The sequence below is a fragment of the Chloroflexota bacterium genome (assembly GCA_014360825.1).
GTDB lineage: Bacteria > Chloroflexota > Anaerolineae > UBA2200 > JACIWT01 > JACIWT01.
This window is the reverse complement of record JACIWT010000001.1, coordinates 57,672-288,357: the sequence shown is the minus strand read 5'-3', so window position 1 is coordinate 288,357 and position 230,686 is coordinate 57,672. Positions and strand designations below refer to the sequence as shown.

Sequence of the window (230,686 nt, the reverse complement as noted above, 5' to 3'; positions counted from 1 at the left end):
ACTCCACCATCTACGGCCAACTGAAGATCGGCATCCAGAGCTATTACCGGCACTTTGGCCGTGCCCCCCGCGGTATCTGGTTGCCTGAGTGCGGCTACCGCCCCGCCTATCTGGAAAACCAGCATTATAAACCGGGCCTGGAGGAGTTTTTAGCCGATCTAAATCTGGGCTACTTTTTCACTGACACCCACGTCATTCGTGGTGGACGCATGGTAGGCAAAGTGGTGGGCGATGCTATTGGGCCTTACGGGGCCATTCCCAAGCGCGTGCTTGTGGTACGCGAAGACGAACGTCCCGAGGCCACAGACCGTACCACCATGCGGCCTTACTACGTACACTCAGCCAAGGTGGCTGTCTTCGGGCGAGATGAGCGCACCGGCTTGCAGGTCTGGTCCGCTGCTCACGGCTACCCGGGCGATTATATTTACCGTGAATTCCATCGCAAGGACGCCCACTCTGGCCTGCGATACTGGAAGATCACTGGCGATGGGGTGGACTTGGGCGCGAAAGAGTACTATGACCCCTATCAGGCTTTCCACAAAGTTCATGAGCATGCTGACCATTTCGTCAGCCTCGTCCGCGACGAAGTGAATGCTTATCATGCCGAGACGGGTGGTTTTGGCATCGTGGTCTCGGCCTATGACACCGAACTGTTCGGCCACTGGTGGTTCGAAGGGGTGGCTTGGCTGAAAGAGGTGTTGCGCCGGCTGGACAAGGATGAGGATGTCTTGCTCACCACAGCGGGGGATTATCTGGAGGAGCATGAACCGGTGGAGGTCATTACACTACCGGAAAGTTCCTGGGGCAACGGTGGAGGGCACTGGACTTGGCTAAATCCGGACACAGAATGGATGTGGCCGTTGATTCACCATGCCGAGCGCAAGATGGAAGAACTGGTGGCCCGCTACCCAGATGCATCTGAAGTCATGAAAGAGGTGTTAAACCAAGCGGCGCGGGAACTTGTCCTCCTCCAGAGCAGTGACTGGCCCTTCCTTGTGACCACCGGCCAGGCGAAGGAGTACGCTAATGGGCGCTTTCAGCAACACCTGGCGCGCTTTAACCACTTGGCTTCTGTGGCTGAACGAGGTACTATCACAGAAGAGGATCGGAAAATCCTCGACTCCGTGGCTGATCTAGATAATCCTTTCCCAGATATTGACTACCGTGTGTTTGCGAAGAGGGAATCTAGTCCGTAGGAAAACGCTCGTCTTGCTTTCCAGCGTAGCGTTGTTTTTGAGTGGATTGATTCGATTTTCTGATATCCTCACCGGGTAAGGGTGAGCGTTGACAATCTCCGTCAATAGTGTATAATGCTTGTAGCAAGGCCTTGCGATACTTCGCAATCTCGCAGAGACCGGTTCCGGAAAGGGGGTGAGAAACGGCTGAGACGAAAAGAGATTTTCACTAATCAGAATCTGAGAAAAAATACGGAGGAGAAAGAAAATGCGTAAGTGGATTAGCGTAACAGTGATTTTGCTTGTGTTGCTTGGCATGGTGCTCTCTTGTGCCCCTGCAGCAACACCTACTCCGGTACCGCCAACCAAGCCACCGGAGGTGAAAGCAACACCGACCACCCCGCCCCCAGCCAAAGTGAAGATCGTCTTCTGGGAGCAGGAAGGCGATGATGTGGACGTCTTCATTGACGAGTTGGTGGCGGACTTTATGTCGCAGAACCCCGACATCGAAGTCGAGCGCACCCACTACGGCAACGAGGAACTGCGTGATCAATTTCAGACTGCAGCCCTTGCTGGTGCTGGTCCTGAACTGGCCCGCTGCCCGAATGACTTCGCTGGTCCCTTCAGCGCTCTGGGCATCGTTGCCGATGTACGCGCCATCTTCGACCAGGCTTTCCTGGACACTTTCTTTGAAGGTGCCTTGGGACCTGCGGTGGTGGCCGGGACTTTGTGGGGTGTGCCAGACAACTATGGCAACCATCTGATGCTCCTGTACAACAAAGACATCGTCACAGAGCCACCTAAGACCACCGACGAACTCATTTCCATGGCCAAGGCCCTGACCGATGAGGCCGCCGGCGTGTATGGCTTCGCCTACAACCTGAACGAGCCGTTCTGGCTGGCTCCATGGATAGGCGGTTTTGGTGGCTGGCCATTGGATGACTTGGATAACTGCTCCCTGGGCTCCGATGCGGTGGTGAAAGCCCTTCAGTTCGTCCACGACCTCAAGTTCGTGGAGAAGGTCGTGCCACAGGAATGCGACTACAATACCATGGATACCCTCTTCAAAGAGGGCAAGGCAGCCATGATCATCAATGGCGACTGGTCGCTGGGTGGCTACACAGAAGCAGGCGTGAACTTTGGCACCGCACCTATTCCGCAGGTGAGTGCCAGTGGTCTGTGGCCATCACCCATGACCTCGGGCAAGTACTGGATGTTCAACAAGGCCATCCTGGGGGATGCTGCCAAACTGGCCGCGGCCAAGAAGTTCGTCGAGTATATGACTTCCGAGGCCGTGCAGACCCAGTGGCTCGAGCGCTTCAAGAGACTGCCCTCCAATAAGGTGGTGGCTGAGAACCCGCTGATCTCTCAGGATCCTATCCTGGCCGGCTCCATGGCCCAGTTGTCTAAGGGTAAGGGTATGCCTGCTGCACCGCAGATGCGTTGCGCTTGGGACTCAATGCGCCCGAATCTGGAGGCAGTGATGGCCGACACCATGACCCCGGCAGATGCTGCCGCCTCTATGCAGCGAGAGTGTGATGCTTGCGTGCGCGAGGCAGGGCTGGCTCCGCTCTTGAAGATCAAGGTGGGCCAGGTGACGGACATGGGTGGCATTGACGACAAATCCTTCAACGCCACGGCCTGGCAGGGCGTCCAGATGGCGATGGAGCAACTGGGTGCCGAAGGGAAGTATCTGGAATCCCAAGTTCAGGCAGACTACGCCAAGAACATCCAGCAGTTCCTCGACGAGAAACTTGACCTGATCGTCACGGTGGGTTTCCTCCTCGGGGTGGACACGGCCAAGGCAGCCATTGCCAACCCCGATCAGAAGTTCGCCATCGTGGACTACGCCTATCCTGACTGCTGGCCTGGGGCGGTGCCTGGCAAGGACTGTGGCTCTGACAAGGAACTGCCGAACGTCCTGGGTCTGACCTTCTCTACCGATGAGGCGGCCTTCCTGGCTGGGTACCTGGCGGCTGGCATGACCAAGACCGGTAAGGTGGGCACCTTCGGTGGCATCAAGATCCCGACGGTGACTATCTTCATGAAGGGCTTCGAGGCTGGGGTCAAATACTACAACCAGAAGCATGGGACCAGTGTGGAAGTGCTGGGTTGGGATACGGCCAAGGACGAGGGGCTCTTCACCGGCAACTTTGAGTCCACGGATGATGGACGGCGCTTCGCTGAGTCTTTGATGGACGAGGGTGCTGACATCATCATGCCAGTGGCAGGTCCTGTGGGCCTTGGTTCGGCGGCAGCGTGCAAGGAGCGGGGCACGATGCTCATCGGCGTGGACACCGACTGGTACATCAGTGCGCCGGAGTTCAAAGAGGTCTACCTGACCAGCGTTGTGAAGAACATGCATGTGGCCGTGTTCGAGGCCTGCAAGGCGGTTGCGCTGGGCAACTTCAAGGGTGGGGTGTATGTGGGCACCCTGAAGAACAACGGCGTGGGCATCGCACCGTTCCATGAATTCGACGCCAAGGTACCTGATTCCCTCAAGGCAGAACTAGAGGAGATCAAGGCGGCCCTCATTGATGGCACCATCACTGTGAACGGTGTGCTGGGGCTGTAGCCCTTTGTAACCGGCAAAAGAGGTTCGGGCCAAGGCTAACCCTTGGCCCGAACTTTTTAGTTCCTGCTCATGTGAGAGGTTACTTCTGCAATGGTGCTCAGCCGAATGGCCGGGGACTTCAATTCCAATCAAAGGGATGGATCATAGCAAGCACACGACCCGGTACTCCTCTCCCTCTCGTTGGAGACGCCCTACAGGCACTCGCACATCGTGCTCGAAGAATAGCACCACATCCTTCTGCAGCGCCCACTCGCGCAACCCACGTTTGGTCTCCAACGACTCAAGCGGTTCCACATCGAAAGCGGCGATCCACGCCAGCCTCTCCAGGCTCACTGCCGTTGGTGCAGCATCTCCCAGGTAGATGGCTGTCTGGCCTTTTGATTCGATGACCACGCTCTGATGTGCGCGAGTGTGCCCTCGTGTGACAATGCAGCGTACCTCCGGCGTGATGTACGTGTCGCCGTTGAGGAGACGTAACTGGCCCGTGGCTTCTAAGGGGCGGAAGTTCTCAGCGAAGTAGGTCCCTCGCGTGCGTTCGTTCGGGAAGCAGGCATCAGCCCACTCCAACCGCTGCACACAATATTGGGCTCGGGGGAAAGTGGGGATAGCCTCAACGCAGCCTCTGTCCTCACCTTGAGGAGACTCGTTAACGGGGCGAATGTTGTCGCTGCCAGCGGAGGCCCACTTGGTATTCCCACTGCAATGATCGGCATGCAAGTGGGTGTTAATCACGATGTCAATGTCGTGGGGGTGCAAGCCCAATCGTCCTAGTGCTGCCACTACATCGCCTTCGGGCCGCTCCAAAGCGTGAATGGCCCTCTGTTTCTCAGTAAGTTTGTGACCGTAGCCGGTATCCACTAAGATGCGCACTCCGTGCGATATGATGAGTAAGCAATTCATCGCCACCGGGATACGGTTAAGATCATCAGGAGGAATAATCTTCTCCCATAGTACCCTGGGCACTAAGCCGAAATGGCCGCCACCATCGCTGCGGAAAATCCCATCGCTTACAACGTGCAGTTCGACGTCACCGAGTCTCATGGAGACTGTGTTCGGTCTTGGCAACCAACTCCTCCCACGCTGCATCTACGTATTCCTGAATGTATTGGATATCCTTATCCGTGAGGTGCTGAAAGCGGCCTTGCGTGCGCAAATAGTCGCGCACTGGAATAGGCCGGTCAGGCCAGACAGTGATATTCCATCGTTCGCCCTGCTCCACTTCGTAGAGCGGAAATACCCTGCTCCGTACAGCCAACCGCGAGATGTACACCGTTTGAGCCGGCTCACTCTTCCATCCCGACGGGCATGGCGCCAGCACATGCAGAAACTTCGACCCGCGGATACCCTTGGCCTTTTCTACTTTGCGCACCAGATCCTCAGGATAGCCCACTGTCGCCGTAGCCGTATAAGGAATGCGATGCGCGGCCATGATGGCTACGATGTCTTTTTTGGGCTGGTCTTTGGGATGACGCACCGGCGTTGTGGTCGTCCAAGCCCCCCAAGGGGTTGCGGAACTGCGCTGAATGCCCGTGTTCATGTAGGCCTCGTTATCATAACAAACGTAGAGGAAATCCTCGTTCCGCTCCACCGCCCCGGACAACGACTGGAAGCCGATATCAAACGTCCCACCATCGCCAGCGAAAGTCAGCACGGTGGTATCGGGCAACCCCATCATCTCCAGCCCCGCTTTTACCCCTGCTGCCACCGCGCCGCCTGTTTCGAAGGCAGTGTGCAGTAGCGGCACATCCACTGCTGAGTATGGGTATGGACCGGCGATGATGGACCAACACGAGGCGGGGATAATGAGCACGGTGTTTTTGCCGAGTGCTTTCAGTACAAGGCGCATCGCTTGGGGTGCTGCGCAACCTGGGCAGGCCACGTGGCCAGGTAGCATTAGTTCGTCCTCTGGTATTTTGTAACTCATACTTTAACCCCCCGCCAGATAATTGGGTCTTCGGGTGGGCGGTCATGTTCCATCACGTACATAGCGATCTCATGAATATGTTCGGGTCTCACGTCGCGTCCACCCAGACCGATGATGAAGCCGAAAAGCGGTGGCTGGCCATTCGCTCCATACAGCGCTGCCTTGATCTCAGAAGCCCAAATACCACCGTGTCCGAACGAAATATCGCGGTCTATTACCGCTACCTTTTTCACCCCGCCCAACGCCTTGCGGACGTCAGCAAAAGGAAAAGGCCGGAAGTAGCGCATCTTGAGCAGTCCTACTCTCTGTCCTTTGGCTCGCATTTCGTCAATCACAATGCGAGCGGTGCTGGCGATCGTGCTGGAGGCCACCAACACGATCTCCGCATCTTCCATTTTGTATTTTTCCACCAACCCATAACTCCGCCCGAACGCCTTCCCGAAATCGGTGTCCACCTGTCGCGCCACCTCAATCGCCTGTTCGTGGGATTTCTGGATCTTATATCGCAACTCCATGTAATGTGCCGGCGTCACCAATGCGTTGAAAGCGTGGGGTTCCTTAGGGTCCAGTTTCCATTTCGCCACTCGTGGCGGCAGGAAAGCATCCACCTCCGCTTGGTCAGGGATATCTACGCGCTCAGAAGTGTGTGAAAGCACAAAGGCATCCAGCACGATCATGGTGGGCAAAAGCACGGTCTCGGATATCTTGAACGCCTGGATGACAGAGTCTAACACTTCTTGGTTGTTCTCACAATAGATCTGGAGCCAGCCCGTATCGCGTTGAGCCAGGCTATCGGTCTGTTCCGTCCAGATGGACCAACCGGGACCCATCGCCCGGTTGACGTTGGCCATCACAATGGGCAACCGCGCTGCGGAGGCCCAGTGCAACAGTTCGTGCATCAGCGCCAGACCCTGCGACGACGTAGCAGTGAATGCCCGCGCCCCGGTAGATGATGCGCCGATGACCGCAGCCATAGCCGAATGCTCGGATTCTACCTTGATGAACTTGGCATCTAGTTCGCCATTTGCGCACATCTCCGAGAGCATCTCCACAATCTGTGTCTGCGGCGTGATGGGGTAGGCGGAAATGACCTGGGCGCGGGAGAGTTGCACGCCAACGGACACGGCGTGGTTGCCCATAATCACCTTTTCCATTTGACTTCCTCCTCCGTATCTATCACGTCACGTGGGCACTCCGTGGCGCAGATGCCACAACCCTTGCAGTAATCATAGTTGAACTCGTAGCCCTCGTGGTCCACGCGGAGAACAGCCACATCTGGACAGAAGATGTAGCACGTGTCGCAATGGTTGCACGTACCACAGCTGAAACAGCGCTCGGCCTCGGCGCGGGCGGTCGCAATATCAAATCCCAGATTAACCTCCCCGTTGTCTCTGACGCGCTTGGCTGCCTCGCGCTGGGGTTGGCTCGGTCGTGGCTGTTCGGTGAAATAGTCCAAATTCAGGTCGCCGAACTGAACGACTCGAGGGTCGGCTTTGGGTGGGACTGCATGCAAGATCTCGCTCTCGGCGGGGAAATCTTCGAGCGACAGGCCTCGTAGGACCCGATCAATGGCGAGCGCTGCTCGCTTGCCCGAACCAACTGCATGAGTAACCGTACCCTTGTTGGTGACTACATCGCCCCCAGCAAAGATGTGCTTTACTCCCGTACGATTGGCGCGGTCCACGATGATGAAACCCCCTTCGGTGCGTACGTTCGTGCCTTGTAAGAAACTCAGGTCCGCTTCTTGGCCTAGCGCCGGTATGACTGTATCCACCTCGACGGTGTACTCAGAGCCACGGATCGGTTCGGGACGGCGGCGTCCTGATTCATCGGGTTTGCCTAACCTCATTCGAATGCACTCCAACCCGACCACTTTGTTCCCTTGAGTTAAGATGCTAATCGGCGCAGTGAGGAATTCGAAAACCACGCCTTCATCTATCGCTTCTTGTACTTCTTCGGCGATGGCTGGCATCTCGGCCCGCGAGCGACGGTAGAGCACGGTTACCCCTGCCCCTTTTCGGCGGGCTGTGCGCGCGGCATCTATGGCCGTATTGCCACCACCGATCACAGCCACACGCTGCCCAAGCCTGACCCGCTTGCCGGCGTTCACTCTCTTGAGGAACTCCAGCCCCGGTATCACGCCCTTGGCATCTTCTCCTTTGATGCCGAGTTTCCTTGTCTCTGGCAGCCCGGTGGCGATGAAAACCGCGTCGTAACGCGCCAGATCGTCCAGAGTGAGGTTGGTACCCAGCCGCATGTTTGTCTTGATCTCCACACCGAGTTTCTCGATGGCTGCAATCTCGCGGTCCAGCACTTCCCTGGGCAAACGATACTCAGGGATGCCCAGACGCATCATACCCCCGGGCTCAGACTCGGCCTCGAAAACTGTGACCTTATGGCCCATGCGACGCAGCTGATAGGCACAGGAAAGCCCCGCTGGCCCCGATCCGATGATAGCCACCTTTTTGCCAGTGGCGGGGGCATTTGGTATGCGCAGTGTCCAGCGCTTCTCCTTGGCTCGGTCCGCCAGAAAGCGCTCTTGCAGATGGATAGCGATGGCTCCACCCAACTGGGCTCGGTTACAGTCAGTTTCACAAGGATGAGGGCACACACGTCCACAAACTCCAGGAAAGGGATTCTCCTGGGTCAGCACACGCCAGGCGGTCTCATCGTCCCCGTCCCTAATATGCTGCAAATAATGAACGATATCTTCCCCAGCGGGACAAGCGGCGTTACAGGGTGGGGTCTTATCGCGGTAAATGGGGCGGATGTAGCGCCAACTGCCGGTCTTACTGACCAGCGTCGAACCCAGCGACACGGGCATAGGCGGCATTTCCGCCTCGGTTTTGAAGACGATTTCTTCGGCCATAACAAGCGTTGCCTCCTCTCATACCAAAACCTTCTCGCTGGCCTCGTGCATGGCAGCGACGTTTTCTTCGGGCTTGATGGGGGCCTCTTCGCGCACGGCCTCAGCCAGCGCGTCCAGGCCCACGATGCCTGTAACGCGGGCGAATGCACCCAAGATGGCGGTGTTGACAATAGGTGCGGTCCGTGGTCCCAAGCGATATTTGATGGCAATGCGGTTAGCGTCCACAGTAGCCACGCGGAACCCCGGTAAATGGAATGATTTGGGAGCACGCTCACTGTTGATGACGATCCAGCCACCTGGCTTCAGGCCTGCGGTGACGTCCACGACTTCCAGGAGTGTCGGATCCAGGACGATGACGTGGTCGGGAGTCTGGATCTCACAGCGGATGCGGATAGGGTGGTCGTTGATGCGAGTGAAGGCGGTCACGGGAGCCCCACGCCGCTCCACACCAAAGAAGGGGAAAGATTGAACGTATTTGCCTTCGCGGAAAGCGGCGGAAGCCAGCGCCTTCGAGGCAGTGACAGCTCCCTGACCTCCACGTCCGTGGATGCGGATTTCTAGCATGATGCCTCCTCCTGATGGATGACTCTGCTTATTCCGTCGCGTGTGGATCAGGCCGCCATGATCACACCCAGGGCGATGGAGACCAGTTTTGTCTCATGCGGATCCGAGCGTGAGGCCACCACAAGCGGGGCCTTCGCTCCCACTACGACGCCTGCCATCTTGCCTTTGGCGAAGTAGGTGATGGCCTTTGCCAGCATATTTCCTGCCTCTACGTCTGGCGTCACCAAAATATCGGCGGTACCTGCCACTTCGCTTCGGATTCCCTTAATAGCAGCGGACTCGGCAGAAATGGCATTATCTAACGCCAACGGCCCATCCACAATAGCACCGCGGATTTGTCCTCGGTCGGCCATCTTGGATAAGTTTGCTGCATCCAGAGTGGTGGGAATTTTGGGGTTCACCATCTCTGTCGCTGCGAGTATGGCTACCTTGGGTGTCTCCACGCCTAGTTTCTGCGCGACGTCAATTGCATTCTGCACGATTTCGACTTTCTGCTCCATCGTCGGTGCGACGACCACGCCAGAGTCAGTGACAAATACTAGTCGTTCAAAACCGGGGATTTCAAACACGGCGACGTGGGTGAATAGTCTCCCCACGCGGAGGCCCATTTCGCGGTCCAAGGCAGCGCGCAGGAAATCGCCGGTCTCGATCTTGCCCTTCATGCCCACATCTGCGTGGCCCAAGCCCAGCAATTCCATGGCCTTGCGGGCTGCCAACCTTGCGTCTGGTTCATCTACTATCATCATGCGGGTGATGTCGATGTTGTTCTGCCGGGCTGTTTGTCGCAGCGTCTCCCGGTCTCCCACCAATATGAAGGTGGCAATACCCATCTGTTCGGCGTCCTGTGCGGCCTGTAGAACCTCAGGGTCGTGGGCAGCAGCCACAACTACTGATTTCGGCCCCACCCGCTTGGCCTCCTCGAGGAGTTCAGCAAACGTTCTTATCGCCATAAATGCCTCCTTGCGTTGATCGGGCTATGCTATGTCAGTCCAAGTACGTCCTCTCTACGCCGAAGAATCTGCCGCGCTATTTCCTCTTTCCACTTTTCTTTCGTTCGCGGCGCAGACAGCAATTCTTATACTTCTTACCGCTGCCGCAAGGACACGGATCATTGCGACCCACGCGTTTGGTCTCAGGTAGACCATTCGTGATTTCGGCCCTTGCCGCTTCCGCTGTTTTCTCTGCAGGGGCCCGTGCAGTTCGTGTGGTGGGCTTGGTAGGCCGCGCGACGTCCTCCAACCCAGCAGGCCAGGCGCGGAACAGATTGTTAAGCACACCCACGCGGACGTTTGTCAGCAGTGCTTGGAACAGATCATAGGCGCGGCGCTTGTACTCGGCTAGCGGGTCACGCTGGGCGATGGCCTGTAAGCCAATGCCCTCGCGCAGCGCCTCCAATTCGTTCAGATAGTCTACCCAAAGCCGCCCTATGACGCCAAGCATTATCTGCTGCTGTAACCGAGTCATGATTCGGCGACCCAGAAAGCCGGCTATCGCGCCCTGCATCTCGCTAGGTAGATCGGTGATGGGTGTGCGAGCCAATTCGGGCGTGAATTCTATGCCGGGGAAGTGTTCCATGTCGAAGCGCAGGTCCGCGTCTAATTGATCTGGGGTGAGGTGACCAATTCGTCGTAATTCCAAGGTACCCCACTCGGCTTCGCGGGCATCCAGTGCAGCCTCGAAGTGATTCAAGATGCTTTGGCGCAGCTCCTCGCGACCAACATTCTCCAATATCTCTGGCGCGGCGTGGTAAAGGGGGATGCGCGGCACCAAACGGTAGACTCTCTTGTGGGTGCGGGTATCAAATTCGGAAGTCACGTTGTAGCAGATATTGAAGAGCGCTTGCATCAACTCTCCGTGCGTGCCACCGTCCCATTGGACCGCCTTCAACTCATTGGCAACTTGTTCTGTGGTCCGCACTGCATTTTGTTTTAAGACCTCGTGGATGCCTGTGATGAGCACTTCACCAAGTTCTTCCAACGGCACGTCGCGCTCTCGAGATAATTGGAAGTCGAATTGCAGACCACTGCGTCGCTTGACAGCAGATAACATGCTCTGGCGAGCCTGCTCTTTCAACGCTGCCTCCACGGCGGCAGGCAGATAAGCGTGAAGATCCTCACCCTCTATGCCGCGCAAGTCTGCGGAAATTTCGAGAGGGAGGCCCGTAGCTGCTCCTACCTCGCGTAGCAAGCGCGCTGGAGTGATGGCCTGTCCACGTTCCATTGCCTCATCCAGTAGTCCGATGGCATGGGTCTCGGCCACGTCCTGGTAATACCGCAAACGCTCTTGGTACGCCTGGATAGTACGTTCGATCGCTGGGCGCACTAGGTCTTCCACTATGTACTCGCTATACCGCTCCATCACGGATCGCGATACATCCACAAGAGTGGATTTGAGATCTGCCGCATGCCCATTATTGAGGTAGTTGAGGAAAGCCTGTATTGTGAAGGAAGGAAAGAGACCCTTTTCGCCGATGTTGAGGGGCGGCAGAATAGTGTCCAGGCTATAGAGAAGTTGCCATTCCCGGCCAGACCCCCAGTAAGCGTCGAGCAAGCGATCAATCTCCTCCTCAAGTAGACGCATCACATCAGCGCGCAGGTCATGGCGTGATAAAATGCGGCGGCGTTGCTCATAGATTACCTCTCGCTGAGCGTTCAGTACATCATCGTATTCCACGAGGTGTTTGCGGATGTCGAAGTTGTAGCCTTCGATACGGGTTTGGGTGTCCTCAATGACCTTGTTGAGCAGGCTGTATTCCAGGGGCATATCATCAGGGTAGCCGCCCAACCGGTCCATAAGGCTGGTGACGCGGTCACCACCAGCCCGACGCATCAAGTCGTCCTCTAACGAAATGAAAAAACGGGATGATCCTGGCTCTCCTTGTCGCCCAGCACGACCACGCAACTGGTTGTCAATGCGACGCGCCTCGTGGCGTTCGGTGCCAATGACGTGTAAACCTCCCGCCCGGAGCACCTCACGTCGGTTTTCCACATGCTCGATGATGCGCAGTAGCCGCATTGCCTCTGCGGTGGCTACCGCCTCCAGCGCCAGCCGACGCTCCTCAAAATTGGCGGGTTGCTCGATGAGACGTCCCAACTTCTGTACGTAGATGGGCCCAACGCACTCAGCCCAATGTTCGGGTTTGTAGAGTTCTTCGCAGAAAAGCGAAGCCCGCGCTTCCAATCCCATGGTATAGATCTCTACCGGATCGTGACCCCATTGAACTAGGAACCGGTTGATCAGTGCGGCATCCTCCTCCGGTAACCCGCCGCCTAGTTTAATGTCCACACCTCGACCAGCCATATTGGTGGCGATGGTTACCGCACCGCGGCGACCCGCTTGGGCGATGATAGCAGCCTCCCGAGCGTGGTACTTGGCGTTGAGCACTTGATGGTCTATCCCACGCTGCTTGAGCATAGCAGACAACCGCTCGGATTTCTCGATGGACAAGGTGCCCACTAGGACGGGGCGCCCCTGTGACCGCATCTCCGCGATCTCTTCCACCACGGCATTGAACTTGGCCTCTTCTGTCTTGTAAATGACATCCAGATAATCCTGGCGGATCATTGGCTCGTTAGTGGGGATGACCACTACTTCGAGCTTGTAAATGCGGTTGAATTCCTCCGCTTCGGTGGCAGCAGTGCCAGTCATGACCGCCAGTTTGGCATATAGACGGAAATAGTTTTGCAGAGTAATGGTAGCATATGTGACGCTCTCCTGGCGTACCTTGACATTCTCTTTGGCCTCGATGGCTTGATGTAATCCATCAGAGTAGCGCCGACCGGGCATCAGTCGGCCAGTGAATTCATCTACCAGGATGACCTGCCCGCCTCGCACAATGTAATCGCGTTGCACCTGAAAAAGGTATTGGGCCTTGAGCGCTTGTTCTAAGTGGTGCATCAGGCGCGCTTCTTCTGGGTTCCACATCTCTGGCAGGTTGGGGTCCTGCAGGGGCCGACCCAGCAGTTGTTCGACGTGATCATAACCCTGATCGGTGAGGATGACGGTGCGCGTTTTCTCGTCTATCTCGTAGTCACCGGGATTAAGCCGTTTGACGAGTTTGGCCAAGCGGCTATACAGTTCGGCGGGTTCGTCAGAAGGGGCCGAAATAATAAGCGGTGTTCGTGCCTCATCTATCAGGATGTTGTCTACCTCATCCACAATGGCGTAATGTAATTCGCGCTGGACGCGGTCTTCCAGCCGCCAAGCCATATTGTCCCGCAGGTAGTCGAAGCCGAATTCGTGATTGGTGCCATAGGTAATATCAGCGCGATAAGCCTCGGCGCGAGAGACAGGGCGGAGGCAGCGGGTATCTTCACTGCCCCCCCTCCACTCCCGATCGAAGAGAAAGGCAGCTTTCTCACCCGGCTGCAGGAGACCCACGCTGAGTCCCAGGAAATCGTAGATGGGACCCATCCATTGACAATCGCGGCGTGCCAGATACTCATTCACGGTGACCAGATGTGCACCATGTCCCAGGAGTGCGTTGAGGTAGAGGGGAAGGGTTGCAACCAGAGTCTTGCCCTCGCCGGTTTTCATCTCGGCTATCTTCCCTTGGTGCAGCACGATTCCGCCAATGAGTTGCACATCGAAGTGGCGCAAGCCGATCGTGCGTTTTGAGGCCTCGCGTACGGCAGCAAAGGCGTGGGGTAGGATCTCGTTCAGAACTTCTTCTTCGCTCTGGCGAATACGTTTACGTAGTAGGCCTACTTGATCCTGCAGACGTTCACGTTCGTCGCGGCTGGCAGCGATATCAAGTTCACGCTGCAATTGTTCGATTCTGGCGAGATCCTCAGCAGTCGCGGAGCGGATCTGGGCCCGGAATTGATCGGTAAGGGCGCGCAGTTCCGCGTCTGACAAGCGACTGTATTCCTCCTCCAGCCCATTAATCCGTTCTACAATAGGTTGGAGTCGTTCGATCTCGCGCTGGTTGGGATCACCGATGACACGGCTCAGAATATTCTTGAGCATCTACCTCGTTTCGTAACACTGCACGTAACTCTTGCCTAATCTCTCATGAATAACTGCCTGTGCCCAGGTCAATTGATGAACAGGCAGTCATCTTCCGTTATTTGATTATAGCACAAAAATTGGGGTGGCAGAAGTCTTAGTGGCAGCAGGCTATACGGCTCCGCTGTCGCTTCGCTCGCGTGCGTAGTCTCGATATCTCAGCATGGCTGCGCCTACCGACGTCCCCTCGTGGATGGCGCGGATCACGTCGCCTAGGACCGAGGCGATAGAGAGGACACGGATTTTGGCCAACCGTTTCTCCGGCGGCAGTGGGACAGTATTGGTGATAACCAATTCTTTGATATTGCTGGCTGCGATACGTGACACTGCCGGGCCGGAGAGTACACCGTGGGTAACACAGGCGTAGATATCCTCCGCCCCATGCTCCGTTAGAATATGAGCCGCTTCCATAAGCGAGCTGGCGGTATCCACTTCATCGTCGAAAATAATGATGTTCTTTCCCTGAACGTCGCCGATCACGTTCAGCGCTGTAGACCTGTCGGCATTGCCAATACGCCGTTTCTCGATAACCGCTAACGGGGCATTGAGTACCTCAGCGAAATTGCGTGCTCGTTTGGTGGCTCCTACATCGGGGGCCACCACAACGGCGTTTTTAACCGGATTTTCGATGAAGTGCTTCACCAGGATATCGAAGGCGGTGATCTCGTCCACCGGGATGCTAAAAAAGCCCTGAATCTGACCGGCGTGCAGGTCCATCGTTAGCACTCGATCAGCGCCGGCGACCTGAATCATGTCGGCAATGAGGCGAGCCGTGATGGGTACGCGGGGTTGATCCTTTTTGTCGGTACGGCCATAGGCATAGTAAGGGATGACGGCGGTGATACGCCCCGCGGAAGCTCGCTTCACGGTGTCAATCATGATAAGCAGTTCCATAATATTGCGGTTGACTGGCGATGAGGTCGGTTGGATGATGAACACATCCTTGGCGCGAACACTGGTACGGAGCCTGATAAATATGTTCTCATTCGGGAAATCTATGATATCCACGCCAGTGAGCGGCGTCTGCAAATGATCGCTCAGTTCTTGGGCCAAGGCAGGGTTCGCTGATCCACTGAGCAGCGCCAATTCTCCGTAAATCTTGTACATATCTCTCCCCCTACGTCCTTTTCCCTGCCAACCTGCTATTGACCCGGGTTTGCTCTGCTAAACTCCCGCTGCAGAATGGACATGCGCAATTGATCGTGGTACTTGCCTTCGCGAAAAAGCACCTCACGCTCACGCCCTTCTACTGTAAAGCCACACTTCTCGTAACAACGAATAGCCCGCGCGTTAAAATCGAAAGCCACCAATTCCACGCGGTTTAAGTTCATTTCCTCGAAAGCAACGCTGAGCAAGGTACGGATGGCGTCGGAGCCGTAGCCCTGGCCCCAGTAGTCTTTCTCGCCAATAATAATGCCCAGCGTTGCCGAGCGATTCTTCCAGTTGATCCCATGCAGGCCAATATTGCCGATATGGATGCCATCCATAGTCTCGATCGCGTAGATGATGCCGTCGGGGTGCTCTACCTGACGCTCGAACCAGCGCTCTTCCTCCGCCATTGACATGGGCTCATGTCGGTTCAAATAGCGGGTGACCTCGCGATCATTGAACCAGCGCACGAAAGTGGGGATGTCACTCCGTTCGATAGCCCGCAATCGCACTTTCTTGCCGACGATCATTTCTCTCCCCCTCTGCCTGAAAACCCGCTCAATGGGCGGAGTTTCAGGATTCCACCAGATGGCAAATGTCATTGAGTCGGATAATTCTGGGGCGGATTCCTCCTAAACGCACAATGCTCAGCGAGGCATTGTCAAACCACCAGGGTTGGCGCAGGTCTGGGTTTAGCCCAATGAGTTGTGCTAGGTAGATGCCAATAGTTCCTCCGTGGGCAATGACGGCGGGCACTTCGCTATCGTTGTGCCGAGCGGTGATGTCCGTCATTGCTGCCCAGACGCGCGTTGCGAACTCCGTGATGTCCTCGGCTCCGGGGATTGGCGCTTTCCATGGATCCTCTTGCCAGCGGCGGTGTAATTCAGGGTATAGAACGGTGACTTCTTCATCCGTCAGCCCGGTGACGATGCCACAATCATACTCTTTGAGTCGGTCGTCCGCGTGTAGGGGCACGCCTAATGTGGCATGAATGATTTCGGCTGTTTCCCAGGCACGACGCAGTGTGCTGGTATATAGGGCGTTGATGTTGAACTCTTTAGCCAACCGCCGAGCCAATGCTATGGCCTGCCGCCGTCCCCGCTCACTCAGAGGGCTGTCACTCCAGCCTTGGATGCGGTTTTCGGCGTTCCCCACTGATTCCGCATGGCGAATGAGCAAAACTTCCACTTCCACACCTTACTAAACGCATTTGTCCAGAATGAACTTCTTAACTGCGATCGCTCCAAGGCTTATGTTACCTTATGCCATACTGAGCCAATAATTCCTCAACCGCAGTGTACTCGTCCACTTGGCGAGCGATAATTCGATCCAACATCTCGCTCAGCGCTCTCTCTGGCACGCGTTGGAGGAAACTCTCGATCAAATTAGCGCGAAGAGCGTGGTTGAACTCAGCGGCTATGCGCTGCCGTTCACGCCGCATGAACTCGCCGCTATCATGCAAATAAGCGCGGTGACGTTCGATGACCTCCACCAGTTCTTCGATGCCCTCGCCTTGCACCGCAATGGTTTTCACAATGGGCGGTCTCCAGGCAGTGGGTTTCGCGTTCGTTGCTGCCCCATGCGCCATCGCGTCCCAGCCGTGATGAGCACTGGCCGCTGGTGTTGTATTTGTCAGGTCCAGCATCATATTCAGGGCGTGTACCACGTTATCTGCGCCGGGATAATCGGCTTTGTTAACCACGAAAATGTCGGCGATCTCCAAGATGCCAGCCTTGATAGCCTGTACGTCGTCGCCTAAACCTGGCACTTCTAGCACCAATGTAGTGTGGGCGGTGGAAGCGATTTCGACCTCGCTTTGCCCTGCACCCACCGTTTCCACGATCACTAAGCCAAATCCGGCAGCATCCAATACTTTCACCACCTCGGCGGTGGTCGCAGCCAGTCCACCCAGGCTCCCTCGTGTGGCCATACTGCGGATGAAAATGCCAGCATCGCCACTCAGATCACGCATCCGGATACGGTCGCCTAAAAGTGCCCCTCCACTAAACGGACTAGTAGGATCTACTGCGACAATCCCAACCGTGAGGCCACGGCGCCGGTATGCCTTTGCCAGTTCGGTGACCAGGGTGCTTTTGCCAGTGCCGGGCGCACCTGTGACACCTACGATGTGGGCATGGCCAGTGTGGGGGTGGATGGCAGCGATAACGAAGCGGGCATCTGGTCCGCCGTCCTCGACGATCGAGATAAGCCGTGACAGCGCGCGTCGCTCCCCAGTCAGTGCATGGTTGACGAGATCGGTATTCACTGGCATTTTCAGTGGCCTGTCGCGCGGCGTTCGCTTATCTTCTGGCGCATGAACTCTACTATCTCGGTCGTAGAGGTGCCAGGACCGAAGACACCGACGATGCCCATTTCTTTTAGGGCTGGTACGTCCTCGTCCGGTATGATGCCGCCAGCGAAGACGAGCACGTCATCCAAACCGTTTTCTCGGAGCAGTTTCATGATGCGGGGGAAGAGAGCCATGTGGGCCCCGGACAGAATACTTAAGCCAATCGCATCTACATCTTCCTGAAGGGCTGCTTCGACGATCATCTCCGGCGTCTGACGCAAACCGGTATATATGACCTCCATGCCAGCGTCACGCAGAGCACGGGCGACCACTTTGGCTCCACGATCATGTCCATCCAAGCCGGGCTTGGCGATAAGCACGCGGATCTTCTTCTCGGACATTGTTTCTCCTCACATCTAACCTTTTATTATAACTCACCTCGAGAGATAGCGGGAGGGATATGCAGAATACGATGATTGAATTACAGAATGGTGGGCTCGCGGTATTCGCCAAACACACTCCGCAAAACCCTGCAGATTTCACCCAGGGTGCCGTAAGCACGTGCGGCATCCAAGATATAAGGCATCAAATTCTCGTTACTCTTGCAAGCAGCGCGCAACGCTTCCAACCGTCGTTGCAAAAGCGCATTGTCTCGTTCACGGCGCACTCGTGCCAATCGCTCCCTTTGTCGTCGCTCGCCCTCCGGATCGGTCCTCAGCAGGGGGATGCGCAATGGTTCATCCAGTACGTACTCGTTCACGCCAACTACAATGCGTTTGCGTTGATCGATCTCCTGCTGGTAGCGGTAAGCGCTTTCAGCGATCTCGCGCTGGAAAAAGCCGGCCTGAATGGCAGGAATGACACCGCCAAGAGCATCTATTTTTTCGAAGTACCGATACGCCTCGGCTTCCATGCGGTTAGTGAGGGCCTCGACGTAGTAACTACCTGCCAGCGGGTCGATTGTGTTGGCTACACCGCTTTCGTAGGCCAGTATCTGTTGGGTGCGCAGAGCCACCCTCACGGCGTATTCCGATGGCAGCGCAAGCGCTTCGTCCATCGAATTGGTATGCAGGCTTTGTGTGCCACCCAACACCGCTGCCAACGCCTGGATAGTGGTGCGGACGACATTGTTCTCTGGCTGCTGCGCAGTTAACGAGCACCCTGCAGTCTGAGTATGAAAGCGCATCCACCAGGAACGCGGGTTCTTAGCGCCGAAGCGCTCTTTCATCTCCCGTGCCCAAATTCGCCGCGCGGCACGGTATTTCGCCACTTCCTCGAAAAGGTCGTTGTGGGCATTGAAGAAAAACGACAGCCGCGGGGCAAAGGTGTCCACGTCCAACCCGCGGTCTATCGCAGCCTGGACGTAGGCCATACCATCGGCCAGGGTGAAGGCCAGTTCTTGCACTGCTGTTGCCCCCGCTTCACGGATGTGATACCCAGAAATGGAGATGGTATTCCAGCGGGGCAGGTACTTCGCGCCAAACTCGAAGGTGTCCACAATCAGGCGCATCGATGGCTCCGGCGGAAGGAGCCATGACTTCTGGGCAATGTATTCTTTCAGGATATCGTTCTGGATGGTGCCGCCCAATTTTTGCATCGGAATGCCGCGCTTCTCAGCAGCAGCAATGTAGAAGGCCCAAATCACGGCCGCTGGCCCATTGATGGTCATAGAGGTAGTGATCTCATCTACAGGGATGCCATCAAACAAAATCTCCATATCCGCCAGCGAGGAGACCGCCACCCCGCATTTTCCGAACTCCCCTTCGGCTTCTGGGTCATCGGTGTCATAACCATAAAGGGTGGGGAAGTCGAAGGCTACCGATAGACCCGTTTCGCCATGTTCAAGGAGGTATTTGTAGCGCGCGTTTGTCTCTTCTGCTGTGCCGAAGCCAGCGAACATGCGCATGGTCCATAAGCGGCCGCGGTACATGGTAGGATGGATGCCACGAGTGAAGGGATATTCACCAGGGAAGCCCAGGTCCCTTTCATAATCGAAGTTGGGTATATCCGCAGGGGTGTAGAGTCGTTCTACTGGCGCTCCTGAAGTGGTTATAAAGGTTTCTTGACGTTCGGGGTTCTTGTCCAATGTAGTTTTCAGTGTAGTTTGTTCCCAGCGTTCACGTTCGCGTTTGATTTCCTTGAGTTTTGTTGGTTCGAACATATCACGCCTCCATCAACCTTTTGGAGCCATCTCTTAGTATTCGATTCCCTTGCGTCCCACAATGCCCCGATCGTAGGGGTGTTTGACAGAGCGCATTTCTGTTACTAAGTCAGCGCGGTCTACGAGTTCTGGCGGTGCATTTCGTCCGGTGAGGATGAGTTCGACGTGCGTGGGCTTAGCATCCAAGAGCGCCAGCACTTCGGAGAGGGGTATCAAGCCGAAATCCAGGGCCACGTTTACCTCATCCAGTATCACAATATCGTATTGGCCTGCCAGCACCACTTCGGACGCGTGTGCCAGAGCCGCTCGCGCCTCTTGTACATCTTTTGGATCGGGGTGTTCGCGGCTTACGAATTCGGCCCGTCCGAACTGCACTAGGGTTACATTGGGGAGCAATTTCAACGCGTTCAGTTCGCCATAGTCCGGCCAGCCTTTCATAAACTGCACAATGTACACTCGCAAGCCCTGTCCGACTGCCCGGACTGCGAGGCCTAACGCTGCTGTTGTTTTGCCCTTTCCGTCACCAGTGTAAACCTGAACTAAACCTTGTTCCAACGGCATCTCATATCACCCTTTGCTTCTATACAACTATATCCCATCATCTTAGAAGCGATGGTGCCCCTTTATCGCCGCGCCTTCTCGCTCAATTCTATCAACACGCCGAAAGTGCTCCGCGGGTTCAGGAATGCTATCTTCTTCCCACCAGCGCCTATCCTTGGTGTGCGGTCAATAAGCCTGACGCCCCTCGTATCCAGGTTGGATAATGCCACTTCGATATCATCCACTTCTAGGCAAATGTGGTGGATGCCCTCGCCGCGGCTGGACAGAAAACGAGCAATGGGACCCTCTCTATCAGTCGCCTCGAGCAGTTCAAGATGTGTACCGCCAACAGACAAAGCGGCCGCTCGTACACCTTGCTCCTCGATGACTTCGATGCCCTCTAATTGCAGACCCAAGGTATCGCGATAAAAAACCAATGCGTCCTGCAAGTTGTGGACGGCGATCCCAATGTGGTCGAGCCCCTTCACTTTCATCATTATTTATACTCCTCTTGGAAACCAACCGCCAAGGCAATCCGCTGTGAGCGGCAGAGATGCCCACGTGGTGAATAATGAAGCACAACGAGATTACGATCGGCCGAACTGATATTCCCCAAATTCTCCGCGCAGCACGTCGCAGATTTCACCCAGCGTAGCATAGGCCTCGACACAAGCCAACAATGGCGGCATCAGATTGTCATCCCCGCGGGCGGCGGTTCGCAATTCGACTAATGTTTGTTGCACGTGTCTGTTGTCTCTCCGGTTTCGCAAGTTACGAAGCCTCGCTATCTGTTGTTCGCGCACCTTCTGGTCCACGCGCACTGGAACACGTTGCTTCTCCTGTGTCTCTACGAACTCATTGACGCCAACGATGACCTTTTCTTTTCTTTCTACAGCCCGCTGATGGCGGTAAGCGCTCTCCTCAATCTCCCGCTGGATGTAGCCCTGCTCGATGGCTGCCTGCGCTCCCCCCATCTCCTCAATTGTCGCCAAGTATTCGTTGGCTTGGCTTTCTATCTCGTCCGTCATGCTCTCAATGTAATAACTGCCTGCGAGTGGGTCAATTGTGTTGGCGACACCACTCTCATAGGCGATGATTTGTTGTGTACGCAGAGCGATGCGCACCGAGTCTTCGGATGGCAGGGATAGCGCCTCGTCATAGGAGTTGGTGTGTAGGCTCTGGGTCCCACCAAGTACTGCTGCCAATGCTTGGAGGGTCACCCGCACGATGTTGTTTTCTGGTTGTTGCGCCGTAAGTGTGCTCCCCGCAGTCTGGGTATGGAAACGCATCATCCACGAACGGGGGTCTTTGGCCCTAAACCGCTCGCGCATAATGCGCGCCCACATACGCCGCGCCGCGCGAAATTTCGCGACTTCTTGCAGCAAGTCGTTATGGGCACTGAAGAAGAACGATAGTTGCCCTGCGAACCGATCCACGTCGAGCCCGGCACCGATGGCTGCCTGAACGTAAGCGATTGCGTTTGCTAAAGTGAAAGCCACTTCCTGTACTGCTGTCGCACCTGCCTCGCGAATGTGGTAGCCAGAGATCGAGATCGTGTTCCAACGGGGCATTTCGGAGGCACAGTAGCGGAAAGTGTCGGTAATAAGACGCATGGCCGGCCCGGGCGGGAAGATGTATGTCCCACGCGCTACATACTCTTTCAGGATATCGTTCTGGATCGTGCCACGCAGATCGGCTGGCTTTACACCTTGCTTTCTGGCCACCGCGACATACATTGCAAGTAGCACTGCGGCTGGAGCATTGATTGTCATGGAAGTGCTGACTTGCTCCAAGGAGATGTCGCGGAAAAGGATTTCCATATCCTCTAGTGAGTCAATGGCTACACCCACTTTACCCACTTCGCCGACAGACAAAGGGTGATCGGAGTCATAGCCGATTTGGGTGGGGAGGTCAAAAGCAACCGAGAGGCCCGTCTGGCCTTGCTGGAGCAGATAGTGGTAGCGCCGGTTCGACTCTTCCGCGGAGGCATAGCCCGCATATTGGCGCATCGTCCACAGCCGGCCACGATACATTGTCGGATGCACACCCCGGGTGAAAGGGTACTCGCCAGGAAAGCCAATATCTGTGAGATAATCGGCCCTCACATCTTCTGGTGTGTATACACGCTCGATGGGAATGCCTTCATCGGTCTCAAATCGTGTTTGACGTTCTGGGGTTTGGGCTAAAAGGGGTTGAAGCACTCCCTTTTCCCAGCGTGTTTTTTGTTCAGAGACGGCCTTATTTGACATAACTTTCACTTTGCAGAACGATCAAGGGCTCCCCTGCTTCCACATCCTGTCCTGGTTTGACTAAAACCTGTTGCACCGTGCCCGTCTTTGGTGCGTGTAGCTCGTTCTCCATCTTCATCGCTTCCAGGATACATACGACGTCACCGGCGTGAATAACGTCCCCCTCATTTACCAGGACACGCAACACTTTGCCCGGCATCACCGCCTCTATAATGTGATCGCTGGCCGTAAGCAAGGTCGGTGGTCGAGAGTCAATACGCCGTAAGTCCTCGCGCCCGCTTTGAGATGGCGAAAGAGGTCTTTTCAGGTCGCCGTGCAATGAGAATGGGTATGGGAAGCCGTTCACCCAGGCTGTGTTCCCATCTACTTCGATGCTGTATTCTGTGCCATCAACTACTACCTTCTGCCCTTCTAGTGCTACGTGGAATGGATGGCTATCGACAATTACTAAGTCTTTGCCCACCTCAATTTGATGGTCTTTCCCTTCGAAAGTGAGCACAAAACGCCTCATGTAACCCTCCGAACACGGCCGATACGGCCAGCCAGTTTCCACATTGAGACCGGTGGGGATGATGGGATTGTTGTGCTTTGCGCCTGCTCTTCCTGAGACGCAAGCACCGCAGCAATTGCGGCTACGATTTCTTGTTGCGTTACACCTTTAGCACGGCGCTCCAGAAATGTCCGTGCAACTTGTGGAAAAAGGGCATAAGAGAGCACATCCTCTTCGCTCTCCGCCAGGCTGCCGATTTCAGCCATAGCCTTTTCGTAGCCGGGTTCCAGTAGGTCTGCAGGTCGGCAATCAATAGGTTCCTCGTCGCCAAGGATCAGTCTTTTGATGTGCTCATCTATTGCAGCCGGGGGGCGGCCGTAGAAGCCCTTTACATAGGCCTTTACCTCTTCAGGTACGATCTTGTAGCGCTCGCCAAGTAGCACGTTGAGGGTGGCTTGTGTCCCCACGATCTGACTGGTAGGCGTGACTAATGGCGGATAGCCCAGTTCGGCCCGCACACGCGGGACTTCGGCCAATACCTCTTCATAGCGGTTGAGTGCGTTTTGTTCACGTAGTTGTGCGACCAGGTTGGAAATCATACCTCCCGGGATTTGATACTGCAAGACGCGGACGTCTACACCAGATACGCCTCCCTCAAACTTGACGTACTTCTTTCGGACCTCAGCAAAGTATTCAGCGATTTGAGCCAGAAGGTTTAGGTCGAGACCGGTATCGCGCGGTCCTCCTTTGAGTGCGCTGACGATGGTCTCAGTAGGTGGTTGAGAAGTGCTCAGGGATAGAGAAGAGATGGCAGTATCGACTGCATCCACCCCCGCTTCAGCGGCCTTCAGATAAACGCTTGTGCCCATGCCGCTGGTGTAGTGAGTGTGCAACTGCACAGGGACATGTAAAACGGCCTTCAGACGTGCCACTAACTCGAAAGCATCGTATGGGGTGATTAGGCCCGCCATGTCCTTAATGCAGATCGAATCAGCACCCAGGTTCTCCAGTTCGACAGCCATCTCGGCAAATTTGTCTAGCGTGTGAACTGGGCTGGTAGTATAACAAATGCTGGCCTGCACGTGTCCGCCCACGCGTTTCGCCACGTTCATGGCCCAGGCCATGTTTCGCACGTCGTTTAAAGCATCGAAAATGCGAAAGACATCAATGCCGTTCGCCTTAGCGCGCACGATAAAACGTTCCACGATGTCATCAGGGTAATGTCTGTAGCCAACGAGATTCTGTCCCCGTAACAGCATCTGGCACGGTGTGTGTGGCAGGTGGGCTTTCAGCGTACGCGCTCTCTCCCAGGGATCTTCGCCCAGGAAACGCATTGCTGAGTCGAAAGTAGCTCCACCCCACATCTCCACCGAGTGATAACCAACGGCATCTACTTTGTCCAGTATTGGCAGCATGTCTGCAGTGCGCATTCGTGTTGCCAGTAAAGACTGATGCGCGTCGCGTAGCATAGTATCGGTTATGCGCAACGGCGCGATGCTCATGGCTGTTCCCTCAGCATTGTTGTTTTATGCCGTCTCCTGAACAAACATGACCGAGCGGAGCATAGTTTACAATACCTCCTCCAGCCTAATCCCTCGCGTTTTGGCCCGCTCAGCATCCCACTCGCGTCCATCGCAAGGTGGGATCACCCGCTCACCCACAGGTCGCCGGCGCAGGCTCAGCGCACCCTCGCTGCAGGCGCTGGCGCACACACCACAGCCCATACAACGGGTCAGATCCACGATGCAGATCTCATCTGGCAAAGAGAGTGCTTTGAACTGGCAACGCTCCACGCAATTCCCGCAGCCGATACACAAGTTCTCGTCCACCACGGCGTAGAAATCCGAGCGTGCCACCGCGTTGGCGATACCAAACTCGGCAATGCCACGCATAAGGCCGCAACAACAAGTGCAACAATTGCACATGTAGTAAATGCCATCTTGCCGATTGGCGGAGGAATGGATGAGCCCGGCCTCTTCGGCCTGGCGCAAAATGGCAAATGCTTCTTCGCGGGTAATCACTCGCGAATTAGGGTCGTGGTCAAATGCTCCCTCGACTGGGGCGAAGAGCACACAGACCTCCTCCGGAAAGTGACAGGGTTGGCCGATGAGGCGCTTTTGCACCCGGCAGATGCATCGTCGCACCGCGAAGGATTTGGCTGCCCCTAACAACTCGGAGGCCCGCTCATAAGGGTATATCTCGACCTCAATGGGAATGCTCTCCTCGACCGGAATGATGCGATGCAATTGGGGTGTAATATCCAGCAAACCCAAGCCCCGGATTTCCTGGAAGTAATCCTCTACTAAGCGTGCCAGTTCCTCGTCCATTTTGCCCACTTGCTCTTCAAAGAAGCCGACAACGAAGGGCATTAGGGCAAAGCGGAGTTCCCCATCGCCACGACGGAAGCGAATGAGGCCCTTACGCACCATCTCCTTCAGGCACTGATAGGCTTCGGTGGCGTCAACTCCTGCGCGGGCGGCGATCTCATTGGCAGGCTCAGCCCGCAATTTCATCACCGTTGCCAGCCTGGCTTCCATTGGGGTAAAGAGTTTTCTCAGCAGCCGCAACTCTGCCCCGCTCTGGGTGGCCGGGAAGCCATTGGGTAACGCGTCCAAGCGCTGAGCCAGTTGGCGGTAAATGTCCTCAATCATTGCGTCTCCCTTCCTGTTCAGTGTGACCGTTGTAGAACCGGCATCCGATTTCCTATGGAATAAAATGGGACGGCAAATTCCGATGCGTGGCTCTCTCTACAAGGGGATATTCCCGTGTTTCTTGGGCGGGTTCGAGTCACGTTTGTTGGCTAACATCTCAAGGGCATCAATCAGGCGCGGACGCGTCTCCCGCGGCTCGATCACGTCATCAATGTAGCCCCGCGCCGCGGCGATATACGGGTTAGCGAACTTCTCGCGGTATTCAGCCACCAAACGCTCTCGTTCTGCATCGGGGTCCGCGGCCTCAGCGATCTCCTTGCGGAAGATAATGTTCACGGCCCCGTCTGGCCCCATCACCGCGATCTCCGCGCTGGGCCAGGCGTAGTTGATGTCACCTCGGACATGTTTAGAGGACATAACATCATAGGCCCCACCATAAGCCTTGCGGGTGATAACGGTGATCTTGGGCACAGTGGCCTCACAGTAAGCGTAAAGCAGTTTAGCCCCGTGACGGATGATGCCCCCATGTTCCTGCGCTACACCAGGTAGAAAGCCAGGTACGTCCTCGAAAGTAATAATCGGGATGTTAAAACAGTCACAAAAGCGGACGAAACGCGCTCCTTTATCCGAAGAGTTGATGTCTAATGCTCCGGCCAGATACATCGGGTTTTGGGCTACAACGCCAACCGGGTGACCATTTAACCGCGCGAACCCGACCACGATATTGCGGGCATAGTGTTCGTGTACCTCCAGAAAACTGCCCTCGTCCACCACGCGACGGATGACCTCCTTCATATCGTAAGGTTTGGTAGGGCTTTCGGGGATGATGTTATCCAGTGCTGGATCTATGCGCAGCGGGTCATCGGTTGGAGTGATGCTAGGGGGGTCCTCCATATTGTTCTGAGGCATGTAACCCAAAAGCCGGCGTATGAGAGCCAGACACTCCTGCTCATTTTCGGCAGCGAAATGGGCCACGCCACTCTCCGTGTTGTGGGTCATCGCTCCACCTAATTGCTCGAAGGTTACATCTTCGTGGGTGACGGCCTTGATGACCTCTGGGCCAGTGATGAACATGTGGCTAGTGCCCTTCACCATGATAATAAAGTCTGTGATCGCCGGTGAGTACACCGCGCCGCCCGCGCAGGGGCCCATAATGGCCGATATCTGCGGCACGACCCCCGATGCCAGGGTGTTGCGAAGGAAGATATCGGCGTAGCCCCCCAAAGAGACTACGCCTTCCTGAATGCGTGCGCCTCCAGAATCATTCAGGCCGATGATTGGGGCGCCGTTTTTCAATGCCAGGTCCATCACTTTGCAGATTTTCTCGGCGTGGGCCTCGCCCAGTGAGCCGCCGAAAACGGTGAAATCCTGAGAGAAAACATACACCAGCCGCCCATCAATCGAGCCGTAGCCGGTGACCACACCGTCGCCCAAAGGCTTCGTCTTCTCAATGCCAAACCCGGTGGCGCGGTGGGTGACAAACATATCTAGTTCACGAAAACTTCCTAGGTCAAGCAAAAGGTCCAACCGCTCGCGTGCAGTCAGCTTGCCTGCGGCATGTTGGCGATCAATGCGTTCTTGACCCCCGCCAAGCAGAGCCTCGGCTTTGAGTTGGCGAAGCCTATCAATCCTGGGGTCCACCATCGTGCATCCTCCAAATTGGATATCCAGCGCTGATTTGTCTACTCACGATCACTTCCTGGCAAGAGGTCGCCTTGGGGTGGCGCAGGAAGCGGTACCGCCCCATCGGTGCCTACCCCACGGATAGCAGCAACCACCCCGCCAATGCAGAGCAGTGCTTTCTGTGCGCTCTGCTTGTCATCTAACAATAGAGATGCCGCCAGACTGCGTCGGAAATCGGCAGCAGCATCACTGAGATGACCCCGACAGAACTTCACACAGGCGATCTCGCTGTATACTGTGGCCACATCGTCTATCCGACGCGCTTGCTGAAGGTATGCCAGCACCTTGCCATAATGGAACAGTGCACCGTCATACCGGCCAAGCGCGAACTGAGCCTGGCCGATTAAGTGCATTATGGCAGGTCTGTACTCCTCATTGGCAGTACCGCGTAGCAGATGCAATGCTCGCCGATAGGCTCGCAAAGCCTCCTTGAGCCGCCCTCCACCTTCCAACGCCCGACCCAGATCCAAGTATGCGGCAGCCCGGGACTCGGCATCCGCCGCTGGGGGTTGTTCCAATAGAGTGATACATCGGTGTAGGGTTTGGGTTGCTGCGTCCCAGTGGCGTAGGGCGATCTGGTTGTGTGCCAAATTGCGAAGCGCCTGTATGGCTAAGGCGGTATGGCCTCGTTTCTCGGCCTCTTTCACCGATAACTCCGCGTAACGCGTTGCCTCCTCCAGTCGGCCGAGTGTGGCCAGTGATTGCGCCAGATTGAAGCACAACAAATCCCATGACCCCACATCGGCGGCGTGTTCTTCCTCATGCAGGGCTATTTTATACTCGCGAATTGCTCCTTCATGGTCGCCGCGCTGGGCCAAAATCCAGCCACAGCCATGATGGGCAATGATGAACGCGCTGCGCTCCCGCTTATCTGGTGGGAGTGGGCTTACCTCGCGCACACATGCTAAATGGCGAAGACAGAGTTGAAAACTTTCCATCGCTTGGTCGAGAGCCCCTTGCTCAGCGTGTTGCCGAGCCTGGCCCAGGGCTTGCTCTGCCAATGATAACTCCGACATTGCTTGATTGATGCGTTGGCTACGGGTCCGGGCCCGCACCTCGCGAAGCCAGAGCCAGGCGAGGACCGCGGCCCAGAAGAGGGCTACCGCAGCCAGCCTGGTGACGTTGCTCATGTGTCACCTCTATCCCACACTTCCAGCGTTACACCTGCTTGCCGGAGGAAATCGCTCGACATCTCGTCGGGGTAGTGAGCGGTACAGACCACGCGGGTGATGCCAGCATTGATAATCATCTTGGCGCAGGTGAGACAAGGCTGGTGAGTGATGTAGATAGTCGCACCGGACAGCAACACGCCGTGTAGCGCACCTTGGATAATGGCATTTTGTTCGGCGTGCAGGCCGCGGCAAATTTCCTGGCGCTGGCCCGCCGGGATGCCCAATGCCTCACGCAGGCAGCCCGTCTCACTGCAATGGGGCAAGCCCGAAGGCGCACCGTTGTAGCCCGTGGCCAAGATGCGCTTATCTTTCACCACCACGGCACCCACGTGTCGCCGCAGACACGTCGAGCGAGTGGCAACCTGTCGGGTTATCTCAATGAAATACTCATCCCAGGAAGGGCGTTCCAATTCGCCCATATTCCCTTGGTTAGCACCCCCTTATCTTTTCAGGACAAGTTCCACGAACGCCTCCGCTGTTACTGGCATCACCTGGCGAAAGATGGACAGCGCTGCCTCAGCGTACTGGCGGTGTTCCCATTGCGCCGAGACATCAGAGCGTTTCTGAATCCAGTTCATTAGCGACCAGGCGTTGACCGTCCAGATAAATTCAGTGTACACTGCAGTACCTAGCACACCCCGCGCCCGCTCCCGCTTCCAGCCAGCCTCTAACAGCCGGCTGTATAAGTCGAACGATGCCTCCATGTGCTTGCGGTACTCTTCGACGTCCGGCTCGTTGTCGGGAACGTAGTACTCGCGGCTGGCGATACAGTAGCGCAGGCTCTTTTCGTTGTAACTGCAAATGCGATGCCGCATCCACTGGCGGGCTACAAAGAGGGGGCATTTGACACCCCAACGGAACACAGCGTGCTCGAAAACCGTATTGTGCTTAGGCTCGCTGCTCATCAGTCGGCGAATAAGTCGGACATCTGCCTCGGAATCCTTGGCCTCAGACTGATAGCAGATGCGGGCTGCCTGGATTACAGCGGCATCGCCGCCCATCATCTCTTGCAGTTCGATATAGCCTTTGTCAAGTACTGCCAACCGCCTGATCATGGGATTTTTCACATGCCTCACTTTGTCGGTTCTTGCCGCGGGTTTGCTGGCAGGGGCGGAAATCTATCGTAACACCTGGCTCGAGATCACCATGCGCTGCACTTCGTCCGTGCCCTCGTAAATCTGGGTGATCTTGGCGTCCCGGTAGTACCGCTCCAGCGGGTACTCTTTCATGTAGCCGTACCCACCGTGAATTTGGAGGGCACGGTCGGCTACCCATACTGCTGTCTCCGCGGCGAAGAGTTTGGCCATCGAAGCCTCCAGGCTGAAGCGTTCGCCCGATTGGGCTTTCATCGCCGCGCTGTAAGTGAGCAGGCGGGTGGCTTCAATTCGCGTTTTCATGTCTGCCAGCATCCACTGGATGGCCTGGAAGTTACAAATAGGCTGGCCGAACTGCTCCCGGGTCTTGGAGTAGGCTACCGCAGTTTCGAAGGCGGCCTCGGCAATGCCCAGCGCCTGGGCGGCCACCCCAACACGCCCTCCGTCCAGGACCGTCATCGCGATCTTGAAGCCCTCGCCCTCCTCACCCAACCGGTTCGCCGCGGGCACGCGCATATCCTGAAACACTAATTCACAGGTATTCGTGGCGCGAATGCCCATTTTTTCCTCTTCCTTGCCGACGGCGAAACCGGGGGTTTCTTTCTCTACGATGAAAGCGGAAATACCCCTGTGTTTCAATGTCTTGTCCGTCATGGCAAAGACAAGCACGATGTCGGCAAAGCCGCCGTTGGTGATAAAGTGCTTGGTGCCGTTGATGAGATAGATATCGCCATCGCGCACGGCTGTGGTCTTTTGCGCTGCAGCGTCGCAGCCCGCGCCTGGCTCGGTGAGTGCAAAGGCTCCGTATTTCTTGCCCTGCGCCAAGGGCACCAAATATTTGCGTTTTTGTTCCTCGGTGCCAAAGAGCAGGATGCCCTTGTTCACCAGAGAGTTTTGCACAGCCATCATGACCGACGTTGCAGCGCACGCTTTCGAGATCTCTTCAATGGCAAGGACGTAACTGATCATGTCCGCACCGACACCCCCATACTCCTCCGGCACGAGCAGTCCGAGGAAGCCCAGTTCTGCCATCTTCTTGTAGAGAGCAAAGGGAGGTTCACCTTTGCGGTCCAACTCGGCAGCGATCGGCGCCACTTCTTTGATAGCGAAATCCCGCGCCATCTTGCGGATCATTTCCTGTTCTTCATTGAACGTGAGATCCATGTTACATTTACCTCCTCTGTGCTATATCATCTCAATGGTCATAGCCACGGCCTCGCCGCCTCCCAGACAAAGGGCAGCCAAGCCAGTTTTCAAGCCCCGGTTCTTCAGGGCGTAGATAAGCGTTACCAGTATCCGCGCGCCGCTTGCGCCAATGGGATGGCCCAGGGCGATGGCCCCTCCGTTCACGTTTACCTTCTCCCAATCCAACCCTAACTCCTTGCCGTCGGCGACCACTTGGGCGGCAAAGGCCTCGTTGATTTCGAAGAGGTCAATGTCTTCCAACCTATATCCCGTCTTTTCCAACAACTTGCGGATGGCGAAGATGGGCGCGGTGAAGATGCGCAAGGGTTCCACTGCGGACTGGGCATAGCCGGTGATCCGCGCCAAGGGCACCACGCCTCGCTTTTCGGCTTCGTCGGCAGCCATAATAACTACTGCGGCTGCACCATCGGTGATACCTGGGGAGTTCCCCGCAGTCACTATGCCGTTTTCTTGGAAGGCGGGCTTGAGCCTAGCCAGCGCCTCCATCGACGTGTCGGCGCGGGGGGCCTCGTCAGTATCGAAGAGGAGGGGAGGGCCCTTGCGTTGTGGCACCTCAATTGGCACGATCTCCTCCCTAAATCTCCCCGCAGTGATAGCAGCGATGGCTCTCTGATGGCTGCGAAGTGCGAACTCGTCCAATTCCTGGCGAGTGAGATTATACTCTTTGGCAATCCATTCGGCAGAGTTTCCCATGTGTTGGTTCTCAAAAGCACACCATAGGCCATCGTGAACTGTGGCATCCACCAGTTTGCCATCGCCAAGGCGGTATCCAGTTCGAGCCATAGGCAGGAGATATGGCCCCATATTCATGTTCTCCATCCCACCGGCGATAATGATATCCGCATCTCCAGCGACGATAGCCTGTGTACCCATCATGACTGTTTTGAGCCCCGAGCCGCAGACCTTATTAATGGTAGTGGCACCGACCGTGGGGGGCAGTCCAGCGGCAATGGCGGCCTGGCGGGCTGGGGCCTGTCCCTCTCCGGCTTGGATAACGTTCCCCATGAGCACCTCGTCCACGCTGGCGGGGTCAATCCCGGCCCGTCGCACTGCCTCCCGTATGACAGTAGCACCTAATTTGGGAGCAGGTATTGTGCTCAGGCTCCCTTGAAAACGACCAATAGGTGTGCGGGCCGCACTGACAATGACCACTTCGCGTCGTCCTATCATGTCCACTTCCTCCTTGAAGTTTCAATTACATTGCCCACGCGAGGGAAACGAAGGAGCCCGGACAACCTCAGTATCTAACTGAATTGTAGCAGAAATTGCCCGATTTGACCAGCCTTGTAACTTGCGAGTGCTGCCTTGTTAAGGACTGTAAGTTTGTTCCTATGAATATATCTCTACACGCCTCTACTTACTCCTTTGGAGCATTCCGTGTGGGAGCCGAGGGCTGATGTGCCATCACAACTTTCTCTCGAAAGGGCAATCGAACGTAGGTCAAAGCGCCGAGAAAACGCATCACTCCTGCCAACCAAAGTGCCTGACGGATACCGATGAAAGTGGCTAAGGTTGTGCCCAGGAGTGGACCGAAAAAGGCGTTGACGTTGACCAGGGTGTTGTAAATCGCGATATAACTGGCGCGGCGCTCCTCAGGGCATACTTCCAACAAAGCATTGTAGGTGCCTAGAGTCAGGGCTGGGCCGAACGCACCTGCCACCACGGCTACGAGCACGAGCGGTTCTGGCCTAGTGGAAAGTGCAGTGAGCACCGGGAAAAACACTAACCCTACGCTACCGGCGATGATCGCGATGCGGTTTCCATATCTGCTAGCGATTTTGCCCCAGAGATAATAGAACACAACGGTCGTGCCACTCTCTACCATCGAAATAAGGCCGATCCAAGTGTCGGAGATGCCCAGAACACGCACCCTGTAAATCGGATACAGAGCAATGGGTAGGTACAAACCCCAGTTGAAAAGGAAAGTGCTTACAGTGAACCGAGTGAAATCCCTGTACGCTAAAATGTTATGGACTGTGTTCTGCATCCGCTCACGGCTGAACTGCCTAGCGGGAGCGGAGCGCGGAGCCACAGACTTGGCTGGCGCCTGGATACGGCTTATGTGATACAGGCTGACCAATGAGGCGGCAAACCCCAACCCAAAGATAATCTGATAGTTGAGGGGGAAGGAAATGAGATCCAGGAGTTTGCCGGCGATGAGCACGGTGAGCATGCCGGTGGCCGAAAACAAAATATGGCGCACACTCACGACGCGGGCGCGGTCGGGCAAGGACACCACCTCGGCCATCATCGAAGTGAACGCGGTGTTAGCTGCTCCGGCGGGAATAGTGGAAAGCACAATCAAGCATACCAATGCTTCTGCCCGGTGTTCATGCAGAAAAGAGGGCATGAGCGCCACGAGGAAATAGGCAAGGCGATGCAGGAAACCACTCCATAGTATAGTGGGTATGAGATGTATCTGGGTCTCGATGAGGCGCGCAGAGGGGATGAGCCAAAAAATGCTGATCAACCCGGGTAGCGAGGAAAGTAGGCCTACCAAAGTGTTGCTGGCTCCTAACCGAATGGCGAAGACGCTGGTAAATGTCGTGGCAATGCTGTTTAGAACGCCATACCAGGCCATGTCCTGGTACAAATGCCAGATATTGCGTTCCCTCACATTATCTGGGACTTTGAGGGCTTGATTCAAAGACGATCGTACTCGCCGCAGAATGCGAAGGTATTTCTTCAAAGGGGCCCCTCTACAGTATTTTTTCGGTATTAATTAGGAGCCAGGCCGATTTCGCACGCGCTCGCGTTTGCCCAGCAATCTCTTTGATTGGAGTGAGGAACAGCAAGCCTGTCACGCGTTACTTTGCCTGCAATGCTTCTCGGAGTCGCTTGTACGTGTCGTTGAGCGATTCCGGTATTACGCGCACGTCAGCCAGCACGGGCATGAAATTGGTGTCATTTTGCCAGCGGGGAACAACATGAATGTGGAGATGGTCACCGATACCCGCGCCGGCGGCCGCGCCTATGTTGAGGCCGATGTTGAAGCCGTGTGGCTGCATGGCTCGGCGTAACATCTGCACGCCCTTTCGCGTCAGAAACATCATCTCCGCCAGTTCTTCGTCTTCTAAATCGTCGAGTTCTCCAGCGTGTCGGTAGGGAATTATCATAATATGCCCGTTGGTGTAAGGGTGGATATTCATGATGATACCGGCTCTCTCACCCCGGTAGACAACGAAATTTTCGGCATCACTGGACTCGGCGAATTTGCGACAGAAGACGCAGCCATTCTCGCGCTCACCCAGTATATAGTCTATGCGCCATGGTGCCCAAAGCCTTTTGACCACTGCGGTTCCTCCCTGTGTGCTGTATGGGTCTCGGGACAAAGAAGAGGGCAGGAAGCGGCATCCTGCCCATGGCCTCTGGAAGCCCTAATAGATTTTAGCGAAAGTAACGCGCGGAAGCAAAACTCCTTGTTGTCTTTTGTCCACAGTTCTCATCAGAGTATAATTTTCTAACTATGGGCAGACAACCAAAGGCTGTTAAACTTACGTTGGCTTCGGCTTCTCCAAGACGACGCGAACTGCTGGCTGCATTGGGTTTGGCTTTCACACTGTTTCCTGCGGAGGTAGAGGAGAACAACGATGCGGATATCCCCGCCAAGGCATTGGCCCTCAGTCTAAGTGCGCGCAAGGCTCAAAAAGCAGCCTGTGGGATGCGGGATGGTATTGTCATCGCTGCCGACACCATTGTTCTTCTCGCCGGGGAAGTGTTGGGCAAGCCGCGTGACGCTGACGAGGCTACCAAGATGCTGCACCGCCTGCGTGGGTGTTCCCACATGGTGTTCAGCGGCCTGACCTTGGTGGATGTAGACAACCGGCGACAGTGGTCTGATGTGGTGGAAACTGAGGTCTGGATGCGCTCATATAGCGATGAGGAAATTGCCGCCTATGTCGCCAGTGGCGATCCTCTGGATAAGGCAGGAGCATACGCTATCCAGTATGCCGAGTTCCGACCTGTAGCAGGGGTCAGGGGATGTTATGCCAATGTGATGGGCTTGCCTATCTGTCACCTTTACCGAGCGCTGCGGGCTTGGGATGTAGAAGTGCCAGTGCGCCCGATGGAGGCCTGCCCCTGGGCACGTGTATCAGGTTGCACTTACGCCACCGAGGTTATTCCGTCCTAATACTCACCATTCGTTTGTACAGTTTGGCTAATCTCTCTCAAACAGGGGCACGAATTTGAACTGCGTTACGTCGACCAGACCCCGATCGGTGAGTTTGAGAGCAGGTATGACGGGCAGGGAAAGAAACGATAAGGACATGAAAGGGTCGTGGAGAGAGGAACCCAATTCTCTGGCCACAGCGAGGAGTCGCTGCATCTGACTGTTTACGCTCTCCACTGAATCACGGGACATCAACCCGGCAATGGGCAAAGGCAATGAGGCCAAGACTGCTCCCTCAGACGCTGCCGCCAGCCCACCACCCATCTGGATCACTTGCCGCGCGGCTACCATCATATCCTCATCGTTTGTCCCCAATACGATTAAGTTGTGCGAATCGTGAGCCACGGAAGAGGCCAAAGCCCCTCGCTTGAGCCCGAAACCCTTGACAAATCCGAGCCCTATGTTCCCCGAAGCCAGATGTCGCTCCACAACCGCCAGTTTCAGGATATCGCGCTCAGTGTCAGCCACCGCCAAGCCATTTTCCACCTTGATCTCTTCGACTAGTGCCTCGGTAACAATTTGATCGGGGATGACCCCGATGACCTTGGCCCGTGACCCCTCGGCATGAATGTGGAAGTCTGAGTGCGAACCCCAGTTCACGTTCATGGAACCGCGCACCGGTATGTCGGGCGGAATGGTTACGTGAGGCAATATTTTGCCATCCCGTGCTACCATCACGCCGTTTCGGAAGACCATACGGATGTTAAAATCTTTGAAGTTATCAAAAACGACTAAGTCGGCTTGCCGCCCTGGGGCAATGCCCTCTTTGTCTGTCAGTCCGAAATAACGAGCCGGATTAATAGTGGCCATCTGGATAGCAATGATTGGATCTAAACCCAAACCGATAGCCTTCTTGATGATCGAATTGATGTGTCCCTCATAGAGCAATTCTGCAGGATGACGGTCATCGGTAACAAACATACAACGCCGAGCATTTGCAGGAGTTACGAGGGGCAAGAGCGCTTCTAGGTTACGCGCTATTGTACCCTCTCGAATCATGATGTACATGCCCAAACGGAGTTTCTCACGCGCTTCTTCTAAGGTTGTGCACTCGTGATCCGAGCCGATGCCCGCCGCCACATAAGCGCAGAGATCGCGTCCGCTCAATCCCGGCGCGTGTCCGTCTATTCGCTTGCCACTCGCCGCATCTATCTTTGCCAGTACTTGTGGATCGCGGAAAAGCACGCCGGGATAGTTCATTACCTCACCCAGGCCTACCACCCATTTCTCATGGAGCAATGGTGATAGGTCCCACGACTGCAGCGTAGCCCCCGACGTTTCCAGGTTGGTTGCTGGCACACAGGAAGGCAGCATGACAAACACGCTGAGGGGATTGTACTTGCTGGACTCAAGCATATAACGGATGCCATCTAGTCCGAGGACGTTGGCGATCTCGTGTGGGTCAATGATGACCGAAGTGGTACCGTTCGGAACGACCGCGCGAGCGAACTCTGCAACACGCACCATGGAACTTTCTATGTGGACGTGGCCGTCTATAAAGCCAGGGCAGAGGTACATGCCATCGAGGTCGATCTCTTTTTCCGCCCGGTAATCGCCCAAACCTACAATGCGCGAGCGGGAGATCGCCACATTGACGCGATGGATGTCCCCCGAAAACACGTTCACAACTTGGCTGTTTTTAAGCAGCAGATCGGCTTCGACCTCGCCACGGGCCGCTTGTATTAGGTCTCCGAGTTGCATAAGCCCTCCTGAAACCCTTTTGACAATTATATCACAATTATGGAGTGTTGGCAATATATAGCATCTGGGGTTTACCCAAAACTCAAGGAGGGAGGGCCAGGGGATAATTTTGACAGGAGGAGACAAAGGCGATACCAATCAGGAGCCGGCTTATGCCCATCAGGATGAGTTACGGCCCATCCTTGTCAGCCTTGATGCCTAGCTTCCCGCCAAGGCACAACAGGGCCTGGATGATCAATGGGCACAGATAAAGTTGGCGATTCAGGACGAATAGCGCGGCGATGAGCACCAGATAGACCAAGCGGCGAATGCTTTCTAAAGAACGCACCTGCACGTCTTCGAGGTGCAGGCCTTCCTCTTTGAGGAAGCGGAACCAGCATTCGATGCTCCAACGTTGACAATAATCACGTCAGATCTCCGTAGCCTGCTGCTGAGGGAGCACAGGGACATTGGTTAAGCCGTTCCCACTTTCGCCGACTGGGATGATGCTCGGCCAGGGTTCGTCGAGGTAGACCTCGTGGCCCATTGCGGCAATGGCACCTGGGGCGACTAAAGATAGGAACCCATTGATTACCCGTCTGGAAACTTGCTCCCAGCATTCTCGATGTCCCACTCCAGCCGAACCCGTTCGATTTCTACCCCCGGCTTCATTACACCCAACGCAGCAAGCACGTCATCGGGTCGACCCGTCGCACCGGGCTCATGCTTTAACCGCAGGCTCAGCCGAAAATGTTCGCCCTCACGCCCAATCACGCGGACGTCCTCGACCAACGAGCGCAAATCATATCGCTTCGTTTTGCCTTTGCTCCTCCGCTCATGCCATATCTCGCTCGCTGCTAAGAACGTCGCGACGCGTTTTCGCAACTCACTCAGCGTCCACTCCGCTGGTACGCGGGCCTCGTATTCTGCGGTCCGCATTCTCACCTGTAATGAAGGCTCGTCCCACGGTACCTCTTCAATACTGACCAACCGCACTTCATCTGGCAAGCACGATGGTAGCATCTTCGCTACTTCAAGCGTCGGCATGGGCGTTTCCAGGAATACGTCCATCACTTCGGCCCGGCCTGAGATGCCTATCGGCAGCGCCGCCGCGATAATGATCTTAGGCTGCGGGTTAAACCCTTGGGAAAAAACCAGAGGCAATCCTGCTCTCCGCAGTGCCCGCTCCCATAGGCGCATCAAGTCGAGGTGCGAGATGTACTTAAGCGCACCCGTCTTGGTAAATTGGATGCGCAACCGCTGTCGGCGCATGCTCACAGGTCACCTCGGGCGACAATCGGGCATTCCTTCAGGTTGAAGGCCTCTCTCACGCCACAGGAGGTGCACTTCTCCAAACAATCGCTGCCCGGCTCACCCCGGAGTGTACGTTGGTACTCCTCCCACAGGTAATCCCGATCTACGCCAGTCGAAATATGGTCCCAAGGCAGCCTATTGTCCCGATGGTAGCGCCGCCGGGCGAAATCGTCGGCTGAGAGGCCCTCAGCAGCGAAGGCGGCGGCCCAAATATCCGGCCGGAAGTGTTCCCTCCAGGCATCAAAGATCGCCCCCTTGCGCCAGGCCTGCTCTATTACCGCCCCCAGTCGCCGATCACCGCGGGAAAGCGCTGCCTCCAACAGAGTGGCCTCGGGGTTGGACCAACTGAGATGGATGCCTTTGCTACGCAGCCTCCTTTGCAGCAGTTCCTGTTTGGCCTGCAACACTGTCTCGTCCTCCAAAGGCAGCCATTGATACGGCGTGTGTGGTTTGGGCACAAAGGTCGTGACACTCACACTCACCTGGGCACGTCTGCCATGGACTCGTCGGCCTATTGCGTGCACTTCATGAACTAATTCAGCGATGGCGGACACATCATCCAAAGTTTCGGTGGGCAGACCGATCATGAAATACAGTTTTATGCGCTGCCAGCCACTGTTGTAAGCGGTCTCGGCAGTGCGCAAGAGATCCTCCCGAGTAACGCGCTTGTTGATGGCATCGCGCAGTCGCTGACTGCCCGCTTCAGGGGCGAATGTAAGTCCGGTTTTGCGCGTCTCGTGGAGCATTTGCGCCAGACGAACGGAGAAGGCGTCGATACGCAATGAAGGTAACGACACTGATATCCGCTCATTACGGTAGCGTTTCACTAGTTCGGCCACCAATGGCTCGATGTGGGTGTAGTCTGTGCTGCTGAGAGAGATCAGTGCCACTTCGTTGTAGCCGGTGTTTGCCAAGATGGCGGCGATGCCTTCGAGTACTTCAGCCATCGGCCGTTCGCGCACCGGACGATAGCAGACCCCAGCCTGACAGAAGCGACAGCCATGAGTACAACCCCTTTGGATTTCGATCATCGCTCGGTCATGGACCACCTCAATGTAAGGGACGACAGGCCGTGTGGGTGGTGGGGGCAAACGTTGAACGAGGCGCTTCGCAATGGTTGGCCGTGCCTCGGGTTCTCGCGGAGAAACTGTCATTACACCATTATGAGCAACCACATCGTACAAAGCGGGAACATACACGCCCTCAATACCAGTAGCGCGGCGCAGGAAAGCCTCTTTATCTCTTGGATGGCCAGGTGGGTGGACTTGACGGTATACGTCTATCAATTCTTCGATGATCTCTTCGCCCTCGCCAATTACGAATAAATCGAAGAAATCAGCGACAGGTTCGGGGCTATAAGTACCCGAGCCACCAGCAATGACCAAGGGCGCATCAGGGGCCCGATCAGCAGCCCGCACAGGAAGACCGGCCAGATCAAGCATCTCGAGCACATTGGTGTAGGTAAGTTCATACTGCAGGCTGAAACCAATCAGATCGAAATCGGCCAGAGGGCGACGAGATTCCAGGCCATAAAGAGGCAGACCACTGGCGCGCATCGCAGCGGCCATATCTGGCCAGGGGGCATAGACACGGTCGGCCAAAGCATCGGGGCGGCTATTGATCACATCGTACAAGATGGCCAGACCCAAATTGGACATCCCAATCTCGTAGATGTCGGGGTAAGCCAGAGCAAAGTGCACAGCCGCGCTGTCCCAATCCTTGTTGGCGCTATTCCATTCGTGTCCCACGTACCGACCTGGCTTGGAAACACCAGGCAAGATGCGATCGAGAACCCGTGACGGTATCATCTTATCTGAGATCACCTCGTGTGCCTGCGACGAGATTATAGTGGACTTAGAGGACAACGCAAAGATGCGCTGGATTCACACCAGCACAACGATATACAACGAGCGGATGCTGCCAAAAGGTATCTTCTTGGTTACAACCGTAGCCTGCAAAGGAACAAGAGGGTTACAAGAAGGGATACAATTTGTTCACCGAAAAGGGGATTGACATGCCCGCCTAATAGTGTTACAATGTAAATGTACACTGTACGAACCTTCGCATAATAGTACCATCAGTGCAGAAAGATGCGGACGCATTTCGTTACCTCATGGGAGGTACTTTGGACACATTGCATGAAAAACTAATGGCTGCTGCTGGAGAACTTGTGGACTCTGGGATCATCGGTGCAGGCGGTGGTGCGATCAGCGTCCGTCTGCCCGAAGGTGCAGGCTTTCTCATCACGCCACCGGGTTTCAACCGCATGAGAATCGCCCCCGATTCGGTATGGCAGATCACACCTGGGGGTGATATCCTGGGTAAACGCCGCAAACCTCCACTTGACACCAACATTCATTTGAGAATCTATGCCGCCCGCCCTGATGTAGAGTCCATCGTGATAAGCCACGGTCCAATGACCATTGTCACAGGCATTTGTCAAGTGCCAATCCTGCCCATCACCATGGATTCTATTCCCTTCGCTGATATCCCTCGTGTGCAATACGACCCCTCGGGTCTTGTGGATATGGGGCTCTTGGTTGCAGATGCCATTGGCAATGCACCTGCTCTGTTGTTGCTCAACCACGGTGCCGTGGCGGTGGGCAGCACGATCGAGCAGGCAGTGGAACGCGCAGAGGCCTTAGAGGAAATCGCCTATGTTATGGTGATCAGCCATCTACTCCAGCGCATACCTACTACATTGCCCGCCGAGGCAGTGGAGATCATCAAACAAGCAGGACTGTAGAATCACCATTGTTCTGAGAAGCCCTATGTGTTTGTATCAGATGGCTGTCGTTCGTGTTCCTCTGGCTTGTTCACAGCCAATTCCAATGCCACCGCGCCTAATGCCTCTTTCTCTGGCGGGTAAATTTGATGGAGAATGGCTGCCAGTTCTTCGCTGGTCAGGCCTGGAGCGATGGATTCCACATCTTCATGGGCGAGGAGTTCAGCGAAATTCGCGTAGTGGGCAACGCGTAGAACGCGGGCTTCATACCGATCATTGAGAAGCAATGTATCGCCTGGCACCAGGCGCATGATATTAGGGTAGCCGACGCGAACCTCCACCGTTTTGCGCCCACCTAGTATTTCCGCCAGATATTCTTCCTTGATCCACAATGTCTTAGTCGCCACCTAAGTCCGTGTTTGCAGTCCCGACCTTTTGAGACAGTATTAACGCCGTATATATAAAATGGGGTTAGATCCCTCCCCCGCATCCTGCAACAGAATGGGCAGGTACACTACATGGGGCGATGGTGGCCCGATCCAGAGATCCTCCTGAACAGGCACCTTCTGTGCGCTCCTATCCACCAGCACTATCCGTTCTACTGCTACGGATACGTTTCCCTCTGTCAACGCCTCGAGGGTAACTCGCGCTAACACTACTTCGCCATCCATTGGTGTGGCCGGCGCGAGCAAAGTATACACCAGCGACGCTCGGTCTGCACCGCACATCTGATACGCGACAAACGCATCTTTACGTCCGGGCTCGATGCTCACCATCTGCAGTGATGTCGAGTCGGTGCGCAGGGTCATCTCAGCCCCATACAGAGCCACAGCGTCCTCCGCCACTACATCCACTGTGACACTTTCACCTGGGCGCACGTGCGTTCTCTCTGGACGGAGTGAGATGTGAACAATTTCAGGAGCAGCTGACGTGGCCTCACCCCCAGTGCCCCAAGGGCTGGGGCAGACACAGTCGTAGTTGAGGCCTACTAGCACCAAATCAAAGATATTAACGCAACCATCGCCATTGATATCGGCATGTGGGTCTCTTGGTTCGCATGAATCGCCCGTCCAAGCCGGGTCACTGGCCACAATAACTAAATCGAAGATGTTGACTCGACAATCGCCGTTGGCATCGCCGCCGAGGAGCATGACATCGGGTAAACGCACCAGTTGTCCCGCACTCACCTCGAGATCGCGCCAGGCAGCAAGATACCCTGGCATAGTGGCCCGCACGGTATAATAGCCGACCGGCACACCAGGTAAAACGAACAGGCCACTCGGGTCCGAGACATCTGTCGCCAGATCCCCCACTTCTATATGTGTACCAGCATGATTCATGCGCCCTTGCAGCGTTACCCATCCCCACACGTCACCCACCAGAGGCGTCGGTGTCGGACTCACCGTTGGGGTCGGGGTTACGGTACGCGGGGTGGTAGGGGTCGGTGTAGGCGAGGATAGTGGTGTTGCCGTCGCGGTGGGCGTGGGACCACTCCCCAGCATATATGGCGGGCTCTCACTGGTATTGCCGGCCCGATCCTCGATGCGAAAGCGCACTCGATTTGCGGTGCCATAATTGCCGCTCACTGGCACTGTCGCTGTGGTTCCCTCGGTGGCAGTGATGATCGCCCTGGCCCAGTCGCCCCACGTACTTCCACCATCAGCAGAGAGCGAGTATTCAGCACTGGCGACGCGCAAACCCGACGTGACATCCCTGACAAATGCACTTGTTCCATCCCAGGACACCCACTCCGGCGCAGTCTGGTCCAGTGTAACCGTGGCACTATAGATAGACGAGAGGTTGCCCGCCTCATCGGCGAAGCGGGCCGAAACGGTGTAGGGACCATCAGCGTCGCCAAGCCTCCACTGCCAGGTAGTGGCATAACCCACCGGCGCACGGAAAATCCACACGTCGTCCAGATACAGATCGGTCACGCCACAGAAAAAGGTTCGCGTCTCCAGGCCGTAATCGTCCACTCTGGAGTACCAGAAGTCGAGGTACGGCTCCACGTAAGTGAGCGGGGCAGAAAAATCGTCACCGGTCAAGGCTTGTTCTGCGTAGGTGTGTTGCCCGAAGTCGTCGGTTACATCTATTATCGCCACCGTTTGCGGACTGGCATTATTCCCCACCTTCAGCCGGTAATAAGTCCGGTAGGAAGCGCCAGTGGGCAAGGTTTTGTAGTACGGCCCATACCACCAGCCAGAAGCATCCACTCCTGCCCGTCCCTGCCACGCTCGTCCGTTCCGCGCCGCAGGGTCGGCGATCTCTTGCCCGGCACCCGGCTGATGGGAGAGTTCCTCGCCTTCCCAATGCCAGCCATTGCTGAACATCATTTGCGTCGCGCCACTTGCTGCCAAGTTCAGGGTAACGAACGAGGTATTGCTGAACATCGGTGTGGTGATAGAACCAGACGGCGGCGTGTGATCCACGCGCACGTTAATTTCGTGCCAGGCAGTGAGCCCCGCATTCGTCCGCGCCAACACAGCCAAAGTGTGGTTGCCCTCACTGTGGCGGACAGTGTTCCATTTCCAAGTGAATGGCGCGGTATTATCGTTGGCCTGATACTCCCCATCTATGTAGAAGTCGATCGCCGTCACCGCCGGACTGCCGTCAGCCTCGACTTGTACCACGCCGCTCAGCGATGCGCCTTCAACGGGTGCAGAGACTCGCGTGTTGGGCGGCAACTCCAGCATCCGTGATAGGGCGCGTTGGCGTACTTCAGGCAAGATGGCGTAGCCATAGGAGCCTGGGCAGGTGGTCGCGGCACAGTCGCGGTGGCCCATGACATTGGGAAAAGTCCGATCAATGAAATACGTACTACCCACGGGGTTGATAAAATGGTGATTGCCCTTCCAGGCGATCAGCTCCGCCAATGCTGACTTCAAGAGACTGGGCACAGCAACCTCGTCGTAGTTGCCCATCATGGCCACGCCGATACTGCCCCAATTGTATTGCTTGGCGTGCGCGCCTACTACTCCCTCCCCACCATAACGGCCCTCATAGATACGCCCGTCCTGATCAATCAGGTAGTTGTAGCCAATGTCCCCCCACCCCCGGGTAACAGCATGATAGTAATAAATAGCGCGCACAGTCGCTGCCGGATTAGGGTCGTTATTGGCGGTAACAGTGTGATGAACGATGAATACGCGAGGAATGCGATATTCCGGCGGCCATGTCATCAGACTTTCGTCCGCGCCCCACTCTGCACGTGAGATAATAGGTAGTTCACTGGCAGCAATGCGGGCCCGCATTTGGGCCTCGGCCTCAGCGGAAGTTGGTCCACGGGTCGAATCAATACATACTAACGTCAGCGAACGCAGCCGAGGAGAAGTAGTCTGCGGTGTCGCGCGCGTAAGGCGGACACGATATTGCACCCATTGCCCTGCCGTGAAAATGAGATTTCCGTAAAGCGGGCCCCCGCCTGCACCCTCGGCATCGTCTATCGCTACTGGATACCATGGCGACCAGGAGATGCTATCTGTGCTAGTCCGCAGTTCCAGCGCGAAGGTCGTCTCCGCTGGAAAATCGCCCAACCAAGTCGAGCCGATGGCGACGAAAGTGATATCGGTCCGGTGAGCAACGGAGGTGTAACTGCCTTGGAGAGAGCCCGGAGTTAACACCAATGCACCATCTTCATGATCGGTCAGCGCAACGTTCATGAAGTCACCACCCTCCCAATCTGCGAGACTGGTCTGACTCCACTGCCGAGCGACGGTCTGGTTTGGTCCAGGCGTAGGGGTAGGCACAGGGGTGGGATCGTTTAGTCCTTGGTCGCGCACGCTTGGGCCGGAGAATGTGCCCGCGGCGGGTAGATTCACGGGACCGGAATAGCCATCCTCAAAGCCAAATGAATAGTTGTGTTCTCCCGCCGGGAGGGTAGTGCGATACACATAACGTGCTCCACCTGTGAAAGTGCCGGACTCTCTGGTCATGGCATAGGAGACGCCGTTTATGTACACCGTGGCGCGGGCGGGCGGATCGCCATCGGCGTCGCGATAGGTCACAGCGAAGGTGAAAAGCGTTTCCGGGCTACCAATGGATGGGGTGACGCTCCCCTCACTCAGAGTAGGGGCATAGATCGGCGGGATCGTGATACCAGTGTAATAATGCCGCAGGATATCCTGATAACTCCAACCTTGGTCGGCCAGTACCTTTGCCCCTTCTTGACACATGCCAACGCCATGTCCCCACAGGTGGGTGAACCCGCAGGGGCATTGCACCGAGCGCAAATAAGGGATTGGGCTTCCTCCCCACACTGTTTCCACGTTACGGGTGTGTCCGTCACAGTGACCAAAGAAAAAGGCCCGGATTATGTTACTACCATAGAATGCGGCTACCCCGTGGGTGCTATCCACAGCGGCGTCCGTGGTTTCGTAGTGTGTTGGTTTCCACACCTGGCAGAGCGTTGTGGTGCAAATGGGCACCCCGCCCTCCACGCGGGTGGTAGCATAACCTCGGGCGGCGACAGCCTGGGCACGCAAGGCCTCCATGGGGGCGTAGGGTCCGATCTCATAAGGCACGACGCCCTTGAGATACTCGTCCATCGGCATAACTACCACTGTTCCGTCGGGCATCAGAACGGGGATAGTCTCTGGGACCCGAGTGGCTGTGGAAAGGGCGAACCCCCGCTCTCTGGCAACTGCCAATTCGTCTTGACCAGCCTGTTGGCTTTGCTGACGCAGGATCTCGTCAATACGAGCCTGCTGCTCGGCAGAGGGTGATTGGAGGACCATATCAAAGTTCACTTCAGTAAACGTCCCAGCCTCGATCCGCTGGCGGGTCTGCGACATGCCGATGTAGCCGTTGGCTCGAGCGCGAATCTCATAGACACCAGGCGAGAGAAACAGCCGATACCGGCCTGCCGCATCGGTCGTAACCTGCTCACCACCAACAAAGACCGTGGCTCCTGCGATGATCTGACCGGTTGTCAGGTCGCGCACGGTACCAGTCGCTCCACAGGCTTGCCCCTGAGCCAGCGTTATGGGTTCGATTCGAGTGGCGAGCACTGTCAGGACTATTACGATAGCGCACACCCGCAGCCAGTCTTTTATGGTCATGGTGCCGCCTCACTTGTGGAAAATGAAAGAGAGAAGGCTACATCGCTAGGTCCACAATTTGTGGCACTACCGTGGCTAAATCATCGTGGATGACCACTGCGGAGTGGGCATCCATATAGGTCGGCTGAGCGTTCACAATGATGATCTCTGCCCCATGCTGGCGTGCCGTGAACGGCAGGTCAGCGGCAGGCGTCACGGTCAGTGAGGATCCAACAACCAGCATCACGTCACACTTCTCCGCTTCCCCCTGGGCTTCGAGAAGCACCCATTGGGGCAGCAATTCGCCGAAAAGTACCACATCAGGTTTCAAGATACCACCACATTTCTCACAGCGTGGGACATCCTCGCTTTGAAGAAGACGTGCCGCTAGTTGTTCGCCAGAAATCCCTCGCCCGCAACGCGTACAACTCGCTGTACGCATAGAACCATGAAGTTCAAGCACTCGCTGTGAACCAGCGGATTGATGTAAGCCGTCAATATTCTGGGTGATAATGGCCGCTAGTTGACCAGCCCTTTCTAATCGTGCCAAAGCCAGGTGAGCGGGATTCGGTTGTGCCTGGCGCATGGTCATAACCAATGGGCGCAGCCAATCATAAAATGCACGCGGGTTGACACGGAAACCGTAGATAGAAGCAACTACCATCGGGTCGTCCTTCTCCCACAGACCAGAGTGGGGGCTGCGGAAATCAGGAAGTCCCGAAGGCGTGCTCATACCCGCGCCAGTAAGAGCCACCACATGATTGGCAGCGCGGAGGAGGTCAGCAGCGCGTTGTACATCTCGTTCGTGGGTCATCACAATAGCCGTTCTTGCCTTGCCTGAGGTGGTTTTTCACCCCCAGCCACTTTGTGCGCCCAGCGCGTCGTCTCTGGCAGGCGGTAGCCCGTGCAACAGCGCAGCACCCAGGCGATAGCAGACTCCAGGCTCACTTTGTGCCCTACCGAAACGAATACCGGGGCCGTGTTCTCTCGGGTGCGCAGAGCAACACCAATGGTTTCGCCATGATCGGTCAGGAAACTGTATTCGCCGCGCTGTGGGCCAGGTTCCGTGTACACTCCGCACAGACGCGATTTGGCACAGCCGATGGAGGGCTTGTCCAGCACTAAACCCACGTGGCTGGCAATACCCAGCCGACGTGGATGAGCGTAACCTTGGCCGTCAAAAATAAGCAAATCTGGCTCTACCCCCAATTGGCGCACTGCCTCGAGAATCGCCGGCGCTTCGCGGAAGGCCAGAAGCCCGGGCACATAAGGGAAAGAAAGTGGCACCTGCGAGGTAGCCCAATCCACCAGTTGTAGGTCTGGGTAGCGCAACACCACAATCGCCGCTTGCGCTGTGCTTCCGGCGGTGTTCACATCTACACCAGCCACATAGTGTACAGAACCCCATTCGTCGCGCAGAGAAATGCGATCTCGAAGTTCATTCTGGATAGCAATCGCCTCCTGCGGGGTCACATCCCAGCGGTGCAGTTCGACAACTTTCATAGTATATATGCCCCAGATCTCATCCTTCGCCGTTACAGTCGAAAACTCACGGCTTTCTTCACGCCTGAATCTTTTCAGCACTTCACCACTTAACTTAATAGTAGCACAAAAGAAAGGGATTGGCAATCAGACGCTGCATTTGTTACTCTCTCCCCAACCCCCGACTACGTTTTGCCGCACCTACCGCAATGGCTATAATTTTTACTGATGACGCAAATGGAGAAAGAAGGTTCTGCACAGGTCGTATACCCACAATTTTGGCGGCAGTGCCACCTACCATTTGGCCCTGATACTGCAGCCAAGATGGAGGTAATGCTTTACGATAAAGCAGCCAATATTTCTGTAGGGGGTCTGACCCTGATACAGGGGGTAACGTGATATGTCAGTCCATCGCCTACTTGTGCTGATCCGCGGTGGGGGCGATTTGGCAACTGGTGTGGCCCACCGCTTGTACCGTGTCGGTATGCGCGTTGTCATCACAGAGTTGCCACAACCAAGGGCTATTCGGCGTGCTGTGGCCTTTGCCTCGGCAGTCTATGAGGGCGAGATCACCGTCGAGGGCGTGCGAGCCCGACAGGCCAAAGATTTGTCAGAGATACAAAACCTGCTCGTGGAAAACATTGTGCCGGTGGCTGTGGATCCCGATGGAACACTCATCCCGGTACTACAACCTGACGTGTTAGTAGATGCACGGATGGCGAAACGCAACTTAGGGACAACGATGACCGATGCGCCAGTAGTGATTGGTCTGGGACCCGGGTTTGAAGCCGGGCGCGATGTCCACGCAGTGATCGAGACAGCAGGGGGGCATAACCTGGGTCGCGTGATCACCATAGGGACAGCCGAGCCTAACACTGGCGTGCCGCGACCAGTAATGGGTTATGAACGAGAGCGCGTCATCTGGGCACCAACAGATGGTATCTTCCGTGCGGTGCGTCGCATTGGAGACCAGGTGTCCAAATCAGATGTCGTGGGTGAGGTAGCAGGACAGCCGGTCGTCGCCGGGGTCTCCGGTGTGATACGAGGCTTATTGCACGATGATCTGGAGGTACAGCGCGGCGAGAAAGTGGGCGACGTGGACCCCCGAGGTAAGGTAGAGTATTGCTATTCGATTTCCGACAAAGCCCGGGCAATCGGTGGAGGAGTATTGGAGGCCATTGGTGCGGTGCTCTTCTCTCGCGGAAGCGGCCTAGGTCGGCTTGATGGATAACAGGGTGAACCCAATAGGTCTCTACGTTCATATCCCCTTTTGTCGCGCCAAGTGCGCCTACTGCGACTTCAACTCATATGCCGGACGTGATGAACTTTTCACGCCATACATCCAAGCGCTGGAGCGTGAACTGGCTTGGCGTCTTGCGCAGTGGCCAGGCGTGGTAGCCGATACGGTTTATATCGGAGGGGGTACGCCCACTCTGCTGCCCCCGGAACTCCTAGAGTGGCTGTTAGAGAGAGTATGCGACGATTTGTGCCTCCCTCAAGACGCCGAAATCACCATCGAAGCCAACCCGGGCACAGTGAGCGAGACGTCTCTGCGGGCTCTCCGGGCCGTGGGCGTCAATCGGCTGAGCCTGGGTGTACAGAGTTTCGATGATAAAATGCTGCGCCTCTTAGGACGTATTCACGACTCAGCAGAGGCAAAGAAGGCAATTGGACTGGCCCGGGCCGCAGGGTTTGACAATCTCAATCTCGATCTTATGTTTGCTTTACCAGGACAAACTATGTCCACCTGGATCGCCACGCTTAATACTGCGTTAGCCCTGTGTCCGGAGCATCTGTCCCTCTACTCGCTATCGCTGGAAGAAGGGACCCCTTTGGCGATCCAAGTGTCGACCGACGCATTACCACCTCCCGACGACGATCTGGCCGCAGATATGTACTTGTTGGCCGAGGATTGCCTAAGCACGGCGGGGTATTATCACTATGAAATCTCGAATTGGGCAGCATCAGCAACTACTATTTGCAACAGTGAAGAATCAACTGGGTCTGCTTTTCACGTCTGCCGCCATAATATCAAATATTGGACCCTCGCTCCGTATTGGGGATTGGGCGCAGGGGCACATTCATGGTATGGTGGAGAACGAACAGCCAACGTGTGTGACCCCCAAGAATATGTTGCCCGCATATTGGCTGGAGGGAGCCCAGTCGCCACACGCGAGATAATTGACGTAGAGGAAGAGATGGCGGAGTTTATGTTCTTAGGCCTGCGCTTGATAGATGGAGTGCGGGTGTCGGACTTTGTGCGGCGATTCGGGATGTCATGGACCGATCGCTACGGGGCCCAGATCGCAGATTTGATGGCCCTTGGCTTAATCATCGCCGATGGTGAGACGGTGCGGCTATCACGCCGCGGGCGATTGCTCGGGAACCAGGTTTTCGAGCGTTTCCTGCCGCCTGACAGGATATGCGAAAGAGTGTAATCCTTCTCGGACGACGCTTCTTTCCGAAGGAGTTCATTGGATACCACATCCCTTCGATGGCCTGTCATTGCTACGCTAATAGTGGCAGCGGCCATTCTCTTTGCAAGCCATTCCCCGGCCCAGACTGATGTTGCACCATCTCCCGGCTGGTTAGCCTTCGACTTGCGCCGCAGTGGCAACGAGGACATTTACGCTCTCACCATGGACGGCGAAGGCGGCCTCGTTCGGCTGACTGCAGACCCAGCACCCGATCGCGCCCCTGCCTGGTCTCCTGGGGGCTGGAGATTGGCCTTCCAGTCTCATCGCGACGGCAATTGGGACCTCTATGTGATGGATCTACACGACGGTCAGGTATGGCGTGTTACGGAGAACTCGGCTTATGACGGTGCTCCTACTTGGTCCCCCGATGGCGCCTCTATTGCGTTTGAATCCTACCGCGACGGCAACTTGGAGATCTATTGTGTCCGGCTTGGAGACCCAGCGTCCCGTCTCCACGATGGTGAGCACATGGTCCGACTGACCGACGAGAGAGCCGATGATTATAGCCCAGCCTGGTCGCCAGACGGACGGCATATCGCTTTCGTATCTTGGCGCGACGGCAACAAGGAGATCTATTTGCTCGACCCCAAACACCCGGAGGCTGGGGCAATCAACCTCACTCACCACCCGGCTGACGATGACCAGCCTGCTTGGTCACCAGATGGCGGTTTTCTGGCTTTCATTTCCAATCGCGAGGGCACGAACGGTATCTATGTGCTGGATGTGCAGGCCGCGCTGAGCGGAGCAAGTGTGGACAAATACACGTTGCCCGTGGTCATTGGTGCTCCTCGACTTTCCTCGCCAACGTGGACGCCAGATGGCCGCTCGCTCATTTACGCCTATCTTTTGGCCGATGGTGCCTATATCCTTCGGCGTGGGTTAAGCCCCCGCGATGTGCCACAGGTGCTCTGGCACGGCGCAGAGTGGCCGCGGAACTTGCGTTGGTCCGGCGTGGCGCACGTACAACCATCTCTGGGGAAAAAGCAGGAGTATCTTCCCTTATTCCAGGAATACCTGCAACCGACACCCGAAGTCGGTCCATCTTATAGCACCGTGCGCTTGACCGATGTGACAGCACCGCAGCCAGAACTCAGTGATCGAGTAGATGATTCCTTCATAGCCCTGCGACGGAGAGTGCTGGCCGAAACTGGATTTGACTATCTGGCCAAACTCGGTCGCGCCTTCTCTCCCATCGAATCGCCCAAGAGTAACCCAGCATACCCAGACTGGCACAAAGCAGGGCGGGCTATAGACATCCTAACCGAATACAGCGTGGTGGATAACAAGGCACCTGTACTCGCTGTGCGCGAGGATATTGGGAACCAAACGTATTGGCGGTTATACCTCCGCACAGCGACGGATGACGGCTCGTTGGGCGAGCCGTTAGTAGACGCACCGTGGGATTTTGTCACTGGCTCCCCAGATCCGGTAGCCGGGACCCCTGAAGGCAGACGACAACTGGCTTGGGAAGGCTATTTCGTGGATTTCACGGCGCTGGCAGCGGATTACGGCTGGCAGCGTGTGGCCAGCGTTCGGATGCCTGGTTTGGACTGGCTTGATGAGCAGGAGGCGATCGGGTTTTGCCATTTCGAGAACCGAGGCGGGCTCACCTGGCAGCAGGCTATGGAAGAACTATACGCGCCCAAACAGATCGAGGCGATATCCTCCCCTGACCCATGGCCATTCCCTTGGTGGACCACATGGGGTGGACGCTTCGACTACGGCTTCGAACCGTGATTTGCGTTCCCTATCTTTGTCAACTGGACGTGCAACTCGCGCAAACGAGCCGCGGTCTCGGGGCGATGCGCTTCCAATTCATCCGCCAAGGCTGTCAGGAGAGCCGGCAAGCGGTCGCCAAATTCACCCGCTTTCTCGCGGAGTAGTTTTTCTGTCTCTGCCGGGTACTCGGCGTCCAGCAGTTCGTTGACAAAGTTGATCTCGGGCGGCATATTCTCGCGAATGACCTGCCTCACGTCTTCCTGCAGCGCTTGTAACTTAGCAACGAGGGGTTCGTCTTTAGCCTGCTCTGCAGCCTGTAGGGCTGAGGCCAGGACAACCAGGAAGAGCGTGTCTATTTCGCTCAAATGCTGGCGTAAAGCGGTCTTCGGCTCGGGGCTATTCAATATCTCGCGCAGCAGCGCCGCCGCGTGTTCTTGGGCAGCGCGCGCCTGCCTCTCTAACGCTTCCGTGATCTCCAGGACATCGTCGCGGAGAGCACGCAATCGAGCAGCCTCGCTCTCCTGACCCGCACGGACCGCGGCCTCGATACGTCCTGTTAGTGTCTGAAAGAAAGCGTAGTCTATCATCGGCTGGTTGGCGAGCACCAATCCCAGTTGGGTCTCTTCGTCTGTAGCAGCCAGCAAGGCGTTAATCAAGTCCTCTTGCGTAGAACCCGGGGGCAGAGGCTCGGGAATGGGTACGGCCGTCATGTTCAGAAGCACTTCGCGTAAGTCGGCCAACTGTTCGGCTAACTCTTGCTGCCCACCGGCTATGGCGTCTTCTAACATCGCACTGAGTAAAACAAAGAAAGGATAATCTATCTCTGAGCGGTGCTCCTCAATTGCCGCCCTCAGTTTATCTTCGTCGCCGGAAACCTCCAGGAAAGTGCGCAAAAGCCTCACCCGTTTGGCTTGCTCTTCCAACATCTCCTTGGTGATCCCATCGGCTTCCAGGATGGTCTCGACCAAGGACTGCATGGTGAGCATTTGCCGTGGGTTGAGGAAATAGCCCCGCCGTTGTTCGGCTGGGGTATCGGCCATAAGGGCTTGTACCATATTACCAATAATGCGCTCGCGATTCTGGGCATTGAGACCCATTTGTGGCGGAATAAAGATGAGCAGTAATTCCTTCTGTGGGTCGTGGTAGAGGATAGGCACACTCAACATCCCTGTCATGCCACAGTGAGGGCAGCGCACAAGATTGATTTGCCCGCGCAAGAGCACGGGCTTAAGTTGCGGTTCCTTTCCAACGTCTATTATGCTATGCACCAATGCCGTGAAGGGTGCTCGGCATTGTGGGCAATTGATCTGGAGCGGCAGAGCAGGGCTCATTGTAGACGATTTCCTCTCTTCCCTATTTAATTTTAACTCGTGTTTCGTTGAGGCGGGCGCATGCGGAAACGATCAATTCAGATGGATTAGTCACTAAAGCAGCGGTGATCTCCTCCGAAGAAAGCCCGGCCCCTTCGGCCACGGTGCGGATCTGGTTCTGGCTCATCATATCACTGGGACGATGAGTGTCAGTGTTCACAATTATCTTGGCTCCAGTGGCGCGAGCCAAGGCGGCTACATGACCATTGCCCAGGCAATGTCCTTGGCGCGAGGTGATCTCCAAATACACGCCATTCTCCGCTGCCAACCGCGCCTCTTCGATGCTGATCAGGCCAGGATGAGCCAGTACATCCACATTTGGGCAGGTAACAGCAGCCCGGTTCGTGCCAGGAGCAACGGGTTCGGCAGGCGTCTCGCCATGCACAACCACTACAGCAGCACCCAGTTCACGGGCCCGGTGTGCCAGCCGTGGGATACTGGGTGGGGCGACATGAGTGAGTTCGACACCGGGTAGGAAGACGAGGGGGTAATCCCCGCCCTGCTCAACAGCAAGGCGCAAGAGGGCGCGCAGCACCTCCTCTAAATTGGAACTGTCGGCGTGGTCGGTGATAGCTACCGCGCCGTAGCCCAGAACGGTAGCGCGACGAAGTAACTCGCTGGGCAACAGCACCCCATCGCTAATAGTGGTGTGGGTATGTAGGTCTATGCGTTTCCCTTCCCAATCCATGTCGCGTTTGTCAACCTTTCTGTGAATGCGCCGAGATTATAGCGCAGAGTGGGAAAATGGCAAAGACCAAGCGAACGAACAACACAGATTCAACCACCTGGAGATGATTAGGTCTGCATCCTCCGGTTCTCCCCCTTGCTTTCATCAAGCCAATGTGGTATACTTAAATCGTGAGCCTTATGCACACAAAAGGAGGAAAATCTGTGACCACCGTACCTTCCTTTCTACTCAAGAAACTCTATGTGTCTGGTAGCCTGGCGAATGTCGAGGGAGGATTCGAATTCCGACTCAAGAACACTCTCGCTACCGGCACTATCATTGGCCTTGCGGGGCTCAAGGTGGACAATACAGCGTATCCCCCAGACGCCATTCGTCTGGTTGGGCCACAGGGCGAGATCGCAATCTCCGACATTTCTGCCAAGAATCCTCTCACTTTCGCTCTCAACGATGTGGTCACTGTCCGCGTCAGCGCCGGACCCCTCACTTCTGGGACACACCAACTCACTATCATTCCCCAAACCAAGGAGGCCGGCGATCTCTATATCACGGCCTCAGATGTAATCCAATAGGCGATCGAAGACGATGGATTCAGCGGCAGACGCAGATCGCGCGGCTCAAAGGGCAAATGCATGGCGCGCTCGCGCGAAGGCCCTTCCTACTGAGATCATCTTCCACCAACCCAGGCGAACTATCGCTGTGAGCCTGACTGGTGCCTATTGTGCGCTAAACTGTGCCCACTGTGGTGGACACTACCTGCGCGCTATGACGCCTATCAGCCGGGTTCTACCAAATGGCGCAACGAGCTTTCTCATCTCTGGCGGGTGTGACCACTTGGGCCGGGTGCCTGTTGCGAATCATCTCGATGACGTTGCTCGTTTGCGCCCAGGGCATCGCCTGAACTGGCATGTTGGCTTGATCGGCGAGGAGGAGGCACAGGCAATCGCCCCCCTGGTTGATATAGTATCCTTCGATCTGATAGGTGACGAGGAGACTATCCAGGAAGTGTACGGTCTCGATTGCGGTGTAGAGGCTTACCTCCACACTTACAAGATGCTGTGTCGCTACGTCCGCGTAGTACCCCACATCATAATAGGCTTGCGTGGTGGACAGTTGGGTCACGAACTGCCGGCCCTGTTGACTTTGGAAAAACTCGGGGCCGAGGCCATTGTTTTCCTGGTCTTCATTCCCACGCCGGGCACGCGCTATGCGAATCGTCAGCCGCCTGCGATTGAGGACGTAGTGAAATTGCTTTTGACCGCGCGGGAGATGTTCCCAGAGATGCCTATTTACCTGGGTTGCATGCGACCTGGCGGGCGTTACCGTAGCGCATTGGACCCTCTAGCCGTGCGAGCGGGGATAAACCGCATTGTCAATCCTGCTCCCGCTGCACAACGTGAAGCCGAACGGCTAGGTCTGCGCGTGCGCTGGGCCGAGGAGTGTTGTGTGTTGTGAGAGGGGAAAACGGGCGCGTGGGCGTTTCATTGGGCACGGCAGCAGTGTTGGGGCTGCGCCATCTGCGGACCGAGACATTGCCCACCACCGCGTACCTGCTGGTAGGTAATCGGTGTATCATGAACTGTGCTTTCTGTGCTCAGGCACGGGAGAGCACTGCCCGCGCCGATGCCCTGTCGCGGGTGATCTGGCCATCCTACCCGACTCACGAAGTTCTCACCGCCCTTGCTAACGCGCCTGTCAAGCGGGTGTGCCTACAAGTCCCGGTCAAACGAGGGTACCTGGAACGAACGATAGTGCTAGTGCAGAGCATCCGAGAATCCACACTTGCGCCCATTTGCACGGCGATACACGTGCACGACTTAGAGGAGGTACAAGCGCTATTAGATGCCGGAGCAGAGCGAGTGACCCTGGCATTGGACGCAGCCTGCCGGCGAGTGTATCACATCGTCCGAGGGGGCAACTGGTCCAAACAGCTAGCACTGTTGAAAAGCGCCGCTAAGAACTTTCCAGGGCACATTGGGACCCACTTGATCGTGGGTCTGGGCGAGACAGAGGCAGAGATGCTCGCCAGACTACAAGAGATGGTGGATTGGGGCGTCACGGTGGGACTATTCGCATTCACCCCACTGGTGGGCACGGCCATGGCTGGCCGCGAGCCACCCTCATTGGCGAGTTATCGCCGTATACAAGCCGCGTATCATCTCCTGCAGCGTGGTTTGCGTCGTTTGGAAGACTATCGTTTCAGCGCAGATGGGAGAGTGGTCTCGTTCGGCGTGGACAGTGACACACTGCAAAATTGGCTGGCCGATGGGCTCGCATTCCAGACCATTGGGTGTCCTGGCTGCAACCGTCCCTATTACAATGAGCGACCGGGCCATATACCTTACAACTACCCTCGCCCATTGAGAGCAGACGAAGCAAAAGAGGCAGTGGAGATAGTGGCAGCAAGCAACAACCAATAAGCGGTTAGTGAGAACATAGAGGTATAATATCTCAAAGATACACGAAGGAGGAACAGTCACATGGCCGAATATCCCAAAGACGTGAAGTATCTCGAATCCCATGAATGGATCCGACTGGAAGGCAAGGAGGGCACCATTGGCATCAGCGACTACGCTCAGGAAGAACTCAACGATGTGGTCTATGTCGAGTTGCCGGAAGTTGGTGATACCTTCCAGAAAGGCGAGGTTTTCGCCACCGTTGAATCGGTCAAGGCTGCTTCGGATGTGTATATGCCCATGAGCGGGACGATCATCGCTGTGAATGGAGCGCTAGCCGATTCTCCCCAACTTGTGAACCAGGACCCATACGGCGCAGGCTGGTTCGTTAAGATCGAGGTATCCAACCCCAGCGAGTACGACGACCTTCTCGACGCCGAGGCCTATCGCAAAATCTGTGAGGAGCAGGCCGCGAAGGGAGGGCATTAGATGCCATATATTCCAAACACCGATGCTGACCGCAAAGCCATGCTGCACGCCATCGGCGTAAGGGATGTCGGCAGGCTCTTCGCCGACATCCCCAAAGAGCTGCGCTATCCATCACTGAATCTGCCTCCGCCGCTCTCCGAGATGGAGATCTTACAAGAATTGCAGTCCATCAGCGAAATGAATGCTGATTTGGACCATTTTGCTTGTTTCCTGGGCGCAGGGGCCTACAACCATTTCGTGCCCAGCACGGTGAACCACGTCCTTTCTCGCTCCGAGTTTCTGACCGCTTACACCCCTTACCAGCCCGAGGTCAGCCAAGGAACATTGCAGACCATTTTCGAGTATCAGAGCATGATTTGCGTCCTCACCGGCATGGAAGTAGCCAATGCCTCGCACTACGATGGGGCGACATCTATGGCCGAGGCAGTGATTATGGCGGTGAATGTAGGGCGAGGCAAGCGCCGCAAAGTCATCCTCTCGCCTAGTATCCATCCCGAGTATCGGGCCGTGGTGCGCACCTACACCCAAGGCATGGAACTGGATATTGTGGGCGATGATGACTACGACCATTCTCTGGCTGATCTAGCGGCTTTAGTTGACGAGAACACCTGCTGTCTGATCGTGCAGGTGCCAGATTTCTTTGGGGCCCTGGAGAACCCGGCCGACCTGCAGGCAGTTGCCGATGCGGTCCATGCTGCGGGCGGCCTGTTTGTAGTTAGCGCTGACCCCATCGCTTTGGGTCTCTTCAAAGCACCAGGCGATTACGGCGCAGATATCGTAGTGGGCGAGGGGCAATCGTTGGGCGGTGGCCTAAATTTTGGCGGACCCTATTTGGGCTACTTCGCCTGCCGCGAGAAATACGTGCACAAAATGGCTGGACGACTGGTAGGCCAGACCGTAGACACTCAGGGGCGGCGCGGCTTCGTGCTCACACTCTCCGCGCGCGAGCAACACATTCGCCGCGAGAAAGCTTCGTCTAATATCTGCTCCAACGAAGCATTGATGGCACTGGCTGCAGGTGTCTATCTCGCCACGTTGGGCCGCTCCGGCTTGCGGTTGGTAGCGGAACTGTGTTACCACAAGGCCCATTACGCAGCCCGGCGTATCGCCCAGATCGAGGGTTATGAAATACAGGGCCACAAGCCCTTCTTCAAAGAGTTCGTCGTGCGTTGCCCGCTGCCAGCAGCCGAGATCAACAACTATCTGCTAGACGTGTATAGCATTATCGGCGGTTATGACCTGGGTTCGCTAAATCCAAACTGGCAAGATTCCATGCTCCTGTGCGTGACAGAAATGAACTCCATGGAGGAAATCGAGGACCTGGTCACCGCATTGGAGGAGGTGGGCTCATGACTGAACCATTGATCTTCGAAATCAGCCGCCCAGGGCGCAAGGCTTTCTCGCTACCCGAGCTGGATGTGCCAGAGACCGAACTTCCAGACGAATATCTGCGCGAAGATTTGCCACTCCCCGAAGTGAGTGAAGTGGATCTCATTCGCCATTACATCCGGCTCTCGCAACTGAACTACGGCGTGGACACCGGTTTCTACCCGCTTGGTTCATGCACAATGAAATACAACCCCAAGGTGAACGAGGTGGCAGCCCGTTTTCCCGGTTTCACTCGCACCCACCCTTACCAGGATCATTGGACAGTGCAGGGGAACCTGCATCTAATGTATCTGCTCCAAGAGTTTCTGAAAGAGATCGCCGGATTCGCGGCAGTGTCATTGCAACCGGCCGCCGGAGCGCATGGAGAACTAACGGGCGTGCTGATGATCCGTGCCTATCACCGTTCCCGGGGCGAGGGACACCGCACCATCATGCTCATCCCAGATTCGGCTCATGGCACGAACCCCGCCTCCACCACTATGAGCGGCTATGAATGCGTGGAAATCAGGTCCGATAAACGGGGGAATGTCGATCTGCGTCACCTGCGGGCTCACTGCGATGAACGGGTAGCCGGGTTGATGCTCACCAACCCCAACACCCTTGGGCTCTTCGACGAACACGTGCAAGAGATCGTCGAATTGGTGCATGGCTGCGGTGGATTGCTCTACGGTGATGGGGCCAACTTGAACGCCACTATGGGTATCGTCAAGCCAGGCGACTTGGGCTTTGACGTAATGCATTTCAATCTGCACAAGACTTTCTCTACGCCCCATGGTGGGGGTGGGCCTGGAGCAGGGCCTGTCGGCGTCTCGAAGGCGCTCCAACCTTTTCTGCCAGGGCCGATCGTGGACCGCGAAAAGGTGGAGGTAAAAGAGGAAGAGGGTGGCGAGACAGAAGAATACTGGCACTACTTCTTCAGGGAACCTGAGCAGAGCATCGGGCGGGTGAAATCGTTCTACGGCAACTTCGGCGTTTTAGTGCGAGCCTATACCTACATCCGCATGATGGGTGCAGAAGGCCTGCGTGAAGTCAGCGAGAACGCCGTTATTAACGCCAACTATCTGCGGACCAAACTTAAGGCAGTTTATCCGCTGCCATTCGACCGAGTGTGTATGCATGAATTTGTCCTATCCGGCAGATTACCCGATGCCCCAGACATACACACGGTGGACATCGCCAAACGACTAATAGATTACGGCTTCCACCCGCCCACAATTTACTTCCCGCTCATCGTGCCCGAAGCGCTGATGATTGAGCCGACGGAGACCGAGAGCATCGAAACATTGGATGCTTTCGCCAAGGCACTGATTGAGATCGCGCGGGAAGCCAAAGAAGAGCCAGAGTTGCTTCGATCTGCGCCTCATGTCACCCCGGTTTCGCGTTTAGACGAGGTACGGGCAGCACGCCAGCCAATCCTCCGCTGGAAGCCGGGAGAATGAGTTGCATTAGCCTGTTCGTGCGGGCCTCAACAGTCGGGGGGCACCTTTCGGTGCCCCTCGACTCCTGTTCTATCTTCACTCTTCACCTGGCAAACGCCAGGTCAACTTTTCTTCCGGCTGTGGGAAGCGCTCCAGCACGGTAGCCTCGACCGGCAAAGCCACGCGATCGCCTACTGTCAAAGCCTCCACTGGCTTTCCGCCGCTGCCTTTACTCAGCGATTGAGGGAAGATAGCGAGTGGCGTCCCGGCCTGGTTGTAGCGCTTTTCTACGTAGGCCATGCCAATCTGGTAACCTCGCACCAACGTCGCACTTGTCACGCGCCCAATATAGTGGCCACGCTTATTGACTACCGGGTCCCCTGGGCGCACCGCGGGGACCCCGGCTTCGCTCACCCGGAAGCGAACGACCTCCATGGTCTTTTCCATCTCTTGGCGAATGCAGTGGGCGCGCCCGATGAAAAAGGGCTTATGGAACTTGACATAGGGTGCGAAGCCAGCCTCAGCGGGCACGATGCCATAGTCACCGGCAAGTTCATGGCCGTAGAGCGGCAACCCCGCCTCGATACGCGTTGAGTCGCGTGCTGCCAGGCCACAGGGTCGGATACCCAACGAAGCACCTTTCTCCAGGAGCAGTTCCCATAGGTGCAGGGCCTCATCGGGATGAACAAAGAGTTCATATCCTATCTCTTCGCCAGTGTAGCCCGTGCGCGCTATGATTAGATCCATACCCGCCAGGGGCATTTCCACGAATTCTGTCCGGGCGATAGTCGCTAGATCGCGCCTGGCGCTGGCATTAGAGGCCAAGCGCTGCAAGATAGCCAATGAATTCGGTCCTTGGAGTGCGATATCTATGCGCCGAGCGGTGTTAGAGGCGGGATCCTTGAGATCACGGATGGTCACTTGCGCCTCGACCTCGCGGGCTGGGTATTCGCGGTCAATCAGGTAATGCCGAGAGTTCACCGCCTGCAGCCAAGCCAAATCCTTTTCGGCGTTGACAGCATTCACCACAAGGAGAAAGCGATCTGAAGCGCGGCGATAGATCATGACATCGTCCATGCACCGCCCGTCGGGATCCATCAGGTAACCGTAGAGCGACTGGCCATCTTCAATCCAACGGACATAGTTAGTGAAAACAGTGTCCAAGAAACTCGCCGCATGGGGGCCACTCACCTCCAACACACCCATGTGGGCGACATCGAATAGGCCAGCAGCATTGCGTACTGCCTCGTGCTCCTCAGCCAGGCTGCTATACCAGATTGGCATCTCCCACCCGGCGAATGGGATGATCTTGCGGGTGTGGGCACTGTGCCACTCGTAAAGCGGCGTACGCTTGAGTGGCACATCTTGCGGAGCATTCCAGACAAATACCTCTTTGTTAGCGGGCGACGCCAATTCACGCAGAGTACTCTGGCCAATGAAATAAGGCTTTGTTAGCGAAAAACGACTGGCAAAGCCGTTGCGGTGCATGTCTCTCCCAGAGGGCCTATTGTCTTCACCTCGCAGCGTGTAGATTGGCAAACCCGCAGCTGTGCGCAACATCTTGCGCGTAATAGGTCCCCCAGGCTCTGCCCCAGCACCGATGAACGCGTTCCATACTTGATCTAACAAGTCTGGATGGCCAAGTAGGAGATATCCATGGCTCTGTCCCACAATAATAACCGGTGTTTCGGCCAGTTCCCCATGCCAGACTTGACCCTTCCCGATAGCAGGGCAATGAGGGCATAGCCTGTGCAGCACCTCCGCTGACTTCGGTCCCACCAACTGCAAGGTGACCAACCGGGCCTCGTCTTTAACTTCAGAAGTGCCCATATCCCAGACCACAACGGGACCATCTACCTTGCGGAAGAGATCGTCGGGGTCGAACAAGGTGTAGCCATCGGCCAGGCCACGCAACCAAGCAGTTACCCGGGTTGTATTTTCCGGGTTCGTAACAACGAGGTAACGATCGCGACCTCGCTCATCACGAGTTAAGCGAATGATTGTAATATCATCCAACACCGCGCCGTTGCCCTTCAACATGAAACTCTCAAGCGCCTGACCGGGTTCGAGAACCGCCACACTGGCAGTCGTAATTTGTTGAACAAAAGGTTGTGCACGCCACCCGCTTAGCAGCAACACGCCAGCGTCGCTGGTGTCAATGATTGCAGCACCCATCTTTGTTGCCTGGATGGCTTGCTCTTCATCTCCCTCTCCTGAAAAGAACAGACGAGCGCGTTCTGAATCCGTTGAGGTGATAGTGTAGTGAGGGTAACCGGTACCACGGTTTTGGGTTTCGGCTTTGACTTCGGCGACCAAGGCGTCCACGTCACGCTTGGCCTGCTCCAGTAGATCGAGGTCAATCTTACCACGCGGAAGTTCACCCAAGAGCCCGCGATAAGAGAAAGGCTGGATATTTGTTACCACCTCAGTGATGATCCCAGCTAGACGATCCATGTGCGCGGGGGTCATGCCTCGCTGCGATACCCAGGGTGTACCCATGCGGATACCGCTGCCCAAAGCGGTGAGTTCGTCACCTGGGATGGTGTTTTTGTTCACGATGATGCCCGCCAGTTCCAAGATGCGGGCTGCGATCTCGCCGCGCAAAGGGAAGCCAGTCTTGCTCGGCACAGCGCTGACGTCTACTAAGAGCAGATGCGTGTTTGTCCCCCCATAGGGAACCCGTATCCCTCGTTTTTGGAACGCTTCGGCTAGGGCCACTGCGTTCTCCACGATACGCTTCTGAAGGCGCCGGAATTTCTCAGTACGGGCGATGGCAAACATGACGCACATCGCAGCGAATTTATTGGTGTGTGGGCCGCCTTGCTCCCCAGGGAAGACCGCAGCATCAATCCGTTTGGCTTTCTCCTCGTCCGTGGTCAAGATAATCGCGCCGCGGGGGCCCATCAGCGTCTTGTGCGTGGTAAAGGTAACGATGTCAGCATAACCAATGGGGTTGGGATACACACCGGCGATGGCCATCCCCGCAGTGTGAGCGATGTCGGCCATAAGTAATGCTCCCACTGCGTCGGCGATCTGCCGAAAGGCTGCCCAATCAGGAGCCCAAGGGTAAGAGGTGTAGCCAGCGACGATCATTTTGGGTCGGTGAGCCTTCGCCAAGTCCAGGATAGCATCATAGTCCAGCCGCTCTATACGCCGGTCCACACCATAGGAGACGACGCGGTAGCGTTGGCCTGACAGATTGAACGGGCTACCATGGGTTAGGTGCCCACCCTGGAAAAGATCCATCCCCATAAGGGTATCGCCGTCCTGCAAGAAAGCGTTGTACACAGCCAAGTTGGCTGCCGCACCGGAGAGCGGTTGTACGTTGGCATAGATGCGGTCTGCGGGGACAGTGCGTGTGGCAAAGGCCTCGGCGGCGCGGCGTCCCGCCAGCGTTTCTACGAAATGTACGTAATTCACGCCCTTGTAGAAACGCCGGTCCGCATAGCGACGATAGTAGGCCAATTGGTGACCGAAGTCCAAAAGAAGGTCTTCATCGTCGCGGGTCATGCGCAAGGGCGGATAGCCCTCTGCATAAACATTGTTGAAGACCGAGCCCAGAGCCTGACGCACAGCCAACGGGCACAGGCTTTCACTGGGGATGAGGATGATCTGCCGTGCTTGGCGCTCCTCCTCAAAGCCAATGATAAGATCTGTCGCCGGATCCGCTTCAGAAATGTCCAGATTGAAAAAATCGGTGTAATCACCTTCAGCCATGAGCAAACTCACCTCCTAAAGTGTTTAGTCCAAGGCTCCGAGAATACGGTAATTCGATCAGTGCCCCGGTTGTTCCCAAATAGTGTGGTCCACGTAGCGCGGCACATTCACCCCGGAATGCGCCCATGCTGCCTCAACCAGTGCGTAGAGCCCCCCCGACACGAGCGAATGTCCTCCCAACACCACAGGAATCGGGGCTGTGATTGCCGCTGCCGTGAATTCACGAACGAACGGGTCAGCAATGCGCTCTGGGCGCAACAGATCAGAGTTGTAACGGTCGGCGGCGGGGGGCCACACTCCCAAGTGGGCGAAAATCACGCGGCTATCAATAAACGCAGCCTGGCCCATCCAAGCCAATGCTTCGAAAAAGCGCTCTGCCCCCACCAACCGCAGATATTCCCCCAGAAGGGAGCGAACCCTCTCCTGCGCCAATCTCCCACTGGCACGCATACCGCGTTCCTCAGCAAAGATGCGGGTGCGACAGGCCGTCTCGCGTTCCAGATAAGCCCATGTCTCTGCTCCAACCCGCCCAGCTATGATGGCCTCGGCCTCTCGATCCACAAAAACGGCCATCGCTCGTTGGATATGGCTTAGGTCCAGGGCGAGAGAGTCCAAATACGCGCGGGTGTGAGGGCCAACTCCAGGATGAGAGGCTATGGTCATCAAGTCAGTCGGTGTATCCACGTCCAGCAATGTAGCAGCACAACGGGGGAGCGAACGGTTAGGCAATCCGGCATGCTCACCCAGCGTCCAGCCTAAATCGTTGTCGTTAGCAGGAGGGGCAACGGACTCCAACACTGTCGCTGGGGCGAAGGCAGCAAAATCTGTGGAATAGAAATTGTTGGTGATGAGCACCTGCTCACCACGGCGCAGGTCATCTATAATGTGCGTCATCTGTCCTGGATTAAGCAGTGCACCACTGCCGCCGCCCAGGTAAAATACCCGTTTCATGTGGTGGCGGCACACCAAATCGCGCAGGCGTTTACCGAAGTGGAAAGTTTCGCCTGCGCTATCCATTTCTATGATAACGGGATAAGTACTCAGTCGCTCGGCCAGCGCGGGGGAGTTGGTGCTGACTAATACGTGATCGACGCCGGGGATGGCCAAAGCGCGCTCCACTAAGTCGAGAGTGATGGCCTGTCGAGCCCCGGCGACCATATTCACGGCTTCATCGCCACTGTGGATGCCAGCCATAATCAGCACCCACACTTCATTGGTGCTCACGATCCTCCTTGCCCTCAACAACTGCCTTGCCCAGGTGAAACGATTATAATCCTGCTTCCGAAGATTTGTCAAAGCCAACCCAGCCGAAGCAGGCTCAAGGACAGCGGATGTCATAACCGATCTCTCCTCGCGTTATCATCCAAACGGAACACCAGCGGCATTTGACATTTTTCGCATCTTGTGCTATCATAAGAATGATAATGATTATCATTTTCAATGACAAAGGATCAGACAAATTGCAGCGCGGCGAGCTCCGTATGACCTCTCAACGCCGTGCTATCTTGGATGTGCTGCGAGGCACGGAGAACCATCCCGATGCCAATTGGATATTCGAGCACGTGCGTCACACATTACCTCGCATCAGCATCGCCACGGTGTACCGCAACCTGAGACTATTATGCAACGCGGGCCTGGTCCGTGAGTTGCGCTGTGATCCAAGCATAGCGCACTATGACGCTCGTACGGAGCAGCATTACCACGTCGTCTGCCACCGCTGTGGGGCCATCGGTGATGTAGATTGCGCCCGGTTCACCGGGTTGGAAGCACGTGCAGCCCAAAATACAGATTTCACAGTTGATGACCACGATGTCATTTTCCTCGGCCTTTGTCCGTCCTGTCAGTTGACAGAGCAAAAGGCCAGCGACAATAAATAACCATTTTGGCTGAAAGGAGGAACATACCTATGCGTCAAATGACAGAGCATTATTTGAGGGAGGCTTTTGCCGGTGAGAGTCAAGCCCATATGCGTTACCTAATCTTCGCCGACAAAGCCGAGCGTGAAGGCCTGCCCAATGTGGCCCGGATGTTCCGCGCCATTGCCTATGCCGAACAAGTACATGCCACTAACCATTACCGCGCCTTGGGAGGCATTCAGACCACCACTGATAATCTCCAGGCTGGTGTTGACGGCGAGATTTACGAAATCAACGAAATGTACCCCGTGTTCAACAAGATAGCCAAGTTCCAAGGCGAAGGCGAGGCCGAACGATCAACCAGGTGGGCCTGGGAGGCAGAGAAGATCCATGCTGTCTGGTACAGCGAGGCAAAAAAGGCAGTGCAGGGCGGTAAGGATCACGCCATCGGAAAAATCTGGATCTGCAGTGTTTGCGGACATACTGCCGAGGGCGACGAAGCACCGGAGGTATGCCCTATCTGCAAGGCAAGAAGGGAGAAATTCGTCGGCTTCTAAGCGGCTGAGTTGTGAAAGTGCGTTCTTTTAGTAGGCTGGGCTATAGACCTAAGCTCCAGCCTGCCCCGGAGGCGGACGCCAAAACGCTTTTGTACAAGAAAGGAGAAAGGCCAACATGCAAGGGGATATCAGGAACATAGAGGAACTACTGCGAACTGCCATTAAGCGAGAGGAGGAATCCAACGCCCTTTATACCCAAGCGGCGAAGATGGTGAAATCCACCCCGTCACGGGTACTGTTAGAGGAATTAGCAGGTGAGGAACTAACCCACAAAGCCAAACTCGAAGACCTGCTCGCCAGGGGTGTCACCTGGGTAGTACGTGGACACAAGGAGAAGGTAACCGACCTTAAGATCAGTGATTATTTGGTGCCCCAGCCGCTGCGAGAAGACGCAGACTTCCAAGACGTGCTGACAGTAGCAGCGAAACGCGAGAAGAACGCCTATGATTTCTACACTGCTATGAGCGAGGTCGCACAAGATCAGGCGGTCAGGAACCTCTTTACTTGGTTGGCGAACGAGGAGATGAAACACAAGAACAAGGTCGAGACCTTGTATGAAGAGATCGTCTACAAGGAATTCTGAGCAAAGCGGAGCGGACCAAACTGCCAATAGGTATTCAATCCGCCCACGAAACCAATTCTGGAGGAATTCAAGATGGCAATGGAGAAGTGGGAATGTCTGGCCTGCGGGTATATCTACGACCCGGCCAAGGGCGACCCGGAGAATGGGGTAGCGCCCGGCACGCCTTTCGAGGCACTACCTGACGATTGGGTATGCCCTCAGTGCGGTGCCAGCAAGGATATGTTCGAGAAGGTGAAGTAACATCTGCATCGCTGCAGAGAACAATCTAATAGATCCCACGATCTGGCGCGACAAGTTGCAATACCCGTCGCGCCAATCTTGCTTGCAGAGAAGGAACACGGTATTATTCGAGACGGAGGATGGTCAATGAGCACGATAAGGATTACGGATAGTGTGGATTGGATCGGCGTCTTTGATCCAGACCTGCGCGTGTTCGATATCATTATGGAAACCAAGCGGGGCACGAGTTATAACTCCTACCTGGTGCGCGGGGAGAAAACAGCCATCATCGAGGCTGTCAAAGCCCCTTTTGCCCAAGAGTATCTTGACAACGTTCGTTCCCTCATAGACCCGGCATCCATTGACTATATCATTCTCAACCACATGGAACCAGACCACACCGGTGCATTGGCAACTCTCCTCGAGAGCGCGCCTCAGGCAAAGGTTGTAGTATCCAAAACTGGCGAGCAATATGTCAACAATATTGTCAATCGCGAGTTGAACCCACTAAAAATGGACGATGGCGACACTATTGATCTGGGTGGCAAGACGCTGCGCTTCGTTTTCGCTCCCTTCCTACACTGGCCCGATACTATGTTCACCTACTTGGTAGAAGAGGGTGTCCTTTTCCCCTGCGACGTTTTTGGCTGTCATTTCTACGACCCGCGTCTATTCAACGACCTGGTAGACGACTTCAATGGTGAGTTCGAGTACTATTTTCAAACTATCATGCGCCCTTTCAAAGAGAAGATGCGCGACGCGTTAGCCAAAATCAAGGGTTTCGATATCAAAATCATTGCCCCATCGCACGGGCCCGTGTTGCGAAAAGACCCCTGGTCATACTACGAAAGGTACGTTCAGTGGGCCACCGAGCCACTGGACGGCAAGCGTGCTGTCATTGCATTTGTGAGTGCCTATGGTAACACCAGGTCCTTGGCAGAGGCCATCGCAGAGGGACTAAGAGAAAGCGGGGTAATGGTTAACCTAGTGGACTTAGCAGCAAAGGATCTGAATATGAGCCTGCTGACGGACATGGTGGAGCAGGCCCAGGCTTTGCTTGTTGGCTCACCCACTATCAATGGTGACGCAGTCGCACCAGTGTGGCGCTTCCTGGCGAGCCTGGCGACTATCAGATTACGTGGCAAGATCGGCGGGGCTTTCGGCTCCTATGGCTGGAGTGGTGAAGCAACGAAAATGATCGAGGATCGCCTTAGTAGCCTCCGACTCAAGGTGCCTGTGGAAGCCGTGCGAGCCAAATTAGTACCAAGCGCTGCAGAACTAGAGAAAGCCCGCCAGTTTGGGCGCCAGATCGCCGCTGAAATCCAGTAGTTCGGCAGGACCAAATGGAGAAGGACTAAATATGACCGGGGCAGCCGATACCATTCTGGCTATAGATATAGGTGCGGGAACACAGGATATCTTGTTATACCAAGCAAGGCAGCCCATGGAGAATAACATCAAATTGGTTCTGCCTTCGCCGACCACCCTTTTGGCGCGGCGTATCGAAAGGGCCACCCGCGAGGGATGTGACGTTTTCCTGACAGGCAACCTGATGGGTGGCGGGCCTTGTGTCAGTGCCCTGAAGCGCCACATCCGCGCCGGGTTCCGTGCCTTTGCTACACCTCGCGCTGCCAAGACGATCCGCAATAACCCCGAACAAGTGCGTGCCTACGGCATAGAGATTGTGGATGCGCCGCCACCAGGTAACGTGGTTGTGTTGGAAACCCGCGATGTGGATCTCTCCCTTTTGCAGACAGTGTTGACTCCCTTCGATGTAACATTGCCGGACACCATCGCGATTGCCGTGCAGGATCATGGCGAATGTTTAAGCGGCAGCAATCGCCGATTTCGTTTCCAACTCTGGCGTGAATTCATAGAGGGTGGCGGCCGGTTAGAGAAACTGGCTTACCGCAAACCACCCGCCCAGTTCACGCGTATGTGCGCCGTCCAAGAAGATGCACCTGGCGCCATCGTAATGGATACGGGCGCCGCTGCCATCTGGGGAGCGCTGTGTGACGAACAGGTTTCCGCTCACCGAGACGAGGGCTTGGTAATTCTCAATGTCGGAAACCAACACGTGTTAGGTGCACTGGTTCAGAGAGAACGAATATGGGGCCTTTTCGAGCACCATACCGTATTGGTGAAACCGGAGAAATTGGCCAATTTAGTAGCACGTCTGCAAGAGGGAGCGCTCACGAACGAAGAGGTTTACACTGATGGCGGGCACGGTGCTTTCATACATGAGGAATACCCAGGTGGCTTCAATCGCGTCGCTGTCACCGGCCCCAACCGGGCAATGGCGCGCGGCCTAGGCTATTACATGGCTGTGCCCTATGGTGATATGATGCTTTCCGGTGCCTTCGGTTTAGTGGCAGCGACCAGGCGATTGCTGAGCATAGGCGAGGGGATGCTGTGAATGCACGGGACTGGCTCTGGCAGTTGTTTTGGGCAGCCATTGGAGGGGCTCTGGCCGGCAGTTTCATTGCTGCCGCGGGCCCAGCGGTAGACTACACGTTGGAAGGCACACACAAACAGGGACTACGCCCAAGCACAGTGTTCGCCTTCGCCACGGTCGGTGCTCTCATCATGATGGGAATGGTGATCGCCGTGAGGTTAACGCAGCGATGATATCTAAGGTTGTAAACCGGCCACCGTCTCGGCATCCAGTTTGCGAATGAGTGCCACCAGCAGGTGGAGGCAACGATCATAGTCATCTCGGCGTAAAATGCCGGCGTGGCTGTGAATGTGCCGTGTGGGCACACCCAAAACCACAGTGGGCACCCCTGTCTGATGCAGATGGATTACCGAGCCATCGGTGGCTCCGCCCTCCACCGCTGCGTATTGCAGCGGTATCTCCAGTTCTTCCGCCGTGGTGATAACGAGATCGCGCAATTTGAGGTTGGGTATCATGCGCGCATCAAAAACCAGTAGGCTTGGACCACCGCCCAATTTGGTAGCCGATTCCTCGGGTTTGATGCCCGGCACATCCCCGGCAATGTCCACCTCCAAGATGATCGCTACGTCGGGATGGACGGCCCAACTGCTGGTGGTTGCGCCGCGCACACCTACTTCTTCCTGCACTGTTCCTACTGCGTATACAGTATTGGGGTGCTGTTCGTCTTGCAGGCGCCAGAGAGCTTGAATGAACAAAGCACAGCCTACTCGATCGTCCCAGGCTTTCGCCAGATAGGTTTTGCCGCCGGCAAGCGGTGTGAACGGACAGATGGGCACAATCGGGTCGCCCACACGCACGCCAGCCTCTTTCACCTCCGCCGCGCTGCGCGCCCCAATATCTATATACATATCCTTCTTCTCGACCATCTTCTTGCGCTCTTCCGCGGGGAGAAGGTGGGGTGGCTTCGCACCCAGAATGCCCACCACGTCGCCCTTGCTTGTTTTGATCACCACTTGGTGGGCTAGCATCACTTGTTCCCACCAGCCGCCCAGGGGCACAAATTTAATGAATCCCTCTTCAGTGATCAACTTCACCATAAAACCTACTTCGTCCATGTGCCCAGCCAGCATCACCTTGGGACTTGCTGAGGTCCCATTCTTCACAGCAATAATGCTCCCCAGTTTATCTTCTTCGATCCGGGCTACACCTGCTACGTGCTTACGGATCACTTCGCGCACTTCGGATTCGTAGCCGGGTACACCGGAGGCTTCAGTCAATTCCTTAAAAAGCGTCTCTGTGCGGTCCAATGGTTTTTCCTCCTGTTTCTACGTTCGTGATCAGTCTTCTCGGTAATGACACCCGCGACTTTGCCGATTCTCCCAAGCAGCGCGCTGCACAATGATCGCCGCACGCACCATATTGCGAAGCCCAATCAGAGCATCACTTAACTTCGAGGTGCCATAGAACTCCTCGATGTCGTACTGTAGATTGCGCAGATCACGGTAGGCACGTTGCAGACGCCGTTTGCTGCGCACTAAACCGACATAATTCCACATGATATGCTTGATGCTAGTCATATCTTGTTGGATCAGTGCCGGGTCGGCGGGAGCAAGACCAGCGTCATACCAAGGCGGAATGTCATTGGGGTTGAAGCGGGGGGCCTCGGCTATCGTGCGTGCTGCGTCCTCACCCGCCCGCCAGCCCCAAACCAACCCCTCCAGCAGTGAAGCGCTGCCCAGACGGTTCGCACCGTGCACTCCAGTACAGGATACCTCACCCACCGCATATAGATTGTGAATGTTAGTACGTCCCCATATGTCGGCCCACACGCCACCACAGAAATAATGGGCTGCCGGAACGACGGGGATGAGATCCCTGGTGATGTCCACTCCATACTCTCGACATTTCTCGTAGATGGTAGGGAAACGTTCTCGGATCTGGTCAGCGCTCATGTGGGAGGCTAGATCCAGGTACACACACTTGCTTCCAGCGGCCAGCATCTCTAAATGTATGCTGCGTGCCACCACGTCGCGGGGAGCCAAGTCCTTCCACTTGGGCGCATACTTGTGCATGAATGGCTCCCCATTCTCATTGACTAAGCGCCCACCTTCACCACGCACCGCCTCGGTCACCAGGAAACGTGCTGCGTCGCGATAATAAAAGGCTGTGGGATGGAACTGTACATACTCCGCATTGATGATGCGCGCTCCCGCATGGTACGCCATAGCAATACCGTCGCCACGAGCACCTGGTGGGTTTGTAGTGTGCAGGAAAATCTGGCCTAAGCCGCCGGTCGCCAAAATGGTTTTGCGAGCGATGTAGGCAATCACACGGTCCCGCACCTGGTCGTACACGTAGGCCCCAACGCAGGACGGCGGGTCGTAGACCGCCAAGCGGTTGAGTGAGTGGTGCGCTGGAGTAAGCAGGTCCACTGCCGTATGCGAGGTCAGGAGTGTGATATGAGGCTGTTCACGCAATGCACGGATGATATGAGACTCAATGGCGTGGCCAGTGGCATCGCCTACATGCAAGATCCGCGCCGTCGAATGGGCAGCCTCTCGGGTGAATAGGAGCTCCCCATCCTGGCGCTCAAAGGGCACCCCAAGCCGTTCGATGAGCATAGCCCGCAACAACGGCGGCCCCTCTTCTGCCAGAAGGCGCACCGCTTCGCGGTTGTTCAGGCCATCGCCGGCTTGGATCAGGTCTTGGGCCAGAAGTTCGGCTGAATCCTGTGAGCCTCGATAGATGATTCCGCCTTGGGCGTAGAGAGTATTGGATTCTTGTGCTTCTTGGGCTGCAGTAATTACCGTTACCTGTAAACCCGCATCCGCCAGGCGTAGGGCTGCTATGCCCCCTGCGATGCCGCAACCAATTACCAGCACATCGGTTTCTACATAATGTTCACTCATTTTGCCGCCAGCATCTTTTCTAAGGCCAGATTGGCCCAATAGGTGGTCTCGGTATCCACGTGCACCACGTTGTGAGGACGTCCGGCGACCAGTTCTTCCAGTATCCAGAGCAAATTGTGGGGATTGATGCGGTACATCGCACCGCAGAGGGAGCGTGCCAAGGGCACGATGGTTTTATCTGGGTTCTCCTTGGCCAGCCGAGCCACCAAGTTGATCTCTGTTCCAACAGCCCAAGATGAGCCTGAAGGCGCATTCTCGATAGTGCGCACAATGAAACTGGTGGAGCCATTCAGATCTGCTGCTTGCACTACCTCGACAGGGCATTCCGGGTGCACAATAACCTGGATGTCCGGGTACTGGGTGCGCACAGCAAGCACATGCTCTACCTTAAAATGGGTGTGAACGTGGCAATAACCTTTCCACACTACTACCCTAGCCCCTTGCGCCATCTCTCGGCTCGCCTCAGGCGTTGCAGGGTCCCAGAGGGAGATTTCATGCGGCGGGATACCCAAGGCCAGTGCCGTATTACGACCCAGAAATTCATCCGGGAAAAAGAGGAGATGCCCTTTTTGAGCGAAAGCCCAGCGGAAGAGTTCTTTTGCGTTGGCAGACGTGCATACAGCCCCACCCCGGCGCCCACAGAACGCCTTCAGTGGTGCAAGGGAATTCTGATAGGTAATGGGTATGATATCATCTGGCCAGAGCGTGCTCAGGTGTTCCCAAGCCACTTCGGCGTCATCGGCATCGGCCATAGCAGCCATGGGGCAAGCGGAGGTCGAATCGGGGATAATGACCAATTGCTCTGGCGAACAAAGCATCGCGGCTGTCTCCGCCATGAAGTTCACACCGCAGAAGACGATGTACTTGGCTCGTTTTGCACTCGCAGCCTGGCGTGACAGTTCCAGTGAGTCGCCGCGGTAGTCTGCGAACCGGATGATCTCATCGCGCTGGTAATGATGACCTAAGATAACCAGGTCAGCACCCAATTTTGCTTTCGCTCGCCAAAGGCGAGGTTCGATCTCTTCCCAAGTCAACCTTTCATATTTCTCGGGCAACGTTATAGAAGGCTTTCTCTCTTCGCCCTCTATTTCCAGGCTCATGTCGAGCGCGGATACGGAATGAGTGAGCGCACCAACGGAGATGCAGTCCACGCCAGTCGCGGCGATGGCGGCAACATTCTCCAGCCTCACATTCCCCGAGGCCTCCAGTTCTGCTCGCCCAGCAGTAATGGCGACTGCGCGGTACATGTCCTCGAGGGACATATTATCGAGCATGATGCGGTCCACACCCAGGGCCAGAGCCTCGTGCAGTTCGTCCAAGTTCCTGACCTCTACCTCAATCGGTAGGCCTTTACGGTTGCGTGTTCGCACCCGCTCCACTGCTGCTGTGATGCTCCCCGCCGCGATAATATGGTTGTCCTTAATCAGCACCATATCAGAAAGGCCGAAGCGGTGGTTTTGTCCCCCACCAGCGCGGACAGCCATTTTGTCTATCAAACGCAGGCCAGGGGCTGTCTTGCGGGTGTCGAGAATGCGCGCTCGCGTGCCCTTCACCGCTTCGACGTAGCGCCGCGTAGTTGTGGCGATGCCCGACATACGCTGCAGGAAATTGAGAGCCACGCGCTCGGCGGATAGAATACTGCGGGCAGGACCGCGTACTTCTGCCAGTATGTCGCCGGGGACTATCACGTCGCCATCAGCCACCAGAGGCACAAAGGAGATGTTCTTGTCAACAACAGAGAAAACCAACGCTGCCACTTCCAACCCGGCGACAATGCCGTTTGCCTTGGCGATAATCTGTCCTCGCACACACAAGTCAGCCGGTATCGTCCATTTGCTCGTTACATCCCCACGGCCAACGTCCTCACGTATCGCATGGCGGACGATCTTGAGTAGTTCTCTATGTTCGACCTGATCTATTGGATACTGCCTCGCTCCTGCTGTCAATGGATACCCCTTTTCCTACACCTTTTATCTAATCGCTGCGACGACAAGGCTGGGCTAGCCCGGTCATCGCACCAATGGTCCAAAGGCCACCCCAACCGCCCATATTATCACCATGAAAATCACGAGGATGACGATGGAAATAGCGATAAAGGCGAATATCCCGACAAGCACATTGATGCCCCGCTGTTGATGACCAAGGATCAGCGTACCCATACGCTCAAAATTTGGCAATGAGATGACAAACAATCCTATTACTGCTCCCCAGACCATCCCATCAGAGATTAGGATCGGTCCACCCACCTGCGCTAACAGTGATTCCAACGCCCTTCCGAGAAATGCGCCCAGCAGGCCACCGATTAGAATCCGCCAATTGAGCATCCCCTTGAGCATAACACCCCTACCAATGCTGGATGGCCCAGCTCAATTCGTCTATACTGGGCACGGCGTTGCCCAATTTGCGGATGACTAGCCCCGCCGCATAATTTGCCAGACGTGCCGCGGATACTACATCGAGACCACCAGCCAATGCCTGGGTAAGCACTGCAATGACCGTATCGCCCGCTCCCGTCACATCGAAAACCTCAGTGCGGTTCGCGGCAGGCAGATGTAAATAGCCCTCTTTGGCTGAGATCAGCGACATGCCCTCTGGCCCCCGGGTGATGACCACAACCTGTGCACCCAACTCGCGCTGAAGCATTTCACCTGCCAGGCGATAGTCTTCTTCGCTCTCCAGGGTATGCCCAACTACAGCCTCTGCTTCGCCTCGGTTGCCGCGCACCAGGTCAAAGCCGCGATACTTCCGCCAATCCCCTTGAGAATCCACAGTGATGAGTTTGCCGTGTTGTCGCGCCAATCGAAGCCCGGCCTCGACCATTTCAGCGCTGGCAACACCAGTGCGGTAGTCGGAGAACAACACGGCATCCACTGTGGGCGTCAGGCGCTCTAATTGCGTCAGCAGTGCCGTCTGGACACTCCCCGCAACCGGACGGCGATCGAGGTAATCTACTCGCGCCAACTGCTGTGGAAAGCGCAGCGAGCCCTCGGCTACGATGCGCATCTTGGTGGTGGTGGGCCGGTTAGGGTCAGTCACGATGCCACCCACACCAATGCTGCGCTTCCGCAGTTCATCCAGCAGCCGCTCGCCGGCCTCATCTTGCCCGATCACTCCGACGACCTCAGCCAGCCCGCCCAGAGCGCAGATGTTGTGAGCGGGATTGGCTGCGCCACCAGGCACATAGAAACGGCGCAGGAATTCCAGCACCGGGATAGGTGCTTCACGCGAAAGGCGCGTGGCCTGTCCAACAACGTATTCGTCGAGGAACAGGTCCCCTACCACAAGCACTCGCACGCCGGTGAGTGCAGATAGTTGAGCGATCAGATCCGTTGACTCCAAATGTTCTCCGAACTTACTGTACGCTATTCAGCACTCATTGTTAATTCTAACTCGCTACGTACCCCAGTCTCTTGGATACAGAAAGTCCGTTCCAATTGTTCGCCGGCTTACTTTGGCAATGATCGGTGGCAGGCGCTTGAACTGATTGCGGCGCATCAGAGCAATCACTTTGTGCACGAAATCAGCATCGAAGCCAGCGGCAATAGCCTCATCGGCAGAATAGCGCTCGTCCACCAAAAGGTAGAGTAGTTTATCCACCTCGGCGTAGGTGAAGCCCAATTCCCCTTCGTCGGTCTGTCCGTCCCACAAGTCCGCCGACGGCGGTTTGGCAATAATGACCTTCGGGATGCCCAACGCTTGTGCCAATTGACGCACCTGGGTTTTGTACAGATCGCCAATAGGGTTTACTGCTGAGGCCATATCGCCGAAAATCGTGCCGTAACCTAATAGCAACTCGGTCTTGTTGCTCGTGCCAACCACCAGGGCATTGAACTCGACGGATTTGTCGTAGAGCACAATCATCCGGGCACGGGACATCACGTTTCCACGCCGAATGTTGCTCATCTCGGGGTGGCGCTCAAAATATGGCTCCACCATAGGCGTGATGTCTTCTACTACGGTACGTACACCCCATTGATCAACAATCAACCGCGCATGGGCAGCGGAGTCGGGTGAACTAGTGCGATAGGGCATCTGCATCGCCAGAACATTCTCCGGTCCTAATGCCTCCGCAGCCAGCACGCAAGCAACCGAGGAATCCACCCCACCCGAAAGACCCACTACCGCCCGCTGGAACCCGCTGCGGTTCAGTTCGGTGCGGATAAAGGTCGTGAGCACCTTCCTCGTTAAGTCCTCGTTGATGCGCAATGCTTTTTCAATGTCCACGTTTCACTTCACCTCGTCAGCATCATGCAAGCGGCGCAAGGAATCCAGCACCAGCCAATGCTTCTCGTCGCGCAGGAGTGGTAGCCGCTGGCGTGTCCGGCGAATCTGGGCCAGGTCTATCGTCGCTGTAAGCAAGGCTTCTTCGAAGTATGGTCCGTGCGCTACCAAATCTCCGTCCGGGCCGAAAACCGTCGAGCCACCCCAGAAATTGATGCCGTCTTCAAAGCCTACTCGATTGCAGTGAGCTACATAAGTGGTCAGGAATGTAGCATAACTTCGATTGACATTCTCTACCGATTCGGAACTCCCAAGCACCGACCCTTTGCCTAACCCACGCCCAGGGCTGGAAGACATCATGAGTAGCAGATCGGCGCCATCGAGCCACATAATATAGGGGGAACTAATATGCCAGAAGTCCTCACAGATGAGCATGCCGATGCGTCCAAAGCGGGTGTCGAAAGCGCGGAATTCATCCCCTGCCGCCAGGAAGCGCCCCTCTTCAAAGAGCGTGTACGTGCATAAGTAGACTTTGCGGTGAACGTGAAGGATCTGCCCGCCACTTAAGTAGGCAGCCGCAATATAAAAGCGGTGTCGCCTATCTCTTTCGACAAATCCGACCACCACATCCATCTCTCCTGCGGCGCTGAACAACGCATGCCAGACGCTTTCTGTCGGCTCCAGCGTCAGTGCCAAGTCGGGTACCTGGTCGCGAAGCGTATAGCCAGTAAGCGAAAGCTCAGGGAAGCAGAGCAAATCCACGCCCTGCGCCCTGGCTTCTTGGATTACTTCTATGTGGCGTTGTAGATTCGCCGAAAGATTTCCCAGGCGGGGGGCGATCTGGGCCAAGCCGATTGTGAAGTGCATTGATGTAAAGCCTCCTGTGGTTTGACTTTATTATATAGCCTCGTAGGTAATTTTGGCAAGAGGGCATTTGTTTTGACAAAACCCCCATTCGTGCCTATCATAAACTGCGATCCGTTTTTACACAACGGAAATTCTTTTTACCGCTTGAAGACGCAAAGCGTGAGCGAGGAAGGGGGCATAGAAATTGGCTAAAGTTCGAGTGGCAATCATTGGGGTGGGCAATTGTGCCTCATCTCTGGTACAGGGTGTGCACTTTTACAAAGATGCACACGAGAGTGAATTCGTGCCCGGGCTAATGCATGTAAACGTTGGCGGCTATCACATTCGTGATATCGAGTTCAGCGCCGCATTCGACATTGATGTCAATAAAGTGGGCAAAGATCTGTCGGAGGCTATCTACATACCGCCTAACAACACCTATCGTTTTTGCGACGTCCCTCACCTGAACGTGCCCGTATACCGCGGTATGACCCATGACGGCTTGGGCAAGTATCTCAGCCAGATTATCAAAAAAGCGCCTGGGGCGACTTCCGATATCGTGGGCATCCTAAAGGAAACGAAGACCGATGTGGTGGTTAATTACCTCCCAGTGGGCAGCGAAATGGCCACCAAATGGTATGTTGAGCAAGTTCTCGACGCGGGTTGCGGCTTCGTCAACTGCATCCCCGTTTTCATCGCCCGGGAGGCGTACTGGCAACGGCGTTTCAGAGAACGAGGCCTGCCCATGATTGGGGACGACATCAAATCCCAGGTAGGGGCGACTATCACCCACCGCGTGCTAACGCGCCTGTTCCGCGAGCGCGGAGTTCGACTGGACCGCACTTACCAACTCAATTTCGGCGGCAATACCGATTTCTACAATATGCTAGAGCGCGAGCGGCTGGAATCGAAGAAGATTTCCAAAACCAATGCGGTCACTAGCCAGTTGGATTATGACCTGGGTCCTGAGAACGTGCATGTTGGCCCCAGCGATTATGTGCCTTGGCTTACCGACCGCAAATGGTGTTACATTCGAATGGAAGGCACCACGTTTGGCAATGTCCCATTGTATCTGGAATGCAAATTAGAGGTGTGGGACTCACCTAACTCTGCGGGCGTGGTCATCGATGCTATCCGTTGCTGCAAGATCGCAATGGATCGTGGCCTGAGCGGCACCCTGCTCGGTCCTTCGGCCTATTTCATGAAGTCGCCGCCGGTACAATACACTGATGAAGAGGCCCGGGCCATGGTCGAGGCTTTCATTTCTGGTGTGGATACTCAAGAGACGGCTAATACTCGTGAGGAGAAAGGCTGAGGGCACTCTGCAGAAAAGCCAAGTTTGTGAGAATCAAAGGTAACGAGACCATCACTTAGCGGCCGACGAAAGATTGCCGGCCGCTTTTCTTGTTTTCGACGGTCTTTTGGTGTAAAATGTCAGCAACTTGACCCCATGGTGAAGGTTCTCTCAGTTTGCAAGGAGGGAATTTATGGTAGAGATAGAAAAACCTGTGGCTTTTTATCTGGGCAAGCGATTCGACATTGCAGCCAACCAATTGTTAGATGAGCCAGTGTTCTATGATGCCCGTGACCTGACCACTCACGGGGTGTGCCTGGGGATGACTGGTAGTGGAAAAACCGGCCTGTGCATTGACCTACTCGAGGAGGCCACCTTGGACGGTGTACCCAGCATCCTTATTGACCCCAAGGGCGACATCACCAATATGTTGCTCACCTTCCCGGAATTACGACCCGAGGATTTTGAGCCCTGGGTCAATCCGGATGATGCACGCCGCAAAGGTTTGACTATCAGCCAGTATGCAACAGAGGTAGCCAATCTGTGGCGGGAGGGCCTGGCCAAGTGGGGTCAGACTCCTGACCGCATCCGGAAATTGAGAGAAAGCGCCGAGTTTGCGATTTACACACCAGGAAGCGACGCCGGTATGCCGGTTAGTATTCTCCATTCCCTCGATGCACCCGGCCTCTCCTGGGAAAATGAAGAGGAAACGCTGCGCGAGCAGATACGCGGCACAGTCTCGGCTACCCTGGGCCTGGCGGGCATCACTTCGGATCCCATCACTGGCCGTGAGCATATCCTCCTGGCAACCTTGTTCGAACATGCCTGGCGCCGGGGCGAGAACTTGGATATCGCCAAACTCATCTTGTGGGTACAGAACCCTCCTGTCCGCAGAATAGGGGTGTTCGATATGGATACTTTCTTCCCTCCCAAAGAGCGCTTTGGTTTGGCGGTGGCGCTCAACAACATCATCGCTGCACCCAGTTTTCAGAACTGGATCAAGGGGCACCCTCTGGATATCGAAAGCATCTTGTGGACAGAGCAGAGACAACCCCGCGTAGCCATATTCTATATCGCTCACTTGAGCGATGCCGAGCGCATGTTCTTCGTCACCTTGCTACTTCAGCAGATACAGACTTGGATGCGTAAGCAGTCTGGCACCACCAGCCTGCGTTGTATCGTGTACTTTGATGAGTTATACGGCTATTTTCCGCCTTACCCCGCCAACCCGCCCAGCAAACAGCCCATCCTTTCCCTACTCAAAACGGCTCGCGCCTACGGCGTTGGTCTGTTGCTCACCACCCAGAACCCCGTGGATCTCGATTATAAGGGCCTCACCAACATAGGGACCTGGTTCATCGGTAAACTTCAGACCGACCGAGACAAGATGCGCGTCCTAGAGGGGTTAGAGGGCATTGGCGCAGAAACGGGGACGCTCCTAGACCGCAACTATCTCGATCGGGCTATCACGTCGCTTCAGTCTCGTGTTTTCATTCTGCATAACATCAACCAAGCCCAGCCGATCGCCTTCATGACCCGCTGGGCTATGTCGTACCTGCGTGGCCCTTTGACCAAGAGCCAGGTGCAAACACTTATGGCGCCAACGAGGAAGGAGATCCGCGAACAAGTCACCCAGGTTCTGCCAACCGAGCAAATCCAACCCTCTGCGCAGATCTCATCCGACTTTTTGCCCGTTCCTCCCACGTTAGCCGCCGAAATCAGCCAGTATTTTCTCCTCCCGAATGTGCCCTGGGAGCGAGTAGCACAAAAGGAGGAGGAGCGGCGCGGGCGTTTCAACGTCCAATCAAGGCAATTGGTATACAAGCCTCACGCAATTGGTTGGGCCACGGTGCACATTGAGCACGCCCCCGCAGGCATTGCACAAACCATCGAACGATCTGCTTTGATAGAGCCACCCGAGGATATGGCCCTGGTGGACTGGGATAACGCGCAGCCCGTGCTCAGTCGAGATGACTTGTCTTCCAAACCACCGGCAGAGGCCCTCTATTGGGATGTGCCGCCTACCTTAAGCGATCCCCGCAAACTGCGAGCGCTGCGGGATAGTTTCAGCATCTATCTTCTTCGTGGCACCTCGCTTAACCTCTTCCAGAACCGTTCCTTGGGCCTGCTTTCCGAGCCAGGCGAAACGCTCGAGGCATTCAAAACCCGCTGTGAGGCGAAGGCCCAACAGTTGCGCGGGGAGCAGATCGATGCCTTGCACGCCCGATACGACAAACAGATCGAGCGAGTGCAGGAACGGCTGCGCCGCAAAGAGCGTGAACTCCAGCGAAACCAAGCAGAACTGGCACAACGTAAGCGAGACGAAACGATTTCTGCCGGCGAGTCAATATTGGGCGTGTTCTTGGGTCGGCGCGCGATTCGTTCCCTTTCGGTAGCCAGCACCAAGCGAAGGCTAACCCAACAGGCTGAAGCAAAGGTATCGGAGTCGCAAGCGGCTATCCAAGATCTAAAAGCCCAGATTGAGGATTTAGAGAAGAGCCTCCAAGAGGAGGAAGGCGCTATTGCCAGCAAACTGGCAGAACTCGTGGAGGCTATCGAAGAGGTTCGCATCGGCCCCAAGAAGCGAGGGGTTACAGTTGACCTTTTTGGTATCGCGTGGGTGCCGTTTTGGCATGTGATCTGCACTACCGAGGCGGGGACAACTGAGACGCTGGCAGTAGCGGCCTATCGGGTTGGGACATAACTACACAGGACAACAAAATGGGCCTGGTACAATGCGCCAGGCCCATTATCGTTCTCTGGCCCGAAAGGGTATACCGTTTGATTACCCAGCAGACCGAGTAGAGAAGACAACAGGGATCGTCTTAATCAAAATGAGGAGGTCGAGCCAGAACGAACACTTTTCTACGTATTCGATGTCGAGCCTCACGACCTCTTTCCACGGGAGTTTGCTGCGCCCGTTAATCTGCGCTAAGCCCGTGATCCCGGGTAGCACATCCAACCGGCGCAGATGCCAAGAATCATACTCAGCGACCTCGTATGCCACTACTGGCCGAGGACCCACCAGACTCATCTCGCCCTTCAGAACATTAAGAAGTTGTGGCAGTTCATCCAGGCTGGTACGGCGCAAGAAACGGCCCAGGCGTGTGATGTGGCGGTCATTGTGGGGCTTGAAAAGACTTTGACCATTTGGTCCACCATGTCCATTGATATACTGTTTAGCAAAGGCCCGCAGTTCATTCTCGTCCACGTTCTGGCGCATGGAGCGGAACTTGTACAACACGAACTCACGACCCCATCGCCCGACGCGCTTTTGTCGGAACAGCGCCGGCCCTGGAGAGTCGAGGCGAACCGCCACAGCAATGAGTAAGAGCACGGGCCAAAGCAGCAACAATGCAATAGAGGCAATGACCACGTCCAGTATGCGCTTAGCCCACCGATAGGGCCAATCATCGGCACTCCGGACAGAGGTAAGCCAGGAAATGGATCGCACATTATTAGAAGAGGTGGCCTTTGCTAAAGGATGGGTTGGCTGCCATGGTAGCATTTCAGTCTTGACGTCGATCATCGGCCCTTTTCCAAATCCTCCTCACTGTGATCTAACTCACCACTATCCTAACAAATCAAAGTGAAAACCCAATGAAAACTCTTTCCCCACACGTTAAGATTTATTCACCTGCCTCGCTGCAAAACGTCTTTCAGATATATTGTGAGGCTCAGCCTACATCCTGGCCGAGCCCCTCGTTGTCCGGGTGGTGACGAGCCCCGTCATCTCCTCTCCGCCGCCCTTCGGATTGAAGCGACGGAGCCCATCCACCCGTCTCAAAGGAGGCTTGGGTTAACATACCCAAGCGAGACAGGAAATTCCTGTCTTCGCTAAAAATATAACACCATATTATGAATAAAAGATGAAAACTCCAGATTGGAGGCTTACAATTTTTTCACGCTGCGGGAGGGAGAGAGGGCTTCCCCAAGTGGACGGAGAGGCCCATCCTGGTGCTGGGTTTTGGTTATTCTACTAGTCCTGTTTGGGTGGGTGCGGAGGATAATGGCATAGGTGGGTAAGGCATCGTTCCACAACGGGTGAGCACCACCGCGCCCAGGCCGATTATCCCTAGGACCAGGTTGAACAACCAGCCTAGGCATGGGACTTGGGCCAACAAGGTTATGATCGCTACGCCAACTACCGCACGCAGCAACGCGGCTTGGTCGCTCAGGCGCAAGGATTCGAATACTCGCTGCCCCACAACGTAGCCCGTAGCCACCCAACCGAACAGCCACGCCGCTGCTGAAGCCAAAACAAGGACGAAGGCAATGGGAATACCGATACAGACAATAACAAGCAGGGGCACCACGATCAACAGGGCGGCGAGAGTGAGCAATCCAATCCCGAAATCAGTTGGAACAGCGGCCGATATCGCATCGCTTACTACGCGTACCTGCTGGGGTACAAAAACCACAACCACCACTGCCAAGGCCATCATTGCGAGCAATGTGACGATGCTCCAGAAAATACCGCGTATTAAAGAGAACAGCGAACTTGCCCAAAACTGATCACGTTGGCGTTCTGGCCCCCATGTCCAGCCAGGCATATAGCGCCAACCGAAGGAACCTAATCGCATCCCTTCCACAACGTGGCCACGCACGAGGGCACCTTCTTGCTGCTCCAGAGCCCCGCCGAGCACAATTACATCCGTGTCCACTTCTGCAGAACTTCGCAGGATCACATCACCGCCAATCGCGCTCAGACTGCCTGTAATATGGCCTGCGGCATCTACCTTGCCCCCCATCACAAACACGTCTCCTCTAACGAGGGAGTTTTCTTCCAACAATACGTTCCCACCAAAAACAGTCAGGTCGCCTTCTAGGACCTCGCCGGAGCGCAGCGTGTAATTCTGGCCGAAGAGGACTTTACCTCCAGTGCCATCGTCTGCGGAGGCCGATGTGATTACAAGAGCGGTTGCCAGAAGAGCGGTCAACAACGCAACCTTTATCTTGGCCATTACTCCCCTCCTTGATAGTTATCGGGAATACCTGCGTGCTTATCGCCCACGATATCAACCTATTGCCTCATCCGTTCGGATCTTGCTTTGATACCCCGTTACCAAGCGTGCCCAGAGGGCGACTAATCCGAAGGCTATCAGGCTGTAGATGCCCAACAACAGAGCCACTTTCTCTGACCATAACCCAGTGATCAAAAGAAGCACCGCCCTGCTCAAAACCTCTAGCACTTCGAAAACCGTTGCCGCTTGGTCCCCCAAGTGAGATATTAGGCGGACTAAAGGAAGAGGAGACACAGGACCTGGGCGTCCCAGTAGAACGAATATGACACCTGATGCAAAGAGCACGATAGTCCAAAGCACAGCCCATGCAAGCCCTGCCCTAATCAGACCCTGGAAGCGTTTTCGCCGAATTTCGTACCGGAGAAGGCGATGCATAACGTGAGTCGTGAATCCTGCTGCAGGTGTCGCCTTAGGTGTGGACTCAAGGAAAACGGATACGCGCTGCAGGGCCAGCCACATCTGTCCACACTGTGGGCACTCCGCGAGGTGTGCATGCAGGACCTCCGCTTGTGGTGGGTCCAGCAGATGGTCCAAATAGAGCGACATATACTCTCTTGCTCTATGGCAATGCATTGCGGACCACCTCCTCTTCTCGCATTCTCGATATCCCTGACAAGAGGTGCTCCTCCTTGCTATCCTCATGGTAATCTGGTACTTCGGCGATTATTCTCTGGGCCAGCATTTCTCTGGCACGGTGTAATCGTGATTTCACAGCACTTTCGGTCGAACCCGTAATCTCAGCGATTTCTGTGTAGGATAGGTCCTCCCAATAACGCAATACCAAAACCAATCGATAGTTGGCAGGCAAGATACTCAGTAAACGCGCGATCTGGTCGCGTTCCTCCTGGGCCCTCATTCCTTCCTCTGGATGTGTAGACTCACACGTCGTCGGCCCCCATCTCGCGATTTCATCCCAAGAGAGCGTGTGCATGCGCCGCCGACGTAGCCGATCTATACAGTAGTGGGAGGCGATAGAGAGCACCCACGAAGAAAGTTTCCGCTTCGGATCATAGGAATGCAATCGGCTGTAAACTCGCAGAAATGTCTCCTGAGCAGCGTCCTCGGCTTCCATGGGTGTACCGAGCATTCGGTAACAGAGGTTGTAAACCGGATTCTTATAGGCCTCAATGAGTTGGGCGAAGACGGCCTGGTCCCCAGCCAAGATTTGGGAGACCCAGACCTTCTCCTGGTCCATATTGGGGTTCCTCTCATATGCACTATGTATACGCAATGGCTTGCGTAAGGTTGCGTCGCGAATTGTAACACAAAATGCCAACGCAGTGTTTGCTAGCACATCCGGGTAGAATGTCTCGTGAAATGCCTTACAGGGACAACGGGTCCCAGAGATGCATCTGGTAGGGAGGACGCCTCCCGTCCAACAAGATGAATGGGGCTGCTCGATTCGCCAGGATGCCGATCTTTGTCAGATCTTCCAAATAGCGGAACTTTGCTTCCTTGCGCAGATGAATGATCCGGCGCGCTGAGCGTGGCCCAATACCCGGTATGCGAAGCAATTCCTCTCGGCTGGCGCGATTGATCTCAATGGGGAACCTCTGAGGGTTGTGGTGTGCCCAGGCCATCTTGGGGTCTTCGCTCTGGAGCAAGTTACCATTCTCATCATATATCAATTCATCAAACTCGAAACCGTAGAGGCGTCGCAGGTAATCGGACTGATAAAGGCGGTGTTCGCGCAACAACGATGTAGCGGCCTGATTCTCGAGTGGGGTGTCCGGGATAGGCTGGAAAGCACTGAAATATGCCCGTCGCAACTCTACTTCACGGTAAAGGCGATCCGTAGTGGTCAGGATCTCACGGTCAGATTCGCCCGCCGCCCCAACGACGAACTGGGTGGTTTGGCCTGCCGGTGCACCCAGACCGCGCTGACGAAATTCGTGAACCCAGCGCATAGGGATGAGTAGATCATTCTCAAAATCTTTCGCGCCGCTCAGGTGGGCCAGACGCGTCGAGTTAGGCGCTTCTAAGTTCAGCGAAACGCGGGTGGCCAATTGCACTGCTCGCTCCACGCATGCTTTCTCAGCCCCGGGCAGGATTTTCAAATGGATGTAACCACGAAACTGGTACCTATTGCGCAGTATCTCCACTGTGGTGATCATGCGCTCCATTGTCTGTGTCCCGCCCCTACGTACGGCTGAGCTGAGGAAAAGACCTGTCACCCGTTTAGATCGCCAGAGTTGGTCGAAGAGCCGTGCCAGTTCCTCGCATTCGAAAGTGAAACGGGGAGTATCACGCCCAGCACGGTTAGCACAGTATCGGCAGTCGTTATCGCAGGCATTGGTGAAAAGGACTTTGAGAAGCATAACCCGCGTGCCATCGGGCAGCGCGACGGGATATATCCAACGGCCAAGGTTGTCGCGAACTCGCGCTGCAGCGGTACCACACGCTTCGCCGCAAAGATCGTATTGGGCTGCCCGGCCTAAGGCTTCGGCTTTTTGGAAGATATCCACTTCTGTTTCCACCGGATCTCCAAATATGACCTATCGCCAGCTCATTATACGAACAAATGTTCGATTTGTCAAATAACGTAGACGAAGGAACAAGGTATAACGGCTCTCCTTATGGCCACAAGATATAAACGCCGTTTTCAAACGACCTGTGTCTCCCAACCGAGTCAGAGAAACCATTGACAAACGCAAAGCATGTGACAATCGCAAATCGCAGCGGCTCGTTGACAAAGGCGCCTTTTTGTGATAAACTGTATATAGATTTCGGTCTGTTTGTGAGTTTGTTTCACAGGCTGAGCGGAAGGGGACCAATGAGCACCGTTTATTTGGCTCGTTGCCCGGATTACAAAGCGGAGATAATCCAAGAATGCGTCCGCACTGCAGCGAAGGCGCTTGGAATTACCTGGCCACAAAGGCAACGAGTGTTTCTCAAGCCGAACTGTGTTTGGGCTCATCCCAAATACGCTCCCTCTGCCTACACCCACCCCGAAGTGCTGCGTGCCGTCGCCCGCCTCCTCCATGATAATGAGATCATCCTCGGTGAACACGGCCTCATCGGTTTTCCTACCAATTTGTCGTTCAGCAAAGCGGGCTACACAGAACTGGCGAAGAAAGAGGGTTTCCGCCTGCTACCAATTGACGAAGCAGTTACCCAACCCATCTCCTTCTCACGAGGCGTTATCCATACAGAGATTAGGCTGCCCCGTGAATTTGTCACCGCTGATTTCCGTGTCGCACTGCCGAAACTTAAAACCAGTGTTTATACCGGCTTCACTGCCGCCGTCAAACTCAATCTGGGCCTGTTACAAAGTGAAGAAATGGGCTTCCAACACTACAAACTAGCCGATAAATTGGTGGACTTGCTCGAACTACCCCATCCCGACCTGATCATTGTGGACGCCATCCACGTCGGTGAAGGCGGCAGTTCCCTCACCTGTCGGCCGCGGCCCGTAGGCGCGCTGATTATCGGCACCGATCCGCTCGCTGTGGATGTAGTGTGTGCCCAGGCGTTTGGCTTGAACCCCGGCGAGGTAGAGTACCTGCGTTTGGCCGCTGAGCGAGGCTACGGATCCATAGACCCAGCCTCAATTGAAATCATTGGCGATCTTTCCCTAACGGAACTGATGGAGGCAGGGGCGATCATTGATCGGCCTGATGTGGATCTCGGCAATGTGAAACTTCCACCTCACGTGCGGGTTGTAAAAGGCGAACCTTACTACCCCACGGGTACGGCCGGCGCCTTGCGCGAACTGTTCTATATCCTCGAACAAAGCAACGTTGCCCTTAAGGGCGCTCGCGAGACTACCTTGGTGATCGGTAGAGTGGATGAGGAACTAATCGGCCAAACCGACACGAGTGCTCTCGTCCTGCTCGGCAATAGTGCGCATGTCTCACGCTATCGTGGCTTCGGCCGGGTGGTACGGCTCAAAGGAACCTCGCTCAGCACTCGTGAACTTCTTGACAACCTGCCTTTTATCATGAAGATCGAGAACCCCCGGGATGAGTTTCTGGGTGAACTCGGCCTGGCGTCTGTCCGCTCTGTCTTCGGCAGACTACAGCGCCGAATAGGCGCGTAAGATATCTCAAGCCAGGAATGATGTGAAACCAAGCTTGAAGGAGGTGATGCGCGTCGTTAATACGTAATATCATTCAAAGGACCTATTTATCTCGAAAGATTTCTCCTAAAGGAGGGGAAAAATGTTTGCTACTCTTCAGAAAATTGGTCGCTCTTTGATGCTTCCCATCGCTGTGCTCCCCGCAGCCGGTATCCTGCTCCGCTTCGGTCAGCCGGACCTTCTGAACATTCCCTGGCTGGCGGATGCGGGTGGGGCCATATTTGGCAACCTGCCATTGCTATTCGCCATCGGCGTGGCCATCGGCTTTTCCGAGGGCGCTGGTGTGGCAGGTTTGGCCGGCGCAGTCGGCTACTGGGTGATGACCAAGGTGGCCACCGACATCAACCCTACTATTAATATGGGTGTGCTCGCCGGCATCATCATGGGTTTGCTGGGTGCTTTCCTTTATAACCGCTACCACACCCAAGTGCTGCCGGAGTTCCTGGCCTTCTTCGGTGGCAGGCGCTTCGTTCCTATCATCACTGCCTTTGCCGCCGTGGTCCTAGGCCTGGTCTTCGGCGTGATCTGGCCGCCAATTCAGAACGTCATCGCCGTCATCGGCCGCTGGTCAAATGGACAGCCTATTGCCGGTGGTTTTGTCTTCGGTTTGCAGAATCGCCTGCTGATCCCATTCGGTCTGCACCACGTCGGCAATAGCCTGATCTGGTTCCAGTTACCCGGGCCCACACCATTCTATGATGCCAGCGGCAAGGAGATCTTCGGCGACCTCAACCGCTTCTTCGCCGGAGATAGAAGCGCGGGCCTGTTCATGACCGGCTGGTTCCCGATCATGATGTTCGCCTTACCGGCCGCCTGCCTGGCTATGTGGAAAACCGCCAAGGGCGAGGGCCGCAAGGTAGCCGCTGGTGTTCTATGGAGCGCAGCTCTCACCAGTTTTGTCACCGGCATCACGGAACCAGTCGAATTCTCCTTCATGTTCGTAGCGCCCGTGCTCTACGTTCTGCACGCTACTCTCTCCGGCCTATCGCTGGCCATTTGCAACCTGCTCAACATCCATTGCGGCTTCACTTTCTCCGCGGGCGTCATTGACTACCTTCTGAACTGGGGCATCTCGGTCAATCCCATTCTCGTCATCCCCGTGGGCCTGGTGTTCGGCGTGGTCTATTACTTCCTGTTCGTCAACATCATCGAGAGAATGGACCTGCCTACCCCCGGCCGCGAGAAGGTAGAAGCGGGTGAGGTGTAAACCCTGATCCAGTGATGCCTCGGGCTGTTCAAACCACAGCCAGCACATCGCTTAGGTCTTGATAACGGGTGAGGGGGGTCAGTCTGGCCTGACGAGCCCGACCACCCCCTTCACTGTGCGTAGGAAGGATGAAACAGACATGCGAGAGAAAGCACTGAAGATCCTCGAAGCCTTAGGGGGCAAAGACAATATTACTTACATCGATGGTTGCATCACTCGAATTCGTGCGACGGTTAAAGACCCCTCACTGGTGGATGAGCGCAAATTGAAAGCGGCAGGCGCCATAGGTGGCATTCTCAAGATGGGCACCGGCATTCAAGTAGTAGTGGGCACCTATGCAGAAATCATCGCCACTGAGATCAGCAAGATCATGAAAGAGGGATGAGAGCACGAAATATCGCCTGTTATCGCCATTCACTGGTCAAGTGATACCTATCGAAGAGGTGCCTGATCCAGTTTTTTCACAAAAGATGGTTGGAGATGGCTTGGCGGTTGTACCAACGGAGGGCGTGGCCGTCGCGCCCATCGATGGGGTGGTAGCAGTCATCGTAGGCGGGGGCCACGCCCTCGCCATGACTGGACCAGAGGGCACGGAAATCATTGTGCACGCTGGTCTGGAGACGGTTCGGCTGAGAGGTGAGGGGTTTACGAAACTGGTCGAGGCGGGCACCCCAGTTAAGGCAGGCCAACAACTGCTGCGCTTCGACATTGGGTTGATCAAAGAACGCGGTCATGCGTTGGCTTCGCCGGTCGTGGTGAGCAATATACCAGAGGGTTGGCAATTAGTGAAGACCAAAGCGAAACGGGTAAGGGCCGGTATAGATACGTTGCTCACACTAAGAAGGGCTTAGGTTCCAAGTGAGGGGGTTGACTGTGAAGTATATTCGCGGTGAAATCTATACTGCCACCGAGCATCTCCTCGATGGCGCGGTGATCGTGGCTGAGGGACACATCCGTGCGGTGGGCCTGGCAGTGGATATAACTGTCCCCTTCGGGGCAGAGATCATTCGCCTGGCGGAAGGTGAACGCCTGATACCCGGGTTGATTGACATCCATGTCAACGGCGGTGGTGGTTACTGTTTTGCCCGCCGCGATACATTTCTCACCGAACTAGAAAGTTATGCCCGCTGGTTGCCTCGTGGAGCAACCACGGGGTTTCTCCTGTCCATCGCCGCGCCCACCCATGAAGAATTGGCTGCCCTTGGCGACATCGTAGGCGCAGCAGCAGTGCGCGGCACGTCCGGCGCGCGAGTCCTAGGGGTGCACATGGAAGGGCCCTTCCTCAACCCCCAGCGCAAAGGCGCTTTCTCTCCCGATTGGCTGCGCCCTCCAGACGTCGAGGAAGCCGAAGAGTACTTAGCCGCATGTCACGGACAACTTAAGGTGATCACGATTGCCCCCGATCTGACAGGTAGCGACCTGGTCGCACAACGGCTACACGCAGCAGGGGTTGTGGTGGCACTAGGCCATACCAATGCCTCCTTTGAGGTAGCGCAGGCGGCGTTGCAAGGCGATTTCACTCATGTAACGCATGCTTTCAACGCGATGCGCGGCTTCCAGCACCGCGACCCCGGCACCGTGGGAGCGGTACTTACCTCTGAGCGAGTAACAGCGGAACTTATTCCCGATGGCGTGCACGTCCACCCCGGCGCGATGCAACTGCTTCTGCGCTGCCTGGGCACCGACCGCGTGATATTGGTCACAGATGCCATGGCCGCCGCGGGGTTGGGCGACGGCGAATATTCACTGTTCGGCCAGACCGTTCGGGTTCGGCAGGGCAAGGCTACGCTCTCCGATGGCACCATTGCTGGCAGCGTCCTAACGATGAACCAGGCAGTGTGCAACGTCGCAGCGTGGCTGAATGTGCCCTTCGGTGAGGCGGTAAAGATGGCCTCTCTGAACCCAGCGCGAGTGCTGGGTTTGGCAGATCGGCTGGGCAGCATTGCCGTGGGCAAGCAAGCCGACCTCGCCGTGTTGGATGCGGCAGGTGAGACGGTGTGGACGATGGTGAGAGGGGAGTTCGTTTATCAAAGGGAGGGCGGAGTCTAGGCAATTGAAAGTTATTGTCCTCAGTGATTTCGATGGTACGCTCGCAACTGTAGACGTTACTGAATCCATCTACCAACGATTTGGCGGCCCTGGGCAGAGAAAATACACCGAACAGTGGCTGCGCGGCGAGATCTCGACGCAGCAGGAGTACGAGGGGTCCTTTGCCACGATCAAAGCCAGGCCAGAGGAAATTGGGTCATTCGTGGCCACCTTGTCCCTAGATCCAGCATTCCCAGAGTTTCTCACACTGCTCAAGAAGAAAGGCTACAAGTTCTGCATCGTCAGCGAGGGCCTTCGCTGGTACATTGAGATTCTTCTACGCAAAAGTGGTCTCCAAGGCCTGGACATCATCGCAGGGGATGTGCGCTATGAGAACGGCCGCTATATCTTTGATTTCCCCTATGCGAACCCCAATTGCCAGACCTGTGGTGGACTGTGCGCGACCTGCAAGCGCGACATCGTCCTCGATTTCAAGGCGCGAGGGTATGCCGTCGTTTTCATCGGCGATGGACGCAATGACCGGTACGTCGCGGACGTGGCAGACGCGGTTCTAGGCAAGGAAATACTAGCGAAGTACTGCGAAAGAGAAGGAATACCCTATTTTCGTTACGATGGTTTCGTCGATATCATTCGCCTGTGGCCTGAAGTGGAACAGCGTCTGAAGGAGTTGGAAAGTGAGTGCTCGAAAGGCACTTCCACCACGACTGAATGAGGGCAATAAGTCCGCTTCACGAACTTTGGACGCCCTCATCTTCGACCTCGATGGTACGCTGGTGGATACCTTTCCACTGATCATTGCCAGTCTCCAGCACGCGTGTGAAGTTGCAACAGGGCGTCGCCACAGTGAGGCAGAGGTAGTCACTATGTTCGGCCCCACTGAACAAGACATCCTTCACACGGCTGTAGGGCCCGTACGGTATTCGGTCGCCGAGCATGCTTACTATGACTATTATGAACGCCATCACGCTCAGTACGTCAGCGTGTATGAAGGGATAGTCCGTCTGTTAGACCAAGCACTGCACCACGGCTACCGGCTTGCACTTTTCACGGGCAAAAATCATCGCAGTGCTTGGTTCACCATCCGTGCTACTGGATTGGAGAAATATTTTCCCGTGGTCATCACTGGCGATGACATAGAGTTCAACAAGCCTCATCCCCAGGGCATCTGGTTGGCGCTACGGGAACTAGGTGTAGAAGCCAAGCGAGCCGCCTATGTGGGCGACATGCCAGCGGACATAGAGGCAGGTCATGCAGCCGGGGTGCGCACTGCTGGGGCGCTGTGGCATTCGCGCTTCCGCGATGAAGTTATAGCCTGCAAGCCAGATTACCTGTTCGATACCGTCGCCGCTATGGGCAATTGGCTGGACGGCGCGTACCTGCGACCGCTCCTCGAGTAGAGGAGAATAGATGTCACATCTCCAAGATGAAATCCACGAACAGCCTGGTGTTTTGGCAAGATTCATTGCCGAGGAAAGCGAGAATGTCGCGAGAGTGGCTACAGAGGTGCGCAATCGCGGGATACAGTACATCATCATCGCCGCCCGCGGGACTTCCGACAACGCGGCCACTTACGGCAAATATCTCTTCGCTATTGTGAACAGCTTACCAGTGGCTCTGGCTGCCCCTTCACTTTATACCATCTATGAGCGGCCGCCCCGCATGGAAAGGGCACTGGTGATGGGGATTTCACAATCGGGTGAGTCGCCCGATATCGTTGCGGTGTTAGCCGAGGCTCGACGCCAGGGAGTGCCTTCACTGGCGTTGACCAACATCGCCGGTTCACCCATCACCCAAGTGGCGGACTATACCATCCTTTGCCGCGCCGGGGAAGAGCACAGCATCGCTGCCACCAAGACCTACACTGCCCAACTGACAGCATTGGCGCTTTTCGCTTCGATGCTGGCGGGGGATCGGGAGCGCGTCAAGGAACTCGAGAGCCTGCCCGCAGCAGTTGAGAAGACGCTGACCCTCGAGGAGACGATTGCCAGCCACGCTCAACGTTACCGCTACATGAACGCCTGCGTGGTCATCGGGCGAGGGTATAATTACGCCACTGCGTATGAGATCGCCCTAAAGATTAAGGAATTGACTTACGTGATGGCCGAGCCGTATTCCCCGGCTGACTTTATGCACGGTCCCATCGCCATTGTCGAGCACGGTTTCCCTGTCTTTATCGTAGCGCCTCGTGGTCGTTTGTATGACGATGTTTTGCAGTTTGCTCGGCAACTTCACCAACAGGGGGCTGAGTTGATTAACATCTCTGACGGCGAAGAATGCCTGGATCTGGCAACAACGCCATTTGCTTTGCCGGTGAGCGTGCCAGAGTGGCTCTCTCCCATTACCTGCATTGTGCCCGGACAACTTTTTGCCCTACATCTGACATCGGCGAAGGGCTTCGACCCCGATCACCCGCGCGGTTTACGTAAAGTGACGAAGACGCGATAAGAAGCCACAACAGGGAATCAAAGAGGAACCGGCTATGTCTCCAGCTCCTTTTGTCGAAAGGATCCCTCTTATTGCGTTTTCGCCCCCATCCAACCTGGCCTTTGTTTTAGGTGTTGTATCCCTTCGGAAAACCAAGTTGATGGTAACGTTATCACGAGCGCGATGGTTTCTCTCGCGGCAAGGTCGTGTTTGAGGGTTCTTCGCTCTCTACCTTGCGGGCCAGGATGATGGCCTCGGCGATCTCCTTCATCGGCCGACGCGTGTTCATGCTCATTTTCTGAATGCGGCGGAATGCCTCCTGTTCCGTAAGGCCCTGTGTGTCCATCAAAATACCTTTAGCCCGCTCTACCACCTTGCGTGTCTCCAGGGCCTCCTTGAGATCCGCAACCTCTCTTTCTAAAGCACGAAATTCATCAAACCGGGCCAATGTCACCTCGATAGCCGGCCCCAGTTCGTTTTCACGAAACGGTTTGACCAGGTATCCGGCCACGCCTGCTTCCTTGGCCCGTTCCACCAATTCCCGCTGGCTGTAGGCAGTGAGCAACAAAACAGGCGCTATTCGCTCTTGCGTCAGGATACGCGCTGCTTCGATGCCGTCTAGGTCGGGCATCTTTATATCCATAATGACGATGTCCGGGCGCAATTCACGGGCCAAATTGACGGCGCTTTGGCCATCCACTGCCTCGCCCACAACGAGATAGCCCATCGAGGTGAGCATTTCCCGCAAGTCCATGCGGATGATAGATTCATCATCGGCAATCACTATTCTCCGTCGCTCCAACTCTTCGCTCCTCCTAAAGGTGTTTTGGGGAAAGTCATCGTTGCTTTCGTCCCACCTTCTCGGGTTAGACAGAAAGTGCCTCTGAGGTCCTCGTGCACCAAACTTTGCACGATGTGAAGACCGAGAGTAGTGCTGTGTTCCAGGTCGAATTCTTCCGGTAATCCCCCGCCATCGTCCTGGACGGCTATAGTTACGAACTCACCATCGTCTTCAATATTGATTGTTACAACACCGCCACTACGGTTCCGATACCCGTGTTCGGCTGCGTTTTGTAGTAATTCATTCACAATAAGTGCACAGGCTGTCGCCTGTTGGGCTGGCAGGAGTACGTCAATCCCCGTCAAAACAAAGCGAATGTCTTTGGCTGGATCCAGTGTGCCTGCCTCCATCTGGTTGATGATGCGCTGAACGATCTCGCGCACGCTAATTGCGCTGGCCTCTCGCTGCGATAGAAACTCATGTACCACAGCCACACTCAGGATCCGGTTCACACCTTCCTCGATGGCGTCCCTCGCTTCTGGCAACAGCAATCGGCGGGATTGCATCCGCAGGAGCGAAGCGATCGTTTGGAGATTGTTTTTCACCCGGTGGTGGATCTCCTGAATCATCGCTGTCTTGACCTTCAATTCATGCTCTTTGCGTCGCGCTTCGGTAGCATCGTGGACAGTGATGAGAACGCCCGCTATGGTCTCTGCAGATGGACTGGAGAGAAACCGTCGCAGCCGATTCCGAAGGGGACCTTGATCGGGAGAGAAAATTGGGATGGCCTTACGGATGAGGACCCGACCATGCTCTTCGACTTCTCTCTCAATACAGGCTTGACGATTGATCGCCTCCGCGAATAAAGCCGCATCAACGGTATCCAGGCGATAGATCCTCGTGTGCAACAATTCCCACGGGAATCCCAACCGGCGATAGATATTGGTGGCGATACCGCTGATGTATTGTATGCGCCGTTGTGCATCTACGAACAGGATGCCGTCGTGTTCACCAAAAGGCGATAGGCTGGCTGCGCCTCTGAGTTCGCCGCGCACAACCATGTCTTGAAGCAGCCGCAAGGCCTGCTGAAAAGCGCGATTACGACGGCGATGGCGCTCGTAAGCCAGTAGAGTGGTCTCGATACTAAGAGCTGCAAGGGCCCGCCCGGTATTATTGCGAACGGTCAGTATTTGGCGCATCATCGAAACGCCATTCACGAGCCCTGGTTGCCAGGGAGAGCGAGGCACTGCATTACAAAGAGCACGGGTTATGCTGGGCACTGCAATTGCCGGTACAGTTTGACCCACATTGCGATGGGAGTAGATGGAGGGAATGGAATGGGGCTGCACTTGATCAAGGATGAGCAAAGTATCTGGATTCAATGCAGAATATAGAAGCAGGTCCGAGCGGCTCAAGTCCGCCAAAATCGGCAATGCCTCGCGTACCCGATGGAGAAGCTGCTTCTCTGTCTCATTTAGCGCAGCGTAGGATTGATCCAAACAGACGACTTTGTCTGACATACGTTCTTCTCTCTGGATTGCGGAACTCCTCATCGCTGTGACTTCGAAGGCGAGGAATGCTTTTCACCGCCTCTTCAACCGTTCTATCTTCTATTTTATCATGGTCGTCCAGTCTTGGCAAAGGTGTAACTTGGAGAGCACTGAAACAGCCAAAGAGATCGAGCACGGCATTAGGGACCATTACCATACCTTATAAAGGCGGCCCCATTCCGTTTATTACCTCAGGCTGGTCGGTAGTAGAATATTACGTGTACGGAATGTAGATATTACCTTCGCGCCGGAAGCATCGGGCTGGCTTACTTCGGAGACGCGAGATCTCAGCAAGGGTATCAAGCAATTTGGCGTAAGTCGGGGGATCCAGTAGTGTCCGTTCCTTCTTTATCCCACGGTCGGCTCGAATCCACATCTCGAAGTCCACACAGTTTCCTGCGCTGTAGCGCGCGATGTAACCATCCAACCCACAGATGCTCAGTGCCAGACTCATGGGTTCGACCGAGTACGGGCAGATGGCAAAGAATACATGGCGGAAGCGGCGTCGTTCCAAAGAAGGGAACAAAATATCGTGCGCGATTTCTGCTGCTGAGGTGAGGACATGCATATTGACCCCTGCCTGCAGAGCCGCCACCCCCACTTCGCCAATGAGACACCCCTGGCAAGCAGGGTGTCGAGGGCTAGGGGTGCTCTCACTAATCTCGAGGCTGGACAGGTACTCGCAATCGTGGTTGAAGCGGCCCGAGGGACAGCCGGGATTGCTATGTGGCACGGTCATTGGCTTCAGACAAAAGCCTAACCCAACCAGGAAGGTTTCGGGCTCACCGGCAACAGAATACAAAAACGCCTCCTCGTCTCCCGTGTAGAGATGGCGTATATTTCCGATATCCAGGTCGCCGCGAGCGAAATGGCGGTAGGCGAGTGCTCCGCGAATGGCATGCAGAGGATGGCGAAGTACGGCCTGTGCCAGAAAGACTCGACCATACTCGTGGCTGAGGCTGCGGGCTGAGAAGTCCCACGTTCGAAAGCCAAGAGCAATATGCCGATCGAGGTGGCTAAGGATTCTAGTGAAGAGGCCCAAGGCTATCCCCCATTCGGTCACGATCTAGAGCCCTATTGTACAATAAGTGCGATGTGAAGGACAATGAATGCCATGCGGTTCGTGATTCCTCTCTCAGCAGTGAATCCGGAAGACATCAGACTGGTCGGCGGGAAAGCAGCAAGTCTGGCCGCCCTCCGGCAGGCAGGGTTAACAGTGCCGGAAGGTTTTGTAGTCACTGTGGCCGCTTATCAACACGCCCTGGCAAGCGCTGGCCTAGACGAGGTAGACCCCCAGCAACTGCAAAAGGCTATCCCAAAGATACCTCTAAGCCAAGACCTACAACGCGCCATCCTGAGGGCTTACCGCGCGCTAGCGAGTGACGATGAGCCAGAACCTGACGTGGCTGTCCGTTCCTCCGCCACAACTGAAGACCTGGCCTACGCCTCTTTTGCCGGACAACAGGACACAATCCTGAACGTGCGTGGTGAGAGACGCCTGCTGGAAGCCATTCAGGCCTGTTGGGCCTCTCTATGGAGTCCGCGGGCAATAGAATACAGGCGGGCATGGGCGGATGGCAGCCAACCAGCGATGGCCGTGTTGGTGCAACGCATGGTGCCGGCCGAGGCCGCAGGCGTTGTCTTCTCTGTGGACCCGGTGAGCGGCGAAGAAGTGATAGTCATCGAGGCGGTGCGAGGGTCGGGCGAGGCTCTTCTCGCTGGCGCAGTCGAGGGCGACCGCTATGCTTTCGACAAAACCTCATCGCAGGAGATAAGCGCAGAATACCGAACCCAACGAGTGTTGGACCCAACCCAGGTACGCACACTAGCCCAGACAGTACAGGCACTGGAAGCGAATTGGGGACATGCAGTGGACGTAGAGTGGGCTATGGCCGGAGGAGAGTTCTACTTCCTGCAGGCGAGGCCCATAACTACACAAGCGGGCGATTTTTTCACTGACGTTATCCCTGGCGACAATTACGTGTGGACGGCAGGTTTTCTGAACGAGCGTTTCCCTGCGCCAGTTTCGCCGCTGGGCTGGTCTGTGATCCGAGAGGTATTAGAGCCACTGGCCTTCTGCGATCCACTACACTATTTGGGTACCTCGCTACCGAAAGACTTCCCCATCACAAAACTCTATCGCGGGCACCCCTATGTGAATGCTCAGATCTATTGGACGCTCTACAAAGTATTTCCCGCTTTCCTTCTGCCAGAGGATGCGTATCGCTTTTTCCCTGGCGGTGACACGTCCTTGCGTCGCACCGTCGCTTATCCCCGAGGCTTGTTCGACCCCTCTTTCCTCGTTTCCATGTTCCTCCACTTTATTCACGAGCCGCAGATTTGGTCGCCCTGGCATAACTATCGCGTCTGGCAAGAGTTCACGGCAGAGCACGAAGCGGAAATAAGGGCAATTCGCGCCCAAGTGGTGCAGATGCGACAAGAACTCCCCGAAACTGCTGCTATCTGGGCGCTCGTAGAACGAGTGCAACGACTGAATCGGCGGTTGCTCTCTCTCCATCGCTGGAGCCTGATACACGCGGAACTGACGTACACACTATTACAACGGCTGCTCGCCGCCTGGGTGGGTACGGAACAAGGGCGCGCATGGACTGCGCTATTGGCAGCAGGCCAGTCTAATAAATCAGTAGAAACGGATCAAGCACTATGGGAACTGGCAGCGCAAGCGGCTCATTCGTCAAAGAATGTCGAAGCACTTGCCTCAGACCCTGCCTTCACCGCTTTCCTGGAACACTTTGGCCATCGCTCCTTCAGCCTGGACATCTACCGCCCAACCTTTGCCGAGCAACCACACCAAGTGTTATGTCTAATCACTGAGATGCAAATGACAGGCAAACCATTGTCAAGCCAGAGGGCAAGCGAAGCGGCCTATCGCTCCTGCCGCAATGCGTTGCGATCCTTGCCCGGAGGCAGGTTCCGCGTGTGGTTGTTTGACCATCTCCTGAGCCTGGTTCGCCGGTATATGTGCCTGCGAGAGGACCAGCGCTTTTATTGGCAACGGGCACTTGCTATCATGCGCGCCTTGTTTCTCCTATTGGGTGAGTGTATGAGAGCATCGGGAGCCCTGAAAGCGCCGGACGATATATTCTTCTTGTCCAAAGACGAGGTGAGGCAATGGGTGGAAGGTGATATTCAGCAATCCCACGTGGCACTAGTGGCAGAGCGCAAGTCCCGCTTCGAGACCTTGAATCGCGAGTACGAGATAGCGCCCGATCGGGCATACCCCGCCTTCTTGCGCGGCAACCGCCCGCTTTACGAGCGTCTGGAAGCAACGCATGAGGAATGGATAGGCCGAGCGGTGAGCCCAGGAGTGGCTCGTGGGCGAGCAGTGGTTGTACTCCAGCCAGGTCAATTTGACAAGGTGTCTCCTGGTGATATTTTAGTGACCATTAGCCCAGACCCCGGCTGGACGCCTATCTTCGGGTTGCTCGGTGGATTGGTAATGGAACGCGGTGGACAACTTTCCCACGGGGCTGTGGTGGCCCGCGAGTACGGACTCCCGGCTGTAGCCGGTGTCGCTGGAGCGACCACAGCGTTGCACGACGGTGATGAGGTGTTAGTGGACGGATTGGCCGGCGTGGTGCGCCGGCTGCGTAACTCGACAGAATAGACGTGTCGCTGTATTTGGAGTATAATGGATTTGTGAATGGACTTTGTATCTTCGCAGGAGTTCGAGAATGAAGGTGGAGATCCCTCTCTCAAATGCGCACCGTCTCATCAACCCAGGCACGGTGGCACTGGTAACCGCTGCGCACGAAGGAAAAGCCAACGTGATGACGGCGGCTTGGCTTGTGCCCCTCAGCCAGCGGCCCGCGCTAGTTGGTGCGGCCATTCACCCCACTCGATTCACCCACGACCTTATTGCCCATAGCGGCGAATTCACACTGAATATCCCTGGCCGCCCCCTCGCCGAGAAGGTGCAGTTGTGTGGGACAATTTCGGGCGCAGACACCAACAAGTTCGCCGCCGCTGGATTGACGGCGGTGGAGGCGCGGGTGGTGCACGCACCGTGGATAGCCGAGTGTCTGGCCCACCTGGAATGTCACGTGGTAGATAGGGTAACCACAGGCGACCACTCCTTTTTTGTCGGTCAGATAGTGGCTGCCTGGGCTGATGAAAAGGCATTCGATACTTATTGGGTGCTGAAAGAGGAAGCACTCAAGCCGCTGCATCATCTTGGTGGGCGTGTCTACGCCATCTTAGAGAAACAACTGAAGGTCTAAGGTTGGATGTGCCCCATCCTCACCCAGCGCCAGTTAGAATGCTTCAGTGGCAGCGCTGAGCAGACGCGTCGCTTTGGTGAGCGCCTTGGCCGCCTGCTTCAGCCGGGTGATGTGGTGTGCCTGGAAGGCGAACTAGGCACGGGCAAAACTTGCATGGTGCAAGGAATCGGGCGGGGGTTGGGTATAGCCGACCCTATTGCCAGCCCTTCTTTCATCATGGTGAGTGAGTATCGAATCCCCGAGTCCGGCTTGTTTTTCTACCACATTGACCTTTACCGGTTGGAGGACAAAGCAGGAGTATGGACATTGGGCCTGGAAGAATATCTCTACGGCCAGGGGGTGTGCGCTGTGGAATGGGCTGAGAAGGCAACCAGCCTCATGCCCAGAAAGCGCCTTTGGATTACCCTGCGACATTTGGGAGAATTCAAACGCGTCCTCACCTTCGAGGCTCGAGGAAAGCGATACCAGACCCTGCTCAAGCGATTCCGAGAGGAAACGTTCGGTGGTTGAGCCAGATGGACTAATCCTCGCCCTGGACACCTCCACGCGTACGGCGGGAGTCGCCCTCTATGACGGCCAGTCGGTCTGTGTCGAAATCTCCTGGCATTCAGCCGATCATCACACGGTCGAACTAATGCCCTACATTGCCAGTGCTTTCGAGAGGCAACACATTACCCCGGAGAGGCTCACAGGCGTGGCGGTTGCGATTGGCCCAGGGTCGTTCACAGGACTGCGTATCGGTCTCAGTGTGGCCAAGGGGTTGGCGCTATCGCTGGGCATAGCCTTAGTGGGTGTACCGACCCTGGACATCATAGCCTATGCGCATCGCCGACAACCCCTCCCCATCTGCGCGGTGATACAGGCTGGACGAGGGCGACTGGCCGTAGCCAACTACGCCACTCAGCGCAGAAAATGGGAGAGAACGGGCGAGATACGCCTCCTGGCGCCTAAACAACTGCTCGCTTTGATAGAGAGGCGCACCTTTTTTTGCGGCGAGATAGATTCGACATTGGATAGACTTCTCCGCCATAACTTGGGAGAGCGCGCCGTCATTGCAGATCCGGCGGAGAGCCTGCGTCGCGCCGGTTACCTGGCTGAATTAGGTTGGTTGCGCCTGCAGGCAGGGGAGCGGGATGACCTTGTAACATTGGCGCCTATTTACCTGCATGGGCCGGAGGGTAGGGATGTTATCGCCAAGCCTTGACTTGCCCTACGTAGTGCGGCCAATGAGCCTGCAAGATATACCCGAGGTGATGGAGATCGAACGCCGCGTCTTCCCCGCTCCATGGCCGGCCCGAGCCTACGAATACGAACTGAAGCACAACCCATCGTCGTGTTATTTGGTCGTGCGCCCCGTTGTGCAGGCGAAATCACACCCGGGGTTTGCACGGGGACCGGTAAGCCACGGACCGCTGGTGGCATACGGTGGCTTCTGGCAGATGGTGGATGAGGCACATATCTGCACGTTGGCTGTACACCCCGATTGGCGAGGTCGGGGTCTGGGCGAGTTAACACTGGTGAAACTGCTGGAACAGGCCACCGAACGGGGAGCCGAAGTGGCGACGTTAGAAGTGCGTGTTTCCAACCTGGCAGCCCAGAGCCTGTACCGAAAATACGGTTTCGCCACGGTAGGTCTGCGTAAGGCTTACTACTCGGACAACAACGAGGATGCTTTGATCATGACCAGTGAACCCCTTGGTTCGCTGGTCTTCCAGCGACGTTTGGCTTCTCTGCGCCAAGCATTGTACGAGCGGCTTCGCTCCACCCCGATGCCGCAGGCTGTCTCCACTTAGCCAAGGCTACAAAAGAATCCTCCCCAAAGTGCGCCCTCGCTTTGCTAAGTCGGTCTCAAATCGGCTATAATATTTTCAATTACTATGCCCGAAGAACGTGTTCACGCTCTCCTGCGCAACCTGAATCCGCCCCAGCGCGAGGCCGTACAAGCCACGGATGGGCCCGTGCTGGTCCTGGCTGGCCCAGGCTCCGGCAAGACCCGTGTGCTCACTCATCGTGTGGCTTACCTTATCTCGGTGTGCGGTATTGACCCCTATCATATTATGGCCGTTACCTTCACGAACAAAGCGGCCCGCGAAATGAAGACGCGCTTGGTGGATCTCATCGGGCCAGGGCCATTGGGGCGGTTAACCATCGGCACGTTCCATGCCATTTGCGCTCGCATTCTGCGCCGGGAGGCGGACCGTATCGGGCTCAAGAGTAGTTTCGTCATCTATGATGACGACGATCAGTTGCGCCTCATCCGGCAAGCACTCAAAGACCTGAACTTAGACGAAAAAATGTACCGCCCCCGGGCGATTCAAAACGCCATTTCAAAGGCGAAGAGCGCGCTGGTGCTGCCAGAGGAATATAGCCCGCCCACCTATTGGCACGAGATCGCCGGGCGTGTCTATCGTCGCTACCAGGAACTGCTCTCCCAGAACAATGCCCTGGACTTCGATGACCTGTTGATGCTCACCGCGCGCACGTTCCAGCGTCATGAAGATATCTTGGCAAAGTACCGCCGCCGTTACCAGTACCTCCTGGTGGACGAATTCCAGGATACGGACGCTTGCCAATATACCATCTTGCGCATGATTGCCACTCAGAGTGGTAACCTGTTCGTGGTTGGCGACGAAGACCAATCTGTATATTCCTGGCGCGGCGCGGACTTCCGCAACGTGCACCGCTTCCAACAAGATTATCCACAGGCCCGGGTGATCTTGTTGGAACAGAACTACCGCTCCAGCCAAGTCATCTTGGATGCAGCGCGGTACGTAATTTCGCTGAACACTCAGCGCACAGACAAAAAACTATGGACAGAAAACCCCGAGGGGCCACAACTCACCATCTTCGAGGCCTACGACGAGCAGGAAGAAGCGGACTATGTGGTGAGCCAGATCGAGGAACTAGTGAAACAGGGCGAATGTCGGCTCAAAGATTGCGCCGTGATGTACCGCACCAACGCCCAATCCCGGGTGATCGAGGATGCCTTTGTGCGACACAACCTGCCCTACAAACTGGTGGGGGCGACGCGCTTCTACGAGCGCCGAGAAATTAAGGACGTGCTGGCCTACTTGCGGCTGCTCGCCAACCCCTTCGATGGGGTCAGCCTGGAGCGGGTCATCAACGTTCCGCCGCGAGGGATTGGGCAAACCACAATCCACGGCCTCGAGCGTTGGGCCGCAGAAATGAATATGCCCATTTACACGGCCCTGCAACTCTTGGCGGCGCGGGAGGATGGCGCGGTGCAGGACGATTTGCCCGTGCCTCCGCTGGATACGCGAGGCCAGCGCGCGCTGGTGGCTTTCTATAACACCTGGCAGGCGTTGATGGCCGCCCGCCAGGAGAAAGACGTGCTGGGCCTGCTGGATGAGGTATTGGAAGTGACCGGCTACGCCGACTACGTCCGCGATGGCACAGATGAAGGCGAAGACCGCTGGGCGAACATCATGGAACTACGCACTGTGGCCCGGGAATACGAGCACCTGCCGCCTGCCGAAAGCCTCACCACCTTCCTGGAGGAGGTAGCGCTGGTCTCCGACGTGGATAACCTGGACGAGGCAGCAGACGCGCCAACACTGCTTACCCTGCACACAGCCAAAGGCTTGGAATTTTACGCTGTGTTCATCGTGGGGATGGAGGAGGGGCTGTTCCCGCACAGTCGCAGCATGGATGAACCGGATGAGATGGAGGAGGAGCGGCGGCTGTGCTACGTTGGCATCACGCGGGCCAAGCGCCGCCTTTACCTGGTCCACACCTTTCGGCGCACGATGTTCGGCATGCCACGGCTTAGCGAACCCTCGCGCTTTCTGGCCGATATCCCGGCACGGCTGGTCGAGGGACAGGAGAAAAGGGCCCCCGCACGACCCCGTCTCCCCGAAGCGCCCCACCCACCTGCGTTTCCCTCTTTTCGCGCCGGCGATCGGGTCAGACACCCCCAGTTCGGCGAAGGGATTGTCGTCTCCAGCGAGGTGCAGGGTGCAGACGAGCGGGTTACCGTGGCCTTCGTGAGCGGCAGCATCAAGCGATTGATGGCCAGTTTCGCCCACTTGCAACGCCTGAACTGATGTGCTTGTAGAGCGTGCGGAAAGGTTAGCGCCTGCATTGTGAACCTAACAGAGAGGATATCCGATCACCCGATGCCGAAAGAACGAGGCACCTCCCGACAAGTAATAGCGTCGCTTTTCGCATTAGTGAGTCTGGCCGTAGCCCTGTGGTGGGGCGTCGGAGATGCGTTCGTTTCGGCATTCTGGCAGGCGGAATCCACGGCCCTGGACGTGGCATCGGAGGGGTCTTTGCTAACCCGGAACGAATACCAAAGCGCCGGGACCATATTCTCTGCGACTCCGACCCCCGCCGAGGTGACCTATTTCGTACACGTCAGCGATGCCCACATGGGCACCTCCGCCGACTACGAGGGGACTAAGGACAAGAATGTTTGGGAGCGCAAGTTCAAGCGCAACATATTGAAAAGCAACGAAATCATTCGCCCCCCGATCGTGGTGGACACGGGCGACACAGTTACCGTAGTGGACAATTACTCTTATGCTGTGTCCGACAACGCTATCAGCCATGCTACCGTGCCCTATCTGAAGGTCCCTGGCAATCACGACTACCCCGTGAGCCTCTGGTTAGGCTACGGCTGGCCACGCTATTTCAGTTATGACCTGGGTGACGTGCAAGTGATCGGCTTTGACAGCCTACACACCGTGGACACTCAGTACGTCAACATAAAGTGGCTGGAGAACGAGTTGCGCCAAAACGCGCCGAATAAGAAGATCATTCTGGCTAGCCACTACCCCCTCGTCCAGCCCGATTGGGCTGCCGAATGGTGGGGCACCAGCCGGCTGCATCCTGACCCGACGGCTCGCCTACAGATCCTCGACCTGATGAGGAAATACAACGTGCTGGCCCATCTCAATGGGCACATCCACATCGAGTGGCAGTGTGACGATCCGTTGCGTAGCGAGGCCCTTCATATTGATAGCGCCCCGGCAGGAGAACTGGGCTATTTCCGCGTTCTCACCGTCCAGGGCGACATAGTGGGCAGCACGTTGGGTACCGAGGAGACATCCTGGCCCTTCGTGGTGATCGCCAGCCCGCAACGTTATTACACCCCTACTCTCTCCACCGGCGACACCGACACGCGGGCCATCGAGGGCCTCCAACCCGTCCGAGCGGTCGTCTTCTCTCCGGCCACCATTACCAGCGTCTCATACCAGGTGGATTCCACCGGCTGGCAAGCGATGACCCAGAACGCGAACGGCCTCTGGGAAGCGTGGTGGGATGCCTCCAGTGTCAGCCCAGGCCCGCACACCCTTTACGTGCACGCCGCCGACTCCGCAGGTGGCTCGACCATCACCTCCATTCCCATCAAGACCACCCCGCCAGACGACGAACCATCGGCCACCATTACCTCGCCCATCCCTGGCCCGGTGAGCGGGGTGGTGAACGTTACCGGCGTGGCCAGCGATGCGGAGGGTCTGAGCAAAGTGCGGATTTACGTGGACGGCGCGCTCGCCTCCAGCGATCTGGGCGTGGGCGGCACGAGCGCGGGATTCAGTTGGAACTGGAACACGGGCAGTGAGCGCAACGGTCGCCACGTCCTGCTCGCCCGCGTCTATGACACCTGGGGCCATGCCGTCTGGAGCGATCCGGTAGAAGTGGTAGTGAGCGGTGGCCTGCCGGAGAACCCGCCCACGGTGACCATGGACACACCTTCGCAGGGAGCCACCGTTAGCGGAGAGGTCAACCTGACCGCAACCGCCACCGATGACCGCGGCATCCGCTGGATGAACTTCTACGTCCGGCCTGCCGGTGGGACCTGGACCATGATCCAGCGCGTGGATTGCAGCGACGTGAACAACTTCAACCAGCCATTCCCTACCTCCACGCAACGCACCGTTACCTGGAATACCTGGCTTTACCCCAACGGCACCTACGAGGTGAAAGCCGAGGCCTATGACACGGCCACCTACTCCCAGGTGGCCCAGGCCACGCGCACCGTAACGGTTTCCAACGCGGCGATGCCCTCCGTTTCTATCACCCGGCAGGTGAACGCGCCTTGGAACGACCACTGGCAATTGAACGGGGTCACCGATAGTTATACCCTGGCCGTGCAGATCGGCATGCACCCGGCAGGCTTCCGTTTTCGGGATATCACCATCCCCCGCGGGGCAATCATCACCTCCGCCAGCCTGGTCGTGCAGAACAAGGATTACACGGCGGGGGAGATGACGGTGCGGATATACGCGGAGGACGTGGACCGGGGCGTGGATTTCCAGTTGCTCACCTTGTCCGAGCGACCCCGCACCAGCGCCTACGTTACCTGGCACCTGCCCGCCGATCAGATCATATTTGGCACATCACCGGACCTGGCCGCCGTCATCCAGCAGATCGTGAACCGGCCGGGGTGGCAATCGGGCAACGCCATCAACTTGCTCCTCATCCCCGAGCCGGGGTCCACCGCCCGGAATGTCTGTTCCTATGAGGGCTCGCCGAGCAACGCGGCGCGGCTGAACATCACCTACACCCTGCAGCCGCTGCCCACGCCCACGGCCACGCGGACGCCAACGCCCACCCGTACCCCAGGCCCCAGCCCCACCCCGACCCAGACGCGCACCCCCGGGCCGGTAGCCACCGCCTATCTGCCCATCGTCGTCGGCTGGAACCTGCTCTCCCTGCCCATCGAGCCGGATTCGTCCGCCCTCGAGGACCTCCTGGCCCCCATCGCCGGGGCCTACGACCTGGTGTACGCCTACGAGGGTTGCGACCAAGCAGACCCGTGGAAGAAGTACGACACCAACGTCCCGCCCTTCCTGAACGACCTGCAAGACATCCACGAGACGGAGGGCTTTTGGCTACACGGGACGAGCACTACCACCCTGCCCGTCTCGGGGCACCGCGTGAGCGAGGTTACCATCCCCTTGTGCGCGGGGTGGAACCTGGTGGGATATCCGTTGGGCACATCGCAACCGGTAACCTACGCCCTGCGCACCATTGACGGGTGGTACGATTTGGTCTATGCTTATGACGCTTCCGACACCGCCGATCCGTGGAAGAAATACGACGTGAACGTCCCGCCCTTCCTGAACGATTTAACCGAATTGCGGCCTGGATGGGGCTACTGGATCCACGTGACCAGCGATTGCACCCTGATCTTAGCCGAATGAGCACCCGCACTTATCCTGGGATGAAGGAGACTATAAATTTATGAAGCTCCACGCACGCACAGTCGCAAAGGTATGGCTAGCATTAGCCATGGTGATGGCGCTATCGCCGACGGCAGTAGGAGCCCAGACACCACCTCCGCCTCCATGGAACTGTAAGGGCCGCATTTACGTCGATCTTTCCGACCCAGGTGTCCCCGGCACCAGCGTAGCAGCGTATATCGACGGCCGGTTTATTAAAGCCTGCAACGTGTACACGTGGACAGATGAATGGACCTGGTACAGCGTGGAGATCACTAGCGCGGAAGGCGGATACGAGAATGCCACCGTGAGGTTCTGGGTAACTACCAGTCAGACTAGTTGTTGGGGTGGCCAGGGCACCTGGCACTCTTGGGGAATCGATCAAGTCGACCTGTATTGCTCCACCCCAACGTCAACGCCGGCGCCCACCAGCACTCCAACTAACACCCCCACCCGCACGGCCACGCCCACACCCCAGTGCAGCACCATTCACGGCTACGTTACCATCAACAATCTGCCGGCCCCGCTGCACACCATCATCCGCGCCTGGAGCGGCGGGGTGTCAGTCGGAACAGGGCAGACCACCGGCGCAGACGGCTACTACGAGATGCAAGCGTGTTGCTCTGCGGGAAGCAACGTAACCTTCATGCTCCAGACACCCGACGGCAGCACCTGCTGGGCCTGGTCCAGTTGGTCTTGCACCCATCCGTACAACGAACCTGTGAATCTTCGCTGCAACATCCCAACGCCCTCACCTACGGGTACAACCACGCCTACGCCCACTGAAACTGGCACGCCCACTATCTCTCCTACCGCCACCGAGACGCCGCGGGCGACCACCACATCTACCGCTTCGCCCACGCCTAGCGGAACGCCCCTGCCTACCACTGCGCCCACGGCGGTCAACATCAGTCCCACGGATGGCGGCACCCTCTGGACCAATGACCATTTGTATTGGATCGTCTTTCCGCCTATGAGTGTGTTCACCAACGCGGTGGCGGAATTCGTGCCCTTGCCCCTGCCCATCGAAGGTCAGGATGACGCCGCGCTGCGTCACTTCCGGCTGTGGATGCGCGACTTGAACGGCCTGCCCATCACCAACCTGCGCAGCGCCGCGATGATCGTGCTTTGGTATCGCGATTCCGAAGTGGCTGGATTGGATGAAGAACATCTGGTGCTGCGTTATTATGACCCAACTACGCGGTCCTGGGTGGACATCCCCACCGGTCACAATATGAGCGACAACGCGGTGTGGGCTCTTCTCACCCACCTGACGGATTTCGGGCTGTTCGTGGCCTCCAATCCCGGTCCGGCGAGCCACGTCGTCCACCTGCCGATCATCGTGAAGTAACACGGATTGCTGTCAACGGATTCAGGGAACGGATGGCCAGGAATAGCGTAAGGCACAGCAAAATCGGCGTCACGGTGGCGATCACACTGGCAGCAGCCACCTTCCTGCTCGTACCGGCGGATGCGGGGATCAACCAGTGGACACCGTGCGGGCCGTATTGGGTCCAGGCTTGCTGGACGGTGGCGCTCTCCCCCCACTACGCCACCGATTCCACTCTGTTCGTCGGCGCACAGGGGAACCTGGCCATCTCGACGGATAGGGGCGCTCACTGGGACGTGGAGTCGTTCCCCAGCGACACCTGGATCGTAGCGTTGGCCGTGTCACCTCCCGATGCCGAGGGGAATTACGTGGTCTTCGCCGGAGAATACGCCGGCTCCAGCCCACCAGAGCACTCGATACTCCGCTCCATGGACCGAGGTGTCACCTGGACGCCGGCGGAAAACGGATTGCCAACGATCCCGTACAAACTCAACATACAAGCGTTGGCCATCTCACCCAATTGGAACAACGACCACACGATTATAGCGGGGACGTGGGGCGGCGGGGTGTACCGCTCCACGGATGGGGGCAATAGTTGGGCTCCGTTCAACGAGGGCCTATCTGTTGGCGGCAACGCGTCGGAGGGGTTTGTCATGGCGTTGGCTTTCTCGCCCAATTATGCCAACGATGGCACTATCTTTATGGGCACGCGCAAGGATGGCACCCTGCACCGTTGGACTGCGGCAAGCGGCAGGTGGTCACAGATCGTGTGGCTGCCGGGTGGGGTGCCTGCCCCCAGCGCTTACGTTCGCTCCTTCTCCTTTTCGCCTGGCTATGGGATCACCGACCAGGTGATCTACGCCGGTACCTGGGGCAATGAGGGCGAACCGCAGGGCATAATCCGCTCCACAGATGGCGGCACGACTTGGTCTTATGCCAATGGCACCGGCCTCTATCCGGCCGCCTACAGCGTGCGATCCGTGTTGGTATCTGCCCGGTACCCACTGGACCATACAGTCTATGCGGCAACCAGATACGGCGTGTACGAAACAACCAACGACGGCTTGAACTGGCGACTCATGGACGAAGGACTGGGAACCGATTTCCGATTCAAGAACTTCACCTGTCTGGCCGGGCACTGGCAAAGCACCCAGATGGACTTGGTGATGACCATGCTGGGCAATGACCCGGGCGCTTACTACGAAGGGGTTTGGCAATATACCAAGGCTTTGCCCGCGCTGACCCCCACCGCCACATCCACTCCCACCCAGACACCAACGAACACTTCCACGCCGACGCCCAGCCACACCGCCAGCCCGACCTCCACCCCGACCCAGACGCGTACTCCCGGGCCAGTCGCCACCGCCTATCTGCCCATCGTGATGGGCTGGAACCTGCTCTCCCTGCCCATCGAGCCGGATTCGCCCGCCGTCGAGGAACTCCTGGCCCCTATCGCCGGGGCCTACGACCTGGTGTACGCCTACGAGGGTTGCGACCAAGCAGACCCGTGGAAGAAGTACGACACCAACGTCCCGCCTTTCCTGAACGACCTGCAAAACATCCATGAGACGGAAGGCTTTTGGCTACACGGGATGAGTGCCGCCACTCTGTCCATCTCGGGACATCGCGTGACTGAGGTTACCATCCCCTTGTGCGCAGGGTGGAATCTGGTGGGGTACCCACTGAACACATCGCAGCCGGTCGCCTACGCCCTGCGCACAATTGATGGGCTGTACGATCTGGTCTATGCTTATGACGCTTCCGACACCACCGATCCGTGGAAGAAATATGACGTGAATGTCCCGCCCTTCCTGAACGATTTGACCGAGATGAGGCCAGGATGGGGCTACTGGATCCACGTAACAGCAGATTGCGAGTTATCCATCGCACCTTGAGGCTGCCCGCTCCATAAAAATGAAAAGCGGGGGCTTAGACGCTCCCGCTTTCTTATCTCGTAGGGATCAGCGCGGAGGGATAATACTGCCGAACTCGCTCAGGATATCGAGCAACTGCTGGATCTTCCGCTCCAGGTCGGCCAACCGGGCCTCCAACTGATCCAACCGCACGTCACATACCGGCGGAGGTTGACCCACAAAACGCAACTCCCCGAAGTTCTCCGCGATGCCAAAGGTCGTCGTCCCTGCCCAAACCAGATAGCCATCCCAGGTGCCATTATCGTCATCGTCGCGGAGTCCCACAGTGAAGCCACACACTGTGCCCGAGATCACCTGCCCGCTGAGCACCAGGCGATTGAGCGGGACAGCCATCTCGACAATGTAGCCACCGGACCGCACCTGCACCGCCGCCGACAACTCGGTCGTGGGCGCGCCCAGGTAGAACGTGCGCCCATCGCTGGCCACTGCGTACTGGTGGTCGTCTGGGTTCCAGAACACGCGGTCACGGGCACCGTCCAGGCCGATTTCCACCGAGTCATCGCGCCAGATATAGGAGGGGTCGTCGGACTTGAGCACATCGTCCGTCACATCAATGCCAAAGTAGACATTGGTGTCATCCCACACACTGCGCACCGAGGCCGAGCAATCGTTCACACCGCCGATTGTGCCCGCCACGTAATCGCACGAGGCAGCATCCATCGTGATGGAGGGCACGGTCGGCCAATCCGCCAAGTTACCGTCCAGCACAGGCGCAGTAATGACGTAGCGGCTCTCCAACGTCCGCGATGTATCGAGAGCATATACGGGCGCGGAGGATTTGCTTGTGATTTGCGGGAGCAGGGGCGGCAAAAGGTGGGTCTGGGCCACGATGAGTCCAATGCCTACACCAATCAGCAATGTCATCACCAATACACAACCCGATCTGCGTTTCATTACTATGCCTCCTCCCGTCCCGTATCCGGAACCGGGGGTATATGGTCCTCTTCTCCTACTCTTGTAGAGCCCTCAGCAACCCTCGCAGTGAACTGGCCCGGGTCAAGATGTCGAGAATCTGTCGTAACAGCGCTTCCAGGACGTTGACCCGCGACGTGAGCCGATCAATGCGGTCGACCGGCGTCCCAGCCACAGTAGGGGTAGCCGTCGGCGAGATAGTTCGCGTTGGCGTAGCCGTGGGTGAGGCGGTCCGGGTTGTCGTTGCGGTCGCCGTGCGCGTGGGCCCGGTGGGTGTCGGCGTGATGGTCGGTGTGCGCGTGAGCGTCGGCGGTATCTGTGTCCCGGTCGGCGTGATGGTGGGCGTAAGTGTGAGCGATGGCGTCGGCGTCACCGTGGGAGTCCTCGTCCGGGTGGGAGTGCGAGTTACCGTGCTGGTCCGAGTCGGTGTCGGCGAGAAAATAGGAGTAAGACTGGGCGTCGGCGTCCGCGGGAGATAGGTAACCACCAACTGCGGCCGCAAATCAGCGTTCGAATACTCCGAACTCGCAAAATAGAAACTGCTCCAGGTGCTCCCCCCTGTCGCTTGTAGGAGAACCCCGTTGTTGGGCAAAGAACCGCTCACCCAACCGCGAACCACTTGCGTCAGGTCTATCTCGTACCAGCGGCGGATGTCATTGGTCGTGACGGTAGCCTCCGGTTGTTGCCGGATATCGGTGTTGTAATCGCTCGCCCCCGGCGCACCCCAGGGCTCCCCGAGGCGCGCCTCATTCCAGGTAGCCTGACATACCTCCACCGTGCGAGTAATGTAATGGGCGCCGAAGGTGATGTTCGAGCCACTCCATCCCACCGCATACAGCCGCAGCCGGGCGTCGGCGATGAGGGACCCGGCAGGGATAGAAGAGACGTCGAAACGGAAAAGCGCTTTGTATGACCCCGTCTGCTCCACCTGCAGCAATTCCACCGGACAGTAGTTGAGGGTAGGGCCTTCCCTCACTAAATGGGTGTCACTGGCCCCAGTATAGCCTGTGAGACCCTGGCGGAAGGTGATGCTGACATATCCTGGGGGCAGCGGTGTTGGCGACAGGGTGCGGGTAGGCGTCGCGGTGGGCCCGGCAGTGCGAGTGGGCGTTGGGCCACCCGGGGTAATGGTCTTCGTCCGTGTTGGCGTGGAGGTCGGCGGCGTGGTAGTACGAGTCGGCGTGCGAGTGGGTGGGTAGGTCTTAGTTGGCACCGGCGTGGGCCCAGGGATACCCGAGGCGCGCAGGATAATGCGGTGGATATATTCGTCCCCGTCGGCATTACAGGAGATGCGAAAGTCCGTATTCCCCGGGAGAGCATTGTTGAAATAAGCATCCTCCAGGTGCCAGGTGTAGTCCACCCATTGGTTGACCGGACCCAGCACAGAGCCTTTGGTGATAGTGCGGTTGACCACCACTCCATTTATGTCCGTGTATTGAAGCGACAGAGTGTCGCTGCCCATATTCAAGAAAGTGAGCGTGAGATCGTAACTGGCTACCCCTCCAGCCGAGCGCGGGCGTGCCCCACTGTAACGCCAGCGGTTGTCAATATCAAAGGACATATAAATGTCATTGGTGGCCTGGTTGGTGCGACGCACACTGTGCGCTCCGTAGGCGTGCTGCCGGGCCGGAGAGGGGATGGCCGACATCGTCGAGCCGATGAGCGCTACCGTCTGGTTCTGCGGGATGCCGTCGGGACGATAGAGCCAATAGGTATAGTCGGTCTTCTGTGGCCCGTAGGTGACCACCTTGCCATCGTACCCCGTCCAAGTGGTATCGGTCTTGGAAGTGGTTCGCAGGACAATCCACACGTCTTCGGTATCGGTGATCGTACGGCCCATGTGGGCACGGGCGAAATCGAGGAGGGGGAACCCCGTATCCCGTGAGACCTGATCCGAGTAGATCAAATTCATGTACTGGATGTCCATCATGTCCGGGTGATGCGAGAGGGCATCCATCATGAACCAGTAGGAGCCTGCCACATCATTCCCGTGCGCCGGCTCGTAACCGATGGGGATTCGTTCGTGGTACAGATCAGCGAAGCCAGTAATGCCACCCACGAGCACCCCGTCCCAGAGGATTTGTGCCGCGCCGTGGTCCACCTCCAGGCCGTTGCTCTTCACCCCGATGCGGTTCCCAGGGAGGGAAGCAGCACGCGACGCCGCCCCGTGCAAGCCGTGCACGATGGGCTGCGTGAAAACCACCGTGTTGGGAAAGGCAGCGTGATAAACATCTATCAGGTGGCTGCTCCACTCGTCAAAAAAACCGTCATTGGACCCGTAGGAACACCCGCCGAAACTGAGTCTTTGATACCCCTCGCCGCTGATGCCAGTGGAAATGATGACGAAAGCCAAGTTAAAGAATTCTGGGTTGTTATCGAGGTGCTGCCCCATTGCCATAACGAATTGATCAAAATAGTACCGCCAGGTCGGGTTGCGGAAATTGGGTGTGCAAAAAGGCTTGCAAGACCCGGTGGGGCCATCGGGGTCAAAGCAATCTGCGACTGCAGACCAGCCCCCCGCCTCGTCTATCACCCACTTGGGGATATATAAATCGCCCCAGTAAGTGCCCATGTCACCGAATTCATAGACCATCACCGAGATGCCCACCGGCTTGGGCATGGTACTGCCATTGGGAAACGGGGCAGTCTGGTACTTTTGGGCTGTGCGGATGTAATCGTCAATGAGGCTCCAGTCGTACACCCCCTTCTGGGGATTGAGTTCATTCCAGCGAAAGACCCACCAGCCGCCCACCGGCCCCCACTCCGGGTGCCCTACCACCACATTGTGCCCGAACCAGTCGTCATATTCGTACAGGTAGTCAGGGTTGCCCCAATCGCCGTTCCACCAGTCGGTCATGACGAAAATACGGGGCATCAGGGGCCCGTAGCCAGGAGGGACGATCTGGGCCTCGGGAGTAACATCTGCCGTTGCGCCCACCCCAGAGGGCAGCAACTGGGGGAAGGCTAAAGCCACCACGATGAGAAATATCAGGGCGAAAATCAGCTGGGCGAGGCTGCCGGTTCTTGTTCTGGACAAGCCGGAGGGGTTACGCAAAGGTTACCTCCACGCAATAGTGTCTGCCCCGGGTTACATTCCTACCCCCATGGGCACGGTTTCGCACCGCCGAGATCAGGAGGCAACTGCATCTCCTGTAATGGATCGCAAACTATCTGACAATTACACAAATGTAACACAAAACCGTAAATTTGTCAAAAATAAGTTTCAAAATAGGCAGATTGCAGTTACTCATTCACAAAAGGATCGGGCGCCTCTCCTCGAAAGGACTACGGGGACCGTTTTGAGAAGGATCGCTACGCCGAGCCAGGAGGAACACTGGGCAATGTAGTCCGAGCACACCACATCGGCGAAGGGCAGACCGCTGTGCCTCTTGATTTGGGTAAGCTCTGCGAATGCATAGTAAGATGACCAATCGTTGTGGATGGTTTCCAAGATACTACCGTCTCTCCGACTCCTATTTGGATCAACGATTCTCCCCCGCTGCAATACTTAATGGCGCGTCTCAGTCAAGTTTGACCACATAGATAGCGTTTAGGATAGGCGCACCTGCCCGAGGGTCAAACCGGATAGTCAGTGTGCCATCGCCGATGTACCCCTCCCAGCCAATCGAGAAGGCACCGTAAAATTCACCTGTGGCAGAGATGCCCCAGGCAGTGGGGTCTACATTGTCTCCAACCAAATTCCCCTCGACATAGACGTCAAATACCCGATATCCGATCGCCTTGTAGTACAGTTCTGCAAACCGGAGTTCCACCCGATACGTGCCCGGAGGCAAGTTCGGGATGCGGTAGGCGTCAAAGGGCTGTGCGGACTCCCAAAACCTCTGAGTCTGATAGAGTGGGTCATCATCCGTGCCAGGAATGGGAATCCTAGCGACCCAATGTTCACCGTCAACGTAGGCGTAATCTGCGCTCCAGCGAGCACCCAGGACGTCCACATAAGGCGCGGTGCTGCCACAATCGATGCGGATCTCAATTGGCGCCTTTTTGATCACCGGCAAGTAGATGTAACTGGGTCCGGGTGTCCGCGTGGCGGTAGCGGTGGGAGAGGGACCAGGGGTATGGGTCTGTGTGGCAGTGGGTGATGGGCCGCTGGTGTGAGTGGGCGAGGGACTTGGAGTAGATGTAGGGGTCGGCGTGTATCCTGGCATCGGGTAGCAGTAAATAGATAGAGTGTAGTTACCTATAGACTCCGGCAGGAGTCCGTCCACAATAATGTAGTATACGCCCGGTGTAACGTTGGCCACTGCTTCAGTCCCCCAGGCCAGGCAATCCTGTGGGTCCGCGCTGCCGAGAATGAAAACATCCAGAGCCTCGGTGAACCCCGTGAGCACGGCTCCTATGGTGACCGTCGGTGCCCAGTCGCCAATGGTAATCGTATACACCACCTCGGGACCAAACTCGTACCCCTCTTTGCAATTATATTGACTTATGACACCCGGTCGGCCGGCATTGGTATCGCGATAGACGCCACCGCAGTACACAGGCACCGGGTCGTTGAACGTGCCGCGTGGGGTAGCGGTGGGTGTCGGTGAGGGACCCGGCGTGTAGGTGGGTGTATGAGTTGGAGTGCCAGTTGCAACAGGCGTGTTTGTCATCGTCGGCGAGGCTTCCCATGTAGGCGTGGGGCCCAGGATAGTCACCTCGCCATTGGTATAGCCGCCGAGGCGATCTACATCGCCTTCATCTTTGACGACCGTTTGTCGTGGTGGCACAAACGAGAAAGCAACCACCGTGGGGGATATTCCCGTCGCCGCTTTGGCTCGCATTCGCACCGTAGCAATTACAAATGTCCCCGAGGCCGGGCTTCCGAGTGTTCCCGCGCCGATGTTGATGGTTCCGGCAGCGTTATCGTACATCTTAACGAGTACGCTGAGCGGCGTGCCATCGGTGATCCCCACCACTTCCAAATAGGCAGGGTCGAAGTCCAGGTAGACGTCTGCAGCCACAATGCCCGTCGTGCCCGCATCCACCCGTATCGCCAAATCAAATTCTTCGCCCACGCTGCGCGTGGTGGCGGCCGGATCTATCGCAATGCGCACCGGTTTCCCGGGCGGGGTCGTGGCGGTAGGCGTCGGGGTGGTGGGCACCGTTGCCGTAGGGGTAGATGTACGGGTAGCAGTGGGCGATGGACCGGTGGTGCTCGTTGGTGACGGGGTCAGTGTGCGCGTAGGCGTGCCCGTCTGGGTCGCTGTTGGTGTAATGGTGGGCACGGTGTAAGCGCCAAAGTTGATGACCACCGTTGAACCAGCCGCCAGCGGGAATACGACAGTATCCACAGTAGTAGAGGTATAGCCGGGCGGGTTCTCTCTGGTCAGTCTATAGACGCCCTGCGAAAGGCCCATAAAAGCGTACTGGCCGTCCGGGCCTGTCCACACAGGTGGATAGCCAGGTACTTGAACCCCACTGACATCGGTCAAGGTCAGCTTGGCTCCCGCCAGCCCAACCTCCCCGTTGTCCAAAATGCCATTTGCGTTCACATCATTCCATACCATCCCGCGCACATCGCCAGTGCTTGGCGTGCTGGTCGCGGTGGGGGTCGGTGTAGCAGTGCGCGTGTGTGTGGGCGTGACCGTGGGAGTAGGGACATAATACGTAACGTCTAAGCGCGGACCATCCGCGCCGGTCTCGCTGCTGCGCAGGCTATAACTCACCGTCGCAGGGGCCCGTCGAATGAGGATCAAACCATAATTGGTGGCTGGATGCGTTACCCACTCCTGCACAAGCGCAGTGATCGGGATATCCAAATAGTTTCCGCCACTACAACACACCGTACCCCATCCGCTAGTGGTCATCTCGCGGTCAGTAGGACCATCGCAGCCGTTAACCTCCCAAGTCTGGTTGACGGCAGGCCAGGACCACGTGACTTCAGTGACCACCCACGGGCGCAGCACGCGGAAAGCGTCCACGGTCAGTGGCGCACAAGGCGTTGGCTCACAAAGGTGCGCGACCATATGCAAGGTAGCCGATGTGACCACTGCGTTCGTCGGAATATAAGGAGACAACTCGAATCGGATTAAGGAGCGGGATTTGATCACATCCTCGCCCACCCAGAGCACCGCTTCATTATGAGCATTGGTCCAACGATTAGAACGTATATAGGTATCACCCACACCCGTGTAACCTGGATTGGGATAAAGCCCGTACTGGAAACTAATAGAGGTAGGTTGCGGCATAGGAGCCTGGGGTGGGGAAGCCTGGGCTCCTCGATCAGAGGAGGGCCAAAGCAACAGGCAAATACCGAGGAACAGCAACATGATCCAGAAGATCTTATGATTGAGGTCATGTACGCGCATATACTCACCCCTGCTCTCTTGGTAATACCGTGTTCTCGGCGCACAGGTAGAGTTGGAGGGGAAAAGGACGCCAGACAAACTTGTATGGTTTCTTCCCCATCTTACTCCAAACACATTCTTTCTTTAGTCCAGCGCCCACCGTGACCGCTGCCAAAGCCAGTTGATATGTTGCACAACGGCGCTTTCCCAGACGGAGTTGTGGAGTTATCGCCAGATGCTCTTGACCATGATGGGAAGGCGAACACGGTAACGCGGTGAGGGTGTGGGTGTGAACGTTGGGGTAGTACCCGCACGCCAGTTGCCAAAGTTCACCCCGGTGGTCGCCGTACCGGAGATGACAACCACACCCACCTCATCACTTGTAGTAGAGGTATAGCCGGGTGGGTTGTCCTCCGTGACCACGTAGTTACTTGGTGCCAGATCCACGAAAGCGAAACGCCCATCGGACTGGGTGGTGTAGGCTGGGCGGAGTTCTTGCGTCTTGGCGCTGTTCCAGAGATGAATGATCGCGCCAGCCAATCCCCGGTTGGCCTCCTCGGGGTCCATGATCCCATTGCCGTTCAGGTCCTCCCACACCATGCCCATAATTGCACCGGGCGGTGGTGTATTCGTCGGCGTGGGCGTGGCCGTGCTCGTGCGAGTGGGCGTGGGGCTGAGGGTGGCCGTAGGCGTCGGCGTGGGCTCATAGTAACTCACCACCAGTTTGGGTCGCCGCTCGGCATAGTCGCCGTAATAGTAATCCGACGAAGCGAACTCGAACTCCTGTGTGTTACCGGTCCCGATCAAGATCATCCCCTGGTTCGTGGCCGGGTTGGCTACCCAGTCGCGCACCATGTTAGTGACCGACCACCCCACGACTCGCTTCTCGCGTGCTGGCAGGGGTTGAAGGGTCTTGACATCTTCGGGGACGCTGGCCCGGTCCGAAGGGCCGTCGCAGCCAGGTACTTCCCAGGGCAGGTCAGGCCTGGCTTGATTCCACGACACTTGGCAGTAAACCCAGTCCCAGGGTTTGAGCACCCGATATACTGCTACATCCAGGGACCAATCCATATTTCTGATGTGGTCGTTTTGCACCAGTTCGAGGGTAGCGGAGACGACATAGGAGCCCCTAGGGATCGAACTGATGTCAAACCTGAGTAGCGGACGCCTCTGGCGAGCGTAATCCACAACCAGCCGGATATCTGTACACCGCCATGTGGGGGGATAGGAATCCACAGTTGTATCCGTCACCCCCACGTAGTCGGCACTGGGACTGACGCCATATTGGAAAGCCACCACCGTCGGCGGGGTAGGTGGCGTCTGCGTAACCGTAGGGGTGGCCGTGTGCGTTGGCGTCTGGGTAACGGTATGCGTCGGCGAAACCGTGGCTGTGGCCGTGCGCGTTGGGGTATGAGTCGGGCCAGTCGGCGTAGGGCCACTGATGACGACTTGGCCATCGGTGGCCGCACCCAGGCGGTCCACGTCACCAGCATCCTTCACCACTGTCTTCCGTGGTTCAGCGAGCGAAAATACCACCCATGTCGCCGCCCCACCTGTCCCGGCTTTAGCCCGGAGGTGCAGCGTGGCCACAGTGAAGTCCGTTGTGACCGGATCGCCGAGGGTCCCGGCGCCAATCGTAATGGTGCCGACGGTGTTATTGTAGTCTTTGGTGAAGACACTCAGCGGCGTGCCATCGTCTATGCCAGTGATCTCCAGATACGTCGGGTCAAAATTCATATACACGTCCACGGCGACCACTCCGATGCCCCCAGTCTGAACCTGGATCTGGAAGTCGAATGTGTCGCCAACGGCAACGTTCCTCGTTTCTGGCTGGAGTAGGATACGGGCTGGCTTCCCTGGTGGTACGGTCGTTGTTGGAGTGGGAGTGCAGGTAGTGGTGGGAGTGGGCCCAGCTGGTGTGGGGCCGCTGATGGCAACCTGGCCGTTGTTGGCTGCCGTCAGGATGTTCACGTCTTCAGCGTTTTTGACCACCGTCCGACGGGGCTCCGTGAGCGAAAAGGCAACGGTGGTTGGCGACACACCCGTCCCGGCCTTAGCCCGCATCCGTAGCGTAGCAACCACAAATGTGCCGGATGCCGGATCGCCGAGCGTTCCCGCGCCGATGGTGATGGTGCCGACAGTATTGCTGTAGACCTTCGTGAAGACGCTCAGTGGCGTGCCGTCGGTGATCCCTACCACTTCTAGAAAAACGGGATCGAAGTTCAGGTAAACATCGGTGGCCACCACACCCTCTGCCCCGGCGTCAATACGGATGTTCAGGTCGAACTCATCACCGACATTGACGCTCGTGTTTGCTGGGTCAATGCTGATTTGCATGGCGGTAGCAGCGCTCAAACCAAAAGAGGTCGGCCATATCAGTAGTACCAATGCCAAGAAAACCACCGCGACGAACACGAAGGCTGACAGATGTAGATGCTCGCCGGAGATATTCACCGCGGGTTCATATTGATTGCTCATCACTCGTCCTCTCTCAGCAGGCCAGCAATGGTATAGCGGAACCTGGCGAGAGCGTCCCAAACTTTACTTCACCAGGTGACTTAAAGCCATTTGCAGATAATTGGAACATATAGTTGGTACTGCAAAGGGGCTGCGTTCACGTGCACCGTGCCACTCTCAACAGTGGCCAAGATATCTTCGTCGCTCGCGTTCTTGACCACCGTTCGACGGGGCTCATCACGGGAGAAGGAAATGACCGTCCCATCCACAGCAGTCTGCGCCCGAGCGCGCAGATGGAGCCTTGCCACTGTAAAACCACCATTGGCTGGCTCGCCAAGGGTAACCGCGCCGATCTTGAGCGATCCTGCCTCGTTATCATATTGCTTGACAATGACTTGCAGGGGAGAACCATCCTCGATGCCCGTTACTTCCAGATAGGCGGGGTCGAAATCCACAAAGACATCGGCAGCAACGGCATCCTGCGAACCGGTATCCACTGAAATGTCCAAAACGAACTCCTGCCCGGCGATTACCGTGGTCTCTGTTGGTAGGAAAGTGATGGTACCGTCGCTTTGGATCGAGACGGGAGTGGTAGCGCTTTGTACAACCAGCGAGCCAGGACACCCGCCCATATTCACCACCCGCGGGCCATCCTGAAGATAATGGTTCCGCAGCAAAATGAAATCGCTCGAGTTGACGCGCTGGTCTTCGTTGAAGTCAGCACGGCCATCGTAGCCCGGATCGCCTTGCTGCTTCAGGTAGGTGTTGCGCAGGATGATGAAGTCGCTGGAGTTGACACGGTTGTCATCGTTGGCATCACCTTCCCATAACGTCCCCATATTGACTGCATTGGCCCCAGCAACAAGGGTCACCGGACAATCGGACCGGGACACATTCTGTAGAGTGTGCCTGTTCTTGACGCGGACGTCATAGGACCCCGGCGGAATGTCAGTGATAGTGAAATTCCCGCTTTGGTCGGTGGTGGGATTGTAAGTGTAGAGTGGTGTCGGGTTGCCCGGTGTATGCAGGGTAACGGTCAGCGGCACGGAGAACGAAGGGTCCGGCGGCGTCTTGGTCCCTCGTTCCAGCGTCACACTCCCGTTGATGGTCGCAGTCGGCGTCGGCGCACCCGCCTTTGACACTTCTACGAAGTGGATGTACTCGTTACCATCGTTGTTGCAGAAAATAGAGAAATCTATGCTAAACGGACCATAATCGGGATCAGTACCTGAATACTGGCGTCCCGCGAAAAGGGCATCCTCCAGGTAGAAGACAGCCTTCTTCCACTGGTGTGAATTGGTCTTCTGGACCCAGGGGTTAGTGCTGCCCATTGGAACGGCCGCCTTGTTGGCATCGGTCTGCGAATCGTAGAGCAACTGCCAGCGATCGGTGCCCGCGTCGTAATAGGTGACAGTGATCGTGGCGGTAGTGAAATTGGTGCGGTTATACATATAGCCATTGTCAATGTCGAAGCGCATATAAGAGTTGCCACTGGCCTGGTCGGTGCGACGCGTCCAACGTCCTTCGGCCACCACACCCAGTGTACCATCACGCACGTGGCATGACTGGTAGAGCGGATCCATGTCGGTGCCAGCAATTTCAACGCCGGAGACCCAGGGGTAGCCACCCAGGTGGCCCCAAGCGCCAGGGCGGTACTCCTGATCGCCATGCCAGATATTGTCACTGGGATCTCGGTAGTCGAACTGCCAACCACAGTTGACCCGGTTTTGATAGCCTGGGCCGCTGATGTAGATGCCATTCACGAAGGGATCGTCACCGCTAGTCTTGATGAGATCAATGTTCAACTGGCCATCAGTGACAACGATGCCGGGGAAATCCAACACCAACGCCTTGCGCCACCCTCCGGCGGCTGCTACTACATCGAGATTCGACCGGACTATATTGCCTTCAATCACAATATTGAAATATCGGGCCCCAGTACCACTGTAATACAATTCGGCAAAGTGCAGTTGCACCGTGTAGGTGCCGTTGGGCAAGTCAAATTTGTAGCCGGTGGAGGGATCCAATATCGGCTCTGACTCACCACAGACTTTGACAGTTGTGCCATTGGCTGCCGAGTCGAACTGCCGCAGCCAGAATTCGTAGTTGAGGGGATCGCCGCCAGTGCAGTTCCCCCGCAGTGCCGCCCAAACGCTAGGAGTATTCTGGATCGTGACCCCGCTATAGCGCTTCATGAACTCCAGAGGCTCACGGTATGCGGGTATCTGGATCATATCCCGGGTGAGGGCGAAGTTATCGGCGTGAGCAGACAGGCCCATATACGTGGCAAATAACATTTCAGAATAGCAGGTAACATAGTTGCTATAAGTTTCCCAAGCGATGGGCACCGTAGTGCTGTAAGTGCCGTAATAATGCATCAGCCGGTAGTTGATGGGGCAGCAGTGGTCGGCCATAAGGCCGTTGTGTCGCAAGCCCACCCCGCGATCTGCAGCGTATTGCGAGAACTGGTAGCGTTCCGAGGGCCCCATATAAGTGGGCCCGATGTCCAAGAACAGCGGGATATTGAGGCCGCGACTGAGGAAAGCGTCGCGGTAAGTCTGGGTGCACCAGTTCACGTATTCCACCCATTCCGCTGAGGTCAGGCCCAGGTTGATCTGATAGAACTGATAATCGGGCAATTCCGAGGTCCGTTGAGCACTAGGCTGGGTTTCGCCGCTCATGCCCACGCCCATAGACACCCAGGCCACGCGGGCGCGGACGCTGGGGTTATCCGCCAGCCACTGGGCAAAGGCGTTGATGAAGCGGCTGTAATAGTTGCGATAGTTAGTGTCCTTGTAATTGGTGACACGATATGTCTCGTCAGTTTGCCGCCGCGTGTTGATAGGCGCAACGCTAGGGTACATCGAGATCAACCACTCAGGAACTTGGGTGCCGTTGCCGGGGCCCGCGGGCACCACATTGCCATGCTCGTTGTAAGTAGTGAAGCCGATGCCCACATACTTGCCGTGGGTCTGCTCTTGACCGATCCAATATGCTATGCCATCCCAGTTGAAGGAGTTGTTAGATGTCTCAATGTCTTTCCAACTATAGCGCCTGTAACCACCTATGACTGGATAAAGGCCAGGGTCAAGACCATGAGAGGGATCGTCGTACTGGATATAGATGCCGTTCGTCGGTACGAATTCCGGTGGCACCCGGGCCAAGACGGGCCCCGGTATTACCATAGCCAAAAGCATCACACCAAAGACAGCCAGCACCACAGCCACAATCTGCTTTCGCTCTTTTATCCCAACACGCATGCAGTGTTCAAGCCTCCTCCACTTGGTTTAGACTTCATCTTATCAGACGGAGAACGGAGCAGAGGGATACGGGTGGAGCAAATGGGGATGTTGGCACCTCCAGCCCCGCTCATCGGGGTGCAGCAGTCCACGCACAGGTTCACACGGTCATACAAAGCGTCAATCCAGGAACACTACTCGGTGCTCTCGTCCGGAGCAGAGCAATGCCTGGGCTAAGAGTACAGCGCGCAACGCCTCCTCCCCACCCACCAGCGGAGGCCTGCCTTCCACCACAGAGCGCACGAAATCCTCTAATTCGGCTCTCAACGGCTCCACCCGTCGAATGTTATGTCGAATCCTGCGCCCCTCGCTCACCCCCATGATGGCTACCAGCCCTTCCCAGTTTCCATTCAGGTAGTCGTTCTCATAAAAATAGAGATCCTGAGTGAGGTAGTTGACCAAAAACATGCCTTTCTCGCCGATCAGGGAGAGTTCGCGTATCTTGGCGGGCGTCAGCCAGTTGATATCCAGGATGCCCACGCAACCATCGCGGAATTTGATGATGCCCGTAAGCAAGTCCTCGTGGGCAACGTGTATCTTACGCTCCGTCTCGGCGTACACGCTCTCTGCCCGTGACCCAGTCAGATATTCCATAATATTGAGTTCATGGGTAGCCAGGTCAATCACCACGCCCACATCTGAGACCCGGGGCGGAAAAGGACCCACGCGTCGGGCATGGATCTGGAAAATACGCCCCAGTTGCCCATCATCGAGCCGCTCTTTGAGGGCCAGAATCGCGGGATTAAAGCGCTCGATATGTCCAACGCCCAATGTAATGCCGTGCTCCTTGGCAGCGTCAATAATCGCCTGACCATCCTCCACCGCCGTAGCGATGGGTTTCTCCAAGAATACATGCATGCCGCGGGCGATCACGTCTGTCGCCACCAGGCGGTGCAAATGAGTGGGCACAGCCACGGAGACGATGTCTGGCTTTTCAGTGTCAAGCATCTCGCGGTAATCCTGATAAGCACGAGCACGGTAGGTACGTGCTACCCGCTGGGCCGCTTCCAAGTCTGTGTCGGCGACGGCGAGCAGATTAACATCCTCCAGTTCTGCGTACACTCGAGCGTGGTTACGCCCCATCATGCCCACACCAATGACCGCTGCGTTGATCATAGTAATTCCTCCACGGCTCGTACGATGGTGGCCAAGTCATCAGATGTCAGCGCTGGATGAACAGGCAGGGAGAGCACCTCCGCGCTGGCTTGCTCCGCCACTGGAAAAGAGCCCTCGTAGCCCATCTCAAGGTACACGCGCTGCTTGTGCACCGGAAGCGGGTAATAGATCATAGTGCCCACACCGCGTTCGGCCAGCCCTTGAATCCACCTTTCTCGAGGGGCAGGCACCCGTATGGTATACTGATGGTAAACGTGCCGGTGACCAGGTCGCACAACGGGTTTCACCACACCTTGCAAATGCCGGTCCAAGTAGGCGGCATTGGCTATGCGCCGCTCATTGAAACTATCCAATTTCCCCAGTTGGACCAAACCAATGGCTGCCTGGATCTCGGTCATGCGGAAATTATAGCCCACAGCCTCATGGTAATACCGGCGACGCTGGCCGTGATTGCGTAATAAGCGCAGCCGGTCTGCCAGATCGGGATCGTCAGTGGTGACCATGCCACCCTCACCAGTGGTCATATTCTTGGTGGGGTAAAAAGAGAAGCAACCGGTACCAAATGTCCCGACCCGCTGACTGTTCACCTCCGCACCGTGGGCTTGACAAGCATCTTCAATAACAACCAACTTGTGCCGCCGCGCGACCGCCATAATGGTTTGCATATCGCAAGGGTTGCCGAAAATATGAACCGGCATGATGGCCTTTGTCCGCGGCGTTATAGCCTCCTCAATAAGCACTGGATTGATATTGTAAGTATCAGGCTCGATATCCACAAAGACAGGGCGCGCCCCACAGAAAAGGATCGCGTTGGCCGAAGCGATGAAGGTAAAAGGTGAGGTGATGACCTCATCTCCGGGGCCAATCCCGTGGGCCAGTAAGGCGATGTGAAGTGCCGCCGTGCCGCTACTTGTGGCGACAGCGTATTTCACGCCCAGCCATTCGGCAAAGGATCTTTCGAACGCCTCCACCCGCGGCCCTTGCGCCAATTGGCCTGAGCGCAACACTTCCAAGACCGCCTCCTCTTCCTCTCTCCCCAGCAATGGCTGGGCAATGGGTATCATAGGCTCTTCTCTCCTGGGCAGTCACTCCAGGCCCGCGAGATACTCGCGGATGACTTCATGAATACGACAGTCCGGTTCCTCGTAGCGTTCAAATGTCATAGTCTCCGCTCGTTGGATGTCTTCCAACAAGTTATCTATGTCGCGACACCAGAGCAGGTAGCCCTTCTCAGCAAACAAAGTCAATAAATGTTCCTGATGACTGTCGTAAGTGGTAGGATTGTTCACACAGACCAGCCGCTTGCCTGCGTGTAAGGCCTCCACAATGCTACCTAACCCACCGTGGGAAACCACTAATTCTGCCTCTTCATAATAAGGTTCCAACGAGGGCGCAAAGCGAAAGAAGCGACAGTTGCGCGGCTCGTACTGGCCCAAGCCGATCTGAATCACTACCTCATCGCCCAATGCCGGCGCTAACTCATCCATGCGACGAACCAAAAGGTCGAAATCAGTTGAGCCAACAGTGACAAATATCATCGCCCCACCCTACGATACACAGCCACCCCATCCTCACGCCAAACCAATTCCAGCCCGCGATAAACCTCACCATATTGGGCATTGGCCCAAACGTCCTCGTAGTCATCGGCAGCACGTAAGAACAACTCGTGCCCGCGCTGTGCCCGTACCCAGTGAATGTCCACCAAGTGATACTCGGCGAAAAAGGGCGCACCAGTAGGCTGCTGTATATAATGGCGGTCTGCAAACCGGGCGGTCATATAGTTAGGCACAGAAACTGAAACTCTCGGCGGAATGATTGCTACCGCGTTAACTTGAGCCGTGTAATACGGCGCGGGTTGATATTCATCCACGCGCAGCCAATATGACGCACATGCGAGCGTTAATCCGAGCACAACAAGGGACAGGTAAGCCACTCGATTTGGCAACCGCAACACGAAACTGGCCCGGGTTATCGCGTCCACCGTCGCAACATAGAAAAGCGGGCCAAAAATCACCGACTCCCAGGCCCGCACGCCCACTGAACCTATCTGCGTGATTAAGTTCAGCCCCAATGCAGGCAATGCAAACAGCCCTACTACGCTGAGCGCCGGAAGAACGAGCCCGAGCGGCTGCAGCATCTGGTAAACAAAACCCAATTTTCGGGCTGTAAATACTGCCCGTGCAAAATCCACGGGCGAATACACCATATAGCGTATCACATCTCCTGGTGTTTCTCCAAACTGGCCGAAGACTGCATTCGCTCGGCGATGCACCTCCTGACCAAGTTCGGTCGGTATCACCCAGGCAAAGGATAACCAGAGCGATGCCACACTGAGCAAGAGCGGGATCACCACCCAGGGCCATCGGCGGCGACGGAGAAAAGCGTAGGGCGCAAAGACAAATGCAGTGAGGGCTATGCTTTCTTTTACCCCCAGGCTATACAGAAGTGTCACTACAAACCATCCCAGATGCTCTCGCTCAAAGGCCCAGAAGGCCAGCAAAAGGAATAACGGCAACATAGTCATCTCGTGGAAATTCGAGACGGCGCGGTAAGTGACGGACGGATACAGCAGATAGGCCACTGTCAGTGTCAACGCGGCAGATACCCCCAACCGCTTGCGCGCCAGGGCAAAGAAAGGGATCGCCGAGAGACTGATCAAACCGGGGTTGAGCAAGAGGATAACCCGAGGGTCTGGCCAGAAGGCATAGATGGGCAAGAGCAGCACTAGCGCTGGCGAGTTATGCACCCCAAAATGGCCGACCCCCTCAATGGTATTATAGAAGAAACCCTCGCCTCGTAAGGTATAACCCATACTCTGCCAGATAGTAGCAACATCGATGTTGCCGAGCGTGAATACTGTCCACTTGCGCCAGGAGAGGAGCATGCACGCTGTCACATAAAAGCCCACTAGCATAATCAGACAAGCACGCCCGCGTTGTTCGAGGAATGCGTTCCATTCTCCCAAACGTTCAGAGAAAAGCACCACCTTCAGTCCCAACCAGGTTAACAAAGAAACCAATAAGATATAAAATCGTGGCCACGATGCCAGGGCGGGGTGGTCACCGCCCATGAGATAAACGGGAATAAACAAAATAGGGCCAAGCCAGATCGCGTAACTCCAGGCATCAAGTGCCAGGGCTCTGGTTAGGTCATGCCCACGCCTCGAAAGCCACAGTCCAGTGATAATCCAAGCCCCTAACGCAAGCGTGGCTCCCGAAAGTATCGCTACGAGAGCGGTCGGCCACCACTGTGCTCTCTCCAGCAACGATGACGAAACAGCCCAAAATAGGCTTGCCCCCGCTCCAGCGAATAGGACCGCCAATCCATGGGACCATGTATTACGCAGCGCAGCTCTCAGACTTTGGCTGTTCATAACTCTTCTCACCAAAGCCGACCTGCATAAATCGCCCTCGGGTACTTCGCCTGTAACTCCGGCCACTGCACAAAGAAGAGGTCTGCCCAACGATACAGGATGCGTCCGCTGGTGGACAGTTCGTACACGCGCGAGCCAGTCTCAACGAATATCACCTTCGCGCCCAGGAGTTTGCCCCAAAATGATACCGGCACTGCCGGGCCCGGACCGCTACTGATAATCGCCCGTGGCCGAACGATCAACAGCACGACCAAGGATTGTAGCGCTGATAATAGCGTCCGCGCCACTTCAACCAAAAGGTTTGCGGTCTTCCAGCGAGGACGGGTCACTTTGTAAACCGGCCCTGGTATGCGGATCTTCTGGGGCGAAAGTTCATCGTTGGCTGCCACTAAATAACTGTACTCGTATCCTGGCCCCAACAAATCTACCAAACGGATCATTTCCTTTGTGTGTCCGCCGGAACCCAACACCACGAGGACTCTCATCGCTGCCTCCGCTTTGCCAGCGCCTCCTCATACAAGGCGACCACACCGTCAATAGTGGCTTCCACATTCAGATGATGTATCCGCTCTCGTCCATCCGTCCGTCGCCCAAAGGCCAATGCCTGCCGCAGTTTGGCCGCCATGTCGACGGGATCCCGCTGACAAATATAGCACCCCTCGGTGTTGCCAATAAGATCTCGAACATCGCCCACATCCACCGAGACAATCGGCAGGTTGCAAGCCATCGCCTCCTTCACCACCACCGGCGAGCCCTCGAATTCTGACGCCAAAGCCAACACGTCACAAGCGTTCATGTAGTGTGGAATGGTTTCGTGAGGCAAACCGCTGGCCACGACCAATTGCACGCGTTCACCTGCTTGGCGCAAGATATCCACTGCTCGCTCGATGATATCCACCCGTTTCTCCGGACGAAGCAACCCTACGTAAAGCACGAGTTTTCGATCCGTCGGCAAGCCAAGTACCCGCCGTGCTTCTTCTTGTGGCCCGGGTGAAAACAGGTCCAGGTTTACACCGCAAGGGATAACCTTTGCCCCCGCGTAGCCCAGGTCATGCTTATGATACCTTGATGTTACTGCCACGCCATCCACAAGGGGTGCGAGTAAGCGACAAAGCACCCCAGTCCAACCTTCCATTTCGGCCGCGCCGTGGAAGGAGACAACGAGGGGGTAGCGAAACTGGGTCCGTGCCACGATCCCCGAGAAAACGTAATGTGCGTGCAAAATATCGTAATCGTGAGTCAGAACCTGCCGCCACAATCGAAGAGTGCCAGGTAGATAACTCCACCAGCGCCGTTTCCCGCCCACCAACAACACATCTACCTGATAGCCTCGGGCGCGTAATCCCTCCACCTGGTCACGAATAAAGGTCCCATGGTCAGGATTCTGTGCATCCGGATACATGTTCGTGACTACCAGCACACGCAGGGACATTTTCCTCACCCTGGCATCATATAGCCGCCAACGATTACATTGCGCAACCAATAGGGTCCTAGAGATTGCACAGTACGGCTATAAAGTAACCCAAACATATACGTGAGGCGAGTGAACGCCAAATACTCATAGGTCTGGTCCACGGTATACAGACACCGTCGCACAAAGCCAACCGCACCTAGGGCTCTATCCAGGGCGCCAGGTGTATTGCACCGGTAGTGCGTGGGGAAAACTTGGGCCCTATCGGATCCGCTCGCCCCCTTCAGGCGTCGATGCAAATTTACCGACGTTAAGCGAGAGATGAATATAGCCGGAGTATACAGAGACGGTGTCTTGAAAACCAGATAGCCTCCTGGTCGAAGCACACGGGCGATATCGGCAAAGACACGGGGAGGGTCAGCCAGATGTTCGATAACGTTGTAACAAAGCACCAAGTCAAAACTTGCATCGGAAAAAGGCATTGCGGCCAGATCGCATTGCACAAAATTCTCCACCGCCTCATCTCTCGGCTGCTCGATATCCGCGCGCACCCAACTGGCAATGCGATCCCGGTAAAGTTCCAGTATCCATGTCCCGCGACCACTGCCCGCATCGAGCACTCTTGCGCCTGGGCGAAGAATGTCAGACAAAAGGCCCTTCAATTCGCGGAAGACACGCTCTTCCAATGCGGGGTAATATCGTCGCTGGAGGATGAGCCGGGTCGGCAGGTCTATCATGGCGCCACCCCCTGATCTGGCCAGCGCGTTCCCCACATCCATTGGCGTGGGTTCTTCAGGAAAAGCCCGTTTAACACGGTACGGAAGTGGTTCAAATAATGGCTTAACACGTCATAGGTCAGTTCGTCGGCGACGGCAATGCGCTCACGGCTGGCGTCTACCACACACAGATCGTATCTCTTGGCTAAGGCAAGGTAGGCCTGCCGCTGCCGAGCCATAAAATCAGCGGGCAAGTCATCGGCAGACCGCTCCGAGGCGATCTCTGGTGGCAGGTCGAGGACATATCCTTTCGCTGGACGCGGGCTGAGAGCCAAAAGTAAGCGAGCAGGCAGGCTATTCAACACGGCCTCATCCTCAAAGTAGGCTGTCCACTCGGCCAAGGCGTCATAAACGTAGCGGTCGCAAATCACCACCCAGCCCATCAAAAGCGGGATTCTGGTCCGCAGAGTGTACTGTCCAAGCAAGTCCACTGCCGTTAGCCAGGCCCAGATATGTCGCACCCAAGGAGAGCGAAAAGCGTGCACCCGTGCTGCTATGCGATCGCTGTTCGGTATCCCGCGATGCGCATCTCTCCCTCGCAGCCGCTTCCCCAGTCTAATCGCCGCGGTCATCAGCGATGATGACCCACTCCGACTCCACACGTATCGCGTCCGGATGTGACAGCCACCGAAGGCTTGTTCCAACACCCGCGCGTGACTCGTTTTGCCAGCGCCATCCACCCCGCTCAACGTAACCAACATAGCCCTCTGATCCATGCCTTTGTAGCGCATCCGCACACCATAGCCCGTATGCACCACAGCGTCCCACAATTTACGCCGGAAATCGCGCTGCGGGTCACGGAATATCTTGGCGTAGAAATAACGCTTACTGAGAACGAAGGGGATGCGCAAAGGCAGTTGCGGCTTGGCTATTTCAAGATGCCGGGCCAAACGGTTTCGTTGACCAGGAGTCTGAACCTCCCAAGCCCGTGCACTCAATGTCTCTGGCAGCAATGGCTCACTCGTCAGGCGTCGGTGTAAATGATCCACGAACAAGAGCGATGCGCCTAGCCCATCCGCCCATCCCCGACTTGCAGCCATGTTGTACATATAATCCCAATCGAGTTCATACGTACGCAAACAATGGACCACCTTGGCCCAATCCAGCAGTTTGACCTCCTTATCCTCATAAAAGAAATGGGCCAGAGTAGTTAGTAGACCGTCCTCAGGTGAAAGTACTGCTACCAGCGGGTCATCCGCAGAAAGACGGGAGTGCGCCAGGGCGGGGCCTACATTGATGAAAGGCACGATCCAGCCGATGTGCTCGTGCAGGTGAATGCCACAAACCTCCGCTCCGTCAGAGAAACGGCGGTACAAGTACTTATGGGGCTCCTCCACACTGCGCAGTTCGACGAAGCCCGCGCCTCGCAGGATTTCCTGTGCTTCCTGCGAATGCTCCATCGGTATTAACACATCCAGGTTGTCACTTTGATATGGGAATGATGGCGCGGGTCCAAGTGCCTTGATGAAGACGTGAGAGATTCCCGCCGCTGCCCATCGTTCATGAACCGGCGCGTATCCAGCGCGCTGTTGGTGCCATCGTTGCTGGTCGGCTGCAATGGCTTCGCGCCAAGGTGCGCTTAAGGGTTCACAGTGCGCAAACCAGAGGAGGGGGATCTTGTTGCGGCGCAACTGGGGGAGGATCATTTCAGCGTCTGGCAAAGTCCGACCTTCCGAAAGAATGCCAGCTACGGCATCGCGGACTAAGTCAACGGCTGCTTGCACTTCGTCCTTAGGCCAGAACTCATTCACGCCGCTGCTCCATCCCCCATTACCAGGTACAGCAGCCGCCGCATCGCCTGCGGCCAATCGTGCGGCAACACTTTCGCTCGTGTGGCTACTCGCGCCAAGGCGCGCGCTGCCCTTAATTTGCTTTCCAACTGGCCGCAATCGTCCAAGTAGAACAGGCCCTCACCCTCAGAAAAAAGGGCCGGCAGCCCACCATAGCGCGTTGTGATCACTGGCAGGTTACAAGCCATCGCCTCCAGCACAGAGAGAGGCACCTCGATGGCTGAACGATCATCGGTAGTCAGAAAGAGATAGCAATCAGCCAAACGGTAAATCTCCTCAATGCGCGAAACGTATTCCCGGATGATGAGTATGCCCGCATCTTGCAGTCTTTTGGCCAGAGTATCATTTTGTATTGTGCTCGTACTGCCCACCAGAATCACTTGCACCCCATCGCCCTGCAGATCCTGCAGGATTTCCACGCCGCGTTCCTCTTTGATGTGCCCAACGTGGAGCAGTACCCAGGCGTCTGGAGTCACACCATAACGGTAACGCAGTCTTTGCTTTTCGTCGCCGTCCGCCGGCGAAAAGCGGCCAATATCCACGCCGGGTGTCCAGAGCAGCGCTCGACAGCCCAAGGCTCGCAATTCCGCTACCGTGTGTGGCGATGTGGCTATCACGCCACTGTTTGGTGTTAGATGACGTAGTGCCAACCTTGTGAGTAGGCCATAACTGCGTGGCTGGAGTGTCACTAGAACCGTCCGGGCTCCGCCAGCATACGCTTGCAACACCCGCGCCCGCAAAAAACTGGCCAGTGTAGCGCACGCTCGTGGGATGTAAAGCACTAAGTCGGGGCAGGCGCATTGTATCCGTCTCTGCAACTCTGTACTCCAAAGAAGTCGGTTGGCTGGCACATTAGTGACCGATGGGGCGACGATATTATGTCCACTTGTTGTCAGGATCACGATTTCGTGCTCAGTCATCAATGCCGATGCCAATTGTATCGCGACGTTTTTGATTCCCTCATCAAAGGGCGGCATCAAGCCCTCAGAGAAAAGACACACCTTCACAGGCTCTTCACCCCAGCGACGATCTCGTAGACCTGGCGATACTTATGGGCCACTTCCATGAGCCCAAAGCGACCCCGCGCCCGTGCTTTGGCCTCGCAACCCATACGCCAGCACAAATCACGGTTTTCTAAGAGACAGAGCATCCTCTCCGCCATCGTCATCGCATCTCTGGCTGGGAAAAGAAATCCGGTCACGCCATCTTCGACGAGGTCGGCGATACCCCCCACCTCCGTGGCGACAACCGGCACGCCAGCAGCCATAGCCTCTATGATGGCCATCGGCGCATTCTCCTGCAAAGATGGCAATGCGACCAGCGCACATTCTCCATACTCGCTGAAGAGTCGTTCTCGGTCGAGCAATCCCAGAAACGTTACAATATCCTCTAATCCCTTCTCTTGGACAAAAGCCCGCAGCACTCTCTCGTAACTGCGGCTAGTCGTGCGCCCAGCTAAATGGACGCTCAGCGAGGTACCCGGGCACCGTTCACGCAGAAGAACTACCGCCTGCAAAAGCGTCAGTATATCCTTCACCTCAGTGATGCTACCGACAAATAGGACACGTCCCGGCACCTCTCTCCGCGCAATGGCGAAGAAGTCGTCAGGCAGAGGATTGTCTATCCTATGCCAATGGGCTTCCGTCCAGCCTTCATACTCGTGCATCACATAAGGGCTGATGGCGATGATGTGTCGCGCCTCCTGAAGTGCTCGCTTGGCGTAGTAGGATTCCACAGCGAAGCGCAATCGATCGAAGGGGTTGTTTCTATAAATGCTGGCCTCGCGATGGGTCACGCCATGAACAGTATAGACCGTCGGGTAACCTGACTGGAACGCGGCGACGGCGTAATGCGGCGCGTGGGCATTCACCACGTCAGGTTGCAACTGCCTCAGCGCTTGCGTCACACGCTTCACTGCTAGGATGGTATTAGGCACTACCCGCCGGCGCGGCATAGTCATATAATGCACAGTCAAGTTGCCCTCAGACTCAACACGGTTTGCAGGCACCTCCGAGTGACAGTGAAAAACGTGAATATCGAGATCATCAAAGTGCCGCAACCCTTGCACCAGATTATAGGCCACGGTGCGGACACCGCCCGGAATGCGCATTACATCTACAGGGTACGGGGTTACCAAGGCGACCTTCATGCTCCCTCAACCGGCAATTTTTGGATACAAAAGGTCAGATCGGGTAACAAGGCCACGATAGGTATATGTAGCCATCGGCAGATTGTGGTCTCCAAAACATGCATGAGAGCCACGTACCCCCCCTTGGCAAGTAGTCGCAACCTGCTTTGCCGTCGCCTGAAGTCGAAATGAGCCTCGATCTCATCCACCCCGCTCGGCTTCACGAAACGATAGCACGAATTATCAAGGCCGCTGGTGATCTCCCATACAGTAACTCCACGAATGCCCCGTAACACCAGATCGTGCTCACTCTCAAGGGGCTCAACTCGCCTGCGCCAGATGGCATAACGCCGTGCCAGAGGCAGTGGCATCCACGGGACCCACCATAGCCGCGTGGTGTGGGCGTCGTAAGGGAAAAGACGATTGGGCGTCTCGGTGACATAGAGATAACCACCGGGTCGCAAGGTGCGCCATATTTCACGCACATGGGCCGAGCGTTGGGCTGGCGGGATATGTTCCAGAACCGCATTGCAGATACAGACGTCGAAATAAGCGTCCGGGAATGGCAACTGTGTCGTGTCTGGCACATGTAGGATCTGCACAAGACCCGATAGGCCGTCTTCACGGACACGCACTTGACCCGCGGCTGCCAAATTCGCATCAGGTTCCACCCCAATGACCTCGGCTCCCAGCCAGCCGTAGGCCACCGAAGAGGCCCCCGCACCACATCCGAAGTCCATCACCCGCTTACCACGCACGTCTAAATAGCGCGTGATCACCTCTTTCTCTCGCGCGTATATCTTGTCCGCGCGCTCCAGTTCATCGCGAAACCAGATGCCAGGTTTCAACGGGCGGATGGCCACCGCGAATTCATTGTAGCGCGTTTCGAAAACCTGACCGCGATGATCGCTCAGAAGCACTTTATCATCACCTTTTACTTACTAGAAACCAAAGAGAGCATAGGCTAAGTGCCGGGTCACTTGCTTGCGCAGGCCCACATTCACCAGGCAGCCGCTATTACAGACAGGGCAACTATGTGTCCACATAGAGCGCCGGTAGGTCAAATTCTCAGGACGATAATAGATATCGCTGCATGTACCGTCTCGAACACAGTTCCCAATATTCTTTGTGGTCTCACAGTAGCGAACATTCCCCTGCGCATCGAGCACAAAGGATTCTATGGCAAAGGGGCAAGGTGTCTGACGGGGCGTGCCATCACGGTACATATGGAGCATGTCGCGCCAGTAGTAGGCCATGAAATTGCCAAGCGCTCGCTCGCTGGCCAGTTCTTGCAGCAAAGCATATAATGCCGGACGGTCTTCCTCCCGGAAGTCCAGATTGGCCTGTTGGCTCAAGTTATCCACGTAGGTTTCATGGAATCCGATGATCTGGAACCCAATGGGAATGTTATGCTCGTCACCCCAGGCGCGGAGTTTCCCCAGTTCGCCAAGATTCAGCCGGCAAATAACACAGCCAACGCCTACGAAAAATCCATGCTGGTCACCCAACTCTTTCAATCGCAGCGCCGTCTCTTGAGTGCGATCAAAAGCGCCAGGGACATTACGGATGCGGTCATGTACATCGCCTACCCCATCCAATGAGACCGAAAAACTCAACTGTACCCCCCGCTGTTTGCAGCGTTGTACAATCTCCTCAGCGCCAGCCAATATACGGTCAGGCGAGAGACCATTTGTGATCACGGAAAGCACTTGTAGGTGTGGCATCCTCACCATCAAATCATCGATCAAGGCCACCAAATCACTGCGCAAGAAGGGTTCCCCTCCGGAGATCATCAACCGCTCGAGATGGGCACAGACTCGCCCATCCATAGCGGCTACGAGAGCCTCGCGGCTTAATTCGTCTCGTCCCCCAGTACGCCAGATGTTGCACATCAGGCAACGTGCATTGCAGCGGTAAGTTACATCCACCACCACCTGCCGCGGGGGAAGCGAGTGGTAACGATGAGCGATGTTATAGTCATAAAATCCGCGAGTGATAGCGCCCCAATCGGCCTTCAGCAATTTGCGTAACAGCGACATCGTCCCCCTCATCATGGTTGCCCGTGGAGATCATAGAGTTTGACGATCGGTCCCGCAATGCCCGTATCCGGCGCGAATACTTGGACCAAACGGCACTGCTCCTCCAATGAAGAGTAGAGCGCGTAATAGGAAGGCCACTTCTCCTTACCCTCCTCGCGGAGGTACTGCAAATATTTCAAACTACTGACTACCACGTATTGGAATCCCTGCGCTCGCAATTCGTCCAGGGAAAACACCCGTCCCTCAAAAAGCCCCCACACTGGGTAAACCTGGATATCTGGCGCACCTTCGTCGCTCTTCCACCACTCATGTTGGATGTATACGATATCGTAGGTAGGTCCGCTGTAACTTTCAAGGGCGGCTAGCTGATAGTGGACGTACTGACTGTATGCCGTCCGCGTGCTTTCTGGGCGGTTCTCGATATCTTTTGCGTTTGCCCGCTCGCCCAGGTAGCGAATGAGGCTTTCGCGATTCTGACGCAACTGAGGCACAGTCCACATCGGATCGGACAGGATTCTCGCCCCAGCGGGGATATGGGCTTCAATCCACTCTCGCGCTATGTTGCGGGTATCCGGCCAGGACAGCCACTGGCTTCGCTCATAAGCGCGGTGAGCCATCGGCCCGATCATAATAGCCAACACAACCAACGCTGCCGGCCGCCAACGCATCCAAGCAGCCGACATGGCGCGCCAAATGGCATCCAACGTCAGAGAGGCTAAAATGCAAAGCACGGGGATAACAGGCACGATCCAGTTAAACTGCTGCCGTCCCTGGAAAAGGAGCATCGCTAAATAGGGCACCAGAAAAGAAACCAAAAGGATATCGGCAGGACGCCGCAGGTAGATAGCATAGGCCGAGCCAATCAGTGCCGCCACTAGAAGCGGGAAGCCCAATCCTTCTACAGCGAAAGCGGAGAGATAATAAGTCCATAATCCTATGAAACTTTCACCCTGTCTCAATTGGGTGCCCAATTGGAAGATCACTACATCAGCCCAGAAATTGCGAAAATCTAACGCGGTATAAGGCGAGATCACGAGGAAAGTGCCGATGGCCACGAACCCACCTAACGCCAGATAACCCAGGATTCGGCGCCCAGGCCAACGCTCGCGCCTAGCGACCACGATCACTGTCACTATCAGAGGAAATATTAGCACCCACGCCGAATACTTCATTACGATTGCCAGACCCACTACTATCCCCGCGATAAAGAGCCGCCGCGTTGTGGGTTCTTCAATGAAACACCACAGAGCATAGAGCGCCACCAGTATTAGGCAGGCCACTGGGACATCGGACATGCCGTAATGTGAGTGAAGTACAAGCGCTGGCGAGAGGGCGACAAAAACCGCTGAAACCCCTGCCACTCGACCATACATCCTTGTGGCCAAAATGTAGGTTATCACGACCGCAGCTAACCCAAAAACAGCGCTGGTCAGACGAGCCAGAAGGTAGAAAGGTGTGGGGTCGTTGAAATACAAGATGGCTAGATCGGAAGGGCTATGAAATCGCCCGGTGAGCAAACCCACTAGAAAATAAAGACCATAAAGAAAGGTCAGACAGTACGGCAGGAACGGTGAATACACGTAGGAATAAGGGCGCAAGATACCCGCCCCAAACGCAAGTGCCTGACGGACGATCAGGTTCTCATCCGTATGATAGAGGCCCGGCAAGCCAAAACCAATACCCCACAACCGCAGAGCTAACCCAGCCAGCAAAACAGGGCTCAGCCAGGGCCAGTCTCGGCGCAGATCCTCGTTTATGAACGCGAGTCTACTCATCACTACGAAACTACTTTGCCTTTAATACCTGGTGGTACGTCTCCAACGTCCTTTGTGCTACCACCTTTGGTCGGAAGCGCTGTTCCGCTTCCTCCCGTGCTGCCCCGCCCATTGCTCGTCGTCTTTCCTCATCAACGAGTAGTATTGTAATTGCGGATGCCAGGCCATCCACATCGCCGTAGTCTACCAATAGACCGGTGCGCCCGTCATCCACCATATAGGGCAATCCACAGACCCGCGTTGCCACAACGGGTCTCCCCGCTGCCATAGCCTCCGCCACGGCTATCGGTGCAGTCTCCTGCTTTGAGGGCAATACCAACAACGCACAATCTGCATAAGTCTGCAGAAGCGCCTTCTGGTCCAGTGCGCCCAGGAAACTCACTGCATCTTGCAGACCATGTTCACTGGCAAATTTTCGCAAAGTTTCAGCATAATCTGTGTCGCTTTCCGCCTCCCCTGCAAACCATACCTGGGCATCGGGCACTGCTTTGCGCACCCGGACGAATGCTTGTAATAAATGCAGCGGCGCTTTGCGCGGTATCAACCGGCCCACGAACAAGATGATATGTGAGCCGGAGTTCGAAGCAACATCAAAGAACTCGTCGCCCACAGGGTTTTCGATGTGATAGATCCACGCCCGGGTCAATGGCGCAAACTCGCGTTCCACGTAAGGACTGATGGCGATCACGTGCCTGGCTTGCGCCAGATTCCGATGCTCTATGAGGCTATCAAGTGCTCCTCGCATCTTCCGGGTCAGACCCCGAGCGATTTGCGTCTCGCGAAAGACAACCCCATGAACAGTAATCACCGCCGGGTATCCACTACCCAATGCTGCGGTTGCATAGATGCCCGTCCCATGGGCATGCACTACATCGGGTGCTACCTCCTGCAATACCTCATGCAAGTGGCGCACATCGCGAAGGTGGAAAGTAAGGCGTCCCATGCGATGTCGGCGCAAAAAGTGGAGCGGTACGCCCTCCGGTGTATATCGCTGCTGATCCCCTACTCCAGCTTGGCAGGTAATCACATGCAGGTCGAGCCCGCCCAATTGCGTGAAGCCGCGCACCAAATGCAATAGGACAGCCTCTACTCCACCTTCTATGTGCTGAGGACACAAGGGGTAATCGCCTAGAAGTGCTACCCTCATTCTGCAGCCTTCAGTTGGGCGGACAAAGATGGTTCGACCGCTGCTGGTTGTTGCTGGGCGTGGGGCCAAGACCAATATCCCAACATCGCTCCAGCGAGCGTGTAGAACATGAGGTTGGTCAGAGTATCGTAGATGATATCAGCCGTTGCGGCTGCCACCAAAAAACAGACCAGTGCAGCCATACCTGCTACGAGGAAGTCTACATCGTTGTGTGGGTCCCTTCGAGCACGCAGCCAGATACCAAAAAGAGCATACAGCAACGAGAGGAAAACAAAAATCCATGGAACGAAACCAACTAGACCCGTAGTTGCCAGGATGAGCAGGTAGGTGTTGTGTGGGCTGGGTGGAACCGGGGATTCCGGAGGCCAATAGTGATAGCGGGTGAAGTACGCATCGAAATTCTCGTAACCCACCCCAACGATGGGGCTATCAGCGAACATCTTCAAGCCTATCTGCCAAACTAAAGCACGAAAGTCCACAGATCTCACATTGGTAATCCGTTCGCGGACAACCGGACTCAAAGCAATCTCACCCCAATAGATGACCACTAATATGCCCAGCACCAAGAGCAGTGGGATGAACAACCGCCTGAAGTTAGATGAAAGGACCATCATCACCATCAAACCCATCGCCAGGCCCAAGTAGGCGCCGCGATTGTAGCAGAGATAGATGCACAGAGCCAGTGTACCTCCCAAGATAAGGTACAGCGCTTTGATCGGAGCCAGGCGCTCCTTCAGAAAACGATGTACCACAAATGGCCAAGCCATGCCCATTCCTGTAGCCAGGAAAAGGGGGTTCCCTAACAGGCTGACCAGTTTCTGCAAACTGCGAGAATAGGTAGTGGCGCGGCCCGGCGTCCAGAAAAGCGGTTCACCGGTGACGACCTCGTGGAAGACGAGCAACGCCAGGTAGACACCGATGATCATAAATACATTGACCACCCGCTGCATGTCGCGCTCGGTCGTGACCAGATTCTTGACAATGAAGTAGGCCGCCATCGGGGTAAGGAAATGGTCAAAGAACATGCGCCCGGCTAGGTCGAGCGGCTTCCAGGAAATGAAAATAGCAGGCAGTACGCCCAGGATAAACAAGCCCATGAAATAATCTGTTCTTAAGAATGGTTTTAAGTGACGTCGCCCCACTGCCCACTGTGCCGACAAAGTAATTAAGAGAAAGGCAATGGTCAGCCGACTAAGGCTCAAATCTGGGATGCCACCCGGCAGACGAATATCCAAGTAAATAAAGCGAGAGAAGGGTGCTAGCATCATCCACAGGAGCAGCCCATCCAACGGATTGATGAGACAAACGAGGATCACCAGACCTACGCCGACGACAGTGATAGCGGTTGTCCAGTATTCTGACTTCATGAGGAAGCCGCAAGCCAACCCCAAAACAACAGTAACCATTAACACAATCGCTGTTGCGAATATCATTCTAAAGCGTTCGTTTCCAAACGCTGTCCTCACATCATCCATCATGAAACCTCCGAAAGAACGCGGCAATACACGTCTTCTACACCCTGCACATAGCGAGCCGCAGTGAAGTATTCTTCCACACGTTGCCGCCCCGCCCGGCCCATCTTAGCCCGTACCCCCTCATTACGTAACAGCATCGCCAGTGCTGAAGCCAGGGCCTCTTGGTCACTTGGCGGGACGAGCAATCCCGTCTCCCCCTCTACTACGATTTCTGGTGCTGCACCATGTGCAGTTGCAATAACCGGTCGCCCTGCAGCCATCGCTTCGATCATTGCCCTGCCAAAAGGCTCCGGGGACAAGGAGTTTTGAACCAATATGTCGAGAGCCGACATAATGGCAGGAATGTCCTGGCGCAGACCCGCGAAGATCACACGGTTTTCCAATCCCCGCTCTCTGACTAACGCGTGCAATTCGGTCTCATAGTGTACACTGTATGGCTCGGGCGCACCAACGATGAGCGCACGTAATCGCGGAAATTCCGAGACCAGACGGCCCACAACTTCAACAAACGGCAATTGTCCTTTCCACTCCTCCAAGCGGCCTACCATACCCACTACGAGATCGTCTTCGTCAAAACCAAGGCTGGCGCGGATCACAGTGCGATCACCCACAGCCTCAAACTCCGCCAAATCCACTCCATTATACACCACCGAACCTGTGCCTGCCGGCAGGCCCTGCGCTAACTGAGCCGCTTCGACAGCCTTCGAGATGTATATGAACCACTTAATGCCCTTCGCTAACCAACGATCAAATGCGTTGAGCGCCTCTGGGTGCCGGATATGGGCTACACAAGGTACCCCAGCCATTCGGGCTGCCCACACCCCTGCACGGTCATGACCAACACGGCAATTCGTGTGGACCAGATCAAAATCACCTTCTCGCACAAGCATCGCTATTCCCTGTGCCAAAGGCCGTACTTTCTGCAATAGGGCGACAGCGAACCCTAGCGCATGATAAAGCGCTTTCCGCCTCTGACCAGATCGGGCCCAGATTGCCCACGGGCTCGAGCGAACTCGCCCGACAAGGAGGTCTCGCTTTTTCGCCGTGTCATATACATCCCACACATGCACGTCAATTCCCAGAGCACGGAAACGCGGGACATAAGGGTTATTCGCATAGAGTAAGACGGTCGGGACAAATCGCCCACGGTCTATCCCTCGCACAAGTTGATACAGGCTCACTACCGATCCCCCCAGGCTGGGAGCAGAATCAATACACAGCACGCGGACCGGCCATTTCATTGGGACTTCTCCATCCCACGCTGCCGTGCCCATACCATCAAAGCCAACAAGGCTGTCAACAAGGCCAACAGGCTCACTAAAACCCCCAGGCGGAATGAATATGACTCAAAACGGAAGGTTACTTTGTGTTGTCCTTCTGGCACATACACAGCGCGAAAGGCGTAATTGGCGCGATATATGTGCACCCTCCCACCATCCAAATAAGCCTGCCAGCCGGGGTAGTAATTGTCACTTAAAACAAGCAAGCCCGGCGCGGCCGCTTCGATCTCAAACTCAACTGCGCACGGCTCATCAAGCATTAAGCGTGCTGACGAGGCAATCCCAGTTGGATCGCCCTGCAACGGCCCCTCTGCGATGGGCTCGGAGACTACCACTACGGCCGAGGGATCGAAATCATCGTCCGCCACCCGCGCTAGTGCCGCGCTGTCGGGCAATACATCGGCGCGATGTACCATATATCCGCGAGGCAAATACGCTCGGTTTTCATAGACTGTGACCTGTCCATCGGCAAAAACCGGCTGCAGATATTCAGCTAGATCTTCCTCCATCGGGTAACTGGATAGTATGTATTTCACGCCCAACATCCCTAACGCTACTGGGCGTACTTCGTGCACGAGAAGGCCATAAGTCAAAAAATCTTGTCCACCAAGGCGAGTAAAGAGTTCGTAATATCGACGCAGCGGATAATCTATCCCGCGCACATCCGGCAGGCCATATAACATATTACTGTTAGGCATGAAATCATCATGTGTGGCCGCAACACGGAATCCCGGTGTTTTGTTTTGAAGGAAAGTCAGCGCCTCGGTTGCGGGGAAAACGTATTGTTCATCAATGGTAGGGTGAAATCCCACTCCCATAAGTAGCAAATCCAATGCGGTGAGCAATACCAAAAAACAGAATGCCAGCCGTTCTCCCAATCTCCCTTTTTGGTAAAAATGGATAACGAGAAAGCAACCCAACGCGATGAAAATCGGCCAGGTTAGGCTGGGATTTGTGGCTACATTTCGCAGATCAAAATGCATCAGCCAGTTGCCATAGAGACTCTGACCGTATTTGTCAGTTAGAAACCAAGGGCGGAAGACCTCCAATGCCACCCGCGTTACCAGAAATAGCAGTGGTCCGCCAATCACAATGGTCAACAAAAGTATCCTCAACTGCTGCCACGCCCGATCCGTACGTACTGCTCGAAGCAAGTCCTCCGATGCGAGCCCCGCCAGCATCGCAACGCAGAAAGTGTACACTAATCGCAGGCGACCAGAATGCGCCAGATTAAGCAATGGTAATCCGTTCAGGGCGCTGAATAAGGGCAACCGCAATGCCATAGCCAACGACCCAAAGCCAAGAACGGCGAAGAACTGAACGCGCCTATCCTCCCACTTCCGCGCCACCGAGACAACTGCCAATAGAAGTGGCAGTATACCAACATAGGCATTTTGCTCCACGTAATTCAGCGTGGGTAAAAGGCTACGATATTCTGTCCCAAGGACTGGACTGCCGTAGAAGTTCGGGAAAACCAGCGTAATGGCGGATAAGACATCGCGCCAAAAGCCTCGATACAAAAGTACCAAACCTCCCTCGCCTGTTCGCTGGGCCAATTCGGCGCTCTGGCTCAGCCACTCTGAAAAAGGGAAGAGATGCAGTGCGGCCAGCGCAAATCCCAACAACACCGCCCCACCAAAAACCGCTAACGCTATCGCCAATCTGCCTCCCGGACGGGGACTCGAGACACGAAAGAGATAGTAAAGCCCCATAGCCAGGAACACGTAGAGCGTGGTCTCAGCGTGGCCGCCTAAAAGGGGCATTGCCACCAAGAACCCCAACACCACCGTGCGTGGTAAGTCACGTCGCTGATACAACCATTCGGCCCCAGCAAAGAGCGCTGGCATCCAGACAGCCACATTACTATGCGGGTGGCCCAACCATACGATTACAAATCCACTGAAGGCAAAGGCCAACCCCGACAAGGCTGCGGCGATCGGTCGGGTACCAAGCATTCGCGCAAAGATGTACGCACCCAACCCAGCGATAAGGATTTTAAGGCTTGATGTCAGCAGGAAACTGTAATTCAGTGGCCACAAGTAGGCCAGCAGATTGAGTGGATAAAAGACTGCTTCCTGGTCTTCGGCTACAAACGGGATGCCACAGTAGGTATATGGATTCCACAAGGGCAACCGCCCACTGCAAAACATCCGCTGTGCATAGGCACGCCAGGGGTAAAAAACGTAGGCTTGATCGAAAAGGAGGATATTCGACGGGCCCTCAAAGTCCTCCGGCGCATGGGCTCGGAACACAGGATCGCGGTACAGGATATCCACCGGCAACAGCGGCCGGTCCAGAAGGATCGCCTCCCAGAAAAGAGCTCCTGCGGAAAACGCGAGGATCAGCGCGAATGCGGTAATTTCCCACCAGCATATCGCCTGCTTCCTCTGCCATGGTGTCTGCGCAGCACGCTCTAATAGCATCCCTCGTTAACCTACTCAATGGCAGGGTGAGGGCGGCTTCCACGTGAAAACAGTTCCAATAAGAACGTCAGTATCACCCCGCCCAAAAGGCTGACCACCACACCCACAGCCAGCAACTTGGGCAATCGGGACGGTGCGGGTCGATCCGGTGTGCGCGGCGGCTCAATGATCTGAATGAAACTCACATTTGCAGCCTGACTTTGCTTCAACCGGGCCTCGCTCTCTTTGCTCAACAGGAAGTTGTAATTGCTCTGCACGCGCTCGACAGCCCGTTGTAGGTAATCATATTGAGCGGTCAACTGGATGAGTTCGGCCAATTCCTGTTCCTTCGCCGTAATGAGTTGGTCGTACTGCGCCAGCGCCAGATCATTGACCGCGATCTCGACGCTGTCGGCGGTAGCACCTGCCTCATACTGGCGAGCCAGATTGGTGTAATATGACTCGGCTTCACGATCACCCTTACTTCGTGCTGAGCGCGCTTCCTCGTAGGCAGCTGCGGCTGCTGCTAAGGTCTCACTTCTGCGCTTCTCATTTTGGGCTTTGGTCATTGCCATACGCTCGCGTTCCATGTGCAAATTGCGGATCAGATCTTGGACAGCGAGAATCTCTCGGTTGAGGTCATTCACGTGATTGTCGGCTTTAAACTGCAAGAATGCAGCCTGTGCTTGCTTGAAATTGTTTTCTTCGTTTGCTAACTGCTGGGCAATGAAATTCAGGGCCACAGTCGATGGCTTGGCACGAATTTGCCCGTAATAGGCCAAAGCGTTCTCGAAATGCGTATTGGCAATTGCCTCGATGTTCAGGGGGTCGTCCGCCTGGAAGGTAATGTAGATGAAATCGTCTGAGACCGAGGCTGAGATATTGTTCAAAAGGTCCGCAGCGGAAATGCCTAGGTCCAGGTCAGCAATCGTCTGCCAGGCCACATAGCCATTGCGTAGAGCGGAAATGAACTGCTGCTCTACCAGCAAAATCTCCTCCTGAGTACTCGTAACGCGCAGTTGACCGAACAGGCTCACTTCCTGTGGCTCCACCGGCAACACTTGCACAGACATAAAGGTTTGATAGACTGGCTTTTCGGTCAGTGAAGTGAACAGAATAACGGCAACCGTGATGAATAACAGGAGAACGATAACCCACCACCGTTTGCGAACTGCCCGAAAGTACAGGTTAAACTCCGAACCAGAATTTGCGTTCACGTACTATCCTCCTCTGACTCTCCCAGATAATAATTACGGGGGCATTTTAGCACATCTTCAGGCACCCGTTCAACTCAATAGGGGCTTCAATGCTGCAGATAGCCTCTCTATGCGTTCATCCCAAGTGTTCTGTGCGGCAATGGCTTGCCGCCGAGTAGCCAATGTGGGGTCACATTCGTTCAGAGCATGTCCAATAAATGATACAAAATCCGCGTCCCGCTCTGCGACGTACACGACTTCCCCGAACTTTCGCGCCGCAGGGATACCGGTTGCTACCACTGGCTTTCCGCAGGCCAGGTATTCGTATAACTTTAGTGCATCAATATGGCGCGTCCAGTCATTTACATGGTAAGGGAGCAGGCATACGTCGCAGGCCCAGACATAGGCAGGCACATCCTCCACAGCCACTCGCCCGGTGAAATGCACATTGGGTTGCTTGTGAAGGGCCTCAATAGCGGCGTAGCCCTCCTTTGTCGTCACCCCGACCGGACCCACGAGTAGGATCATCCAATCTGGATACGCTTGCGCCACCCGAAGTATAAGAGCCACATCCACCTTATCATTGATGGCTCCCACATAGCCCACCACTGGCCCCGGAAGTGCCGTGATGCCCGGCGGTATGGAACTACGCGCCGCAGTAAAAGCAGCATAATCCACCCCATTTGGCACCAAATACACGTTCGGGTGTAGCACGCGTTTCTGCTCCAGCAACGTCTCTGAGGTCACAAACACCACATCGGCGAGAGCCATCACTTGTCGCTCCATCTCCCGCAATACGGGCCGCATAGCCTCACTCACACCCGTATATCCAGTATAGTCATCCACCACATGGTAGACCACCAATCGTTCGCCGAACTCCCCAATCAGATCGCCCATATCGGGAAGGAATAACCAGAGAATAGGCGACGCCATCTCGAGTCGCTCCATCACTCGGTGCACAGCCCGCACGAACGCCTGGTGAGTCCACTCGCCGAAGGGCTTGCGCGCCGTACGTGGCCAGACCAATGGCGTATGATATACGTAAAGCCCTGGCACTTTCTCCGACACAGGCCCCGGCCACAGGGTTCCCGAGGGCACTTTCCCCCTTCGCAAACTTCGTAGCAACGGCCTCAGATAAACCCGCGGTTCGATATACAACACCCGGTTGCGGCGAGCCAAGCGGCTCATCAACTGATGTCGATTGCGCCAGATATCGTCCCACAGCCCTGGCGCAAAACACAGGATTTTTTGTCCTTCAATCATTATCTAACCCGCTAATGACCGATACAGGGTCACAAACTGCTCTGCAATACTATCCCAACTCAGACTCTCGGCATAAGCAAAAACTTGACGACGAACCGTGTCCCTATCCAAGGCCTGTGCTGCCATCAAGGCATCACGCAATCCATCCGCCCGGTTCGGATCATACAATATGCCTCGGCCTCCGTCCAGGAGCGCAGGAAAGGCTCCTCGATGAGGAGCCACGACCGGGCAGCCGAAAGAAAAAGCCAGTATGGCTGCACCTGAGGTGGTCACCTCCCGGTAAGGTAACACGCAGACATCGCTAGCGTTAAAGTAGTATTGCAGTTCTTCTGCCGGCACGTAGTGCAGAACTACGCTGATCCGAGCATCCACTGCTGCTGCCATCTTAATTTGGCCAGCATATGCCGGGTCGTGGGCATTACCTGCGATGATTAGGCGCAATTTCTCACCAGGCAAGGCTGTGAATGCGGCCACTAACTCTTCAATGCCCTTATACGGCCGAATCTGCCCTAAAAAAAGATAAATAAAACTGTCGGAAGGCAGAGCCAGCCGGGCGCGTGCCTCCAAAGGCGAACAGTCGTTAGGATACACGCCCACATAATTTCCGTGTGGTATCTCTACCACGCCAGACTGACGGCCATAGCGCTCAGATAGATGCTTCCTCGCCTCTTTGTCATGGACATGCAAGGCATCGGCAATCTGAAACATAAAAGCGTGAGCCTCGCCAACCAGCGCATCATCTGCTTCATGTCCATTCAAGTTGTGCACAGTATAAACAATGCGCACGCCCAGCCGACGGGCTATTTTGATCTGTTGCTCAATTGCATGCAACTTGCTGTGACTTGGACCACCCCCCGGCTGGCCGCATAGCAATTCCAGCCAGTGAAGATGCCAAACGTCTGCCTGCCACCCACCAGTGAATAACCATGCCCATCCTAACCTTTGCCGCACAACGCAACGGACGCCCTCAACGCGATTCAATGCCTCGCTCAATAGATTCACGTACGGGTTCAGGCGCACTGCAGAAATCTGCACCACGGCAATATCTTGACTAGCCAACGCCCCCTCCCGAGTCACAACTGCTGAAGGCTCTCGATCAACTGCCGTCCGCGCTCCTGCATTTCTTCGATGACCTCTCGCGTCGTGCGACGCAATTCCCGGTCAAAGACCCAAGTTAGGGTGACATCCAACAGCACCATCAGTGCGCCGGCCAATACCAAGGAGATGAATCCGTGTTGCACCGATGTTAGATCGTAGACCACCCAGGCCACTGCAGAGGAGATAGTCGCGTAAACGACCGGTGGGGTCAGAATGCGCACGTATTCCCACATCGTGCCCCGAATAACCCGGTTAGTAAGTACTGCCGAGATAACAAAGTCTACGATGGAAACAATAGCCGAGAGGGCACTTACGCCAACGATGCCATAGTATTTCGTCGCTGGATAAAGCAAAATGCCCATTACGGAAAGGCGGAGAACAGCGATGTACATAATCCAATCGGGCTTGCCTCCTGCTTTCAAGACGCTGCCCATATTCACGGCAATGGCGCGCAGAAGCCCATAGATGGCGAGTAATTGCAACGGGATGATAGCGTCATTCCACTTGCCTGCATACACCGTCCTGAGAAACGCCGGCCCGAAGGTAACAATCCCTGCTGTGAGCGGGATGGCAACCAAAGAAACATAGCGCACTGACTTGAAAAACGCCCGGCGCATGGAATCGACATTGTCCTGTATCCGAGAGAAGGCGGGGAACATCACTTGGCCAAGCAGCCGTGAGATGTTCGTGGCGGGCTGATTCGACAATTTATAAGCAAGTTGGTACGAACCTAAGGGATCGGTCCCCAGTATACGCCCGACGAAAGCGTCATCGATGTTCGTGATGAAAAAGATGAGCACCTGGCTACCGAGAATGTGTTTACCATAGTCAAACATCTCCCGCCCAATAGCCCGATCAAACCGCCATTTGGGCCGCCAAGAGACAAAAAACCACACCAAAGTGGCATCCAGTACGCTCTCCACAATTCGGCCGATCACCAAACTCCATACTCCCAGGCCCACCAGGGCAAACGCCGTGGCCGTTAAACCATAACCCAGGGTGGGGACAATATCGGGCACCACTCGCTTGTCAAAAGACATCTCCTTAGATAGCAAAGTAAGCGGGACCTCACCGAACGAACGGAGCACAGTGGTAAATGCCAGGACGCGCAGGACCTCTTCCAGATGAGGCGTCTTAAAGAACAAGGCTATGTAGGGCGAAGCGATAAAAGTAGTGGCGCAGAGAGCCGCACCCATTCCAATAACGACATAAAACGCAGTATCTGCGGCCTTCTCTATATCCCTCTTGCGATAGATCAATGCCGAGGTGAAACCCAGTTCGCGAAACAACTCCAGCGTCTCGATAGCCAAGTAAGCCATGCCAATCAGACCAAAATCCGCCCGCTCGACAAGCCGCATCAGGACCAAAGTGGTCAGAAACTGCAGCGCACTGGTTCCTATGCGCGACACACCCACCCAGAATATACCCCATGTGATATCACGTCGCAAAGACATGTTGTCTCACCTTTTCCTGCATAGGAGAACGAAATCTCGGGCGAAAAGCGACGGCCAGACACCTGCCAGTCGGGCATATAGACCGCGCACACGTCGGTGGCGCAAAATAGAGGGGTAAAACTCCTGCGCCCACATACTGGCACTGCCGTCCACCCGTAATACCGTGAGTCCATGAGATTCACACAGCAGGCGAGCCTCGTGCACAGTGAAAAAACGAATATGCATCAAATCAGTGGGAGAATTCTTCACGTACGGAAAACGCCCGCTTAGCACCCACAGCCGACAAATCCAGTGCGCGATGTTGGGGAGACAGAGGACGAATTTGCCACCCGGCTTGAGGACACGTGCGCATTCCGATAGGGACCTCTCATGGAAAAAGCGGTGTTCCATAGCCGAGTTAGAGACCACAGTGTCAAAGGTGCCATCGGCAAAGGGGAGCGGCTGGACATCCAGATCTACCTGCAAACACGGGATACCCTTGGCTCGTGTCCGCTCAACGGCCACCGCTGAAAGATCCGTTCCCTGAACAATGGCTCCCCGCTCCCGCATGAGATTGGCTAAAACCCCCGGCCCGCAATCTACCTCTAATACATGCTCGCCCGGCGAGACGAGCCTGGCAAGCAACCCCAAGCGCTCCATATCAAAAGTGTCATCGGCTTGGCGCCAATAGGCGTCATAGTAAGCGACTAGATCCATCTATCCTCCCAATAGCGCTGCCCGGATGGTTTGAACTAGTCTCGACACCCGACCGCGCATTCTCCCCAGCACCTGCAATACTGCACCCATCCGCTTGTCATTGCTCCCACACAAGACACGTAGAAGACGGTAGGCCCACCGCTTGAGGCCACCCGAGCGCTTTAAGCGCAAGTCGGCTTTCAAACGCTCGAATTCCTCATAGCCGCGTGCCAAGTCTTCTTTCGTCATCGTGGGTAAACGCAGGACGCTCTCCCGCCCATAGTAACTCACCAAGTGTGCACCTTCTTCCAGGTAGCCTTGTTCCAGCGACAATCGGTACAGTTCGGTCATCGGGTAGGGATAAAAGACTGAAAACTGTAGGTCAGTGGGTTCCAGTTCACGGTTCAGTGCTACGGTCTCAGCCATCATCTCCGGTGTCTCACCCGGGATACCGATCATGTTACAAGTATAGGTCTCCAGGCCATATCGGCGCAACAATCGGAAGGCAGCACGGATCTGATCGTTGGTCATGCGCCTCTTGAGAATCTCGGCTCGCAATCGCTCGTTTCCGGACTCGATCCCAATTCGCACCCCTCGACATCCGGCGCCTGCCAGCGCTGCCACCAGTTCCTCATCGCTGATGCGTTCCACCCGGGTGTTAATCCAGAAAGGAAGAGTGAACTCTCGCATATAGGCACGGCAAAATTCCAACGCCCATTCTCGGTCAAGTGTGAACACATCGTCCTGGAAATTCAGCACCCGCACCGGGTAGCGGCGAGTCAAAGAGCGAATCTCGGCTAAAACGTTGGACACGCTGCGGAAGCGGACATATTTGCCTAGCCCCCTGAACCTCTGCTGCAATCCGGGGTTACAGCAATAGGAGCATTGATAGGGGCAACCGCGGCCGGCCATCATATCCACCCAACCCCCATTGCTACGCAATATCTCATCGAAATCGAATAGCTCGCGGTCAGCGAAAGGTAGGAGATCCAGGTCCGCAATGAGCGGGCGTAGTGGGTTGCGGACAAATTCTTCGTCGCGACGAGCCCACAGATTTGGGATGGTGGTCGGGTCGCCGCCGTGCTCCAAACGGTCAGCCAAATCCTGCATGGGGTACTCGCCCTCACCCACACACACGAAATCCAAGTGCGGCCAGGAAATGACTTCTTCTGGCACAAGGGTCGGGTGCGTACCGCCAGAGACGGTGATCCAATCTGGATGCACCTCTTTGATCCAGGCAGCCCATTGTTCAATAAACGGGTGTTGGTGAGTAGTGGACGAAAAGGCCACTATATCTGGACGAGCAGTTTCCAACTCGGCCAAGAAATGGGCGCGGTCAGGCTCACTCTGCACGTAAACAAGCGTTGTCTCGTGCCCTGCCCCCTTCAGCATAGACGAGATATAGCCAATACCATGATAGTATTTGCGTGTGCCATAATGCTCGACACCGCCAATATCCGGATAGACAAAACAGATTCTCATTATGTCCTCCGCCACTGGGCGGACAAAGCCCTCATTTCAGAAGAACGGGCAGCCAAATGACATAGACCACTTCGGTCGCCGTCGGCGTGGCTGTTGCGGTGTGGGTGGGTGTATTCGTAGGCGTCTCCGTCGGCGTAGGCGTGAACGTACAAGTAGGCGTGGACGTTGCTGTTGGCGTGCACGTAGGTGTCGGATCCGTATAGGCAATCCACAACTCAGGGCGGTAGTTATTATCGCTCGAGCCGTATTCACTGGAGGCGATGTCATAACTACTGTGCGAGCCCCCGTAAAATATACTGCCTTCAGCAATGAAACCGAAGTTCTCCTCTGGGTGATTCACCCAATGCTGGGCCAAGGATGTCAGATTCACACTGTAGCGATACTGGGGGTTGTTAATGCGCAGTGTTACCTCTGGTTGAGACGCACGGTCGCCCATCCCCTTCGCGCCAGGCACTTCCCAAGCCACACCTTCCATCGCCTGCGTCCAGGTCGCCTCATTATCTCGCCAAGGTCGCAGTAGGCGGTAGAAGTGCACATCAATAGCGCTGTAGTCACCCGTGCGTGGGACCGTGCTAAATCGGAATTGCGCGCCCTTGATGACCGACGACGATGGGATTCCAGTCAAATCGAAGGAAAAAATCGGCTCTTCTGTACCCCCGCTATACAGATTTAATTTAGGATCTCTGCCATGAGCCCAAGGTTGATCCCGTCCGTCTAAGAAACTGTCCCTTACTCCAAGATAGCCTTCGCGTCCTTGCCGCAAAGTGGTCTGCTGCAATGGCATCTCCTGCGACTGTGGGTAGATGGCGAATTGGCGCCGGAGGCCCTCATAAGTGTAAGGCTCTTGGCTGCGCCGTACCAGGAACTGAATCCGCCCCCCAGACGGCATCACGTGGCTACGGCTGAACTCACCTGTCCGAGGGTCATAGTCATCTACTGTGTACGGCACATCTGTGTCGAAACCAATGCGCGCCAGGTTTACATCAACGCGAAATATATCGGCGACGGCACTTACTTCCATCGTAATTGTACGTATCTCAGGATCGAATGCAGCGTATTCGGCGGCCGTCCAGTTATTGTCCCCTAAGCGTTGGATGCCCAGCCAGTAATAGTCCTTGCTTTCATCCACACGAACCTGAATCGTGCGGGGATCTGGCTGCAATGTATATTGAGAGAAGAATTCCAAATCGTTGTAGTTCGCGTTGGGCATGCCACTATGCGGCCCGGGCGCGTCATGCAGGGTGAGGAATTTGTGATACGTCGTCGGATCGAAGAATTCCGCCACCGCGCCCCAATAATCAGTTGATTGCGAAGGTGGGACGACGGTATCATAGACCGAATGAGTGATCGAAATCGGGATATACTGGACATTGCGGGCCATCGCAATGGGCGAACAACGTTGCCATAGGAACACATGATGCGGATAATCACCCAAGTCTTGTGCGATGTTATCTTCTACCCAGGGTGCAGGAGGAACTCCCCCTGTGGGGGGTGGTGTCTTGCCATACTCAGCCCAAGCCCGGAGATCGGTCGGGGGGGTGTGAGCAACGACAGCCGCGAACACATCGGGGTATTTGCTCGCCGTCACAAGTGCCTTAGACGCCCCGGTCGAGAATCCGACCATATAAATACGAGACGGGTCTACATTAATACCAAGTTGGCCCGTGATAGCACGGATTGTGTCAATGATATCATGTTGCGCCTCTAACCTGCCCACGTACATTCCCTCGTTAGGTTGCGGCAGACCCGGGTGCGGTCCCAAGTCCGTCGCCGCAGAGATCCAACCGCGCTCGTTGCACGAGATCACGTAACCATCACCGTAGAGCATTTCATCACGCATCCCTGGGTTGCCCCGCCCACCCTGCACCACGAAGACGAGGGGCAACGGCTGGCTACCATCGTAACCTATGGGCAAGACGACCACACTATTCTGGATGCTGTTATCGTAACTGGAGCGAAAGGAAAAATCAATCCGTGTGACCGTAGTCAGTTCTCCAGATGCTGTGATGTAAAAATTGCCCAGCCTCCACGACTTGTCCGGCGAGCCATCATTGTAGATGGTCACCGTGTTGAGCCCACTTGTCAATACTTGTGCCGCATCTGGGATGTCAATGTAACTGGTTGGCGCGCTGTCACAGGTGCAAGGACGCTGATAGTCATAATAAGGTGTGATCGTGCCGATGAAATTGCCGTTCACATAGACACTTTGGGGACGTCGAGCATCTGGCGTCACGGCACAGGCACGATGGTAGAGCCTCGCTGTATAGGGAGTCCCCTGCCAGATTAGGATCACCGTCTCGGTATTGGAAAGCACACCCGAACCGCCCACAGATAGACACTTCTGCGTAGAGGTGATGGAGATGGCATTTGGTGGCGTCGGGCTAGGTGTGATGGTAGGCGTCGGCGTAGGAGTAGCCAGTGGCGGCGATCCCTGGTAGGTGATCACTAACTTGGGGCGCAGCGCACTCTCGCTCCACTCGGAATAGAATAGAGTCCAGGAGGTCTCGTCAGCGATTTTCTCTCCGATCAAGATCACCCCGCGGTTGCTGGATGACTCTCGCACCCAATCCTGGGCCATGGCTGTCACATCGAAAGTGTAGAAATCGTTGGCCTCGAAAATGAGACTGCTGGCAGGGTCCTGCTCGCGGTCGTCCGGGCCATCGCAGCCAGCGCTCTGCCACATAACCCCGGAGAGCGGGCTATTCCAGGTGGCTTCAGCAGCAACCCACGGGCGCAATACCCGGTACAGATTCACACGCATCCGACTACCCGGTACATACGGCTTAACCGTCAGTCTTGCACTTTGCACCGTCGCATCTGGCGGGATGTACTGCGAGATATCGAACTGAATGAGCACCTTACACCAGCGCTTGGTATCCACCTTGAGCGGAAACATCCCGTCGTGGGCCCATGGCTGGGTCAAATCAATATACGTGTCCTGGGCACCAGTGTATCCTGGGTCGGGCCACGCCCCATATTGGAATGTGATGGTGTAAACACCGAGGTTCGATGCTGCACAGACCTCGGCTGGTTGGGCAATAGTCTCAACGGACATCAAGCCGACCAACCACAAAGCCACCAATGCCATCATACCACCTGCTACAACCATCAATACGCCTAACGTTTTCCGCATTCGCTCCTCTTCGTCCAAAAATTTCGTTAAACCTTTTCTACCACTTCAAGATGATGGGCAAATATGTCTCGTGTACTACAATCGTGGGCGTGGCCGTTGCTTCCCGAGTGGGAGTCGGTGTGCACGTCTGTGTCGGGGTCACTGTCGGGGTATTGGTCACCGTGGGCGTGGTAGTCGGGGTGTAAGTCGCCGTTGGCGTGGGTGTGGCCAGCATATATTTGATTTCCAAAATGGGGCGGATGTTCGCATCGGCGTCTTCAGAGCAAGAGAACCGTACCCAGGTGTTGCGTGGTTCGCCGCCCGCACCACGTAGAATCAGCCCGAAGTTAGAGGCAGGATAATTGGCCCAGTTCCGCACCTGCTGGGTGATGCTCATCCCATACCACTCGCCTACTGTCCTCACATTCGTTAATCTTCCCACAGGGGTTGTCCCGCGGTCACTACTGCCCCGTGCACCCGCAACCTCCCACGGCACTCCAATCCGCGCCTGGTCCCACGTAGCCTCGGCCTCCGACCAACTGCGCCGCAACTCGTAAGCCTCAATGTTCACCCAAGTCGTAGGCTGCTCTTTCTGTTGCAAGTATAGCCTAAGACGCGCTTCCTTGATTACAGCGTTCTCGGACAAGGGGGAGAGATCGAAGCGCATCAACGTGCTGGTTAAGTCGTCGAACCGCACGCGCAATGGTTCCGTGCCGTGGCCCCAGGGCTCGTAGATAGTGATATGGGTGTCATCTGTGCCTGTATATTGGTTCTGACCTTCTTGCAATCGTAACTCCAGCGGCTCACTGACCCCATCATAAGGGTAGATACTATAGCGATAACGTGCTGCACCGTGCGCGATGGTGAGCACTCCTTCAGATGGCACTGCTGTGCTGAAAGTGAACTCGCCTGTGTCCTCGTTCGTCGCTTCGACGGCGTAGGTAACGTCGGAGTTCAAACCCATGCGCATTAGATCAAAACTGAGTGCACCCGAATACTGGCTGCTACCATAGTAGGCGTGCACAACAACGTCAATGCTGTTGTTAGCCGCATTGAAAGATGCGTCCACCTCAGTCCAGTGTGGCTTCGAGATCTCTTGATCCTGCTGCACGCCCAGCCACCAGAAAGTCTTGCTCTGGTCCGTTTTGATTCGCAAGGACGTTGGATCAGCGGGCAATTGATACTGCGATAGGAAGTCGAAATCGTCCTGATAAGCATTGGGCGGGAGCTCGTGTGAGCCCGGAAAAAGCCAAGGGATGGGCTTATCATAGGCCTCGGGCGGGTAGTAGGCGGCCATCTCATTGTAAAAATGGGTGGCATGGCTGGAGGCCACTGTCGTGTCGCTGAGACCATGAGTGATAGAAATGGGTGTGTATTGCAAGTTACGGGTGTAATGAAAAGCCGAGCGGCGCTCGTATTCAAAGCCCTGCTCGCTCGGGGAGCCGCCCAAATCGTATTGCAGGCTCAGTTGCAAGTCAGGGCGTTGCCAATACCAATCGGTGAGATTGAGAGGTCCAGAGTGTTCCACCACCCCAGCGAACACGTCAGGGAAGCGTCCAGCCAGGACGAGGGCCGAATTGGCCCCAGCAGAAAACCCGGCCAGATAGATACGGCGTGGGTCCACATTAAAACGACTTTGAATCTCCGGTAGAAATCTATTCATAATCACATCCTGAACCAACCAAGACGGTGTGAAACGCGCGGCAAATCGGAAGGAACCCGAGACCCAATAACCATAAGTTGGCATATCCACTGCCGCCAGCAACCAACGTCTTCTATTGGCCTCTATGACGTACGCATTCCCATAGGGCATGGACATACGATCGGCTCCACGCCCTTGAAGACACAAGAGCAGTGGTATCGGCTCCATCCCAGTGTAGCCCACAGGAACCACCACCGTGCCAGTCAATGGAATCCCATTGACATCGGTCCCAAGTCCGATATCCACAGCCCATGGCCCAGTGATGTTACCCGTCACGTGGATGCGAGGATCCCTTACCTTAAAGGAATCGTATACGTCTCCCTGGTTGGTGGTACTGATCGTATTCCACCCATTGATGAGAACAATGTTGGGATCGAGGCCATTCTCCCGTTCCAGCGTGAATTCCATATACTGGCCGCCAGTGTTATCCTCGATCTCGCAGTTCAGGCCAGTCGGCAGGATGTATCCATCCAACGGGTAGCCATTCACGTAGATCGGGTGTGCGTGTTCCACGTTGCAGGCCCACAAACTCAACTTCGCTGTGTAGGCCTCCCCTTCCCACAGTAAGAGCACCGGAGAGGAGGCCTGGGCAATCCCTGGTGGAGAACTCTGCACTTTGAGGCCGGTGCGAGTCAGGGACGTGATAGTCACGGGGTTAGGGGGCGTCGGCGTGCGAGTAGGTGTACAGGTGGGCGTCGGGGTAGCCAGCGGCGGTGGGCCCTGATACACAACCTGCAAGCGTGGTCGAATCTCCAATGCGCTCTCGCTGCTGGCGAACGCCCACGTTACACTGCCACCACTACCCTCCCCAATCAGGATGACCCCGTGATTGACCGCTGGATCATTCACCCATAACTGGACCATGTCGGTCACATCCCAAGTATACTCACCAGGTGCGGTTACATTCACAGAGAATGAGGGGCTCATCGATCGGTCCTCAGAGCTATTGCACCCTGGACTTCCCCAAGGGACCCCCTCCGACGCATATTCCCACCGCACTTCCTGAGGTTCCCAGTGACGCAAAATCTGATAACTTTTTATAATAGTGTTGCCAGAACCGGTGGCATAGTTAACTCGCAGGGTCAACCGCGCGCCCAGGATGACTGCCGTTGCTGGAATATGCTGGGATAGATCAAAGCGCAGGAGGGCACGTCGGCCACCATTATTAGCAACGTTGAGGACTGTCTCCCCCTCATGGTTGTACAGATCAACGGCAATATAAGTATCCACTGTGCCCGTGTAGCCACTGTTGGGACACACGCCGTTCCTGAATGTGATGGTATAGACATCGCCTGGTCCCGGAGTAACGCAGTCTGCCGAGACCGCAACGATACCTTCCGGTTCCGCGAAAAAAACGATCATCGCCAGTGCAATGCATAACGCCGCCAAGACAATTCCCGGCCAGACTATCCTCCGCATATCCAACTCCACGCTCATTGCGCCGCTGCCTGTCGCAGCGTGATCAGTGTGATTTCCGGCTGGCAAAGAAACCGCACGGGTATCCCAGTCCAGCCAAGGCCTCGGTTCACGTATAATTGTGTTTCACCGAAGCGAAACAAACCTTGACTGTACTGGGGTCCCAGACTCGAGGGGACGTGAAACGCACCGAGGAACGGCAAACGCACTTGGCCGCCGTGAGTGTGGCCGCTAAGCATCAAATCCACCTTCTCTACGCCAGCCTCCTGAACGAAATCCGGCGAATGGGCTAAAACGATGAGCATCTCATCCAGCGGTACGCTCTCCACTGCGAGCGCCAGATTGCCTTTGTTGATGCCATAGTCAAGCCAGCCAAGCGGGTCAGCGCCCTCTGTAAAACCATTGAAGTTTTCCTGCCAATAAAGACGGTCGGTTCTGTCCAGGGGTACGACCTCCAGATCGTCAGCGAATTTCCAACCCGGTCCCAGGCTCCACAGGCCCACCGTGCCTGATTTCAGGCGAGTTTCATTTTCGTCGAAACAATCCACCTGCCACTCATCCGGCTCTGGTGTGCCCTCCTCCCACACCTTGGCTCGTATAACCGTCCGCGTGACGCCGCTCTCCACTTGGATGCGGAAGCGATACCAGGTGTTCTCGGCCGGGTTGATGCCAGTGTCCGTGTCGCCGCCTGTGATCCGCGTCCCATGTGGCGCGATATGCAAGGTGGGTTCATCCGCATATCGGCGCAGACGGTAAAAGCGGTCGTAGCCCTCTGGAAAGCGCGAGTAGAACGTGACGCCCATCCCGCCTTCGGCATCGCTGTAACGGATGCGCCCCCGGTATTCATAATCTCGCCATGCGATGGTTTCCTGACCCCAATAGTGGCTATAAGCGTTGCCCAGTGAGAAATCGGCCCGATATATCATATTGCCCATCTGATCGCGCACAACCTGATAATCGGTGACGTTCAGCCGATAAAACGATGCGAACTCAACCCCACCCAGATACAGTCGTGCTCCCTTGACGTCCAGCGCTTGAGCCTCATTCACCAGAACCCGTGCTCCCGCCGTTCGCATGGCGTCTACTAACAGATTGCGGTGCCCACTATAGCGAGAACAATCCGTATTGCCCAGAACCACCCAGGCTCCGTAAGGCGCAGCCAGTCGCTCAAGAAAAGTGCGGACGTGCACCACGCGCTCCTGCCAGATGGCATAGTCGGCAGCGCTCTGAATTACGTCGCCAGTGACAGCAATCAAATCGGGGTACAGGTCCGCCAATATTTCGATCACCCGCCTCTCGCGATGACCCAGGCTGGTGATGTGTGTATCTGAAATCTGTGCGATGGTGAAGCCGTCTAAGGCCTCTGGCAAGCCCGCAATAGGCACCTCCACTCGGACGACACCCACATTGTCGGGCTCATAGAACACACCATAGCCAACCAACACCACCAGAACAACGGCGCTCGCCACCGCCCATGCCAGGCATCTTACCCACGGCGATGGTGGTTCGTTCTTTTGAAAGATGTGTCGCAGGGCTTCTCGCACCCCTACTGCGCCTTTGTTGTAGTTGTAGGGGCATTATAGCCCCTTAAGATGAACGGGCGATGAAAAAATTCAAGCAACAGCATTACAAAACCTTCACCCCTGCCCCCGCATGCGGATGATTCTCGCCGGTACGCCGGCAGCAATAGCATAAGGCGGCACGTCTTTCGTTACCACAGCACCAGCGCCGATGACTGCTCCCCGACCTATGCGTACCCCATCCAATACTTTGACGCCCAGGCCAAGCCAGACATCGTCTTCCAGCACGATGTCTCCAGCACTGGTGATAGGCTGTTTCTGTATGGGCGTGCTTAAGTCTTCGAAACCATGCTCGTAAGGGCTGAACCCACAGCCTGGCGCCATCTGTACATTGCGCCCCACGATCAGGTTGCCCAAAAACCCTTTGAGGTTGCAGTCGCTCTGGATATGGGTGTCGTCACCAATAATCACACTGCCACCTCGCCCCACCTCAACGATCGTCCCCCTGTACAAATGCACGCGATCGCCCAGAGTGATACTCCCACCGTCCTGGTGAGCAAAGACGGTTACATAGTCATCGATGAAGCAACCACGGCCTATTTTGAGTTGTCGACAATGGATCTGCGCCCGGGATGAGATGTAGGACCGTGACGATACCTGTGCCAAGATGCGCCGGTTTTTGTATGGGCCAACTAGCCACTCGGCGAGGCGCACCGTGAACGCGCCCACAACGGGGATAGCCGTGGCTTCCATAAGCAGACGCAAGAGCAAGGTGAACAAGTAACGCCTCAGCCTTCGCCAGCGCTCCATTATCTCCTCTCCCTCACATATCCATTGGCTCGATACCAAGCCACAGCCTCGGCGAATGCCTCTTCCAACGGCGTCTGTGGCAAACCCAATTCTTCGATAGCCTTGCGTGGATTAGCGGTAAGTGCTGGAGGGCGATAGTCTTGTGTGAACCTCCGCCTCCTCCATAGACCGTCGAATAGCCTTCGCCACCTGACCGGCCCTTCGTTAGCCAAAGGCCGTGGCACGCCTGACACTCGTTCCATCAGCCTCAGGAAATCCTCGCGTTGTAAGTTGCCATCAGCGTGACCGAGAATATAGCGTTCGCCAGCCACGCCACGCTCGGCGGCCAGGCGGTGCCCGACCGCAACGTCTCGCACGGCGATGAAATTGATGCCACCTTCCAGGTACGAAGGCATCCGGCCGTTCAGATAGTCTACGATGCGCTGCCCGGTGCTGGAGGGTTTATGATCCCGCGGACCCACGGGCGCGCAGGGATTCACGATCACCACCGCCAGTCCGGCACGGAAGGCCGCTCGTGCTGCCTCTTCAGCCAAGACCTTCGAACGGGCGTAGTGACTGCTCTCCTCCCAGCGTTCGAAAGGCACGCTCTCATCGGCCAGAGTGCCATCAGTGGGCTGACCAATGGTGCCGATCGTACTGGTGTACACCACGCGCTGCACACCCAACTCCATTGCCACTTGCAGAATGGTTTTGGTCCCGCCCACGTTGATAGCGTACATCTGCGCCGCGTCTTCCTCTCGCGTGCTGTAAAATGCGGCCACATGAAAGAGTAAATCACATCCTTGCATAGCCTCATACAACGAGGCCTTATCACTCAGGCTACCCGAGACGCGCTCTACATCCAGCCCAGTCAGAGCGCGAACATCACTTCCTGGCCGTACCAAAGCACGGACTATATAACCGGCGCGTAATAGTTCTTCAGCCACGTGAGAACCCACGAACCCGGTGGCCCCTGTCACAAATGCTCTCATCGCCTCAGCACCCGTCTCAGACGGCCCTGCCAACTTGGTTTTCCTTGTCGCGCCACCTTCTCTGCCTCCATTGCTGCTGCGCCCAGGATTGTCGCCTGTTCAGCCCACGACTGCGCCCGAGCCGCGCCCTCCAGTGCCGTCCCAGGATAGACATCGAAAACTCGCACATGGATTGCCGGTGGTGCGACGTCGCGCAGGAAAGCCGCCGTTTTCTCTGCACTAGCCACATTACTTCCAGGCAGACCGGGCATCACAAAAACCCGACACAGAACGCCGATCTCAGCACACACCTTCACTAACTGACGCACCTGAGCCAAATACCGATTTCCTTCATCGACGGTATTCACGCGCCGGACGTTCACCAATACCTGCGGATCGGCACTCTCCAACCCTATCTTGAGGCAATGGCAGCCCGACTGAGCCATCAGCCGCACCAGCTCGGCGTCGAAATGCTCGGGGCGCGACTCACACTCCCATGGTATGCGTATCCCCCGTCGCCTGATCTCCTGGCACAGGCTCACTACCCTCTCTCTGGAATGCGCGAACACCGGGTCACGGAAAACCATGCGAGGCGGGGCGAAGTCACGTTCTATCCAGGCCATTTCCTCAGCGATGTCCTCCGGCAAACGGACGCGGATGCAATGTCCGCCTGCAACCGAGTACGGGCAGTAAGCACAGGGGTCTGGACAACCTCGACTCCCGGTGATGGTCAAGAAACCATAATCACGCCAGGGCACGCAATCCCAAGAGGGCCGGGGCAACGCCCCCAGATCTTCAATCAAGCCCCCATTGTCGTAGCCACACAAACCCAGATTATGGGGCCAAATGGTTCCCCGCGGGGGATTCCCCCCCAATAGTACTCGACAGAGGGGTGCAATAGCCAATTCTGGCTCACCACACAGAACCGCGTCCGCCACTAACTGTTCAACCAGAAAGCGCGTGGCTGGCCCGAAGGCAACCAGCGGCACCGAGCACATCTCACGCAGCGCCACCAAGAAAGCAGCATCAATCTGACGCGTGGCGTAACTTGTGAATACGCCAACCACGGCAGGATCGCAAACCACACTCTGCGCACACGCTCTCTTGATATCGAGTCCGCCAGCGACGGCATCCACGACGCGAACTTCAAAACCTTCCGCCTTCAACATTGTCACCATAGTAGCAATGGTCTGTGGCGGGTAGGCGAAAGCACCTTCACCCGGCACAACCGTCCCCAACCCCGCCGCACCTTCGCGGTTGGCAGTAGTGCCCGGAGCAGAGGGCGGGTTGACCAGTGTGATAATCCGTCCGCTCAACGCTCACCCTCCTGCTGTGTCGGAGCGCCAATACGGTGATAAATCACTACATTCCGCTCGCCCTTAGCGGTTGCATAAAGGTGATCTTCGGGAGCAGGGCCGTTGCCCCAAAGAGTATCCGGATAAGGTATCTCGATGGGCTCATAAGGGCCAACTGAGACCACATGCATCAGATCGCCGTAGTAAGGCCCGTATTGCCGGGGGATGATCCAGGGAGCGACCGCCAATTCTTCCGCTCGATAACCTGAGAGACCCCCACCCACCGTCAAGTCGGTGTAAAAAGCAATCACCAGCTCGCCATAGTTGGTCAGTACTTTATCTGTAGGCAGGGCGTAGGTCTGCAAGTATTTGACAATACCTTCATCCGGGCTATCGAAATCGTGGGTGATTTCGTAAATATATTGCGCCTGGTCTGAACGCCATTGCGCGGCTTTCAAAATCACTTTGTCCACAGCGGCGAAATCTTCACGATCCTGCCAACTGGTCATACGCAAGTTAGCAGCGGTTACCAGCGCGAAAGGCGGTGTGTGCAGAACGCTCGTATAACACAAAAGCACCAGCAACACATAGCCTAATGGCCTTGAGACGCCGATAATCTTATCCACCAACAAGGCCAAGAGCATCACCAGCAGAGGAACGAGTTGCACCACGTAACGGAAATAGATCCAGTCAAAGGAATAAGACAAGAGGAGCACGTTGGCAGCGACGATCGCCACGAACAAATGGATCAGACGCATCTGCTCTTCGGTGAAACCTACTGGGTGGCGTCGCAAACTAATGAAATAGAGCCCGACGAAAACGATGACCAGCACCAGTGGGAAGACCCAGCCGAAGATGTAAGCCAGATAATGGACGAAATGTCCGAGAAAACGATAGATACTGAAAGGAGCTCCGCGTTTCCCTACGGCCATGAAAAGCGCCCATGGTCCAGCCAGCACAGCCACCAGACCAAGACCGAGCACAACGGGACGGCGTATCGTCTGCCATGATGGAACAAGGAATGGCCAGACACCCAAAACGGCTACGGTCGGCAGGAATATACCGAAGTTACTATGGAACAAGAGAAGTGCTGACAAGATGAAAAGTGGAAGCGCAATTCGCTCCTTCTTCTCCAAGCGCAGATAAGCGTCCACCAGGAGAATGGTGAAGAGGACCGTCCAGCCAAAGTATTTGGCCTGCCGCAAATGGATGACCAACGGCACAATGCTGAGAAGCAATACCGTGGCTATGGTCGCTAACCGATCTCCGCCCAGATGGTGGCGGCAGGACTGATAGAAGATCAGAACACTAATGAGACTGGCCAATACCACAGGAAGCCTGGCCGACAGGGTGCCAGGTGGGAAAAGGAAAAAAGACAACGCCGTCAGGTAATGTGGGAGCCAGGGATGATAGATCCAAATATAATCGGCATTGAATTGCAGTTCCGTACGAGTGGGATACTGGTTGATCATATTGCGCCCATCAAATGCTAACGGCAACCCATAGTTCAGAATGCGCCGCGCCAGGAGCGCGGTCTCGGCTTCGTCCTGCCACAGGTACTGATTATCCAGGTTGGCAAAAAACAACACTGCCGCCAAAAGCAGTAGTAGCCAAGGCGCTAACCTGTTTGTTTTTCCCATCTGGGCTGTAGTCTTGCTAATCGCTTCCACAGGGATCTTCACTCGATCCGCCGATACAAGGTGACATTGGCTATACCGCGTGCTGTCAGATAGTGATGGGAACCTGGCTGTGGACGGTTCTCCCAATGGATATCAGGGTAAGGCAATTCAATACGCTCGTAATGTCCTGCGGCGATGATCTTAGCTAGTGTATCTCGATAATGGCCGTACTGCCGGTCAATCACCCAATCGGGCTCAACAATGCCAGTGACATCATGGGCCGAAAGCCCGCCTATGATCTTTAAATCAGTGTAAAACATGAGGGGCAAGTCCTCATTGTTGACGAGAACAGTGTCGCCAGGCTTGGCGTGGGTCTGAAGATAGGCCACGAGCCCCTCGATGGGTCCCTCATAGGGATGTATCAATTCCAGGGCGTACATCCATAACTCAGAGCGAAATTGGCCGGTCTTATGCCAAACCTCCTCAGCGTTCCACCAAGCCACTGAGGTAGGAAAAACGTTGCGGAGCGGCAACTCCGAGAAACTTGGCAAACCATAAGGCACGAGGTGTAACACATTGGTTGTGGTCAACATCACGAGCACAACGATGCCCAGAGGTCTTACCCAGCCGTAAATCTTGTCCACAGTGATAGCAAGCGGCAGCCGCAATAGGGGGACGAGATGCACGATGTAGCGGAAATACACCCAGTCGTAGACAGCGAAAGCGGCCAACAATATGATGTTCGCGACGATCACCAGGGAAAACAGAGCCAGCAAGGGAGCCTCTCGCGCATCCAGTGGCCCCTCTGCTGTTCGGCTGCGGGCATACCAGCCAGCCAAAAGTAGCAGTAGCAACAGTGGGAAAAGCCAGCCCGTTACGTAAACAAAATACTGCGTCAGGTGTGCCGTGAAACGGTCGAACGTAAATGGCGCACCACGGGCCCAGACACGCATGAAGATGGCCCAAGGCAGTACGCCTAAGATGACCAGCACTAGCGCAGGCACAAACAAGCGCCGCTCACGGCAGTGTGCGGACGAAAAGAGCGTGCCCAGCGTGAGCGCACCCATGGTTGGAAAGAAGGCACCATAATGACTGTGATAGAGCAGCATCGCCGAAAGCACAAAATAGGGCATGGCGTACGCCTTCCCACTCGGCAATAGCAGATAAGCATCCAGCGTCGTCAGTGTAAACAGTGCTGCCAAAGCATAGTAACGGCACTGCCGCATATGAAGGATGAATGGGATGCAGAAAACGAGCAGCAACATTGCCAGACGAGGTATCCTCGCGTTCTCCAGCCAACAGGTGCTAAGCCGGTAGAATAAGACAATGGTCAACAGGCCCACCGTAACAAAGGGCAACCGCGCAGCCGTGGTTGTGGGTCCCAGTAGGGCAAAGAAAAGCGCTGTCAGGCCATATTGGAGCCAGGAATGGTAAATCCAGATATAGTCCGCCGTGTACTCCACAAAAGGAGCATCCGCTTGCTGTACCAAGTTGCGTCCGTCGTTCGCCAGTGGCAACCCACAACTCAGCAGACGCCTGGAAAGCACGGCTGTTTCTGCCTCGTCTTGCCAAAGGTACTGGTCGTCTAGATCCGCAAATAATAAAATGCCAGCGACGGCCATGACGATGGCGAAGAAGATGCGCTCCGCAACAAAGTGTTGCTCCATTTGCCAGCGAACCAATGCCTGCATATCTCAGCGATCCAATAAACGTACTCCCCGCACCTTTCGGCGGGGAGTACCTGTTTTAAGCCCCCTTGGCCGGCTGTCCTCGTGCGTCCCCCCGCAATATCTCGCCGCGGTGGTAGCGGCTGATAATCTCCGGCAAACGCTTGGTAAACTGCGGATACTTCTTGATGCCCCACTTTGTCAACAGGTACTTGAGCATCGTGAGTAACGTCTTAGTGCCGTAGATGACGCTATTCACGAAATTCACCGAAGACGCCTCGGGAAAGTAGCGGGTGGGCACAGCGATCTCACCGATAGCAAATCCAAATGCCGCCGCCTGAGCAATGACTTCAGTATCAAAGACGAAGTCATCGCTGTTGAGCAAGAAGGGAATCGTTTCAAGCATCCGGCGACTATAGGCACGAAAGCCAGTATGACATTCGGATAGATGCTGCCCCAAAACCAGGTTCTCCACAATGGTCAGGAAGCGGTTTGATATATACTTCCAGATGGGCATTCCACCAGCCAGAGTACCTCCGCCCAACAGCCGCGAACCCAACACCATATCAGCTCGGCCCTCCTGAATGGGCCGGATAAGTTCGGGCACGAGGGTAGAATCGTACTGGTAGTCGGGATGCAACATAACCACGATGTCAGCGCCATCTTTCAGGGCTTCAATATAACAGGTTTTCTGATTGCCCCCGTAGCCTTTGTTCTGAATGTGGATGATGACCTTCAGGCCCAACCGCTGGGCAATCTCTACCGTTTCATCTTGGCTCACATCATCCACCAAGATAACCTTGTCCACCACACCTGCTGGGATGTCGTTGTAAGTGCGTTCCAGCGTTTTGGCGGCGTTGTAGGCAGGCATAACTACGATAACCCGATCGCGCTGCTTCTCGGTCATTTCTCCTCCCCCTCGCTCCTCCCCACCACCAACTCGCATGGTACTTTGACCGGCTCGACCTCCCAGTAATGCTCCTTATGTTCCAGATAGTACTGAACCGTACGCCGCAACCCTTCCCTTAAATCCACCTTGGGTTCCCAACCTAATTCTTTGTGGATTTTACTGTAGTCGGCAAAGTAATCACCAATGTCAATGCGCTTCTGGTCGGGCGGAAATGGCACCAGCCTGTACGAGGGCCTCTCGATACCCAACTCGCCACAGACCTCCCGCAGGATTTCAACAAATTCGATCAGGCTGTAGGGTGGTGTGCTCCCCAAATTATAAATCTGCCCGTTTGTAGCATCTGTGGCCCCGGCGCATAGCAAGGCATCTACCGCGTCGTCCACATAGTTGAAGTCGCGCCTCTGTCGCCCGTCGCCGAATATTTCGATGCATCGATTCTCAATGGCGAACCGGATGAATTTGGCGACGAACCCTTGGCGGTAATGCTTCATCAGCAACCGCGGGCCATAGGTGTTGGTCAGTCGTAGTGATACAGTCCGCACACCGTAGACGTTATTGTACAAAATGTGGTACCATTCGCCTGCCATTTTATTGATGCCGTTTACATCCGTGGGATGCAGCAGGTGTCTCTCATCCACGGGCAGGTAATCTGGCACGCCATAAATTTGACGTGTGCTGGCGAAGATCACCTTCACGTCTGGGTTATTATGGCGACAAGCCTCCAAGAAGGAAAGTTGGGCGCGACAATTGATCTCTAGGTCTGTATATGGGTCTATCATGCTGTCTAAGTGGCTTACCTGACCAGCCAAATTGAAGATGTAATCACGGCAGCGCACCAGATAGTTCATGCTGCTTACATCACGCACATCCGCGATGTTGACCTCCACCCGATCGCGCACCGGAGCTATGTTGTACAAGTTGCCCCCGTACTCCGGTATCAGCGAGTCCACAACAGTGACCAACGCGCCAATGTTGACCAGTCGAATAGCCAGATTGCTGCCAATAAAACCTAGACCCCCAGTGATCAATACCCTTTTACCGATGTATGCTCGTTCGTAGTCTTCCACTATTGCCCTCCACTTCCTTGCACATGCTCTTGTGAATGGCCTGCCTCTTCCGGGAAAAGAATGGGGCGACGGTCATGGAACCATCTCTCCCAGCGTTTTTTGAATAGGAAGAAGAGGTTGTTAAACCCATCGCGCCACATATTTAACTTGCTGTCACCCACGCGCGAGACGTAGTAAATTGGCAACTCCTCCGCCCTTACCTGAGGATGGGTGAATGCCTCCACCTTGATTTCTTCCGAGAAAGGCATCCCATCGCTTGTGAGTGTGAGTAGCGAGAGTATCTCCCGCCGAAAGACCCACATCCCCGATTGTGAATCGCGGAGCCGCACGAAAAACAGCAGGGCCAGGAAAAAGTTGAGGATCGAATTGCCCAATACTCGGAGTGTGAACCCCTTCTGACCAATCTTGTGACCGGTACGGTCACAGGTGATGAAATCAATATCCTCTGCAAACATCACATCCAAGAGCACAGGGATGAAATTGCGCGGATAGGTACCATCGCCATCCATCGTCACAATGATATCGCCTGTTGCGGCCCGAAACCCTGCTTTGTATGCCGCGCCATAGCCCTGTCGCTTCTCCTCAATCACCCGTGCACCCAACGACCGAGCCACCTCTGCCGTGCGATCGGTACTGTTATTGTCCACAACAATGACCTCATCCACCACAGATGGCATATCCGACAACACCGCCCGCACGCCCTCTTCCTCGTTATAGCATGGGAGCACCACTGATACAGTGTGATTCTTATACATAGTTGATATCTCCTCACTCTCGCGCGGTCGAGGGTGCAGGGGTCTGCACAGAAGACGGCTGCAGTCGTCGAGACAACTTAAAAGCCTTAAGCGCTAGCCACTCGCGAAAAACGCTTGGCAAAACCAACGGATTGAACAGAATGTTAATCGTCAGGAAACACTCGTAAGTGCAAAAACATTTGTTGTCGCGTATCCAGCGCCTTGCCTGATCAGCCTGCGGGCTGTGCCAAATCGCCCTGAAATCGTAATTGTAATCGCGGACGTTGCCGAGTTCCATGTCAATGTGTAACTCGCATGGCAGTACTTGGCCCTTGCTAAACATGGCCCCGCCCAGAGACCCAGCATAACATGGTATCTGAAAACGTCGCTCGCGGACGGTTTTGGCAATAATCCGCGGGCGCACAATGCGATAGGCGTTCAGCACATCTGAAAAGGGCATCTTGTAATAGCCACTGAGGATCAGTGCCTTATTGTCACGCTCCAATGCTTCGTGCAGTTCTTCGTAGCGCCGGATATCAAATTCCTTGGCGATGGGATCCCGCGGTGCACCTCGAGTGAGCAATGTGAACACAGTATTCACACCTACCTGCCGTTTGAGGTACTCATACAGTTCGAGTAACTCGTCTTGGTTAAAGGAGGAAACAGTGATCTCCACGCAGGTACTAAAGTTGTGGTAGTGTCGTTCCAGATCGCGCAACTCTTTATAGGTACGTATAGCGCGTTCGAAAAGGCCGGGAAAATTGCGGATTTGATCGTGTTTTTCGCCGATGCCATCAATGGAAACATCTATGTGCAGGTCTATATCAGGCATCGTATCCAACATTTCTCTCGTAGTCTCTACTACTCGCGTAGTCAAACTACCGTTAGTAGGGATGCCAACGTTGAGGGCATGGTTGTTCTTGTGGAAAATGCGCACGATTTCCGCCAGGTCTCGTCGCAGAAAGGGTTCGCCGCCAGTGGGGGTAAAGAACAGCATGTCATCCATACTGCGTGAGACCTTCTCGATCTCATCAATAGTCAACTCTTCGCTCTTCGCCACCGGATTATGCTCCGCCAGGAGGCAGTGTTTGCATCGAGCATTGCAAAAATCAGTCACAAAGTAGACGAAGTAGAGAGGCGTGGCCCCACTTTTGTAGAATATTCGACTCCCATATTTCAGATAGTTAGTGAAACTCAAAGTTCTCCATCCCTTGAATACGGAGGGTGAAACCCACCGTCAGTGTAGCCGTGGCCACATGATGATAGCATCACGGAAAGTCTCCCAGATAACGGAGAATTTGCCCCCTGATCCGCGCCCGTATTCACGCGGCTTGTGCTCGATTGGTATGACACCCAGGCGACCGCCTTGTTTCGCCACGCGGATGCAGAGTTCCGCATCCACGAAAGGCGTCGTGGACTCCAGAATTATGCCAGCCACAAACGAACGACGAAAGAGTTTGACACTATTCACATCTCGGATGGTGACTCCGTAGAGCAAACGAATCAGCATATTATACACCAAAGATTGGAAACGTCGCTGCCATGGGTCATTGCGTATCTGCCTCTGGCCGATGATCAGATCGTAATCATGGCGATAGGGCCAGAGCTTGCGTAGTTCGCCGGGGCGTATTTGTCCGTCACCCGGTGAGGAGAAAACGAATTCCTTACATGCCCCCAGGTAAAGTTCGCGAATTGTAGCGCCGAACCCCCGATTCACTTCGTGGTGCGCGACTCGCAAATTGGGCGTGGTCAACTTCAGTTGTTCCAATACTTTGCCAGTATCATCACGGCTACCATCGTTGATAACAAATATCTCATAATCTGACACCAGGTGCGAAGCCACATCCACTGCCTCGCCCACCACACCCGCTACAGTGCCTTCATCATTGTAAGCCGGTATGATTATGGAGATCGACTCACTCATCCTACTCCTCAATACACCCTGATCACGTCATCCTCACCCATGGCAACAATAAACATACGATATTGGCCCGTTTGCAGGCCCGCCACAGGCGACAAATCATCGACAAAGGAGCCCGACGAGACAACATACTCGCTACGCGGCCAGCCGGTAGCAAACGGAACGGCTTCCCACAGCCGATACTCGCCGTCTATCACGTAGCGATAGAACGATGTGCGCTCAGTAACACCCAGGGCATTGAAGGACGGGCCGTTGAACACAGGCTCCCACAGACGGTAATCGCCGTAGACCTCGACGTAGTCGGTGCGGGGATTGCCTGCCGGCCCCAACCCTAGTTCTAGCACCACACTCCGTAGCCTCTTCAGGCGTGTGGGTTCAACGGGTATCACTACCCACTGTGGCACTTCCTCCAGCAGCCGCCGCTGTTGCTCCAACAGGATGCGATACTGTAAATCCTCGCCCAGTGGGCCGCTCTGTTCAATGAGCAGACCGTTCGGCCAGTAAGCCAGCACTTTGCCGTTTAGCCACAGACCTAAGCCATAATTTCGTCCCGGCCCAGAATTCATGTCCACGAAAACCGCCGCCCATTTCACTGGACCCAACTCCTCGGGCAAAGCAATCTGCTGGCGCAAACGCACCTCGCTGTCAACCAAGCGCACGCTCCACCGCCGCCACGTGCCGTCCACACGTGCATGTAAAAGCCACAGGGTTAAGAACACGCACGTTCCAAAGCCAGCAATGAACAAGGCCCGACGCCGCGGCAACCGCGTCCACAGAACAAGATAACCTAATCGCGCCAACGTAGCAGCCAGAAAAACTGTCAACAGGATGGTCAATCCGCGTGCGACTACCGGCCCCAGCCCAGGCGCAATACGCAAGAGAATTGGCACAGGTAGAAAAGAGAAAAGCCCGAACGCAATTACCGCCACAACCAAACCATCCAGAAATCGTCTCCTACAATCCACGTCCCCGCGCCACAGATCGCCCAAGCATGCTACCACAAAGTCCACTGCGCCGCCCGCCAGCACGCACAAGAATGGCATGGCTGGCATAGCAATGCGTATTTCCAGTGGGAAAGCCATCAATGTCACTAAAACATAGACCACCACACTAATGAGAAAGAGGGGCTCTCGCCGCGCCCCCAAGCCCAAAAACGCCCCTAATACGCCCATTATCACAACGAATTGGTGAATCGCTATATCCACCCCCCGGGGCATGACAACATGCTGGGCGAAGAGATTGAATGGGTATTGCCAGTAGTAGTAAAGTCGCCCAACCATCACCGATAAAGCGTGTAGCGGATTTTGCTGCACTGTCAAGAAATAAGCCGACCAATAGTCTGCGTCCGTGGGCTCAACGTGACCACGCACAGCCATCACCTGCTTCAGTTGTGTGCTCTGTGGGATAACGTCGGCAATCCACCATTCATCCGGTAGATAAAGTCCGCGATAGAAGACCAACCCATAGCCATAACCGCCACTGAGGGAGACCCGGCCTTGCACAGCCTGAGTGAGAAACATCCACGGACCTAACAGGATCACCAAGCCCAACGAAAAAGCCAGCACATGCCGCCAGAAAGCAGTAACCTTACGCCACAACACCAACACAACCACCGGCAAGAAGACAATGAACAGGAACTGCAACGCTACGCGCGAGAGCACCACGAGACCCAATGCCACCCCGGCCCATAGGAAATCCCACACCTGCGTGCTCTCGCTCGCGCGCACCAAAAGATAAACGGCAACCGCAAGCAGAAAAAAGGTAAGCGGTTCCTGAATGATCGTGCCCGTGACAAGCACAAAGGGGGTGTAAATCGCAGCCAGGGAAGCACCGAAAACGGCCCCCCTTCTGCCATACAGCCGACATCCTAGAGCGTAGAGCACCAAGCATGTTCCGGCGTCGAGCAGAGCCTGTAGGAGGCGCACGATGGTGTAACTATGGCCAAAGAGAGCGTAAACCAATCCCAGGACGAGCGGGTGAATTGGTCCTTTCAGCCACACTGCATCTAATTCCACCAACGTTTCTCGTGTGATGCTACTGCCGCGGATTATGGCTGCGATGCGCATGGCCGTCGCATCGTAGAGTGCCGCATCCCACACAGGCTGCACCTGCGGGCGAAACAGCACGTACCACAGGCGCAATGCAAGCGCTCCGATCGCTATGATGAGCCCCGGCATCCACAGGCGTAGTGCACTAAAACGTTCCAACGGTTTATTTGGCGGTTGCCGCAGCATAGGTCCTGTACTCATAGACCAAACCCAAGCACTTTACATCACTTCCCATCACTGTTATGGCCGGAAATCCGGCAAGTTCATCCGCCACGGGTAAGCGCGGGCATAGATATCCCGGTCACATTCCAGTGCCCTTGCTGCCCCCACATCTTTCGCTGGTATACCTGAGACCACTCTACCTGGTGGCACGCTCTTGTTCACCATCGCCCCATGGCAGATCACCGCTCCCTCGCCAATGCGCAGGCCGGGAAAAATCAAGGCGTGGGCTCCAACCACCACATATTTCTCGATGTGAGAGCCTTGTCGACACTCTCCACACGGTGGGTGAATCGAATCCGCCGCTGCTGAGTAGGGGTAAAAAACCACATAGTCTTCCAGCAGGTTGAACGAAGCAATGATGACCTTGTAATGCAGATGACAGTAATTCCCCGCCGTCACGTAAGGGTCAGTCTGGGCGAAAGCATCGAACCGACAATAGTCACCGAAAGTGCAGTATTCCCGCATAGTAGCATACTGCCCGGCTTCGAAGTACGCTCCCACTGTGTTCCCGGCATAGAGCCGCGCTCCTGTTCGAAAAACAGAATGGGGGCCGATGATAGTCGGAGGGTTCCGGTAGTTCGGGTCACTGTAAAAAGCGGCGAGTGGTTCGCCTAATGTCACATAGGCCCCGACTACTGTGTAATCACCTATGCGCACATTGTCATGAATCACTGCCCCTGGGCCAATGATGACACCCTCACCGATCTCCACATTGTCCCCTATCCAAGCATCTTCTGCAATCCGACTCATCTCCGCACCCCTTAACGTCGTCCGATACCGCCAGCGCCTTTGGTTTTTTTGCGTTCCCACGGGTAATTGCCGCCCACGAAATTCTCCTGCCACGGATACGCCCGTTCATAAATCCCTTTCTCACAGCGAATATCTTCCACGCGGCGTATGCCCCGACCTGGCATACCTACCACGAGCGTACCCGGAGCCACGTCGCGGGTAACCACAGCTCCCGCAGAAATGACTGCATTTTTGCCGACTCGTACCCGTGGATAGATTATGGCGTGGGTACTCAGCACCACAAAGTCCTCAATGACAGGTGCTTCCCAGCAATCTGGACAAGGAGGGTGTACAGAGCCTAAAGTGATAACGTAGGGATATCCAGAGACAAAATTGCCAATCGTCGTATATGCTCCTAAGAAGGCCATACTGTGAAAGCGGCTATGATCACCAAAAGTCACGTACTCGCTGACTTGCGAAGCGGTTCCTACGCTGCACCCTTCACCGAAAGTGCAAAACTCGCGGATAAGAGCCTGATGTCCGCTGCGGAAGCCGGGGCCAATAGTCGTCCCGGCGTAAATGACCGTGCCAGAACGGATGATGGCGCCATCACCAATAATTGTGGGCGGGTTCTCGTAGCCTTCTTGAGTATACTGAGCCTCCAATGGCTCACCCAAAACGACATGGGGGCCAATGATGCAGCCATCGCCGATACACACGTGATCATGGATAATAGCGCCGCTGCCAATGGAGACACCTTTTCCGATTTCCACATTATCCCCTATGTAGGCGTCCTCCGCAATACCCCCAATCGAGAAAACATCTCTCGCTTTCCGCATCCTCTATCCTCCAATCCGTAATTTGTGCAACGGGTTCCGTTCACTTCCTCAGCATAGAGCCTTCAGACGGCTCGATGCGATAGAGATCATAGCGACCCACCGAGGTGAGCAGTATGCAATGTTCCTCCAAGAATTCCTGCGAGTAAACCCCTAACATCTTGGAATAGTGCCCATCGATCAAATAAGATGGACTGTACCGTTGGAAGTCGTATGCTTTCGCCGGGTTGCGACCTAGATTGGCCATTCGGAAATCGCGCATGGCTTGTGGAGATGGGTGGTGGAAGAGATGATCCCGGGCAAAGATATCCACCTCCCACTCGCAGGACTCAATGAGTTCCCCCGGCACGATATTCGCCACAATATACGATGCCAGGGCTTGTGTGTCCATCTCACTGGCTGTAGCAACGGTATGGATGCGGTTACGCAGTGGGAAGAAAACCAAAAACGCTAACGCTAAGCCCGCACTGCCCCGCGCTAACCAAGATGTAGGTACACTGTGTGTCCTCCACCAAGTCTCAAGTGCATTGGTCAGGTCGCGTAAGAGCACTGCGGCGAAGACTGGAGTCACTGCCAACAAACCGAACGCATAACGATACCAACCACTGGACACAAAGAGATACCACGCTAGCCACACTAAGGCAAAGACAGGCAAGAACAGCCGCTCGACATTCCTATCACGTTGCGCCAGGCTTGCTCCAAACACGTAAATGAGCCCCGGCAACCACCATTCGAAGAAAGTGGATTGCATCAGGAATTTGAGGCTATTCAACATCCAACTTAATTTGGGCATGGCCACGGTGATGAACGCCGCATCGTGCGTCACCTCCATCGCCGCAGCAAAAGCCTCCGGATCCATCAAGACGCGTCGCAGAACAACCCAGCCCGCATAGGGCATGATGGCTAACACGAGGGACCAAAGGAATACAGCATGCCGTCGCTGTTTATAGTATGCCGAATCCAGCAACCACAATCCCACGAGCGCTGGCATGACCAGGATATAAATTTCCTTTGTCAAAATCGCCAAGCCGAAGAACAGCCCGCTTAATGCGACATCACGGCATCTCGTCCCCCACAGTGCCTTTACCCAGAAGTACGCTCCCCATAAGATAAAACATAACCCTGGTACCTCACCGAGCACATAACGCCCACGCTGCACGAGATTCGCATCGTAAGTGTAGCAGGCCAGCACCATAAAGGCAGCCAGCAAAGCCACTTGCCAATCATACAAGTGCTGCATCAAAGCGTAGATAGCGATGACCGTCCATATGAGATATAAACCCATCACCGCCCGCCCTGGGATGAGACCGATCCCGAACAATCTAAAAGCCAAGGTAACAGGCACCACTACGGTTGGCCCGGTGGTCAACGCCGGATCAAAGGGCCGCATGCCCTCAGACGAACGCAGGCCATAAACACCCCGCTCCGCTAAGTTCCAAGCGGCCTGGAGGATGATGCCTTCATCTTGCCATGTCGCAGGCCAGGCATCCAGGCGATAAAAGGATGTGAACAAGAGCACGCCCGCCAGAATGAGCAGTGCAGGTATCTTAATGCAATTGGCTCTTTCTCTCGCGAAAGCGATCATAAACATCTCTCAGTATCGTTTGCCGCGCATGAAATCGAGGATAGCGAGCACAATTCCCATCCCAGAAACCAACAGGTCTAGTGGTAAGAAAAGACAACTCTTCACCAGAAAGTGTAACCCACGCGCCTGGTAGAGTGCGCCCAGGAACGGGGCGTTACAAATCAGCGCGCCTAACCAGCAGGCCCCGGCCAGCGCCCACCACACCTTGTGGGCCGAGAGCAGGCCAAAAAATGCAAAGAGGAGAATGCCGTAGGATAACGGCACAGCCAGGGCAAAGAACCAGGGCACCGAGGCATAATACCGTTGGCCAGTATTGCCTAGTCTTTTTCGCAACCAGGTCTTCATCAATCCGCTGGCGCGCTGGAGATCTTCACGAAGGAGGCCCAACAGTGTATAGCGTTTCAGGTGCTCCACTGTTAACCGCCGATCCACGAAAATACGGTAACCCGCCGTCATCAGGCGCTGGCCAAATTCTATGTCTTCCGTTACACTGGCCCCGCAGTAATGCTCATCGAAGCCACCTAACGCTTCAAATGCCTCCCGACGAATGGCTGCCAGACTAGTATAGAAAACCCCGACATTTTGTCCAGCCTCTGATGTGTTTGCTAAACGAATGTATGTATAGTGCATCCACAGGTTCTTGAATTGAGCAGGAAAGTCCGGATATCTCAAATCCTTGCTTAATAGGCCCACTACCCCATCACACCGTGGATCGCTGAAATCTTCTGCCACAAGGCGTAGAGTATCTGGTTGGAGCAAGATATCATCGTCAGTAAAGAGGATGATATCGCCCCGAGCCTTGCGCGCCCCGATATTCTTGGCAGTGGCTGCCCCCACGTTGCGTTCGAGCCGCACCAACTGACAAGGGTACCGGGCAGCGACTTCAGCGGTATTGTCAGTGGAAGCATCATCTACTACTACGACTTCATAGTCACGATAATCCGATCGCCCGATGGCTTCCAAGCACTCGCCTATAGTTTCAGCCCCGTTATGCACGGGGATTACCACTGAAATCACAACTCTTTCCCTTGATCGCGCTTTGTGAAAGCCAATATCAACTCTGAGCCGAGCACGTACGCCGTTTGCTCAAGTTGAAATCTAAGCCCACGTAGAATAGCAATCAATTCGTTCCGCCTATAGTGAGTGACATGCTCGTCAGCGTATCCGCCAGGGGCCAGGCGGGCATAAAACCACTCAATGAGTCGCCACTGCCAACGCCCATAGTCTGGAGTGCCCAAAATCAACCTCCCGTTTCCTTTCAGCACCCTAGCCAATTCGCTAAAGAGGCATTCATCCCGAGGGATATGTTCAATTACCTCTGAACAGATCACGCAGTCAAAACTCTGGTCTACGAATGGCAGCGCGAAGACAGAGGCATGAATGAGAGGCCGACCATAACGGCGCGCATAGCGCAGCTTGTTATGCTGGATGTCCAGACCTATCGCAAGTCCTCCCAGGTCCCGCAGAATGCAACTCGATCCACATCCCACGTCCAGGCAGTGTTGGTACCCCTCAGCCCAACCGGTAATGATACGGTGGCGTTTCCGTTGCCAGTAGCGCTGTAGTGGAATGAGGCTGTCGAAAGCCCTTGCGTCGTAATCTGCGCTGTCGATAGAGTTGCGCAACTTCCACATACGCGTGAACGTCTTGCAACATGCAAGGCCGAGCCTCAGCAACTTAACATGGGATCTGCCCTCCCCCCTTGGCACAAAATGGAAGGGCACTTCCTTCACCGTCATCCCACGCGCGAGACACTCTATCAGGATCTCCTCGAGAATATCAAAGTCCTCGCTCTTCAATTCTAGACTGCGCACTGCCCGGGCGTTATAAAGTCGGAAACCACTGGATACATCCCGTACCGGCAGAGCAAGTGCTCGCCCGAAGAAGAAGTTCAGCAACACGCTAAATACCCGCCGGTAGAAGGGCATCTCAGCGCTTCCCCCTTCTACATACCGGGAAGCAATGACCACCTCTGCACGTTCGCGGACCGCCCATAGGGTGGCAATGAAATCCGGGCTATGGGAAAAGTCCGCGTCCAAGGTCAGAATATAATTACCACTCGCAAGGTCGAAACCTTCCCTGAGAGCACCACCATAGCCAGGCGCATCCTGCTCCACCACGATCGCTCCTGCTCTCTGTGCCAACTCGCATGTATGGTCTTGTGAGTGCCCATCTACCACGATGATCTCGTGTTCTGGCACAAGTCTGCTCACCTGCTCACGCACTCGCAGGATGAGTCGGGCAATGTTTTTCTCCTCGTTCAATGCCGGGATAAGAATGCTGAGTTCCATATCATTCTCGAGGGAGGTAGATGCAAAGGGTGTCTCCAAACTGGCCGAAATATGGTATCTCACGGGCCAACGTGTAACGCTCCTTCAGTGCCGCGTAGAAACGACTCCCCTCTATCGAATAGCTGGAAAAGCCTTGTATATCCTGATGCTCTGCACCAGCAATTATGCCCAACGCCGTTTCAGAGGCGACCACTGCTTTTGCCTGTCCGCTCTCCAACGCAGCCAATAGTATCTCCGCATTCATCACTCGCAATCGGCGAGCCTGATCCGTCGAGATCTGGGGATACAAGGAGAAAATGGACATCTCCAGACCCGGTATCACATCGCGCTTTGCCTCGATGGCCACATACGTGTCCAGCGTTAAGACCCTACTGTCAGGTGCAGTATGCTCGTTTACAAACCGGCCTGCCGCCGCCACCTGCGCCAATGGCAATGTCTTGCCCTGCACCGTGAACGGCGAAAAGGTCCCTCGGCCCAGCCCAAAGGCGATGGGCGCCAGAGCACATCCCGCCAACAGCAAAGCCCAAGCATCACGTCGCCTCCGTGCGCTAAGTTCGCGTACGAATTGCTCCCAGCCTGTACCAGCGACTATTGCAGCGATGGGTAAGAGGGACGTCTGATACTCATCCTGGGCCACTCCGGGGACAAAGTTGGCCACAAAGACCAGAGTGTACACGACCAACAGAAGGGCCACCACAGCGTTCCTTTGCCACCACTGGCGCAGGCTATGTTGCCAACCCAGCGCTACACTAGCCACAATAAGGGTGTACACCAGGAAATACTGCTTTACTACTTCGGAGAGAATATATGCCTTCTCAACGAAGATACGCAGGGCCACGCCCAGCGTGCTCCCTTCCAGATTGTACTTGCCCAAGTGATGCCCCATTACGTTGAATATAAAAACGTCGCTATATAGAAGATAGGGCACAACGAGCAGAATTGCAGAGGCTATAGCCAAAAGTGTCCACTGCAGCAGGCGGCGAACGCACTGGCGATTCTGCCACAGCACATAGGCAATCACACAGATCAGCGCTGGGGCCACCGAGAGACGCACCCCCACCGCTGCTGTCGTCGCCGCTAATGCCAGGGCGTACCCCTGCCATGAACGAGGCCAGCGGGCAAGAGCATAGGCCATCGCCACCAAAAGCAGGCCTGTCAATGCGTAGGTCTTCACTAATGTGAAGTAATAGATGGTGAAGGAATTGGTACAGACCAATGCCCCCGCTGCCCACCCTGCCTGGTCGCCATTCAAGCGCCGGGCCGCAGCCATCGTCAGGCCCAAGGCAAGCAATCCACAGGCGATAGATGTAAGCCGCCCTATCAACAGGCTACCCCCAAACGGCATCTGAACCAGGCCATAGACATAGGGCAGAAGCGGCATCTGGGTGTACGAAAAATCGCGATAAGGCACCTGGCCTCGATACACCAGTTTGCTCGCGTACAAATACCAGCCCTCATCCTGGTTGACCCGCCCGAACAACAACCAGAAAAGCGCCAATGCCGCGTAGATCACGAAAACAAGGATGGTAAAACGCCGGTTCTCACTCATGTGGTCATCCCTCGCCGAGGTAGATAACCGGCCAATACCTCCCTGATTGGTGCGAAAGCGAAAACCCGCAATAGGCCTTCTAACTTGGCTAACGCACCCCTGATGTTGTAATACGAGACTAACTGGGAGAGAGGTGTCAAGGTTACTCGCGGTACCTCTTCATACATCTCCCATGGGTGAACATACAATACAAAGGGTGCCCTCTTTTCTATCGCTCGTAACAGTTGCACCAGCACCCTGAAGGGCATGGCACGGAGGTAGAACCCGCCCCCCACGGGTATCTTCAGCCACGCCCAACGAAACACAGGCAACGGAAACTCAACGAAACCCCCTGCTTGGTCTGCTTTCGTCACATCATCCGATGAAGGGTAATAGGGCCCTGACGGGCAGTCTTGCACCCCATATAATGGAGTTCGAACGGGGAATACACTGGAATCATATTGGTAGGCGAACTCTCGCAGCACATCTATCGCCCAGGCCGTACGGTTATCCAGCGAGAAGGTCGGGGCACGAAACCCTACGACAGAGCCCTCTCCAACAAGTGGGGTCACTATACTCGCAAACGCTTCCAATTCCGCGCGCAGGTCCTCCGGCGTTAGATCCCACAGTGGTCTATGCGACATCCCATGGCACGCGACTTCATGCCCGGCAGTATGAATCTCGCGCACCAGATCGGGGTGCCTGGCTGCCACTTCACCGACAACGAAGAATGTGGCCCGCACATCGTGCCGTTCTAAAAGTTTCAATATTATTTGCGTCGCCTCAACAACGATAGAGTCGCGCTCCTCTACAGCATGTGGACGAATAAGTTCGGGATGATACCAATCCTCCACATCGATGGAGAGGGCATGTTGACATTTAACCATGTTAAAAGCCACCCTCTATATCGGGGCCTGGTCGCACCGCGCGCATGCGTGACCTCTGGCGCAAAAGCACTATCATGATAGACAACATCATCTTGACCACATAGTAAAGTGGCTTCAGACCGGAGTGCATGGAGACGCCGCTCAGCCGGCCACGCATCACGACTGGCACCTCAATGAGGCGGAAGCCTGCCAGTTTCACCAGTATGATCGTGTCTGCATCTGGGTAATCGGCCGGATAGTTGTCCTGCGAGAAAAAGCGCATGACCTCCGCGTTCATAGCCTGGTAGCCCGACGTGGGGTCCGTGATGCGTTGGCCAGTGATCCAAGAGACAAGATTGCTGAAAAATCTCATACCCATAGTGCGCGCCAGTCCAACTCGGTATTCCGCACGTCCCAGGTAGCGCGACCCCACTGCGATATCGGCGCGACCTTCGACCACAGGCTGCAACAGGGCTGCCAAACTCTCTGGCGCATGCTGACCATCGGCATCCATGACCGCTGCGAAGCGGTACCCGCGTTCTACGGCGTACTTGAAGCCAGCCTGCACCGCGCCGCCGTATCCCAAGTTACAGGGCAAGTTGACGACCTCCGCTCCTTTGCGTCTGGCCACCAAAGCCGTGCGGTCGGTAGAGAAATCGTTAATGACCACTACATCCCCTTTGTAGCCAACTGCACGTACCTCATCCAGCACAGAGCCCAAATTGGCTTCCTCGTTATGGGCCGGAATGATCAAGATAGTGTCCCTTGGCACCAGATTCACTCCTGCGCAGTTGTCTTTTGGCTTAATGTGATCCACATAGTCGCCTGGGTCACGGCTACCTGTTGCAGTGCAAAGCCTGCCCTGGTCCATAGCGCCTCCAACTCGGCGCGATTAACCGCCACTAGGATGGGTGGCAGATCCAATGCCATCCGCCGTAGCCAGTTACCCGGGCCACTGCGGATGAAAAAGAATGGACTGGGATTTTTGGGAATTGTCGCTAACAACCGGCCGCCGGCTCGTAGCAGCCGGTTGAATTCGCGCAGTACTTGTAACGTATCGGGCACATAGTCCAATAGCCCCACGGCCAGTACCCAATCGAACGGGCCGGCAATAGCCGATAGATCTCGTGCATCGGCTTGAATCAATGGTACATCATGGATGCCCGCCCGAGCCAAGCGCTCTTTGGCCAGGCGTAGCATCTCCGCCGAATAGTCCACTCCGGTAACCTGCGCCCCCATCTTCACCAGCGCTTCCAAATATGGCCCGGACCCACAACCCACATCAATCACTCGCTCACCCGGCCTGACTTGCAGAAGAGGGATGATTTGGCCCAACCTGTCACGCAAGAAGCGAGCCAAGAACCCGCTGAGAAACCCACGCCCTCGCTCCTCATAGGCTCCCGCAAACAATTCCGGCTGCTTCAGCCAATAAGCCTGTATGTCCTCCTGTACGTGTTTGGTTTCACTCACTTGCTACCCCCTTCGCTGGCGCAGGCACGCCTCCGTGTGCTCGAAGAGCACGCACCACCCGGCGGAAACGCCACAATTTGATGAAATAGTCCCACGTGTCCCTGAGGCTGTTCACCGTGGAAACCTTGTCGGGACGGCGTTGAAATAGGCAAGGAATTTCGGCGATTTTGTACCCCCGTAAGTAAGAGCGCACCATGACTTCCGTGTCCCAAAACCAACGGGTGTCTTCGATCTCGTTCAAGACCGGCAATATCTTCTCCCGGCGGAAGAATTTGTAGCCCGTCTCTGAGTCTTGAATAGGTACTTCTAAAAGAGTCCGCATCAGCCAGGCGTACCCCCGGCTCATGAAATAACGATCCATGCGCCGCAGACTGAATTTGTAATTGCGCAAGCCCGTCACTACGTCCGCACCTTGCTGCAAGGCCAGCACGCATGAAGGAATGTAGCGAGCATGCACCTCCAGATCAATGTCAATGAACCCTGCGAATTCCGCCTGGCTGGCACGAATGCCATCAGCAACCGTCCCACCACGCCCGACATTGTGCTCATGGAAGATACGACTCATCCGGTGATCTGGATACGCAGCGATGATGTGATCAATCAACTCTCGCGTGCGGTCACGGCTACAATCATCCACGAAGATGATCTCATAACGGAAACGCGCCATGTCCAAGATATCTACGATCTCGCGGACGCTTCTCTCGATAATAGGTTCTTCATTGTAACAGGCAAGTACCAGAGTCAGATCAACAGGTTCAGTCATTTGTCTTCAGATTTCTGCGTAGATCTCGTAGAGCGAATCAATGATGTATTCCTGCTCTTGTGGTGTCAGGTCAGGATAAATGGGCAAGCGGATGAGTGAAGCGCTCACCTTCTCCGTAATTGGCAAATCTTCAGCCGTGTAACCCCACATCTTCCGCCCATACGGCGAAGAGTGCAAGGGGATGTAGTGGAATGTGGCCCCAATACCCCGGGCTCGCAGAGCGGCCAACACTTTGTCACGTCGAGCGAGGTCCGTGCGGATGGCAAAGATGTGCCAGTTGCTTTCGGCCAGCGGATCAAGAGCCGGCAGGATGATTTGCCCTTCAAGTGCCAGTTCCTCCAGGCGGTGATAGTAGTATTCCCAGATCACTCGGCGTTTGGCATTGATCTCGTCCATCTTCCGCAGTTGCTGTACCAGCACCGCTGCCAAGAGGTCGGAGAGAACGAAACTGCTACCCCAATCCACCCAGGTGTACTTGTCTACCTGGCCCCGTAGAAATTGGGAACGGTTGGTCCCCTTTTCGCGGATTATCTCTGCCCGTTCGGCCAACTGATCGTCATCGGTCAACAGGGCTCCGCCCTCGCCACAGGTGACATTTTTAGTAACATGAAAACTATAGCAACCAGCCGTTCCAATCGCACCCAGCCATCGGCCATTGTACTTGGCTCCAACCCCCTGGGCTGCATCCTCAATGACCAAGAGGCCGTATCGCTGGGCGATCTCCATGATTTCATCCATCCGGCAACCGATCCCAGCGTAGTGCACAGGCATAATAGCACGAGTGCGGGGGCTGATGCGGTGCTTGATATCCTCCGGGTCCAGATTAAAGGTTGCCTCCTCAATCTCAGCGAAAACTGGCCTCGCCCCCTGACGCAAGATCACGTTGGCAGTGGAGGTGAAAGTAAAACTGGGCAGGATAACCTCATCTCCTGGTCCGATGCCACAGGCCATCAGCGCTAGTTCCATCGCATGGGTGCACGAGGTGGTCAGCAAGGCGTGTTTGACACCGAATCGCTCCCGCATATAGGCTTCGGCGGCCTTACATTGCTCGCCGTCACCGCCCACGTTGCCTGTGCGAAGCACCGCCAGGACGGCTGCTTCCTCCTCAGGTCCGTAATATGGTTTGGTCAATGGTATCCACTTATCCGCCAATGTTCTTACCTCCCGTTACGCCGTGGCACAACCAGCAATTCGTTGCCAGCACGATATACGATGTTGCCCCAACGCTCCATACCATCCCAAGACACCACATCGGTCACGATATACGCTGTCTCCGGTAATTGCATCACCAAATCCTCCTCGGTCGCCGCAAAGCGAGCTGCATCCAGATAATAGAGGGCGGATGGCCTTGGGATAGGCGCATCACGCCAGAAAATGAGATATTCGCCGTCGGGCCCCGCCAGACAGCGTGCTTCTTGGGCCACCCGCTTTACGTCAGCGCTGAGATCGCCTACCATCGGCAGGCGCAACCCAAAGGCCACCAAAATCCCAATGACCAGTATCCCCCATCCGCCTCTAAAGAGCCTGGTGATCAGCCCGGCGATTAGGAGTGCTAGGGCTGGGTATGTCGGCTGGATATACCAGGCGATGCGGGTGTTGGCCGCGCTGAACAATATCAGCGGTACCACCACCCAGCAGAGCAAAAGAAGCCACTGGTACCCTCGCTTGTAAATGACCTGCCAGAGTCCGTATCCTGCTGCCGGAATCATGGCCAGCCAGGAAACCGGGAACCCGTTGCGGATAACCCCCAGGTAGAACCATGGTGTCGTTTCAGTATGACCTTGCCAACCACTAGCGTAGCCAAAGATGTGTAGTATTACAAAGCGAAAGAAGAACTCGTAACCATGAATCACCAATTGATAGAGATACCAGGGTAGCCCAATGAGGGCGCTGACGCCGAGGCCCGCCCAGAATTCGGCGCGGCGAAACAGCCTGGGCCCTTGGCTCAGAAACAGATATAGCGTGATGATCCCATAGTGCACCAGTGCCGCAGCGCTCTTAGTCATCAACGCCAGTCCTAGCGGCACGCCCATCCACACCCAGCACCGAGGCCTTTCACGGCCCTTCCAAGCCAAGAGTGCAGCCAGACATAGCCAAAAGATAAGCGTACTATCCAGCATCCCTTGTCGCGAAAGGGCCACGAAATTGTAGCCATAACTGTGAGGTGTATTCTGCACCGTCAGCAAGAGTAGTGCCCCGCCCAATCCCGCGACCCAGCCAAATAGCATCCTCCCAATGGCATAGGTTATCACCACAACACCCAAGCCGAAAGCCGCCGACCAGAACCGCGCGGCGAATTCGTTGATGCCGAAGACCTTGTATGCCAGCGCTGTCAGCCACATCGAGAGTGGCGGTTTGTCGAAAATGGGCACGCCGTTCCAATGCGGCGTCAGCCAATCGTTTGTCCTCAGGGCTTCTTTGGCGATCTGGGCATACGTTGCCTCATCGTAGTCGGCCAGGCTCCCCTCCCCTAGCCTGAAGAACAAAAGCACCGTAGCCAACCCAAGCAATAGAGTCAGGCTAAATACATCACGAACGCTTATATCCAGTCGGAGACTGCCATTCCACACGGCACGCAAACGCTCCACGACTCTCACAGCGCTTTCTCCCAATGGTAGATCGCCATCAGTAATACCCCATTATACCACAGGCTATGAACCGCTTGGCGAGTGGCTAATATCTCACGGATGCGAGTAGTGTATCCACTCTGTCGTGCCTGGATCACCGCAAAATCGCATGTATACGGATCCACGAGATCGCCACCTCGGATGGTCACATCGCATCGCAACATACCCAACTGTTGGTACATCCGCAAAGGGGCCGGACTCTCAGCCCAGATCAATTCACCCGGCGCTGCGTGGGCGTTGAGATAAGGCAGTGCATCTATATACGTGTCACACCAAAAGGTTGTCTCTAAACCGAGACGATACGCACCCGGCACCCCACCCACCCACTCACTGTAGTACGCCAGTTCGTATGGATGAATGTTAACCAACGAGCGCGCTGGTGGAATAAGCAAAGCCAGAGCCACCACAACCGTGACCAACACCACAAGCCAGAACCCGCGACCACTCAGCCGAGCCTCTACCCAATCCGCCAGCACACCAAACCCAGTCCCCGCCAGCGCCGCCAGATAGGGGAACACCGGCAGGAACTGGCGCACACCATTGTAAGCCGCCGATAAACCGGTAGCCGTCACCGCGATCGGCACAGCGATGTTGAGCAGTACAAGCCCCGCTGCCTCGTCTCGCCGTGCTGCCCGAACGAACACAATTCCACCGACCAGACAAGTCAGCATTAAGGTCGCAGGGACAGTGGCGAAGGTTAGCACGAAAGGGTAATGCCATGGAGAGCCATGATACACCTGTCCCAGATAGTACTGCGTCTTGGTAGCATGGCTGAATTCAACTCCCATCTGCTGTCCAATGCCGAAAACCGCGCCCAAATACATCGCTAAGCGTTCAAGCGGTGCAGCGTAGAGCCAAGGCCATATCAGGAAGAACGTCGCAAAACCGATCAGACCCATGGCGACCAGGCGGAAGAAAAGCCCCCGCGATCGTCGGTAGAGAAGAACCCACAGGAACAAGGTCGCAGGCATCAATATAGCAGTGAATTTGGTGCCAAACGCAAGACCGAATAGCAGGCCGAGCACGAACGTCCAACCCCAGTGTGCTTTATCGCGCACTTTCCAGAAAACATAGACTGCCATAACCCAGAGGGAAGTAAGCAGGGAGTCAAGCGCAACCATGTTAGCGTAAGCAAACACGTGGGGCATGAGCAATAGCGCCGAGACACTGAACGTTGCGCTCCTGGTATCTCTTATTTCAGCAACCATCCAGAAAAGGACCATTGTCATCAGGGCGAAAATGGCTGCATAACCCAATCGGAACATTGCTATCGGGTGAGCGAAGCGGCGGGTCAATGCCCAACTTATGCCTGCTACCAATTTGCCCACCGGTGGGTGTAACTCAAACGGCTGCACCCACCACTCGGTTATTACCGAGTCGCTCAACGCATGGCCCAGATTTCCGCGCAGCAAATCTTGGCGCAGAATACCTAACCAAGCCAGATAGCGCGTGGCTGCTTTCATGTATAAGGGCTCATCCCAGTTAATGCCGAAATCGTCCAGCGTCGTCGCCAAGATAGCGAAAACCAGCAGGCCGACAAGCATGCCCAATATCCACTTTTGACGCGACATGCGTTTTGCGTTCATTGCGGCAACAACTCGTAGATATAAACTCGATCCACCAGAAAGGCCTCCTCATAACCAGGGCGCGTCTTTAGCAAGCGGTCATCGTGATAAACGGGCTGCTCATCCACGATCGCTGCCAAACGCAAATCCGCAACATCCAAAGCGTGCTCTATCTCCGGCCAGCGCTTCCCAAACGCTTGGGAGCCCACAAGCACGTAACGCACATCCCATCCGCGCATCACCTCTAGGCTTTCCGGCGACGGAAAACTGTCCAGTGTCTCCCGTTCTTCCTCAAAGCCTTGGGGGAAAAAGGTCCCATAGCCGTACGCGATACGCTTACCGTGAGTGATGGTATCGTAAAGCGATGAGCCGCGCAAGGCATAATGGGTCGGCAACCGCATTACTACAAAATCTCCATCCTGTGCAGCCAGCCATTGGGCAGTGGTCTGCGCACGCACCTCGCACCAACCCAACGGGTAGGGCAACACAGCGAAATCGATTAACACCATCCCAATTGCCACGACGGCTACCAACCACCTCCCACGAGTTACCCGTTCCAGCAGTGATGCCAACCCCACACCCGCCAATACGGCCACCGACAGCCCCGCTATGACGCCGAATCGTGCCCACACCCTCATGAGATTGAACGAGGGCATAAATAAATATAGCAGTAACGTTGGCAGCGGAATGTACAGCGCCCCTGGTACACGCAGGACGTAAGAGGAAATCGGATTTAAAGCCAGTTGCTTCGTCAGCACACTCATGCCTGCAGTGAACAACCGCTCGACTCCCGCCGGAACGGATACATACAACCGTTCACGCAATATGTGCAACGTTGTCCCTAAAGCCAGCACTACTGCCACAGCGCCCAGCACGGCGAAATCACGCACACCTCTGTCTCTCCATCGTGCTCGCAGAGCCACCCCTGCCAGCGCCAGAGACACCAGCCCTAAATAGACGATGCTCTGGGTCTCATAGCGGAAAAAAGGTCGAAACGCACTTCCCCAAATGGGATGATAGGCATTGGCTGGCAAGACGAACTCCAGAAGGCCCGCAGACCATTGATCTACGTACGAGAGCGAGTATCGCCTACCCCCCAGTTGTTCTGACAATCCTGCCAGCCGCCACGCAAATGGACCCACCATAAGTATGGCCACCACCACAAAAGAGGCGACCCACTGCCAACACTCCCGTTGCCGCAGCCTTCCCCGCCACAACACATACAGCCCAGCGAAAAGCCCCAGGATATAGGCGTAGTACCACGAGGACAGAGCGGTCAGCGCGTACATTAGGCCTGCCATTATCCCCCAGCGTGTTTTGTCCTCCCTTATACCCCATCGCAGATACAAGAAGCACAAAGGCATCCAGCCTGTGCTCATCATAGGCACCTGGCCTAACCCAAGGTGCACCATACGGTAGGGCAAAAAAGCGAAAACGACGCCCGCCAACAATCCTGCCATCCCCGAGCGGGTCATCTGAAAGACAAGCAAATAGGCTGTGAAACCCGATAGCACAAATGACCACAACATGACTAGGTTATAAGCGGCGACTTCACCGAACATCAATGTGAATGGCAACGCCCAGAGAGTATTGGCTAACGTGCCCTCCGACATCTCAAAACCATAGCCAAATGGATAGAACACGTCAGGGTTATACAATGGTGATATGTGCTCATCTAGCAACGCGTGTTTCAGCCACCAACACTTGTACATATATTCGTAGCCATCTCCGGGCACTGGGACCCCTAAGATGGCATTCCCAATTCGCAGGCCAAGAGGGTAAGTCATCACCAGCGTCAATGCGATGAATATTGTGAGGGCAACTAAGTGCCTCCTTCCCTCATTCAAGGCAACACCTCATAAAGGTAAACCCGATCTGCTGTCCAACGCAGGTCATTCGTGCGTCCTGTCATAGGGCCTGGCCGATACGCTACGTACACGGACGGTTCGTCCAACACGGCCACCAATTTCAGGTCAGCGCGCGCTCGGATACCGGCTTCCACGGCCGGCCACTCGTGCGCATAACGCGTGGAGCCCACCAAAATGAACCTCACACCCCAACCCCGCAGTAAACTCACACTCTCTGCACTGGGAAAACTCTGCAAGGTCTCTAGATACGCCGCATAAGCCAGCGGGAAAAATGTAAGACCAGAGCCGTAGGTCACTTTCTTTTGGTGCGTCACCATGCCATAGAGCGATGGCCCCGCATACGCGCGCGCTCGGAATGGAAACTGCATGATCGCGAAGTCGCCCGGCTGTTGCGCCAGCCAGGTATCCGATGGTCTTGGCTGTACTAACGACATTCCGAAGGGCAGCGGGACTGCCGCCAGGTCCACGACTACGACTCCTATCAGCCCTGCCGTCAAAACAGACCGCGCGACCCCATACCTCGTAGCCAACAGACGTCCTGCTCCTATCCCCGCCAAAATGGAGAGCGCGAAGGCTGGCACCAGCGCGAAACGCGTCCAATCACGCATGGCATTGAAAAATGGCAGAAACAAATAAAGGAAAAAGGTCGGCAACGGAATATAGATGCCCTGGCCTTCGGGCATAGCATAGGCTGCCACCGGGTTCAGTGCTACTCGCTTGGAGAGCGCAATCATAACCTTGGTAAAAGCGCGCTCCACCACCGCTGGAACTGGAATGTACACCCGTTCGCCACGTAAATGCAGCGTCATACCCAACGCCAGCACGAAGGCCACCGCTGCAATCATAAGCAACGCTCTCCACAGCAGACGGTCTTTTCGAGAACGCCTTGCCAAGACGGCCAAAACAACGACGCTCAGGCCTGGATATGCCATGCCAGGCACAATCCAGGGATAGTAAGGCACCCAATCGTTGTACCACTTTAACGATAGGCTACCCCAAAGGGGATGATAAGCACACGGCAAGAAAAAGTCATCCAGCGATGTGGATAGCCAATCCACCTCGGGCAGGCTATACTGCATCTGCCGTTGCCCCCAGAGCCGTATCAACGGCATTGCAGCCGGAACCATGAGCAGCAAGGTGAGCGCGAAAGCCAGCCCACAGTACCACAGTCGTCGGTTACGCATGGTTTCACGCCAGGGCCGCAGGCGGACGAACACATAGACCATCAACACGAGACCCAATACGTAAGCGTAGTACCATGTGGCCTGGCAATTCAGGATGTAGAACAACCCCGCCAGCACTGCGTCGCGACGCCGCTGGAGACGAATGGTCCGCTCCACATACAAAAAGGTGAGGGGCACCCACTGCGTGCTGACTGTAGGTAACCAACCTGAACTCATGGCCTGCATCCGGTAGGCACAGAAAGCGAAGGCTACCCCGCTCACTAAGCCTGCAATTCTCTGCCCGGTCAAGTCATAGGTCAGCAAATAGGCCCCAAATCCAGAAAGTACGAAAGACAGCCACATCAGGGCGTTAAACGCCACCACCTCGCCCCACAGCAAATTCACAGGCATCCCCAATGCCACGTTGCTCAACGTAGTTTCTGAGAGCGCCAGGTTGTAGCCAAAGGGATAGAAGATGTCAGGGTGGAACCAAGGTGAAACATGACGCTCAAAGAGTGCCTCTCTGAACCAGTGCAGCAGAGTTAAATAATAAAAGCCATCCCAAGGAGGTCCGGGTATTGCCTCGCGGAAATAAGTAACCATCGGGTAGGTGAGAATCACGGTCAGTGCAAGAAAGAGTATGATGACGAGGGCGGTCTGTATTCTTTTTCGTGTCTGCCAACTCATCATAAGTCACACTCATAAATGTAGACGGTACCGGGATCCCAAAACATGGCCCGACTGATCACCGTTTCGGTCTTGATATTCCTTGAGTCTAAACGGTCGTCCTCGAAAATGGGCTTTTCCTCGCAGCGGGTCACCAGCCGCAAACTGGGCTCCGCTTCCAACCGAACTAACATATCTCGCCACGCACTTGGCTCGTACCGACTGGAAAACACTATCACATAACGCACACCCCAACGCCTTAAAACCATTAAACTAGCCTCATCTGGGAATCCCCATAACTGTGCTACGGCCTCCTGGAATTGTGGCGGGTAGAACGACGTGAAACCATAACACACCGGCCGCCCGTGGAACTTGGTACTGTATAGGAGTGTCGTGCTCATGGCTGCTTCTAAAGGTGGGAAGGCCATAATAGGCCCCTCACTGGCATGTTCTCGAAGCCATACGTCATACGGCTGTTCCACGATCAATGAGCGGCCGTATGGCAAAGGTATGGTGGCGAAATCCGCCAAGGCTAAACCCATCACGATGACCACTATAGCCCACCGCACGTGCTGCCTTCGCACATTCTCTAACAAGCACGCTACCCCGATTGCAGCAATCGCGCATACGGCCAGTGTAGTGAGTAGCCCAAAACGTGCCCAAATCCGCATCACGTTAAACGTTGGAACCCATAGGTATAGGAAATAGGTCGGCATAGGCAACCAGATGGTTCCTGATTGTTGGAAGTGGTAATAGGCAGCAGTCGGGTGTAGAGCGAGCCGCCGCGAGACGAAACTGATCGCACGGTTGAAGAGGTTCTCGACCATTCCCGGAACAGAGATGTATACCCGTTGCCCAGCAACATGGAGAAGTGGCCCCAATGCCAGAAACGCGCATACCACGCTGATGGTCACCAATGCTGCCAGACCCTCACTCCGCATGTTCCCACGACGCCAACGCCATAGGGCTAGTGCAGCCAATCCAAGCACCACCCAACCTAGATAACCGAGCCCGTAAATCCAGAAGGGGTACCCTGGCACAACTCGATCCCTCAATTCCAGCAAGCGCGGGCCCCAAAACGGATGGTACAGGCTGGGCACCACGAAATCATCCAGGCTCATCCCCGGCCCATCGCTCAGAGGCACACTCGGCGAGCCAATTGCAGCCCGCGAACACACCATAGAGAAGATCACCGGCCCGAAAAGCACTGCCGTCACCAAGGCGAATGCTAACAGACAAGCCCAAATCTGCCTATCAGTCAGATACTCCGGCCAGGGCCGTGCCCGCAAGAGCACGTAGAGTAAGAGCAAAATCGCCCCCAGCCAGGCATAATACCACGATGACAACCCGGCCAGCGCATAGAAAAATCCCGTCATTGCTCCCCGAGTCCAGGCTCGCTTGCGAATGGTCATTTCCGTGTATAAGAGCATGAGTGGTAACCACTGCGTCCCAATACTATTCATCCATCCCGCGCCTACCACATAAGCACGATAGGGTGCAAAAGCAAAGAATACCCCGCCCACCAGTCCCGCGAGTCGGCTGCCAGTGAGGTAATAAGCCAAAAGGTACATTCCCAATCCACTGAGGACATACGACAGTAGGATCAGCACATTGAAACCCACGATGTCCCCGCCAATTAGGATGAAAGGCATGCCAATTAGAACATTGGCCAGAGACGTCTCATCAGACTGCAGGTCGTAGCCAGTCGGATAGAACACATCGGGATTAAACAACGGATTACAATGTCGTTCAAAGAAGGCGTGTTTGAACCACCATAACTTCCAAAGATAACTCAGGTTATCGCCTGGTGGTCCCGGTACCGCCTCGGTCATATATGTGATTAACGGGTAGGTCATGGCCAGCGTCAGGACCAGTAACAGCCCTAACACTGCCCAGGGCAAGACCCACTGACGTTCTCTCCCCGCTACCTGCACCTCTCACTCCTTACGCGCATAAAGTGCTACCTTGGTGAATGGATTCACGTTCAGCCGCACCTTGTCCAGCCGCAGGCGATGCACAATCCGATAAAGTATATCCGTAGCCACGCTGTCCCACAGGTAGTAGCGCATCCGTCGGACGGCAGGACCCAGATAGAAAAACTTGTCTGCGCTCTCCGTCTTGAGCACCACGAAACCAACGCGATCGAGCATGGCGGCCAGCGTCCTGGGCGAGAAGAAGTAAAGATGCTCTCGGACTCGGCGGAATTCCTCCCAGCGTGGTCCCAACACACGGGCCACCAGGCTATCTACATTGGGCGTGATGATGGAGAGCAGTCCCCCGGGGCGAAGGATCCGTCGGATCTCCTGCAACTCGCCCATCGGGTCAGTCAGATGCTCAATCACATCCCACATCGTCACCACATCGAAAGTGTCGCTTTCGAAACGAATATCCCGCAAAGTTCCCAGTCGCACGTCTAATCCGAAATGCGAACGAGCATAGTCTACACTGTATTCCGAGACTTCTGTACCCACCACATCCCAACCATGGTCGCGCGCCACATTAAGGAAAAAGCCAGTTGCACACCCGATGTCCAATAGCCGTCCGCGCTCAACATAGACTTCAATGGTGCGTAGGCGCTTAGCAAAGGTCAGCCGGATGTTCTCCTCGTCACCCAAATAATCATCGTAGCCAAAAAACTGTGACCCATTGCCATTTTGCAGACCCTCATTGCGGTAATACCGCTCATCGTAGATGGCGTGAACTTCGTCAATATTGAGGCGGGGGTTCACATAAGTTAGGCCACAATGCTGGCACCGAACGATATTGAACCCATTGATTTGAGCCACAGGAACAGTGCTATCTCCACCGCAAAGATTACAACGCACCTCTTCCAAGTTATCCCCCTGTGAAAAGCAGCATTGTTAGTAGATTATCTCGTATACAAATTCCTGACCAAGAGGCAAAGATAACTCATAGCCAGGCACGATATCCAGCAACCGGCCATCGTGATAGACTGGTACATCATCGAAAGATGCCACAAAACGTAGATCAGGTTGGGCTGTCAATACCCCCTGGACTTGCGGCCAATCTGCTCCGTAGGCTGCCGAACTCATCACGATGTAACGCACACCCCAACTGCGCAGCAACACGAGCGCCTCTTCGTCAGGAAAAGCAACCAACACAGGGCGTGCCTCGCGGTGGCCGGATGGAACGAACGTGCTTGCACCTGAAACGATGGGCTTACCGTGATACACCGCGCGATAGAGCAGCGGCCCATTGCCTCCAAAACGGTAATAGGGGAACTCCGCTACCGGGTCGTGGCCAGGCTGGGCCGCCAGCCAATCATCCACCGGCTGTGGCCCTACCATGCACAAGCCGAAACGGTAGGGCAAAATGGCGCTATCAAACATGGATAACGCGACCAATAGAGCCAATACCCACGCCGCCCGACCACCCACCTGTTGGGAGATCGCCGCCGCACCAAACCCCGCCAGCATTGCCAGCGCCAGTAGTGTGAGCACTAGGAAGCGGGACCATTGGCGCACATACTGGAAAGAGGGTACAAAAAGTCGCAAAAGGAGCGCCGGAAGCGGGATGTAGACGCTGCCTGGCTCGCGGAGCATGTAATACGATGGTGCTGGGTACAACGCCAACCGCTTGGCGAGAATGCCCATTCCCGCCGTGAAAGCCCTCTCCACGGTCGGCGGCACCGGTATCAACACCGGTCCACCATCCCAGCGCAGCCGTGGTCCCAATGACAGGACCAGCGCCACCAACTCAATGACGAGCATTATTTTGACGAACGGCCTCCGCTGTTTCCATACTCCCACCGTTGCCAGTGCCAGTGCCGGGACGCCCAAGTACAGGTGCACGGAGAAATCATATTCATCCTGGTTGAGTGGTTCGCCGCCCCACAGCGGGCGTAACACCCGTGGGAAAAACAGATCGTTGAGACTGGGCGAGAGTGCATCTACATACCACAGCGAATAACCCATCTCATCGCCCCACAAAAGGCTGAGGTTTCGCACCACCAACGGCCCTAAGCATACCGCTACCACTGTCACAAACACCAGCGCACAATGCCAGAGCGCTCGATCGCGCAAGGATTCTCTCCACGGACGCATCCGCAGGATTCCATACAGCACCACGAACAACCCTGCAATGGCCAGGTAATACCACGCCGAGAGCGCCGTCAGCGCGTAAAACAACCCAGCCATCGCTGCAGCGCGTACATCCCGCCGCTCGAGAGCGCGATCTAAACAAAGCAACATAAATGGCAGCCATTGCGTGCTCACCTGGGCAACTTGACCGCTCGTCAAATGCAATAGCCGGTAAGGACAGTAAGCATAGACCACCCCTGCGACAATGGCTGCTCCCCGATGGCCAAGGACCCGATGGGCCCACAGGTACATGCCGAAACCCGATAGAACAAAGGTACCCCACATGATCAGGTTATAGGAAAATATATGCCCACCAGCCAGCGTCACGGGCAGGCTGAACGCCATATTTGCGAGTGTGGACTCGCCCAGACTCAGGTCGTAGCCAAAGGGATAAAACACATCTGGGTTGAAGAAAGGCGATATATGTAAATCAAACAGGCTGTGCTTAAACCACCAGACGCGGTAAAGCACCTCAAAATTATCGGCTGGCGGACCGGGAATGGCATTCATCGCATGGAGCACCATTGGATAGGTCATCACGGCACTGAGCGCCACGAAAAGACCCAGGACTGATAGCATCCGCCCCTGCGCCCTCATGGCAAGACCTCATATACGTGAAATTGGCCGGCTATCTCCACCATCCGCAGACCCGTCATGGACGTCAGTTCTGCTAATATGCGAGGCCACTCATCCCCATACCGAACTGTGTCCACCAGGGCATAACGCACACCCCAGCGTCGCAAAATATCTACGCTGGCCTCACTTGGGAACTGGCTCAACTCCGCTCGCGCTGCTTGGAAGCCAGCGGGATAAAAGGTGCCATAACCATAAGCAATGGCTTTGCCGTGAGTGATCGTGCCAAATAGACCTCGGCCCGTGAGCGCGGAATCTATCGGGAACTCGATAACTGCAAAATCCCCCGGTTGCGCTGCTAACCATTTGTCAATCGCTCTGGGTGCAGCGCTAGCCAGGCCCATCTGTGTCGGTTCGACGGCGAACTCGAAAAGGACCAGTGCCAGGAGCACTCCAGCGACAGCCAACGGTCGGCTCACACGCCGAAGCACCTCTGTCGTGCCCAAACCAGCCAGCACCGACATACCCAGTGTCACCAACACCCCAAAACGAGCGAAGAAACGCATAGTGTTAAAGAAGGGCAAGAAAAGATATAGAAAAAATGTGGGCATTGGAACATAAATGGCGTTCTGTTGGCGCAATGCGTAGTACGTTGGCGCGGGGTTAAGCGCCAGGCGCTTGGCAAGCATCCCCATCCCCACAGTGAAAACCCGTTCGACCTCACTCGGAACACCTATGTAGAGCCTATCTCGTAGAACATGCAATGTTAGCCCCAATGCCAGCACTCCAGCCAGCCCACTCAACCAGGTGTAGGCCCAAGTGGTCCGATCTCGCCGTGTTCGGAGAGCCACTACTGCTAACGTGAGTGCCACAATGCCCAAATACAGGTCATTCTCCCGTGTCAATTGCTCGTAGGCCGGATAAAGCACCCGCCCCCACAACGGGTGCCGGATATTGGGCCACACGAAATCCGACAGGCTGGCTGACCACCAGTCCACGTGGCTCAATGACCAATTCGTCCCGGAACCCCACACACTCAAAAGCGGCACCAGCCCCGGCAGAGACGCCACGAATGTCACCGCTGCCAAGAGAATGCCTCCCTGCAGAATGCGCCTCCAGACCTGCCTACCTGCACCCCACATCCGCACCACCACATAGACCGGTACGAACAAACCCACCATATAACCGTAGTACCACGATGAGAGCGCTGTCAGCGCCAAGAAAAATCCTGCCAGCACGGCGTAAAAGGGTCTCCAGCGGCGGAGGTAGATCTCCAGACTAAGGAACAGGAACGGCACCCACTGGGTACTGAATGTCGGCAGCACACCCTCTACAACCATGTGGTAGCGGTAGGGCGAAAACGCATAGATCGCGCCGGCTACCATCCCTGCTGCCCGATTTTCCGTTAAATAGACCACAAGTAGATAGGCTCCCAGCGCCGATAAGAAAAACGAGAACAAAACGAGAATGTTGTACCCTACCACGTGGCCCGCCATCATCGTGATAGGCAGCGCCAGCACCATGTTGGGCAATGTGGTTTCAGACATGGCGAAATCATAGCCAAACGGATAAAAGACTCGCGAGTTGAAAAACGGCGAGATATGCAAGTCCACTATCGCGTGCTTAAACCACCACAACTTGTAGCAATATTCGAAAGCGTCTAATGTGCTCAAGTCGGGGATGGCCGAATCCAACGCCGTGATGAGCGGATAGGTCATCACCACGCACAAGAAAGCCAACATTGTAGCCGGTATCGCCACACCGCTCTTCAGTTTGAGAGTCCGGACCATCGCCCCACTCACACCACCACGCTAGCGCCCGATCAACCACACGCCACCGAAAATCAACAATACTCCGAGCCAACGCCAGACATCAACCGGTTCCTTGAGCAGAGCCCAGGAGAAAAACACCACCAACACGTAACCCAGACCCACCAGGGGATAGGCTACGCTCAGGTCCAACTTGGATAGCCCTAAGAGGTAGAATACTGATGACAACCCATAGCAGGCGAAGCCAAAGACAACGTACAGATTACTTGCCACGCTTTTGGCTATGTCCAGGCTGAGGGCATCGATTGCGCCCACTTGATTCATGCCCATTTTCATCAGCAATTGTCCTGTCACGCCCAGAGCGACAGCGATCATAACCAATCCGATTGGATTGCCCATACCATTGCTCCTCTCAATTGTCAGTTCTCCTTCACCTTCCAAACCTCTGTTACTGGCGGCTCGGTCCGGTACACCAGCGTTACCGGACTGGGCGTCATTTTCTGAGCATCCCGCAACGCCTGGCTAAGATACTGTACCGTGGTCGTTGTCCACGTGAATGCATCGCGGATAATGTAGCCCACATTCGTCTCTGCCGCTAATTCCAGCATCGGCTCCGGTTGCGGTACATAAGGGTATTCCAGCGCCTGCCGTCCCGTCAGCAAATACACGATATCGGCCTTGCGGCACATAACGTGGACATCCCGCGGCGCTACGCCATCAATCCAATAGATCGCACGCAGGTAGTTCGACCACTGCGGCGCGTCACGGTCATAGTATTCGAGGGTCGAGAGGTGTATATTCTCCCCAATGTTACGGGCAATCCGCCGCCCGTCTACGACTAGTGCTGAGAGCAGTAATACTGCGGTCAGCAAAATAGCACCCTCTCGCACCCGTCCCCGCAGGAGCGCTTGCCCCAAACTCAGTACACCCTCTAGACCCTGCAACGTGTAGTACAGGATCAATGGCAGTGCTGGCACGAGCAGCCGACCTTGCGCCCACAGATACGCAATGGTTGAGAGTACAAACAAGGCAAAATAGCACTCCATTGCTCGCGCTCCACTGCGCCACCTCCTGATCAAACCCACAACCGGCAGGAGGCTGATGCCCGCAGCCAAAAACGGTAACACCGAGCGCATTGCCTCCCAGCGCAGCATGCTCTGCAGATGAGGGAAAATCATATAGGGCAATATTTCCACGCCGTATAGGTAGAGATTCTGCGTTAAACGCTCGACGACAAAGCCCGGTGTCAAGCCAAAGGTGCCATATGGGTCGCCCGCCAGATATATACTCAGATAACTCCGACCTAAGGCCACGTGCGTGCCCGTGGAGGGCAGGCTCATCCCATAGAGCACCCAAGGCAGAACCAGCCCTGTGGATATGGCGAGAAGAGTCATCGCTTCTCGGAATGATCTGCGCAACAGCAAAGCCAGCCCTAGTGCCACCGCTAACGTGAGGCCCAAAGAGCGGATGTAGCACGATGCCCCCAACACCACGGCAACCATAGCCAGCCAACGATAACTTGGGCCTGAGGCATACTGTTTCTCATAGAGCCACAATGCCAGCAGCGAAAGGAAGAAGAACGTTATCTCCGTCTGCACTTCGGTGGCGAACCCGAGCATGTATGGGTTAGCGGCAGTGAGAAGCGTTACTAACGTTGCGAGCCAGTGTCCTTCCTTCTGCAGTAGATCATAGAGTAGCACTAGAGACCCGCCGAAAAAGGCAATTGAAAGTAATTTCATGGGCACAATAGCGGCCAACAGATCTTGCGTGTTTCCAGTCAGCCGCAGCACTGCTGCCAATAACAGCGGGTAGCCAAACGGGTAGAGAGCCATCAGTGGCTCTCGAGGGTCGCTGATCAAGCGATAGCCCTTGCCCAAGGCAAGCGACTGACCCAGTACTATGTATGTCGCGTTGTCACCGGCGAGCATCAGGTGCCCGTTCACCAACAACAAGGCCAGTATTACCCCGATGACGGCCAAAAAAAGACCTATGTGTTGAGCCCAATTCCTTCGCAGCATCATAGCACTTCGAAAAGCACCACCCGAATGCCCAAAAATTCCACCCTCTCTACCGGGAGGAAACGCGGATCACGCAACAGATATTCTTCCACTGCGTATTTGTCCAGATGACTTTGCACCAGCCACACCCGCGATGCGTCTGCGGCCATCTCATCGGCCTGTTGTCCAATGCGTTCGTAATCTGTGACCCAGCGACTGAGGCCAGATTCATGGGCTCTGCCCTGATAGTAGTAGTCAAATGGTATCCAAAGCGAATAATCCACAAAATAAATCCAGTCACCAGGTTCCTCGCGCTCGCTTACATATGCTACTGCTGCCCGCCAGTCCTCTTTCTGTGGGAGGATATAGATGTTGATTAGCGGCGTGGCCAGCAGCACCACCATCGCGATTAAGGCGAACGCCTGAAGAAACGGGGACCGCAGCAAGCGCGCTCCTCGCGCCACCAAGAGTAGATATGGGGGCATGAACGGGAACAGATACCGCAATACATAGAACGATTTCCACAGAGATACCACCCACACCGCCAACACGGGCACGACCGCGAGGAACAAGCAGTAAACCGTTCCCTCATCTACTGGCCAATCAGCACCCGAAATCGCACCTCGATGCCGTGCACTGACCAACGCCACCATGCAACATGCCCCAGTGAGCGCCAGACCGCCCCAATAGGCAATTCTTCCACCAGTGAAAGTAAGTCCATAGGTGAATTCAGCAGCGGTACGGATAAGGTCCACCCAGGACACACTATACCGCTTGGTTAACTCACCCCACCACAAGGTGGCCTCTTCGCTGAATATGCCCGCTAAACCCACCGCAGCCAGCGCCAACGCTGCCCCTTGGGTCACCAGCCAGGGCCGCCACTCGCACCATTTACCACGGATCAGAGAGCGCGCTATCATGTACAGATTATGCGCCGTGAGAATGAAAACAGCGTGGTAATGTGCGCTGAAAGCCAGCCCTATTGTAACAGCGTAAAGAGCCCAATAGCGCCGCTCACTTGCGTGCACTGCCCGCCAGAGCGCCCAATTCCCGACCGAGAGCAACAATGCCACCAGAATGTACATACGCGCCTCTTGAGAATACCATATATGCAGGGGCGCAATAGCAAGCAAGAACGCACCAACAAGACCAGTCTCGCTATCAAACAGCGCCTGTCCCAATATGTAGATCAGGGCAACTGAAACTATCCCTAAGACCGCCGAGAGAGCGCGGACCACGAACTCGCTATCGCCAAGGAACATCCAGATATGCAAAAGCAAGTAATAGGTCGGCGGATAGATGCGCTCGATGCTCATAGCAATCTGCCAAGCCAGATCGTGTCGGGCTACCCAGACGCTATAGGCCTCGTCGTACCAAAGACTCTCTGAGGCGAGTCCACCCAAACGTAGCACCGCCGCAAGCAATAGGATGCCAAGCAGCGCCACGATAGTCTTTCTGCGATTACCATCACCTCGTTCACAGACAGTCATCACGTAACCCACAGCAGACGGGCCAACCAGGCTGGCCTTTACCTTGACCCGTTATTCGAATGACCGGCGTTCTAACTACGAGGAGGACGTCCCTCGCAGATCATACAGGATAACCTCCCCAACACCACGGTATTCACGCTCGTCCAGACGCGAATAACGAGCGTCCAAGTACTCACGCACCCAGCCCTGGGGATCGCTATAATGTACTGGATCCCATACCAACCACAGCCGCTGGTACTTGGTTGTAACTCCAGCCAGTGCGGGTGCCACGTCGCTCTCGCGCAATGGGATCGGCAAATCCAGGCTCACCGGCACTGCCTGTTTGGCGTAGTAGTCGAACGGTTTGGCATTCCAACGCGGGTCAAAGACAACGACATCACCTGGTGCTGCGGCTTTGGTAATATGGGCGGCCACACTTCGCCAATCTGGGTTTTGCTGGTACGAATACAGCGAGTAATCACTCACCGCGGGCGCAGCAAGCAATAAGCCTATCAACCCCAGACGAAGAACTGCGTGGCGCACCCGAGATGCACCGTAAGCCACAGCAATGGTATAGGGCGGCAGAAATGGTAGCAAGTAGCGCAAGGCATACAGAGGCTTGATTTGTGAAATCGCCCATGCCAGGCCCAGTGGCACCAAGAGATACAGTGCAATGAACAACAGCGCCTCGGCCTCTTTAGCATTCTCCGCTCTGGAGCGAGCAACGGCAGAGTAAACACCAAAAAGCAACACCAGACCAAAGAGAACACACGAAGCATAGAGCAACCATTTTGGGAAATCCGCCCCTGTTACACCAACCGTATATACCACAAATGTGCTCAGCAACTGTCGAACAGAGGGTTGCCCTACCGCCCGCTCCACCCAGCCACCGCCACCAGACACAACCTGCCCAAACATCACGGGCACCCACGGTGCAAATAGCGCCAAGGCCCCAATTTGCGCCCCTATCCAATGTCGAACTAATTGGCCGCGCTTCCCCTGCAGCCACAGTTTCAGCATGTAAAGGTTCTGAAAGACAAGAACGAACAAAGCGTAATAGTGGGTGTAGAGAGCCAAAGTTGTACAGATTAAATAGAACAACCAGAAGCGCCGTTTGTCTGTTTGCAAACCACGTGCCAGGCCATAAGTCGCCATCACAGTGAACATTGTGACCAACGCATACATCCGCACTTCTTGGGAGTACCAAACATGCATTGGCGCGATGGCTAGCAGCAACGCAGCAATGGCCCCTGTCTTCCAACCGAATAGCGCACTACTCAGCCTGTAAGTAACGGCCACTGTAACAATTCCAGCCACAGCAGACAAGGCGCGTACTGCATACTCGCTTGTCCCTGCAACCAACCAAAAGTGCAGGATCAGATAGTACAGGGGCGGGTGGATGTCACCCGCCGCCCACGCCATCACTCCTGGGATGCTGTGTTGGGCAATGAGAATACTAGTGGCCTCATCCAGCCAGATGCTCTCCACCCCAAGCCGGTAGAAGCGCAAGATTGTGCTGACCAGAACGATCAGAACGAAAACTACCCACTCATCCCAACCCATTCGCGATGGGTGATCCCCGTACTGTGTCGAGCCATTCATACGCCACTGCTACCGTTGGGGCGCATTACCATGGGCAGCAAAGGGTTTTGGCCGCCACCAGGCCCACTCGACACACCCGCGGCAAGAGGGCACATCATCCAGGTCACCAGTCAAGTGTTTGTGTCGCAGGCCAACCATCCGTTCCCCATCTCTCCACGCCCGCATGACGCCATCCTTCACATTACCAAGCGGATATTTGGCATCAAAATCGCGGTCACAGCAAACCAGCGTGCCATCCCAATAAATGTGCACGTGATACCAAAGGTTCGGGCAGTGATAGCGAGGGGGAAGGTCCTCCAGCCCGCCGGCCCGTAACTCGCTGATCTTGGATACCTGGTTACCCCAGGAATCAAATGCTTTGACGTGCACCCGGTCCACGCCCGGAATGGACCAGGTACGCACGAATTCGGCCACTTCCTCCATCGTGGGTTTGAACTCAATGATTTGGACGTTGACGCGGGGTCCATCGCCATACTCATGGCGCATCCGGACAAATCGCTCGATATTCGTTCGAGTGCGCTCGAAGTCAGCGGCGCGGCGAATTCGCTCATAGGTTTCGGGTTTCACTCCATCCAGGCAAAGATAAATCGCCCCCAGACCCGCATCCAGTATCTTACGACTTGCCTCCTCATCCAGACGAGTTGCATTGGTTGAGATCTCGGCGTGTAACCCCCGTTCGCGGCAGTATCGCATCATATCGTAGATACGGGGGTGTAGGAGCGGCTCACCCCAGATATGGAGTGTGGTCGTCGAAACGTGGGGGGCCATCTCATCCACAATGCGTGTGAACAGGTCGTAGTCCATCATCCCCTTAGGCCGTTCCATAAGCCTGAGACCCGTCGGACACATAATGCACGAGAGGTTACAAGCATTGGTGGACTCCAGATACATGCGATCAGGGTAGGTCCAGGGATGGAGTTGACCGGTCCGGTAAGAAACCCAACTGGCCAACATTTTCCCCTTATAGCGATAGCGCTGCGCGCGGCGGTTTATCTTCTCCATCAAGCCCATGTCTTAGCCCTCCCGCGCCGCATCTGGCGAAACGCATCGAAAAAGGGCAACCCCAACATTCGCCGTCCAAGCGCCCGCACGCCCGGCAACCGGCTCAAGTACCAGAGCACATCGCCCCAAAAACGACCGAAAGCGCGTCGATATACCCGCCGGCGCTTGGCCTCTTGAAAATGGGAGTGAGCCACTTTCACCATGTGGCCCAATGTAGTATCGGGCACCTCAGACACATTCAGGAAGGGCGCGACCTCATCTTCGTAATTTGTGTAATAATAAGCGCGGCTGAAATCCTGATTGAACTCCGTCTCAGGACGCTTCCGCACCAGTTCATCCCACAGCCGTGTGCCAGGGAATGGTGTAGTAATGCTGAACATCGCTTCCTTTAGGTCGAGACTGGCAGCGAAAGCGATGGTCTGCTCAATGGTTTCCACCGTGTCGCCTGGCAAACCCAACATAAAGTACCCCTTTGCAGCGATGCCAGCCTGCTCAGTCCATGTGACTGCTTGGCGAACTTGCTCTAATGTGATGCCTTTACCCACCTCATCCAAGATGCGCTGATTGCCAGATTCGATGCCGTAATGGATCTGGCGACAGCCAGCCTGGTACATTTTCCGCAACAACTCCGGTTTCACCCGGTCCACACGTCCCAGACACTGCCAGCGTATCTCGAGCCCCTCCTCAATCACCCTCTGCGTAAAGGCTTCCAGGCGACGGCTATCAATAGTGAACAGGTCATCTATGAAGTAGAAGTTGTGAACGTTATACTCAGCCATCACGTGGCGCAACTCGGCAATGATGTTCTGTGGGCTACGCTGGCGATATGTCCGACCCACAATACCCTTGAAACAGTAGGAACAATTGAAAGGACAGCCACGACTGGAAAGAACGGTGATCATACGCTCCCCATCTGGGGTGTATAGCCCATATCGCTCTATTTCGAACAAATGCCGCGCCGGGAAAGGCAAGGCATCGAGATCGGTCAGGAGTGGGCGCGCAGGATTCTGACGCAGTTCGCTGTTGGCTTTGTAGCAAAGACCGCGGATGTCTTCGATGTCCGGGCCTTTTCCCTCCAGCGCGCTCACCAGTTCTAAGAGCGTCTCCTCCCCTTCACCGTAGACCACATAATCCACAAACGGCTCGGCTAATACGCGCAGAGGGTAGACCGTGGCGTGGGGGCCACCAAAGACAATGGGACAACCCAAGGCCCTCTTCACCCACCTCGCCAGATCTGCGGCACTGTGATATACATTTGTCATAGAGGTAAAACCCACCAGATGAGGGTGAAAAGAGGCTATTTGTGCCAGGTCCTCATCCACGGACGAACGTGGGTTCAGGCCGAAATCAAATATAGCCACCTGGTGACCAGCCTTTTCCAGGACGGCTGCCAAGTAGCCCAAACCTAGCGGTGGGTAACTATTGGCCATTGCATGCCATTTGGGCGAGATCAGGCAAACACGCACGCTTACCCCATGCCTTTTGGTGTGAGAGTTGGAACGACTTAAGCCGCTTCCCTGTGCTTCCGCGCATGGCTGTAGAGACCAGCCCTTAACAAGATCTGCCGCACGGATTCATGGCTGATATTATCCACGATGCCGCGTTTCTTGGCTTCCGCAGCCAGCCGGTGTAATGTCCAGCGGCTGAAATTCAGGCCCAACTCACGTGGATTCTGTTGTGCTAAAGAGACAATCTGTTCACGCTGTGTAGAGGAAAAACGCGGGCGAGGACCACCAGATCTCTTAGTTAGTAGGCCCGCACATCCCCGGTCATTGAAGCGGCGAATCCATTTGCGGAGGTTGGCGGGATGCGAACGGGTCATCGGGCCAATCTCCGGCACCCGGTAGCCCTCGCTGGAGAGCAAGATAATTCGCGCCCGGTGCTCCAGTTCCCGGTCCCCGCTCGAGAGCCATTGGCGCAACTGCAATTCCTCGGACTCGCTCAGCTCTCGCACGTAAAGAGCCATGGTAACCCCCTCATGATGATGCCTCCGAGCCCTATATATTCTGGGCAGTCTCCCTTGACCTGGCATCATTCTACGTTTGCAAGGTGAAAAGAAGATGAACTGGGCTCGCCGGGGAGGTTACAATAAACTCATATTCACACTTTTTAAAGCAACTTTCATATCAAATTTTTCAGGATGCTATGCGCTTTTGGGTGCTCAACAATGAAATAAGCCCCGAAACTACCTTAAACCAAAATCCAGTCATTCAAATAGGTGTTTCAGGGGCTTATGAGCAGTTCCTAAGGCGTTTCTCGTTCCGGCAATGTGGAGAAGTCTAAAAGCAATTCCTCCTGATCCGGCATACGCTTGGGCAAGGTGAAATGGAAGACGCTGCCTTCTCCTTCGCGTGACTCCACCCAAATCCGCCCATGATGGTGTTCCACGATATGCTTACAAATAGTGAGCCCCAAACCGGTGCCTCGGTAGGAACGCGTCGGTCCTTTCTCTACCTGATAGAAGCGATCAAAAATCCGTTCCTGTTCTTCAGGGGGGATTCCGATGCCCGTATCTGAGACCGAGACCTGCACATGATTACCTCGATCTTCGGCAGAAATCACGACACGGCCTCCAGATGGCGTGAATTTGATGGCGTTGTCCACCAGATTTGTGATCACCTGCTCGACGCGCGCGGCATCAGCCTCAATCACTGTGAAATCCGCGGCAATATCGCTCTTTAGATTCACGCCGCCCTGATCGGCCAGGGGCTTGAGTCTGCCCACCACACGGTCAGCAACCTCATACAGCGACATCGGCTCTGGGCGCAGTTTGACTTGCCCAGACTCCAGACGTGAGAACTCCAATAAGTCATTGATGAGATTCTGCAGTTGTGTCGCCTGATCCATAACGGTCTGGAGAAAATCGCGTTGCACTTCATTGATCTCGCCGGTCTTTCCCATCAAAATGATGTCCACAAAACCCTTGATCGAATGCAAGGGTGTCTTCAATTCATGGGAGACAACTGACAAGAAATCCGATTTCATGCGGTCGAGTTCTTTCTGACTGGTCACATCCCGCAGGACCGTCACTACTCCGCGCACGTTCCCGTCAGCACCTCGCACTGTAGAGGCCAGGGCGGCGAAAATCATTTCCTTGTCCCCTTTGGATAGAGTGATCTCACGGGCCACTGCCTTGTCCGGGTTAGCCAGTGCGTCCTCAAACAACTGGGAAAGAGCAGCGTGGTCTAACACCAATTGAGAGATAGGTACACTAGTATCTACATCGCTGCCAATGCCAAAGATGCGGGTTGCGACTGGGTTCACCAGTAAAAGCCGCAACTTGGGGTCTGTAACAATCACTCCATCGCCGATGCCTCGCAGGATAGCCTCCAGTTCGTTGCTCTTTTCATATACTCGCTGGTAAAGCGCTGCCGTCTGCCTCTGCTCTTGCGTCAGCCTCTCGTAAAGGCGAGCGTTCTTCACCGCCACCGCAGCCTGATCCGCAAAGGCATCCAGCAAATTGAGAGACTCAGTATTAAAGGCATCGCGTTCAGGGCTCATAGCAGTGAGTGCCCCGATAGCCCGTCCATCCGAGAATAGGGGCACACAGATTAATGAAGCTACGGGTACCCCGCTCAGGTTTACGAAGCGGGAATCGGTCTCCACATCGCTGACAAGCGCTGGCCGGCCAGATTGAATGACCCAGCCTTCGATACCCTGATCCAGTTTGAACCGCGTGGCCTGCAAATCCTCAAGCGCTACGCCAGAGGCAGCTCTGGTGACGACTCCCCCTGCCTCTTCATCAAATAAGGCGATGGTGCAACGTGCTCCGCCAAGCACCTGGGAGGCATTCGCCACAATCAAACGCAGTACGCTCTCCAAAGCCAATGCAGAGTTGATCGCCTTGATGCCCTCTTGGAGGGTCCGTAGTTCTAACACCCGATCTCCCAGATCGCTGGCCGTCTTCTGCAACACTCGCGCCTTGCGATCCAGGTCGATGCTTTTCAGATCCAACTCTCGATCCAGAGTGTTGATATACGATTGGCGCTCCTCCAGAACCCAACCCAGATAAATGCCCCCCAGGACACCTGCAAAGAGCAGGGCATAACGCAGCCAGAAATCTGTATCGGTAAGGAAATACACGCTACCTGCAGCAAGGTAAAGTACCAGCACATACAGCGGGGCAAGGAACAGGGAGATGAGCACAGCGCTATGCCAGGCGGGATAGTAGAGCGCCCCCTTAATGGCCAGCAAGCCATACATCAAAAACGCCTCGCTGGAAACTCCGCCACTGAAATAAATAACTAAACTGACAAAAGCAATGTCCAGCACATAAATCCCCAAGTAGAAATTGCGACTGGCCCGCTGGACTAGTTCCTTCTCCACCACAAATACATAGGTGAGAATGACCGTGGCGATGAGATACACAAGGCATCCTAACGCCAGAAAACTGTGGTAGCGGAAAGTCTGGAGAAACCGAGTCCCTATTAAACCCACAGCGAGCAGCACCCAACGCAACAACGTGCCGAACAGCCGCTCGTTGCGGTAGATGAACTCCTCATATTCTCGAGCAGGGTCATCCCTGAGATACATCAGCGCACCGTTTCAACGTTAACCGCCAGAGCGAAGTGATGAAAGGGCAAGTAGAAACATCCCGATCGCCGATCTCGCCGGAGAGCGCAAGAAGCCCGCACACGGCGGGCTCGTACTACTCACAACAACGTTTACCTTGGACAAACTGGTTCATTCTGTGCCTACGTAGCACCACACGCCATCCCGCGTCCCTGCGTAAATCGCAGAGGGTAGCAACGGATCTATTGTCAAGGCGAAAACACGAGCATGTCCCAAACCACGTTTTGCTGGCGCCCATGTGTGCCCACCATCAGTGGAACACAGCACACCACTACCATCTAGTCCAATGTACACGATTTTCTCATCCAGGGGATGGACCGCGACAGCGTAAACCGCCTGTTCGCCCAGACGCTCTCCCTGCCGTTGCCACGAGGCACCTTCATCGGTGCTGCTAAACAGACCCAGCGTCGTCCCGGCGTACAAAATGTCACCTGTACCCGGCGACATTGCCAACGCCAAGACGTGAGCGGTCTCAATGCCTTTATTTGCTGCCGTCCAAGTCAGGCCCCCATCCACGGACTTATACACACCACCGCCAGCGGTTCCTACGTAGACCACTTGCACATTGCCCGGGGCCACCAAAATAGTGGTGATGGGAATCCTCACTTCACCACCTCGCCAGTCCAACCGCGTCCACGAGTTACCGCTATCCGCGCTGACATAAAGGCCTGCTCCCACGGCCGCATATACCCACGTAGTAGTAATAGTAGCCATCGGCGGAGCAATCCCGATGGCTCGCACCTCCTCGCCGCCCAAGTCACGGCCCAGGCCCTGCCACGACATCCCCCCATCGGTACTCCGATAGAGACTGGCAGAGAGGCTCGAAATGTTGCGCCCCACGGTATCGAGCCCGACAAATAGAACCTGAGGGTTGTGGGGGTCAACAGCGATACACTGCACCCCGAGCCGGCCCATGTAGTCGGCGGGTAGCCCGCTGTTGACCGGTGTCCAGGTCATCCCGTTGTCAGTGCTGCGGAAGACCCCCTGCCCCTCGGCCACAGCGTAAATGGTGGGCATAACTCCACTGGCCACCACTATCTGCCGCACCAGACTTTTTGACAGGCCCAGCTGCTCCCAATGACCCCTATGTGCCTCGCTAATAGCGAATGGCAACGCCAAAAGCGGGATCAAGAATAGACCCACAGCCAGGGCCAATTGTGCCGCTCGAACGCCAATGCGTTTTCTGATCCCCGTTTGAAATCTCATCGAACTGCTCACCGAGGTGTTGGCGATGGTTTAGGACCTGGTCCTGGGGGCTTGGGTGTGGCAGTGGGCTCAAGGGTAGGCGTCAGCGTCACGGTGGACGTTGGCGTGGCTGTTGGCGTGCGCGTTGGTGTGGAAGTAGGCCGTGGTGTCGCTGTAGGTGGGAAGAGCAGCAAGAAAACCTCACGTTCTTTCACCCGCGCTTCGGCTTGTTCACACTCGGGCATGGACAGGACAGCCCTATACTGGTCTAAGGCCTGTTGCAACTCCCCGGCCGCTTGGTAAGCGCCCCCAAGTTTCATGTAGGACTCGCACAGTAATTGGGCAATGCGTCCTCCCGCATAGTCCGGGCGTACATGGTAAATTGTGGATAGACTGGCAGTCGCCTGGGGCCAATTGGCCTGGCTGTAAGCAAGATATCCCTCTCGGTAAAGACTCGCCAAACGCTTCTCTTCCTGCACGGCGGTGCTATCAGGGAATAGATTCAGAGCGTTGTCAAAACTCTGTATTGCTTGGCGAATGATATCCAGCGAATCGTTCGCATTGGCGATTCGCTGTTTGCCATCGTTCAAGTAACAATCAAACAACTTGCTCTTGATATCCGTCTGGCGATAAGAGGCATCCTTGTCCTGTATGACCTCAAATACGCCCGCCGCTTTGCCCCACTCGCCGGCGTTATAGTAGCCCATCGCCTCCTCATAGAGTCCGTCTAATTCCTGATAACGGCGGCACTGGGTCAGGAGGTTGCCAGCGTCCCTGTACGATGGGTCCAACTTCATGAGGGCTTCCAGTTTGTCAATCGCCAAATCGCAGCGGTTCTGATTAACCAGCGCTTTGGCCTCGTTATAGAGTTCCTTCACCTGGAGGCGCTGCTGCGCTTTTTGCAGCCATAATTTGGCATCGGCATTGTTGGGATCGAGTTCCAAGGCTTTGTTGAAGTTCTTGATAGCCTCCTCGTAGTTCTCGACGATGAAAAAGGCACGTCCCTGGTTAATATAACTGGGTACATCACTGCCGCCGATGGGTATCACACCGACATAGATCAGCGTCATCACTGCTACAGCGAGCGCCACTACTACCAGGGCGACCACCAGCCACATTGGAATACCGGAATCACGAGGAACCGCCTCTTCTTCGGGGACAGCATACGCTTCGGGTACCTCAGCAGGCTCTGCTGAAGGCTTGCGACGATCAGGTTGGACCCTCTCCAGTTGAATGAAAATGTCCACTTCATTGAGGAGAGCGTCAACGCCTCGCCGTGTGGGGTCTATCTCTTTCAGCCGCAAGAAACACTCCCGTGCCTGTTCCCACTCGCGGCTGCGGTAATGGGCCATGCCCTGAACATACAGGGTTTCCGCATCAAGTGGTGGGCTCGAGGCCGTTACTTCGTCTTCGTTTCTGACCTCTTCCTCATCGGGTCCGGGTTGAGCATCGCCGTACATGGGCTCTCCTCCCACACAGGATGCCAGTGAATGCCAACGGTGCCGTTACAGGATGGGCGCTCGAATAGGCTATCTGCTGGGGCCGGCGAGATCAAGTGAACTCCAGCCAAAGCCGCAACTTGGAGGCCCAGCGCAAATGCCGCGACGTATCACTGGCAACCTAATTTTAGCCTCGAGATTCACGATTTGCAAATCGTCAACCTCGGCCCATGTGTTATACCAGTCAGTTCCTTCAAATACGACAGGCCCCGAAGGCGGATATGGCGTGCCCGAACTGTTACGCACGGAGAATTGCAGGAGGACTCTTTGGCCGCTAAATGGGGTAAGATCTACAAAGCCCTGCCGACAACCGAGGTCTGTGAACAGGCGCAAGCGGCAACGCTCCCAATTACCATCCCAGAAAAGCCAGTGGTCTTTTCCATCTTGGGTTTGTACATGGACTTCGAAAGAGTCGTAGTATAAATCCAACCAACAACCCCACACGAAATCATAGGTTCGAATATGGTACCCAAACAGCAATCCAGGATTAGGAATCTGGTTGGCAGGAGGCACATTAATCCACTGGGATACCACGGCTTGCGCTACGGGCACCTCATCGTTGGGGTAGTCGGGGTTGCCCAGACGAACGGCTTTCGTCTGACCCTGTCCGCACCAGTCTGTCTGGACAATGCTCACTCCTAGTTCGCCGCCCGTCGTCCACCCCGTAAGGCCGCTTTCGAAACCCGGGTTCTGGATGATGCCGACGTCCACAAACGTGTATGCGGTGTACACATCTGCCCAATCCCGCGCGTTCCCGGCCTGATCACGGGCTCGAGCGCGGAAGTAATACGTCCAGCCCGGAATCGCGCCGCTGAACTGTGCCGAGGTGGCCGTCACTCCCACCTGCCAGTCCTGCCAAGAGCCGTCTGTCCCACGCCGCCACTGCACGTCGTAGGTCTCCGTTATTGCCAATCCTGATCCTCCCACATCGGTGGCCCCCCAGGTCACCGGAAATGAACTTGCGGTCTGGCGCAGGCCCACCTCAACCCAGGGGGTTGGGGCAGTGGTATCTATTTTTACTGCATTCGTTGCGGTCACCCAGTTGCCAGCCACATCTTTAGAACTGTATTCAAAGGAGATCACCCCCTCACAGGTGATAGGGAAACTGGTACCGGTAATCCAGGCCGACCAATCGCCGTCACATCCCTGGTACCGGTACCGCAGACTGGCAGGGTCCCAGCCAGAGGCTGTGTCAACGCCGGAGATAGTAATGGTCAGGGGCAATGAAACATGCCAGCCATTTAGCCCTGACGTACCGGTGTAACTGACCGTCATTGTGGGCCCAGTCGCGTCGTAATAAAGCGTTGCCGTGGCGTATCGAGTGTAATCAGCGTTGCAGGCCACATCCTCCAGCCACACGTACACCGTCCAGCGGCCCTCAGATGGGATGTGAACGTTCTCAATCATATAAGGAAACCCCGCCGCTGCTTGGTAGCCATCGTAATCACCTGGTGATACCGGCGCCGTCCCCACCTTGTAATATGCCTGCTTGATACCAGAGCCCGGCGCTGGATCGCTGGCCAGATAGGAAATGGTGAAATTATTATTTGCAGTCCAAGTGACCGGGTTAACCCCAACGATAGTAGGTACATTAGGTGCCACACCATCTATCCAGATCGTGGCTCGCCCCGCACTTTCCACATTTCCAGCTCTGTCCACTGCCCGATAGTCCAGATAGTGTCGCCCACTTGCCGTCAGGGTGATGACCTTACCGCCAGAGGGGTAAGTCTCTGTGATCCATCCCGTTGGCATGCCTTCGAGAATATCGTTCCAAGCAATCAGGCCTCCGTTCATCGTCGAACCGGGCAGGGCATCCACTGCGGTCAGGGTAACAACTACTGGCGGTTTGTACCACTGGCTCCCCACGCACCGAGTGCCACTGATAACCGGTGTGGTAGTAGGGGGCGTGGCATCGTACTTGAGGGATAATATATCGTAACCCGCCTGCGCATTGCCCGCCACATCCTGTGGCCATATATACAGTGTATGAGCACCCTCGCTCGGGACAGTGATCGGCCCGATAGCACTCAGATTAGTGCCTGTAATCAGCGTCCCTACATACGCCGACTGCGGGGGCACATCCAGAACATACCGCACCCCGCCGAAACCAGAGAGCGCGTCTACCGGATTTTGTGTCCAACTGATGGTAAAGGCATTCGTACGCGTCCAATCCGAAGGCTGAACCTGTGGCAGCACTGGGAAGCGGCTGGGAGGCGTCTGGTCAATGTTCACGGTGATCACCGCCGTCGGCGAGATGTTACATGCGTTGTCCACAGAGCGGTAGGCGAAACTGTGTCGCCCCTCCCCACTGATCTGAACAGGACCGCCGGTCCACGTAACCCAGCCCGTATTGTTCCGGTTGTATTCGGTCCGCTTCACTCCCGAAACAGCCCACAGTGGAAAGCCATCTGTAACTGTCAGGGTAGCCGTTACCGAGCCGGTAAACCAACCCGGCACACTGCCTGGGCCTGTGATCGCAACCGTCGTCCATGGGGCACGAGTGTCAATCTTAATCGGCGTTGTTGCTGTCACTACGCTCTCAGCATTGCCCGCCAGATCAGTGGAATAAAAGGTGGGGGTGAAGACTCCATCGTTCTCAATAGACATGAGCGTGCCTTGTCGCCAGAGTCCGTCGGTTTCGATCCTGTAGCGCGTGATATCTACCCCTGAACACTCGTCAAACACACTCAATAGGGCTTGAACCGGTCCTGTATACCAATCCAGGCAGCCAATGGTGCCCGTGATGACCCCTATTGTCGTCGTGGGCGGCACACTGTCTATCTTCACGTGGATGCTGTGAGGTAACTCCTCGTTGCCGGCTCGATCAACCGAATAGTACGAGACTGTGGTAGTACACTGCGTCGTCACCGTGACTTCCGTGCCCGAAATCCAGGAACCCGCACCGATCTGGTGGAAAGTCGCGCTAACCCCAGATGTCGCATTGATACCAACTTTCTCATCATTGGGGAACAGGCGGAGTATGACCGGGGGATGCCACCAACCGTTCTGGACTGAAGTGCCCTCTGTGATGATCGAGGTCGCTGGGGGCGTGGTGTCCAGCTTGAAGGCATCTATCACTTCAGCGCGATGAGGTAGGCGATAGTCACTGTTGCCGGCGCCATCCTCAAGCCACAGGTAGACATTATGTTTGCCCTCGCCCGTCACAGTGATGCCTGCGATCGCCGAAATATCAGCGCCTGAGCTGAAGCCAGTATAATCGCTCGATGCCTCTGGGGGAGCACCGATCTTATAATACGCACCTACAATACCTGACGGATCAGCAGGGTTCTGCCAGAATATTTCGAAACTATTGATCCGCGTCCAGGTATCAGGATATACAGTGATATTTGTTGGGGCACTGGGAGACGTCGCATCGTACACAAAGGCACAACTTGCAAGAGGTTCCTGCCGATTGCCTGCCAAGTCCACAGCCGATGCCCTGACAGTGAGCGTCACATCCTCGGTTGGCGCGAAAGGGTAGGACCAATCGGTATAGGAGCCGCCGGGGTTAACCAGGTCTGCAGACAGCGTGACGACTGTGCCTGACCAGCCGCCTAGGCCATTGTAATAAGTGCCGTTGTCTTGACGCTGCAAAGTGAGATTCACCGCTACAACGCCTGAGGCATCCTGCGCGTATCCATGCACCTGGCCAGGCCACGAGTTGGGGCCATAGTATGGGGAAATGACGCACGTCGAAACAACAGTTTCAGGAGGCAAGATGTCGTACACAAAAACAGCCGTTGTGTGTGGCGATTGCTCGTTGCCCAAGGTGTCAAAAGCCCGGGCAGTTACCGTGTGAGACCCCGTCTCCAGTAGGACACCAGCCAAGGAGTACTGCCACATGGTGGTACCCGTCGCCGTGAGCCACGTTTGGATTACACTCCAACCACCCGCGGCGTTGAGATAAGAATGGTCCGAGGCCCGTTGGACGGTGATTTCCACGCGCTGCACAGCGTTCGTCGTGTCGCTGGCAGTACCGCGAATCAGTCGGTCCCAGGCCGGGCCCGCATAGGCAGGGACACTGATAGTGGTTGTGGGACCACGAGCATCCACCATAATCGTGCGAGTCGTGGAGTCCGTTCCCCCGAGCAAATCATTGACACGGAACGCGATAATGTTATCGCTCGCCGAGTCAGGCAACATCAGGTTGGTGACTGTGATGCGCATGGCCACCGAAATGGGACTGTAATAAGTGAGGTTCGCGTTACCCCATGTGGTCCATGACATTCCACCGTCTGTGGAAATGCGGTATTCCGCCGTACCGGGATCCAGTCCCAGAGAGTCGTTTACCGAAATCGCCGCCGTCAACGGCACGGAAGTGACCCACCCTGTGGGTGTAAAATCCCACCAGGTGCTGGTACTCGGACTCAGAGAAACAACCCCCTTTTGCGCGGCGTCGGCCACAAATGTCACCAATGTCAAAGAAATGAACAGGAGCCCGCCTACCAGTAGGAGAAGCCCCCAACGCGATAGAATATACCACATTCGATTTTCCGAACGGCTTTCGGTCATAATTCTTGCCCCCGGTTTCTTCACTCCCCGCAAATGCACATTCGAAGCAGGTTCATAAATGAGCGTGCTCGGTCGAGATATTGGGTAGGATGAACGCAGAATGATGAGTATAGGGGATTATCAAGGGCGCTCGAACTTATAGCCCAGGCCCCGCACAGTCACCAGATACTTTGGATTATTGGGATCATCCTCGATTTTCATGCGCAGGCGGCGCATATAGACTGCAATCTGGTTACTGTAGCCTTCATAATCATATCCCCAGACGCTGCTCATTAACACGTCATGGCTAAGAATGCGCCCTGCATTGCGCATGAGCACGTGTAACAGGCGGAACTCAATGGGGGTCAGCTCGGCCTCGCGCCCGTTGGCCAGCATTACTTTGCTGCTCATAGGATCCAGACTGACATCGCCGACAGACAATCGGCTTTGCACTTCCTCCACAGCAAAGGCTTCACTGCGCCGCAAGACGGCTTTCACGCGTGCCAGAAGTTCTGCCGGCTCGAAGGGCTTGGCTAAATAATCGTCCGCCCCAACTTCCAGACCCGTCACTCGGTCCACTGTTTCGCCCTTCGCAGAAAGGAAGATGATAGGCACGTCGGCCTTTTCGCGGATACGACGACAAACTTCGAGGCCATCCATGTGGGGCATCATTACATCCAGGATGACCAGATCTGGCGACTCACGCCTGACAATTTCCAATGCGGCCAATCCATTATCCGCCGTCAGCACTTGATACCCTTCCTCACGTAACAGGAACCCGATCATTTTCACGCTGGGCGGGTCGTCGTCTACTACCAGTACACGCATCGGTCACCCCTTGTGCAAGGAAATGTTTACACTATAAATATACCACGCCCCAGCCTTTTCACCAAACTATTCCTCACTCCTGACCATCACCCATTTTCAATAAACTATGACGCACTTTTGAGGCGATGGTTACGCTTGCGCAGTACAGGTAAGCGCCTGATGCCTATCAAGACAAGCGGACGGTTAGTTGGCAGTAGTAATTGCGAGCGACTATAATATCAACTAGGAGGTCTGCCAGATGAGCGTCTCCGTCATTGCTACCGTGCTCAACGAGGGTTCTGCCATCCGCCGACTGCTCGATTCATTAGCCGCCCAGACCCGCCCACCGGACGAGGTGGTAATCGTGGATGGAGGCTCAACAGATGAAACGGTCATGATCCTCAACGAGTATGTGACGGAGAGACGCCTGCCATTGCGAGTATTGATTCGTCCGGGCTATAACATTTCCCAGGGCCGCAACGCCGCCATCGCCGCTGCAACAGGCCAGATTATCGCCAGCACCGATGCCGGTGTGCGCCTCAGCCCAAACTGGCTGGACGATCTCGTCGCCGCTATTGAGGGCGGTGCGGACGTAGCCAGCGGCTTTTTCCAACCTGATCCCCAAAATCTATTTGAAATAGCCATGGGCGCGACCGTTCTCCCAGCCTTGGCGGACGTTCGCCCGGAGAAGTTCCTACCATCCAGTCGCTCCGTAGCCTTTCGGCGAAGTGCTTGGGGGAGTGTAGGGGGATATCCGGAGTGGTTGGATTACTGTGAAGATCTCATCTTCGACTTCAGGCTGCGGGATGCAGGATATCGCTTCACCTTCGTGCCCACTGCGATAGCCTACTTCCGCCCACGAAGTACTCTGGGCGCGTTTGTTCGCCAGTATTACCGCTATGCCCGTGGCGATGGCAAGGCTGACCTCTGGCGTTGGAAACATGCTATCCGTTACATCACCTATCTCATCGCCCTGCCCGCCCTCCTCATCTTAAGCGCAGGAAACCCTCGATGGCTGCTGACGCTCATTTTGGGTGGATTGGGTGTGTTCTACACCCCTTACAAGCGCCTATGGCCGATGTTACGCGGACGGAGCGTCGCCGAGAAAATCGCCGCCTTGGCCCTGGTGCCCATTATCCGGGTGAGCGGGGACATAGCAAAGATGGTAGGCTATCCTGTCGGGCTATGGTGGCGCAGACAACATCGGCGAACCGCCACCCGTTCACTCCTGTGAACCCAGCCTCAGCTGGTTTGCTGCCCCGATATACCCGCACAACCTTAAAATACTAAACATAACCATTTGACTTTTCGAACATTTGTTCGTATAATGGCCGCCAAAGGGCGGCGGGGGCAGCCCCCGCCAGATCCCACTCCTTGCCCAAAATGTAGTCCTAATGCGCTTTTGACTCCCCCTTTTTCCGGGTTAAAATAAATTTACACCTATCGTCCACCATGCTATTTGTCAGAAATGGATCCCAGTTCGTCTGATGAGCAAAGATCTCTCCATAATCATTGTCAACTATAACACCCGCGATCTCCTGCGCGATTGTTTGAACTCCATTTTCGCCAGCCGGGGCGATTTTACCTATGAGGTTATCGTCGTGGACAACTGCTCCACCGACGGCAGCGCCGAGATGGTCATCACCGAGTTCCCCCTGGTCAAGACCATTCGCAGTGATATCAATGGTGGGTACGCCTACGCAAATAATCTGGGCCTGCGGGAGGCGACGGGTCGCTATCAGATGCTCCTGAACCCTGACACGATCGTGCCTCCAACGGCTCTCCACGACCTCATCACCTATATGGATGCACACCCAGAAGCAGGAGTAGTAGGTCCAAAACTCGTTCGCCCTGATGGCAGCCTAGACCTGGCCTGTCGGCGCAGTTTTCCCACCCCAGAAGTGGCTTTCTGGCGACTGACGGGCTTGAGCCGCCTTTTTCCTAAGAGCCGGAGGTTCAACCGCTATAACCTCGGATACCTCGACCCAGATGAGCCCGCAGAAGTGGACTCTGTAGTTGGCGCCTGTATGATGATACGCCGCGAGGCTTTAGCGGGGGTGGGGCTCATGGATGAGGATTTCTACGCCTTCGGCGAGGACCTGGACTTATGTTACCGCATCAAGAAGGACCAGGGTTGGAAGGTACTCTACTACCCAGCGGTAGTCGTTACCCATTACAAGGGTGAGTCCATGAAGCAGCGTAGCACGGAGATGATCTACCACTTCTACCGCTCGATGTGGGTCTTTCACCGCAAGCATTATGCCAAGAACACGTGTTTTGTGCTCAACTGGCTCATAGCATTAGGCATCGCCGGCCTGGCGGCGGTCAAGTTGTTTCTTAATGCACTCAAGCCACCCAGTGCGCGCCGCGTGGGATCGGCGTAGAGTCAAGAGAGGAACGTCCAAATGAAGAGTTTTTGGGAAGTCCTGAATGAGCGGCGTAGCGTGCGTGATTACCTGCCGGACACAGATGTACCCCCGGAGACCATCACCAAACTACTGAGCGCTGCCATCCGCGCCCCATCGGCGGGGAACCGTCAATCCTGGCATTTCATTGTGGTGCGGGAAAAGCGGATAAAGGAGGCCTTGGCCCATGCCGCCTTGGGCCAAAGTTTCGTGGCCAGAGCACCTGTGGTAATCGTCGTCTGCGCAGACCCAGCGCGATCCGCGGCTCGATATGGTCGGCGTGGGGCAGAACTCTATTGCCTGCAGGAAACTGCTGCCGCGACAGAACACATCTTGCTTGCCGCTGTTGCCGAAGGATTGGGAGCCTGTTGGGTTGGTGCATTTGATGAGGCGGCAGCCGCAAAAGCACTGCAACTGCCGTCCCATCTACGTCCCGTGGCCATCATACCCATCGGGCACCCCACAACTCGTGAACGGGGCCCGGGTCGACGTCCGTTAGCGGAAGTCGTCAGTTATATAGGCGAAAGGTAGTCCTAGCGAGGACGCTACTCTTGTCTTGCCTTCTTTTCGGCGCGTTTCCTCTCCGCCTCATCTACCGCCCTGCTGATAGCGCTGTTCAGTTCTTGCAGTGCCGAGGCGAGACCGCTGGCAATGTCTGAGACGAACTCATCGAGGCGAGTGGATTCTACTTGCTTCTCCACTTTCCGGCGAAACTCCCCTTCAGTGACCTCTTTTAACAGGGCATCCACTTGGACTTTCAGTTCTCTAAGCCCGTCGGTGAGATCCTCCTGAAATCTCTTCGCCTCCTCACTTTCGGCAACGGCGCGGAGGGCCCGTCCCAAGTTCTGCCCCAATATCCGCATCTCTGTTGTGAGATCCGGCTGCTGCGGAGCACTCTCCTGGTCTGATCTCTCGTTCTCTACCATAAGGATTTCCACCTCCTGGATTGTATTAGGGATCCACTCGCGGGAATTACACAACTCGTCTGCACAGCCGCGAGCAACGATCACACACATTCATTTACCCAATACGTCATTACAACGAGTGTAATAGGCCAATAGATCGTTACCACCTTCAGGGTCACAGGCGAGAAGCAGGTCAGTGCTAATCCGGTCCAACAGCAGGGGTGGGAAGAGAGCAATTTGATCAACTCCATTGTAACCTAAGCTGCGCAGGACTTGCAAAGGGGTCCTCTTCTCCATCCCCGTTCCGAGGTGAGGCCGCAGCACATTGTAAAAATAGACCCACCTGGCACTTAAGGCTATAAAATCCTCCTCGGTGTTTACTTGAAGCAGGTAAGGTCGGTAGAACTCTTCGTCATCGGCGCGGTGGCTGCGCTCTACTCGGCCATTGTACACTGCTTCCGACCTTTGGGGTAACGACGTAGGGCGCCCTGTAGAGGGCGCAGGAAGCGGGTCTCCAAGGCAGCGATTTGGCTGGGGTTATCGCCCCCGAATTCATCACCCCAGTCGGTCTGAAAGGTAACCTGGGTGGTGATGCCATGTGTTCGGAGCCAGGGGGAGATGGAGATCCCGCACCGCTGCAGGTAGAGGGCCAGGCGTTCTCGACCGTAATGGGTAGCTTGGCGGGCCTTCAGCACCAATTGTTCCACTTGCGAAGGGGTTTGGCGCGGAGAATGGTGAGGGCGCCGGGATTTGTTCTGGAGGCCTTTCTCTCCTCCCTGCTGGAAACGGCGGAGCCATTTGCGCACCACCTGGCGGGAGGTGTGCCAACGGCGAGCCGTCTCGCTGAGACTGCCCGTTTCTTGAAAGGTCTGGATGAGATGTTTTCTTGCCTCGATCTGGTTCATAAGGTATACTTCCCGGTAGGCCAAATCGGCCATAGCTGGTGCTCCTCCTGGTGGATGGTTTTCCACAACAATTCTACCGGAGAAGCGCCAGCTTTTCCCAAAATGGCGCTCATTACCTGGTAACGATCTCTTGGCGCAGTACGAGTGGCGCTTGTCAAAAGGAACTTTTTACGCTACAATCCCCGCCGTGCAAAAGGCCGCTATCTAGTTAATGGAGGGAGAGTTTGACCATGGACCTCGCCAAAATGATCCGCGATGTGCCTGACTTCCCAGTAAAAGGCATCTTGTTCAAAGACATCACGACACTGTGCAAGGATCCAGACGCTTTCCAGGAAGCCATTGACAGCCTGGTAGACCGCTACTTAGATCAGGACATTGACATCGTTGTGGCCATCGAGGCCCGAGGATTCATCTTTGGTGCACCACTGGCGTATGAACTGGGCGCAGGCTTCGTGCCGGTACGCAAGCCGAACAAACTCCCGGCCGAGACTATCAGCGCTGAATACAGTCTGGAATATGGCACCAATGTTCTGGAAATGCATACCGACGCGATCAAACCAGGGCAGAAGGTGCTGGTTGTAGATGATCTTCTTGCCACGGGGGGTTCGGCGAAGGCCACAGTGCAATTGGTGGAGCGACTGGGTGGTAAGGTGGTGGGTATCGCCTTCCTGATCGAACTTGCCTTCCTCAAGGGACGCGAATTGCTTAAGGGTTATGATGTCTTCTCGTTGATCACTTGTTAGTCATCGTTGGTCCGCTCGTTTTTGGTGATAGTCTGGCTGGCCAAGACCCTGCGACAGCCACGAACCTTCTAACTCAACTGCGGAGTTGAACAGTTATGGCCACAGGTACTACAGAATCAGAAGATGAAGTGACCAGACTTCAGCACGAACGTGAGCGCACGTTGGCAGAGATGCAAAGGTTGCGCGTCTATCTTCAGTATGAGATGGATCAGGCCGTCAGTGAGGATGACGTGGATGCCGCATCTGAAATGTACGAACGACAGAAGAACCTGGCATTGCTGCAGACACTGGAGGCCAAACTAGAGTCCATCGAACAGGCACTCCGAGTCGCCCAAAGAGGGACCTATGGCATCTGTCAGGCGTGCGGTAAGAAGATAGACCCAGCGCGTTTGGAGATCATGCCTCATGCTACCTTATGTGTCTCCTGTCAGGCCAAGCAGGAGAGAAAAGGGGGCCGTCGGCCGTCGTGAATTGACGTACCCAGCGAGGCGGTTGCGTAGTAGTGTTTTTGGCCGGCTAGGACTCGCTCCGCAAAGCGTTGCGTACTTCTTTCCTGCTGGACTGTTTTGCCCAAAGTCATTGTTTGGGCCAGGTGACAAATGAAAGTCCGCTGTCAAAAAGGAGGGGTGCTTTGACATAGGTGGCCGCACGGGGTAAAATGTTGGCCACAAGCGGGTATGTCTTTAAGGGAGGAATCCATCACAGTCCCGGTAATCGTGGCTTTTTCGATGTCTCAAGAACGTAAGCGGGATAGCCCTTTCCACTGGGTTAGGTTCCCTTGGTGGTTACCTAACTTTCTTTTTGGGCCCTGAGAGAACGCAAGTACTACTAAGGAGGTCACTCGAGGATGAGCAAAATCATGGAGATACGCTGGCACGGCCGCGCCGGACAAGGTGTGGTCACTGCGGGCGAGTTGCTGGCAGAAGCCGCATTGGAGGAAGGTAAATACTTCCAGGCCTTCCCCGACTACGGCCCAGAGCGCATGGGTGCGCCGGTCAAATCATACACGCGCATCAGCGACGAACCCATTGAGATCCACCACCAAATCCTGAATCCCGAGATGGTCATTGTGGTGAATCCCAACCTGTTGGGCGTGGTGGACGTGACCGAAGGATTGGCTCCCGATGGCACGATCCTAATCAATACGTCTGAAGGTCCAACCGCTATGCGCAAACGGTTGAACCTCAAAGGTCAGAAAGTATACACTTTGGATGCTACGCGCATCGCACTGGAGACCTTGGGCCGCGATATCCCTAGCACACTGATGCTGGGTGCAGTGGCCAAAGTCACAGGGATGATTAGTCTTGACAGCCTTATTCGCCTGACCAGAGAAAAACTGGGGGAAAAACTGCGCCCCGAGGTAGTGGAGGCTAACATTCAGGCGATCAAGCGCGCTTACGACGAGGTTGTGCAAGGCTAATCTATCCGCTCGAGATATCACGAAGGGAGATGCTCATCAATGCCAAAACTAGATGCCACATGGAAAGAAGCAAACATTGCTGGACTAGTGTTCGAGCCTGGCAGCTCAGTAGAATATAAGACTGGCGCCTGGCGCACTATGCGTCCTGTCCATGATGCCAGCAAGTGCACCAATTGCATGATTTGCTGGGTGTACTGTCCCGACGGAGCGATCATAGTCCAGGATGGAAAGTGGGTTGCTTTTGATTATGACCACTGTAAGGGCTGTGGCATTTGCGCTGTAGAGTGCCCAGTGAAAGTGGAAGCCCATACCGTTACCGGACAGCCGGGCAAAGTCATCCAGATGGTCGAAGAGACCAAGTTTGAGGGGTAGAAAGTTCGCCCCGCCGAGACCACGTTTTATTTGTCTGAGGAGGAAACGAAATGGTTAAATCAAGGAGCATGGCTCTGGATGGCGCGAACGCCGTTTCTAATGCCATGCGACAAATCAACCCAGACGTAGTCGCTGCCTATCCAATCACCCCACAAACAGCCATTGTGCAGAATTTTTCCCAGTATGTGGCCGACGGCATCGTGGATACTGAATTCGTGCCTGTTGAGAGCGAGCACGCGGCTATGAGTGCGTGCATTGGCGCTGCGGCGGCGGGCGCGCGCGTGATGACGGCCACGTCGGCCAATGGCTTGGCGCTGATGTGGGAGGTGGTATATATTGCCTCATCGCTACGGTTGCCCATCGTGATGTCCGTGGTGAACCGTGCTTTATCCGCGCCCCTCAACATCCACTGCGACCATAGCGATTCGATGGGTGCGCGCGACGCGGGTTGGATCCAGATCTTTGCCGAAAACGCTCAAGAGGCCTATGACAACACAATTCAGGCCGTACGCATCGCGGAACATCCGGACTTGCTTACGCCGGTCATGTCTATGCAAGATGGCTTTATCACCGGTCACGGCGTGGAGCGAGTAGAACTCCTGGACGACGCCGAGGTAAGGGAGTTTGTGGGAGAGTACAAACCCATGTATTCGCTCTTAGATGTGGATAAGCCCACAACCTTCGGCTCCTGGGATTTCTACGACTACTATTTCGAACACAAACGCCAACAAGTTGACGCTCTGAGCCATGCTTTGCCGATCATCGAACAAGTAGGGGAAGAATTTGGCCAGAGGTTCGGGCGCCGCTACGGCATCTTTGACGATTACAAGATGGATGACGCAGAGATGGCCATCGTGGTGCTTAGTTCCACGGCGGGCACAGCGCGCACTGTGGTCCGAGAGTTACGCAAGAACGGTATCAAGATCGGGTTACTGAAGCCTCGCGTGTTCCGACCCTTCCCTTATAAAGAATTCGCCGAAGCACTTCAGGACGTGCAGGCGGTGGGCGTGATGGACCGTTCCACAACATTTGGTTGCATCGAGGGTGCAGGGCCACTGTTCTTAGAGTTATGTGCGGCATTGTTCGTGGCTCGCAATCACGATACTCGTATGGTGAACTACATCTTCGGGTTGGGCGGCCGCGATGCTACACCAGACCAAATTGAGAAAGTAGCCTCGGATTTGCAACACATTGTCGCCACTGGTGAGACGGACCCAGTGGTCCGCTACGTGGGGTTGCGTGAGTAGGGATTGCCTGAGAGGAGGATTGCGAACATGGTAGTTTCATTGAAGTTAAAAGAGATGGCTGGCCAGGTAGAGAAGTTGGCCCCCGGACATCGTCTGTGCGCAGGCTGCGGCGAGGGTATCGTCCTACGTCAATTGCTCGCGGCGATAGATGATCCGGTAGTCCTCGGCTGTGCCACTGGCTGCTTAGAGATAGCTACTTCTATCTACCCGTTCTCGTCCTGGCGCGTGCCTTGGATTCATAACGCCTTCGAGAACGTATCCACTACTATCGCCGGGGCTGAAGCCGCGTACCGCTCACTGGTGCGCCAGGGTAAGATAGAAGATCGCGGAATCAAGTTTATCGCCATCGGCGGCGATGGGGCAACGTACGACATCGGCTTACAGTGGATTTCAGGTGCCTTCGAGCGCGGGCACAAATTCCTCTACGTGTGCCTTAACAACGAGGCCTACATGAATACGGGCATCCAGAGATCGGGGGCAACGCCCCTTGGTGCAAGCACAACTACATCACCGGCCGGCGAGGTCATCCCTGGCAAAATACAATGGCGCAAGCCCATCACCAAGATCATGGCTGCCCACGATATTCCTTACGTAGCACAAGTATCACCAAGCCACTGGCGCGATCTGATGCAGAAAACACAGAAAGCCCTGGCTGCCGACGGGCCTTCGTTCATCAATGCCTTCACGTCCTGCAACCGCGGCTGGCGACACGATACGGACCAAACCATTGAGATCTCGCGATTGGCCGTGGACACCTGCTACTGGCCGCTTTACGAAGTTGAGAAAGGCGTCTGGCGGCTCACCTATAAACCCAAGGAGAAGAAGCCTGCCGAGGAGTTTCTGAAGGCACAGGGCCGATTCCGCCACCTCTTTCAGCCTAAGTTTCGCCACATCATTGAGGAATTCCAAGCCAAGGTGGATGAGGAATGGGAGTGGCTTCTCCAACAATGTGGGGAGAAGTGATGCCAAGGGGCTTCAGGCTTTCTGAAGCCCCTTTTTGGTGTGTTTATAGTAGCAAGGGGGGAGGAAGGCCACGGTGAAACCGAGAGTTCATATCTCACAGCATCCTCTGGTGAAACACAAGTTAACCCTGCTCCGCGATGTGAACACCGAGCCCAAGAAGTTCCGCCAGTTGGTGAAGGAGATCGCGATCCTATTAGCATATGAAGCCACCGCCGATTTAGCAGTAGAGGAAACCGTTGTCATTACCCCGTTAGCCCAGGCGAAAGGCTTTAAGTTAAAAGAGAGGATCGGGCTCATTCCTATCTTGCGGGCGGGGTTAGGGATGGTAGATGGCGTTTGGGAGATGATGCCCGCCGCTGAGGTATGGCATATTGGCCTGTATCGGGACGAGCGTACGCTGCGGCCGGTGCAATACTATAATAAGCTCCCAGTCGCGCCAACGGTGCAACTGTGCCTCATCCTGGACCCTATGTTAGCAACGGGCGGGTCGGCTGTGGCCACAGTGGACATCCTGAAACAGTGGGGGGCGCAGCGCATCAAAATGGTAGCCATCATCGCGGCACCCGAAGGTATTGAGCGCCTGACCAGCGCCCATCCCGACGTGGATATTCACGTGGCCGCTATAGATGATCACTTGACACCTGAGCCGAAGTCCCCTGGTGACCCACCTGCGGGTTATATCGTCCCTGGGCTGGGCGATGCAGGCGATAGGCAATTCGGCACCGGATGAGAGGGACTCTGATTTCAGTGCCAAGAGGTAAGGAATGGCTTTTTTTCTCGTCTTCGCTCTTTCATTCGCACTCGCGTTTACCCTAGCACCACTGACTGGCCGTCTGGGCTCTCGGCTGGGCATTGTGGATATGCCGGGTGGCCGGCGTCGGCACGCGGGTGCTGTTTCACGGTTGGGGGGCATCGCCCTTTTCGTGGCCTTTGTGATTGGCGTACTTTTCTCGCGTTTCTTGCCGCCCGCCCTCAGTTTGCCCATGCCAGAGGGGCCTAACCCAAAGGAGCCGCTGCATGTCTTCGGCATCTTGTTGGGTTCGACTTTCCTATTCGTCGTTGGTCTATGGGATGACCGACACGAATTGGGGGCACCCACCCAACTCATTTTCCAGATAATTGCTGCGCTCATTGCCATTGGCACGGAGGTTTTCATCGAGCGCGTCACGAGCCCCTTTTCCAACCAACTCGTCGTATTCCCCTGGTTTATAACGGCGGCTTTCACTATTTTCTGGATCGTGGGCATGGTCAACACCTTCAACTTCTTAGATGGACTAGATGGGTTAGCAGCGGGAGTGGCGGCCATTACTGCCACTGTCTTGGCCGTCCACATGATCCGTGAGGGACAATACACGGTTTCACTATTGCCACTCGCATTACTGGGGGCGACTTTGGGCTTCCTGCCGTATAACTTTCACCCAGCCAAGGTTTTCATGGGTAGTTCGGGCTCCTTCTTCTTGGGCTACGCAGTAGCCACTCTCTCCATAGTCGGCGGCGCGCGCATGGCAACTATCTTGCTCGTCTTAGGCGTCCCGATTATGGACGTGGCGTGGCTAATCGTAGATCGTCTCCGGCGCGGTCGCTCCCCTGGCCTGGGCGATCGGGCTCACCTCCATTTCCGGCTGCTGGATATAGGCATCTCTCACCGCGTTATTGTGCTGATTTACTGGGCCTTTTGCGCCTTCTTTGGTGCCCTCGCTCTGCTCATCTCCTCACGCATCTACAAACTGATCGCTCTCATTTTACTGGGCGCACTGACTCTCGCGGTATTGGTTTTAGTCAGCCGATATGGAGGCGAAGAGGATCCAGTATAAGGTGATTTGCGAATTACCGAGGTAACCCCCAAGGGGCTACAAGGCGGTGCTGATCCGCCCGCCGGCCCGGGCCATCATCCATTCGGCGGCCTTACGCCAGACGAATTCTCGATCGGCCCCCACGGTTAAGAAGTGACCGGAGTGTTCTAAAAATACGAGTTCCTTGTCGCTGGAGGCGATTGCCTCATAAGTCAGGGCCCCGGCATCGGGCCCGAGTATTTGGTCGTACTGCCCCTGGAAGATCAGTGTGGGAACAACAACGCGGCTCAGAAAAGGCATCACCTCTTTCTGCAACCGATAGACTTGAAAAATGGCGCGGATAGGTGCCTTATCATAACGCCAGATATTGAGGCACATTTTACTCTCCCCAATACTGTCATCTCTCTCAAGGGGCACGCACCCGCCCCGAGCATAATGTCTGAGAAGCGTCAATCCGGATCGCAGATTCCCTTCGGCAATAGCCGGAGCCATAAGGATAAGCCCACGTACTGGATGGTAAGCAGCCAGACGCAGTGCGAGTAACGCGCCCATAGAGAAACCGGCTACAAAGACGAGATGGCACTTGTTTCGTAGTTCATAGAAGGCTTCCTCTGCCGCTGCCCACCAGTCCCGCCAATGAATGTTGGACAGATTGTTGGGCTCTGTACCGTGACCCGGCAGGAGCGGTCCGCTCACGGTGAATCCTTTCTCTGCCAAGTACTCTCCCATTGATCGCATCTCTGCCGGCGAACCCATAAACTCGTGGAGAAGCAGACACCCCACAGGGCCGCTGGTAAAGTAGAAGGCATCTGGCTGTATGCTCTGTTCGGTCATGAGTTTTCCTTTCCGGGAGAAATCTGTGCCACTAGGCGATGATGCGCCGGATTTCTTCTGCCTCATAATCCCGGGGCTCCAACAAGCGCCTGTAACTGCGGATTATCACCTCATCGGGCACAGCAAACTCCCGCATTCGATTGCGTTCTAACGCCACGCACAGGGGCACATCAAAATGTATGATGATCACAGTTGCATGATGGCCTCGTGCAGCGCGGAGCACGTTTCTCCGCTGAGCCAAGGTGTGGCTTTGTGCATCCCAGATGACTGTCTCGTTTCGTGCCAACGCCTCGTGAAGCCGGTACGAGCAGGCACGAAAGACTTCTGGGTTTAGGCTTTGGTCGCTGCGGCTACCCAGGAGGAGTTCCCGCTGATCGTCCATTGAGATCCGTCGCACACCTGGGAGAGATTGTTGTACCCAGGTTGTCTTGCCACTGCCTGGCACCCCCACAGTTAGATACAAGGTGCCATGTGGCCGCCTGACGATGGCAGAAACCCAAGCACGGGCCTGGGCAGGGTTATCGAACAAGCCGCGCAGTTGCCTCTCCAACACTTCGTGGCGCAGCCGGAGCCGTTCATCTGGTTCATGGACACCCAGAGCATCCAGATCCTCCTCGCTAAGCCAAATTTGCGGCCGCTGACCAAAGACACCGGCCTCCTCGCAAGTGCGCCGGAAAGCCTCCAGTGGGTGCGTTGATCTGATTCTAGAACGTTCGCCATCCGCCTCTATATCCGCGCGGGCGAGTAGATAGAGCGCCTGTGTGTTCAGCATAGCGGATAGTTGTAAATAGCGAAGCACATTATAATGCCGGACTCCATAGAGCCAGGGGATGTGTTGATGGCGTACTAGGTAAACCACGTCATCGCGCACGGAAGGTTTGATGCCTAGCCTGAAGCAGACTTCCCGTGCTCGTTCCACGGTGACACCTATGGAGTCGGACAGTTGATCTCCACTTTGCCCGACTGCGTGCAGTAATGCCGCTAAATAAAGTGCCTGCGCCGTCGCCGTATCCAGTGTTCCTGCGTTAGCGCGCACTGCTTCCATCACCTGCTGTGTGTGGTCTAACAGCCCTGGGATGGAGAAAAGCCCCTCCGTCTCTGGATAGCGTGTACGGAGGAGCGACTCATAGGTGCAGAGATCCAGCGGCTTGAGGGACAAAAGCCGTTCCTTGAAATCCGTTTCCAGCGAGAGGACGTCGGCCGTCATGTTTCCTACTCGCTCTCTCCGAAAACCTCTGCAGTGAAACGGTACAGCGTGGCACCCTTCGCCCAAGCGTCTTCGGGCAGACCCGCTTTGCGACAAAGTGCCCGGAGATATTCATCACGATCCCATCCTTCCTGCACGGGCACCTGTGGCAACAGCAAGCCAAAATGCTCCCCGTGCAGGATGGCCAGGCCATCACGGCCTATTTGGATTTCACCAATATTGTTAAGTGGATGCAGAGGTGAGAGCACTGAGATCTCGATGCGAATATCCCCCAGTTCTGCGACACTCACCGGAGGGAAGCGCTGGTCCTCGGTTGCCGCCAAGACAGTGCATTCCTGTATGGTGTGGTAGAGTGGCTCATGCGGGATAACGCGCCCGATGCAACCGCGCAACTGGCCGTCTCTGGTCAAGGTGACGAAGACGCCGCATCTCTCCATCGCATACTCTAAAGGGGATTCCACAGGGACCTCGTGCTCCGTCAAGTACCTTTCCAATGTGCGCCGCGCCAAGGCCAGCAGTTCTGCTTTCTGCTCCGGCGTGAAGTTAGGCGGATTCCAATGCCAGAACATCACCGCGCTGTAGCCAACTACGCGGTCAAGATTGCTCTCTCCGGCTGGCACATCGCCAGAATTGGCATACTTCAGCACTGTGACCTCGTTTGCGCCGAGTTCTCTTGCCACCATCATCCCGGTGAGCACTGGCCCCAGGCCGCACAGTGTACACACTAGATTGGGAATGCCAGCGCTCATGTACCGCTGATCATTTTGGAGCACTGCCTGCGGGTCCATAGAGCAAATAGCGCTCAGTGTAGCATTGTCCACTCGCACAGCATCATTGTAGGTTGGATAGTGGGCCATATCGGAACTGACAATGATCAGCGCCTGTCGCCCGGCTAGCACTTTCACCAAAGCTTTGCTCAAAGCCTCGCAATTCTCTGCGGTGGGCTGGCCCATCATGATGGGCACGATCTTACACCCGGGGTGGGCTCGTTGCAGGAATGGCAGTTGGACCTCGATGGAGTGTTCGTAATAGTGTACACGAGGTTCGGCAACCAATCTCCCCGTTTCGTCAGCATCCAGAAGGGCTTTAGCCAGTGCCTCGTCTACTGGCACCTCTCCCAGGGGTGTGGCAAAAGCGCCCTCGCTATAGATAGAGACTGCCGAGAAGTCGGCGACACTGTGGTTGTTGCCGATGACCACTATGGCATCGTAGGACACGCCCTGGATCTGGCGGTAGGCGTAGGCCGCTACTGGACCGGAGAAGGTGTAGCCAGCGTGTGGTACCATCAGGACAATGGGGGTGCCTTGAGTTGGTTGCACCTGGGCCAAGAAGTCATCCACCGTTCTCTGTAATTCGCCCCGATCTGCGGGATAAAAAAGGCCCGCGAACATGGCTGGACGGACTTTCTCAGATGGAATAGGGGTGGCGGAGGGTAACGGGGCGGGCTTTGTGGCTGTGGGCTCGGTAACTGTCGGTGTCGTGACACACCCTGCGAGAAGCAGTACCAAGGCCAGCGTTACCCAAACACGGTACACTCCACTCATTGCCACACTCCAGGTATCGGCTGGCCACAATAGCGGCATTTGCCGTCCACTATGTTGTTTTCCATCACCTGAAAGCCTAAACGCTGGATCAGAATCTTACCACAGCGTGCGCAATAGGTGTGATCCCCTGGGCTTCCGGGCAAGTTTCCGGTGTAAGCGTAGTGGATGCCCTCTTCTAAGGCGATGGCTCGTGCCCGCTCAACTGTCGCGGCGGGGGTGGCTGGGAGGTTAGTGAGTTTGTAGCGAGGGAAAAAACGAGAGAAATGGGTGGGCACGTCTGGCCCTAAGTTATCTATAATCCAGCGCGCCATATCACGCAGGTTTTCCTCAGAGTCGTTCATGCCGGGTACGACCAGAGTAACAATTTCCAGGTGAATTCCGGAATCGCGGATGAGTTTCATCCCATCCAACACGGGTTGTAAAGTCGCCGAGCACACGTTTTTGTAAAAATCATCGCTGAAACCTTTGAAATCGATCTTGATCGCATCCACCGCACCACAGAGTTCCCGCAGTGGGTCAGGGTTCATATACCCAGCGCTGACGACCACATTACGGATGCCCGCTTTTCGTGCAAGCCTTGCCGTCGCCAGCGTGTATTCATAGAATACCGTTGGTTCCGAATAGGTGTAAGCAATGACAGGACAACCGTAGCCTAAAGCGGCGGCCACCACTTTCTCTGGGGGCAGATCGTAATTCTCTGTCTGCTCCGGTGGCACTTGCGAGATGTCATAGTTCTGGCAATAGAGGCAGTGCAAGTTACATCCCGCCGTGGCAATAGAGAAAGCGGCACTTGCGGGTAGGAAATGATAGAAGGGTTTCTTTTCAATGGGGTCAATCGCCATCGCACAAGGATTACCGAAAACCATCGTGTACAGTTTGCCGCCTCGATTCTCGCGTACCCGGCAATCGCCTCGATGTCCTTCTGAAATCACGCACCCCCTCGGACAAAGCAGGCATTTAACATAGCGTTTCGCGTGGGAAATGTGGCAATAGAGCACCTTAGACGGTAGGGCATTTCCATGGCAGACTTCGCAACGTAAATCGCCGCTCAGGCCAGCATAATACATCGCTTCGCGCGCGTTCGGTGGCAGCGGTGTTTCTTCAGTCTCTTGCCTGGTTCCCCCTGACAGCAAAGCGCGTACGCCCAGCAACCCCAGGCTAGCGCCTGCCAATCCAATGAACTCTCGCCGTGTAAATTTCACCTTGCTTATCATCCAATCAATACGCGTGTAAACTGTATACCCCTACCGCACGAGCCAACGGTCCTACACCCAAGTAGGTAAATAGAATGCAAGCCAGGCCCAATACCGTCAACGTCGCTAGGGGCATCCCGCGCCAATGACGCGCTGAACGTCTATGAAAGTAGAGCAAGTACACGAACCATGTAATCAACGCCCAAGTCTCTTTAAGGTCCCAACTCCAGTAACTTCCCCAGGCCTTCTGAGCCCAAATGGCCCCAGTGATAATGCTTAGACTCAGGAATAAGAAAACGAAGCCCACGCCGCTTTCGATAACCTCATCCTGCCGCTCTGCTTCTGGTAGCGAGTCCTGCCATAAGCCCAGATGGGAGAGGATCCGCATCAATCCCAGCCCCCCTGTGGCCGCGCCTGCACCATAGGCCAGTGCCGCTGTGAAGGTGTGCATCTCAAACCATATCGTCTGCAACGCTGGGAGCAACGGTCGAGCAATCTTATCCCCATCTGGAACCCCTAGGAGCGCATAGATTTCGATAAGCAATGCCATCATCAGGGCGAGCACCAGGCCGCGTCCAGAACCAAGCCTCCGCGCCAAAAGGAGTGCGGCGAGGAGAGTGCTGCAAGCGAAAGCCAATGCAAACTCGTAGGTGGTCGCCATCGGCCAATGCCCCGTTGCTAACCCGCGGGCAATGACGCTGCCTAACATTGCCAGTGATGCAACCACAGTCAGCACTTGGCCAGAC

General features: G+C 55.6%; 185 protein-coding genes (2 of these 185 only partly in view). 50 read left to right on the top strand and 135 right to left on the bottom strand.

The genetic code is table 11. The annotated features are described in order from the left end of the window. Both H5T64_01195 and H5T64_01190 read left to right on the top strand, forming a co-directional pair. Window positions 1–1,196, top strand: the 3' portion of a protein-coding gene (locus H5T64_01195; protein ID MBC7262958.1) for a DUF1957 domain-containing protein. It extends 481 nt beyond the left edge of the window; 1,196 of the gene's 1,677 nt are visible here — the last part of the coding sequence; its start codon lies off the left edge, out of view; the stop codon is at window positions 1,194–1,196. Window positions 1,197–1,443: 247 nt separating this feature from the next. Beyond that, window positions 1,444–3,750 (top strand): extracellular solute-binding protein, encoded by a 2,307-nt coding sequence (locus H5T64_01190; protein MBC7262957.1) that lies wholly within the window; start codon window positions 1,444–1,446, stop codon window positions 3,748–3,750. Between the two features lie 141 nt (window positions 3,751–3,891). Here the strand turns inward: H5T64_01190 and H5T64_01185 are convergent, their stop codons facing one another. The 27 genes from H5T64_01185 to H5T64_01055 form a co-directional block, all read right to left on the bottom strand. Further along, window positions 3,892–4,815 (bottom strand): MBL fold metallo-hydrolase, encoded by a 924-nt coding sequence (locus H5T64_01185; GenBank protein ID MBC7262956.1) that lies wholly within the window; start codon window positions 4,813–4,815, stop codon window positions 3,892–3,894. After that, window positions 4,778–5,674 carry a 3-methyl-2-oxobutanoate dehydrogenase subunit beta gene (locus H5T64_01180; protein MBC7262955.1) on the bottom strand — a complete coding sequence of 299 codons (897 nt, stop codon included), beginning with the start codon at window positions 5,672–5,674 and terminating at the stop codon, window positions 4,778–4,780. Before H5T64_01180 ends, H5T64_01185 begins: the two co-directional genes overlap by 38 nt. Next, the gene (gene porA, locus H5T64_01175) at window positions 5,671–6,828 is read right to left on the bottom strand and encodes a pyruvate ferredoxin oxidoreductase (protein MBC7262954.1); all 1,158 of its coding nucleotides are present in this window, start codon (window positions 6,826–6,828) and stop codon (window positions 5,671–5,673) included. The genes H5T64_01180 and porA (H5T64_01175) overlap by 4 nt, the downstream gene beginning before the upstream one ends. Then, on the bottom strand, window positions 6,816–8,543 hold the full coding sequence (locus H5T64_01170) for an FAD-dependent oxidoreductase (GenBank protein ID MBC7262953.1): 1,728 nt from the start codon (window positions 8,541–8,543) through the stop codon (window positions 6,816–6,818). Before H5T64_01170 ends, porA (H5T64_01175) begins: the two co-directional genes overlap by 13 nt. Window positions 8,544–8,561: 18 nt before the next feature. Next, complete coding sequence (locus H5T64_01165) at window positions 8,562–9,107, bottom strand: 2-oxoacid:acceptor oxidoreductase family protein (GenBank protein ID MBC7262952.1); 546 nt, start codon at window positions 9,105–9,107, stop codon at window positions 8,562–8,564. Window positions 9,108–9,154: 47 nt separating this feature from the next. After that, window positions 9,155–10,057: a bifunctional enoyl-CoA hydratase/phosphate acetyltransferase gene (locus H5T64_01160; protein ID MBC7262951.1), complete on the bottom strand. Its 903-nt coding sequence runs from the start codon at window positions 10,055–10,057 to the stop codon at window positions 9,155–9,157. A gap of 76 nt (window positions 10,058–10,133) precedes the next feature. Next, entirely contained in the window at window positions 10,134–14,075 is a 3,942-nt protein-coding gene (gene secA, locus H5T64_01155) for a preprotein translocase subunit SecA (GenBank protein MBC7262950.1), read from the bottom strand. Between the two features lie 150 nt (window positions 14,076–14,225). Beyond that, the gene (locus H5T64_01150; GenBank protein MBC7262949.1) at window positions 14,226–15,221 is read right to left on the bottom strand and encodes a ribose-phosphate pyrophosphokinase; all 996 of its coding nucleotides are present in this window, start codon (window positions 15,219–15,221) and stop codon (window positions 14,226–14,228) included. 35 nt (window positions 15,222–15,256) lie between these two features. Next, window positions 15,257–15,793 carry a GNAT family N-acetyltransferase gene (locus H5T64_01145; GenBank protein MBC7262948.1) on the bottom strand — a complete coding sequence of 179 codons (537 nt, stop codon included), beginning with the start codon at window positions 15,791–15,793 and terminating at the stop codon, window positions 15,257–15,259. Window positions 15,794–15,836: 43 nt separating this feature from the next. After that, on the bottom strand, window positions 15,837–16,451 hold the full coding sequence (locus H5T64_01140; protein ID MBC7262947.1) for a histidine phosphatase family protein: 615 nt from the start codon (window positions 16,449–16,451) through the stop codon (window positions 15,837–15,839). A 67-nt stretch (window positions 16,452–16,518) separates the two neighbouring features. Beyond that, window positions 16,519–17,535, bottom strand: coding sequence for a methylmalonyl Co-A mutase-associated GTPase MeaB (gene meaB / locus H5T64_01135; GenBank protein MBC7262946.1), 1,017 nt, complete (start codon window positions 17,533–17,535; stop codon window positions 16,519–16,521). 2 nt (window positions 17,536–17,537) lie between these two features. Then, complete coding sequence (locus tag H5T64_01130; protein MBC7262945.1) at window positions 17,538–17,954, bottom strand: cobalamin B12-binding domain-containing protein; 417 nt, start codon at window positions 17,952–17,954, stop codon at window positions 17,538–17,540. 80 nt (window positions 17,955–18,034) lie between these two features. After that, entirely contained in the window at window positions 18,035–19,714 is a 1,680-nt protein-coding gene (locus H5T64_01125; protein MBC7262944.1) for a methylmalonyl-CoA mutase family protein, read from the bottom strand. Window positions 19,715–19,747: 33 nt separating this feature from the next. Further along, window positions 19,748–20,275, bottom strand: a complete 528-nt coding sequence (cobO, locus tag H5T64_01120; GenBank protein ID MBC7262943.1) for a cob(I)yrinic acid a,c-diamide adenosyltransferase — start codon at window positions 20,273–20,275, stop codon at window positions 19,748–19,750. Window positions 20,276–20,337: 62 nt separating this feature from the next. After that, window positions 20,338–20,748: a methylmalonyl-CoA epimerase gene (gene mce / locus H5T64_01115; protein MBC7262942.1), complete on the bottom strand. Its 411-nt coding sequence runs from the start codon at window positions 20,746–20,748 to the stop codon at window positions 20,338–20,340. A 93-nt stretch (window positions 20,749–20,841) separates the two neighbouring features. Continuing rightward, complete coding sequence (locus H5T64_01110) at window positions 20,842–22,503, bottom strand: methylmalonyl-CoA mutase family protein (protein ID MBC7262941.1); 1,662 nt, start codon at window positions 22,501–22,503, stop codon at window positions 20,842–20,844. After that, the gene (locus tag H5T64_01105; GenBank protein ID MBC7262940.1) at window positions 22,493–23,014 is read right to left on the bottom strand and encodes a biotin/lipoyl-binding protein; all 522 of its coding nucleotides are present in this window, start codon (window positions 23,012–23,014) and stop codon (window positions 22,493–22,495) included. The genes H5T64_01110 and H5T64_01105 overlap by 11 nt, the downstream gene beginning before the upstream one ends. After that, window positions 23,011–24,495, bottom strand: a complete 1,485-nt coding sequence (locus H5T64_01100) for a pyruvate/oxaloacetate carboxyltransferase (GenBank protein ID MBC7262939.1) — start codon at window positions 24,493–24,495, stop codon at window positions 23,011–23,013. Before H5T64_01100 ends, H5T64_01105 begins: the two co-directional genes overlap by 4 nt. 66 nt (window positions 24,496–24,561) lie before the next feature. Beyond that, a complete protein-coding gene (locus tag H5T64_01095; GenBank protein MBC7262938.1) occupies window positions 24,562–25,644 on the bottom strand; it encodes a 4Fe-4S binding protein in 1,083 nt (360 codons plus the stop codon). 96 nt (window positions 25,645–25,740) lie between these two features. Next, the gene (locus H5T64_01090) at window positions 25,741–27,288 is read right to left on the bottom strand and encodes a methylmalonyl-CoA carboxyltransferase (protein MBC7262937.1); all 1,548 of its coding nucleotides are present in this window, start codon (window positions 27,286–27,288) and stop codon (window positions 25,741–25,743) included. A 38-nt stretch (window positions 27,289–27,326) separates the two neighbouring features. Then, the gene (locus H5T64_01085) at window positions 27,327–28,457 is read right to left on the bottom strand and encodes a tetratricopeptide repeat protein (GenBank protein MBC7262936.1); all 1,131 of its coding nucleotides are present in this window, start codon (window positions 28,455–28,457) and stop codon (window positions 27,327–27,329) included. Further along, window positions 28,454–28,918 carry a cytidine/deoxycytidylate deaminase family protein gene (locus tag H5T64_01080; GenBank protein ID MBC7262935.1) on the bottom strand — a complete coding sequence of 155 codons (465 nt, stop codon included), beginning with the start codon at window positions 28,916–28,918 and terminating at the stop codon, window positions 28,454–28,456. Before H5T64_01080 ends, H5T64_01085 begins: the two co-directional genes overlap by 4 nt. 21 nt (window positions 28,919–28,939) lie before the next feature. Next, on the bottom strand, window positions 28,940–29,554 hold the full coding sequence (gene thyX, locus H5T64_01075) for an FAD-dependent thymidylate synthase (GenBank protein MBC7262934.1): 615 nt from the start codon (window positions 29,552–29,554) through the stop codon (window positions 28,940–28,942). Between the two features lie 63 nt (window positions 29,555–29,617). Next, window positions 29,618–30,757 (bottom strand): acyl-CoA dehydrogenase, encoded by a 1,140-nt coding sequence (locus tag H5T64_01070; GenBank protein MBC7262933.1) that lies wholly within the window; start codon window positions 30,755–30,757, stop codon window positions 29,618–29,620. A gap of 21 nt (window positions 30,758–30,778) precedes the next feature. Further along, window positions 30,779–31,969 (bottom strand): acetyl-CoA C-acetyltransferase, encoded by a 1,191-nt coding sequence (locus H5T64_01065; protein ID MBC7262932.1) that lies wholly within the window; start codon window positions 31,967–31,969, stop codon window positions 30,779–30,781. Window positions 31,970–32,156: 187 nt separating this feature from the next. Beyond that, window positions 32,157–33,488 carry an MFS transporter gene (locus tag H5T64_01060; GenBank protein MBC7262931.1) on the bottom strand — a complete coding sequence of 444 codons (1,332 nt, stop codon included), beginning with the start codon at window positions 33,486–33,488 and terminating at the stop codon, window positions 32,157–32,159. A gap of 118 nt (window positions 33,489–33,606) precedes the next feature. Further along, a complete protein-coding gene (locus H5T64_01055; GenBank protein ID MBC7262930.1) occupies window positions 33,607–34,092 on the bottom strand; it encodes an HIT domain-containing protein in 486 nt (161 codons plus the stop codon). A 173-nt stretch (window positions 34,093–34,265) separates the two neighbouring features. Here H5T64_01055 and maf point away from each other — a divergent pair, with 173 nt between their 5' ends. Beyond that, window positions 34,266–34,931: a septum formation protein Maf gene (gene maf, locus H5T64_01050; GenBank protein ID MBC7262929.1), complete on the top strand. Its 666-nt coding sequence runs from the start codon at window positions 34,266–34,268 to the stop codon at window positions 34,929–34,931. 27 nt (window positions 34,932–34,958) lie between these two features. On the opposite strand, the gene ade is transcribed toward maf, so the two are convergent. The 4 genes from ade to H5T64_01030 form a co-directional block, all read right to left on the bottom strand. Further along, window positions 34,959–36,671: an adenine deaminase gene (gene ade, locus H5T64_01045; GenBank protein MBC7262928.1), complete on the bottom strand. Its 1,713-nt coding sequence runs from the start codon at window positions 36,669–36,671 to the stop codon at window positions 34,959–34,961. 169 nt (window positions 36,672–36,840) lie between these two features. Continuing rightward, complete coding sequence (locus H5T64_01040; GenBank protein MBC7262927.1) at window positions 36,841–37,056, bottom strand: hypothetical protein; 216 nt, start codon at window positions 37,054–37,056, stop codon at window positions 36,841–36,843. Window positions 37,057–37,241: 185 nt separating this feature from the next. Next, window positions 37,242–37,922: a DUF2344 domain-containing protein gene (locus tag H5T64_01035; protein ID MBC7262926.1), complete on the bottom strand. Its 681-nt coding sequence runs from the start codon at window positions 37,920–37,922 to the stop codon at window positions 37,242–37,244. A 2-nt stretch (window positions 37,923–37,924) separates the two neighbouring features. Continuing rightward, window positions 37,925–39,772, bottom strand: coding sequence for a TIGR03960 family B12-binding radical SAM protein (locus H5T64_01030; protein ID MBC7262925.1), 1,848 nt, complete (start codon window positions 39,770–39,772; stop codon window positions 37,925–37,927). Between the two features lie 317 nt (window positions 39,773–40,089). Here H5T64_01030 and H5T64_01025 point away from each other — a divergent pair, with 317 nt between their 5' ends. Next, the gene (locus H5T64_01025; GenBank protein MBC7262924.1) at window positions 40,090–40,710 is read left to right on the top strand and encodes a class II aldolase/adducin family protein; all 621 of its coding nucleotides are present in this window, start codon (window positions 40,090–40,092) and stop codon (window positions 40,708–40,710) included. A 23-nt stretch (window positions 40,711–40,733) separates the two neighbouring features. On the opposite strand, the gene H5T64_01020 is transcribed toward H5T64_01025, so the two are convergent. Genes H5T64_01020 through nfi form a run of 4 tightly spaced genes read right to left on the bottom strand, consistent with a single transcriptional unit; the run spans window position 40,734 to window position 47,228 of the window. Beyond that, window positions 40,734–41,081 carry an ASCH domain-containing protein gene (locus H5T64_01020; GenBank protein MBC7262923.1) on the bottom strand — a complete coding sequence of 116 codons (348 nt, stop codon included), beginning with the start codon at window positions 41,079–41,081 and terminating at the stop codon, window positions 40,734–40,736. Window positions 41,082–41,135: 54 nt separating this feature from the next. Then, a complete protein-coding gene (locus tag H5T64_01015; protein ID MBC7262922.1) occupies window positions 41,136–45,746 on the bottom strand; it encodes a SpoIID/LytB domain-containing protein in 4,611 nt (1,536 codons plus the stop codon). 37 nt (window positions 45,747–45,783) lie between these two features. Beyond that, window positions 45,784–46,539, bottom strand: coding sequence for an NAD-dependent deacylase (locus H5T64_01010; protein ID MBC7262921.1), 756 nt, complete (start codon window positions 46,537–46,539; stop codon window positions 45,784–45,786). After that, complete coding sequence (gene nfi, locus H5T64_01005; GenBank protein ID MBC7262920.1) at window positions 46,539–47,228, bottom strand: deoxyribonuclease V; 690 nt, start codon at window positions 47,226–47,228, stop codon at window positions 46,539–46,541. Before nfi ends, H5T64_01010 begins: the two co-directional genes overlap by 1 nt. Before the next feature lie 379 nt (window positions 47,229–47,607). Between nfi and H5T64_01000 the strand changes: the two genes are divergently transcribed. Genes H5T64_01000 through H5T64_00990 form a run of 3 tightly spaced genes read left to right on the top strand, consistent with a single transcriptional unit; the run spans window position 47,608 to window position 51,421 of the window. Beyond that, complete coding sequence (locus H5T64_01000; protein ID MBC7262919.1) at window positions 47,608–48,438, top strand: EF2563 family selenium-dependent molybdenum hydroxylase system protein; 831 nt, start codon at window positions 47,608–47,610, stop codon at window positions 48,436–48,438. Then, a complete protein-coding gene (hemW, locus tag H5T64_00995; protein MBC7262918.1) occupies window positions 48,431–49,645 on the top strand; it encodes a radical SAM family heme chaperone HemW in 1,215 nt (404 codons plus the stop codon). Before H5T64_01000 ends, hemW begins: the two co-directional genes overlap by 8 nt. Window positions 49,646–49,681: 36 nt before the next feature. Continuing rightward, window positions 49,682–51,421, top strand: a complete 1,740-nt coding sequence (locus H5T64_00990) for a PD40 domain-containing protein (GenBank protein ID MBC7262917.1) — start codon at window positions 49,682–49,684, stop codon at window positions 51,419–51,421. Here H5T64_00990 and H5T64_00985 read toward each other — a convergent pair. Together H5T64_00985 and H5T64_00980 are read right to left on the bottom strand one after the other, a co-directional pair. Next, window positions 51,403–52,734: a hypothetical protein gene (locus H5T64_00985; protein ID MBC7262916.1), complete on the bottom strand. Its 1,332-nt coding sequence runs from the start codon at window positions 52,732–52,734 to the stop codon at window positions 51,403–51,405. The two genes, H5T64_00990 and H5T64_00985, sit on opposite strands and share 19 nt — an antisense overlap. A 22-nt stretch (window positions 52,735–52,756) precedes the next feature. Beyond that, a complete protein-coding gene (locus H5T64_00980) occupies window positions 52,757–53,461 on the bottom strand; it encodes a histidinol phosphate phosphatase domain-containing protein (protein MBC7262915.1) in 705 nt (234 codons plus the stop codon). A 203-nt stretch (window positions 53,462–53,664) separates the two neighbouring features. On the opposite strand from H5T64_00980, the gene H5T64_00975 reads away from it, so the two are divergent. The 6 genes from H5T64_00975 to gcvPB are packed head-to-tail and all read left to right on the top strand — an operon-like array spanning window position 53,665 to window position 59,171. After that, window positions 53,665–54,030: a hypothetical protein gene (locus H5T64_00975; protein MBC7262914.1), complete on the top strand. Its 366-nt coding sequence runs from the start codon at window positions 53,665–53,667 to the stop codon at window positions 54,028–54,030. Window positions 54,031–54,043: 13 nt separating this feature from the next. Then, window positions 54,044–54,913 (top strand): radical SAM protein, encoded by an 870-nt coding sequence (locus H5T64_00970; protein MBC7262913.1) that lies wholly within the window; start codon window positions 54,044–54,046, stop codon window positions 54,911–54,913. A gap of 17 nt (window positions 54,914–54,930) precedes the next feature. Beyond that, window positions 54,931–55,878: a radical SAM protein gene (locus tag H5T64_00965; GenBank protein MBC7262912.1), complete on the top strand. Its 948-nt coding sequence runs from the start codon at window positions 54,931–54,933 to the stop codon at window positions 55,876–55,878. A gap of 60 nt (window positions 55,879–55,938) precedes the next feature. Next, complete coding sequence (gcvH, locus tag H5T64_00960) at window positions 55,939–56,343, top strand: glycine cleavage system protein GcvH (protein MBC7262911.1); 405 nt, start codon at window positions 55,939–55,941, stop codon at window positions 56,341–56,343. Further along, window positions 56,344–57,696 (top strand): aminomethyl-transferring glycine dehydrogenase subunit GcvPA, encoded by a 1,353-nt coding sequence (gene gcvPA, locus H5T64_00955; GenBank protein ID MBC7262910.1) that lies wholly within the window; start codon window positions 56,344–56,346, stop codon window positions 57,694–57,696. After that, on the top strand, window positions 57,693–59,171 hold the full coding sequence (gene gcvPB, locus H5T64_00950) for an aminomethyl-transferring glycine dehydrogenase subunit GcvPB (protein ID MBC7262909.1): 1,479 nt from the start codon (window positions 57,693–57,695) through the stop codon (window positions 59,169–59,171). The genes gcvPA and gcvPB overlap by 4 nt, the downstream gene beginning before the upstream one ends. A 75-nt stretch (window positions 59,172–59,246) precedes the next feature. Here the strand turns inward: gcvPB and gcvT are convergent, their stop codons facing one another. Beyond that, complete coding sequence (gcvT, locus tag H5T64_00945) at window positions 59,247–62,867, bottom strand: glycine cleavage system aminomethyltransferase GcvT (protein MBC7262908.1); 3,621 nt, start codon at window positions 62,865–62,867, stop codon at window positions 59,247–59,249. 57 nt (window positions 62,868–62,924) lie between these two features. Continuing rightward, the gene (locus H5T64_00940; GenBank protein MBC7262907.1) at window positions 62,925–64,091 is read right to left on the bottom strand and encodes a hypothetical protein; all 1,167 of its coding nucleotides are present in this window, start codon (window positions 64,089–64,091) and stop codon (window positions 62,925–62,927) included. 257 nt (window positions 64,092–64,348) lie between these two features. On the opposite strand from H5T64_00940, the gene H5T64_00935 reads away from it, so the two are divergent. The 7 genes from H5T64_00935 (at window position 64,349) to H5T64_00905 (ending at window position 68,710) form a co-directional block, all read left to right on the top strand. Continuing rightward, entirely contained in the window at window positions 64,349–64,744 is a 396-nt protein-coding gene (locus H5T64_00935; GenBank protein ID MBC7262906.1) for a transcriptional repressor, read from the top strand. A gap of 29 nt (window positions 64,745–64,773) precedes the next feature. Beyond that, the gene (locus H5T64_00930) at window positions 64,774–65,280 is read left to right on the top strand and encodes a rubrerythrin family protein (protein MBC7262905.1); all 507 of its coding nucleotides are present in this window, start codon (window positions 64,774–64,776) and stop codon (window positions 65,278–65,280) included. A 115-nt stretch (window positions 65,281–65,395) separates the two neighbouring features. Further along, window positions 65,396–65,863, top strand: coding sequence for a ferritin family protein (locus H5T64_00925; protein ID MBC7262904.1), 468 nt, complete (start codon window positions 65,396–65,398; stop codon window positions 65,861–65,863). A gap of 78 nt (window positions 65,864–65,941) precedes the next feature. Beyond that, on the top strand, window positions 65,942–66,103 hold the full coding sequence (locus H5T64_00920) for a rubredoxin (GenBank protein ID MBC7262903.1): 162 nt from the start codon (window positions 65,942–65,944) through the stop codon (window positions 66,101–66,103). A gap of 126 nt (window positions 66,104–66,229) precedes the next feature. Then, complete coding sequence (locus H5T64_00915; GenBank protein MBC7262902.1) at window positions 66,230–67,411, top strand: FprA family A-type flavoprotein; 1,182 nt, start codon at window positions 66,230–66,232, stop codon at window positions 67,409–67,411. Window positions 67,412–67,442: 31 nt separating this feature from the next. Then, complete coding sequence (locus H5T64_00910) at window positions 67,443–68,498, top strand: DUF1786 domain-containing protein (GenBank protein MBC7262901.1); 1,056 nt, start codon at window positions 67,443–67,445, stop codon at window positions 68,496–68,498. Further along, the gene (locus tag H5T64_00905; protein ID MBC7262900.1) at window positions 68,495–68,710 is read left to right on the top strand and encodes a hypothetical protein; all 216 of its coding nucleotides are present in this window, start codon (window positions 68,495–68,497) and stop codon (window positions 68,708–68,710) included. The genes H5T64_00910 and H5T64_00905 overlap by 4 nt, the downstream gene beginning before the upstream one ends. Before the next feature lie 3 nt (window positions 68,711–68,713). Here H5T64_00905 and H5T64_00900 read toward each other — a convergent pair whose 3' ends face one another. The 7 genes from H5T64_00900 to H5T64_00870 form a co-directional block, all read right to left on the bottom strand. Further along, on the bottom strand, window positions 68,714–69,784 hold the full coding sequence (locus H5T64_00900; GenBank protein ID MBC7262899.1) for a M42 family metallopeptidase: 1,071 nt from the start codon (window positions 69,782–69,784) through the stop codon (window positions 68,714–68,716). A gap of 30 nt (window positions 69,785–69,814) precedes the next feature. After that, window positions 69,815–71,386: an L-aspartate oxidase gene (nadB, locus tag H5T64_00895; GenBank protein MBC7262898.1), complete on the bottom strand. Its 1,572-nt coding sequence runs from the start codon at window positions 71,384–71,386 to the stop codon at window positions 69,815–69,817. After that, entirely contained in the window at window positions 71,383–73,332 is a 1,950-nt protein-coding gene (gene nadA / locus H5T64_00890; protein ID MBC7262897.1) for a quinolinate synthase NadA, read from the bottom strand. Before nadA ends, nadB begins: the two co-directional genes overlap by 4 nt. A 63-nt stretch (window positions 73,333–73,395) precedes the next feature. After that, window positions 73,396–73,722, bottom strand: a complete 327-nt coding sequence (locus H5T64_00885; GenBank protein MBC7262896.1) for a hypothetical protein — start codon at window positions 73,720–73,722, stop codon at window positions 73,396–73,398. 7 nt (window positions 73,723–73,729) lie between these two features. Next, the gene (locus H5T64_00880; protein ID MBC7262895.1) at window positions 73,730–74,725 is read right to left on the bottom strand and encodes a bifunctional hydroxymethylpyrimidine kinase/phosphomethylpyrimidine kinase; all 996 of its coding nucleotides are present in this window, start codon (window positions 74,723–74,725) and stop codon (window positions 73,730–73,732) included. A gap of 54 nt (window positions 74,726–74,779) precedes the next feature. Next, on the bottom strand, window positions 74,780–75,604 hold the full coding sequence (locus H5T64_00875; GenBank protein MBC7262894.1) for an NAD+ synthase: 825 nt from the start codon (window positions 75,602–75,604) through the stop codon (window positions 74,780–74,782). A 9-nt stretch (window positions 75,605–75,613) separates the two neighbouring features. Beyond that, complete coding sequence (locus tag H5T64_00870) at window positions 75,614–76,474, bottom strand: carbon-nitrogen hydrolase (GenBank protein ID MBC7262893.1); 861 nt, start codon at window positions 76,472–76,474, stop codon at window positions 75,614–75,616. A 184-nt stretch (window positions 76,475–76,658) separates the two neighbouring features. Between H5T64_00870 and H5T64_00865 the strand changes: the two genes are divergently transcribed. Both H5T64_00865 and H5T64_00860 read left to right on the top strand, forming a co-directional pair. Beyond that, a complete protein-coding gene (locus H5T64_00865) occupies window positions 76,659–77,768 on the top strand; it encodes an inositol-3-phosphate synthase (protein MBC7262892.1) in 1,110 nt (369 codons plus the stop codon). 172 nt (window positions 77,769–77,940) lie between these two features. Then, the gene (locus H5T64_00860) at window positions 77,941–80,451 is read left to right on the top strand and encodes a hypothetical protein (GenBank protein MBC7262891.1); all 2,511 of its coding nucleotides are present in this window, start codon (window positions 77,941–77,943) and stop codon (window positions 80,449–80,451) included. 81 nt (window positions 80,452–80,532) lie between these two features. Here the strand turns inward: H5T64_00860 and H5T64_00855 are convergent, their stop codons facing one another. The 5 genes from H5T64_00855 to H5T64_00835 all read right to left on the bottom strand — a co-directional run bounded on the left by H5T64_00855 (window position 80,533) and on the right by H5T64_00835 (window position 85,236). After that, entirely contained in the window at window positions 80,533–81,276 is a 744-nt protein-coding gene (locus H5T64_00855) for a sugar transferase (GenBank protein MBC7262890.1), read from the bottom strand. 442 nt (window positions 81,277–81,718) lie between these two features. Next, complete coding sequence (locus tag H5T64_00850; protein ID MBC7262889.1) at window positions 81,719–82,711, bottom strand: hypothetical protein; 993 nt, start codon at window positions 82,709–82,711, stop codon at window positions 81,719–81,721. Window positions 82,712–82,765: 54 nt separating this feature from the next. Further along, a complete protein-coding gene (locus tag H5T64_00845) occupies window positions 82,766–83,344 on the bottom strand; it encodes a zf-HC2 domain-containing protein (protein MBC7262888.1) in 579 nt (192 codons plus the stop codon). Next, window positions 83,331–83,966, bottom strand: a complete 636-nt coding sequence (locus tag H5T64_00840; protein ID MBC7262887.1) for a sigma-70 family RNA polymerase sigma factor — start codon at window positions 83,964–83,966, stop codon at window positions 83,331–83,333. Before H5T64_00840 ends, H5T64_00845 begins: the two co-directional genes overlap by 14 nt. A gap of 127 nt (window positions 83,967–84,093) precedes the next feature. After that, complete coding sequence (locus H5T64_00835; protein ID MBC7262886.1) at window positions 84,094–85,236, bottom strand: helix-hairpin-helix domain-containing protein; 1,143 nt, start codon at window positions 85,234–85,236, stop codon at window positions 84,094–84,096. A gap of 308 nt (window positions 85,237–85,544) precedes the next feature. Between H5T64_00835 and H5T64_00830 the strand changes: the two genes are divergently transcribed. The 8 genes from H5T64_00830 to H5T64_00795 all read left to right on the top strand — a co-directional run bounded on the left by H5T64_00830 (window position 85,545) and on the right by H5T64_00795 (window position 92,550). Continuing rightward, entirely contained in the window at window positions 85,545–86,810 is a 1,266-nt protein-coding gene (locus H5T64_00830; GenBank protein MBC7262885.1) for a DUF362 domain-containing protein, read from the top strand. Window positions 86,811–86,931: 121 nt separating this feature from the next. Beyond that, a complete protein-coding gene (locus H5T64_00825; GenBank protein ID MBC7262884.1) occupies window positions 86,932–88,056 on the top strand; it encodes a PTS transporter subunit EIIC in 1,125 nt (374 codons plus the stop codon). A gap of 139 nt (window positions 88,057–88,195) precedes the next feature. Continuing rightward, window positions 88,196–88,441, top strand: coding sequence for a PTS glucose/sucrose transporter subunit IIB (locus tag H5T64_00820; protein ID MBC7262883.1), 246 nt, complete (start codon window positions 88,196–88,198; stop codon window positions 88,439–88,441). Window positions 88,442–88,481: 40 nt separating this feature from the next. Continuing rightward, a complete protein-coding gene (locus tag H5T64_00815; GenBank protein MBC7262882.1) occupies window positions 88,482–88,907 on the top strand; it encodes a PTS glucose transporter subunit IIA in 426 nt (141 codons plus the stop codon). Window positions 88,908–88,929: 22 nt separating this feature from the next. Then, the gene (gene nagA / locus H5T64_00810) at window positions 88,930–90,105 is read left to right on the top strand and encodes an N-acetylglucosamine-6-phosphate deacetylase (GenBank protein MBC7262881.1); all 1,176 of its coding nucleotides are present in this window, start codon (window positions 88,930–88,932) and stop codon (window positions 90,103–90,105) included. A gap of 4 nt (window positions 90,106–90,109) precedes the next feature. Next, on the top strand, window positions 90,110–90,817 hold the full coding sequence (locus tag H5T64_00805; GenBank protein ID MBC7262880.1) for an HAD-IB family phosphatase: 708 nt from the start codon (window positions 90,110–90,112) through the stop codon (window positions 90,815–90,817). Continuing rightward, entirely contained in the window at window positions 90,780–91,502 is a 723-nt protein-coding gene (locus tag H5T64_00800; GenBank protein MBC7262879.1) for an HAD family hydrolase, read from the top strand. Before H5T64_00805 ends, H5T64_00800 begins: the two co-directional genes overlap by 38 nt. 10 nt (window positions 91,503–91,512) lie before the next feature. After that, window positions 91,513–92,550 carry an SIS domain-containing protein gene (locus tag H5T64_00795; GenBank protein ID MBC7262878.1) on the top strand — a complete coding sequence of 346 codons (1,038 nt, stop codon included), beginning with the start codon at window positions 91,513–91,515 and terminating at the stop codon, window positions 92,548–92,550. 151 nt (window positions 92,551–92,701) lie between these two features. Here H5T64_00795 and H5T64_00790 read toward each other — a convergent pair whose 3' ends face one another. From H5T64_00790 to H5T64_00780, 3 genes are all read right to left on the bottom strand, one after another. Then, complete coding sequence (locus tag H5T64_00790; GenBank protein ID MBC7262877.1) at window positions 92,702–93,331, bottom strand: response regulator; 630 nt, start codon at window positions 93,329–93,331, stop codon at window positions 92,702–92,704. Beyond that, window positions 93,313–94,830 carry a histidine kinase N-terminal domain-containing protein gene (locus H5T64_00785; GenBank protein ID MBC7262876.1) on the bottom strand — a complete coding sequence of 506 codons (1,518 nt, stop codon included), beginning with the start codon at window positions 94,828–94,830 and terminating at the stop codon, window positions 93,313–93,315. The genes H5T64_00790 and H5T64_00785 overlap by 19 nt, the downstream gene beginning before the upstream one ends. 244 nt (window positions 94,831–95,074) lie before the next feature. Next, complete coding sequence (locus H5T64_00780; GenBank protein MBC7262875.1) at window positions 95,075–95,923, bottom strand: hypothetical protein; 849 nt, start codon at window positions 95,921–95,923, stop codon at window positions 95,075–95,077. Window positions 95,924–95,974: 51 nt separating this feature from the next. On the opposite strand from H5T64_00780, the gene H5T64_00775 reads away from it, so the two are divergent. The 9 genes from H5T64_00775 to H5T64_00735 all read left to right on the top strand — a co-directional run bounded on the left by H5T64_00775 (window position 95,975) and on the right by H5T64_00735 (window position 109,513). Further along, window positions 95,975–98,488: a hypothetical protein gene (locus tag H5T64_00775; protein ID MBC7262874.1), complete on the top strand. Its 2,514-nt coding sequence runs from the start codon at window positions 95,975–95,977 to the stop codon at window positions 98,486–98,488. A gap of 67 nt (window positions 98,489–98,555) precedes the next feature. Beyond that, complete coding sequence (locus H5T64_00770; protein ID MBC7262873.1) at window positions 98,556–99,101, top strand: flavin reductase family protein; 546 nt, start codon at window positions 98,556–98,558, stop codon at window positions 99,099–99,101. 6 nt (window positions 99,102–99,107) lie between these two features. Beyond that, on the top strand, window positions 99,108–99,611 hold the full coding sequence (gene tsaE / locus H5T64_00765; protein ID MBC7262872.1) for a tRNA (adenosine(37)-N6)-threonylcarbamoyltransferase complex ATPase subunit type 1 TsaE: 504 nt from the start codon (window positions 99,108–99,110) through the stop codon (window positions 99,609–99,611). Continuing rightward, window positions 99,604–100,305 (top strand): tRNA (adenosine(37)-N6)-threonylcarbamoyltransferase complex dimerization subunit type 1 TsaB, encoded by a 702-nt coding sequence (gene tsaB, locus H5T64_00760; protein ID MBC7262871.1) that lies wholly within the window; start codon window positions 99,604–99,606, stop codon window positions 100,303–100,305. The genes tsaE and tsaB overlap by 8 nt, the downstream gene beginning before the upstream one ends. Beyond that, entirely contained in the window at window positions 100,286–100,894 is a 609-nt protein-coding gene (gene rimI / locus H5T64_00755) for a ribosomal protein S18-alanine N-acetyltransferase (GenBank protein MBC7262870.1), read from the top strand. The genes tsaB and rimI overlap by 20 nt, the downstream gene beginning before the upstream one ends. Before the next feature lie 84 nt (window positions 100,895–100,978). Next, window positions 100,979–103,165 carry a UvrD-helicase domain-containing protein gene (locus tag H5T64_00750; protein MBC7262869.1) on the top strand — a complete coding sequence of 729 codons (2,187 nt, stop codon included), beginning with the start codon at window positions 100,979–100,981 and terminating at the stop codon, window positions 103,163–103,165. Between the two features lie 72 nt (window positions 103,166–103,237). Beyond that, window positions 103,238–106,270 carry a metallophosphoesterase gene (locus H5T64_00745; protein MBC7262868.1) on the top strand — a complete coding sequence of 1,011 codons (3,033 nt, stop codon included), beginning with the start codon at window positions 103,238–103,240 and terminating at the stop codon, window positions 106,268–106,270. 40 nt (window positions 106,271–106,310) lie between these two features. Beyond that, window positions 106,311–107,639 (top strand): hypothetical protein, encoded by a 1,329-nt coding sequence (locus tag H5T64_00740; protein ID MBC7262867.1) that lies wholly within the window; start codon window positions 106,311–106,313, stop codon window positions 107,637–107,639. A gap of 32 nt (window positions 107,640–107,671) precedes the next feature. Beyond that, window positions 107,672–109,513, top strand: a complete 1,842-nt coding sequence (locus tag H5T64_00735) for a hypothetical protein (protein MBC7262866.1) — start codon at window positions 107,672–107,674, stop codon at window positions 109,511–109,513. Between the two features lie 66 nt (window positions 109,514–109,579). Here the strand turns inward: H5T64_00735 and H5T64_00730 are convergent, their stop codons facing one another. From H5T64_00730 to H5T64_00370, 73 genes are all read right to left on the bottom strand, one after another. After that, window positions 109,580–110,446 (bottom strand): hypothetical protein, encoded by an 867-nt coding sequence (locus H5T64_00730; protein ID MBC7262865.1) that lies wholly within the window; start codon window positions 110,444–110,446, stop codon window positions 109,580–109,582. A 55-nt stretch (window positions 110,447–110,501) separates the two neighbouring features. Beyond that, the gene (locus H5T64_00725; GenBank protein ID MBC7262864.1) at window positions 110,502–113,519 is read right to left on the bottom strand and encodes a DNRLRE domain-containing protein; all 3,018 of its coding nucleotides are present in this window, start codon (window positions 113,517–113,519) and stop codon (window positions 110,502–110,504) included. 466 nt (window positions 113,520–113,985) lie between these two features. Beyond that, window positions 113,986–116,778, bottom strand: a complete 2,793-nt coding sequence (locus H5T64_00720) for a DNRLRE domain-containing protein (GenBank protein ID MBC7262863.1) — start codon at window positions 116,776–116,778, stop codon at window positions 113,986–113,988. 204 nt (window positions 116,779–116,982) lie between these two features. Then, the gene (locus H5T64_00715) at window positions 116,983–119,235 is read right to left on the bottom strand and encodes a DNRLRE domain-containing protein (protein MBC7262862.1); all 2,253 of its coding nucleotides are present in this window, start codon (window positions 119,233–119,235) and stop codon (window positions 116,983–116,985) included. Between the two features lie 80 nt (window positions 119,236–119,315). Then, the gene (locus H5T64_00710) at window positions 119,316–122,474 is read right to left on the bottom strand and encodes a beta-galactosidase (GenBank protein MBC7262861.1); all 3,159 of its coding nucleotides are present in this window, start codon (window positions 122,472–122,474) and stop codon (window positions 119,316–119,318) included. A gap of 159 nt (window positions 122,475–122,633) precedes the next feature. Beyond that, entirely contained in the window at window positions 122,634–123,629 is a 996-nt protein-coding gene (locus H5T64_00705; GenBank protein ID MBC7262860.1) for a Gfo/Idh/MocA family oxidoreductase, read from the bottom strand. Further along, window positions 123,626–124,693, bottom strand: a complete 1,068-nt coding sequence (locus H5T64_00700; GenBank protein ID MBC7262859.1) for a DegT/DnrJ/EryC1/StrS family aminotransferase — start codon at window positions 124,691–124,693, stop codon at window positions 123,626–123,628. Before H5T64_00700 ends, H5T64_00705 begins: the two co-directional genes overlap by 4 nt. Window positions 124,694–124,714: 21 nt before the next feature. Continuing rightward, the gene (locus tag H5T64_00695) at window positions 124,715–125,167 is read right to left on the bottom strand and encodes a hypothetical protein (GenBank protein MBC7262858.1); all 453 of its coding nucleotides are present in this window, start codon (window positions 125,165–125,167) and stop codon (window positions 124,715–124,717) included. Then, entirely contained in the window at window positions 125,164–127,002 is a 1,839-nt protein-coding gene (locus H5T64_00690; protein ID MBC7262857.1) for a DUF2079 domain-containing protein, read from the bottom strand. Before H5T64_00690 ends, H5T64_00695 begins: the two co-directional genes overlap by 4 nt. 8 nt (window positions 127,003–127,010) lie before the next feature. Further along, a complete protein-coding gene (locus H5T64_00685; protein ID MBC7262856.1) occupies window positions 127,011–127,487 on the bottom strand; it encodes a hypothetical protein in 477 nt (158 codons plus the stop codon). Continuing rightward, the gene (locus H5T64_00680) at window positions 127,484–128,434 is read right to left on the bottom strand and encodes a glycosyltransferase (GenBank protein MBC7262855.1); all 951 of its coding nucleotides are present in this window, start codon (window positions 128,432–128,434) and stop codon (window positions 127,484–127,486) included. Before H5T64_00680 ends, H5T64_00685 begins: the two co-directional genes overlap by 4 nt. A gap of 5 nt (window positions 128,435–128,439) precedes the next feature. Continuing rightward, complete coding sequence (locus H5T64_00675; protein ID MBC7262854.1) at window positions 128,440–129,150, bottom strand: class I SAM-dependent methyltransferase; 711 nt, start codon at window positions 129,148–129,150, stop codon at window positions 128,440–128,442. Next, window positions 129,147–130,940 (bottom strand): nucleotidyltransferase family protein, encoded by a 1,794-nt coding sequence (locus H5T64_00670; GenBank protein MBC7262853.1) that lies wholly within the window; start codon window positions 130,938–130,940, stop codon window positions 129,147–129,149. The genes H5T64_00675 and H5T64_00670 overlap by 4 nt, the downstream gene beginning before the upstream one ends. After that, window positions 130,937–131,986 carry a glycosyltransferase family 4 protein gene (locus H5T64_00665; GenBank protein MBC7262852.1) on the bottom strand — a complete coding sequence of 350 codons (1,050 nt, stop codon included), beginning with the start codon at window positions 131,984–131,986 and terminating at the stop codon, window positions 130,937–130,939. Before H5T64_00665 ends, H5T64_00670 begins: the two co-directional genes overlap by 4 nt. After that, on the bottom strand, window positions 131,983–133,128 hold the full coding sequence (locus tag H5T64_00660; protein ID MBC7262851.1) for a glycosyltransferase family 4 protein: 1,146 nt from the start codon (window positions 133,126–133,128) through the stop codon (window positions 131,983–131,985). Before H5T64_00660 ends, H5T64_00665 begins: the two co-directional genes overlap by 4 nt. Beyond that, complete coding sequence (locus tag H5T64_00655; GenBank protein MBC7262850.1) at window positions 133,125–134,027, bottom strand: class I SAM-dependent methyltransferase; 903 nt, start codon at window positions 134,025–134,027, stop codon at window positions 133,125–133,127. Before H5T64_00655 ends, H5T64_00660 begins: the two co-directional genes overlap by 4 nt. A gap of 21 nt (window positions 134,028–134,048) precedes the next feature. After that, window positions 134,049–135,146: a radical SAM protein gene (locus H5T64_00650; GenBank protein MBC7262849.1), complete on the bottom strand. Its 1,098-nt coding sequence runs from the start codon at window positions 135,144–135,146 to the stop codon at window positions 134,049–134,051. An 11-nt stretch (window positions 135,147–135,157) separates the two neighbouring features. Continuing rightward, window positions 135,158–136,921, bottom strand: coding sequence for a glycosyltransferase family 39 protein (locus tag H5T64_00645; GenBank protein ID MBC7262848.1), 1,764 nt, complete (start codon window positions 136,919–136,921; stop codon window positions 135,158–135,160). A 10-nt stretch (window positions 136,922–136,931) separates the two neighbouring features. Beyond that, entirely contained in the window at window positions 136,932–138,068 is a 1,137-nt protein-coding gene (locus H5T64_00640; protein MBC7262847.1) for a glycosyltransferase family 4 protein, read from the bottom strand. After that, the gene (locus tag H5T64_00635) at window positions 138,065–139,546 is read right to left on the bottom strand and encodes an O-antigen ligase family protein (protein ID MBC7262846.1); all 1,482 of its coding nucleotides are present in this window, start codon (window positions 139,544–139,546) and stop codon (window positions 138,065–138,067) included. The genes H5T64_00640 and H5T64_00635 overlap by 4 nt, the downstream gene beginning before the upstream one ends. Further along, complete coding sequence (locus H5T64_00630) at window positions 139,543–140,784, bottom strand: glycosyltransferase family 4 protein (GenBank protein ID MBC7262845.1); 1,242 nt, start codon at window positions 140,782–140,784, stop codon at window positions 139,543–139,545. Before H5T64_00630 ends, H5T64_00635 begins: the two co-directional genes overlap by 4 nt. After that, window positions 140,781–143,246, bottom strand: a complete 2,466-nt coding sequence (locus H5T64_00625; protein MBC7262844.1) for a YfhO family protein — start codon at window positions 143,244–143,246, stop codon at window positions 140,781–140,783. Before H5T64_00625 ends, H5T64_00630 begins: the two co-directional genes overlap by 4 nt. A gap of 11 nt (window positions 143,247–143,257) precedes the next feature. Next, window positions 143,258–144,442 (bottom strand): hypothetical protein, encoded by a 1,185-nt coding sequence (locus tag H5T64_00620; protein ID MBC7262843.1) that lies wholly within the window; start codon window positions 144,440–144,442, stop codon window positions 143,258–143,260. 69 nt (window positions 144,443–144,511) lie between these two features. After that, a complete protein-coding gene (locus H5T64_00615) occupies window positions 144,512–145,684 on the bottom strand; it encodes a glycosyltransferase (protein ID MBC7262842.1) in 1,173 nt (390 codons plus the stop codon). 3 nt (window positions 145,685–145,687) lie between these two features. Beyond that, the gene (locus H5T64_00610; GenBank protein ID MBC7262841.1) at window positions 145,688–146,743 is read right to left on the bottom strand and encodes a glycosyltransferase; all 1,056 of its coding nucleotides are present in this window, start codon (window positions 146,741–146,743) and stop codon (window positions 145,688–145,690) included. Between the two features lie 14 nt (window positions 146,744–146,757). Next, window positions 146,758–148,236, bottom strand: a complete 1,479-nt coding sequence (locus H5T64_00605; protein MBC7262840.1) for a lipopolysaccharide biosynthesis protein — start codon at window positions 148,234–148,236, stop codon at window positions 146,758–146,760. 6 nt (window positions 148,237–148,242) lie between these two features. Further along, window positions 148,243–148,932: a class I SAM-dependent methyltransferase gene (locus H5T64_00600; GenBank protein ID MBC7262839.1), complete on the bottom strand. Its 690-nt coding sequence runs from the start codon at window positions 148,930–148,932 to the stop codon at window positions 148,243–148,245. Then, window positions 148,933–150,393 (bottom strand): B12-binding domain-containing radical SAM protein, encoded by a 1,461-nt coding sequence (locus H5T64_00595; protein MBC7262838.1) that lies wholly within the window; start codon window positions 150,391–150,393, stop codon window positions 148,933–148,935. 31 nt (window positions 150,394–150,424) lie between these two features. Then, on the bottom strand, window positions 150,425–153,526 hold the full coding sequence (locus H5T64_00590; protein ID MBC7262837.1) for a DNRLRE domain-containing protein: 3,102 nt from the start codon (window positions 153,524–153,526) through the stop codon (window positions 150,425–150,427). 37 nt (window positions 153,527–153,563) lie between these two features. After that, window positions 153,564–156,626: a DNRLRE domain-containing protein gene (locus H5T64_00585; protein ID MBC7262836.1), complete on the bottom strand. Its 3,063-nt coding sequence runs from the start codon at window positions 156,624–156,626 to the stop codon at window positions 153,564–153,566. A 14-nt stretch (window positions 156,627–156,640) separates the two neighbouring features. Continuing rightward, window positions 156,641–158,167 carry a hypothetical protein gene (locus tag H5T64_00580; GenBank protein MBC7262835.1) on the bottom strand — a complete coding sequence of 509 codons (1,527 nt, stop codon included), beginning with the start codon at window positions 158,165–158,167 and terminating at the stop codon, window positions 156,641–156,643. A 93-nt stretch (window positions 158,168–158,260) separates the two neighbouring features. Then, window positions 158,261–158,896, bottom strand: a complete 636-nt coding sequence (locus tag H5T64_00575) for an acyltransferase (GenBank protein ID MBC7262834.1) — start codon at window positions 158,894–158,896, stop codon at window positions 158,261–158,263. Window positions 158,897–158,952: 56 nt separating this feature from the next. Beyond that, entirely contained in the window at window positions 158,953–159,924 is a 972-nt protein-coding gene (locus H5T64_00570) for an NAD-dependent epimerase/dehydratase family protein (protein MBC7262833.1), read from the bottom strand. Then, on the bottom strand, window positions 159,921–161,219 hold the full coding sequence (locus H5T64_00565; protein ID MBC7262832.1) for a radical SAM protein: 1,299 nt from the start codon (window positions 161,217–161,219) through the stop codon (window positions 159,921–159,923). Before H5T64_00565 ends, H5T64_00570 begins: the two co-directional genes overlap by 4 nt. Further along, window positions 161,216–162,880 carry a glycosyltransferase family 39 protein gene (locus tag H5T64_00560; protein MBC7262831.1) on the bottom strand — a complete coding sequence of 555 codons (1,665 nt, stop codon included), beginning with the start codon at window positions 162,878–162,880 and terminating at the stop codon, window positions 161,216–161,218. Before H5T64_00560 ends, H5T64_00565 begins: the two co-directional genes overlap by 4 nt. Beyond that, window positions 162,877–164,508 carry a hypothetical protein gene (locus H5T64_00555; GenBank protein MBC7262830.1) on the bottom strand — a complete coding sequence of 544 codons (1,632 nt, stop codon included), beginning with the start codon at window positions 164,506–164,508 and terminating at the stop codon, window positions 162,877–162,879. The genes H5T64_00560 and H5T64_00555 overlap by 4 nt, the downstream gene beginning before the upstream one ends. A 55-nt stretch (window positions 164,509–164,563) precedes the next feature. Next, entirely contained in the window at window positions 164,564–165,391 is an 828-nt protein-coding gene (locus tag H5T64_00550; protein MBC7262829.1) for a glycosyltransferase family 2 protein, read from the bottom strand. Then, the gene (locus H5T64_00545; GenBank protein ID MBC7262828.1) at window positions 165,388–166,461 is read right to left on the bottom strand and encodes a GDP-mannose 4,6-dehydratase; all 1,074 of its coding nucleotides are present in this window, start codon (window positions 166,459–166,461) and stop codon (window positions 165,388–165,390) included. The genes H5T64_00550 and H5T64_00545 overlap by 4 nt, the downstream gene beginning before the upstream one ends. After that, window positions 166,461–167,216, bottom strand: a complete 756-nt coding sequence (locus tag H5T64_00540; protein MBC7262827.1) for a glycosyltransferase family 2 protein — start codon at window positions 167,214–167,216, stop codon at window positions 166,461–166,463. The genes H5T64_00545 and H5T64_00540 overlap by 1 nt, the downstream gene beginning before the upstream one ends. Window positions 167,217–167,229: 13 nt before the next feature. Beyond that, window positions 167,230–168,393 (bottom strand): radical SAM protein, encoded by a 1,164-nt coding sequence (locus H5T64_00535; GenBank protein MBC7262826.1) that lies wholly within the window; start codon window positions 168,391–168,393, stop codon window positions 167,230–167,232. 39 nt (window positions 168,394–168,432) lie between these two features. Beyond that, complete coding sequence (locus H5T64_00530) at window positions 168,433–169,119, bottom strand: glycosyltransferase family 2 protein (GenBank protein ID MBC7262825.1); 687 nt, start codon at window positions 169,117–169,119, stop codon at window positions 168,433–168,435. Between the two features lie 8 nt (window positions 169,120–169,127). Continuing rightward, a complete protein-coding gene (locus tag H5T64_00525) occupies window positions 169,128–171,350 on the bottom strand; it encodes a glycosyltransferase family 39 protein (GenBank protein ID MBC7262824.1) in 2,223 nt (740 codons plus the stop codon). Window positions 171,351–171,404: 54 nt separating this feature from the next. Further along, the gene (locus H5T64_00520; protein ID MBC7262823.1) at window positions 171,405–172,136 is read right to left on the bottom strand and encodes a hypothetical protein; all 732 of its coding nucleotides are present in this window, start codon (window positions 172,134–172,136) and stop codon (window positions 171,405–171,407) included. Between the two features lie 11 nt (window positions 172,137–172,147). Continuing rightward, window positions 172,148–172,954 carry a hypothetical protein gene (locus tag H5T64_00515; GenBank protein ID MBC7262822.1) on the bottom strand — a complete coding sequence of 269 codons (807 nt, stop codon included), beginning with the start codon at window positions 172,952–172,954 and terminating at the stop codon, window positions 172,148–172,150. 40 nt (window positions 172,955–172,994) lie between these two features. After that, a complete protein-coding gene (locus H5T64_00510) occupies window positions 172,995–174,536 on the bottom strand; it encodes a glycosyltransferase family 39 protein (protein ID MBC7262821.1) in 1,542 nt (513 codons plus the stop codon). A 9-nt stretch (window positions 174,537–174,545) separates the two neighbouring features. Further along, window positions 174,546–175,553 carry a glycosyltransferase family 2 protein gene (locus H5T64_00505; GenBank protein MBC7262820.1) on the bottom strand — a complete coding sequence of 336 codons (1,008 nt, stop codon included), beginning with the start codon at window positions 175,551–175,553 and terminating at the stop codon, window positions 174,546–174,548. Beyond that, complete coding sequence (locus H5T64_00500) at window positions 175,550–176,827, bottom strand: glycosyltransferase (protein ID MBC7262819.1); 1,278 nt, start codon at window positions 176,825–176,827, stop codon at window positions 175,550–175,552. Before H5T64_00500 ends, H5T64_00505 begins: the two co-directional genes overlap by 4 nt. A gap of 1 nt (window position 176,828) precedes the next feature. Then, window positions 176,829–178,376, bottom strand: a complete 1,548-nt coding sequence (locus H5T64_00495; GenBank protein ID MBC7262818.1) for a glycosyltransferase family 39 protein — start codon at window positions 178,374–178,376, stop codon at window positions 176,829–176,831. Next, entirely contained in the window at window positions 178,373–179,242 is an 870-nt protein-coding gene (locus tag H5T64_00490) for a polysaccharide deacetylase family protein (GenBank protein ID MBC7262817.1), read from the bottom strand. The genes H5T64_00495 and H5T64_00490 overlap by 4 nt, the downstream gene beginning before the upstream one ends. A 1-nt stretch (window position 179,243) precedes the next feature. Further along, the gene (locus tag H5T64_00485) at window positions 179,244–180,092 is read right to left on the bottom strand and encodes a glycosyltransferase family 2 protein (GenBank protein MBC7262816.1); all 849 of its coding nucleotides are present in this window, start codon (window positions 180,090–180,092) and stop codon (window positions 179,244–179,246) included. Next, on the bottom strand, window positions 179,999–180,691 hold the full coding sequence (locus H5T64_00480; protein MBC7262815.1) for a class I SAM-dependent methyltransferase: 693 nt from the start codon (window positions 180,689–180,691) through the stop codon (window positions 179,999–180,001). The genes H5T64_00485 and H5T64_00480 overlap by 94 nt, the downstream gene beginning before the upstream one ends. Further along, the gene (locus tag H5T64_00475; GenBank protein ID MBC7262814.1) at window positions 180,684–181,454 is read right to left on the bottom strand and encodes a glycosyltransferase family 2 protein; all 771 of its coding nucleotides are present in this window, start codon (window positions 181,452–181,454) and stop codon (window positions 180,684–180,686) included. The genes H5T64_00480 and H5T64_00475 overlap by 8 nt, the downstream gene beginning before the upstream one ends. 6 nt (window positions 181,455–181,460) lie before the next feature. After that, on the bottom strand, window positions 181,461–182,591 hold the full coding sequence (gene rffA, locus H5T64_00470) for a dTDP-4-amino-4,6-dideoxygalactose transaminase (protein MBC7262813.1): 1,131 nt from the start codon (window positions 182,589–182,591) through the stop codon (window positions 181,461–181,463). A 20-nt stretch (window positions 182,592–182,611) separates the two neighbouring features. Next, window positions 182,612–184,051: a glycosyltransferase family 39 protein gene (locus tag H5T64_00465; protein MBC7262812.1), complete on the bottom strand. Its 1,440-nt coding sequence runs from the start codon at window positions 184,049–184,051 to the stop codon at window positions 182,612–182,614. After that, window positions 184,048–185,667 carry a glycosyltransferase family 39 protein gene (locus H5T64_00460; GenBank protein ID MBC7262811.1) on the bottom strand — a complete coding sequence of 540 codons (1,620 nt, stop codon included), beginning with the start codon at window positions 185,665–185,667 and terminating at the stop codon, window positions 184,048–184,050. Before H5T64_00460 ends, H5T64_00465 begins: the two co-directional genes overlap by 4 nt. Beyond that, a complete protein-coding gene (locus tag H5T64_00455; protein ID MBC7262810.1) occupies window positions 185,664–187,493 on the bottom strand; it encodes a hypothetical protein in 1,830 nt (609 codons plus the stop codon). The genes H5T64_00460 and H5T64_00455 overlap by 4 nt, the downstream gene beginning before the upstream one ends. Next, the gene (locus H5T64_00450; protein ID MBC7262809.1) at window positions 187,490–189,367 is read right to left on the bottom strand and encodes a hypothetical protein; all 1,878 of its coding nucleotides are present in this window, start codon (window positions 189,365–189,367) and stop codon (window positions 187,490–187,492) included. Before H5T64_00450 ends, H5T64_00455 begins: the two co-directional genes overlap by 4 nt. After that, complete coding sequence (locus H5T64_00445; protein MBC7262808.1) at window positions 189,364–191,277, bottom strand: hypothetical protein; 1,914 nt, start codon at window positions 191,275–191,277, stop codon at window positions 189,364–189,366. The genes H5T64_00450 and H5T64_00445 overlap by 4 nt, the downstream gene beginning before the upstream one ends. A gap of 3 nt (window positions 191,278–191,280) precedes the next feature. Further along, complete coding sequence (locus H5T64_00440) at window positions 191,281–192,177, bottom strand: class I SAM-dependent methyltransferase (protein ID MBC7262807.1); 897 nt, start codon at window positions 192,175–192,177, stop codon at window positions 191,281–191,283. A 27-nt stretch (window positions 192,178–192,204) separates the two neighbouring features. After that, complete coding sequence (locus tag H5T64_00435) at window positions 192,205–194,040, bottom strand: hypothetical protein (protein MBC7262806.1); 1,836 nt, start codon at window positions 194,038–194,040, stop codon at window positions 192,205–192,207. After that, window positions 194,037–195,806 carry a hypothetical protein gene (locus H5T64_00430; protein MBC7262805.1) on the bottom strand — a complete coding sequence of 590 codons (1,770 nt, stop codon included), beginning with the start codon at window positions 195,804–195,806 and terminating at the stop codon, window positions 194,037–194,039. Before H5T64_00430 ends, H5T64_00435 begins: the two co-directional genes overlap by 4 nt. Before the next feature lie 21 nt (window positions 195,807–195,827). After that, the gene (locus H5T64_00425; protein MBC7262804.1) at window positions 195,828–196,184 is read right to left on the bottom strand and encodes an EamA family transporter; all 357 of its coding nucleotides are present in this window, start codon (window positions 196,182–196,184) and stop codon (window positions 195,828–195,830) included. Window positions 196,185–196,204: 20 nt separating this feature from the next. After that, complete coding sequence (locus H5T64_00420) at window positions 196,205–197,806, bottom strand: glycosyltransferase family 39 protein (protein MBC7262803.1); 1,602 nt, start codon at window positions 197,804–197,806, stop codon at window positions 196,205–196,207. Then, complete coding sequence (locus tag H5T64_00415; GenBank protein MBC7262802.1) at window positions 197,803–199,272, bottom strand: glycosyltransferase family 39 protein; 1,470 nt, start codon at window positions 199,270–199,272, stop codon at window positions 197,803–197,805. The genes H5T64_00420 and H5T64_00415 overlap by 4 nt, the downstream gene beginning before the upstream one ends. Window positions 199,273–199,347: 75 nt before the next feature. Further along, window positions 199,348–200,853, bottom strand: coding sequence for a glycosyltransferase family 39 protein (locus H5T64_00410; GenBank protein MBC7262801.1), 1,506 nt, complete (start codon window positions 200,851–200,853; stop codon window positions 199,348–199,350). Window positions 200,854–200,862: 9 nt separating this feature from the next. After that, entirely contained in the window at window positions 200,863–201,864 is a 1,002-nt protein-coding gene (locus tag H5T64_00405) for a radical SAM protein (GenBank protein ID MBC7262800.1), read from the bottom strand. Next, on the bottom strand, window positions 201,855–203,285 hold the full coding sequence (locus H5T64_00400) for a cobalamin B12-binding domain-containing protein (protein ID MBC7262799.1): 1,431 nt from the start codon (window positions 203,283–203,285) through the stop codon (window positions 201,855–201,857). The genes H5T64_00405 and H5T64_00400 overlap by 10 nt, the downstream gene beginning before the upstream one ends. A gap of 74 nt (window positions 203,286–203,359) precedes the next feature. Beyond that, window positions 203,360–203,821 (bottom strand): helix-turn-helix domain containing protein, encoded by a 462-nt coding sequence (locus tag H5T64_00395; protein ID MBC7262798.1) that lies wholly within the window; start codon window positions 203,819–203,821, stop codon window positions 203,360–203,362. 278 nt (window positions 203,822–204,099) lie between these two features. After that, window positions 204,100–206,388, bottom strand: coding sequence for a GAF domain-containing protein (locus tag H5T64_00390; GenBank protein ID MBC7262797.1), 2,289 nt, complete (start codon window positions 206,386–206,388; stop codon window positions 204,100–204,102). Window positions 206,389–206,538: 150 nt separating this feature from the next. After that, a complete protein-coding gene (locus H5T64_00385; GenBank protein MBC7262796.1) occupies window positions 206,539–207,633 on the bottom strand; it encodes a hypothetical protein in 1,095 nt (364 codons plus the stop codon). An 8-nt stretch (window positions 207,634–207,641) separates the two neighbouring features. Beyond that, window positions 207,642–209,072: a tetratricopeptide repeat protein gene (locus H5T64_00380; GenBank protein ID MBC7262795.1), complete on the bottom strand. Its 1,431-nt coding sequence runs from the start codon at window positions 209,070–209,072 to the stop codon at window positions 207,642–207,644. A gap of 69 nt (window positions 209,073–209,141) precedes the next feature. Next, window positions 209,142–213,623: a fibronectin type III domain-containing protein gene (locus H5T64_00375; GenBank protein ID MBC7262794.1), complete on the bottom strand. Its 4,482-nt coding sequence runs from the start codon at window positions 213,621–213,623 to the stop codon at window positions 209,142–209,144. 120 nt (window positions 213,624–213,743) lie between these two features. Beyond that, the gene (locus tag H5T64_00370) at window positions 213,744–214,430 is read right to left on the bottom strand and encodes a response regulator transcription factor (protein ID MBC7262793.1); all 687 of its coding nucleotides are present in this window, start codon (window positions 214,428–214,430) and stop codon (window positions 213,744–213,746) included. A gap of 238 nt (window positions 214,431–214,668) precedes the next feature. Here H5T64_00370 and H5T64_00365 point away from each other — a divergent pair, with 238 nt between their 5' ends. The 3 genes from H5T64_00365 to H5T64_00355 all read left to right on the top strand — a co-directional run bounded on the left by H5T64_00365 (window position 214,669) and on the right by H5T64_00355 (window position 217,345). Continuing rightward, complete coding sequence (locus H5T64_00365) at window positions 214,669–215,643, top strand: glycosyltransferase (protein MBC7262792.1); 975 nt, start codon at window positions 214,669–214,671, stop codon at window positions 215,641–215,643. A gap of 253 nt (window positions 215,644–215,896) precedes the next feature. Beyond that, window positions 215,897–216,793: a glycosyltransferase family 2 protein gene (locus tag H5T64_00360; protein MBC7262791.1), complete on the top strand. Its 897-nt coding sequence runs from the start codon at window positions 215,897–215,899 to the stop codon at window positions 216,791–216,793. Window positions 216,794–216,814: 21 nt separating this feature from the next. Continuing rightward, on the top strand, window positions 216,815–217,345 hold the full coding sequence (locus tag H5T64_00355) for a nitroreductase family protein (protein MBC7262790.1): 531 nt from the start codon (window positions 216,815–216,817) through the stop codon (window positions 217,343–217,345). A gap of 14 nt (window positions 217,346–217,359) precedes the next feature. On the opposite strand, the gene H5T64_00350 is transcribed toward H5T64_00355, so the two are convergent. From H5T64_00350 to H5T64_00340, 3 genes are all read right to left on the bottom strand, one after another. Beyond that, window positions 217,360–217,740, bottom strand: coding sequence for a hypothetical protein (locus H5T64_00350; protein ID MBC7262789.1), 381 nt, complete (start codon window positions 217,738–217,740; stop codon window positions 217,360–217,362). A 90-nt stretch (window positions 217,741–217,830) separates the two neighbouring features. Next, window positions 217,831–218,172 carry a hypothetical protein gene (locus H5T64_00345; GenBank protein MBC7262788.1) on the bottom strand — a complete coding sequence of 114 codons (342 nt, stop codon included), beginning with the start codon at window positions 218,170–218,172 and terminating at the stop codon, window positions 217,831–217,833. Further along, entirely contained in the window at window positions 218,154–218,657 is a 504-nt protein-coding gene (locus tag H5T64_00340; protein ID MBC7262787.1) for a helix-turn-helix domain containing protein, read from the bottom strand. Before H5T64_00340 ends, H5T64_00345 begins: the two co-directional genes overlap by 19 nt. A gap of 197 nt (window positions 218,658–218,854) precedes the next feature. Here H5T64_00340 and H5T64_00335 point away from each other — a divergent pair, with 197 nt between their 5' ends. From H5T64_00335 to H5T64_00300, 8 genes are all read left to right on the top strand, one after another. Then, on the top strand, window positions 218,855–219,367 hold the full coding sequence (locus tag H5T64_00335; protein MBC7262786.1) for an adenine phosphoribosyltransferase: 513 nt from the start codon (window positions 218,855–218,857) through the stop codon (window positions 219,365–219,367). 95 nt (window positions 219,368–219,462) lie between these two features. Continuing rightward, complete coding sequence (locus H5T64_00330) at window positions 219,463–219,837, top strand: TraR/DksA C4-type zinc finger protein (protein ID MBC7262785.1); 375 nt, start codon at window positions 219,463–219,465, stop codon at window positions 219,835–219,837. A gap of 377 nt (window positions 219,838–220,214) precedes the next feature. Then, entirely contained in the window at window positions 220,215–220,787 is a 573-nt protein-coding gene (locus tag H5T64_00325) for a 2-oxoacid:acceptor oxidoreductase family protein (protein MBC7262784.1), read from the top strand. A gap of 39 nt (window positions 220,788–220,826) precedes the next feature. Further along, window positions 220,827–221,159: a 4Fe-4S binding protein gene (locus tag H5T64_00320; protein ID MBC7262783.1), complete on the top strand. Its 333-nt coding sequence runs from the start codon at window positions 220,827–220,829 to the stop codon at window positions 221,157–221,159. A gap of 50 nt (window positions 221,160–221,209) precedes the next feature. Beyond that, window positions 221,210–222,406: a pyruvate ferredoxin oxidoreductase gene (porA, locus tag H5T64_00315; protein ID MBC7262782.1), complete on the top strand. Its 1,197-nt coding sequence runs from the start codon at window positions 221,210–221,212 to the stop codon at window positions 222,404–222,406. Window positions 222,407–222,433: 27 nt separating this feature from the next. Further along, the gene (locus H5T64_00310) at window positions 222,434–223,369 is read left to right on the top strand and encodes a pyruvate ferredoxin oxidoreductase (GenBank protein ID MBC7262781.1); all 936 of its coding nucleotides are present in this window, start codon (window positions 222,434–222,436) and stop codon (window positions 223,367–223,369) included. Window positions 223,370–223,442: 73 nt separating this feature from the next. Further along, entirely contained in the window at window positions 223,443–224,099 is a 657-nt protein-coding gene (gene upp / locus H5T64_00305; GenBank protein ID MBC7262780.1) for a uracil phosphoribosyltransferase, read from the top strand. 34 nt (window positions 224,100–224,133) lie between these two features. Then, the gene (locus H5T64_00300; protein ID MBC7262779.1) at window positions 224,134–225,183 is read left to right on the top strand and encodes an undecaprenyl/decaprenyl-phosphate alpha-N-acetylglucosaminyl 1-phosphate transferase; all 1,050 of its coding nucleotides are present in this window, start codon (window positions 224,134–224,136) and stop codon (window positions 225,181–225,183) included. A 36-nt stretch (window positions 225,184–225,219) separates the two neighbouring features. On the opposite strand, the gene H5T64_00295 is transcribed toward H5T64_00300, so the two are convergent. The 5 genes from H5T64_00295 to ccsA all read right to left on the bottom strand — a co-directional run. Then, window positions 225,220–225,996 (bottom strand): alpha/beta fold hydrolase, encoded by a 777-nt coding sequence (locus tag H5T64_00295; protein ID MBC7262778.1) that lies wholly within the window; start codon window positions 225,994–225,996, stop codon window positions 225,220–225,222. Between the two features lie 31 nt (window positions 225,997–226,027). Further along, a complete protein-coding gene (locus H5T64_00290; GenBank protein MBC7262777.1) occupies window positions 226,028–227,203 on the bottom strand; it encodes an AAA family ATPase in 1,176 nt (391 codons plus the stop codon). A 5-nt stretch (window positions 227,204–227,208) separates the two neighbouring features. Next, on the bottom strand, window positions 227,209–228,747 hold the full coding sequence (gene amrB / locus H5T64_00285; protein ID MBC7262776.1) for an AmmeMemoRadiSam system protein B: 1,539 nt from the start codon (window positions 228,745–228,747) through the stop codon (window positions 227,209–227,211). Continuing rightward, a complete protein-coding gene (amrS, locus tag H5T64_00280) occupies window positions 228,744–229,814 on the bottom strand; it encodes an AmmeMemoRadiSam system radical SAM enzyme (protein ID MBC7262775.1) in 1,071 nt (356 codons plus the stop codon). The genes amrB and amrS overlap by 4 nt, the downstream gene beginning before the upstream one ends. Window positions 229,815–229,965: 151 nt before the next feature. Next, window positions 229,966–230,686: the 3' portion of a cytochrome c biogenesis protein CcsA gene (gene ccsA, locus H5T64_00275; GenBank protein ID MBC7262774.1), read on the bottom strand. It continues 104 nt past the right edge of the window; the window shows 721 of its 825 coding nt (coding positions 105–825); its start codon lies off the right edge, out of view; the stop codon is at window positions 229,966–229,968.

Coding starts and splice junctions, on each gene's coding strand:
- H5T64_01190 (MBC7262957.1), top strand. CDS start 1,444: ATGCGTAAGTGGATTAGCGTAACAGTGATTTTGCTTGTGTTGCTTGGC.
- H5T64_01180 (MBC7262955.1), bottom strand. CDS start 5,674: ATGAGTTACAAAATACCAGAGGACGAACTAATGCTACCTGGCCACGTG.
- porA (MBC7262954.1), bottom strand. CDS start 6,828: ATGGAAAAGGTGATTATGGGCAACCACGCCGTGTCCGTTGGCGTGCAA.
- H5T64_01170 (MBC7262953.1), bottom strand. CDS start 8,543: ATGGCCGAAGAAATCGTCTTCAAAACCGAGGCGGAAATGCCGCCTATG.
- H5T64_01165 (MBC7262952.1), bottom strand. CDS start 9,107: ATGCTAGAAATCCGCATCCACGGACGTGGAGGTCAGGGAGCTGTCACT.
- H5T64_01160 (MBC7262951.1), bottom strand. CDS start 10,057: ATGGCGATAAGAACGTTTGCTGAACTCCTCGAGGAGGCCAAGCGGGTG.
- secA (MBC7262950.1), bottom strand. CDS start 14,075: ATGCTCAAGAATATTCTGAGCCGTGTCATCGGTGATCCCAACCAGCGC.
- H5T64_01150 (MBC7262949.1), bottom strand. CDS start 15,221: ATGTACAAGATTTACGGAGAATTGGCGCTGCTCAGTGGATCAGCGAAC.
- H5T64_01145 (MBC7262948.1), bottom strand. CDS start 15,793: ATGATCGTCGGCAAGAAAGTGCGATTGCGGGCTATCGAACGGAGTGAC.
- meaB (MBC7262946.1), bottom strand. CDS start 17,535: ATGCCAGTGAATACCGATCTCGTCAACCATGCACTGACTGGGGAGCGA.
- H5T64_01130 (MBC7262945.1), bottom strand. CDS start 17,954: ATGTCCGAGAAGAAGATCCGCGTGCTTATCGCCAAGCCCGGCTTGGAT.
- H5T64_01125 (MBC7262944.1), bottom strand. CDS start 19,714: ATGTTCGAACCAACAAAACTCAAGGAAATCAAACGCGAACGTGAACGC.
- cobO (MBC7262943.1), bottom strand. CDS start 20,275: ATGCCGTTGGAACAAGGTTTAGTTCAGGTTTACACTGGTGACGGAAAG.
- mce (MBC7262942.1), bottom strand. CDS start 20,748: ATGAAAGTGAAGGGGCTCGACCACATTGGGATCGCCGTCCACAACTTG.
- H5T64_01110 (MBC7262941.1), bottom strand. CDS start 22,503: ATGTCAAATAAGGCCGTCTCTGAACAAAAAACACGCTGGGAAAAGGGA.
- H5T64_01105 (MBC7262940.1), bottom strand. CDS start 23,014: ATGAGGCGTTTTGTGCTCACTTTCGAAGGGAAAGACCATCAAATTGAG.
- H5T64_01100 (MBC7262939.1), bottom strand. CDS start 24,495: ATGAGCATCGCGCCGTTGCGCATAACCGATACTATGCTACGCGACGCG.
- H5T64_01095 (MBC7262938.1), bottom strand. CDS start 25,644: ATGATTGAGGACATTTACCGCCAACTGGCTCAGCGCTTGGACGCGTTA.
- H5T64_01090 (MBC7262937.1), bottom strand. CDS start 27,288: ATGGTGGACCCCAGGATTGATAGGCTTCGCCAACTCAAAGCCGAGGCT.
- H5T64_01085 (MBC7262936.1), bottom strand. CDS start 28,457: ATGAGCAACGTCACCAGGCTGGCTGCGGTAGCCCTCTTCTGGGCCGCG.
- H5T64_01080 (MBC7262935.1), bottom strand. CDS start 28,918: ATGGGCGAATTGGAACGCCCTTCCTGGGATGAGTATTTCATTGAGATA.
- thyX (MBC7262934.1), bottom strand. CDS start 29,554: ATGATCAGGCGGTTGGCAGTACTTGACAAAGGCTATATCGAACTGCAA.
- H5T64_01070 (MBC7262933.1), bottom strand. CDS start 30,757: ATGGATCTCACGTTCAATGAAGAACAGGAAATGATCCGCAAGATGGCG.
- H5T64_01065 (MBC7262932.1), bottom strand. CDS start 31,969: ATGATAGGACGACGCGAAGTGGTCATTGTCAGTGCGGCCCGCACACCT.
- maf (MBC7262929.1), top strand. CDS start 34,266: ATGGGCAGACAACCAAAGGCTGTTAAACTTACGTTGGCTTCGGCTTCT.
- ade (MBC7262928.1), bottom strand. CDS start 36,671: ATGCAACTCGGAGACCTAATACAAGCGGCCCGTGGCGAGGTCGAAGCC.
- H5T64_01035 (MBC7262926.1), bottom strand. CDS start 37,922: ATGCGCCGACAGCGGTTGCGCATCCAATTTACCAAGACGGGTGCGCTT.
- H5T64_01030 (MBC7262925.1), bottom strand. CDS start 39,772: ATGATACCGTCACGGGTTCTCGATCGCATCTTGCCTGGTGTTTCCAAG.
- H5T64_01015 (MBC7262922.1), bottom strand. CDS start 45,746: ATGACCATAAAAGACTGGCTGCGGGTGTGCGCTATCGTAATAGTCCTG.
- H5T64_01010 (MBC7262921.1), bottom strand. CDS start 46,539: ATGACCCACGAACGAGATGTACAACGCGCTGCTGACCTCCTCCGCGCT.
- nfi (MBC7262920.1), bottom strand. CDS start 47,228: ATGAAAGTTGTCGAACTGCACCGCTGGGATGTGACCCCGCAGGAGGCG.
- H5T64_01000 (MBC7262919.1), top strand. CDS start 47,608: ATGTCAGTCCATCGCCTACTTGTGCTGATCCGCGGTGGGGGCGATTTG.
- hemW (MBC7262918.1), top strand. CDS start 48,431: ATGGATAACAGGGTGAACCCAATAGGTCTCTACGTTCATATCCCCTTT.
- H5T64_00985 (MBC7262916.1), bottom strand. CDS start 52,734: ATGAGCCCTGCTCTGCCGCTCCAGATCAATTGCCCACAATGCCGAGCA.
- H5T64_00980 (MBC7262915.1), bottom strand. CDS start 53,461: ATGGATTGGGAAGGGAAACGCATAGACCTACATACCCACACCACTATT.
- H5T64_00970 (MBC7262913.1), top strand. CDS start 54,044: ATGGATTCAGCGGCAGACGCAGATCGCGCGGCTCAAAGGGCAAATGCA.
- gcvH (MBC7262911.1), top strand. CDS start 55,939: ATGGCCGAATATCCCAAAGACGTGAAGTATCTCGAATCCCATGAATGG.
- gcvPA (MBC7262910.1), top strand. CDS start 56,344: ATGCCATATATTCCAAACACCGATGCTGACCGCAAAGCCATGCTGCAC.
- gcvPB (MBC7262909.1), top strand. CDS start 57,693: ATGACTGAACCATTGATCTTCGAAATCAGCCGCCCAGGGCGCAAGGCT.
- gcvT (MBC7262908.1), bottom strand. CDS start 62,867: ATGGCTGAAGGTGATTACACCGATTTTTTCAATCTGGACATTTCTGAA.
- H5T64_00935 (MBC7262906.1), top strand. CDS start 64,349: ATGACCTCTCAACGCCGTGCTATCTTGGATGTGCTGCGAGGCACGGAG.
- H5T64_00930 (MBC7262905.1), top strand. CDS start 64,774: ATGCGTCAAATGACAGAGCATTATTTGAGGGAGGCTTTTGCCGGTGAG.
- H5T64_00925 (MBC7262904.1), top strand. CDS start 65,396: ATGCAAGGGGATATCAGGAACATAGAGGAACTACTGCGAACTGCCATT.
- H5T64_00920 (MBC7262903.1), top strand. CDS start 65,942: ATGGAGAAGTGGGAATGTCTGGCCTGCGGGTATATCTACGACCCGGCC.
- H5T64_00915 (MBC7262902.1), top strand. CDS start 66,230: ATGAGCACGATAAGGATTACGGATAGTGTGGATTGGATCGGCGTCTTT.
- H5T64_00910 (MBC7262901.1), top strand. CDS start 67,443: ATGACCGGGGCAGCCGATACCATTCTGGCTATAGATATAGGTGCGGGA.
- nadB (MBC7262898.1), bottom strand. CDS start 71,386: ATGAGTGAACATTATGTAGAAACCGATGTGCTGGTAATTGGTTGCGGC.
- H5T64_00885 (MBC7262896.1), bottom strand. CDS start 73,722: ATGCTCAAGGGGATGCTCAATTGGCGGATTCTAATCGGTGGCCTGCTG.
- H5T64_00870 (MBC7262893.1), bottom strand. CDS start 76,474: ATGCACTTCACAATCGGCTTGGCCCAGATCGCCCCCCGCCTGGGAAAT.
- H5T64_00860 (MBC7262891.1), top strand. CDS start 77,941: ATGGTAGAGATAGAAAAACCTGTGGCTTTTTATCTGGGCAAGCGATTC.
- H5T64_00855 (MBC7262890.1), bottom strand. CDS start 81,276: ATGATCGACGTCAAGACTGAAATGCTACCATGGCAGCCAACCCATCCT.
- H5T64_00850 (MBC7262889.1), bottom strand. CDS start 82,711: ATGGCCAAGATAAAGGTTGCGTTGTTGACCGCTCTTCTGGCAACCGCT.
- H5T64_00845 (MBC7262888.1), bottom strand. CDS start 83,344: ATGCATTGCCATAGAGCAAGAGAGTATATGTCGCTCTATTTGGACCAT.
- H5T64_00840 (MBC7262887.1), bottom strand. CDS start 83,966: ATGGACCAGGAGAAGGTCTGGGTCTCCCAAATCTTGGCTGGGGACCAG.
- H5T64_00830 (MBC7262885.1), top strand. CDS start 85,545: ATGAGCACCGTTTATTTGGCTCGTTGCCCGGATTACAAAGCGGAGATA.
- H5T64_00825 (MBC7262884.1), top strand. CDS start 86,932: ATGTTTGCTACTCTTCAGAAAATTGGTCGCTCTTTGATGCTTCCCATC.
- H5T64_00820 (MBC7262883.1), top strand. CDS start 88,196: ATGCGAGAGAAAGCACTGAAGATCCTCGAAGCCTTAGGGGGCAAAGAC.
- H5T64_00795 (MBC7262878.1), top strand. CDS start 91,513: ATGTCACATCTCCAAGATGAAATCCACGAACAGCCTGGTGTTTTGGCA.
- H5T64_00785 (MBC7262876.1), bottom strand. CDS start 94,830: ATGTCAGACAAAGTCGTCTGTTTGGATCAATCCTACGCTGCGCTAAAT.
- H5T64_00775 (MBC7262874.1), top strand. CDS start 95,975: ATGCGGTTCGTGATTCCTCTCTCAGCAGTGAATCCGGAAGACATCAGA.
- H5T64_00770 (MBC7262873.1), top strand. CDS start 98,556: ATGAAGGTGGAGATCCCTCTCTCAAATGCGCACCGTCTCATCAACCCA.
- tsaE (MBC7262872.1), top strand. CDS start 99,108: ATGTGCCCCATCCTCACCCAGCGCCAGTTAGAATGCTTCAGTGGCAGC.
- rimI (MBC7262870.1), top strand. CDS start 100,286: ATGTTATCGCCAAGCCTTGACTTGCCCTACGTAGTGCGGCCAATGAGC.
- H5T64_00750 (MBC7262869.1), top strand. CDS start 100,979: ATGCCCGAAGAACGTGTTCACGCTCTCCTGCGCAACCTGAATCCGCCC.
- H5T64_00745 (MBC7262868.1), top strand. CDS start 103,238: ATGCCGAAAGAACGAGGCACCTCCCGACAAGTAATAGCGTCGCTTTTC.
- H5T64_00740 (MBC7262867.1), top strand. CDS start 106,311: ATGAAGCTCCACGCACGCACAGTCGCAAAGGTATGGCTAGCATTAGCC.
- H5T64_00735 (MBC7262866.1), top strand. CDS start 107,672: ATGGCCAGGAATAGCGTAAGGCACAGCAAAATCGGCGTCACGGTGGCG.
- H5T64_00730 (MBC7262865.1), bottom strand. CDS start 110,446: ATGAAACGCAGATCGGGTTGTGTATTGGTGATGACATTGCTGATTGGT.
- H5T64_00720 (MBC7262863.1), bottom strand. CDS start 116,778: ATGCGCGTACATGACCTCAATCATAAGATCTTCTGGATCATGTTGCTG.
- H5T64_00715 (MBC7262862.1), bottom strand. CDS start 119,235: ATGAGCAATCAATATGAACCCGCGGTGAATATCTCCGGCGAGCATCTA.
- H5T64_00710 (MBC7262861.1), bottom strand. CDS start 122,474: ATGCGTGTTGGGATAAAAGAGCGAAAGCAGATTGTGGCTGTGGTGCTG.
- H5T64_00705 (MBC7262860.1), bottom strand. CDS start 123,629: ATGATCAACGCAGCGGTCATTGGTGTGGGCATGATGGGGCGTAACCAC.
- H5T64_00700 (MBC7262859.1), bottom strand. CDS start 124,693: ATGATACCCATTGCCCAGCCATTGCTGGGGAGAGAGGAAGAGGAGGCG.
- H5T64_00695 (MBC7262858.1), bottom strand. CDS start 125,167: ATGATATTTGTCACTGTTGGCTCAACTGATTTCGACCTTTTGGTTCGT.
- H5T64_00690 (MBC7262857.1), bottom strand. CDS start 127,002: ATGAACAGCCAAAGTCTGAGAGCTGCGCTGCGTAATACATGGTCCCAT.
- H5T64_00685 (MBC7262856.1), bottom strand. CDS start 127,487: ATGAGAGTCCTCGTGGTGTTGGGTTCCGGCGGACACACAAAGGAAATG.
- H5T64_00680 (MBC7262855.1), bottom strand. CDS start 128,434: ATGTCCCTGCGTGTGCTGGTAGTCACGAACATGTATCCGGATGCACAG.
- H5T64_00675 (MBC7262854.1), bottom strand. CDS start 129,150: ATGATAGACCTGCCGACCCGGCTCATCCTCCAGCGACGATATTACCCC.
- H5T64_00660 (MBC7262851.1), bottom strand. CDS start 133,128: ATGAAGGTCGCCTTGGTAACCCCGTACCCTGTAGATGTAATGCGCATT.
- H5T64_00650 (MBC7262849.1), bottom strand. CDS start 135,146: ATGTCGCTGTTACGCAAATTGCTGAAGGCCGATTGGGGCGCTATCACT.
- H5T64_00645 (MBC7262848.1), bottom strand. CDS start 136,921: ATGAGTAGACTCGCGTTCATAAACGAGGATCTGCGCCGAGACTGGCCC.
- H5T64_00640 (MBC7262847.1), bottom strand. CDS start 138,068: ATGAGGGTAGCACTTCTAGGCGATTACCCCTTGTGTCCTCAGCACATA.
- H5T64_00635 (MBC7262846.1), bottom strand. CDS start 139,546: ATGATGGATGATGTGAGGACAGCGTTTGGAAACGAACGCTTTAGAATG.
- H5T64_00630 (MBC7262845.1), bottom strand. CDS start 140,784: ATGAAATGGCCGGTCCGCGTGCTGTGTATTGATTCTGCTCCCAGCCTG.
- H5T64_00625 (MBC7262844.1), bottom strand. CDS start 143,246: ATGCTATTAGAGCGTGCTGCGCAGACACCATGGCAGAGGAAGCAGGCG.
- H5T64_00615 (MBC7262842.1), bottom strand. CDS start 145,684: ATGATTGAAGGACAAAAAATCCTGTGTTTTGCGCCAGGGCTGTGGGAC.
- H5T64_00605 (MBC7262840.1), bottom strand. CDS start 148,236: ATGTCTTTGCGACGTGATATCACATGGGGTATATTCTGGGTGGGTGTG.
- H5T64_00600 (MBC7262839.1), bottom strand. CDS start 148,932: ATGGATCTAGTCGCTTACTATGACGCCTATTGGCGCCAAGCCGATGAC.
- H5T64_00595 (MBC7262838.1), bottom strand. CDS start 150,393: ATGAGAATCTGTTTTGTCTATCCGGATATTGGCGGTGTCGAGCATTAT.
- H5T64_00590 (MBC7262837.1), bottom strand. CDS start 153,526: ATGCGGAAAACGTTAGGCGTATTGATGGTTGTAGCAGGTGGTATGATG.
- H5T64_00585 (MBC7262836.1), bottom strand. CDS start 156,626: ATGCGGAGGATAGTCTGGCCGGGAATTGTCTTGGCGGCGTTATGCATT.
- H5T64_00575 (MBC7262834.1), bottom strand. CDS start 158,896: ATGGAAGCCACGGCTATCCCCGTTGTGGGCGCGTTCACGGTGCGCCTC.
- H5T64_00570 (MBC7262833.1), bottom strand. CDS start 159,924: ATGAGAGCATTTGTGACAGGGGCCACCGGGTTCGTGGGTTCTCACGTG.
- H5T64_00555 (MBC7262830.1), bottom strand. CDS start 164,508: ATGCAGGCATTGGTTCGCTGGCAAATGGAGCAACACTTTGTTGCGGAG.
- H5T64_00550 (MBC7262829.1), bottom strand. CDS start 165,391: ATGACCGAGAAGCAGCGCGATCGGGTTATCGTAGTTATGCCTGCCTAC.
- H5T64_00540 (MBC7262827.1), bottom strand. CDS start 167,216: ATGTATAAGAATCACACTGTATCAGTGGTGCTCCCATGCTATAACGAG.
- H5T64_00530 (MBC7262825.1), bottom strand. CDS start 169,119: ATGAGTGAGTCGATCTCCATAATCATACCGGCTTACAATGATGAAGGC.
- H5T64_00525 (MBC7262824.1), bottom strand. CDS start 171,350: ATGCTGCGGCAACCGCCAAATAAACCGTTGGAACGTTTTAGTGCACTA.
- H5T64_00520 (MBC7262823.1), bottom strand. CDS start 172,136: ATGAGTCGGATTGCAGAAGATGCTTGGATAGGGGACAATGTGGAGATC.
- H5T64_00515 (MBC7262822.1), bottom strand. CDS start 172,954: ATGCGGAAAGCGAGAGATGTTTTCTCGATTGGGGGTATTGCGGAGGAC.
- H5T64_00510 (MBC7262821.1), bottom strand. CDS start 174,536: ATGATCGCTTTCGCGAGAGAAAGAGCCAATTGCATTAAGATACCTGCA.
- H5T64_00500 (MBC7262819.1), bottom strand. CDS start 176,827: ATGGAACTCAGCATTCTTATCCCGGCATTGAACGAGGAGAAAAACATT.
- H5T64_00495 (MBC7262818.1), bottom strand. CDS start 178,376: ATGAGTGAGAACCGGCGTTTTACCATCCTTGTTTTCGTGATCTACGCG.
- H5T64_00490 (MBC7262817.1), bottom strand. CDS start 179,242: ATGGTTAAATGTCAACATGCCCTCTCCATCGATGTGGAGGATTGGTAT.
- H5T64_00485 (MBC7262816.1), bottom strand. CDS start 180,092: ATGGACCAGGGCAGGCTTTGCACTGCAACAGGTAGCCGTGACCCAGGC.
- H5T64_00475 (MBC7262814.1), bottom strand. CDS start 181,454: ATGACTGAACCTGTTGATCTGACTCTGGTACTTGCCTGTTACAATGAA.
- H5T64_00460 (MBC7262811.1), bottom strand. CDS start 185,667: ATGAACGCAAAACGCATGTCGCGTCAAAAGTGGATATTGGGCATGCTT.
- H5T64_00450 (MBC7262809.1), bottom strand. CDS start 189,367: ATGATGAGTTGGCAGACACGAAAAAGAATACAGACCGCCCTCGTCATC.
- H5T64_00435 (MBC7262806.1), bottom strand. CDS start 194,040: ATGAGGGCGCAGGGGCGGATGCTATCAGTCCTGGGTCTTTTCGTGGCG.
- H5T64_00430 (MBC7262805.1), bottom strand. CDS start 195,806: ATGGTCCGGACTCTCAAACTGAAGAGCGGTGTGGCGATACCGGCTACA.
- H5T64_00425 (MBC7262804.1), bottom strand. CDS start 196,184: ATGGGCAATCCAATCGGATTGGTTATGATCGCTGTCGCTCTGGGCGTG.
- H5T64_00420 (MBC7262803.1), bottom strand. CDS start 197,806: ATGATGCTGCGAAGGAATTGGGCTCAACACATAGGTCTTTTTTTGGCC.
- H5T64_00415 (MBC7262802.1), bottom strand. CDS start 199,272: ATGACTGTCTGTGAACGAGGTGATGGTAATCGCAGAAAGACTATCGTG.
- H5T64_00410 (MBC7262801.1), bottom strand. CDS start 200,853: ATGAATGGCTCGACACAGTACGGGGATCACCCATCGCGAATGGGTTGG.
- H5T64_00405 (MBC7262800.1), bottom strand. CDS start 201,864: ATGGGCTTGATGGAGAAGATAAACCGCCGCGCGCAGCGCTATCGCTAT.
- H5T64_00400 (MBC7262799.1), bottom strand. CDS start 203,285: ATGGCCAATAGTTACCCACCGCTAGGTTTGGGCTACTTGGCAGCCGTC.
- H5T64_00395 (MBC7262798.1), bottom strand. CDS start 203,821: ATGGCTCTTTACGTGCGAGAGCTGAGCGAGTCCGAGGAATTGCAGTTG.
- H5T64_00390 (MBC7262797.1), bottom strand. CDS start 206,388: ATGTATCTCAGGGATGACCCTGCTCGAGAATATGAGGAGTTCATCTAC.
- H5T64_00385 (MBC7262796.1), bottom strand. CDS start 207,633: ATGAGATTTCAAACGGGGATCAGAAAACGCATTGGCGTTCGAGCGGCA.
- H5T64_00380 (MBC7262795.1), bottom strand. CDS start 209,072: ATGTACGGCGATGCTCAACCCGGACCCGATGAGGAAGAGGTCAGAAAC.
- H5T64_00375 (MBC7262794.1), bottom strand. CDS start 213,623: ATGACCGAAAGCCGTTCGGAAAATCGAATGTGGTATATTCTATCGCGT.
- H5T64_00370 (MBC7262793.1), bottom strand. CDS start 214,430: ATGCGTGTACTGGTAGTAGACGACGACCCGCCCAGCGTGAAAATGATC.
- H5T64_00365 (MBC7262792.1), top strand. CDS start 214,669: ATGAGCGTCTCCGTCATTGCTACCGTGCTCAACGAGGGTTCTGCCATC.
- H5T64_00360 (MBC7262791.1), top strand. CDS start 215,897: ATGAGCAAAGATCTCTCCATAATCATTGTCAACTATAACACCCGCGAT.
- H5T64_00355 (MBC7262790.1), top strand. CDS start 216,815: ATGAAGAGTTTTTGGGAAGTCCTGAATGAGCGGCGTAGCGTGCGTGAT.
- H5T64_00350 (MBC7262789.1), bottom strand. CDS start 217,740: ATGGTAGAGAACGAGAGATCAGACCAGGAGAGTGCTCCGCAGCAGCCG.
- H5T64_00340 (MBC7262787.1), bottom strand. CDS start 218,657: ATGGCCGATTTGGCCTACCGGGAAGTATACCTTATGAACCAGATCGAG.
- H5T64_00335 (MBC7262786.1), top strand. CDS start 218,855: ATGGACCTCGCCAAAATGATCCGCGATGTGCCTGACTTCCCAGTAAAA.
- H5T64_00330 (MBC7262785.1), top strand. CDS start 219,463: ATGGCCACAGGTACTACAGAATCAGAAGATGAAGTGACCAGACTTCAG.
- H5T64_00325 (MBC7262784.1), top strand. CDS start 220,215: ATGAGCAAAATCATGGAGATACGCTGGCACGGCCGCGCCGGACAAGGT.
- H5T64_00320 (MBC7262783.1), top strand. CDS start 220,827: ATGCCAAAACTAGATGCCACATGGAAAGAAGCAAACATTGCTGGACTA.
- porA (MBC7262782.1), top strand. CDS start 221,210: ATGGTTAAATCAAGGAGCATGGCTCTGGATGGCGCGAACGCCGTTTCT.
- H5T64_00310 (MBC7262781.1), top strand. CDS start 222,434: ATGGTAGTTTCATTGAAGTTAAAAGAGATGGCTGGCCAGGTAGAGAAG.
- H5T64_00300 (MBC7262779.1), top strand. CDS start 224,134: ATGGCTTTTTTTCTCGTCTTCGCTCTTTCATTCGCACTCGCGTTTACC.
- H5T64_00295 (MBC7262778.1), bottom strand. CDS start 225,996: ATGACCGAACAGAGCATACAGCCAGATGCCTTCTACTTTACCAGCGGC.
- H5T64_00290 (MBC7262777.1), bottom strand. CDS start 227,203: ATGACGGCCGACGTCCTCTCGCTGGAAACGGATTTCAAGGAACGGCTT.
- amrB (MBC7262776.1), bottom strand. CDS start 228,747: ATGAGTGGAGTGTACCGTGTTTGGGTAACGCTGGCCTTGGTACTGCTT.
- amrS (MBC7262775.1), bottom strand. CDS start 229,814: ATGTATTATGCTGGCCTGAGCGGCGATTTACGTTGCGAAGTCTGCCAT.